Below are 230,686 nucleotides of genomic sequence, written 5' to 3'. Positions count from 1 at the left end.
AAAAAAATTGGCTTTAAAGAGGAACCTTATGTTGTTAGTCCATATACACAACAAAACTTGCCGCTTGTTATTTCAGGTGACGGCAACATTTATGTAGATTATAGCAGTGACTTGTATGCAGCGATTAAGAAATCACAGGAAAAGCTGAAGCAAGGAGAAGATATTCGGCCGATATTGTTAAAGGATTCTCTGTTTGCTCCTGCATTTTCGCTTCCGTATACCGTGAACAATAAAAATGAACCTGTTTTTATGGTGAAATAAAAGAAGTCATCCGCTTATAGGATGGCTTCTTTTATTTTATAGGAATATTTTCAGTCATATAAAAGCAGGACAACATCATACAATTTATTGTAGGAACAATACCGCTAATAAAAAAAGCAAACAATAAAGTCGGGAGGGAATTTCTTGGAAAAAGCAGATATTTTTAAAGATATAGCTGAACGGACAGGTGGGGATATCTATTTAGGAGTCGTCGGGGCGGTCCGTACGGGGAAATCCACGTTCATTAAAAAATTTATGGAACTGCTTGTTCTTCCTAATATAGACAATGAAGCGGAAAAAGCGAGAGCGCTTGATGAACTGCCGCAAAGCGCAGCAGGCAAACAAATTATGACAACAGAGCCAAAATTTGTGCCCAATCAGGCAATTTCTATAAATGTGGATGAAGGACTTTCGGTGAATGTAAGGCTTGTTGATTGTGTTGGGTATGTGATTGAAGGGGCGAAAGGGTATGAAGACGAAAATGGCCCAAGAATGATTCACACCCCTTGGTTTGAGGAGCCGATTCCTTTCCATGAAGCGGCTGAGATCGGCACGCGAAAAGTCATCCAGGAACATTCTACGATTGGCGTGTTAATTACAACAGATGGCACGGTTGGAGAAATACCAAGAGCCAATTATTTAGAAGCGGAAGAGCGGTTAGTTGAAGAATTAAAAGAAGTAGGCAAACCATTTATTATGATTGTAAACTCGGCGCGTCCTCATCATGCAGAGACAGAGAGCTTGCGTGAAAGTCTTGCGGAAAAGTATGATATTCCAGTAGTAGCGATGTCAGTGGAAAGCATGAGAGAAGCGGACGTAATGAGCGTGCTTCGTGAAGCTCTGTTTGAATTCCCTGTCCATGAAGTAAATGTGAATTTACCAGGATGGGTCATGGTATTAAAAGAAAATCACTGGCTGCGCGGTCATTACCAAGAGGCGATTAAAGAAACAGTTCAAGACATTAAGCGCCTTCGAGATGTAGATCGGGTGATTGGACAATTTGATCAATATGAATTTATTGAGAATGCGGGCCTTGCCGGTATGGATATGGGGCAAGGGGTAGCTGAAATTGACTTGTTTGCTCCGGATGAGCTGTATGACCGAGTATTAAAAGAAATTGTCGGCGTGGAAGTTCGCGGAAAAGATCATTTGCTCGAGCTTATGCAGGAATTTGCCAATGCTAAAACAGAATATGACCAAATTGCTGATGCATTACGAATGGTTAAACAAACAGGATATGGTGTGGCAGCTCCTTCGCTGACCGATATGAGTCTAGATGAGCCAGAGATTATTAGACAGGGGTCGCGGTTCGGCGTGAGATTAAAAGCGGTAGCCCCATCTATTCACATGATTAAAGTAGATGTAGAATCAGAATTTGCTCCAATTATCGGAACCGAAAAGCAAAGTGAAGAGCTTGTTCGCTATTTAATGCAAGATTTCGAGGATGATCCACTATCGATCTGGAACTCTGATATTTTTGGTCGGAATTTAAGTTCCATTGTCCGAGAAGGCATTCAGGGTAAACTTTCGCTTATGCCAGAAAACGCTAGGTATAAATTAAAAGAAACATTGGAGAGAATTATAAACGAGGGCTCAGGTGGCATGATTGCTATTATTTTATAAGCATTTATTTGCAGACTTCCTTTTACGGCAGGGGAGTCTTTTTTGTGATTTTGCCCAAACCTAGAAAGAATGAGAATTATTAAGGGATTCTGCTTGATATGGCATTTCTTATGTGATAATCTTTTAACAGAATTAATGTATAAAACATTGATTTAAAAGCTTTTTTTCATTTTTATGTATAAAAAACGAAAAAATAGCTTAGGAATGAAAGTAATGGTAGAAAATACAGACTTTCGTTGAAACCCCCTTTGGGAGGAGGTGAATGGCATGAACAAAACAGATTTAATTAATCAAGTTGCAGAAACAGCAGAATTATCTAAAAAAGATGCTACTAAAGCGGTTGAGGCCGTTTTTGATGCCATCCAAAACTCATTAGCAAGCGGAGACAAAGTTCAATTGATTGGTTTTGGGAACTTTGAAGTACGTGAGCGTTCTGCACGCAAAGGGCGCAATCCGCAAACTGGAGCAGAAATCGAAATCGCAGCGAGCAAAGTACCTGCATTTAAACCAGGTAAAGCTTTAAAAGATGCGGTTAAATAATTACATAGCCTAACGGCTACAAGAGAGGCCTTCGTGGTCTCTCTTTTTTATATTTATATACAGCCAGCGTCTCTGTCCACATGTTTGCTTGCTGGAGAGCGGAGAGTGAAGACATTTATGGCTTGGAATGAACCTTCTAAAGCAGTCGCTAACAGGAAAAGGTTAACGATACTTTTTTGGCTAAAGAATCTTTGCCTGTCTAGATAGAAAGGGTATGATGGACTTATGTGTACTGGCATGGAATAGCTCTAGTTACTAAGCTAACTTTGCTTTCTCTATCAGAGTGTGTAAGCGGCCCTTCATGAGAACTATAAATCTGCTATGACGCCGAACGAGCGTCTTTCGCTTTTCGTCCAGTTATGCTACTATTTAGTGAGTGTTTTAATTTTACGATTGATAGAGAGGATTGTAGAGGATGGCTGAAGTAAATCACGCTCAAATTGAAGAAGCAGTTCGTATGATTTTGGAAGCAGTTGGAGAAGATCCTGACCGTGAGGGGTTGTTAGATACACCAAAGCGGGTAGCTAAAATGTATGAGGAAGTTTTCTCCGGTTTAAATAAAGATCCAAAAGAATATTTTGAAACTATTTTTGGAGAGGATTATGAGGAACTCGTACTCGTGAAGGATATTCCTTTTTACTCAGTATGTGAGCACCACCTTGTTCCTTTTTTTGGGCATGCACATGTTGCCTATCTTCCTAAGAACGGAAAGGTCACAGGGCTTAGCAAACTGGCAAGAGCAGTGGAAACAGTGGCGAGACGCCCTCAATTGCAAGAACGCATTACAGCTGAAGTTGCCGATGCAATGATGGAAAAACTTCAGCCGCATGGTGTAATGGTAGTAGTCGAAGCGGAGCATATGTGTATGGCTATGCGTGGAGTGAAGAAGCCAGGATCTAAAACTGTTACAACGGCGGCGCGCGGAAAGTTTGCCAATGATGTGCACTCACGCTCAGAATTGTTGAATTTAATTAAAGGCTGACAAAAGAGAGGTTGAGGATCAAATGAAGAACAATCAGGCCGACTTTATTATGATCCGGGCGATAGAAGATGGAGTGAACGTTATCGGTTTAACGAGAGGGTCCGATACCCGCTTTCATCATTCAGAAAAGCTGGATAAAGGAGAAGTCATGATTGCCCAATTCACAGAGCATACTTCGGCCATTAAAGTTCGCGGCCGCGCTAAAATTATTACAAGTTTCGGTGAAGTGGAAAGCGGAAATGAAGCATAAGGGGTATACGAGATGAATGAATGGCTTAAAAGAAAAACAATAATTGAAAAAGAAGTGCAGCGGAGACTTTCTTATCCGTATTTAAAGAAATTTATTGAGAAACCGAAAGTCGATGAAGTTCGCCTGCTTACTTTAATGCTGCCTTTTACTATGGAGCAGCTATCGTCAGAAGAGACGACAAAATATATTACAACAGCCACCCTAATTCAAATCGCCCTCGATACCCATGAAAAAGTAACGGCTTCATCTAACGAAATTGCAATTGATCAACAGCTGACTGTGCTCGCTGGAGATTATTTTAGTGGATTATATTATCAAATTTTGGCGGAATTAAAAGATATCCGAATGATTCGGACACTCTCAGATGCTGTTAAAAGTATCAATGAGAATAAAATCGTCCTTTACCAGCGGGAGCATACATCCATTGATTCCTTAATGGAAAGTGTATACAAAATTGAAACAGAAATTGTCGAACGCTTTTATACTGTTTTTCATTTTCAATCTTTTTTTCCGATGGTTTCCCGTTTATTGTTCGCGAAAAGGCTATTGGAGGAAAGACAGAACTTTCTCGCCGGAGGACAAGCTTTAACCGCCGAAGCAATCGCAAGCTTAGATGGTCCGCAAAAAAACACTCCGCTTTCCTTAGATAACCGACAGGCAATTGTGCAGGTGTATGATTATTATATTAATCGTGCCAAAGAAGAAGCGGAAAGAACTTTAGGATATCGATGGCCTGCTAGTTCTGAGGAACAGTTATACAGTTTGTTGTATAATGCGGTCTTTGGAAACAAAACATATGCGGAAGAAGGTTAAAGAATGCAACAATCAAAAGAAGAAAAAGTCCATCGCGTGTTTGAGAAGATTTCCTCTAACTATGATCAAATGAATTCTTTAATCAGCTTTCAACAGCATAAGCGATGGAGAAACACCACGATGAAAAAGATGAATGTCCCGAAAGCGGCTTCTGCCCTTGATGTGTGCTGTGGAACAGGGGATTGGACAATTGCGCTTGCGCAAGCTGTCGGGCCGGAGGGTCACGTGGTGGGGCTCGATTTCAGTCAAAATATGTTGAATGTTGGCAAGAGAAAAGTAGAAGAGTCTGGTTTGGAACAAGTGAAGATGATTCAAGGGAATGCTATGGAGCTTCCGTTCGATGATCATACGTTTGACTACGTGACCATTGGATTCGGACTTCGAAATGTTCCGGATTATATGCAGGTACTTCGAGAAATGAACCGTGTTCTCAAGCCGGGTGGCATGGCTGTGTGTCTAGAGACTTCCCAGCCAACCATGATCGGTTTCCGGCAGCTGTATTTCTTTTACTTTCGTTTTATCATGCCGCTATTCGGAAAGTTATTCGCGAAAAGCTATCAGGAGTATTCCTGGCTTCAGGAATCTGCCCGTGATTTTCCCGGAATGAAAAAATTAAAGCAAATGTTTGAACAGGCGGGGTTTGTCAATGTTAGCTATATGCCGCATACAGGTGGCGTGGCGGCAACCCATATGGGTTTTAAACAAAAGTAAATAAGCTGGGTGGAAAAAATGAAGTTAACTATGCTGTATTCGTTTCTCAAAGCGGATATTGATTTAATCGAAAAAGAATTAGAGATGGCGATCTCTTCTCCCTCTTCTTCATTGCGGGATGCATCGCTTCATTTGCTGCAAGCAGGCGGAAAACGAATACGTCCCATTTTTGTGTTGCTTGCGGCCAAATTTGGCGAATACAATATAGATCGGGTAAAGAATATAGCGGTGGCTCTCGAATTAATTCATATGGCTTCACTTGTTCATGATGATGTGATTGACAATGCAGAACTCCGACGCGGCAAGCCAACTGTGAAAGCAGAATGGGATAATCGGGTAGCTATGTATACGGGCGATTATATTTTCGCCAGAGCCCTTGAATACATGACAGATATTGAAAATGTTGAAGCGCATCAAATTTTGTCAAACACTATGGTCGAATTATGCATCGGTGAAATAAATCAAATAAAAGACAAATACCGTTTTGACCAGAATTTAAGGGATTACTTGCGCAGAATTAAGCGTAAGACAGCTATATTAATCGCGGCAAGTTGTCAAATAGGTGCCATTTCTGCCAATGTCCCGAAGGCTGTTCATGAGCAGCTGTTCCAATTTGGCTATAATGTCGGCATGGCCTTCCAAATCACGGACGATATACTGGATTTGACAGCTACGGAAGAAGAACTCGGTAAACCGGCTGGAAGCGATCTTTGGCAAGGAAATGTGACGCTACCTGTCCTGTATGCATTAGAGGATGAGCAGTTGCGGGAAAGGATCATCCAGGTAAACAAATATACTGTAAAATCAGAGATAGATGAAATTATCGGTTATATTAAACGAAGTGACGCCATCGACCGTTCACATGCGTTAAGCCAGCGGTATTTAAGCCGAGCTTTAGATATACTGGATGATCTGCCTCCTAATCGGACAAAAAAATCACTTCGGGATATTGCCAGATTCATCGGCAAACGAAAATATTAGTTTTTTGAGTGCAAACATTGTCAACTCGTCTAATCAATGGTACTATTTTTAAGGATTGTTATTAAAAACGATACATATTATAGGAGTGAATACAATGGAAAAAACATATTTAATGGTTAAACCTGATGGCGTTCAAAGAGGCTTAATCGGTGAAATCGTTGCCCGTTTTGAAAAGAAAGGTTTTCAATTAGTCGGCGCTAAACTAATGAGCGTTTCTAAAGAAACAGCTGAACAACATTACGCAGAGCACAAAGAGCGTCCTTTCTTTGGCGAATTAGTAGACTTCATTACTTCTAGCCCCGTATTCGCCATGGTTTGGGAAGGCGAGAATGTAATCGCTACAGCACGTCAAATGATGGGCTCTACAAATCCTAAAGATGCAGCACCTGGTACAATCCGTGGCGATTTCGGAGTAACAGTTGGCAAAAACATCATCCACGGCTCTGATTCTCCAGAAAGTGCAGAGAGAGAAATCTCTATCTTCTTTAAAGAGGAAGAATTAACAACTTACAACAAACAAATCAACGAGTGGATTTACTAATAAAAGCGGAGCCGACTGTTCTGGGGCGACAAGCGTATGACAGCATGACGAAGTGGCGTCTTTCCAGCCATGCAGTCAGGCTGGCATACGACCTCGAGCCCCAAGAAGGCATAGCTAGACAGTAATAAAAGCGGAAACACGGCCGTTTATCGGCGACAAGCATAAGGCGAGCCGTCTGGAAGGTTGTTCTTTAACCTTCTGGACGGCTTGACTTATGACCTCGAGCCGATGGCTGTTGCAGCTGGATAAAAGAAAAGCGGAAGGTGCTCATTCAGCGTGATAGGGGATTGGAGGTGATTCCGAGGAGTCGTTCTTTGACTCCCCGGAATCGTCGTAATCACCGTACGCGCTAGCGCCTGCAGCTAGATAAAAGAAAAGCGGAGCCGACTGTTTTGGGGCGACAAGCGTATGACAGAATGACGAAATGGCGTATGTCAGCCATACAGTCAGACTGACATACGACCTCGAGCGCCAAGGAGGCGTAGCTGGACAGTAAGAAAAGCGGAAACGCTTCACAAAAAAGGTATAAGCTGCCGTCAAAAAGACGGTAGCTTTTTAATTGTTCTTTAATTTTCCAAAAAATTCACCCCCTTATGTTTCTCTCTTCGTTATAATAGGAACTATAGAACGGTAATAAATGCCTATCAACAAACCGCACCAGACAAGAAGGGGGACGGGCAAATGAGTGATTATGAAAGCTTTATTATGAATATTAAAAGAAAAACAGGTATTGATCTTGGTAAATATAAAGAAGCGCAAATGAAACGGCGTTTAACTTCCTTGTATGAAAAGAAGGGCTGCCGCTCCTTTAAAGAGTTTTTTGACTTAATAAACGCAGATACCAATCTTCTTAATGAATTTTTAGATAGGATGACAATCAATGTATCTGAGTTTTATCGAAATGCTAAAAGATGGGAAGTTCTTGAAAGAAAAATTTTTCCGCGGCTGCTGTCAGAAAACAAAAAAATAAAAATATGGAGCGCTGCCTGTTCAACAGGGGAGGAGCCTTATACAACGGCAATGGTTCTCTCTAATTATTTGCCATTATCTCAAATCTCTATTTTGGCTACAGATTTGGATGTGAATGTTCTTCAAAAAGCAAAAAGGGCTGTATATCCTGAACGCTCACTGGCAGAAGTCCCGATTGAGAAAAAACAAAAATTTTTTACAAAAGAAGGGGACTTTTATAAAGTTAGCGAGGAGATTAAACGGACAGTTACATTTAAGAAGCAAGATTTGCTGGCCGATCGCTTCGATTCAAATTTTGATTTAATTATCTGTCGTAATGTGATGATCTATTTTACTGAAGAAGCAAAAGACCATTTGTATCAAAAATTTAGTGCGTCATTAAGAGAGGGAGGCGTGCTGTTCGTTGGGAGTACAGAGCAAATCTTTAATCCAGGAGAATACCAATTTGAAGCGGAGGACACATTTTTCTATCGCAAAGTTAAATCATTAAGAGGGAACATGTAAGGCTTTTCTGCGAAAAGCCTTTTCTTTTTGGAGATCAATATTTAGAAAAATCTAAAGAATTATGACAAATATGCCGTCAATTGTGGTAAAATTCTCAAAAACATACTTAAGAATTGAATCATAGTTAAAAAAATATGTTATAGTAGTACATAACCGCTTTAACGAGTTGAAGGGAGAAAGTAAAATGAGATACTTAACAGCAGGAGAATCGCATGGACCACAATTAACAACCATTATTGAAGGGCTGCCAGCCGGAATGCCCCTTACAGCTGAAGATATAAACAAAGAACTCAGCCGTAGACAAAAAGGCCATGGACGGGGACGCCGAATGCAAATTGAAAAAGACCAGGCCCAAATTAAGAGTGGAGTCCGACATGGATACACGCTCGGATCACCAGTTACTCTTGTCGTCGAAAATGACGACTGGAAACATTGGACAAAAATCATGGGTAGCGAACCGTTTGATGAAACAGAAGGAGAAGAGATCAAGCGACAAATTACTCGTCCTCGTCCAGGACATGCGGACTTAAACGGTGGCCTGAAATACGGTCATCGTGATATGAGAAATGTGCTTGAACGCTCTTCAGCCCGTGAAACGACCGTCCGGGTAGCAGCAGGAGCTGTAGCGAAGCAGTTGTTAAAGCTGCTGGGCATTGAGATCGCCTCCCATGTCATCGAAATTGGCGGCATTAAAGCCGAACAGGTGAAATTTGAAAATTTATCTCAATTACAGGAGTTAAGCGAAAACTCACCCGTTCGCTGTCTTGACCCAGAAGCAGAAAAGAAAATGATGCAAGCGATTGATGATGCGAAAGCAAACGGTGATTCAATCGGTGGGGTTGTTGAAGTAATCGCTGAAGGAATGCCAGCCGGAGTAGGAAGCTATGTTCATTGGGATAGAAAGCTCGATGCAAAAGTAGCCGCAGCTGTTATGAGCATCAATGCTTTTAAAGGTGTAGAGATTGGAATCGGTTTTGAAGCCGCAGAGCGATTTGGCAGCGAGGTGCATGATGAAATTGCTTGGCAGGAAGAGAGGGGTACTATCGAAAAACGAATCGTCTTGGCGGCTTTGAAGGCGGAATGACGACAGGGATGCCGGTTGTTGTTCGCGGGGTAATGAAGCCGATCCCTACACTCTACAAGCCACTTGAGAGTGTAGATATCGATACGAAAGAGCCGTTCACAGCAAGTATCGAGCGTTCAGATAGCTGTGCTGTGCCAGCAGCAGCTGTTGTTGCCGAAGCTGCCGTTGCCTGGGAGCTGGCTTCAGCTATTGTTGACCAGTTCTATAGTGACCGTATGTCGGCCTTATCTGCCTCATTAGATGAATTCCGTCGCTACACAAAGGAGTTCTAATTATGAGAGAACTAATGATTGAGACGCCGGGTCAATCCTATCCTGTTTATGTTGGAGAAGGAGCGTTGCACCAACTAACCAGATTATTTGCCGGTCCTCTCAAGGAAACAACAAAGCTGCTTATCATCGCTGATGAGCTGGTCGCATCGTTTCATGGGGACACGCTGAAGCAAGCTCTCCCACCAGGATTGCCATATGAGTGGTTGACGGTCCCGAGCGGTGAGCAGGCTAAAACATTTGCGTCATTTGAAAGCTGTTTAACATTCGCTCTCGAAAAAGGGCTCGATCGCAAATCGTGTATTTTAGCATTTGGCGGCGGTGCTACAGGTGATTTAGCTGGTTATGTAGCAGCAAGCTATATGAGAGGAATTGCATTTGTTCAAATCCCGACAACTATCCTGGCACACGATAGCGCGGTAGGTGGGAAAACGGCCATCAATCATCCGCTCGGCAAAAATATGATTGGTCATTTTCATCAGCCAGCAGCGGTCGTTTTTGATACTCGCTTTCTTCAGACGCTTCCTGAACAACAAATACGTTCAGGGTTTGCTGAAATTATCAAACATGCATTAATTGCTGATTCTGCTTTTTTAAAAGAGTTGCAGATCAAGGTAAATAGTTTTAAAGATCTGTCTTCTGACTTTCTTGCTTATTGCCTTGAAAAAGGCATTCAAATCAAAGGAGAGATTGTCAAAGAAGATGTTAAAGAACAAGGGATTAGGGCTTATTTAAACTTTGGCCATACATATGGTCATGCACTTGAAGCAAGACTCGGCTATGGCCAGATTACACATGGAGAAGCTGTAGCAGCGGGAATGGTTTTTGCTCTGTACGCGAGTGAGAAAAAGGTAGGCTTAGCCTTTGACTTGAAAAAGTTCATGGCTTGGCTTAAAGAGCTCGGCTATCCACTGGATTTAAATAGCGAACTGTCATTTGATGAATTATACAAATTAATGGAAAGAGATAAAAAAACGATTGGCGAAAGCATCCGCTTTGTTTTATTGCAGGAAGTGGGCCGACCGGTTATTAAAGAGATGAGCCGGTCGGAATTAGAAGAAGCTGATCGTTTTATGAGAGAGGAGGCTGCCGTATGATCAGAGGCGTTAGGGGAGCAACGACTGTTAAAGAGAATACTGAAAAAGAAATGATTGATTGTACGGAAGTACTTTTAAGAGAAATGGTTGAGAAAAATGATTTGCAGCCCGAGGATGTGTGTTCGGTCTTTATTTCAGTAACAAATGACATTAATGCTGCTTTTCCTGCAAGAGCTTTAAGGCGACTGCCCGGATGGGAATACGTGCCGGTCATGTGCATGAATGAAATTCCGGTGCCTGGCAGCTTGGCACAGTGCATTAGAGTCATGATGCACGTGAATACTAAAGCAGCGCAGCAGGAAGTTAATCATATTTATTTAGGAGAAGCTGTGAAGCTACGGCCGGATCTGCAACAAACGAGCCAGTGTGGCCAATTAAGCAAGTAATCAAAAGAAGGGATTGTGATGAAGATGAAATGGAAACAACAAATTACCGGATTGAAAGCTTATCAGCCCGGGCGTTCAATTGAAGATGTGAAGAAAGAGTACGGTCTTGAAAAAATCGTTAAGCTTGCATCAAATGAAAATCCTTTCGGTTCATCCAATAAAGCGAAAGAGTGGGTGCAATCTTACGGATCATCCTATGCTCTTTATCCGGACGGTTATACAACGGCCCTTCGCTCTGCTCTCAGCGAATTTCTTAGTGTAGATGAAAAGCAGCTTATTTTTGGCAATGGGTCTGACGAGCTGATTTTGATTATTTCTCGAGCGATGTTAGAACCAGGCAAAAACACGGTTATGGCAACTCCTACTTTTCCGCAATACCGGCATAACGCTACGATTGAAGGAGCAGAAATCCGTGAAGTGCCTCTTGTGGACGGCGCCCATGACTTAGACGCGATGCTTTCAGCGATAGACACACAAACAGCTGTTGTCTGGTTATGCAGTCCGAATAATCCAACGGGCATTTATATTAACAATGACCAGCTCGTGCAATTTTTAAATAAAGTCCCAGAGGATGTTCTCGTTGTGCTTGATGAAGCCTATTATGAGTATGTAACGGCAGAGGATTATTATAATGCGTTAGAGATTGCAAAGAAGTATCCGAATGTACTCGTTTTAAGAACGTTCTCTAAAATTTACGGTCTAGCGAGCTTCCGAGTCGGCTATGGATTTGGCTCCGAAGAAATTATCCGTGCTTTAGAGCCGGTTCGCGAACCATTTAATATTAATACACTTGGAGAAGGCGTTGCTTTATCGGCACTATCAGATCAGGACTTCGTAAAGAAATGCCGAGAAGAGAATAAAAAGGGCCTCGAACAATTCTATCAATTTTGTAAAAGTGAACATCTTGACTATTATCCGTCAGAAGGAAACTTTATTTTAATTGATTTCAAATGTGACAGTGATGAGCTGTTCCAATATTTAATGAAAAAGGGGTATATCGTTCGTTCCGGAAATGCCCTTGGTTGTCCAGGAGCTGTTCGGGTAACAGTCGGATCTTATGAACAGAATGAAGGAGTTATCCAAGCTATGAAGAGTTTTATAGCAGAAAACGCAATTAGACAGTAGGTGTTTGTGAAGAATGAGAGGAACTGTATTAGTTGCCGGATTGGGATTAATCGGCGGGTCGCTGGCGAAAGCGATCAAAGCAGCCCATCCCCAGGCAGAAATTATCGGATACGACATCCGCGAAGGTGAAGTAGGCCTTGCCGAAGCATTGAATATTATTGACAGGCAGGCAGGCACATTTCAAGAGGGGGCAGAGCAAGCGGATCTTATCATTTTGGCTGTACCCGTTTTACAGACAGAAAGGCTGATCAGACAGCTGGCTGAATTTGATTTAAAAGAAGAAGTCATCATCACAGATACGGGCAGTACAAAAAAGAGAATTATGTCCTGTGCCGCCATTTTGGAAAGCCGCCACATAACCTTTGTTGGCGGTCATCCGATGGCGGGCTCTCATAAGAGCGGAGTGACAGCTGCAAAAGAGCTTTTATTTGAGAATGCCTTTTACCTGCTAACGCCAGGTGAAGGAGCGAACGAAAAGCAGGTGGCCGTTTTAAAAAAATGGCTGCAAGGAACCAAAGCGAAAATATTGGAAATTTCTGCTGATGACCATGATCACCTTACAGGGGTTGTCAGTCACTTTCCTCATATCATTGCTGCCTCTCTTGTTCACCAGGCTCGCAAATACAATAATAGCAATTCCTTGATTTCCCGTCTTGCTGCCGGGGGGTTTCGGGATTTAACGAGGATTGCCTCATCAAGCCCGGAAATGTGGAAGGATATTTCGCTACATAATAAAGAAGTGCTTCTCACACTTTTATGCGATTGGAAAATAGAGATGGAAAGAGTCATAGATATTTTAAAAGAAGAGAGTGCTCCTCTTTTATTTGATTATTTTAATGAAGCAAAAGAATTTAGGGATGATCTTCCTGCTAAAGCAATGGGAGCTATTCCTTCATTTTATGATTTGTATGTCGATGTACCGGATTATCCGGGAGTCATATCAGAAATCACGGCTTACTTAGCGGAAGAGAGAATTAGCATCACGAATATTCGGATTGTGGAAACGAGAGAAGATGTGTACGGAGTGCTTGTGATTAGCTTTCAGAATGAAAAAGACCGGATGCGGGCCCGGCAATGCATTGAAAAACAGACAAACTACGACTTATTTTTAGCATGAAGGGTGATTCGATGAAAGAAATGGAATTAAGGCTGACAAATTCCCCGCTGAATGGGCGGGTGGAAGTACCGGGAGATAAATCAATTTCCCATCGCTCGGTTATGTTTGGCGCCTTAGCTGAAGGCAAGACAACCATTCGGCATTTTTTGAAAGGGGAAGATTGCCTGCGGACGATTGACTGTTTTCGAAAGCTCGGTGTGAACATTGAAGAGACCGATGAAGAAATTGTTGTCTATGGAACTGGATGGAACGGATTGATTGAGCCTTCTGAAATCCTTGATGCTGGGAACTCTGGAACAACGACGAGACTTTTATTGGGGATTTTGGCCGGCCGTCCATTTCACTCTGTATTAATTGGAGATGAGTCTATCGCCAAACGGCCAATGGATCGGGTTGTTGCCCCTTTAACGAGCATGGGAGCAAAAATTAATGGCAGAAGCAATGGACGGTTTACACCGCTGGCAATTGACGGTTCAAAGCTGTCCCCCATCCGATATGAATTGCCTGTAGCGAGCGCTCAGGTAAAGTCTGCCCTCTTGTTTGCTGCTCTCCAGACAGAAGGAGAAACAGTGATCACGGAGCCGCAGCCAACCCGTGATCATACAGAAAAAATGATCAAACAATTCGGCGGGGAAGTTACACGCCGCGGCAATGATATTGTCGTGCAGGGCGGCCAGTCATTTAAAGGGACAAGTGTATATGTACCTGGAGATATTTCATCTGCGGCCTTTTTCCTTGCTGCTGGGGCAATGGTTCCTGGCAGTGAAGTCATTCTTGAAAACGTTGGCTTAAATCCGACAAGAACGGGAATTATTGATGTGCTTGTTCAAATGGGGGCCGATATTCAAATTGAGGCCCGTGAGACTGTTGGAGAGGAGATAGGGACGATTACTATCCGTACTTCTCAATTAAAAAGCATTGAAGTGGGCGGCGATTTAATTCCGAAGCTGATTGATGAAATTCCGATCATTGCTCTGCTTGCCACACAGGCAGCAGGAAAGACTGTCATCAAGGATGCAGAAGAGTTGAAAGTAAAAGAAACAAATCGTATTGACACGGTTGTGAATGAATTAAAGAAGCTTGGCGCGGAAATTGAAGCTACAGAGGATGGAATGATTATTCATGGCAAGAGCTCGCTGTCTGGAGCTCGTGTTTCATCGCATGGAGATCACCGAATTGGTATGATGCTGGCTGTTGCTTCTCTAGTGGCTACGGGAGCCGTTGAGCTTGAAAATCCCGAGGCTATTGCGGTTTCCTATCCTTCTTTCTTTGAAGATATGAAGCAACTCATTCAAAAGTAATGAAAACAAGGTGTTTAGTTGGCGACGCACACAGCAGCCAACAAAAAGGAGCTGATTTTATCAGCTCCTTTTTCTGCATAAAGAAGGAAATTGCTCTTTCCTGGAGAATGTATTTACTATTGAAGATAAAAAAGTTGCTGTCAGGCTTTTCTTTCACTATGATAACAATATTACAAGGTGTGAACAGGATGATTGAAAGCACCCTGGGATTGATTGCAAATGACCGTCCTTTAAAACTTAAGTCTGATGTAGATGAGGATGATCGATCAAGCAGACTAGTAATAAAGAAGTCGGACGTTTGTCGACAGTCCTAATAAGAGTAAATTGTTTTTTAGAAAGGATTCGAAGAAAATGTCTTATGCACAGCAAATGCTAGAAAGTTTAGAAAAAGGGGAAAATCAACAAGCGTTTTCTCTATTTAAAAAGGTCCAGTCGTTTTCCTCAGATGAAGAGAAATTTTCGCTGGCCGAACAATTATATGGTCTGGGCTTTCTGGAAGAAGCGCGGGAGCTGTACGAAGGGCTTCTGGAAACCTTTCCGGAAGAAGGAGAGCTGCGCGTCCTTCTTGCTGAAGTGCTCGTTGATATGGATAAAGAAGAAGAGGCCATGCTTCTCCTTGAGCAGCTGGACCAAGCAGACGAAAACTATCCGAGAGCTCTGCTGTTGCTTGCTGATCTATACCAAATGCAAGGTCTATATGAAGTAAGTGAACAGAAGCTGCAAGCTGCCAATGAACTGTTGCCTGATGAACCGGTTATTCAATTTGCGCTTGCTGAGTTCTACTCGGAGCAGGGAAGGTTTTTGGAAGCTATTCGTCTTTACAGAGCCCTGCTTGCAGATAGACAAGAAGAGATAGCGGGTATCTCCATTTATCAGCGCCTGGCTGAGTCATTGAGCGTAGGCGGAGCTTTTGAGGAGAGCTTGGAGTATTATGAAAAAGCGCTTGAAGGCCATCTGGAAATTAACACACTATTTGGTTACGCTTTCACGGCTTTTCAAGCGGGCTTTTATCAAACAGCGATCGCTAAATTTGAAGAGTTAAAAGCGCTTGACCCAGACTATCACTCTATTTATCTTTATTTAGCCAAAGCATATGAGCGGGAGGAGGAGTTAGAAAAGGGGATAGAAGTAGCTAAGGAGGGAATTAAGCATGACGAGTTTCACAAAGAGCTGCATCTCATTGCAGGTAAGCTTAGCCTAAAGTTAGGCAGAGAGGAGGAGGCAGAGCAGTTTTTGCGCGCTGCCTTGGCATTAGATCCTGAGTATTCAGAAGCCGCCCTTACCTTAAATAAATTGCTTCTTCATCAGGAACGCTATGAAGATGTACTGGAAATTACCGAACTGCTGAAGAAAGATGGAGAGGCTGATCCACAGCTTTTATGGGATGAGGCAAAAGCCCTCAATGAATTAGAAGAGTATAGTCAGGCATTAACTGCTTATAAAGAAGCATATAATTTCTTTAAAGGTCATGCACACTTTTTAGAAGAATACGGATACTTCTTAATGGAAGAAGGAAATCGTAAGGAAGCACTGCAAATATTCCGTCAGCTGCTGGAGAATGATCCCGCGAATGAAGAGTGGCTGTTGCTCATTGAGCGGCTTTCGGATTAATTAAATGACTATCTTTACAGAGGAGGGATTTATAAAATGGCTGCCCCTGTATCTGTTCATGAGAAAAAAGATTTTATCCGCTGGTTTTTAAATCACTATCAATTAAAAAGAAGAGAATCTGTATGGATTTTAAATTATTTAATGAGCCACGACCAGCTCATGGAAAAGGTGCATTTTGTAGAAGACGCACAATATTGTCCACGGGGAATGATCATGTCTACCCACTGTGTTGACAGTGCCCCGTTTCGTTTTTTTAAAGAGAACATCATGACAACGGATGCAGAAAAATCATTTCATGATATCCGGTTGAACAAGGAAGAGGACATTTATATTGAATTGAAGTTCAAGTCTTCCAATGTATCTCATCAATATGCGGCCGTAATGGAAGAAAACCCATTTATGCCAAGGAATTTACGAATTACGGAAAAGGATAAAGTGCTTGCTGAAAACTTTCTTAAAGAGGGAATCTATCGTTTTCAGAAGGAGCGATTGCTCAAAGACATAGATAGAGCGCTCGATAGCGGAGATAAAGCAGCATTTCTGGCGTTGACTGATCAACTAAATGCTTTAAAATAGTCTTTTGCCTGCGGCAAAAGACTTTATTTTTGAATAAAGAAGGATGATTCTCATCGAATCACTGTGGTACTATAAAACAAGAGGTGAATGACATGAATTGGAATGGCAGAGATACAGAAAGCTTTCAACAGCAAAAAGAATATGTGGATACAGCACTCGTGCCGCTCATCCCTATTTCTTTTGAAAGCGACATGAAAGAAACAGCTTCTCAATATGAATTTATGCAGTTGTTAACTACGCTGCTTGAGAAGCAATTTAAAGGGCGAATCTTGCTTATTCCCCCGTTTACTTACATAAGACAGCAGGAGGAACAAGGAAAGTTTGCCGCGTTAAATCGCTGGGTTGAGGAGATGGACAAGAGTGGGTTTAAACATAAGCTATTCTTCACTTCAGACAGCAGCTGGAAGTTGGCTGAAGAAGAGATCGGTGGCTCATTAATCTGGGTTCCATCCGTGCCGCTTGAACATATGGAGGATTCGTACAAATACTCGTTAATAGAGGATCAAGCAAAACAATTTGTCAATATAATCGTCCACAAATGGCAGCAAAATTTGTCATAATTCAGAAAATCGTCACATACTTTGATATATTTTCGATCGCTGTGATATTGACCTGTTTCCAAGTTTGGATTATCATAGTGGTGTCCTAGTTTATGTTTGTGCGCTTATAAATACGTCCAGTGCGGACGCAGCTTACAATAGAGGGGGGAAAAGAATGAGTAAACAACCTGTATCAAGACGTCAATTTCTTAACTATACACTGACAGGCGTTGGCGGCTTTATGGCAGCTGGCATGTTGATGCCAATGGTTCGTTTTGCAATTGATCCAGTTTTGGCGCATGGTGGAAAAGGCGAATACCATACTACGAAGCAGAAAGTGGATGAATTGTCTACGAAACCGACTCGTGTGGACTTCTCTTACGAACAAAAAGATGCATGGTACACATCCGATGTTACACAAACGGCTTGGGTTTACAAGAATGAGAAAGGCGAAATCGTTGCCCTTTCACCTGTATGTAAACACTTAGGCTGTACGGTTGACTGGGAAGGAAGCGGTCACAAAAACAAGTTCTACTGTCCGTGTCATGGTGGTTTATATGAAAAGAGTGGAAAAAACATTCCTGGTACACCACCGACAAGACCGCTTGATAAGTACCCAACGAAAGTAAAAGACGGTTTCTTGCAGCTCGGCAAGCCGGAGCCACAAACCATTGCGTAAAGGAGGCGTAATTCATGCTAAACAAAATTTATGATTGGGTTGATGAGCGTTTAGATATTACGCCTTTGTGGCGGGATATTGCTGATCATGAAGTGCCTGAACACGTAAACCCGGCTCATCACTTTTCGGCTTTCGTTTACTGTTTTGGCGGATTGACATTTTTCGTAACCGTTATCCAGATTCTATCAGGTATGTTTTTGACTATGTATTATGTGCCTGATATTAAAAATGCCTGGGAATCGGTTTATTATCTTCAAAATGAAGTGGCATTTGGAATGATTGTGCGTGGTATGCACCACTGGGGTGCGAGTTTAGTTATCGTTATGATATTCTTACATACGTTGCGCGTGTTCTTCCAAGGAGCTTACAAAAAACCACGTGAACTGAACTGGATAGTGGGCGTATTAATTTTCTTTGTTATGCTTGGTCTCGGCTTCACGGGTTACTTATTGCCATGGGATATGAAAGCGTTATTCGCAACGAAGGTAGGTATAGAAATCGCCGCTTCCACTCCATTCATTGGGGAACAGGTAAAAACCCTGCTTGCGGGTCATCCGGATATCGTTGGAGCCCAGACGCTTACTCGTTTCTTTGCGATTCACGTGTTCTTCCTGCCGGCAGCGTTGCTCGGCTTAATGGCAGCTCACTTTATTATGATTCGCAGACAAGGTATCTCCGGACCATTGTAAAATTAAAATTTCATTGAATGTCTAAAGATCTTTTTAAAGGAGGGGAACGCCATGCATCGTGGAAAAGGGATGAAATTCGTTGGTGATTCGCGTATCCCGGCAGTACGCAAACCGAATGTTCCGAAAGATTACTCGGAATACCCGGGGAAAACTGAAGCCTTTTGGCCGAACTTTTTATTAAAAGAGTGGATGGTTGGTGCCGTTTTCTTAGTTGGTTATTTATGCTTGACAGTAGCGCATCCATCTCCGCTTGAGCGTGTCGCGGATCCGACGGATACAGGTTATATTCCGCTTCCAGACTGGTACTTTTTATTTCTTTACCAGTTACTGAAATACACGTATGCTTCCGGACCTTACAATGTTATTGGAGCTTTTGTTATTCCAGGACTAGCTTTTGGAGGACTTTTACTTGCTCCATTCATTGACCGAGGACCAGAACGCAGACCAATTAAACGTCCATTTGCTACGGGCTTTATGATTCTTGCTTTATCAGCCATTGTTTTCTTAACATGGGAATCCGTTGTTCACCATGACTGGGAAGCTGCAGAGGCACAAGGTAAAATTGTCGAAGAAGCAGAGTTCGATAAGAATGATGAAGGATACAAAATCTTTGCTGACCAGAAAAATGGCTGTATTAACTGTCATGGAGAAAATTTGACAGGCGGTGCAGCAGCACCATCTCTTGTCGGCACGGGATTAAAGCCTGAAGAAATCCAAAAGATTGCTCGTGAAGGTAAAGGGGCCATGCCTGCAGGTGTGTTTAAAGGCACTGATGAAGAGCTCGATAAAATGGCTGAATTTATTTCTAATTTAAAATAGTACAAAGAGAAGATGTCCTATCTTGAATAGGGCATCTTTTTTTCTATATAATAAATGTAATCATTACAATATTTTTCCGATATGTTTAGCAGAGAAGACAGGATGGTGCCATTTTGCAATATGTATACTGGTTTTTAGCGAACAAAAGATTTTTACTTATTTTATTTTTCATTAATCTAGTCGGCACAATTTACGGATATATGTGGTATGCGCCGCAGTTAGTCCGCACAGATTGGTTTTTCTGGCCCTTTGTTCCGGACAGCCCCACAGCAAGCCTGTTTTTCACGATTGTGTTGCTGGGATTTTTATGGAAAAAATCATGGGGGCTTTTTCAAGCATTGGCCATTGTGACACTGTTTAAATACGGCATATGGGCAGTGGTAATGAACGTACTCGTATTAAAAGTGACTGGCTATTTGCCATGGGAAGGATATATGCTGATGGCTTCACATTTAGGAATGGCTATCCAAGGGTTGCTCTATGCGCCATTTTATCGCATCAAACCATGGCATTTAATCATAGCTGCTTTTTGGGCTTTGCATAATGAAATCATTGATTATGTCTATATGCAATATCCGTCATATCCGCAATTACATCTATATATTAAAGAAATTGGCTATTTTACTTTTTGGTTGAGTGTCTTCTCTATTTTTCTTGCCTGGTATTTAACAAGCAGAGAAAAACGTTTGAAGTGGACTTTCTAACTGGAATAAACGAGCGTCTACTATAAGTTTCTCTTCTCGTTTCCCTGGTTCATGCATATATTAACAGCAGGAGCGGAGGAGGGAGAGAAATGAAAAAAATAAAGTGCTTGTTTCTTATTTGTTGCTTATTTATTATTCCCGTTCATAGTCAGGCAGAGGATGCCGATGCCCGCCTTCTTAGATTAGATCAAATAGCCGGCCAGGCTCTGGAGTTTACGAAAGCCGGTCTCTATGAAGATGCAGAAGCACAGCTAAAAGCTGTCCAGCTTGAACTTATACAACTTCAATTTAAAGACAGTGGACTTCCTATGGAAGATTGGACAGTTTTATCGACGGCTCTTGGAGAAGCATTGCATGTGATTAACTCTCCTGAAGGAAAAGAAATAGAAACGTTGGAAACTGTTACGACCTTCCGCTTGGTGGCCGATGCAGTGGTTTCTCGTTACCGGCCGTTATGGACTGAAATGGAACAGCCTGTTATGTCTTCCCTGCAATCTTTAAAAAAGTCTTCTATGACAGCCGATTCCTCAGGGTTTCATGAATCACTCAATAGATTTTTGGCTAATTACTATATCATCCAGCCCAGCTTGAAAGTAGATGTTTCTGAAAAGAGTGTTCGGATACTTGATGAACATGTTCGTTATATGGAACGAAGTGGAGAAAAGATGTTGAAAGAGGCATCTGCTGAAAGTGAGATCGAAGAGTTGGAAAAAGCAGTAGAGATGGTGTTTAAGGAAATGGAAAAAGAGGACCCTGCCCAGCCTTCTCTTGGATGGGTCATCAGCTTTACTGGGGGAATTATTATTGTAACGCTTTCTTATGTAGGCTGGAAGAAATATAAAGGGCAGAAGGAAGAAGAGAGGAAGAAGCAGAATCATTGATATAAAAATTAGAAAAGGATAAAATAAAAGAGAAGTAAATATTAGTACAAATGGGGGTAACACCAAACAATGGGCTTTCTAATTTACTTTCTTATCCTAATTCTCGTTCCAATCTGGGCGCAGATGAAAGTAAAAAGTACGTATAATAAATATTCCAAAGTTTCTGTCTCCACTGGTGTAACCGGGGCGCAGTCGGCTCGGCGCATTTTAGATGAAAATGGCCTTCACCAAGTGAAAGTAGTGGAAACAAGCGGTTTTTTAAGTGATCACTATAATCCGTTAACAAAGACGGTTCATCTTTCTCCAAATAACTATCACGGACATTCTATTGCTGCCGCTGCTGTAGCAGCCCATGAGGTAGGTCATGCTATTCAGGATAAAGAGGGATATGCCTTTCTACGATTCCGACATGCACTCGTACCTGTAGCAAATATTGGATCAAACTTATCGTGGATTTTCATTATGATCGGGATCTTTACATCAATGACAGGAGCTTTTTTACTCGGAATTATTTTAATGGCAGCAGCTGTTTTATTCCAAGTGATTACCTTGCCTGTCGAGTTCAACGCTTCTTCGCGCGCGATGGATCAAATTGTTTCATCAGGTATTATCCGCAATGACGAAGAGCGCGAGGCCCGCAAAGTACTAAATGCCGCAGCCATGACGTATGTTGCTGCCGCCGCTGTAGCTGTACTGGAACTGGTTCGTCTAGTCTTGATGTTTACCGGTATGCAGCAGAACGAAGATTAATTTCATAAAAAGAGAAAAGCAGGAGAATGAGTCTCCTGCTTTTTATATTTGGATCGGCTGCTTGTTCTCATCAAGGGTAAATCCTTCACCGAGTACATCATGCACAACTGTAACGGAAACGAAAGCATGCGGATCAACCGAGTTGATAATGTTTTAAGGCGGACAATCTCATTTTTGCCAACTACGCAATAGAGAACTTCCCGGTTTGTCTTTGTAAATGCACCGTGGCCTTTTAATATAGTAACGCCTCGTTCCATCTGTTTGGTGATTTTCTCAGCAATTTCTTGATTATGGTCAGAGATGATCATGGCTCCTCTGGCAGCATAGGCACCTTCTTGCATAAAGTCAATGACTCGCGCCCCGACGAAAACAGCCACGAGCGTGTACATAGCTTCCCGGTAATTTAGATAGGTTAATAAAGAGGCCGTAATCACAAGAGCATCAAATAAAAACATCGTTTTTCCCATGCTAACATTGCGGTATTTATGAATCAAACGAGCAATAATATCGACTCCGCCTGTTGTTCCGCCATAGCGGAAAATAATGCCAAGCCCTACACCAGCAAAGACCCCGGCAAATAAAGAAGCGAGAAACAAGTCTTCATGGAGCGGAATAGGAAGCTGCTTGCGCTGGAAAATCCAAAGAAAAATAGACACACCGACTGTTCCAATGATCGTATAGAAAAATGACATTCTGCCAAGCAGTTTCCAACCAACAAAAAATAAAGGCACATTCAGAATTAGATTGGAATAAGAAGGATCAATTTTAAACAAATTGTATAAAAGTAATGTAATTCCGGTAAAACCGCCTTCTGCCAGCTTGTTCTCCATGTTGAAATGAACAAGGCCAAAACTATAAATGGCACCGCCAATTAAGATAAAGAAAATATTTTTGAGTTTCATGCCAAATATCATACGCCAGCCACCTTTGAATTAATATTGAGACAGTTATTGATAACTGTCATTATATATAACTGTGCGAGATCAGACAATAAGAAACATGAAAGTCTGAGGTGTATAGAGCGATAAATTCATTGTCAACTACTCAAGAATTAGCTAACATAAAATTAATTAAGGAAGAAAGCAGGGAAGACATGGATAAAACGATCAAAGAGATGCAAAAGGAAGTCGATGAATACATCGGTCAATTTAAAGAAGGCTACTTTAGCCCGCTTGCTATGATGGCTCGCTTGACTGAGGAACTAGGAGAGCTGGCACGGGAAGTGAACCATTACTATGGTGAAAAGCCTAAAAAATCAACAGAAGAGGCGAAAACCATAGCAGAAGAACTTGGTGATCTGCAGTTTGTCATTATTTGCCTGGCAAATTCACTAAATATTGATCTGCAAGAAGCTCATGATCAAGTCATGAAGAAGTTTAACACGAGAGATAAAGATCGCTGGACGAGAAAAGAGGGGGAATAAATAATGGAAACGATTAAAGTCATTATTGCAGGGCCGCGCGGGCGAATGGGGAAAGAAGCGGTATATATGGTACAGAGATCAGAAAACTTACAACTTGCTGCTGTTTTAGATCGTCAGTACAATGGACAGCTGTTAAGTGAAGTAGAGGGATTTTCGGGAATAGACGTGCCAATTTTTACAGACATCAATGAATGCTTTAGTGAGGTAGAAGCTGAGGTGCTTATCGATTTAACGACACCGGAAACAGGATATATACATACAAAAACCGCTCTAGAACACAATATTCGGCCAGTTGTAGGTACTACGGGATTTACAGAGGAACAATTAAAGGAGTTAAAAGAACTCACTGAGGAAAAAAACCTTGGCTGTATTATTGCTCCAAACTTTGCTATTGGTGCAGTGCTTATGATGAAATTCTCTGAAATGGCAGCCAAGTATTTTCAAGATGTGGAGATCATTGAGCTTCACCATGATAAGAAATTAGATGCACCGTCGGGTACGGCAATTAAGACAGCTCAGATGATTGCCGAAGTAAGAGAAAAGAAGCAACAGGGCCATCCTGAGGAAAAAGAAACAATGAAAGGCGCCCGCGGAGCAGAAATGGATGGAATGCACCTTCATAGTGTACGTTTGCCAGGATTGATTGCTCATCAGCAGGTGTTGTTCGGAGCAGATGGTGAAACGTTGACCATTCGCCATGATTCATATAATCGGACTTCTTTTATGACAGGCGTCAAAGTGTGCGTGGAAACTGTTGTAAAGGTAGAAACGCTTATCTATGGCATGGAAAATATTTTAGATTGAGGAGGCGCTTATGAAAATAGCTTTAATTGCCCACGATGAGAAAAAGGATGATTTAATTCAATTTTTTCTAGAACATGTGAAAGTATTTTCAGAGCATGAGCTGTTTGCCACGGGTACGACAGGGCGGCGGCTCATGAAGGCTTCCGGGTTGCCCATCCATTGCTTCCAGTCCGGTCCGCTTGGCGGGGATCAGGAAATCGGAGCGAGTATTGCCAGAGGAGAAATGGACTTAGTTTTCTTTTTCAGAGATCCGCTTACCGCCCAGCCTCATGAGCCAGATGTATCAGCGCTTGTCCGGCTCTGTGACGTGTACGCTATTCCCCTGGCAACTAATATAGGTACCGGAACGATTTTAATAGAGGGCTTGCAGAGAGGCGACTTGGATCAATTACAAGGAAAGAGGCCGACCTATGGAAACAATTAAAGCAGATATTCTTGCCTTCGGTGCTCATGCAGATGATATTGAAATTGGCATGGGGGGGACAGCGGCTAAATATGCGGCGGCTGGTAAAACGGTTGTTTTCTGTGACTTAACAAAAGCAGAATTGTCATCTAACGGCACGGTAGCTTCGAGAGCAGAAGAGGCAAACAAAGCAGCTGCTCTGTTAGGTGTTCGGGAGAGGTTGACGCTTGACTTGCCAGATCGTGGGTTGTTTCTAACACAAGAAGCGATTCAAGCAGTAGCAGAGGTCATCCGTCGTTACCAACCGAAAGTCATTTTTGCACCTTATGAAAAAGACCGTCATCCAGACCACGGTGCTTGTTCGCGTATCGTACAGGAAGCGTTTTTTTCTGCCGGAATTAAAAAATACCAAACGACTGCCCACGGAAATGCTCATAAGGCGGAGCGCCTTTATTTTTATATGATCAACGGTTTTCATACCCCTGATTTTTGCGTGGATACAGGAGAATTTATGGATAAGAAAAAGCAAAGTCTATGCACTTATCAAAGTCAGTTCCAGATGGGGGAAAAATCAGTCGCCACACCTTTAACGACCGGTTACATAGAGGCGGTTGAAGCGAGAGACCGCCTGATGGGAAAAGAAGTGGGGCGAACATTTGCAGAAGGGTTTTTAACTACTGTCCCACTGTTAATAGATCAAGATTTGATTGGGGATTTATAATGAAATTAAAAATAGGAATTACGTGCTACCCTACTGTCGGTGGCTCGGGTGTAGTAGCATCAGAACTTGGAAAGCTACTTGCAGAAAAAGGACATGAGATCCATTTTATCACAACGGATCGTCCGTTCAGGTTAAACCGGATGTACCCGAATATTTATTTTCATCAAGTGGATGTCAACCAATATTCCGTTTTTCAGCACCCGCCGTATGAAATTGCACTAGCAAATAAAATAGCAGAAATTATAACGAGGGAGCAGCTCGATATCCTGCATGTCCACTATGCGATCCCGCATGCTGTTTGTGCTATTCTTGGCAGGCAAATTGCACGTTCCAATATTAAGATTGTTACAACGTTGCATGGCACGGATATCACTGTGCTTGGACATGATCCTTCCTTAACAGCAGCGATTCGTTTTGGTATCGAAGAGTCCGACGCTGTGACTGCTGTGTCGCAAGCGCTAATCGCTCAAACGATGGATGTAATTTACCCTCAAAAGAACATCCAACCTATTTATAATTTTATTGATGAGCGAGTTTATCGAAAGAGACCGGCAAATGAGCAACTGCGCGAAGAGTTGGGAATCGCTGCTCAAGATAAGGTGGTTATGCATGTATCTAATTTCCGCAGTGTGAAAAGGGTGCCGGATGTGGTTCGTGTATTTAAGCGGCTTAGAGAACACATGCCGGCAAAGCTGCTTTTGGTCGGCGATGGACCAGAAATGACTATCGTTTGCAAGCTTGTTTCTGAATTGAACCTCGAAGAATGTGTTTTGTTTCTCGGCAAGCAGGATAATTTAGAAGAGCTATATGTGCTCAGCGATTTAGTCTTATTGCTATCAGAGAAAGAAAGCTTTGGTTTGGTACTTTTGGAAGCGATGGCTTGCGGAGTTCCTTGCATTGGCACGAATATTGGTGGCATTCCCGAAGTGATTGAAAATGGAAAAAATGGTTTTCTCTCTGAAGTGGGAGATATTGAGTCCGTGACAAAACAAGCTTTGCAGCTGCTAACGGATGATAATTTTTATCAAAAGATAAGTGAACAGGCGATACAAACAGTACAAACTCATTTTCATTCAGAAAACATCGTTCGCGAGTACGAAAAGCTATATATGAGTTTGCTTCCCCAACAGGCAGGTGCGGATAGTGAATAATGAGTTAATCTTTGAGAAAGCCGCTCCGATTCTTGCCCAACTCGAGAAAGCAGGGTTCGATGCCTACTATGTAGGAGGAGCGGTAAGGGATTATTTGTTGAATCGTCCGATTGGCGACGTTGACATTGCCACAGCTGCCTTGCCAGAAGAGGTGAAGCGCGTCTTTTCTAAAACTGTCGATGTCGGCATTGAACATGGAACCGTGCTCGTGATTTGGCAGGGGGACGGTTATGAAATTACTACCTTTCGAACAGAATCTGATTATAAGGATTTTCGACGACCGGAAAAAGTATCTTTCGTTCGGACACTTGAGGAAGATTTAAAGAGAAGGGATTTTACTATTAATGCGATGGCTATGGATCGACATGGAACCATCGTTGATCCTTTCGGCGGAAAGGCTGCATTACAATCGCAGCAAATTCAAACAGTTGGCAAGGCGCAAGAGCGTTTTTCGGAAGATGCCCTTCGAATGATGAGGGCCGCCCGATTTGCCAGCCAGCTTGGCTTCCAGCTGCATATCGAAACAGAAGAAGCACTAAGCCGCTGTACTAGTCTACTGGAGCATATTGCGGTTGAACGGAAACTAATGGAGATGGATAAACTAATGGCTGGGAAAGAGGCGGCAGCTGGCATCAAGATATTGCTTGAAGGAGGCTTGATTGCCTATTTGCCAGGGCTTCTCGGGCAGGAGCAACGGATAAATAAGATGCTCTCCTATGATCTTAACAAGTTAACTGGAATCCAAAAGTGGCTTCTTCTGCTCGTCCTTCTTGCACCACATAAACCAGGTGATTGGCTGAAGGAGTGGCGGATGCCAGCTAAGAAAATAAAGTATTTAGCGGGTACATACGAAACGGCTCTCAAACAGCAGAAAGAAGAGTGGACAGATTTTTCATTATATGAAGCCGGTGTAGACCAGGCGATGGATGCTGAGGCGGTCAATGCGCTTCTTGCCGGCCGCCCTTCAAAAGCAGAAGAGCTGAAAAATCGACATGCCGACCTATCGATCCACACTCGAAAAGAACTAGCTATCACCGGTAAAGAGCTGAAGGAATGGAAGAATGAAACAGGTGGGCCATGGATGAAAAGTTATATTGAAATGATCGAGCGGGCTGTTGTAGAGAGAAAAGTTGAAAACAGTAAAGAAAAGATAAAGGAGTGGCTTGAAGCGTGCAATCTTCTGTAAAACAGCAATTATTAGAGGCGTTTTCAAGAGCGGATGGGGAATTTGTATCTGGTCAGGCGCTTGCAGAAATCCTCGGCTGCTCGCGGACGGCCATTTGGAAGCACATTGAATCATTGCGCCAAGAGGGATTTGAATTGGAAGCGGTACGAAAAAAGGGCTACCGCATTCTTACAAAGCCGGATAAAGTAACGGAAAATGAAATTTTAATCGGCCTGCAGACCGACTGGCTTGGAAAAGAAATCGTCGCATTGGAATCTACCCCTTCGACTCAGAAGGAGGCTCATCGCTTGGCACAAGAGCCTTTTAAGGAAGGTACGGTAGTGATTGCAGAAGAACAGACAGCGGGACGCGGAAGAATGACACGTGCATGGCATTCTCCAAAATATACGGGCATTTGGATGAGCGTACTATTAAAACCGTCTTTGCCGCCTTATAAAGCGCCTCAGTTCACGTTGATTACGGCAGTTTCCGTTGTTGAAGCGATTATTGAAGTGACCGGATTGCAGCCAGAGATCAAGTGGCCGAACGATATTTTGTTAAACGGCAAGAAGATTACCGGTATTTTAACAGAACTGCAAGCGGACGCTGACCGCATTCATTCAATTATTATCGGTATCGGCATTAACGTAAATCAAAAAGAGTTTCCTGACGAATTGAAAGAAGTGGCCACCTCGCTTGCTATTGAAAAAGGAGAGGCAGTCTCACGCTCGCAGCTAGTTCAGGAAATTTTAAAAAACCTTGAAAATTATTATGACATATACATGAAAGAAGGATTTATTAACATAAAAAAACGCTGGGAAAAGCACGCGCTGTCGATCGGTAAAAAAATTACGGCGCGGACAGTGACTGGTACGATTCACGGCAAAGCACTCGGTATCACAGAAGAAGGTGTATTGAAGCTGCTTGATGATGACGGCACCATCCATGATATTTACTCCGCTGATATCGAAATCGATACAAGGACAGATGAATGATGTAGAAAAAACTGCCCGCTGGACAGCAGCACGGGCAGTTTTCTATTTAAGGCATAACCCTTTGCCATTAATGCGGTTCTTTTAAAAGAAGAAGTCGATCATCATCTTGAGAAGGTGTCCCTCGGCCATCTGTATTATTTGTCACAATATATAAATAGTGATCGCTCGCATATACATCTCTCAAGCGTCCTTCGCCTTGAAAAGAAACCGTCATTTTCCGATGTTTAAGATCGAAAGCAAGCAGCCTTTCTCCCTTAAGGGTAGCAATAAAGAGTTGTCCTTTACTATAAGCTAGACCGGAGGGAGCCCACGTTTCCTCGCCAGAATGAATGAAAGGTGATTCCATTCCTTCTCTTTTCTCGTCTCCTTGAATGAGAGGCCAGCCATAATTTTTCCCTGGACTAATTTTGTTCACTTCATCATGAGCGCTTTGCCCATGTTCAGTCGCATACATGGTACCGTCTTTGCTCCAGGCCATCCCTTGCGGATTGCGATGTCCATAGGAAAAAATATAGGAACCTTTAAAAGGATTGTCAGAGGGAACAGAGCCATCTAAATTTAAACGTAAAATTTTCCCGGATAGCTGCTGTTTACTTTGTGCAGACTCCTTTACACCGGCATCTCCTACAGTTACGTAAAGCTTATGGTCAGGACCAAGAGCGATCCGTCCGCCATTGTGGATCGTACCGCCGGGAATGCTGGCCAACAGTTCTTTTGTCTCTTGCCAGCCGCTGCCTTTCTTTTGAATTTGTACAATCCGATTCATTATTTTTTCTTTTTCCTTGTACGTATGATAGATGTAAGCGCGTCCGTTGCTGGAAAAGGCAGGATCAAGCTCAAAGCCTAATAAGCCGCCTTCTCCTTCGTGCAGTACCGGTTGATCCAGCTTCAATTCCATTTCTTTTTTCTTTCCATCAGAATAAATTTCGGCAATTGTACCTTTACGCTGGCTAATAAAGAAGCTGTTATCCAACTTAGTAATGTTCCATGGAACCTCCAGTTTTTTAGCGATAACTTTTATTCCAGCTGATGTGCTTGCAGGAATATTTTCGGAAGATTCTTCTTCGGGAGCTTTTTCAGGTGAAGAGCAGCCTGTAAGCAGGACGAGAGCGATCAACAACCATTTTTTCATCTTCTCACCTTCTCTCTTAATAGTTACTTATTCATCCTATTATGATCAGGTAAATTTCTAATAGTCAAAGAAAAAAGATGTTGTTATAATGAAGGCGGGCAGTATCTTAAAGAGAACTGCACTTGTCCGAAGTCAGCCGCTGGAATAATAAAATAAGCGAAAAGTTCTGCCTTGATCCGTAAGGACAGGGACAGAGGGTCGAAACAACGAATCTAATTATTCGGGTCCTTCTGTCTGAAGGACCCTTTTTATTTACTGATTGTTTCGTCTCCTCTGATCGAAAAAGGAGGAAGCGTACATGAAGCAAACGAGTGACTTTATCAAAATGAAAGCAAACGGTGAAAAAATTGCCATGATCACCGCCTATGATTATCCTTCTGCTAAATTATCTGAAGAGGGTGGGGCGGACATCATTTTAGTCGGAGACTCTCTTGGTATGGTTGTACTTGGGTATGAATCAACCGTTCCTGTTACCCTGGACGATATGATTCATCATACAAAGGCAGTAAAGCGGGGGGCGAAAGAAACATTTGTCGTTACTGACTTGCCTTTTATGTCGTATCAGATTAGCCGAGAAGAAACGATGCGGGCAGCAAGAGCGCTTATGCAGGAAGCAGGAGCGCATGCTGTAAAAATTGAGGGCGGCGAAGAGGCAGTAGAGGCCGTTCGGGATTTGACGCAGGCTGGCGTACCAACAGTCGCCCACTTAGGGCTAACTCCGCAGTCCGTTGGGGTTCTTGGCGGTTATAAAGTGCAGGGGAAAACAGCAGAGGCAGCCCGAAAGCTGCTGGATGATGCAAAGAAGCTTGAGCAGGCAGGGGCATTTATGGCCGTGCTTGAATGTGTTCCTTATCAGATTGCAGCTCAAGTGGCAAGCGCTCTTACTATTCCGATAATCGGAATTGGGGCAGGCAAGGAAACGGATGGACAAGTGCTTGTCTACCATGACCTTATTCAATATGGGGTAAGCCGAACACCTAAATTTGTTAAATCGTACAGCAATGTGAACGATGAAATTATACCGGCCGTTTCTGCTTATGTAAAAGAAGTAAAAGGTGGAATATTCCCGGGAGTGGAGCATTCATTTACGATGAAAGAAGAAGAACTGGAAGCTTTGTATGAAGGAGCACGTTCATGAGAGTAATTAAGACAGTTAAGGAATTAAAAGCCTTTGTCCGGACGGAAAAACAGGCTGGACACCAGATTGGCCTGGTGCCGACAATGGGCTTTCTTCATGAAGGGCATCTTACCCTCGCCAATAAAGCACAGCAGGAAAATGACACGATTATTATGAGCATCTTCGTCAACCCGCTGCAATTTGGACCAAATGAAGACTTTGAACGTTATCCGCGGGATTTAGACCGAGATGAGCAACTCGCCGCTTCAGCAGGTGTAGACTGTCTTTTTGCTCCCGAAGTAGAAGAGATGTATCCGGAGCCTTCTATTATAACTATGACAGTTACAGACAGAACAGACAAGCTGTGCGGCGTGAAGCGGCCAGGACATTTTGATGGGGTAGTGAAGGTCGTCACGAAGCTATTTCATTTAGCTGAGCCAGATAAAGCTTATTTTGGCTTGAAAGATGCCCAACAGTTTGCTGTCATTGACGGTCTCGTGAAGTCATTAAACTTTCCGGTGGAAGTTGTAGGAGTGGAGACTGTCAGAGAAGAGGACGGACTGGCAAAAAGCTCACGCAACGTCTATTTAACGGAAGAGGAACGCACAAAGGCGCCATATTTGCAAAAAGCTCTCCAGCACGGCGTACAGGCAGCAGAACAGGGCGGAAAAAGTGTAAAAGAAATTATTGATTTGACTGCTTCCTATTTAGAGAATCACACTGGCGCAACAATTGATTATGTGGACTTGCTTTCTTATCCGGAATTAAACTCTTTAAAAGAAGTGCAAGGAAAGATGATTCTGGCAGCAGCGATCAATTATTCAAAAGCGCGTTTAATTGATAACATTATTTTTACGGTTGGAGGAGAATGCTGAAATGTTTCGTACAATGATGAATGGGAAAATTCACCGGGCTACCGTAACGGAAGCGAACTTAAATTATGTGGGCAGCATTACGATTGACCAAAATTTAATGGACGCCGCTGGAATGATGGCAAATGAGAAAGTGCAGATTGTCAACAATAACAATGGTGCCCGTTTAGAAACTTATATTATTCCAGGTGAACGGAACAGCGGCGTGATCTGTTTAAATGGGGCGGCAGCAAGACTTGTCCAACCGGGTGATAAAGTTATTATTATCTCCTATGTCATGGTCGCCGAGGAGAAGGTAAAGGATCACCGTCCGAAAGTAGTGGTGGCTGGGGAAAATAATGAGATTGAACAGCTTCTTCACGAGGAGATTGCTGGTACAATTATATAATTGGAAAGTCCACATAGAGGTGGAGCTTTCTATAGCAGAAGATAGCTTTAACAAGCAGAGTTAAAATTAGTTGAGAGCAATCCCTCCCTTTGGTAAAGGGAGGGATTGCTCTCTCTTTTTTGTGCCTGTCAAGCTTCTCGGACAGCGTCCGCCTGCAGCAGAAATCAACAACAGGTATACAGCGCCAAAGTTTTTAAAAACTGTAGCCGTCTGATGAAAGCGGTAAATGTGTCAATTCTGGTTGAAATCAGCCAATTTTGAACGAACGTGTTTCTATATAAGGAGATTGAACACTTGATATGTAAGGGGTTTATAGACTACCGGTCATTGGCACGCTTGTTGCATATGTTTAATGTGGACGAAAAATTATAGCAGGAGGAAAGTATATGTCAGTAGACACATCGGTATTAGAATTGAAAATGTTTGTCAATGGAGAATGGAAAACAGCAAAAAACGGAGACGAGAATATTGTGATCAATCCGGCGACACAAGAAGTGATTGCCAGAGCGCCAAGAGCAACAAAAGAGGAGACAGAAGAAGCGATTGCAGCTGCCAGAGCAGCTTTTGAAAGCGGTATCTGGTCAGGCTTAACGACACATGAACGGGCCCAATACTTAAATAAAATTGCAGATAAAATTGATGAAAAGTTTGAGGAGCTCGTAAACTTGGAAGTCATGGATAACGGCAAGCTGAAAGCGGAGGCAGAGTTTGATGTAGCTGATGCTGCTACATGCTTCCGGTATTATGCCGGCTTAATTCTAACGCCGGAAGGAGAAACATACCAAGTGCCTGAAAACGTTCAAGCTATGGTCGTTCGTGAGCCAGTGGGAGTTGCTGGATTGATTGTACCGTGGAACTTTCCCCTTTTGATGAGTGTGTGGAAAATAGCACCGGCTCTTGCAGCTGGTAACACCATCGTGTATAAGCCGGCAGAAGCAACGCCTATTACAGCGATGAAGTTGGTCGAGATTATTGAAGAAGTGGGGGTTCCACAGGGAGTGATGAATCTCGTGATGGGAAGAGGGGCAGTTGTTGGCCAGACAATTGCTGAAAGTCATGATGTAGATATGATTTCATTCACCGGAAGCACAAATGTTGGCCGAGAAATTATGAAGGCAGCAGCTGGAAATCTAAAGAAGATTTCTCTTGAACTTGGGGGCAAATCACCGAATATTATTTTTGCTGATGCTGATTTTGAAACAGCGGTTGACTACGCGTTATTCGGCATTTTCTTCGGAGCTGGACAGGTATGCTCTTCAGGAAGCCGCATTCTTGTCGAGGAGAGCATCTATGATCAATTTGTAGAGCGTTACATAGAGCGAGCAAAGCAAATTAAAGTAGGTCCAGGAATGAATGAAGATTCCCAAGTTGGAGCCATTGCAAGTGAACAGCAGATGAATGCTATTTTAAATTATATCGAAATCGGCAAGCAGGAGGGAGCTATTCTTGCTTGTGGTGGAAGCCGCTTGCTAACTGATGGATTAGATCAAGGCTTCTTCATTGAGCCGACAGTCTTCACAAATGTAACTTCTGATATGCGGATTGTAAAAGAAGAAATTTTCGGACCGGTTGTAACGATTCAAAAGTTTAAAAGTGAAGATGAAGCCATTCAGCTTGCGAACGAAACAGATTTTGGCTTGGCAGGGGCTGTGTTCTCAAATGATGGAGCAAAAGCCTTGCGTGTCATTAAACAAGTACGTGCCGGCATTACATGGATAAATGCTTATCATCCTACTTACGTGGAAGCACCATGGGGGGGATACAAGCAAAGTGGAATCGGTCGAAGCCTTGGAACATATGGACTCGAAGATTTTCAGGAAATCAAACAAATTAATATTAATCTTAATGTAGAACCGGTTGGCTGGTTCCCGGGCTAATGAAACTTTAGTTGAGAAGTGGATTAGATACAAACAAGATCCATTTCTCACTTCTTTTTTAAAAGAAAGCGCTAGTTGAAAATGCTGCAAGGGCTCAACAAGCCAGTAAAAGCAAAACATATTGGGGGGTAAAAACATGAGTACAAACATGATTCATCGCTATAAAGCAGACGCACGGGAATCATATACATTGCCATCGGATTATTACACAAGTGATGAAGCATTAAAATTAGATAAGGAAAAGATCTTTTATAAAAACTGGATTTATGCCGGGCATATAGAAAAAGTAGATATCCCAGGGAAATACTTTACCTTTCAACTATTTGAACAAAATATTATGATCGTTAAAGGGAAGGATCATGTCATTAGAGGTTTTTATAATGTATGTCCGCACAGGGGGCATGAACTGGTCGAAGGAGAAGGGAAAAAATCCGTCATTGCTTGTCCTTATCATGCATGGACATTTCATTTAGACGGTCAGTTTAACCGGGGCCGTGCCGTTGATCAAATTAAAAATTTTGATCTTGAAGAAGCGTGCTTAACCCCTGTACGGGTAGAAACTTTTTTAAACTTTATCTTTGTTAATCTTGATCCGAACGCTAAACCAATGCGGGAAATGATGCCGGGATTAGAAGAGGAAATTCGTGCTCATATCCCTCAGCTGGACGGTTTAACATTGTCACATCGGATTAAATATGATATTAAGGCTAATTGGAAGAACGTAGTAGACAATTACCTTGAATGTCATCATTGCCAAGTGGCCCATCCTCAATTCGTCGAGTTGATCGATATGAAGAGTTATAAAATTGAACCGCAAGATTATTATGTGGCGCAAACGAGCAACAGCAAAGGGAAATTAGTTTGCAATACTGACAGTGAAACAAATGATCAGGATATCGAAACGTATCTTTCTTATTGGTTATGGCCGACTTTGGCTATCGACGTTATGCCGGGAGAGCCGGGATTAATCATTATGTATATCGAGCCGAATGGACCAGAGTCTTCCATTGAATACTTGGAATTTTACTATTTAACGAAGGAGCCATCGGAAGAAGGATGGGAAAATATCAAATATCAAGATGAAGTATTAACGCCCGAAGATATTAGTTTAGTTGAAAGCGTGCAACGCGGACTTCGATCAAAGGGATATGTGGATGGCCGTTATGTGATTGATCATGAAAGATCATCCATAAGCGAGCATGGGGTTCATCATTTTCATGGTTTAGTTTTGAAGGCATTAGAGGGGGTCTAAGAATTAATGAATGAAAAGGTCGGACTAAAAAGACGCTTAAAGTTTATTCATGTTTTTGTGCTCGGATTAGCTTTGCTAACGCCTTCAACCGTCTTTGATACTTTTGGAATCGCGTCCCTTGCCACTAAGGGACACGTTCCTTTAGTGTATATGTTCGCTATGTGTGCCATAATTTTTACAGTATTGAGTTATGTCCAGATGGTAAAAGCATTTCCAAGTGCGGGTTCGGCCTATACGTATGTCCAAAAGACTTTTCATCCCAACATCGGCTTTCTCGTTGGATGGTCTGCTTTATGTGATTATCTCTTTCTTCCAATGGTCTATGCCTTAGCGATAAAAATTTATATGTCTGCTTATTTCCCTTCTGTACCGGAATGGTTATGGGTAGCTATTCCGATATTGCTAATAAGTGTGGCGAATTTATTTAATATTAAGGTGGCTGTATCGTTTAGTACATTTTTCGTATTATTACAAGTACTCATCTCCGGTATTTTTGTTGCCTTGTTGATTGGAGGGATGATGAACAGAGAGGAGGCAGGAAGTTTATTTTCATTAGAACCGCTCTATTCAGCTAATTTAACTTTTTCAGCTGTTTTGGCAGGGGTAACTATTTTAGCTTATTCATTTGTTGGCTTTGATGCAATGAGTACGCTGGCAGAGGAAACGATAAACCCAACGAAAACGATACCCAGGGCGATGATTGCTTTAGCACTTTATACAGGAATCACGTACACGGTGATTACTTATTTCTTACAGGCAAGTTATCCGGATGTATCGATTTTTCACGACCCTGAAGCAGCAGCAGCTGAAATAGCGCCCCAAATTGGAGGGATGCTTTTTGCCTCTATCTTTCTGGGAATCATTATCGTCAGTAATATATCGGGAGGAATAGCAGCACAATTAAGTATTTCGCGCTTATTGTACGCAATGGGGCGAGATAATGTCCTTCCTCGGAAAATATTCGGATACGTCACGCCTCGCTCCGGCATTCCTATTTATAACATTATTATTTCTGGAGGAGTGGCTTTAACGGCGGTATTCTTTGACCTGGTGACGGCCGCTTCGCTGATAAGTTTTGGAGCATTTACGGCTTTTACATTTGTTAATTTATCCGTCATTGTTTACTACTATGTGAAGAATAAAAGGCGGTCTATAAAAGAGACATTTTTGTATTTGATCTTTCCATTAATAGGGATCGGTTTTCTTTCGATTATGTGGTACAGTATGGACGCACAGGCACTTTTACTCGGTTTGTTCTGGAATACAGCGGGCTTTATTTTCCTGCTGTGCATTACAAAAATGTTTAAAAAATCAGCGCCAATGTTTGATTTTGATGAGTCCGAGCCTGCACTCATTGAAGAGGATAAGAACCATACAGCAGTAAACGAAGTTAATATCTGAATATTCAAAAATTAATAAGAACAAAACTAATCAATGTCTTACCTCAGGAGGCTATAATGAAAAATACAAATGAAATGGTTGATATGACAATTATTGGGGGCGGACCAGTCGGATTATTTACTGCTTTCTATGCAGGGATGCGTCAGTCATCGGTTAAGATTATTGAAAGTCTTCCTCAATTAGGAGGACAACTTTCAGCGTTGTATCCAGAAAAATTTATTTATGATATTGCCGGTTTCCCAAAAGTCCGTGCGCAAGAATTAATTGATAATTTAATAGCGCAGATGAATGTGTTCCATCCTATTGTTTGCCTGGAGCAAACAGTAGAGCATGTTGAGAAGCTAGAGAACGGTTTATTTAAAATTGTAACAGATAAAGATCTTCATTATTCCAAAACGATTATTATTACGGCTGGCAATGGGGCCTTTCAGCCGAGAAAGCTGCAGATCGAGGGAGCAGATAAATTTGAGAAGGAGAATCTTCATTACTTTATCAATGATTTAAGCCGGTACGAAGGTAAAAAAGTGGCTATTTTTGGTGGAGGAGATTCTGCTGTTGACTGGGCCTTAATGCTGGAATCAATTGCAGAAAAGGTTACACTTGTCCACCGTAGGGAGAAGTTTCGTGCGCATGAACACAGTGTAGAGCTATTGAAAAAATCTAGAGTTGAAGTCGCCGTGCCGTTTGTTCCAGTCGGATTACGCGGACAACAACAAATTGATCAAGTTGTCTTGGAAGAGGTAAAAACCGGTGAAGAACGGGTGTTAGACGTAGATGATGTGTTAGTCACATACGGATTTGTGTCTTCTCTTGGTCCGATCAAGGAGTGGGACCTAGAAATTAAAAAGAGTTCAATCGTCGTAAATTCAAAAATGGAGACAAGCGTGGAAGGCATTTATGCAGCAGGAGATATTTGTACGTATGAAGGTAAAGTGAAGTTAATAGCAAGCGGGTTTGGTGAAGCGCCCGCTGCTGTAAGCAATGCGAAGGTATATATTGATCCGAAGGCAAAGGTACAGCCGCTTCACAGCACAAGCATTATGGGGGAAAAAGATAAAGTGACGGTTTGATAGAGGTAGACTTACTGAAAGCGAAATGATTTTAGCAGAAGGAGGAGAGGAATGTATGCCTCTCCTCCTTCTGCTTGGTTATAAATTAACAGCTTGCAGAGTACTTTCTAATTAATCTTGCCGCTCTCGATTGGCTAATTTTAAGAAATTCAGCCACCTTTCTATAATTTTTAAAGCGGTTATATGCCTCAATGATAATTTTCTTTTCAAATTCTTCGAGTGATTGGTCAAAAGATGTAAAGGGGGAATCAGTGGCGTGATGATCGGCTTGTTCTTGCAGAGTATCAGGGATATGATCGATATCGATACAAGTCTCAGAGACAACTATGAGCTTTTCAATTAAGTTTTCAAGCTCTCTTACATTCCCAGGCCAAGTATATTCATTAAAAAAACGGTAGACGTCTTTGGAGATGGTGCGCTCTGTATTGAATTTTTTATTGAATTTCTCCAAAAAATGATTGGTTAAAGGAACGATATCATCCATCCGTTCTCTTAACGCCGGCACTTTTACGTCCACCACATTTAATCTATAGTAGAGATCCTCTCTAAATTTCTTTCTTCTTACCATTTCTCTTAAGTTTTGGTTGGTAGCTGCAATAATACGAATATCGACTTTTCTTGAGGCTGTTTCACCAATAGGGGTGAATTCGCGGTCTTGAAGAACCTGAAGCAGCTTCGCTTGGATATTAAGCGGCAGCTCTCCGATTTCGTCAAGAAAGAGTGTACCGTGATTTGCCGCTTCGATTAAGCCGATTTTTCCTGCTTTGTTGGCTCCTGTAAAAGCGCCGTCCGCATAGCCAAAGAGTTCCGATTCTAACAAATGCTCAGGGAGAGCAGCGCAATTAATAATGATGCACGCTTCCTTTGCACGGGAGCTTTTTTCATGAATATATTTTGCTAACAAGCTCTTTCCTGTTCCTGACTCCCCATAAATAATAACTGTCGTATCAAAGAGTGCTATTCTTTCCAGTGTTTTCATCAATTTGTCCATATGCTTATTTTGCGAAACAAAAGTGAGCATGCTCTTAATCACTCCCTCTTGGAATAACGGTAGAAATACATAAACAATGAAAGAAAAAAGATAAAATCATTTCTCTCGTTTGTCTATTAAATTGGAAAGGGTTTCATAAACGCGCTGACGTAAACCTGAATCAATAGGAGCTAAACCAAATAGTTCTGAAAACCACAAACCGTCGGTCGTTAAGCGGATGATGGTAGCAATGACCGGGTCTATTTCGTCATTTTCCAATTGGCTTTGCCATAGTTCATAATAATCTTTAGCCGGCCTGAGCAGTTCAGGATTGTTTACAAGTGCAGCAAGCAACGCGACCACAAACTCATTCTCTTCCTGATCGTGCATAAGAAAGGTCGTTTTAATATAAGAGCGTGTTCGTCCACCCGGTTTTTGGTCCGCTTCATATTCTTGGTTAAGCTGGTGGTCAAATTGATTAAATAGCCGATTCACCATCGCCTCAATTAATAATTCTTTCGTTGGGAAGTGGTAAAATAATCCACTTTTACTAATTCCTGCTTTTTCGGCTACTGTCTCCATAGTCATTTTTGCGATTCCTTGTTTTTGAACTAAGGCATAGACTGCTTCAATAATTCGCTCTTTTGTATCTTTTTTTTCAGTGATCATATCCAACGCCTCGTTTTCTAAAAATTTTGTCTTTTAATTGTACCGTCCGGACGGTACAGTTGTCAACGTCATGATAATGAAGAAGGTATATCAGAGAGAGAGCAGCATCCCAACAGATTTTTGTCCTGTCTGGCTCTTACATGAATTCATATGTTAAACTGGTGAAGAAAGTTTAACGGAAAAAGGTGCGTAACCGACTATGAAGGATTTTAAATTTGTCGTAACCGACTTTGAAACGACTGGCCATGCGTCGAAAGGAAATGACCGTATTATACAGGCTTCCTTTGTTGTAATTGAAAATAAGCAAATTACTGGACAGTACACCTCTTTTTTTAATCCAGAAATGCCGATTCCTGTGTTTATTGAAGAACTGACAGGTATTTCTGACGATCTCGTGAAAGATGCCCCGTTTTTCTATGAAGCCGCCAAGGACATTCTTCCCTTGTTAGAGGGAGCAGTCTTTGTTGCTCATAACGTCGCTTTTGACCTTCAATTCCTACAGTCGGAGCTTGAACGAGCGGGATACAGTGCTTTTTCAGGTCCTGCTATCGATACGGTGGAATTGGCTAGAATTGTTTGGCCAACATCAGATAGCTACAAGTTGGGGGAATTAACCAGCAATCTAGGGCTTCATCATGATCGTCCTCATCAAGCTGACAGTGACGCTTATGTAACAGCAGAAATGCTGCTGATGATGATTGAAAAGCTTGAGAGCCTGCCAATGGTAACCCTTGAGAAACTGGAAAAGCTCTCTATACGCTTGAAAAGCGATATTTATTTATTAATTAAAGCGATTATTCAAGATAAGCAATCTAATATTGAGCAGCTGCCTGAACAGACCGAAGTATATCGGGGGCTTGCTCTTCGTAAAAAGAGAATTGAACAGAGAATCATTGAAAAAACGCCCCCTGCTTACCCGGAAACAGTAGAGGAAAAAGCCGCATTAATTGAGGGTGTTCCTCATTTTGAGCTTCGTGAAAGCCAAATGGACATGATGGATCTTGTCCATCGCTCCTTGCAAACTTCACAGCATTTAGCAGTAGAGGCGGGAACCGGCACAGGAAAATCTCTTGGTTACCTTTTGCCGGCTGTTTATCAGAGCAAACAGGAGAAAGAACCAGTTATTGTTAGTACATATACAGTGATTTTGCAGCAGCAACTGCTGCAAAAGGAAATTTATCAGCTGCAACAGCTGGTGCCTTTTCCAATAAGGGCCACTGTATTGAAAGGCAGAAACCATTACATTGATTTATACAAATTTTCCCAAAGCCTCAAGGGAATGAGCGATAATTATGACTTTACACTTGCTAAAATGCAAATTTTAACGTGGCTGCTTGAAACAGAAACGGGCGATGTAGATGAAATCAATCTTTCCTCGGGCGGGGAATTATTTTGGAATGAAATTCGGCAGGATAGCGATTACATGAATAAAGGGCGCAAAGCCTGGCTTGATAAAGACTTTTATTTGCACGCTAAAAAACAGGCGAGAGAAGCAGATATTATTATTACGAACCATTCTTTACTTGTTGCGGATTTAATGGCAAAAAACGCATTCTTTCCTGCATGCCGTCATGTAATTATTGATGAAGCGCATCATTTTGAACGGGCAGCAAGAGATCGTCTCGGCTTAGCGATTGACCAACTCACGTGTAAACAGTTGTTTTCAAAAATTGGTACCTATGAACAGAAAGAGTTATTTTATCAAATTGAAAAGCTATTTTCCAAGTATGGCAAGCCAGAGAAAGAAGACGAACGGTTGTCTGTCAATCGCAGGCTGCAAGAGCTTCAATTTGAAAGTGACGAATGGTTCAAAGTATTGCAAATGTATTTTGAGCAGCATACGAAAAAGCGGTCAGGAAACTGGCACCGGCGTCAGTTGAGAATAACTGATGAAACGAGAAACCTCCGTTATTGGGATCATATCGAGTATGGTGCAGAAAGAATAGATTCGTTATTGGGAAATCTTATCACCTGGATGAAGCGCCGGCTTGGAGAGCTGGATGAATTCAGAGAACAAATGTCGGCTTCAGAACAAGTGAAGACGGATAGCTTTAAAGAGGTGATTGCAGAATGGGAGGAATTTCAGCTTACGCTCTTACGGTTGATTTTCCGTCCGGAAGAGAATGAAGTTATTTGGATGGAAGGAGATAGCCGCTCCTTCGCTAACACGTTTGTCATTAAATCTCATCCAATGGAAGCGGCCAAAATGATTCAAGACACCTTGCTTCAGCAAAAACATGTAGTGTTTACTTCGGCAACACTGGCAGTCAACGGCTCTTTTCGTTTTTTCGCGGAAGAGACAGGTCTTTCTGCATTTGATCATAAAGAGGTCATTTTGCCATCTCCGTTTGATTTTAAGCAAAATTGCCGGATGATCATTCCAAATGATGTTCCGGAAGTAAAAAATGTCCATCAGGAAGAATACATCGAATCTTTAGCCAATCATTTAACAGCCGTTGCTGAAGCGGCCAAAGGAAGAATGCTCGTTTTGTTTACGTCGTTTGACATGATGAAAAGAACGTATGACCTAATGAAAGATAGCGGCCTTCTTGATGATTTTATTTTGTTGGCCCAGGGAATTACAAGTGGAAGTCGCACCCGTTTGACAAGAAATTTCCAAAGGTTTGACAAAGCGATTTTATTTGGTACAAACAGCTTTTGGGAGGGAATTGACATTCCAGGAGAAGATTTATCTTGTCTTATTATTGTCCGACTACCATTTTCTCCGCCTGATGAGCCGTTTACCCAAGCAAAAAATGAACAACTGGCGCAATTGAGGAAAAATGCTTTTTCTGCTTACTCTCTTCCCCAAGCGGTTCTGCGCTTTCGGCAAGGGTTCGGCCGGCTCATTCGCAGCAGCACAGATCGGGGAGTCATCATTGTATTTGACCGGCGCATTCAGACAAATGCGTATGGGAAAACATTTCTACAATCGATTCCAGCTATTCCGGTAGAAGAAGCATCGCTTGGCGAGACGATTTCAATCATTGAGAAATGGCTGTGATTTCCGGAAGGTAGCCGTGTTTATTTTGCAAGCGAATGACGCACCATAACGGTAGTGAAAGGAGCGGCCGTTATGAGAATCGTCTTATTTATCTTTGTATGTTTGTTAGTTATTTCTCCTACGTATGGGGAGGCTTCTATTATCCATGTGCGTCTAGAAAAAGAAGAGTTTGCGCTCTCGTTTTTGCCATTATCGGATGGGGAAGCCGCCTTTTTGCATACGGCAGATGGGCGTCATTTTTTAATTAATACAGGATACAAAGGAACCGAATCTGAAATCTTTCAATATATGAACAACTTTCAGATTCGGAAGCTGGCCGGATTGATTGTAACGGAGAAGAAATATTGGAGACGATCATTTATTGAAGAGTTGATGAAAAAAAGAAAGTTAAAGAAGGTATTTACCGGCTGGCCTTTGCCGGCTAACTGGCGCAGCCGCCGTATTATGCATGAACAGTGGCAGGAGGGCGACCAGCGAGAGATTAGTCAGGGGATAAGATTGTCTGTGCTCCACAGTGGTACAGACAAAAATGAGGGACTCGATTTTTCCATTAAGCACTATGATTCCCGGTTCTTGTGGATGTCCTCTTCTTCACAATTGGCTGAAGAGAGGCTGCTGGCGCATTCCCTTAAAGATAGCAATATTATAAAAGTTCCGCGATTTGGCCAAACAAACAGCCTTTCTCATGACTTGCTATCTCATATTGACCCGCAAACAGCGGTCTTATTTAAGCGAAAAGAAGACTATCCAGATGAAAGATTAATGGAAAAACTTTATCAAATGTGGATTGATGTTTATTACACAGAACAGCACGGATTGCTTATAATTAAATTTACAAAAGAAGGATATGAACTCTTTTCCCTCCCTGATTTAAAATGAGCGAGATTCACACTTTTCGCAAAATTTATTAATGACCTGCTCTGATTTCCTGCTATAATATAAAAGAATGGAGGCATTCGCATGGAGAGTAAAATTGAAGTTTTATCCTCTGTTACCGTCAAGAATCAGCCTGATTTATATAAGATTGTTGATACGTTAAATCGTACATTAAAGCGGAAGGACTTAATGTTCGGCTTGGCGCTTGATAAAACAGATAAAGATAAGGCTGTTTTTACTATTTATCGTACATAACTAAATAAAATAGAAGAATAGTGGAGGTATTTTTGTGAACGTACAATTGGCTCAGCGGGTTAAAGCGTTAACTCCTTCTACAACACTAGCTATTACAGCAAAAGCAAAGGAAATGAAAGCACAGGGGATTGATGTCATCGGTCTTGGAGCTGGAGAGCCTGATTTTAACACACCAGACCATATTATCGAGGCTGCCTATGAATCATTGAAAAAAGGCCAGACAAAATATACACCATCTGGTGGTTTGCCTGAATTAAAAGATGCCATTATCGGCAAGTTTGAAAAAGATCAAGGCATCTCTTATAAGCGCAGTGAAATTATTGTAACGACAGGGGCAAAACATGCCTTATACACGTTGTTCCAAGTGATCCTGGATGAAGGAGATGAAGTCATTATCCCGACTCCATACTGGGTAAGCTATCCGGAGCAAGTAAAACTTGCTGACGGTACGCCAGTTTACATTGAAGGCAAGGAAGAAAACAATTTTAAAATTACCCCGGAACAGCTCGACGCAGCTATTACGTCAAAAACAAAAGCAGTAATCATTAACTCGCCTAGCAATCCGACAGGTATGCTTTATTCCAAAGAAGAATTAGAAGCGCTTGGAGAAGTAGCGCTAAAGCATAACATCTGGATTGTATCAGATGAAATTTATGAAAAACTTGTGTACGGCGAAAACAAGCACGTGTCTATCGCAGAGATTTCTCCGGCATTGAAAGAGCAGACCATCATTATTAATGGTGTATCAAAATCTCATTCAATGACAGGATGGCGTATTGGATATGCGGCAGGCAATGAGCAAGTGATCAAAGCCATGACGGATCTTGCAAGCCATTCAACCTCAAATCCGACAGCTGTATCACAATATGGTTCGATTGCTGCCTATGAAGGAACACAAGAGCCGGTAGAAGAAATGAAAAAAGCGTTCGAAGAGCGTCTAAATATTATTCACCGCAAACTGAATGAAATTCCGGGTGTTAGCTGTCTAAAGCCACAAGGGGCTTTCTACCTGTTCCCTAACGTGAAGGAAGCAGCTGCCCTGACAGGTTTTAACGATGTTGATGGCTTTGTGAAAGCTCTCTTAGAAGAAGCGAAAGTAGCGGTTATCCCGGGAAGTGGATTTGGCTCGCCGGACAATATCCGTCTCTCTTATGCTACTTCTCTTGAATCACTTGAGAAAGCTGTTGCTCGCATTGCTGAGTATGTGAATAGCCATACAACAGCGAAGAAATAATATATGTATAGTTTGAAGAACAGGCTGTCTCAAGCAGAGACAGCCTGTTCTGTTTAAGTCAGGGGAAGGGATGAAACATGTCGGTCGTTCTGTACCGCGGAGCATCATGGGTTAATGAGAATACGGCTCAACAATATTTACCGTTTGCCCTAGCTTTTCTAGTTTGCTCTAACAAGCATTTCTTGCACATACGAAAGAAAGACAGGTATAATATGAAACGAATGGGTTAGAATTGCCAATATGTTGGAGGGACATTTCATATGAAAATAACTATAGCAGAAGTAAGCCAATTCGTTGGACAAGAAGTAACGATTGGCGCTTGGCTGGCAAATAAACGTTCCAGCGGAAAAATTGCTTTTTTGCAGCTTCGTGATGGAACTGGTTTCATTCAAGGGGTTGCCGTTAAAAGCGAAGTAGGAGAAGAGCTGTTTAAAGCAGCAAAAGCTCTGCCACAGGAATCGTCCTTATATGTAACGGGAGTGGTTCAGGAGGATAATCGGTCGCCTTTTGGTTTTGAGTTGTCAGTAAACGGAATTGAGATCATTTCTGAAGCGGTAGATTATCCGATCACACCGAAAGAGCATGGCACTGAATTTCTAATGGATCATCGCCATTTATGGCTCCGATCCCGTCGACAGCATGCGGTCATGAAAATTCGCAATGAAATTATCCGGGCAACATATGAGTTTTTTAACGAGCGGGGATTTGTAAAAGTAGACCCGCCGATTTTAACAGGCAGCGCTCCAGAAGGAACGTCTGAATTATTTCATACCCAATACTTTGACGAAGATGCGTATCTTTCCCAAAGCGGGCAGTTGTATATGGAAGCAGCAGCAATGGCGCTCGGAAAAGTGTTTTCTTTCGGACCGACATTCCGCGCTGAAAAGTCAAAAACTCGCCGTCACCTGATTGAATTTTGGATGATCGAGCCAGAAATGGCTTTCTATACCTTTGATGATAATTTAAGAGTGCAAGAAGAGTACGTGGCACATGTTGTCCAGTCGGTTCTAGAAAACTGCCGCCTGGAGCTTGAACGGCTTGGTCGTGATACTTCAAAGCTTGAACAGGTCAAAGCGCCTTTTCCGCGTATTACATACGATAAAGCCATTGAATTTTTACATGAAAAAGGGTTTACTGACATTGAATGGGGGGACGACTTCGGGGCCCCGCACGAAACAGCCATTGCGGAAAGTTATGAAAAACCTGTATTTATTACTCACTATCCGACTTCTATTAAGCCATTTTATATGCAGCCGGATGCAGATCGGGAAGAAGTAGTCTTATGTGCCGATTTAATTGCTCCCGAAGGATATGGAGAAATTATCGGCGGTTCGGAAAGGATTCATGATTTGGACTTATTAAGTGAGCGGCTGAAGGAACACAAACTTGATTCAGAAGCATATAAGTGGTATCTTGAACTGCGAAAATATGGTTCTGTCCCTCATTCCGGCTTTGGTCTAGGGCTTGAACGGACAGTTGCTTGGATTAGTGGAGTGGAACATGTCCGTGAAACCATTCCTTTCCCTCGTTTGTTGAACCGTCTCTATCCATAATTACTATTAAGGTCATCCCGCTAGCCAAGAACAAACTCGTTGAGCCATCATTTTATAAAAACATGGCTCAAAGGTTCGGAGAGCAAGTGGGATGGCCTTTTTCTACTGTTTAATCATGATCAAAAAGGCAAATCACAATTTCTCATTTGTCAATCCTAAATTTTATAACTTCCCCGTGATATACTTAATTGTGAGGTGTCTGCAATGGAGCAAAAAGAGTTGTTAATGAATTGGATGGATGAAGGAATGGTTAGCGTTCCTCAAGTGTTACTCGCGTATTATAATAAATTGAAGCTTACGGAAATTGAGCTTGTTCTATTGCTGCAAATTTTTTCCTACAAACAAAAAGGTCGGCATTTTCCGACATTCGAGGAGCTTGCTGCTCATATGACTATTTCTTCTGGAGAATGTTCTCTTTTAGTAAAAAAGCTTGTCCAGCAGCAAATGCTTGCCATTGAACAAGGAGATACATTGGGTTTTGAAAGCTATTCTTTAAAGCCGCTTTGGAAAAAACTTGCTGATTTTATGCTGCAGCAATCAAGACAATCTGCCCTGCATCAAGCCATGAGCGAAGAGCAGGATCTGTATACTTGTTTTGAAAAGGAATTTGGCCGTCCGCTTTCTCCACTTGAATGTGAAACATTGGCAATTTGGATCGACCAAGACCATCATGATGCAGTTATTATTAAGGCTGCCTTGAGAGAAGCTGTTATTTCCGGAAAGATGAATTTTCGATATATTGACCGGATTTTATTTGAATGGAAGAAACAGGGGATTGAAACGCTCGAACAGGCGAGAGAATATGGACAACGCTTCCGGAAAAACCAATCTCCCTCTGATCAAGTACAGCGTTCCAAAAAAGCTGTACCGTTCTATAATTGGCTTGAGCAGTAAAAGGAGAGAACAGTCATGTTGAACAAAACACAAATACGCTATTGCCTTGATACGATTGCCGAGATGTTTCCTGAAGCGCATTGTGAGCTTCGCCATGATAATCCATTTGAATTGGTGATTGCTGTCCTGTTATCCGCACAGTGTACAGATGCCTTGGTTAATAAGGTAACGAAGGATTTATTTAAAAAGTATAAAACACCAGAGGATTATTTGGCTGTTCCACTTGAAGAGCTACAAGAAGATATTCGGTCGATCGGATTGTTTCGCAATAAAGCGAAAAATATTCAGAAGCTGTGTCGCATGCTGATTGAAGAGATGGGTGGAGAGGTGCCGAGAACACAGGAAGAGTTAGTGAAGCTTCCGGGTGTTGGCCGAAAAACAGCCAATGTGGTTGCCTCTGTTGCTTTTGGTGTGCCTGCTATTGCCGTGGATACCCATGTAGAGAGAGTGAGTAAACGGCTCGGTTTCTGTCGATGGAAAGACTCTGTTACAGAAGTTGAAGAAACTCTTATGAGAAAAATTCCTAAAGACGAATGGTCTGTCACTCATCACAGACTCATTTTTTTCGGGCGCTATCATTGTAAAGCGCAGTCTCCTCAATGTGAAATTTGTCCATTGCTTGATTTATGTCGAGAGGGACAAAAAAGGATGAAGAGAAGGTTAGGATGAAAAAAGATCGTATAAAGCTTGTTGAACAGTTAAAGCACCCACTGTTCTTTCCCAATGAAGGGGTGGGAGAATTGCCAGTTGGAGCTTCTCTGTCTTCAGCCCCTTTTTTTATCTATGAGCTTTCGGGAACGGAACAGCCATGGCTTAGTGAAGAGAAAGGACTGCCTCTCATTAAAGCAGAATGGCCTCGTTTAAAGGAGCAGCTTGAACGTAAATTCCAGCAGCGGGATCGAGAGGTACATAACGAAGCAAAGGCGATGATAGCCTTATTTTTGATGAATTTGTTTTGGAGCAATGGCCAGCCAGTACAATTGCATGATTGGAAGCAGAGAATAAGGGAGTTGAGCATCAAACCGGTGAACGTAGAGGAGCGGCTTGAATTTATCTTTAAGCGGCCTTATTCTTATCATTCATATATGCAAGTATCTGAGCTGATGATCGAGCAAGAAAAACAAACAGCAAAATATTTAGCAATTAAAAAGAAAAACAAAAAGGATGGCCTGTAGGCCATCCTTTTATTTTATTATTCATCAGTACCTTGTTTCTGGTTTCCAGAAGGAGGTGGTGTGGCTGGTGTATCTTGCTGTGTATTGCCATTTCCGGAAGGAGGAGTCGGCGTTCCTCCACCTGACCCAGGAGTCTCAGTTGTGGGAGGAGTCGGCGTTCCGCTGTTGCCGCCGCCATTATTGCCGCCACCGTTGCTACCGCCACCGTTGTTACCGCCGCCGTTATTGCCGCCGCCGTTATTGCCGCCGCCATTATTGCCGCCGCCATTATTGCCGCCGCCATTATTGCCGCCGCCGTTATTGCCGCCGCCATTATTGCCGCCGCCGTTGTTACCGCCGCCGTTATTACCGCCGCCGTTATTACCACCACCGCTATCACCATTGCCATTGTCTCCGCCATTATTGTTATCATCACTGTCTGGATTATCTGGGTTATTGTCATCAGGCTGTGTCGGGTTATCCTGATCCTCATCTACTGGAGGCTCTTCTCCCGATGGAACAGTAATGGATGTTGAGGCTGTATCAACTGTTTTGCCATCGACTGTAGCTGTTACAGTAAAACTGTATGAATTTCCCGGTTGTGCATTGCCAAAGACGGCAGATGATCCGCCGGTCGATTGTGATTCTCCGGTAGAAGAAGAAACGGTAAAGCTTGGTGATCCTTTTCCTCCGAACGACCAACTTACAGAAATGCTTTGGGAAGAAGCGTTATAAGAGGCCGTTAGATTTTCAATTTTTCCTTCTGTTTCTTCCTCTTTTTCTTTGTCCTTATCCTTCTCTTTATCCTTCTCTTTGAAATCATTAAATACTTTCTTAGGCTCTTCTCCTTTAACAAACAATTCATATACTTTCTCGCTGCCAGGTGTGCCTGCGCCAGCGATTTCAGCTGGGTTTGATCCTTTTTTAATTGGTAACTCCACTACACTGTTTGGTTTTTTAAAGTTTTTGGTTTCTTCATCCGATGAAACTTCTTCCATTAAATGCTTAAACAGTTCTTTGGAAATCTTTTGGCTGTCCTTTGATAAATATTCTTTTTTACTTTCGTATCCCGTCCAGATGGCTGCTGTGTAGTTTGTTGTGTAGCCGACAAACCAGGAATCAGGTGAACCAGATGAAGGGATATTCCACTCCCTTTTCTCTTTAGCTGTGTAGTTTGTTGTCCCGGTTTTACCCGCTAAAGGAAGTCCAGGAATATTCGCCAAACGACCCGTTCCTTCATCCACAACATCTTTCAGCATATCGGTAATCATATAAGCTGTATAATCGCTCATTGCTTCTTTCGGTTTGACATCGTTTCTTACTTCTGTATCACCATCAGGTAAAACAATTTTCTTCACTGTGTGAGGTTTATTGTAGGTACCTCCATTGCCAAAAGCTGCATAAGCACCGGATAAATCAAGTGGAGAAATGCCGCTCATCGCTCCAATGGAGTTAGATTCATTTTCCGATTGCTGCTTTGGAATTTGAATGCCTACATTGTTTAAAAATTCATTCGCTTTTTCATGGCCGACTTTTTTGTATGTCTGCAAAGCCGGGATGTTACGGGAATACACGAGAGCCGTTCTCATAGATAAAGGTCCCATGTAAGAACCGCCGGCATTTCGAATCGGCGTTCCGTTCGAATAAGTATCTGGACGGTCATCTAGTTGCTGATAGGTAGACCATTTCAAATATTCGATAGCCGGTCCATAGTCAATAAGCGGCTTAATGACTGATCCTGGCTGGCGTTGTTTTAAATCTACTGCATAGTTGAAGCCGCGCTCTACTTTTTGGTTACGGCCGCCGCCAATCGCCCGAACTTCTCCTGTTTGCGTATCAATCAGAGAAATCCCCGCTTGGAATTGCTCACTCGGATAATTAATGATATCCTCTGTGTCAAGCAATTTTTCCATATAGGTTTGCGCTTTCGGGTCAAGGGTTGTATAAATTTTTAATCCATCAGAGTAAGGGTTATATTCGCCCATTTTCTCCACTTCTTCAATGACCAAATCGATATAAGAATTAAACTTCTTTGCATTGCCAGTGTCTGGTTTTTTTTCAGCCAGCTGGCTAGATAAAGAAGCTTGCTTTGCTTTCGCCATTTCTGTGTTCGAAATTTTATGATGCTGCTCCATTAAAGACAGCACAACATTCCGGCGCTTTTCTGCCCGGTCTGGATGATCAAATGGATTGTAGTTATTTGGGCTTTGTGGCATACCTGCAATAAGGGCTGCTTCGGGTAAAGTTAATTCATCTAAATCTTTTCCAAAATAATGATTAGCTGCTTCTTTAATGCCAAAGATGCGGTCTGACATATATACTTTGTTCACATACATTTCAAAGATTTCTTCTTTGGAGTATTCCTTATCAAGCTGATAAGCAAGCCAAGCCTCCTGGGCTTTTCGCTTCAATGTTTTGTCAGGAGACAAAAAGGACATCTTTACGACTTGTTGGGTAATCGTACTCGCTCCCTCTGAACCAAAGCCATTTGTTACGTTTTTTATGGCCGCTCCTCCGATACGGATAATATCCACACCATGATGTTTAAAGAAACGGGCATCTTCTGTGGCAAGAATAGCGTCTCTTACTAATTGAGGGACATCTTCATATTTTACATAATCACGTTTTTCCGAACCAACAGATGTAACAAAATCACCATTCATATCGTAGATCTTTGATGAAATCGGATCGCGCAGCAGTCCTTCGTCCAGCTTTGGAGCATCTTTTACCATCATTGCAAATGTTCCTACACCGCCTGCCAGGCATAAAAGAAATAAGGCAGCAAAAGTAAGGAATATTTTTTTAGCTAAAGATGATTTTTTCTTTTTTGGTTTTTTTGCAGCTGGCGTTGGCGCCGTGTTTTTTGGCGCACGCTTCTTTTGTTTCTTTCTTCTTTCTATACGTGAATTGTATTGATCAGACATTTTTGTTCAATATCCTCGCTTTCGGTGGAAATAAAGATTGTTAAGATCTATGACCCTAAAAATATAGCTGATCGATGACAGACAAATAAGGAATGCGGGGGTGCAAGCCTGTCGGAATCGAAAAGCTTGAGCTCTCCATCTCCGCTTTTGTAATCGATTTTCGGCCGCCGTTTTCCATTCTGTCCCAATACTCGAACAAACGGCTGGCTGGAAGATAAAATACCTCCTGTGTTGTAGTAAAACGAATAATAACAAAACTAATACCTTGCTGCTTTTCCACGTTTTTCATATGAATGATTTGATGTTCATGAAAGTTTTTTAATGGAAAGGCGGTTGTATTTTTTGTTTCTTTTGCCTCAAAGTCGACATATCTCCCCCGATATACGCCGTTGTAATCCGTAGTGGAAGCCTGCTTAAAGTAGGCCTCCTTAATGACTGCGGCACTTCTTCTTGGATAATCAACCTGAACAATTTGCACAGGTGTCGGCTTCTTATGGATAACAGCCAGGCCACGTTCAAGATAGAAGATGTTAGTCTCATTTAAGTCTTCTTCAAGAGTCATTCCTCTATTGCTGTAACTATCCCGCAGAGGAGGCTGCCTGGTTGCAGTTGCTTTCGTATCCGCCACATATTTTTTTCCGTTCGGATATCTTATCGTCATCGCATACACCTCACAAGATAATACATATCATAACAGAAAAAATTATACACGGGGTAATAAAATAGGATCATTTTTTCCCTTTCTCCGTTTAGTTTGCGGAGTTTTATTGTCCGCTACTCTTTAACCCTCTTGTACAGTTATGCAGTTTGCCCGCCTCATATAACCTTTCCACACTTCTTTATTATAACCTTTTCACGTGTGATCTGCATTTCATAGAATATAGTACTTTCAGAGGATAAAAGCTTTGTCGAATAAAATAAGACTTTTGTCCGGCTGCTTCTTTCTTTGCCGAATGACACCTAGTTTTGTCAGGTAGGAAGGAGTTCGTTAAGAGAGGGAAGAAAGAGTTGGGCAAGAGAAAAATGAAAAGAATAGATAAAGGAGTGGGAAGGATGACAAGAGAAGAAGTGCTTCGTACATTAAATGAGATTGAAGAGAAGGTAGAACAAATCGAAAATGTATTAAAAAAGAGAGTGACTATTCTGCATAAAGCCCACTATTCCCGTCTCTGGAAAAAGAAAGAGTTAGTAATGGCACGCATGCAACAGCTTGAAGAGGGAGCTGATTTCCTATTGGCTACTACCTCTAACTACCGCATGGTGCAATCTTTTTGAATCTATAATGCTTTCACAGAGCTCTCTTGAAGACTATCGGAAAAACTTATAAAATTATAGAATAGATAAAGAATGACAGGGTGAAGAGGAGAGTAGAATATGAGCAAACTTCAAGAGTTAACAGAACAGCTGGTAGACACCGTCACCCGCGCCAATGATCGGTACCATCTGGCGAGAGAGCAGCAGGAAAAAGGAGATTTTTATACAGAGGTAAAACCATTTGCTGATAAGGCCCGCTCGCAGGTAGAGGAATGGGAAAGGGAAATTTCCGCTTATTTAAAAACGAGGAAATTTAAGCATATCCATTATCCACAAGTGAAAGCGGTCGTTGAGAATATAGAGTTGATTTCAGTACAGGCCTTTTTTCCGGAAACAAGTTATAAACGCTTTCGGAATTATGTGGAATCAACACTTTTTGTTTTGCAACAATTGTTAAAAGAGCTGGAATAGTATTCACTTTTTCCGTTGGTGCAACATAGCATGTTATAACTAATGTTGCGGGAGGGGAAAAAAGATGAATCCGTGGGATCAGGTGCATCCATATTCCGGACATTATCCTTATCATTCACCGCCGGCCTATCCTGGCCATACGCCTTCTCCCTCTGGATACTCCCAGTTTCCGGGGGAATTGTGGAGCCATCCACTTTATCAAATGCATTTGCCAGAAGGACCGTATCAAATGTATCCGCCCGCTTCTTCTATGCCGCAAAATATCCCGCCGACACCACCAGCGAAAAGTAACAGCCAGCTTTTGCTAAAGTCTTTCCAAAATAAAGATGGAACATTTGATATTAATAAAGCGATGGATACAGCGGGGATGATGGTGAATACCGTATCGCAGTTGTCAAAAGTTGTAAAAGATATGTCCGGTTGGCTGAAAGCCTAAACACCCCGGCCCTAAAGGAATAATTCCTTCAGGGTCTTTTTTGAGGTGCAGAAATCGTTCGTTTTCAAGAAGGGGCTGTTTTTTCTTCCAAATGGATCGTTTGTTCGCTAAAATGAAGGAGAGGTGAGAGCATGCTATTCAGGAGAAAAACATTGCAAGAAGCCATTGACTGGCTAAGGCAGGAGGAAGCTGTTCGTTCAAATATTATTCATTGGCATACGATACCGGAAAAAGAGGCGACGGTCGTTCCGCTGCCGGCTGACATGGCTCCTGAGCTTGCCGCTGCATTAAAAAAGAGAGGGATTGAGCAATTATATACCCATCAATTAGCGGCTTATGAAGCTGCAAGGAGTGGCGAAAGCTTTGTGGCAGTAACACCGACAGCCTCTGGGAAAACACTCTGCTATAATTTGCCGGTGCTTCAATCTGTAATCGAAAATGACGAAGCCCGGGCGCTTTATCTATTTCCTACCAAAGCGCTTGCCCAGGATCAAAAAAGCGAAATCAATGAATTAATTCAAGAAGTCGGCTTGCCAATCAACAGTTACACATATGATGGAGATACGCCGGCAAACATCCGGCAAAAAGTGCGAAAAGCTGGACAAGTTATTCTTACTAACCCTGACATGCTTCATTCTGCTATTTTGCCGCATCATACAAAATGGGTGTCGCTGTTTGAGAACTTAAAATACATTATTATTGATGAACTTCATATATATAGAGGGGTGTTCGGCAGCCATGTAGCGAATGTTCTGCGCCGTTTGCAGCGCATTTGCCGTTATTATGGAAGCGACCCGGTTTTTATTTGTACATCGGCCACGATTGCAAACCCGCTTGAACTTGCCGAAACGCTAACTGGAAAAAAGATTAGATTAATAGATAAAAATGGAGCACCAGCTGGCAAAAAACATTTTGTGTTTTACAATCCGCCGATCATTAATAAGCCGCTTAACATTCGCCGTAGTGCTGTTTTAGAAGTTCGTCGGCTTGCCGGCGAAATGTTAAAAAATAAAATTCAAACGATTGTCTTTGCCAGAAGCCGGGTACGGGTAGAGATTCTATTAACGTATTTGCAGGAGCTCGTTAGAAATGAACTCGGAGCCAAGTCAATTAGAGGCTATCGAGGAGGGTATTTGCCGACACAGCGGCGTGAAATTGAGAAGGGATTAAGAAATGGAGAAATTTATGGAGTAGTAAGTACGAATGCACTGGAGCTGGGAGTAGACATCGGCCAACTACAGGTTTGTGTCATGACTGGTTATCCAGGGACTATCGCCAGTGCCTGGCAGCAGGCGGGAAGAGCAGGACGCCGCCACGGAGAATCGCTTGTTCTCATGGTTGCCAGCTCCGATCCGCTCGATCAGTTTATCGTTGATCATCCTGATTATTTTTTTAAGCGGACGCCGGAAACAGCTCGCATTAACCCTGATAATCTAGTAATCTTAGTCGATCATTTAAAGTGTGCAGCTTATGAACTGCCATTTAAGCAAGGAGAGCTGTTTGGAGAGACGGATGTGGAGGAAGTGCTTGAGTTTTTAGCAGAAGAAAGAGTGCTTCATGAAAATCAAGGCCAATGGTTCTGGATGAACGATTCTTTCCCAGCCCATAACATTAGCTTGCGCTCTGCTTCGCAAGAAAATGTCATTATTATTGATATTTCTATAACAGGCAGCCATAAGGTCATTGGAGAAATGGATACGTTCAGTGCCATGACGCTTCTGCATGATGAAGCCATTTATCTGCATCAAGGGATTCAATATCAAGTGGAAGAGCTTGATTGGGAAGAAAAGAAAGCGTATGTTCGCGAGGTAGAGGTGGATTACTTTACGGATGCCAATTTAGCGGTTCAGCTTCAAGTACTAGAAGAAGATAAAAAACAAGAAAAAGAACACATCACATTTTCCTATGGGGATGTAGCTGTTCACGCGATGGCTACCATCTTCAAGAAAATTAAATTTGATACTCATGAAAATATCGGATCAGGACCGATTCATTTGCCAGAGGTGGAACTGCATACGAATGCAGTGTGGATGTCACTGAATACCGAGCTAAAAGAGTTTTCTGAAGAGCGTTTAGAGAATGGTCTGATTGGAGCCGCTCATTCGCTAAAGGCGATTATTCCGCTGTTTGCGATGTGCGATCCGCAGGACATTCATATCGTACCGCAAGTAAAAGCGAGTCACAATGAAAAGCCGACTATCTTTGTTTATGATCATTATCCAGGTGGGGTTGGGCTCAGTGAACAAGTTTTTAATCAATTAGATGAAATTGTAAAGCAGGCAGCAGAGCTTATTGGTCATTGTCCTTGTCCGAGTGGTTGCCCTTCTTGTATCGGCACAGATACCGCTCTTCGTTCTGCCAAAGAGGATGCCTACCGCCTGCTGAAGATGTTTCTCACAATGGGAGAGAAGTAAAATGGGATTATCGGGAAAGCTTCAGCGGATGAAGCGTCATATTGTTAGAGAAGAGATGGAAAAGCCTATAGAAAAGAAGGATGTTCAACAAATGGATTTGCCTTACAAGGAGGAGTGGGAAAAAGCCGGTGTAAAGCCTTATGTTCTTGGTGATCAGTGGTGTCTCATTCGCGAAGCGCGCTATCCGCTCTCTTTCCAACATGGCAAACATTCATTTTCCGATGCAAAAAAAATGATCGCTAAATGGAATGAATGGGAAGGGACGCATCCCTTGTCTGCCAAAGACCTATCCGCTTCTGATTTGTTTTTTTTCGACACGGAAACGACTGGTCTAGGGGGCGGAACCGGGAATACGATTTTTTTGCTCGGCTATGCGAGAATACAGGAAGAGGAAGTGATTGTGCGTCAGCATTTTTTGCCTGCCCCGGGAAATGAGGTGGCGTTATATTCAAGCTTTTTGGAAAGAGTGGATTATACTACCCTGGTCACGTATAACGGCAAGTCATTTGACTGGCCACAAGTAAAAACCCGTCATACACTCGTCCGGGAGCATGTGCCAAAACTGCCGAGCTTTGGTCACTTTGACTTATACCATGCTTCTAGAAGGTTGTGGAAGCATTCGATGGAGTCCGTTAAACTTGTGAACGTTGAAAGAGAGAAGTTGGACATTTGCCGCACAGAAGATGTTCCCGGCTATTTAGCTCCAATGATTTATTTTGATTTTGTAGAAAGGAAACATCCAGAGGGTATATTAAAGGTAATGGAGCATAACGAAAAGGATATTCTAACACTCATCACTCTCTATACCCACATTAGTCTGCAGATCTTACAGGCAGAAGAGAGCCAGACAAGTCGGGAAAAACTAGAAGTCGCCAAGTGGCTGTCAGCGGTCGGTGAGAAAGAATTGTCAGCAGGAACATACCAGCAATTGGTTGATGAGCAGCATAAAGAAGTGCAAATCTCCGCCAGCCATGCACTAGCTTTTCATTTTAAAAAAGAGAAGAAATGGCTACAGGCGGTAGACCTTTGGGAAAAAGTGTGCAGCAAAGGGACGCTATCTGAAAGAATCGAAGCGCATATTGAGCTAAGTAAATACTATGAACACAAAAAAAGAAATCCTTCTCAATCATTGCATCATGCGGAAGCAGCTGACGCTCTTCATGACGGTGCGAGAGCACGATTGACGGAAGATTTAGCCAAAAGAAAAAAACGGCTTCAGCAAAAAATCAATAGGTAGGTATTTTTTTCTTCGTTTTTATTTTACAAAAGCGACAGTCTTTTATCTTTTTCGTCAAAATTATTTCGTGTTGTTTATTGTTTCTTACAACAAAAGACTGTAAAATGTAGAATGGTACGAAAAGCTAAGAGAAAATATTTATGGGGTGGAATGAACGTGTATCGCGCTTTATTTGTGTTATTTTTTGTTGTTGTCGGCTTAACTGCTTTCTTTATGACGAACATGAAAGACAGCTTTTCTAACTTTATGTAAATGTATTGTAACCGACCTGCGGTATTGCCGGCGGTCATTCATCCGCCGATCCATTGTAAAAGTCGCACGTTTGAGCAATTTATTGTGCCGCTTATTCATCCAACACATACGGCCAACATTACTCATCAATGTATCAACATCAACACTATTATCCGCATACTCAATCCTTTGCTCAAGATGTGTGCAATCAACAATTACTTTGTGGGGGACACCCTCGTCGGCCGTTTGGCTTCTAAGTAGATAAAAAAGCAAGGAAGCTCCTTGCTTTTTTGTTATGCTAAAGGAGGTTTTCCAATGTCTGTGTGGACAGTAGCTGGGTATAAGCCTTATGAGCTCGGTATTTTCAAACAGGATGATCCAGCAGTTCTCTTCATAAAAAAAGCACTCGAAAACGAACTGCGTCGGCTACTTGATGAAGGGATGGATTGGCTGTTGATCAGCGGTCAACTCGGTGTTGAATGCTGGGCGGCAGAAGTGCTGTTTGAATTGAAAGAGGAATTTCCTGCTGTTAAGCTTGCTGTACTGACCCCTTTTTTGCAACAAAACGAAAACTGGAATGAGAACAACAAAATCTATTATGAAATGATCCTAGCAAGAGCGGATTTTGTGGATTCTGTTTCTAAAGAGCCTTATAAAAGCCCTGCCCAATTTCGAAATAAGAACCAGCTGTTTTTGCGAAAAGCTGATGGTTTGTTAGCGGTCTATGATGAAGAACATCCAGGTTCACCGCAATATTTATGGGATATGGCTCGTTCTTTTCAACAGGATCACCCATTGGATGTTCGCCAAGTGACATTTTATGATTTGCAATTCGTTGCAGAAGAGGAACAGCTGAAGGAAACAGACTGGGAATAGCAGCTGAATAGATTGACAAATCAGTCCGTTTTTGAAAAAATAAATGAAACATGGTTTGGAATATATTGAGGTGATGACGGGAATGTTATCTAATAAAGTGAAACTGACAGCAAAGGATATTTTGGAAAAAGATTTTAAAACCTCTATGAGAGGATATAATCCAGATGAAGTAGATCAGTTTCTAGATTTAATCATTAAGGATTATGAAGCGTTTCATCAGGCAATTGAAGAACTTCAACAGGAAAATCTCCGCTTGAAAAAGCAAAGTGAAACAACGATGCGCCGCTCACAGCCAGCTCCAACTCCGCAGCCAGCTGCCGGCTCTACAAACTTTGATATTTTGAAGCGATTATCGAATTTGGAACGGCACGTATTTGGGGATAAGTTGTATAACGAATAAGATAATGCTTAATTCAAAAGGACTCTTGCATTAATTGTTATTTTCCTATATAATAGTGCAGGTGACAATAATAGCGTTCGGGTAATCGCTGCAGCCTTTCCGCTGCAGAGGAAAGTCCATGCTCACACGGTGCTGAGATGCCCGTAGTGTTCGTGCCTAGCGAAAAAGTAAGCTAGGGCAGTTCGGCTCAGGCTGGATTGACGGCAGGGAAAATGCCTAAGTCTTCGGATATGGCATGATTACCTTGAAAGTGCCACAGTGACGTAGCTTTATAAGAAATTATAAAGGTGGAACGAGGTAAACCCCGCGAGTGAGCAACCCAAATTTAGGTAGGGGCACTCTCTTTAAGGAAATGAACGATAAGAGGGGCGGATGTTTTAGAACGTCCGCAGATAGATGATTACCGCCGGAGTACAAGATCATCCCTGATCGCTTGCAGTACGATGGTACAGAACATGGCTTACAGAACGTTATTATGGGATATAATTTCACAAGCTCTCCTTTATGGAGAGCTTTTGTTCTATATGGATATTTTCTTGCAATCAATACATAACTCTATAAGTGCAGGTGATTAGATGTCAACCTATACATTAATGGCTACAGCGGCAATGGGTCTGGAATCAGTTGTAGCAAACGAAGTGAAAAATCTTGGCTATGAGTGCCGGACAGAGAATGGAAAAGTAATTTTCCAAGGAGACGAATCAGCTATTGCCCGCTGTAATATGTGGCTGCGAACGGCAGACCGCTTGAAAATTATTGTTGGTGAATTCAAAGCAACTACGTTTGACCAGCTGTTTGAAGCAACGAAGGCTTTGCCGTGGGAACAATATTTACCAAAAGAAGCAGAGTTTCCGGTACAGGGGAAGTCTGTGAAATCGACTTTATTCAGTGTTTCTGATTGCCAAGCCATTGTCAAAAAAGCAATCGTTGAACGGTTGAGAAGTAAGTATAAAATCCAAACATGGCTGCAGGAGACAGGGCCTTTGTTCAAAATCGAAGTATCTTTGTTAAAAGATAAAGCAACATTAACGATTGATACGAGTGGAGCTGGCCTGCATAAAAGGGGATACCGAATTGCCCAGGGAGGTGCCCCATTAAAGGAAACGCTAGCAGCTGCTCTGATTCAGTTAACGAACTGGCAGCCTGATCGGCCGTTTGTCGATCCGTTTTGCGGCTCAGGAACCATTCCGATAGAGGCGGCTTTAATTGGCCAGAATATCGCTCCGGGCTTTAACCGGGAATTTATTTCTGAAGACTGGCATTGGATGGGCGACGATGTGTGGGAGAATGCCAGAATTGAGGCCGAGGATGTAGCAAACTACGATCAGCCACTTGATATTAGAGGCTCAGATATTGATCACCGAATGGTGGAAGTGGCTCAAAAAAATGCGTTTGAAGCAGGACTTGCCGATTTGATCCAATTTAAGCAAATGAATGTAAAAGATTTCTCCTCATCAAAAGAGTACGGAGTGATCGTTGGAAATCCCCCTTATGGTGAGCGTCTCGGAGACCGGCCGGAAGTAGAAGCAATGTACCGGGAAATGGGTCAAGCGTTCGCTAGTTATGATACGTGGTCAGTGTATATGTTAACGTCGCATGAAGGATTTGAGGAATTTTATGGTAAGAAGGCGACAAAAAAGCGGAAGCTGTTCAATGGATTTATCCGAACGGATTATTATCAATATTGGGGGAAACGTCCGCCAAGAAAAAATGATTAAATAAGCGAGCAGCATGACGGAAGCATTTCAGGAGAAGGTCTGGAAAAGATGTGAATCTTTGTTAAGATAGAGGAAATATAGATAAGTTAGCTTGTTTTCATTATTTTTTATAATGGGAGGACAATCAAGTGATCGGAAAAGTTGTTTCTGATGCTAATTGGTTTCAGCTATGGGGAGTCGGCTACCTTGTTGTCTTAGGATTGTTGTCTTTTCTGTATGCAAGGTTAGCTTCTTCTAGCAAATATACCTTTAAACGGATGCAGCGATTTTATTTTTATTCAGCCTTGATTTTGTTTTATCTCTTTGTGGGCAGTCCGTTTGCTGCCATTGCGGCAGAGGACTTATTCAGTGCCCATGTTGTCGAAATAATGGTTATGTTATTTGTCGTGCCGCCGCTTTTTGTTTTAGGCCTGCCGAAAGAATGGTTGCGGTCTTTCTTCTGGTCTTATCGGATGAGATTTGCGTTAAAGGTGTTTACTCATCCATGGGTAACGGCCTTATTATTTAATTTGCTGCTGTCTGCTTATCTGGCTCCGGCAATTTTTAATTTTTTACAAAAACATGCGATTCTTTTAGGAATCACTCAGGTGGTTATGCTAGGAGCTGCTTTTTTAATGTGGTGGACCATAATTTCGCCTTTGCCCGAGATTAACCGTCTATCTGAATCTATACGGGTGATGTATGTGTTTGTCGCTTCTTTGCTGTTGCTGCCGATCGGAATTTTTTTGCTGGTTGCTGATAGTCCTTTCTATACTGTATATACGCAAGGCCAACAGCTGTTACCTAATTTAACAGCTCTTCAAGATCAACAGCTAGCCGGAGGGATGTTAAAAGGAATCCAGCTAGCCTCTTATGGCATTGCTCTTTTCCTTCTTATTTCTAAATGGGCAAAGAGAGAGGAAGAGCCGGATGATGACTTTCCGTTCCATCCGGGACAAGCCCTAAATCATCCAATCAAAAAATAAGGATAATTATGGGAGCTAATTCGTTGTTGTTTGCTATTTTGTTTGAAAGTTGCGAATAATAGAGAAGAAAAAATCAAAAATGTTCGTAAATAGCATTGAAATTCTTTTTTATGCTGATATAATTAGAATACAATTAAATGCAACATTCGCTCATATAATCGCAGGAATATGGCCTGCAAGTTTCTACCGGATGACCGTAAATCATTTGACTATGAGTGAGCAGTGGAAGGGCAGTCTTTCTTGCTGTCTTCTCAAACCCCAAAGGGCATTGCTTCACTCAATAATTGAGGAATGACATGATCTTTGGGGTTTTTTCTGTCCAAATGATCGAAAAAGTTGAGGAGGATACAAAGTGAAGAGTTTGCAAGAAAAGATTGTAAGAGAAGGCAGAGTACTTTCAGATCAAGTATTAAAGGTGGATTCCTTTTTAAATCATCAAATTGACCCTAAGTTAATGAAGGAGATTGGTGAAGAGTTTGTTCGTCGCTTTTCTGGTGAAAAGATCACAAAGATTTTGACGATCGAATCAAGCGGGATTGCGCCAAGTGTCATGGCTGGTCTTGTGCTCGATGTACCAGTTGTTTTTGCGAGAAAGCGTAAATCCCTTACGTTAACACAGGACCTCTATACAGCAGACGTCTATTCCTTTACAAAGCAAGAAACAAATCCGATTGCTGTCTCAAAGTCCTTTATAACGAATGAGGATCATCTATTAATTATTGATGATTTTCTTGCTAATGGACAAGCCGCTTTAGGCTTATTAGAAATCGCTGAACAAGCCGGCGCTACTGTTGCAGGCATTGGCATAGTCATTGAAAAAGCTTTCCAAGACGGCGGCAACCTGCTCCGTGAAAAGAATGTAAGGGTGGAGTCCCTTGCCAGAGTACAGTCGCTTGAAAATGGCAAAGTGACCTTTGCAGAAGGAGCACTCGTATGAAACCTTCCGTTTTAAAATCAGCTTCATTAGGCTTTCAGCATGTGTTAGCAATGTATGCCGGCGCTGTGATTATCCCGTTGATTGTCGGAAATTCGATGGGGATGACAGCTGAACAACTCACATACTTAGTTTCTATTGATATTTTCATGTGTGGAGTGGCGACTTTCCTACAAGTATGGAAAGGCCGCTTTGTAGGAATTGGTTTGCCGGTCGTTTTAGGATGTACATTTACAGCTGTCGGTCCGATGGTAGAGATTGGTGAGAAACATGGGCTTTCAGCGATTTACGGAGCAGTATTAGCGTCAGGGATATTTGTCTTGTTAATCTCTTCTTTTTTCAGCCGTCTCGTCCGCTTTTTTCCGCCGGTCGTCACAGGATCAGTGGTAACCATTATTGGACTTACACTTATTCCAGTGGCAATGAACAATATGGCGGGTGGACAGGGAAGCAAGGATTTTGGCTCTGCATCTAATATTATTCTAGCATTTGCTACTTTATTTATTATTATTGCTTTATTCCGCTTTTTTAAAGGCTTTGTCCGTTCTATTGCAGTGCTTATTGGGTTGCTTGCGGGCACAGTGATCGCTGCTTTTATGGGAAAGGTAGATTTTTCACCTGTAAAAGATGCGGCGGTTGTTCATATGGTGCATCCATTTTACTTCGAATGGCCAACCTTCGAATGGGCATCGGTTATTACGATGATTCTTGTGGCAGTGGTGAGCATGGTAGAATCAACAGGTGTTTACTTTGCCGTTTCTGATATTTGCGACAAGGAAATATCAGAAAAAGATATAGCAAAAGGGTATCGTGCAGAAGGTCTTGCTTATACACTCGGCGCTATTTTTAATGCTTTTCCTTACACAGCATTTTCACAAAACGTCGGTCTCATGCAGTTATCCGGTGTGAAATCTAAAACGATTATTTATTATACAGCTGGTTTCTTAGTTATTCTTGGCTTGGTGCCAAAAATTGGTGCCTTTACAACGATTATTCCTTCCGCTGTTCTAGGGGGAGCGATGGTAGCCATGTTTGGGATGGTTGTTGCCCAAGGAGTTAAAATGCTGAGCCGGGCAGATATGTCTTCTCAGGAAAACTTATTAATCATTGCTTGCTCAGTCGGTATGGGGCTTGGAGTAACGGTGGTGCCGGGATTATTTGCCGGCCTGCCATCCAGTGTCCAAATTTTAACGAGCAATGGTATCGTTGCCGGCAGTCTGACTGCCATTTTCTTGAATATCTTATTTAACGAACTTGGCAGCAAGAACAAAAAGGTTGTTAAACTGGCAGAATCGAAAGTTTCATAATATCGTGTACATTCAGCAAGATTCTTTTTCATCACCAAGGGTTTAAAACATCGTAACGCCCCTTCCATTACTTTTTAGTAAAGTAATGGAAGGGGCGTTTTTTAACTGATCAAGCAGCGGTGTATAGAATGCAGAAAGGTAGATTCGTAAGAATTTCGAATGTCATGGGTGATCAAGGAATAAGAATTTCAAAATCAGTTATATATCAGGACTGAAAAAGTATCGACATGGTGGCGGATGGGATAAAGTAACTGCTGCTTACAGTGAGAATAATAAGAAACAACAGTTGATTGTCTCTGATGTCAGGCCATAACGATCACTCAATAGAAAGAGCCTTTTCAGCACGCTGTTACACGAAACAGCCATAAGCTTGTCATGGTCGGATAAGCATAAGTGAAAGAGCGAATGAATGTAACAAAGAGAATGCTACAGAGATTTCTACTTGAGTACCTTAATGGGTACTCATTTTTTGTCTTTTTGTTTTTGGATCTGTTAAAGATAAATGTTGTTTTTCCACCGTTGATCGCAACGGAAGGCGGTGGCTCCAGCGGCAAAAGAGCTTCCTGGCGAGACCCCGCAGGAGTGCATACAACGAGGAGACTCACGGACCGCCTGCGGAAAGCGTCCGCCTGCAGTTAAAATCAACATTCAAGTATAACAGAGCCTTGTTTTTAAATCATGATTAGTGAATATTTATTGAACATAATGCCGACAACTATGACCTAAGGAGGGATTATGTTTGTTGCTTATTGAAGTAATAGCGGGCCTAATTTTAATCGTTGCATTTCTTCATTTTCACATAACAAAAAGAAAAATACTTATCAAACAGCCCTGATTGCCCATCAAATGGACATGAGTAAACAGATCAAACAAACGCTGGCAATGGGTCTTTATTTAAGATTTAAAAAAGAACATAAAGATCAGCCTGAAAACTATTCAGCTGCTTTCATTAGGGAAGATCCGTTAGCTTTTGAGTTATTTGTGGCGGAGGCAATCGAAAAAACAAGAGGGGCACGACCTGGGTATCTCCCCCAAACGGAGATTTTGGGGTTGACTTTGAACACACGATCAAGGAAGGATTATTTTTAGGGCAAGTTAAATGTTGCAAGGAGGATATAGGATATGAAGCCATTGCCATACTCCATTCCAACATGATCAAGCAAGGAGCCAAAGGGGGATATGTAATCAATATCGGTTCTTTTACCAAGGCCGCCAAAGAATACGCGGAGGGGATAAGTATTGAGCTGATTGACGGAATGAAGCTCGTAGAAATGTGGTTGGAAAGTACTGAGCAAGAAGTAAAAGCGGTTATCCCAACGTACGTATAGTCAGCCCTTTTAATCATTGCAGGTGATGAGAGTATTGGTCAAATAATAGGATCTAGCGCCAGCTTTTTTCAATAAAGGTCCGTGTGGATGTTATATGATTAATTGGAACGGAGGTTGTGAAAGTCCTTCCGTCATGCACTCGCATGACCTTGTATGAGGGAATGCAAGGATGTCATTCAACTTCTGAGAAAGCGAAGCGACTAAAGGGCAAATTCACACTAGAAGGCTCGCTGAATGAGAAGCAATTTCTCTGATTTCATGCACTTTGATTAGCGAAATAGAAATCGATAGAGAGTATACAAAATTAAAAAACAGAAAAAAATAAAAATATAATTGAAAATCATTATCGGCCATGCTAAGATGTAATTGAAGATGAAAATTATTCTCAACTTGTGAAAAAATATTAATCAAAAGGACGGTGCTTTTCATGGTTTGGATGTTTGTAACGGCGACAGTTGTGATATATGGAGGCGTAATGAAATATGTAGTCGGCCACGTCGGCAAACCACAAGCACCGCACAATTGATTATAAATTAAATAATAAACTAGAAGAAGGCTATCGAGGCCTTCTTTTTTTTCGTATGGGAAAGTTGACGAAAATCGTTTACAATAAAAGAAACTTGCAAATAGCTGAGAAACTTAATATAAGGAGATTTAACAGAATGTCAGTAGCAACTATCCAGCAATCAATGCCCCAAGTGATTTCTAAAACCGTCGGTCTTTTTGAGATTTTTCAACAGGCCGGGGATGAGGAGCGGGCCGGAAAAGCCAAATTATTTTTAAAAAAACTGCATGACGAAGAATTTATCGTGGCTTTTTGCGGCCACTTTTCAGCAGGTAAGTCAACGATGATTAATGAGTTGACTGGTGAGAACTTGCTGCCGTCAAGCCCTATCCCGACAAGCGCTAACCTCGTGAAAATTCACCATGCTCCCGAGGACTTTGCCAAAGTTTATTATAAGGAAAAACAGCCGTTGCTTTTTAAGGCGCCGTACAACTTTGATAGAGTGAAAGAATTTTGCAAAAATGGAGAGGAAGTAGAAGCGATTGAAATCGGTCATAGCGGATCTAATCTGCCGGCTGAAGTCACTGTAATGGATACGCCAGGTGTTGACTCTACCGATGATGCCCATCGCATTTCAACAGAATCAGCCCTTCACCTCGCAGACATGGTGTTCTACGTAATGGATTACAATCATGTGCAGTCAGAACTGAACTTTATTTATACGAAAGAGCTGCTTGCACATGGGGTTAAGCTTTACCTGATCATTAATCAGATTGATAAGCACCGGGAAGAAGAGCTCTCGTTCGAAGAGTTTAAGCAATCCGTATACACATCCTTTGCTGCTTGGGGAGTAAAACCGGAGAAATTTTTCTTTACGAGTTTAAGAGAACGTTCCCTGCCGGGCAATGACTTTCAGGAAGTGAAGGATCTGATTCAAGAAAGCATGACTGACAGGGAAAAGCTTGCCCTCCGATCAGCTGAAACAATGATGAATCGTCTTGTCAGCGAACATCTTGCCTGGCTGAAAGAAGCGCAGGCTGAAAAAAAGGAGCAGCTCTTAAATGTGCTTGGTGATCAGTGGGACGAAACAGAGATCGTTGAGAAAGAGCAGCAGGCCAAAGAGCAGCTTGATAGTCGTGATGCTAAAGCACTTGTTCGCCAATGGGAAGAAGAGCGGGAGAAAGTACTGCAAAACGCATATTTAATGCCTGCTTCTACACGCGAGTTAGCCAGAGAGTTTTTAGAAGCCGTACAGCCTGGTTTTAAAGTGGGAATGCTGTTCAGCAAAAAGAAAACGGAAGAAGAACGCCAACGAAGACTGGAACGCTTTCTCTCCGATCTCAAGGAGAAAGCAGAAACGCAGCTTGAATGGCATTTGCGCCAGCAATTAGGCAGCTGGCTTAAATCAAGTGGGCTCAATGATGATGAATTGCAGCTTGAAGCAGAGGAGCTGGCTGTATCAGTGGACGAACAGCTCATTTCTAATACGGTCAAACCGGGGGCAAGAGCTACTGGTGATTATGTTCTTACGTATACGGACGATCTTGCCAGCCAGTTGAAAAAAAATGCACGTAGCTTAACCGAGGAAATAAAAGAAAAAGCAGCGGCTCGTATGGAAACGCGTTTTGCAGCGGAGAGGCAGGAGTTGCAAGCCAGATGGTCTACTTGGCATGAGAAGCTTGAAGCCATCCAGCAGTTAGCCAGCTTAGAAGCAGCAGTGGATAATAGACAGAAGGCGATTCGTCGCCTGTTAGCAGAGGAGCCATTAAGCCTACCTGCACAATATGAAGCGTTCGTTCATCAATGGGCTGAGCAGCAGAATAAAGTAACTGTTTTTAATGAAGATTTAGCAGTTGAGCTTACTGCGGCGCCTGCTGAAAAGAAACCAGAGATAAAAGAAAATGTTTCAGCGCCTGTTGAAAAACCGGCTGCTACTGTAGGAAAGACAGCTGAACGATTGAAGAAAATGAGCGGCCAGCTTGCTGGTATACCTGGATTCCAACGTTTTATCGATGGACTCAAACAAAAAGCTGACCGTCTAGAGCAACGAAAATATACGATTGCGTTATTCGGTGCGTTCAGTGCCGGTAAATCTTCATTTGCTAATGCCATGCTCGGTGAAAAAGTATTGCCGGTTTCACCAAATCCAACAACAGCGGCTGTTAACCGTATCCACCCGCCGGATGAGAAAAATCGGCATCGTACAGCGGCTGTTCATTTAAAAACAGAAAAGCAGATGTTGATTGATTTACAGCAATCACTACAATTTTTCAATCAGTCCGTACAGTCGCTTGATGACGCATATAAAGCTATCCCAGGGGTGTTACAAAATAATGGGGGAGAAGGTCGGGAAAACATTCACTTATCTTTCTTGAACGCTTTCTATGAAGGATATAAAGAATACAAAGACCACCTTGGTCAAACGCTTTCTGTAGACCTTCCTGCTTTCCAGGGATTTGTCGCTAATGAAAAGCAAAGCTGCTTCGTCGAGTCTATTGACTTATACTATGATTGTGAGTTTACGCGCCAAGGAGTTACCCTTGTCGATACCCCAGGGGCTGATTCTATCAATGCCCGCCATACAGGGGTAGCCTTTGAGTATATTAAAAACTCAGATGCCATTTTGTTTGTAACGTATTATAACCATGCTTTCTCAAAAGCTGACAGAGAATTTCTTATTCAGCTTGGGCGTGTAAAAGACGCCTTTGAGCTTGATAAAATGTTCTTTATTGTAAATGCCATCGACTTAGCGAGCAGCGATGAAGAAGTAGAGGATGTCATCAATTATGTGAAAGAGCAGCTGCTTCAATATGGCATTCGTTTTCCTCGCATCCACGGTGTGTCCAGTCTGCAGGCGATCCAGGAAATTGAACGGGGAGAACTTGATCATCCTTATTCGAATTTGCGCCCGTTCAAACAAGAGTTCCAGCAATTTCTGGAAGGTGACTTGGCAGAAATGGCGATCCAGTCTGCAGAAGCCGAATGGAATCGTGGATTGGAACAGCTTCGTCAGTTAATCGCAACAGCTAAAGAAAACCGTGAAAACCGGGAGCAGAAAAAAGAAGAGCTCGAAAGCCAGTTGAATGAAATTAGCAGCTATATAAAAAATGAAACAGCTCAAGTCATTAAAAAGCGTATGATACAGGAAATGGATGAACTCGTGTTTTATTTAAAACAGCGTGTCTTCTATCGCTTCTCTGATTTCTTTAAAGAGTCGTTTAATCCGGCATCCCTAAATGGCAGCCGTCCGATTAAACCGGCGCTAAGCGAGGCGATGAAAGAGCTGCTCGAGGCTGTTGGCTATGATTTAGCCCAGGAGATGCGGGCAACCAGCCTGCGTTCTGAAAAGCAGGCTCACAAGCTGCTCGCAGAGAAGTATGAAGCGCTGAAGCTGCATTGCCAATCAATCCAGCCGCAACTACAATTTTCAGCGATGGAGTGGCCGTCAAAGGAAACACCTGAATTTCCTGCTGCTTTTCAGGAAATGGCGCCTGAAGCATTTGGCGATGCTTTGTCTCTATTCAAAAATGCGAAGTCTTTCTTTGAGAAAAATGAAAAGCAGCTGATGCAGGAAGCTCTTCATAACCGTTTGTCAGAGCTTGCTGATAGCTATTTGGCAGCAGAAAAAGAAAAATTAAGCAAATGGGCGCTGGAAGAAGCGGTGGAAGGTATGGATATCATGAAGGAAACAGCAGCTTCTGATGTTGAAGAGCAATTCACTGCTTGGCTGCAAGTATTGAATGCAGCTGAAAATATTGAGGAATGGGAGCATACACTCGTTGAACTTGAGCGACCGTAAAAAAGCGATTGTTAACCATTTTCATGCTTGTGCTACTTGCCGTCACTTTCAGCCAGTGAAAGCAGAAAAAGGCATGCGGTATTATTGTGCTCGGCTGCAGTATGAAACAAAACCCCGTTATCAATTTAATTGCTGGGATCCGAAAGACCAGGTTGTTAAGTTATTGAACAGGAAACTCGACGAGATTAGTAACTCTAATGATGAGTAAAAAGGAGAGGAGAACGTGAAGTATATTCGCTCGATTGACTGGCTAGCAGAGCACTTAAATGATTCGAATATTTGTATTGTGGACTGTCGTTTTCATTTGGCAGATCCTGCTGCTGGTGAAAAAGAATACAATGAAGCACATATTCCCGGTGCCTTTTATGCTCATCTTGATCGACAGTTATCAGGGAAGAAAGGAGCGCATGGCGGACGCCATCCGCTTCCTGATCTGCATGAGTTTCAAAAGACAGCAGAATCTTACGGAATCACAAATGAAACAACCATCATTGCCTATGATAATGGCGATGCTATGTTTGCTGGACGATTTTGGTGGCTGATGTCTTATATCGGCCATCAGCATGTATATATTCTTGATGGTGGTTTTTCGGAATGGAAAAAGCAGGGTCTCCCTATGACGAGTGAAATACCTGCCTCTAAAAGCGGACGTTTATCAATCAGTCTGCAACATGACTGGGCTGTCTCAATCGAAGATGTAAAAAGAGCAGCGCTTGAAAAAGAAGGAGCTGTTTTGATTGATTCGCGGGCACCAGAACGTTATGCGGGGAAAGTAGAGCCGCTTGACCGTGTGCCAGGGCATATCCCTACTGCTGTAAATTACTTCTTTTTAGAAGGCCTTGACGGTTCATGCTGGAAAAGTCCAGAGGAACAAAAAGAACGATTTAAACAATTAGACCCAAATGAACCGGTTATTGTTTATTGCGGATCAGGTGTATCGGCTACTCCAAACATTATTGCATTGAAGCAAGCGGGCTTCCGCGATGTCCGTCTCTATCCCGGAAGCTATAGCGATTGGTCGTCTTATGAGGATTTACCGGTAGAAAAGGAAAAGCAATAAATATAACAGCCGTTCTGTTGCTCACAACAGAGCGGTTTTTTGTTTGTTTTTTTCAATGGACAAGCGACTTATGATAAAATAAGAGAGAGGTGACAAAATGAATAAACAAGAACATTTGCTGCTCATAGATGGCATGGCTTTGCTGTTTCGCGCTTTTTTTGCAACAGCGGTAAGCGGCCAATTTATGGTGAATTCCAAGGGGATGCCAACAAATGGTGTTCAGGGATTTATGAAGCACGTACTTACAGCGATTGAATACATGAGACCAACCCATGCAGCTGTATGCTGGGATATGGGGAGCCAAACATTTAGAAATGAATTGTTTTCCGATTATAAGTCGAATCGGCAGGCACCTCCTGTTGAACTCCAGCCGCAATTTGACTTAGCCAAAGAAGTAGCAGCCTCTTTTTTGCTACCTAATATTGGCGTAAGGGGTTACGAGGCTGATGATTGCATCGGCACAATTGCCAAACGAGAGCACAAAGAACGGCGGGTGACAATTTTAAGCGGAGATAAAGATCTTTTGCAACTGCTTGACCACAATATTGAAGTAACGCTCTTGCAAAAAGGCTTTGGAAATTATTTAACGTATACAGCTGAGAGTTTTGCAGATCAATTTGCCATTACTCCAAAGCAATTTATTGACGTGAAGGCGCTAATGGGTGATCCGAGTGATGGATATCCAGGTGTTAAGGGAATCGGCGAAAAAACAGCCTTTAAGCTTGTACGGGAGTTTGGCACAATTGAGGGGATTCTTTCAAATATTGAACAGCTCACGCCTTCACAACAGAAGAAGATGACAGAGGGAGTGGACATGCTCCAACTGTCCCGACAGCTGGCGGAAATTGATTGCCATGTCCCGCTAGTTTGGGATATTAAAGAAGCAGACTGGACAGGAATTGAAAGAGGGGCAGAGGTCGCAGTGGAAGAACTAGAATTAAAAGTGGTAAGCCGCCATGTGGCACAAATGAAAGCTGCAGCTGCCTATGCAGAGACAGCTGATCCGTTTGCATAACATTCAAGGTGGGAACTTAAGTGGAGAAAGAACAGACGCTGGCAGATTATTTGCTCAAGCTGGAGGAAAAAGGATTTCGGTTTTCTGACGAGATGATTGCTTTTATTTATTTTGGCAAGAGGTCCACCAATGCTTCAGACCTATTGGTCATAGCAGGCATAGAGCTTACATTAAAAGTACAGAAGGAATTTGACGGCAGCTTTTTTCTATCCTTATTAGAATGGTTTAAGGAAAAAGGAATAGCAGATCGGCAGACAGCTCTGAGTTTTGCCTATTCTAATGGGTTGCTATCATAAAAAACGTCCGGGTTCTCCGGACGTTTTTTATGATTTATTGGCAGCAGACCTTAAGCTAAGTAATTTTTGGACAGGGATCTCTGCGAGCAGCATGCCAATGAAAATAAAGGCACACCCAGTTAACCCCGCTGCAGTGAGCCGTTCATCAATCCAGAAAAAGGCGGTTAAGGCGCCAAACACTGGCTCCATTGCCAGGAGGAGAACGACCCTTGTCGGTGTTGTATGTTTCTGAGCTGCAGTCTGAACAAAAAATGCAAGAGCTGTCGCTAGAAAAGCAGTAATGAGCAGCGCACTCCAAACAGAAGAGTTAAGCAAATTAGCAGCGGTTAAAGCAGATTGCCAGTCTTCCAGTATAAATCCGCCTAAAAGACACAAAACAGCAACCGTGGTAATTTGTACAGCTGTTAAGGATAATGCAGAAGAAAGCTGAGTGTATATGTCGGTGAAGATGATATGAAAGGCAAACCCAAAGGCGCAGATTAACACAAAAAAGTCACCGGTGTTCCAGCCGTCGGCTCCGCCAGCTGTTAGCAAATAAAGACCGCCCGCAGCGGTAACAGAACCAATTGCCGCCCCTGGTGCAGGCTTCTTTTTCAAAAGAATAAGAGAAAGAAGCGGCACGAGCACAACGCTTAAGCCGGTAATAAAGCCTGTTTTAGAAACTGTTGTATATAAAAGGCCGATCGTTTGAAAAGCATAGCCGATGGCTAGACAAATGCCGAGTATAATGCCGTGCTTCCATGTTTTTATCGTAAGTCCGGCCATCTTCTTCCGAAGAAAGATTATCAGGAAAAGCAGGAGAGCAGCGCATAAAAAGCGAATACCGTTGAATAATAATGGCGGTAACAGATCGATCGCTTGTTGAACAATGACGAAAGTCACTCCCCAAATGAGGGCCACAAACAATAAGGAAAGTTCAGCCGCCCATCTCATGACTTTTCGACACCTTTATTTTGTCTGACTGCCTCACGGGCAAGGCCATCCGCGCGATTTTCTTTGCTAGGGATCCACTTGACGAAGAAGAGCGGAAACTCTTTTGATAGTGAAAGGATTTCTTGCAGCAGCGGCTGATAGAGTTTTTTATGTATATGTTCTTTTTCAATTGCCTGAACGACTGTCTGAGAATCGCTGCGCAAAGAAATGGTCGCTGCCTGTCTTTCTTTTAATAGCTTTAATGCTTGAATGACGGCCAGAAACTCCGCTTCATGTGTATCTCTTATACCAAGAGGGAATGAATAGCGGTCAACACGACTGCCCTCTTTAATGAAAACACCCGCTCCCGCCCAGCCGGGAGAACCAGTGCTGGCTCCATCTGTATACACTTCAAACAATCGAATTCCCTCCTTGTTTAGCTTCATACCAATAAATTTTACGGAAAAAACAAACAATTTGCAATAAGAAAAGCGAAGCCGCCTGTCCTGGGGCGACAAGCGTAAGGCGAAATGGTGGAGTGGCGTGGTTCAGCCACATAACCAGGTCGACTTATGACTTCGAGCCCAAGGAGGGACGTTCCACTGGTTCCTGGTTTCCGCTCATAAAAAATATGACTGACAAATGGAGCTTCGTTCAGCCATCGATTCATGATTATTTAGGAAAGCGTTTAGCGATATAGCCAAATGGGGTATCCAATAACGCTATAATCCATTTTAAAGCACAGGTTGAAAGAAAAATCTGTACCCAAACATCTAGTGGGAAAGCACCGAGAAAGGCGATGCTCGTAAAAACAAGAGTATCCAGCAGCTGGCTGATCATCGTGCTGCCGTTGTTACGAATCCAAAATTGTGAATCTGTCGGAAACTTTTTCTTTAAATAAGAAAAGATATATACATCGGCAAATTGGCTCACTAAATAGGCGGCAAGACTTCCAACAGCAATGCGGGGCAATAAACTAAACAACTGACTCATAGGCTCCTGAGCAAAATCTGATGGTCCTGGCTTAAAAAGAAGAACCATTTGCATGATCATTGTCATCATGACTAGCGTAAAAAAGCCGAGCCACACTGCTTTTTTTGCGTCTTCTTTCCCATAGCGTTCATTGAGCAAATCCGTGGCCAGAAAGGCGGTCCCATACATCGTGTTGCCGAGGGTAGCGGTTAAGCCGAACACTTCAATAGTCTTCACTACTTGAAGATTAGCCAGTATGGTGGCGACACCAACCCATGTAAACAATCCTGTACGCCCAAATAGTCGATACATGGCTAAAAATATAGTAAAGTTAATGATAATAAATATAAAGCCAAACCATTCATTGAACATACAAAACCTCCTGTGATATGAAAGAAATAGCGGAAAAATGTCTGTCTTTATTCCTGTGTTTGAGCATAACGTACATTATACAAAAACATGAAAATTGGTCAAGAAGAAAGAGGGGATCAATATGAAAATGAAAATTAAGTGGCAATATGAATTTAAAGGCAGGAAAACAGAATTTGAATCAGAGTGGCTAAGCAAAGACCTGGTGCTGCCCATTGTTGAAGATTTAAATAAAACAGGGAGAATGAAAAATGCTACAGTTACTGATGAGCTCTTAAATGAATGGACAGTGAAGGAATTCACTAAACTAAACAAGCAGCTTGATGAGGCACCAGGTGAAGTAGAAGTGTATTTTGACGGCGGTTTTGACAGAGAAACCCAAATAGCCGGCATTGGAATTGCTGTTTATTATAAAAAGAATGGAGAAGATTGGCGCTGTCGGATAAATGAAAAGCTTCTCCAATTGGAGTCCAATAACGAAGCGGAATATGCAGCCCTTTATAAGGCCATTGAACTGCTTGAAGAAATCGGCGTCAAACAAGTACCGGTTACAATTACAGGGGATTCTCATGTAGTCTTGAAACAGCTGTCAGGGGAGTGGCCTTGCTTTGATGAAACATTAAATAAGTGGCTTGATCGGATTGACCACAAGATGCAATCGCTTCATTTGTCGCCGCTTTACAAACCGGTAGACAGAAGGCAAAATAAAGAAGCGGACAAACTGGCGAACCAAGCACTGCAGGGGAATTTCGTCAGCAGCCATTCCGTAATTTCTTAAGCAAAAGCTGTATAGAAAGGTGTGACTTACTTGGAAAGAAAACAGCTTATGGCAGAGGTAGAGGAGATTCTACAAACATATTGCGATGGATGCCTGCTCAAGGTGACATTTCGAAAGGAAAAGGGGAAAGCATATGCCCATAAGTTTTGTATCACTAAATGCACAGTAGGGGAACAGCTGAGAAAATGTGGAGAACAGCTGCTTAAATAAAAATAAAAAGCCGGCAAGATTTGCCGGCTTTATGAGTTCAATTATAGTTTTACAACGTTAGCTGCTTGAGGTCCACGGTTTCCTTCTACGATTTCAAAAGAAACTTCTTGACCTTCTTCTAAGGATTTGTATCCGTCGCCTTCGATTGCAGTGAAGTGAACGAATACATCGTCTCCGCCTTCTACTTCGATAAATCCAAAGCCTTTTTCATTGTTAAACCATTTTACTTTACCGTTTTGCATATTAATGAATCCTCCTAAATCTTCGAAACACATCTTATCTATATGTGCCCAAATCAAAATATTCATTACAAACAGAAAAAACTGTTTATAATACGTATAATATACCGGAAAAAGTAAAATTAGTCAAGGAAGGGAAAGGGGAAAAAGTCAAAAAATTTCATTGTTCCCTATGAATAGGAAAAGCCCGGTGGCTTGTGCTCAAATCGCTCTTATAGTAAACTTAAAGGGATGAGTATATTCAGGAGGGTCCCGATGCCGACACCAAGCATGGAAGATTACATAGAACAAATTTTTATACTTATAGATAAAAAAGGATACGCCCGTGTGTCTGATATTGCGGAAGCATTATCTGTCCATCCCTCATCTGTAACAAAAATGGTCCAAAAATTGGACAAGGATGAGTACTTAGTATACGAGAGATACCGTGGGCTGGTTTTAACTGCTAAAGGAAAGAAAATTGGCAAACGCCTTGTAGAAAGACATGATTTGCTTGAGGAGTTTTTGCGGATCATCGGCGTGAAAGAAGAACACATTTATGAAGACGTAGAAGGTATTGAACATCATTTAAGCTGGAATTCTATTGACCGCATTGCTGATCTGGTGGATTATTTTAATGAAGATCCGGAAAGAGTTGACATGCTTCACTCTCTGCAAAAAAAACGTTAGAATAAAAAATTGTCCCGCAAAAGTTTCAGCTGATTGCCGGGACAATTTTTTAATGGTTCTTACTACCCATATACAAACTGATGCTTTTCATCTATTATTAAAAAACTAATGAGCCTTCAAACCTACATAGAAGCATAAAAAGGCGAAAATGAAAATAATAAAGATAAAAAGCAGAGTGAGTTGAGAGTGAAATGCAGGGGGAACCAAATTTTTATTCTTTAATGAAGAAGATGGATCAGACGTTAACGCTGGAAATAAAAAAAGAGTTTCCAGGAGCTCGTTGTGTAGGAGGGAAGTATTCGCCCGCTACCCATTCGATTACCCTCTTTAAACAAGACATTGCCATTCAATGTGAAAGGCTTCTTGGATCACTGGAGCAGTTGAAGGAATATGAATGGATTATTTTTGCCCATGAGCTTGGGCATGCATTAGACCAGGAGCTGCCTTCCTTAAGTGCCCGACTGGAAGAAACGAAAAGCGTCGAAGTTTTGGCTCAAATTGAGTTAAATGCCTGGAGGATTGCTGAAGAGCTTATTCCTTTCGTTAATCCCCAATTGTTTACCCGCATCAAAGAAGAGTCGTTGCGTTATTTCTCAAGAAGTCCGCTGATCAGTTCATAAAGTGATCCTTCACGTTCGAATGAAAAGGAAGCCGCCCCTGACCTCAGGAGCGGTTTCATTTATATTGCCGAAAGCTATTCTATTCCCTTACAATGAAAGAAAGCAGGAGGGATGAAAATGGCGGATGTATCGTGGCAAAAAGAAGCAAAAAACCAATGGAATGCGAGAGCAGGCGGGTGGCAAGCTAAAAGTGCCGACATGTGGGAAAATGGCAGCCGTAAAGGAGTCTGTCCTTTCTTTGCCAATTACGTCCCGAAAAACAGCCTGGTGGCCGATCTAGGCTGTGGAGATGGCTATGGCAGTCAAAAGCTGAACCAAGCAGGATACGAAGTAGTTGGAATCGATTTGTCCAATAAAATGGTGGAATTTGCACAAAAATTTGAGACAGAGCGGCTAACTTTTAAGCAAGGTGATTTAGCCAATCTACCTTTTCAAAACGATGAACTCGATGCTGTAATGGCCATTAATTCTTTGGAGTGGACTGAGAATCCCTATCATGTGTTAAAAGAAATTAAACGAGTGCTGAAGCCTTCTGGGAAATTTTGTGCAGCGATATTAGGCCCAACAGCCGGTCCGCGGGAAAACAGCTATAGTCGTTTGAGCGGCCAGCCAGTTATTATGAATACAATGATGCCTTGGGAATTTGTCAAGCTCGCACGAGAAAACGGCTTTCAGCCTATAGCAGAAGAATATGTTTATAAAGGCGGCATGACAGAAGCGGCGGTACAGTCTTTTTCCGCTGAATTGAAACAGTCATTGACCTTTTTTACATTATTTATGATGGAGAAAGAATAGGGTGTTTGTTTGAACAACAATAAAGAAGGTGTTGATTTGTTTGATCCGACTGCTTTTGATAACATTAAATTCATGATACAAGCCGAAATATATGACCGGGATCTGGCCGGCCTTTTTCACATTCATAACCGTACGGATAAGATGGATCTTGCCAATCTTAGTCGAGAAGCAGCGATCACATTTTCGCTCAAAGAAAACGAGCAACTCAAGGTGTCACTGACCGTTGAAGCAAATCTTGAAAAGTTGGCGGGCGAACTGTTGCCTCTTCCCGGTGCTATTCCGGGCGTATCGCTGCATATTTTATACAGCGGGACAGAGCAGGATTTGACAGCGGCGGATATGAGCCTTTTAGAAAAAATATGGGGAAAAGAGAGGCGTTATGAACGGAGAAGAATCGAGTCTGATCAAACAGAGACAATGTGTGAGTGGCACGTTTACTTTGAACGAATGATCACGGAAGAGATGATGACAGAGTTTGGTGAGTTAATCAGCTTTATCGCTGATTCGCTGCAAATGATAACAAAAGGCAGTGAATGATTTGCAAATGGGGAGAGAAAGAAAATGAGAGCACTTACTGTGCAAGATATGTCAAAATCGTACGGAGAAAAATTGCTGTTTGACGAGATCACTTTTTCCATTGCCGAAAAAGAACGGGCTGGCTTGATTGGTGTGAATGGCACAGGAAAATCTAGTCTGTTAAAAATCGTCGCAGGAAAAGACATGCCTGACAGCGGGGAGATTGTTTGCCCGAATGATTATACGATTGCTTATTTAGAACAGGAACCGGAAATGAATCCGGAGTTGACTGTAATGGATCAAGTATTTTTAAGTGACGCACCAGTGATTCAATTGCTAAAAGAATATGAAAGCACATTAAAACAGCTCGAACAGGATCCACAGGATCAAGAGGTAGCCGAGCAGTTGTTTGAGCTGCAAAAGCAGATGGATGCACTAGGTGCCTGGGAAGCAAACACAAATGCCGAAGCGATTTTAACAAGATTGGGTATCCCTGATTTTAGCCGAAAAATCAGCGAGCTGTCCGGCGGGCAGAAAAAGCGGGTGGCGCTTGCGCAAGTATTGATTGAAACGCCTGATTTGTTAATCCTTGATGAACCAACGAACCATTTAGATTATGAAACGATCCGCTGGCTGGAAGAGTACTTAAGCAAATATTCCGGAGCCGTGCTGCTCGTTACCCATGACCGGTACTTTTTGGATAGAGTGACAAATAGAATGTTCGAGCTTGACCATGGCCGTCTATATACATATAAAGGCAACTATCAGGATTATATTGCTGCCAAGGCAGAGCGTGAGGAACAACAGGCTGCCGAAGAAGACAAACGAAGAAATTTATATCGCCGGGAGCTGGCCTGGATGCGCCGGGGCGCTAAAGCAAGAACAACGAAACAAAAAGCGCGGATTGGCCGCTTTGAACAATTAGAAGGCGCACTCGGTCAAGGACCAAAAAAAGAGCAGGTTGATTTGTCGGTAAAGGGTAGCCGGCTCGGCAAACAAGTGTTTGAGCTAAGAAATGTTTCTAAATCATTTGATGGCCAAGCGATCCTGAAGGACTTTAACTTGCTCGTAAAACCTGGAGACCGTTTTGGCGTTATTGGAAAAAACGGAAGCGGCAAGTCTACTTTTATGAACTTGCTCGCTGGAAAACTGCCATTTGATTGCGGAGAAATGATAACCGGTCAAACAGTGAAGATTGCTTATTATACACAAGAGCGGACAGACATGGACGAAAATATGCGTATGATTGCTTATATCCGCGAGTCCGCAGAGATTATAACAACAAAGACAGGAGAAAGAATTTCTGCTGCTCAAATGCTTGAGCGTTTTCTTTTTCCTATGCATGCCCATGGTACACCGATTTACAAGCTATCCGGCGGAGAGAAGCGACGCCTTTATTTATTGAAACTGTTAATGACACAGCCAAATGTCTTGCTGCTGGATGAACCAACAAATGATCTGGATACAGAGACGCTGACTGTGCTTGAAGATTACTTGGAGGATTTTCCTGGAGTCGTTATCACCGTGTCACATGACCGTTACTTCCTGGATAAGACGGCGGATCGGCTGCTTATCTTTGAGGGCGATGGTGTAATCGGATCCTACTATGGTCAGTATAGTGACTATTTAGCCGAACAGGCCATGGCTGAAAAGCTAGAGGAGGCACCCGTTAAAGAGACGAAAGTTGAGCCTGTCAAAGAAAAGCCAAAGAAAAAGCTAAGCTATCATGAACAACGGGAATGGGAAACCATTGAAGAAGAGATTGCTAAAGTAGAAGATCGTATAGCTCAAGCGGACGAAGAATTGGAAGCAGTGGGCAGCGATTTTGAAAAAGCTCAGCAGTTAAGCATGGAACTGGAACAGCTCAATGAAAAGCTGGAGCAGCTCATTGAACGCTGGAGCTATTTATCAGAATTCATGCAGTGAGCAAAAGAAAGCGCCAGTTGTTTTATCTATGGTAGAATGGCGGTAAAGATTGTGAAAGGAGCCGTTCACTTTGCGTATTTTAAAAATTGAACCTACACCAAGTCCGAATACAATGAAAGTAATTTTGGACGAAGAACTGCCTGCGGGCAAAAGCAACAATTATAAAGCTGGAGCTGGAGAAGGAGCCCCAAAAGAGATTCAATCTATCCTTTCTATCGAAGGAATAAAGGGCGTCTACCATGTGGCTGATTTTTTAGCGATTGAACGCAATGGAAAATATGATTGGCAAGGCTTGCTTCCGCAAGTGAGAGAAGTGTTCGGCGAAGCTGTTTCAGGAGATAACGCTCCGAAAGGGACAGAAGAGGCGTATGGAGAAGTGCAGGCATCTATCCAAACATTTAAAGGAATCCCTATTCAGCTGAAACTAACCTCTGCCACGGAAGAAAAACGCTTTCCGCTGCCTGATTATTTCTTGGAAGCATTCAAAAAAGCGCAGCTAACAGATGATAACTATGTGCTTCAAAGAAAGTGGGAGGAGTTCGGCATTCGCTACGGCGATTTGAATGAAGTCGGAAAAGAAACGCTGGAAGAGATTGTTGCCGCCTATCCTCGTGAGCGTCTAGAAGGATTGGCCGCTGCCGGAGCGGAGGGCAAGGCAATACCCGAGGTAAAACGGCGCGGCTTAAAAATCACCACATCTATGTGGCAGGAAGAGGAAGACTGGCGCCGGCGTTATCAATGGCTTGAGCAGATGGAAGACCCTACTGAGGAAGATCTGCCTGTCTTACAGCTGGCTCTGAGAGACGGCAAACCAGCCATTCGCCGTCTAGCTGTTGTTTATATCGGCATGCTCGAAGACAAACAAGTTTTGCCGCTTTTATATGAGGGGCTGAATGATGCAACGGTAACAGTTCGCCGCACGGCTGGTGATTGCCTTTCTGATCTTGGTTTCAAAGAAGCGATTCCAGCTATGTGTAAGGCTCTTGAAGATAAAAGTAAAATTGTCCGCTGGCGGGCCGCTATGTTTTTGTATGAAGTCGGCGATGAAACAGCTTTGCCTGCCTTAAAGAAAGCAGAGAATGATCCGGAATTTGAAGTGCAAATGCAGGTTAAAATGGCGATTGAGCGCATTCAAGTCGGTGAGGAAGCAAAGGGGTCTGTTTGGAAGCAAATGACGGAAGCAAGAGAAAAATGATTAATGGAGGGATAAAACATGACAAATGCTTATGAAGAATATATGAAGCAAATGGCTGCACCGATGCGAGCTGAATTAACGAATGCTGGGTTTAAAGAGTTGACGACAGCAGAAGAAGTGAATGAATTTATTTCCACTGTAGAAGGAACAACACTTGTAGTAGTAAATTCTGTTTGCGGCTGCGCTGCCGGGCTTGCTCGTCCTGCTGCAGTACAAGCCACTATGCATGAGCCGGCACCTGAGCATTTAGTAACGGTATTTGCTGGACAAGACCGGGAAGCGACTGCTCAAATGCGTGAGTTTTTTGATGGCTATGAACCATCTTCCCCATCAATGGCATTATTAAAGGGCCAGGAAGTCGTTCATTTCGTCCCGAGGGAACACATTGAAGGAAACGATATAGGTTCCATTATTCAAGATTTAACAAAAGCATTCGACCAATACTGCAAATAAACAAAGGATGTCTCCGGGCATCCTTTTTTACAGGAGAAAAGATGATTGTATCGACATCTGCACGTACTAATAAAAAAATCGAAGAAAAAGCGAGAAGGGCAGCCGCTGAACTGGACTGCCCGTTTGTAAAAAGGAACAAACGATCGGTTGCCTCTCTCCAGGCTGATTATGATTCAGATTGTCTGATTGTTGCTAAAAATCGGCTGGAATTTTACGCGTCCGATGCAGAAGAGCCTTTTTTCTTTCATCCAAATTCTGCTTCTTTTCGAGTGAAACGGTTAATGAGAGGAGAGGATGATCCTTTTATCACGGCCTCCGGGCTAAAACCGGGAATGTCTCTGCTGGATTGCACATTAGGTCTGGCATCGGATAGCATTGCAGCAAGCTTTGTAATCGGGCCATCCGGCCGTGTGACGGGAATAGAGGGGAACCCTGTACTTGCTTATATGGTGAAGCATGGGTTGAACGAGTGGGAATCATCGCTGCGTGAGTTGGGCGAGGCTATGAAGCGAATCCATGTCATTAGCGGCTCTTATCAGCAGGTGCTAGCCTCTCTCCCTGATCAGTCGGTTGACGTTGTTTACTTTGATCCAATGTTTACAAAGCCTATATTGACTTCAGAAGGAATCGCGGGACTGAGAAAGCTTGCTGTTCAGGATGAGCTGACACAGGAGACCATTCAAGAAGCACTCCGAGTGGCTAAGCAACGAATCGTATTAAAGGACCATTATCAATCCAGCCGGTTTTCCAATCTGGGCTTTCATCAACAAATCCGGCCGACGTCTCTCTTTCATTTCGGAACAATGGAAGTAGGTGAAAAAGAGACGGCAGCCGGTGTGACGAACAAGGAGTGAACAGAATGAGTAAGAATGAACAGCAATATTTAGATTTATGCCGATATATTTTAAAAGAAGGAAGAAGAAAAGAAGATCGAACAGGAACAGGGACCATTAGTATATTTGGCTATCAAATGCGTTTTGACTTGCAGGAAGGTTTTCCGTTGCTAACGACAAAACGGGTTCCTTTCCGGCTCATTGTCAGCGAGCTTTTGTGGTTTTTAAAAGGAGATACGAATCTCCGCTATCTGTTGCAAAATAATAATCATATTTGGGATGAATGGGGATTTCAAAAGTGGGTAGAGTCTGAGGAATATGACGGCCCGGATATGAAAGATTTTGGCCTTAGAAGCCAAAAAGACGAAGAATTTAAGCGGATGTATGAAGAGCAGCTTGCCATTTACCAAGAGAACGTACTGAATGACGATGCTTTTGCTCAAAAATTTGGTGATTTAGGAAGTGTATATGGCAAGCAGTGGCGCAGCTGGGAAGGGGCAGATGGGGAAGTATACGATCAAATTCAGTATATTATTGATGAAATTAAACGAAACCCGGATTCACGGCGCCTGCTTTGCAACGCCTGGAGTGCCTCAGAGCTTAAAAATCAGCAGCTGCCTCCTTGTCACTACGCTTTTCAATTTTATGTGGTAGATGGAAAGCTTAGCTGCATGTTTAACATGCGCTCAAACGATGTTTTCCTAGGACTGCCTTTCAACATTGCTTCCTACGCCTTGCTTACCCATTTAATTGCCCATGAGTGTGGGTTGGAAGTTGGCGAGTTAATTTATACAGGAGCTGATGTGCACATCTACTCTAACCATGTGGAGCAGGTGGAAAAGCAGTTGTTGAGAGAGCCGCGAGAGCTTCCGCAGTTAAAGTTGAACTCTGGGGTGAAACATATTTTTGACTTTTCTATAGAAGATATAGAGTTAATCGGCTACCATCCTCATGGTCCTATTAAAGCGCCTGTAGCAGTTTGAACATATGGAGGCAAGCAGTGGAGTGTGAATCATTCCACTGCTTTTTATTACTGTCCCCTATTCCATTTGAATTTACAATGCCCTCATCGCACTATTATAATGAAAGGGCATGTTTCCTTATAAGATGAGCGGATTCTTTTTCGCCTGATGGAACAACATACTAGCAGGATTATTCGTGCAAAAATAGTGGAGGTCATTCAAGTTGGCAAACTACGAGATAAATGTTCAAGGTTCTCTATTTGATTGGGATTTGGAAAAAGGGACATTGAAATTTGAAAATGATGAAGTCGTTTTATTCTGGGTGAACACTGCTTTTAAAACATTGCTTGATTCCATTGAAGAAATATCAGGCGAAAAGGCAGCTAAGCTTGTGTTGGAGACGGCTGGCTACAGGACAGGGAGAATTGTAAGTAACTTTTATTTGGAATCCATTGGGGACGTTGGAACGATTTTAGAAAAACTACCGAATACATACTTGACGGCCGGATGGGGCGTCACAGGGATTCAGTCTTTTTCAGAAGAAGAAAAGACAGCGATTGTCCGAGTAAAGAATAGCTGGGAGTATAAAATTAATGTAGCTCAGCAAAAGGAAGAGGAAGGTACTTTCCTGCCGGGGCATTGGGCTGGTGTGTTGAGTGGGCTATTTAACGCGAACATCTGGTACAAAATTTTAAAAAGCCAGATTGAGGGAGATGATTATACTGAATATGAATTTTTCCCTTCTCACATAACGCCTACATTAAATGTTAAGGCCATGTTTCAGGAAGAAGAGCAACAAGCTCAAAGAGAATTGGAAAAGAGTATTTCTGAGCGAACAAAAATACTTTCCGACATTATTAAAGATATATCGTCTCCTATTATTCCTGTTATTGAATCGATCTTGGTTATTCCTCTTGTAGGAAAGTATGAGGAGTTCAGGGCGGAAGAGCTGTTAAATAGAACGCTGCTCAATTTGCCGAATTATCAGGCGTCCTATCTCATTCTTGATTTGACAGGGATAAAAGGTGTCGATGAGTATACGTTATCTTTTCTGCAAAAGTTTGTCCAGGCAGCCTCTCTGCTGGGAACGAGTTGCCTGCTAGTTGGAATAGCACCGGAGCTGAGCATGCAAATTACCCAGAGCGGCTATGAGATAGATGGAGTGCCTTGTTTCTCAACATTACAGCAAGGCATTCATTATGCTCTGGACCAACAAGGATTACAAATCATAAGAAAAAGTGAGAATACTTGAGGAAGAGTAAAATGAGCCGTATTTTCTATTGAAGACTGTACAACGGCAAATTGAAAAGAAGGTGACGAGAGTGATTTCTTTTATCTGGGCAATGGATGAAAATGGAGTGATGGGTAAGGATAATACTTTACCATGGCGAATTCCTGAGGATTTAAAGTTTTTTAAAGAGACAACCATGGGCCATCCGATTGTAATGGGCAGAAAAACATATGAATCAATTGGCAAGCCGCTCCCGGGACGCGAGAATATTATTATTACCCGCGATAAAAATTACAAAGCAGCTGGCTGCACAGTTGTTCATTCTTTTGAAGAACTGTTCGAAAGAGCTAAGAATGAAGAGGAACTATTTATCACGGGTGGGGCAGAAATCTTTGAACAAATGATGCCTTACGCGGATAAACTTTATGTAACGGCTATCCAACATTCTTTTCCAGGAGATACATTTTTCCCTGATGTCATTGAGTGGGAGGACTGGCAGCTCATTTCTGAAAAGCAAGGGGACAAAAACGAACGCAATCCTTATGAATATTATTTCCGAATTTATAAAAGAAGATAATAGAAGGAATTCGTGTTTCTTTTTGGAAGCCAACCTTCGGGATGGGCTTCCATTCATTTATAGTTAAAATAAAAAATATGGATGAAAGAGAAGGAAGATCCTGTTGGCTGACAAGCAAAAGGCATTGTTTGCCTAGTCTCCAACCACCATAACGCTATATAAATAAAGAAAGCAAGAGAGGCTAATCTCTTGCTTTCTATTTGAGTTCTCCCTCACTAAATTTTAAAGCAAGAAAAGTACTTCTCTGCGATGACTGAGCAAAACATAGCCATACCGTTATTTATTTGTGAGAAAGTACGACTGGACTTTTACCTTTTCCAAATGGTCACTTTCCAAAGGTGTCTTCAAATCTGTTTAACGATTATATTTTGCTGCCGGAGAGGGACAACCGCTTTTAAGCATAGTAATTTTGGTGATTTTAATAGTCAGAAAAAACAGATAAAAATGCAAAGAAAGCTTTTTTTGGATAATATGCAAAAAATAAAAGTTATGAGAAAACTCAGTTTTCATGCTATGACGCACAAAAGCATTAACGCCAAAAACCGAATTTAATAATATTCTGAAAACACTTGATTTTCTGTTTCCTTTCAAGCATAATAAATTTATCTTAGAGAGAGGTACAAAATTTTCAGAAATATAGGGACTAAAGGGGGAGATTGAATGAAAAAGTGGATAAAAGGGATGACGGCAGCTGGGATAGCGAGTGCTCTTTTATTGGCTGGCTGCGGAGAAGAAAGCAAAGAAAAAGGACAAGAAGCCTCAGGAAAGGGCGAGGAAAAGTACCAGATTGGCGTTACGCAAATTGTTGAGCATCCATCCCTTGATAACGCTTACAAAGGCTTTAAGAAAGCTTTAGAAGATGCTGGGATAGAAGCAGATTATGATGTGCAGATTGCTCAGGGCGATCAAAATAACAATCAGACCATCGCCAATAACTTTGCCGGGGACAAAGTAGATTTAATATTCGCAAACTCTACTCCAAGTGCTACAGGCGCATTAAATGCGACGAAAGATATTCCGATTGTTTTCACTTCAGTTACAGATGCGAAGGCAGCAGGTTTAGTAAAAGACCCTGAAAAGCCGGGCGGAAATCTTACAGGAACAACAGATTTGCACCCAGAGGCAATCCCGAAAACGATCGAATTTATGGCTAAAGAGTTTGAAGGAAAGCGTGTAGGTGTTATTTATAACGCGGGAGAACAAAACTCTGTCGCCCAAGTAGATGAAGTGAAAAAAGTCATGGAGAAAAATGGTTTAAAAATGGTGCCAGTAACGGTATCGGCTTCTTCAGAGGTAAAGCAGGCTACCGAGTCACTTGCTGGAAAAGCTGACATGATTTATATCATTACGGACAATACGGTTGTATCTGCACTTGAATCAGTTGTTCAAGTGGCCAACCAAAAAGATATACCTTTATTTGTTGGTGAGCTTGATTCTGTAAAGCGCGGCGGATTTGCGGCCTTCGGCTTTGAGTACTATGACATTGGCTATGAAGCGGGACAAATGGCAGTGAAAATATTAAAAGACGGAGAGAAGCCAGGTGATATGGCTGTACAGCCTCCACAAAATTTAAAGCTGCTTATTAATGAGAATGCAGCAAAAGAAATGAATATTCCAATTAAAGACGAATGGAAAAAAGAAGCGGAATTTGTAAAGTAATAAATGAGGAGGCTTAGCCAAAGCCTCCTTATCATCCGTCCAATAGGGGGAGATTTATATGTTTACAGCCTTATTTGGCTCAGTAGAAGTTGGTGTTATCTATGCCATTATGGCTTTGGGAGTGTATCTATCCTTTAGAATATTAGACTTTCCTGATTTAACAGTTGACGGGAGCTTTGTAACAGGAGGAGCAACGGCCGCAGTATTAATTATCTCCGGCGTCAATCCTTTCCTTGCAACCGTTGGAGCATTGGTAGCCGGGTTTTTGGCGGGATGTGTGACGGGTATTCTTCATACAAAAGGAAAAATTAATCCGTTATTATCTGGTATTTTAATGATGATTGCCCTTTATTCTATCAACCTACGCATTATGGATAAACCGAATGTGCCGCTTCTTTCGGAAGAAACAGTGATCACCAAGATTACTTCCTGGTGGCAAGGATTAGGGTTCGACAACATGATGCAAAGTCTATTGTCTTCTATTGGTTTAGCTGATTATGTTCCTTCTACCTGGGGAATCCTCATTGTTATGTTCATCATAGCTTTTGCTATTAAGAAAATCGTTGACGTCTTCCTTAAAACAGAAATCGGCTTAAGCTTGCGGGCAGTCGGTGACAATGACGGAATGGTGCGAAGCTTTTCAGCTAACACCGATTGGCTCAAAGTTCTCGGATTAGGTATTTCCAATGCATTAGTTGCCTTTTCAGGAGCATTAGTTGCTCAATATAACGGATTCAGTGACGTTGGAATGGGAATCGGGATGATTATTATTGGGTTGGCTTCAGTTATTATTGGAGAAGCTGTCATCGGAAATGCAACGATTGTTAGGGCTACACTTGCTGTATTGATCGGAGCTATTTTATATCGTTTGATCGTCACATTGGCCCTAAGAGCAGATTTTCTTGAAACAGGTGACATGAAGTTGATTACGGCTATTATTGTTATCTTTGCTTTGGTTGTCCCTAAATTAATTGATAAGCAAAAAGCCGGAGCAAGAAAGAAAAAACGGGCCGCACAATTAAGTTCGGCCAAGCCAAATGGAGGGGATCAGGTTGCTGCAGCTAGATCAGATTTATAAAGTTTTCTATGAAGGTACTCCGGATGAGAAAATTGCACTGAATCAGTTATATTTACAAATGCAGCCAGGTGACTTCGTAACCGTTATCGGAAGTAACGGAGCTGGAAAGTCGACTTTAATGAACATCATTTCCGGAAATATTTTCCCTGATTATGGAACAGTAAATATTAATGGTACGAATATGACTTCCATGTCTGAGCATAAGCGAGCTAGAAAAATCGGCCGGGTTTTTCAAAATCCACTTGCTGGAACGGCACCGACAATGACCATTGAAGAAAATTTGGCGCTGGCCTATAACCGAACCAAGCCAAGATCGCTTCAATTTGGAGTCACTAAAAAGCGCCGCGAATTCTTTCGTGAGCAGCTTGAAATTCTTCATCTTGGTTTGGAAAACCGCCTGCAGGCCAAGGTAGGACTGCTGTCCGGCGGAGAGCGGCAGGCACTCTCCTTGTTGATGGCTACATTTACAAAACCGGATATTTTACTTCTGGATGAACATACAGCCGCGCTTGACCCGGCAAGAGCAGATTTGATCACAAAGTTAACAAAAGAAATTGTTGAAAAGTTTCAATTAACAACTCTAATGGTTACCCACAATATGCAGCAGGCGCTAGATCTTGGCAACCGCCTTATTATGATGGATAAAGGTCAAATTATTTTCCAGGCAAACGAAAAAGAAAAGCCGGATCTGACGGTAGAAAAGCTGCTGGCGGAATTCCAAAGAATTCGCGGCGAAGCCCTCCTAAGTGATCGTTCACTTCTAGCTTAATAAAGAGTGGAATCGAAAAACGTCTTCGATTTGACGGCTCGATAAAAAGAGTTCGGATGAAAACATTCCGAACTCTTTTTTGTTGTCTTGTCAAAATAGCATTGGAAAGCCAGAGCATAAAACGGACTTGTTGAAAGGGATTAAACGGTCCAATGGGTGTATTTTATCCCATTTTATCCCTTTCAACAAGAGATAGCATGCTTATAGTACACAGATGTCAGTAAATTCTGATTAATTTACGAATGGCATGATTATTGCATTATAAAAGATAGATAAAGTAAAGAGGAGGAATTTAGGATGAAAAAGAAGCCCGGTCTTATGTTAGCCATCACTCCTATCATCGCCTTGCTGCTACTGCTGGGAATAGGATACGGTGTGTTTCATTTAAGGGCAGAGCCATTGCTTCTAATCGCCGCAGCCATCGCCGCTCTTATTGGAAAAAGTTTAGGGGTTTCATGGGAAGAGATGCAAGAAGGAATTGTTCAAACAACAGCTAAATCGATGTCTGCTATTCTTATTTTAATTACTGTGGGTATTTTAATAGGCACATGGATGGTTTCAGGAACGATTCCAATGATGATTTTCTATGGGTTGAAATTAATCGATCCTAATTACTTATTGATCACTGCTTTTTTTGTGGCAGCTATCGTTTCAACATTTACCGGTACTTCGTGGGGATCGGCAGGAACGATTGGAGTGGCAGTGATGGGAATTGCGCTCGTTCAAGGCGTTTCACTGCCGGTTACAGCGGGTGCGGTCGTAGCTGGGGCTTATTTTGGAGATAAGTTGTCTCCTCTTTCCGATACCACAAACTTAGCCCCAGCTGCGGCAGGAAGCAAATTGTATGAACATATAAAACATATGATGTATACAACTATTCCAGCCGCTATTATCGGAGTAATTGTTTATTTCATTGCAGGTAAAATGATGGAAGTAAAAGGTGGAAATAACCAAGAGGGCTTGAATGAAATGATATCCATGTTAACCTCTACATTTGATTGGAATGTTTTATTGGTGGTCCCTATTATTATCGTTTTAGCCGGTTCCATTTTAAAATATCCAACTATTCCAGTCATGATTGCTTCTTCCACAACTGCTATTATTCTTGGAATTGTGTTTCAAGGTATATCTGTTGAAAATGCTTTCTTGGCAACTGTCAGCGGGTTCAACATCAGTATGATGTCAGGAACGGTAGATGTTTCTACAATACCGGAAGACGTTTCAGGTTTGCTCAATCGTGGCGGAATGAGCTCGATGATGGGAACCACTTTAATTGCTTTTTGTTCTTTCGCTTTTGCTGGGGTAATCAGTAAGGTAGGATGCTTAGAAGTCGTATTGGAAAAAGTGAATGAAAAGGCAAAGTCAACAGGCAGTTTAATTTTGGCTACAGTATTGTCTTGCATTACGATTGCAGTCACAACGGGAAGCTCATACTTGTCTATCTTAATACCAGGTGAGCTTTTTAGAAATGTATATGCTGAAAGAGGATTACATGCTAAAAATCTTTCAAGGACGTTGGAAGACTCCGGTACTGTAGTAGTCCCAATCGTTCCTTGGTCTTTAGCTGGAGTTTATATGTCAAGCACTCTGGGAGTACCCGTCATAGAGTTTTTACCTTGGGCTGTCATGTGTTACGTCGGGTTTATTTTTGCCATTATTTATGGATACACTGGGTTTTCAATTGAAAAAGTCAAAGCTGCTACAGGAGGACAATCATCAAAAGAGGATGATTTTCAATATAAAATTTAAACGGTTGCAGGGGGAAACACAATGTTGAAAGTAATTAAACAGACAAACGTTTATTCACCAGAGTATGCAGGGGAAAAAGACGTTCTTATTGCGGGAGATAAAATTATTAAAATAGATGATGACATTATAATAAGCGGGATAGATGTTGAAATTATTAATGGAAAACATACGATATGTATACCAGGACTAATCGATCGTCATGTTCATATTACCGGAGGCGGCGGTGAAGGTGGGTTCTCTTCAAGCACACCTGAAGTTCAATTAGGATCTTTAATAAGAAATGGGATTTCTACTGTGGTCGGCCTGCTGGGGACAAATGATATAGGGCGGAATTCAAAAAGCTTATTGTCTAAGGCTAAATCTTTAAACGAAGAAGGAATGAATGCTTATATTCTAACAGGAGGATATGGCTATCCGCCCAGTACACTTACCGGAGACGTGAGGGAAGACATTATGTTCTTCCAGGAAGTATTAGGATTGAAGCTTGCGATTGAGGATCACCGTTCTTCTTATGTCACAAAAGAAGAATTGAAAAGGTTGGCCTCACACGTAAGAGTAGCTTCTATGCTTTCGGGCAAAAAAGGATTCATTCATTTGCATATGGGAATGGGAAAAAACCATTACAATACTCTCTATGAGATTCTGTATGAAACAGATTTGCCGATTAGTTTATTTAGCCCAACGCATATTAATCGCAGTGAGGATTTGTTAGAAGCTTCGATAGAATATGCCAATCGCGGGGGACTTGTAGATATTACGTCAAATATAAATACAAAGAAAAAAGGCAGCCGACTGTCTGCTGCCCAAGCGCTCAAGTATCTGCTGGATCACGGTGTGGCAATCAGTCAAATTACTGTTAGTTCTGATGCGAATGGCAGCATGCCGGTATTTAATAAAACAGGTGAATTGGAAGGGTTGGAAGTAGCCGGGTTCGAACCCACAATTGAGGCCTTAAAAGAACTGGTGAATGAACAAGGGCTTTCAATGGAGGATGCATTAAAGCCGTTCACCATTACTCCGGCAAAAGGGATAGGTGTTTATCCATTCAGGGGGACAATAACAGAGCAAAGCTATGCAGATATCGTCTTAATGGATGAAAATATGGAAATACGTGATGTATGGGTTAATGGGGTCCCATTTATGAGAGATTATCAGCTATTAAAGAAAGGGGTATTTGAATAACAAGGTATGCAGCATATTCAATTTGTGCAGGAACAATGAATGAGAGTGGGGTGAACTCACTCTTTTTTATTATGCTCCTATTATTTATACTGAGACCAACTGCTAAAAATGGGAGTCTAGTAAATGAGGGATTGGTAGAGAAGGAGGGCTATCTGTGAAGGAACTGATTATTATTTCTTTAGGTGATAACACGTTGCAGAGTATGACCAAACAAATTAAACGTTATCTAGGAGACGAAGTAATCATTCGAGGTTATTCAATTGAAAAAGGAGTAGAGGCAACCTTTAAAGATAAAATTGTGCTGTTGACAGGAGCACCTATTTTGTCCCATGTATCCAAACAGGTACAGGAAGCTAAGAAGATTATCATTGCTAGACGGGCACTAAGCTATCGGCACATCGAAAAGATTTTTATGTTAAAAGAAAAAACAAATATTTTATTAGTCAATGACACGAAAGAAAGTTGTTATGAAACGATTGAACAACTGAAGGGGCACGGATTTCAATCACTCACTTTTTCCCCTTACTACCCAGGGATTAAGAGTTATTCCTCCTGTTCCATAGCAATCACACCTGGAGAGAGCCGGTTTGTGCCTCCGGAGATTCAAGAAGTGATCGACATAGGAAACAGACAAATTGACATTACTACTATTACTGAAATCATGTCTGAATTAAATGTTCTTAAAAAAGCGGGAATGTTGGCTTCCTCTGAATTCGTGAGTGAAATCATTGACTTAACAAAGTATCTATCAACCATTAATCAGAAATTAGATCATTCCAACCTCCTTTTGACCACTATTTTCGATAAGTTTCCGAAAGCATTACTGTTTTGCGATGAACAAGGGAATGTTACCTATTCCAATGAGAAAATGAAGTGGATTTTTGAAGGGAATATCCTTCTAAATGTAAATGTGAAAGATTTGTTTGGATCAGAATTTGATGTAAGTACTGCTCCACATTATGAGGAAGAAGTTTTCCATTTAAAAAACAATACATATATCGTATCAGTAGATAAAGTAGAAAACGAAGAGGAGGTCATTTGTTATTTAATTGAACTTGAAAATTACGACACGTTTAAGTATGTAGATAAGGTAATCAGTTCTAAAATTAACAGCAGTAAATTTAGAGCGCGCTATCACTTCACTCATCTGCATACTCGCAATGAAAAAATGAATAAAATGATTCAATTGGCTAAGCGGATGGCAAGAAGAAATGCTGTGATTCTTATTCAAGGGGAAAGTGGCACAGGAAAAGAGCTGCTTGCTCAAGCGATCCATAATGAATCGTCACGCTCTGATCAGCCCTTTGTTCCAGTGAACTTCGCAGCGCTCTCTCCTTCTATTTTAGAGAGTGAATTATTCGGTTATGAAGAAGGAGCATTTACCGGCGCGAAAAAAGGAGGGAAAAGAGGGCTATTTGAGGAGGCTAATTGTGGGACGATTTTTATGGATGAAATCGGAGAGGCGCCCCTTGATTTGCAAGTGAAATTGTTAAGAGTAATCCAAGAAGGAGAAATAAGAAGAGTCGGAGGCAACCATCAGGTACCTGTAGACATTCGGATTATCGCTGCGACAAACCAAGACCTAGTAAGTAAAATTATTGATGGATCGTTTAGAAAAGACCTGTACTACCGGTTAAATGTTCTGCCGTTGCAAACGGTAGCTTTACGGGAAAGAAGAGAGGATATTCTTCCTCTCGTTCATCATTATTTCAACCTCTTTTCTCAACAGGATGTGTATCATGTAAATGAGTATGTAGACAAAGAAACGATGGACTTTTTAACCCACCATCCTTGGCCGGGAAATGTAAGAGAGCTAGTGAATGTCGTAGAATACATGGTAAGCATGAAAAACCCGGGACAAAAAATTAGTTTAGAGGATTTGCCGGCCTATTTTATGTCTGAATGGGAAAAGGATAAGCAGCTGAAAGAGCCCTATTATGTAAAGAAATCGATTTCAGAAGAAGATCATGTGCTTCTAATCATTTATCAAAAATTTGGTATTGGAAGAAGGCGCATTGTCGAGGAATTAATGGAAAAAGGTCTGTCTATTGGAGAAGGCAAGGTAAAAAGCATAGTAAATGTACTAAGGGAAAAGGGATGGATAGAAGTGAACAGAGGGGTAAGGGGCTGCATGGTAAGTGAAAAAGGAAAACAGCAAGCGAAAAAGATTATGGCACAATTGCCCTCATACGGAGGAAGTCAATAAAGAGCTCTGTCCGTTATCTGTCTGCAAGAAAAAACAGGTTTCTTTCAAGAACGAAGATCCTCTTCGTTCTTTTTTTTGTCAAAAGAAGAGGATGTTAATTGTCTTATTTAACGTTATAATATCCTCAGGTTGATTGATGATAAGGATGTGGAGTCGTGCATAAAATTAAGATTGTAACGGATTCAACAGTAGATTTGAAAAAGGAAGTGCTGGATCAGTACGGGATTACGATCGTACCTTTAACGATTTTCATAGATGGAAAAACATATCTAGATACTATTGATATTTCACCTGATGAATTTCTAGAAGAAATGAAGAAGGCGAATGAATTGCCAAAAAGCTCGCAGCCTTCCGTTGGGCGATTTGTAGAATTATATGATGAGTTAGGAAAAGATGGCAGCCAGATTCTGTCTATCCATATGACAGGAAAGATGAGTGGAACGGTACGAGCTGCTGAACAAGCAGCGGAAATGAGTCAATCGGATGTTACGGTGGTAGATTCGGGCTATATTTCAAAAGCGCTTTCTTTTCAAGTAGTGGAAGCAGCCAAGCTTTCTGAACAAGGAGTACCGATGGAGGCGATCGTTCGCCAGCTACAGGAAATCCGCTCCCAGACGAAGCTTTATATTGTCGTCGATACACTGGAAAATTTAATAAAGGGCGGGCGTATCGGCAAAGCGAAAGGCTTTATCGGGTCGCTTTTAAATATAAAGCCCATTGCTAATCTTGACACAGGCGAATTGAGTCCGGTGGCAAAAGTAAGAAGCCATGCCCAAGTCATTAAATATTTGTCTACTCATATTGCCGAAGAAGTGAAAGGAAAAAAAATAATGAAGATCGGTCTCGTTCACGCCGACGGCTATGAATTGGCTAGCCGCCTTAAAGAGAAGTTAATCGAGTTGACAGGGTTTGAAAATTTTGAAATTGAAACAACCACTCCAATTATTTCAACGCATACAGGATTAGGCGCTCTTGGCGTGATGTATTGGGCTAAGTAAGTGATTCATTTGCCACATAAAAAGTGTTCCGAAAGCTGTATGCTTTCGGAACACTTTTTTATGCTGGCATTGGAGTTGGTGTAGGCTTGGCGTAGCCCTCTTTATATTTTTCATCAATATATTGACGGATTTCCTGCAGTGATTTACCTTCTTTTGACATAAGGATGGATTCTGCAGCAATCTCCAAGCATACGCCACAGCGGGTGCCATGATCGTCCCAGACGACCTTATTTTCTGAAATGTCAGCGACGAAGCAATTTAAATTGCTCTTATGTCCAGCTGAATCGCCGCATCCGCAATAGCAGGGCATCGAGGCAAGCACATCGGGATGCTGAGCAGCTGCTAAATAGACAGTTTTCATGTCATCGTTTTTATCATTTAAAAAGGTAGGCATTTCTTTAACGGAAGAGGTAGTTTCTTGCAGATCTCCATTTGGCAAAGTGTGTGCATCGTGTTGGCCGGAATGCTCAGGCTCTTTAGCTTTTTCTTTTTCCGATTTTGATGAACAGCCGGCAATCAAGACGAGCAAAATACCAAGAACAGCGAAATAATAAAGCGACTTCATGGGAATAAACTCCTTTTCAGTGTTTTTGCTATACGGTCAAACATAGTATACTATACAATCGATCAAGAGCCTATTTAGAAAGCTAAGCCAATGCTTCTTCGAAAAAAGGAATATGCTATAATATGAATAATTCAAACTGCGGGGTGAACAACTTGAGAAAAATGTGGATCATTTTCTTGGCCTTTGTGTTCAGTTTAACAGGCTGCTCCACATTTCCAAACGAAACAACAGAAGTAATTCCGAAAAATTTAGACGTCGTTTCAATTGGCGATTCTCTAACTGAAGGAGTGGGAGACAGTACAGAAAGCGGCGGCTATATCCCTTATTTGCAACGGCAGCTAGAACAACTTGCTGAGGTGAAAAAGGCCCGTTTCGTGAATTACGGAGTAAAAGGAAATCGCACAGATCAGCTGCTTAAAAGGCTAAATCAACAAGAGGTCAGACAGTCTCTGAAAAAAGCAGACCTTGTTATCATTACAATCGGCGGAAATGACATAATGAAGGTATTTAAAGATAACTTGACACAGTTGAGTGTTAAGGCGTTTGACAAGCAGCGGGGATCTTATGAAGAGCGGCTTGATAAAGTTATTCAAACGGTTAGAAAGGAAAACAGAGATGCAGGTATCGTCTTAGTGGGTCTTTATAATCCGTTTATGAAGGTATTGTCTGATGTAAAGGAAGTATCGGCTATTATAGATGATTGGAATGAGGCGAGCAAGCATGTAGTTGAACAATATGACCAAACATGCTTTGTTACTGTAGAAGATCTTTTCGAGAATACGGAGGAAAATCTCCTGTACAATGACCAGTTTCATCCAAATGATAAAGGGTATGAACAGATAGCAAACAGGATATTTGAAACGATCGACGGGCAGAAGCTTGAGGAGCTGACGAACAAAAAATTATCTACGCAAATGAGGAGAGCGAATGAAAAAAGGTTGGAAACTAGCGTTTTTAGGGTTGCTTGCTTTAAATGTAATTATTATCTTTATCCTTGTTATCGGCTTATTCTCACCGATAAAAGATGAACCGTTGCCAAAAGCTTATCCAGCAAAGGAGGCTGTTGAATTTCATGTGCGGTCCAATAAAGAAGATTTAAATAGAGTAATAAAAACATTTATTGAAAAAGAAAAAGAGAAAAGTTTTGTTGATTATAATGTATACTTGCGCGATCAAGTAGAGTTATATGGGGATATAGCCGTATTTTCAGAGCGAATTGACTATAAACTAACATTTGAACCTGAAGCTTTAAAGAATGGCAATGTGATTTTGCGGCAAAAGGGAATCAAAGTGGGTAGAATTAATTTACCTGTTTCCTATGTGCTGAAAGCAGCAAGAGATGCGTATCAATTTCCTGATTGGGTAAAGATTATGCCTAACGATGAATTAATTTATATCTCCTTAGATAAAATGAAGCTTGAGAGTGATTTGAAGGTTAAAGCGGATCGCATTGATCTTAAAAAGGATGATATCCGCTTTACGTTTCAGCTTCCCGTAGAACAATAGCAAAAAAAGCTTGCCCCTATATGCAGGGGCAAGCTTTTTTATGAGCTGAATAATTCCTCTTTTTTGTGAAGACATTTAAAATGATAAAAAGGGGTATTACTTTCTGAAGAGGTGATAATTGATGGAAGAGAAAGCAATCTTTGCCGGAGGCTGTTTTTGGTGTATGGTGAAGCCGTTTGATGAACAGCCGGGAATTAAAAAAATCATTTCGGGATACACCGGAGGAGTTACAGAAAACCCAACTTATGAAGAGGTATGCAGTGAAACGACAGGACATTATGAAGCGGTAGAAATTACGTATGATCCGGCCGTTTTTCCATATGAGCAGCTTCTTGATATTTATTGGATGAATATTGATCCAACAGACATTGGCGGCCAATTTTATGACCGGGGGCAATCTTATCAGCCTGCTATTTTTTATCATACAGAGGAGCAGCGGCGCCTTGCAGAAGAGTCCAAGCAAAAGCTAAATGAAAGCGGCCGTTTTCCTGTTCCTATTAATGTGAAGATTCTACCGGCAAAACCATTTTATCCAGCTGAAGAATACCATCAATATTATTATAAAAAGAATCCGGCTCATTACGAAGCCTATCATCAAGGATCAGGAAGAGCAGCCTTTATCCGAAATCATTGGGGAGGAAAGAGAAATGAAAGATAATCAGCCAGAATTAAAGCAAAAGCTAAACAGGATGCAGTATGAAGTAACACAAAATAATGGAACAGAACCGCCTTTTCGCAACGAATATTGGAACACGTTTGAGGAAGGCATTTATGTCGATATTGTTTCCGGCAAGCCGTTATTTTCTTCTCGGGACAAGTACGATGCTGGCTGTGGATGGCCAAGCTTTACAAAACCGATTGAAGATGGGGAGATTATAGAGAAGCAAGACTTCAGTCATAATATGGTACGAACGGAAGTAAGAAGCAAAGCTGCAGATTCCCATCTTGGCCATGTGTTTCCTGACGGGCCGGGACCAGCAGGATTGCGTTATTGCATCAATTCGGCTGCTTTGCGTTTTATTCCAAAAGAGAACATGAAGGAAGAAGGCTATGCCGAACTTTTACCCTTGTTCGAAGAAAAATAAATACTGACGCAATCCATGTGAAGAAGTTTTTTCTTCATCAACTCTAGCCCTTTATCTATTTTGAGGGGTGATCAGTTGAAAAATTTTTTCTTTACATGAAGTGCCCCTGTCCTTTATATTTGGTGAAAAAGGAGATGGGGTTTTTGCGAAAGTCATTTTTCCACTATTTAATGAAATTTCGCGAAGAGCCGCCCAGAGATGAATTGGCGGCATTTGCGAATCATGCATTCACTGACCACAGCTTTCCGAAAATGTCTCGTCACTACGATGAATTAAGCCGATATTTAGAAATGAATGGTTTTTATTTATCAAGCATGACGGTATTTGATGAAGCGTGGGACCGCTATATGGAAGAAGAAAAATAAGAGACTGCCGCAAGCAAAGAGCCGGACACCTCCCCTGCAGCTAGTGTGTGGAGAAGGGCATTTGCAGGCAGTCTTATTTTTTTTGAAGGGTTCAAGAAAATAAAGATGAAACTTTTTATTCCACATGGCGTATGTTAAGTGAATGTATAAATAGAAAAGGGGGAATTTAGATGTCATTTTTCAACAAGATGCTTGCCAGTATAGGGATTGGAGGCGCTAAGGTAGATACAAAGCTCGAGAAGTCAGCTTATACAGCCGGTGAAACCATTAGAGGGCAAGTAGAAATATACGGGGGAAGTACCGAGCAGCAAATTGATTCTATTTACTTAACGATATATACAACATTTATCCGAGAATCCGATGACCGCAAGTATACCGATCACGCAGCGGTTAAAAAGCATAAATTGAATGAGCCATTTAAAATTGGCGCGAATGAGACAAAGTCGTTTCCTTTCTCATTGGAGCTCCCGATAGATACGCCCATTACCTACGGCAATACACGTGTCTGGGTGGCGACGGGGCTCGACATTAAAAATGCAGCCGATCCGAGCGATAAAGATTATATAGAAGTACGCCCAACAAGGCTTGTCGCTTCGGTTCTTGAGGAGATTGGCCAAATTGGCTTTCGGCTTCGGGAGGTAGAGTGTGAGCAGGCGCCAAGAAGAATAGGAAGCCGCTTTCCATTTGTACAAGAATTTGAATTCGTGCCGACAAGCGGGCCTTTTCGCGGCAAACTAGATGAATTGGAAATTATGTTCTTAGCCCAGACAGAAGAAAGAGCGGAACTGCTTATCCAAGTCGATCGAAAAGCAAGAGGGATTGGCGGATTGTTTGCAGAGGCGCTTGAGATGGATGAAACCCATATTAGAATGACAGTGACTTCCCCAGAAATTCCAGCGCTAAATGCAAAGTTAAGACAAGTAATTGCTAAATATGCTTAAATTGCTGTAGAACAAGAAAGCACTCATATTCATTGCAGACCCTTCTAAAAACAATTACAATAGTGAAAGCGGAGAGAGATTATTTAGGAGGGTTTACAATGAGTATTCATATCGGAGCGAAAGAGAATGAAATAGCGGAAACAGTTCTTCTTCCAGGTGACCCGCTGCGGGCAAAATATATTGCAGAAACATTTTTGGAAAGTCCAGCTTGTTATAATGAAGTCAGAAATATGTTCGGGTACACAGGGACATATAAAGGGAAGAAAATTTCAGTGCAAGGAACTGGGATGGGCGTTCCCTCTATTTCCATCTACATAAACGAACTGATGCAAAGCTATAATGTTCAAAATTTAATCCGTGTCGGCACTTGCGGGGCTATCCAAAAAGACGTCAAGGTAAGAGATGTTATTTTAGCTATGAGTGCGTCTACTGATTCTCAAATGAATCGATTTACATTCAATGGAGTTGATTATGCCCCCACAGCTAATTGGGAGTTATTGAAAAAAGCATTTGATGCCGGTACCGAAAAAGGACTTCACTTAAAGGTTGGCAACGTATTTACTGCAGACATGTTCTACAACGACAATGCCGAACATCAAAAGTGGGCTGATTATGGCATCCTTGCTATCGAAATGGAAACAGCCGCTCTTTATACACTGGCGGCAAAATACAATCGAAAAGCGCTTTCTGTATTAACCGTGAGCGATCACATCTTAACAGGGGAAGAAACGACTGCTGCAGAGCGGCAATCAACATTTAATGAGATGATCGAGGTAGCCCTTGAAGCCGCTATTCAAGAGTAAAATCCAATAGATCGGTGAAGGATACTGCATTTGATAATAATAAAAAATACCAGCCTGTTGACGGGCTGGTTTTCCTTTGAACATTTGCCCGAGCTTTAAGAGATAATAGCAGAAAATAAGGTGATAAAATGAAGAAAGCAGGATGGGTACTAACGGCTGCTTTGCTGCTCAGCGGCTGCCAGCAGATGGACGGAGCAGAAAAAGACAAGCAGACAGAAACCCAGGAAAAAAATAAGGCTGAAAAGCCGGCGGATCAGCCGCAGGAAAAGGAAGCTGCTGCCGGTCTAAAGCTTGAAGCCGCTTTTTTTAATGAGATTAAACAAGTAAACGGAAAAGCCGTAATTACAAACCCTGAAAATATGATGGTGCTCGTTAATAAGGAGTTTTCTTTGCCAGGAGACTATACACCGCCAGATTTGGTCCGGCCGAAAGTGCCATTTTCGTTTGGTGAACAAGATATTGAAAAAAGTCACATGAGAAAAGAAGCTGCCGGGGCGCTGGAAAAAATGTTTGCAGCGGCTAAGCAGGAGCAAATTGACTTGTTTGCTGTTTCTGGCTATCGTTCTTATAAACGACAAGTAGAAATCATGAACAACCAAATAGCGAAGGTAGGCACCTTCGAAAAAGCCGCTCAAGCTGTAGCACCACCAGGGCAAAGTGAACATCAGACAGGCCTTACCATGGATATATCAGCAGAAAGTGTCCAATTTGATTTGCTTCAAGCGTTTGAAACAACAAAAGAAGGTCAGTGGCTTGCTAATAATGCTCATAAATACGGATTTATTCTGCGTTATCCAAAGGGAAAAGAGAATGTGACCAAATATATGTATGAACCGTGGCATTTTCGCTATGTTGGCATAAAGGCAGCAGAAGAGATTTACAAGCATGGCTGGACGCTGGAAGAATATTTTGATCACGTTCAAAAAATATAATAGGGCACCCTTTGAAATCTCTCCTCTTTTGACCGGGAGAGGTTTTTTCTTTTTAATTCAATAGAAAACTGATAGAATATAAGAGTTAAATTAATGATTATTAAGCATGGAAAGCGGTGAGCATCATGGATGAAAACAAGTCTGACCAGCCTGGCAGCAAGCATCAATCCCCTTACATTCGGTTGAAGAAATTTCATTTTGTTATGCTTGTATTCTTCCTCGTATTCGCGACGGCGGCCATTACGACGCTCGCGCTCGCTTTTGGAGGAGAAAAGGCGGCGGAGGTCGGCATGAAGCCGCATCCGGAATTTGAAAAGCTGTATGAGGCCTATGATAAACTAGAAAAAAATTATTACCAAGATGTCAATAAAGATAAACTGGTGAATGGCGCTATTAATGGAATGATTGACTCCCTTGATGATCCATATTCTGACTATATGGACAAAAAGGAAGCCAGCCAATTCCATGAAAGTGTTTCTTCCTCCTTTCAAGGGATTGGAGCAGAAATACAAGAAGAAAAAGGCATGATCAAAATTGTTTCACCGATCAAAGGATCTCCTGCAGAGAAAGCCGGGCTCCGGCCGAATGACCGCATTATGTCAGTGGACGGCAAGAGCTTAGAGGGAATGAGTTCATCGGAAGCCGTTCTGTTGATCAGAGGTGAAAAAGGAACAAAGGTAAAATTGAAAGTACAGCGTGCTGGAACAAAAGAGCCGATGGAAATTACCATTGTACGTGATGACATTCCGATTGAAACGGTCTATGCAGAGATGAAGGATGACAAAATTGCTCATATCCAAATTACGAGTTTTTCTGAACACACAGCCGCTGAATTGAAGGATGCTATTAAGAAAATGGAAGCGAAGGGCATGAAATCCATGATTCTTGATGTGCGGCAAAATCCGGGTGGGCTGCTTGATCAAGCTATTGAGATGACCAATATGTTTGTACCTGAAGGAAAAGTTCTTTTCCAAGTAGAAGATAATCAAGGTAAACGAGAAAAAATGATTTCTGACAATAGTAAGAAAGAGTCTGTGCCTGTAGTGGTTCTAGTCGATAGCGGCAGTGCCAGTGCTTCGGAAATCTTCGCAGCGGCTATGAAAGAATCTGCTGGCGTTCCTCTGATTGGGGAAAAGACATTTGGAAAAGGGACTGTACAAACAGCAGAAGATTTCAAAGATGGTTCAAATATGAAGTTTACAACAGCCAAGTGGCTGACACCGAATGGCAATTGGATTCACAAAAAAGGAATTAAGCCTGATGTTCTAGTTAAACTTCCTGATTATGCTAACTTATCTTATCTCAGTCCTGACAATGAACTGAAACTTGACAGCCTGTCAGAAGAAGTAAAGAACGCTGAGAAAATGCTTGAAGCGCTTGGATATCATCCTGGTAAGGTTGACGGCTTTTTCGATGAAGAAACAGCAGAGGCAGTGAAGGAATTCCAGAAAAAAGCAGACATCAAGCAAACTGGCGTGCTATCAGGTGATACGACTGTGCAGTTGATGAATGATTTAAGAGAAAAAATTCAACAGCATGACACACAGGAAGAAAAAGCGATAGAAATGCTCAAAAAGCAGCAGACCAATGCTGCTTCCTAAAAATACTTTTCAATAGGCACCGGGCGTTCTTTTCATCTATCATGAAGAGAGCGCCCGGCTTTTTTTGATGCGATTGGAATGCCTGAAGTAATGAAAAAATCGATGGATTATAAAAATGACAGAGGTGCTTTTCAATAGGCGAAGAGCATGCAGGCCCGGTAGTATTAATTGGATGGAACAATAAGGAAAAAATCTAAGCGGAGTGTGGTTCTTCATATTTCAAAGAAGAAAAGCGAATTAGTTGAAAGGCTCAATGATAAACGATGGAGTTTAATTGAAGATTAATAACTTAAAACATATAGTGCTAAATTCACAATATAAAAAAGTTCATTCACTTAAGAAGAGAAAAAGCAAAAAAGAACTTCAATACGAGAGGTCCTTTTTTTGCTATAAAGATTTATTGCTCATTTTTATTTAGGCCGTGTTGTATTCACCTGCTCATACAATCAAGTAGAGATGGTGGTTGATATTTTTAATTGATTTCTACCGGCTTTTTTTGCTTCATATAGGGCGCTATCGGCTAGATCAATTAAATCTTCCTCTGTGTAACCTTGTTTGTTCGGGAGAAGGGTGGCCAGGCCTGCACTAATAGTCACATACTCACTGATTTGCGAGCGAAGGTGTGGGATTTTCAAGTTTTCCACACTTTTTCTGATTTCTTCTGCAGCTATGCCACTTTCTTCAAGTGTCGTATCTGTAAGGATGACGACAAATTCTTCTCCTCCATATCGGGCTATAAAGCCAGAAAACTCTACAGCTTTTCGCTCCATGGCAGCAGCCGCTTTTTTTAAGCAGTCATCCCCGCTTAAATGGCCATATGTGTCGTTATATAATTTAAAGAAATCAATATCTAGCAAGATAATGGACAGCGGCTTATTCCATTGGAGCGCTTTTTCTCGCTCAGATGACAATCTATCATCAAATGCTCGGCGGTTTGGGATGCCTGTTAAACCGTCCAAAGTAGAAAGACGATTTAATTGTTTGTTCATCTCTTTTAATTGATTTTCTGCTTCCTTCAATGGGGAAATATCTGAGAAGACAGCGACATAGTGGGTGGTTTTTCCCTTCCCATCTGTTAAGTTGCTTATATTTAGCCATTCAGTATAAGTGTGGCCGGATTTGTCTTTGTTGCAAATCTCACCTTGCCAATAACCGTTTGTCAGCAGATTCATCCACATTTCACGGTAGAAGGGATTCTCGTGTTTCCCGGATTGGAGCATATTGGGGCTCCGACCTTTCACTTCGTCAAAGCTGTAGCCGGTAATTTTGGTAAACCCTTCGTTAACATAGATAATTTTCTCGTCTGCATCTGTAATAGCAACCCCCTGCTGTGTCGCTTCCAATACTTTTGCAAACAGCTTTAGTTCAGTCTCACTTTTTTCTGTTCGGTAATATCTTGGATTTGAGAAATAAAGAAGAGCGGCTTATTCTCCTGATCACAAACGATAGAAGAAGTTAATAAAACCGTAATAACCTGTCCGTTCTTGTGAAAATATCGTTTCACCATTTGGTAAGAACGGCTCTCTCCGCGAATCAGTTCATTAACATGTGTCAAATCAATTTGTAAATCATCCGGATGAGTAATATCTTTAAAGGTAATTTGGAGTAATTCTTCCTCATCGTACCCTGTTAATTTACACATCGCATGATTAACCTTCAACCATTTTCCATCAAGACCCACAAGAGCCATTCCTATGCCGGAATGATGAAAAGCATTAGAAAACAGTAAATCATTCTCGAAATTTTCCATGTTTAGCATCCCTCAAATTAACAAACTTATCTACTCTAATAATAAATCATTTATAAATATTGTAAACAAAGAAAAAATTACTAGATTTTCAGGAGAGCAGAGGAAGGAAATAATCACTGCTGTGGTCTTTATTCTGTGAAAAAGAAATGTCGGAGTTGTCATGAGAATGTCTTTTTTGAAAAAAAGGTTTGTTTTTCCCCCTTTTTTAAAAAAATAAAACGTGCCAATTTCATGAAAAGGACCCTCCATCATGGAAAACATTCCGAGAAATTCTTCTCGATGAAAACAATGACAAACGTTGGTATTTCAGGGATGAGCCTTTCTAATAGATAAATAGAAGAAGCCGCTTTCTTTTTTTAAAAGGAGCTGGCTTTTTTGCTATGAATTGCCTCTCTTATTACAAAACAATCATGTTACGATTTTACTGTCAAAAAAAGAAAAAGTAGGAGTGAAGTTTACATGAACAAAAAAGTAGTTGTTTCATTGGCAGCCTCATTAACATTGTTTGCTTCTCCATTTGTAAATAAAACAGAAGCAGCACAAGTTTCACAGCCAACAGTGAAAGTTCAATGCCAGACTGGACAAGTAGTAGTTCCTAAAGAAGTATATCAACAATTAGCTCAAGGAAATATCAGTTTGCAATGGATTTTGAAAAACTATGGCCTGACAGCACAACAACCGACACAACAAGTGCCGTCAACAAAACCAGAAGCAAAGCCGGCACCAACAACGAAGCCAGAAGCAAAACCAGCACCAACAACAAAACCAGCGCCATCAACAAAGCCAGAAACAAAACCAACACAAACAACAGCTGGATTAAGTGCGTTCGAACAGCAAGTAATTGATCTTACAAATAATGAGCGCCAAAAAGCTGGATTGCAGCCTTTAAAAGCTGATAGTGAGTTAAGCTCAGTAGCTAGAAAGAAATCAGAAGATATGCTGGCAAAAAATTATTTCTCACACACTAGTCCAACATACGGCTCTCCATTTGATATGATGAAGAAATTTGGTATTACTTACCGCACAGCAGGAGAAAATATTGCTAAAGGACAACGCACACCTGCAGAGGTAGTTAAAGCTTGGATGGAAAGCCCTGGCCACCGTGCGAATATTTTGAATAAGGATTACACGCATATTGGTGTTGGCTATGTAGAGAACGGAAACATCTGGACACAAATGTTTGTTGGAAAATAAATGAGCAGGAGCACCGTGATATCACGGTGCTTTTTTTATGGTTATATTTGCATATTTCAAAGGGGATGATTAGTATAATTTATATATATTACTTTTTTGGAGAGGATGTTATGGGGAGGAAAACGGCACTGATTACAGGCGGTTCAAGAGGAATTGGCAAGTGGACAGCAACTATTCTTGCTGAATGCGGATGCAATATAATCATTAATTACCGTTCAAGCAAGGAAGCCGCAGAAAAATTGGCGGTTAATTTATCAGAAAAGTTTGATATTAAGGCTATCGCGGTACAGGGAGATATTTCAAAAAAAGAGGACTGTGAACGATTGATTGGCCACTCTGTCGAATTTTTCGGCGGGATAGATATCTTGATACATAATGCAGGCCCCTATGTCTCTCTGCGAAAAACGATGGATGAATACGATTGGGACGAATGGCAATACATGATCAATGGGAATTTAAACAGTGTCTTTTATTTAACAAAGCTAACGATGCCCTACATGCGTGCCAAAACGTGGGGAAGGGTCATTACATTCGGGTATGACCGGGTGGAAACGGCGCCAGGATGGATTTATCGTTCAGCCTTTGCCGCGGCAAAAGCCGGCCTTGCATCTCTTACAAGAACAATCTCCATAGAAGAAGCAAAAAATGGAATCACTGCTAATATGATTTGTCCTGGCGATATTGCCGATCGTTGGAAAGAAGAGACAATTGCAAACGCAAAGCGTGAAAGCAGCTCTATTGTTCCGGTTGGCCGGCCAGGAACAGGAGAAGATCTCGCCAGAGTGGTTTCTTTTCTCGTCTCTGATGATGCCGATTTTATTACCGGCAGCATGATACCGGTTACTGGCGGACAAGACGTTCTCGGGAAAATTTATCACGCAAATTATGATAGCCATGTATAAGAGACTCTCTCATTAAGTCACTAGAACAAGCCATGTGCATGTATGGTTTCATAAAAAGAGAAAAAATTATTTTGAATTGCTTTCAAGGGCAGTGAGTGAATCCTTTATTAAATGATTTAGTAGAACTTATTATTTCAGAATAGAGGTCGATAAAGGAAATAATCGGTTGAATAAAATACAGAACGATCACCAGCCTTGTAATCTTGTGATCAAAGGAGAAGAGCCTTTCTGTAATCCATATGGAGAGGCTCTTTATAGTGGTTTGATTTTTTATTTTCTAAGACAGCTTTTTTAAAGAGGGTGGTGTCACAGAAAACAAGATACTGGTTTCTTTATTTGTTTGATTCAACCACTGGTGTTCTGTATGAGCTGGAACTTCCACACTATCTCCAGTTTGCCATTCATATTCGTCTCCCGACAATGTTAATTGAAGGGGACCCACTAATACATAGGCAACTTCTTCCTCTTTATGTGTAAGCGACTGTTCTGAAGAGCTGTTCTCTGGTGATAAGCGAACAATCGCAGTAGCCAGCTGGCTTGTAAAGTCGGGAGAAAGTAGTTCGTAGTGAAGGCCAACGATAATTATTTTCCTTTACTTCCCTATCTTTGCAATTAGTTCTTTTGTGTTGACTTCGTCCATTTAAAATGTAAACAGAGGGACGTCTTGCACTTTGGACAATGATTTTAATGTTTAAATAGAAGGATTAGCGTTGCTTTTTCAATTGGGCTTAACATAGAAGGGGGACTTTCTGTGCGCTTTGTTAACTTCCTTAACTTCCTTAATGAAAGACCGTCTTTTTTCACGACGCTCTGACTTTTTGGCCAATAAATAATTGGTTCATGTAGCACCTTTTGTTTTATTCTATTGAATGAAATAATAAAGTTCATTGAATAAATCAAATTAAATTAAATATGCTTTGTAAAGATGGACAAATAGGAGGGGAAACAATGATTGCTTTTATAATTATGACACTATTCGTTGTTATAAGCCCCGGGATTGATACGGCTTTAATTACGAAACGGACCATAGCAGAGGGAAGAAACGCTGGCTTCCAAATGGCATTTGGTATTGCAGCTGGTTCATTTGGTCATACACTTGCTGCTACTTTAGGATTGTCTGCTCTTTTACTGCAATCTGCCATAGCATTTAATCTCGTTAAATGGGTCGGTGCTATTTATCTGATTTACTTAGGGATTGTCGCGTTTTTACCTAAAAAAAGCACCCACATACAAGAAAAGCAGCTCATAAAAAAACATAAATCAGCTTTTAAGGAAGGGCTTTTTTCAAATTTGCTAAATCCGAAAGTAGCTGTTTTCTTTTTAACTTTTCTGCCTCAGTTTGTAACAAATGCTGATCGTATAACGTTTGATCTGTTACTAATGGGCTCTACCTATGCCCTGCTATCAATCATTTGGTTTATTGTGTATGTTATTTGTCTCCACTTTATTCGTGAGTGGTTATTAGCGCCTTCCGTACAGAATTGGATTGAGAAAACCACAGGGATAGTGTTGGTAGGGTTTGGGGTTAGGCTTTTATTTGTGAAAGCGGATGTCTCCTGAATGTGTATAATTTTGAACTGGATAAAGAGCGGAGCATTGGTTATATTTGCATGGATGGTGCTGGAAAAGTGAGTTGATACTATAGATTGGATCGGCTCATGTTTTTTAAAAAAATATAAAAGAAGAGCTTTTTCACAAATTTTAAGTGTGTGTAGACGAAACACAAGACTTTTTATAAACAAAATTTTCTTGTATAGACAGTTTGTTAAGAGTAGAAAGCGATGGTCCTTATTAATCAATCTAGGTTTATCTATCTAGGAAGAAGCACCTGTCTATTCTTAGGATTTCTTGCTTTTATAACATTATTTATCAATCAGCATCTATTTTTACAGGAGAAAAGTAATTGAAAATTACAATTTTTCTGTTTATTTGTAGAATGGTAACTGTTTACTAACTAAGTAAAATCATTGATAATTTACTGGAAGCATGTCTATCTTCAAAATAGGAGGGGTTCAATGAGTAAGAAAAAAGTGATGTCTATTCTGTTAACAGCAGGATTAGCACTAAGTGTTCAAGGAGCTTATGCCCAGGCTCCTAAAAACGCACCAAATTCAAATGCTGCTTCAGCGTTTGACAACAAGATTATAAAAAAATTAATGCTGACAATATGTATAACACGATCGCTTTATTGTCGGAACAGCCTCGGGCGGCGGGTACTGATGGAGAGTTAAAAGGGGCAAACTACATAAAAAGCCAATTTGAAAAATATGGCTATGAGACAGAATTGCAGCCTTTTAAATTCTATGAGGCAGTCAGAAATAATGCAAGCGGAATTCTAGAAGTTGGCGGGCAAAATTTAAAGCCGTACGTGGTTTCGGGTTCTTACAGTGACGAGGTAACGGCCGAAATGATTCATGTGGGCAAAGCGCTAGCGGGCACTGTACCGAATACGGTAAAAGGAAAAATTGCCCTCATTGAGCGCGGGGATATCGCTTTCGTCGAAAAGATTCAAAATGTTTTGGAAAAAGGAGCCGTTGGGGTAATCTTTTATAACAATTCTGGCACATCTAATGCATTTGGTCAGACGGATTATGGACAGAATATTCCGGTTGTTTCTATTACCAGAGCACAAGGCTTAGAGTTGGCAGAACAATTAAAAGCAGGCTCGAAAACCGCATATCTTAAAGTAGCAGGCTCTGGCATGGAGGAGAAAACTTCTTACAATGTGATTGCTAAAATGAAGCCGCATAAAAACAAGGATACCGGACAGGTTGTAATGATTGGTGCACATCATGATTCTGTTCCAGGCGGTCCTGGTGCCAACGATGATGCCTCCGGCGTATCGGCTGTATTAGAGCTTGCCAGAGTAATGGCCAATATGCCGACTGATACCGAATTACGATTCGTTACATTTGGTGCGGAGGAAAAAGGATTGTTAGGATCTTATCATTATGCAGGTACTTTAAGTGATCAAGAAGCAGACCGAATTGTAGGGCATTTCCAAATGGACATGATCGGAAGCAAGGATGCCGGCGGTGACAACAAAGCTAACGGTTTAATCATGTATACGATTGATGGCAAGAAAAACTTAGTGACAGATCTTGCTTCAGCTGCAGGGTCAAGAACGGCTTTAGGAGAATCGGTGCCATACGGACAATTGGGACGCAGCGACCATCAGCCATTCCATGAACTTGGCATTCCAGCGGCCTTATTTATTCATTCCCCGCTGGAGCCATGGTATCATACACCGGCAGATACAATTGACAAAATTGACAAAAATAAGCTGCAGGAAACCGCTGAAATTATTGGAGCATCTGTCTACCAAATTGCCAGACCCGATACACCAGCTCTGGAGCACTCGCGGGTTGCTCCTAGGCCTGTCGATTACGATTTTGAAAACCGTCCCCCAGGTGCCTAATAAAACAATGAATGACTTTTAAAAAAGAGCGCTTCTTCCGCTGAAATGATTCAGTTTAGGAAGAGCGCTTTTTCGTTTAAATTAAAGAAGAATGGTGAGGGAAGAATGCAGTCTAAAATGGTTTATAATAAAGCTTAGCCAAAAGAACTTCTCCAGCTGAGGTGCTGTTAAGCCTATGAGTAAACGGATTTTTACAGCAGATGAGGAAGGTGGAGAGCAGAGGATGTAATAAACTTTTTTAGCGAAGCTTAGGGCCGCAAGCGAACGAAAAACCTCCGGAAAGAAGAGGTTTCTTGCCGGAGGTTTTTCGTTATAGAAAAGTCAAAACAGACGCTTTTTTTATTTAATCAGCCATGAAGATGACTGATTGAGCTATCGGCTTGAGAGTGCTTCCTCTGAATAATAAGCAGGCGTGTAGAGAGTGTTAAAGCGCCGGCCGTCAAGCCGGAAATTAAACCAATCCAGTAGCCGTATGCTTCAAGCTCGGTCGTATTGGCAAGATAATATCCTAGCGGCAGACCAATCACCCAGTAACTGATCATTGTCATAACGAAGGTGGTATTTACATCTTTATAGCCACGGAGGGCTCCCTGAACAGGAGCTTGAATGGCATCTGATAGCTGAAACAGAGCCGCAAATAGCAAAAAGTGGATCGTTAGGCTCAGTACTTCTTCGTCTTTGGTGTAGAAAGACGCAATCTGCTCACGGAATAACATAAGTAAAAGGATGCATAATAGCGAGAAGCAGACGGCCGTTCCTACTCCAAGCCAACTGAAGATTTTGGCGTTTCTCAATCTGGAAGCCCCAACTTCATAGCCGACAATAATCGTTAGGCTCATAGAAATGCTGAGAGGAAGCATGTAGAGAAGGGAGGCAAAATTGATCGCTACTTGATGAGCGGCAATTACTGTCGTGCTATATTCGCTCATCAACAAAGTAACAGCAGAAAAGATGCTTGTTTCAAAAAAGATAGATAGCCCAATCGGCACGCCCATAAATAAAATTTCTTTCCATTTAGTTAATGATATGGCAGGGAAAGAATGAAAAATTTGAAACTGATTAAATGGCTGCTTCCGGTGAATAATAAAGATAGCAATCATCATAATTAACCAATAAGTAATGGCTGATGCATAGCCGGCTCCAACACCTCCTAAAGCAGGCAATCCCCACTTCCCAAAAATAAGAGCATAATTGAAAAGTACATTTAATGGCAAGGACATCAGCGTAATGATCATGGAGGTTCTTGTCATGCCAAGCGCATCGATGAAACAACGGAGGACTGCATAAACAAAAACAGGGATAAGACCGAATGATAAAGCAATGATATAATTCTTGGCTATTTCTCTTACAGTTCCTTCAAGGCTCATCCTGTTTAAAACAGGGTCCAGGGCTATGCTGCCAATCACAAAAACAAGGACCGCCAGCACAACAGAGGCATAGATGCCTTGCATTACTGTGAAGGGTACTTCTTTGGTCTTTTTAGCACCGGTCAGTTGGGCGACAATTGGCGTGATGGCGAGCAGAATGCCGCTTAATCCAGTGTATACAGGCACCCATAAGGAAGAGCCAATGGCTACGCCAGCCAAGTCATCAGCAGAGTAGCGGCTGGACATCATAATATCAAAGAAGTTCATAGAGAACATTCCTAATTGGGTGATAAATATAGGAATTAAAATGTACATGAGCCTCTTGATTCTTTGTTTAAGGGTAAACGTTTGTTCCATTTTTTGTTCTCCTTCATTTGGCAACTATAGATAGAATGAGAGAATTATACCATAAAAGTGATCGTACCGCCTGACACATATGAAAACCCCACCAGCGGACGCTGGTGGGGGAAAGGGAAGATGGAGCTGATAGTTAGAAAGATAGGGGACAGCACAGATCAAGCTTCCAACGCTTGTTCTTCTGCCGCTTCGCTTTGCTGGCGCAGAGTATAAAAAGTAAACAAATCCCTGGATACTTCAAACAGATCAAATACTTCATCATGTTCATTAATGCGGGAATAGACCGCGGATCGAGTTTCATTAGCGAGGATAGCGTAAGGAAGTTTTTCTGCTGCTTTGCGTGACCGGGTATTTGTTTTACGAATCCGCATAAAGATGGCTTCCATATCCAGTTCAAAGAATAATTCGTGAAAGAAGGCTTCCTTTGCCGGAGCATTGTATCCTTTTCCGTGAAATGGTTTGCCGAGCCATGTGCCGAGAAAACCACACCCATCCTGAATATCATATAAATTAATTGTACCGATCGGATTGCCCCATTCGTCGGTAATTGTACGGGAGACTAACTCTCCTCTCTCCTCTGCTTCAATTGTTTGCTTTGTAACAAACACAAATTCCTCATAGGAGTGGGCTTTTTGGCGCACAAAAGGGAAGACTTCCGGGTGCGTCATTAAGTCAAATAGTACATGACTGTCATGTACATCGCGCTTCTTTAACATGTTAATCCCTCCAAATGAGGGCACTCCGGTCCTGTTGTGTCCGAATCCACCCTCGAAATTTTTCATAGCATTCACAAAAAATTTCGGGGTGGGAATCGAACCCACTAGAACCAGCTAAAGAAGCTGGTGGCGCACCATTTGCCTTCCCTAATACTCATCAAATTGTTTTAAAGCTAAATCTATCATACAAAAATTTTTTCTATTTGAAAATAGATTTTTCACCTGATTTCGTAAAAAATTTTTCTTATAAAATATCCGCTTTTCCTTAAGCAAATCAAGCGTGTCAGTGGAGAGAGTCTGATACAATATAGTATGAAAAGGAGTGGGTGAACATGCACACAAAGACAGGTCTCGTTCTAGAAGGCGGCGGCATGCGAGGAGTATATACAGCCGGTGTGCTCGACTTTTTTCTTGAGAATAAAATAGAGTTTCCCTATGTGATTGGGGTTTCAGCTGGAGCCTGTAATGCCGCGTCCTACATCTCTAAACAGTGGGGCCGAAATAAGCGGGTAAATATTGGTTTTATCCGTGATCCAAAGTATATTTCGCTGCGGAATTACTTTAGGAAAGGTGAACTATTTGGTATGGATTATGTTTTTGATATTATTCCTAACCAAATCGTGCCGTTTGACTATGATGAATTTAATCGTAGTGAAACAGAATTTGTTATTGGTACAACGGATTGTCATACAGGTGAGCCGGTGTACTTTAGCAGAAAAGAATATAAAGAAGAGTTATTAATGCCAATCAGGGCATCAAGTTCGTTACCGTTTGCTGCTCCCATTGTTTCTTTCCAAGGGTATGAGCTGCTTGATGGGGGAATGAGTGACCCTATTCCGGTCAGGAAAGCGGAAGAGGATGGCTGCAGCCGCAATGTTATTATCCTTACCCAGCATGAAGGTTATATGAAAAAACCTTCCCGCCTGAATTTTATGATAAGACGTAAGTATGCCGCCTATCCAGGAGTAGTAAGAACGCTCGAAGAAAGATGGAGACATTATAATCGGACAGTTGAGTATATTGACCAGCTTCAAAAAGAGAACAAAGCCTTTGTTATTCGTCCAACGCAGCCGCTTGAAGTCGGCCGCATCGAACGCAACCCGCGCAAATTGACAAAGTTGTACGATTTGGGCTGGCAAAATGCGGCGGATATATTTAACGAGCTGACTGATTGGCTTGGTGAAGAGAAAGTAGCAAAGCCTTTAAAATAGCAATCATTCAAGAGCGATAAGTTAAAGAGCGAACCTGTTTATTCAAATAACAGGTTCGCTCTTTTTCCGTTTAGGAATTTCAGCAGCTAAAGAATTAAAGGAAGTGGGAGTGGAAGGGAAGAAACTTCTGCTAGGATGTAGGGCGATAGGTTTAAGAGATAAATTGGAAGGTTCATGGGGAATGAAATAGGGAAAGGGATGGTAAGGATACAACCGCGCCTGCCACAGGAGGTAAATTCATGTATTTAGATATTACACTAAAGATTATTGTTGGATTAGTGAGCTTGCTAATAGTCATTCGGCTGCTCGGAAAGAAAGAACTGTCCCAAATTACTCCATTTGATTTTGTCTATTTAATTTTGCTTGGAAGCTTTTTAGAAGAAGGTATTTTTGATGAAAAAATCTCTATTTTTCAAGTGATTTATGCTATTTTGCTTTGGGGAACGCTCATTTACCTAATTGAAAAGTTAGTGATGAAGTCAAATTGGTTTAGAAAGCTGTTAAAGGGAGAATCATCTGACATTATTGTCAAAGGAAAAATCAATGTAAAGGAATTAAAGAAGAACCATATAGAAATGGAGCAATTACGAACTTTGCTTCGAAGTCAGGGGTATTTTTCACTGGCTGAAGTAGAACATGCTACATTGGAAACGAGTGGAACATTAAGCGTGCTGCCAAAAGCAAAAGAATCTGCTATCACGCCTGCTATGATGAATATTAAGCCTAAGGAAAACGAGGCAACTTATTTGCTTGTGGATGAAGGGACAATAGACGAAAGAGAGCTAAAGAAAGTTGGCAAAGACAAAGAGTGGCTGAGGTCTGAATTAAAGAGAGAAGGAGTAGAAGATATAACGGAGGTCTTTTACGGAGAATGGTCAGAAAATAATGGTTTTTACCTTATACCTTATAAAGAGTAAAAAAGAAAGTGAATCAGGCTGTTGATAACGCTCGCTTTCTTGAACGCTCATTGTTTGCTTCTCATCAGGATGGAGCTTGGAAGCCAAACGTTTTCAATCAGCCTGATAGTTTTAGAATAGACCATGTCTATATCTTAACAGGCTTTTTCGCTTCTACTCTTTATGTACAGTGTTATTTTTCAAAGGATGAGTATGCCTAGTGCCGCTTTCCATTGAACTGCCGCAAAATGGACAGACAGGTGTTTCAACAGAAGAAAATGCCTTGCGCATCCAACCGTTGCAATTTTCTGAGGTGCACTCCCAGGTGCTAATATCTTCACTTGGCAAAGGCTCTTCACGTCTGTTATTATAATAAGCCATCTTATCACTTCCTAATTTTTATTTTAATCCCCTTCTATTATCTCACACTCCTTTGCTTTTTTCTTAAGATTCTTTTTAGCTAAGTCATGGACAGCAGTAAATACCCAAAAATTAGTTGTTGGAAAGCTTAGTTAACCTTTGATATTTGTAGATCAGTTTATCTAGCTCTTCGCTGTATTGAATGGTTTCAAAGTGATGAAGTCCCTTAGTTGTTCCGACTTTAATCATTAATTTTCGTTTAGAATTGATTTCTTCAATTAGATCATTGAACATTTCATATCTCTCCATTTTCTAACTCTCCCGGACAAATATATTTGCGAAGAAGACACAACATTACATATTATGGCCGCTTCCTTTAAGTTTAGAAAGGTATTCGACAAAACTTCTAATAATGTTACATGATTAATCATTCTTTTACGTCTTCTTCTTACATACAATGAAGAGAGAAGGGAGGATGAAAGAGGAAAAGAAACTTTTTAGAGGAATTTACATAAAAGTAAAGAATTTGTATAGTAAGTGAATAAGGAGGCGGAAGAATGGCGGATCTATTCAGTTCGTTTGAAAATGTAAAAACCAGTGATCAGTTGCTCAATCTATTAAATGGAGATTGGAAGTTTGTTTGGCTGGAAGACGAACAGAGGGAAATCAAAGTAAATCTTCACGGCTGGAAGAATTATGCCTGTTATGAATTTACACATGCACCGCGTTATGGAATCTGCCCAATTGAAAACCTATGGGAATTTGTAAAAGTAACTAGTTAAATGCTTGGAAATAAATAGATGGCTTGAAAAACCCTTCTCTTTTTTGAGGAGAGGGGTTTTTATTGTTGCGAAGAATATAAGAAACAGGCAGGGGCAAAATTTGGCCTGCCTGTTTGCGTTATTGGCGATGCTGGAGTAAATCAATAGAGCCCAAGACAATGTGCGCTAGACCAAATCCAAAAACAGTGTTGGCAATCATTTTGTTTGAGTCGCGTTTTTGCTTTAGAGCATATCCCGCAGCTGTAACTGCTGTACCTAAAGCTGTTGGAATTAAGCCTTCACGAATTTCCATGCAGATTTCCTCCTATCGCATCCCGCATAATTTTATACTGGTTATTCTTGCTTTCAAGAAACTAGGCATCATTGTCAACGGAGAACTTAAGGCTTAGATGGGGAAAACTTAGCTTTTTGTTACATTTTTGATTGTTTTGTTCATTTCTTCTGCTCATGCAGTCTCAATAACATGTAGGCGTAAGGCAGAGGTGGATCTTTTAATATCACTGTCAACATTATTAATGTAACTTAAATAAAAAAATATATCCAAGAAAGTCCTGGATACAAAGGATATTCGTAAACAAACGAAGAATACAGTGATATGTATAAAATGCAGCCTAATACAAAAAATAAAAAACCAGACAGTGATCTCTGTCTGGTTTGTAAGCAACGAGAGAAAGGATACAGTGAGAAGGGGACAATCACTTGTAGCCATTCTTTAAAGTGTACAAATTAGTATCCGTAGCCTCCCATGAAAGTTGCGCCAATGATAATTAAGAGAATGAACAACACAACAATTAACGCGAAGCCGCTGCCGTAGCCGCCACCGCCGCCACCAGCGTAGCCGTAACCCATAGATTTTACCTCCTTTGTAACGGAATTACTACATTATATGAAGAAACATAATCAGCGATTGGACGGACGTACAAATTAGAAAAATAATGGAAAGACAAATCCTTTGCTTATGACAATAATTTGAGGAAGGAGATTATCATGGAAAGAGGAAATCAAAAGGAATATAGAACACAGGTGGAATACGGAAACTTAGACCAAAGAGGAACCCTCACAGGCCCCGATGATTCAGAAAAGGCAAATTACCCAAGAAGGCCCCAACATGTAGTCATTCAGCAAAGATCTACTAATGATTCAGTACAAGAAGAGCAGCAGGGATGAAAAACTTTGATTAGTTTTTCATCTTGTTTAGTTACAGAGCTTTAGCGTTTGGTTCGTGTAAAGCAAAAAAGAAGACTGGATAATCAGTCTTCTTTTTGATTATAGTTGGAATTTAAATAAAAAGGGAGCAATCGATTGAGCAAAGAGTATGATGGCCGGTTGCTGGAAGTACATCTGGAGAATGTTTACTTATTTGACTGAGAAGATTTCTTTTCATTTTCAGAGAAAAACCTTGGTTTTCGGGATAAGATGATTAAAGAGCTAATAAAGACAATGCCTAAGAGCATGGAGATGGCCCAGGCAAAATAATCAATGGGTGCCATATTCAACTCTCCTTTCCTTAAAGTGTTAAGAAAGTATATCCATAAATATAGATTTTATGTTTACCCAACTGAAAAAGAACGTAAACCCAACAATAGAGAAATAAAAAATATAGAAAGATAAGCCGCCTACATATGTGGAAGTTTCATAGGAGAAAGTTAATTGATCCATTCATCTATAATAGCGGCGGCTTCTTCTACACAGTCATAGGATTGAACCAGTTGGTTCTCAATCATTGTTACTTGGATAATTGTCGTGTTGTTTAAACAACAAACTGATAATAATGGCTGCCTGCCATTGCTGAATGTATGAGTAATTTCTAGGGTATTATAATAGCGCAGCATTTCTAACATTTCCTTCAGCTTGTCTAAAGACATCCTAGCACTCCTTTCTTAAGATCATGGAAAGGGACTAAGCCAAATTACCATATAGGCCTTTTCTTTGTAGAATTAACCATAACACATTTTACAGAATATTTAAACAATTTGATGTTTGAAAAGAGCTCAGTCAATAAAAAAGCGTCTTAGGACGCAGGAATATTGGTGAAGAGAGATTAGATTTTTCTGAAGTAGGTAATATGGGGATAACGAATATGATAGCTTATTCCATCTATAGTTAACTGAAGATGGTCAATGGCCACCCCAGTTAACGTACCCTCGAGAGAATCCGTTCCCATAACTACACGGATGTCCTCACCTACATGTATAAGCAAGTGATCGAGAAACACAGGTTCTGCCTTGATCGTATAAGAAGGGGATAAGCTTTTCATTATAGACGAGAATGTATCTGAATAGGAGTATTGGCCAGGCGGAAATAAGGAATTGGCTTTCGCATGATTGTAGGGATACCTTTTCATAAAAGTGAATCGCCTCCTTATTTCATAGCATATGCTGTTGTATCTGCTGATGACACACTGGCAAGGGAAGGTTTTCTCATTGCAAACAAGCAATGCCTTGTGTTTAAGAAGATTTTTTCGAAATAAGCGTTTGCTTGTTCGCCTTTTGTTTGGATTCTTGCACAATCACCACAGCTAAAATGACCATCACAATGCCAGAGTATTGCCAGGCATTTAATCTTTCATGAAAAATTAAAAGTCCTACAAGAGAGGCGACGACGGGTTCGATAGTAGCTATAATAGATGCCTGACTAGACTCTATCTTGCTTAGGCCCTTTGTATAAAGAATAAATGGCAGGGCGGTCGAGAAAAAGCCTAAGCCAATGATACATATCCAGGCTTTTATGTTCAACAGTAAAGGGCCGGCCAACCAGACGCCGCTAAAAGGGGTAATAGCGACAGCTGCAAACAAAAATGTATACACAGTAACAGTTAAAGAGTCATATTTTTGGAGAGCGAACTTTCCGAATATGCTGTAAAGAGCATAAAAAGACCGGAGCCAAGGCCTAAGATAAAACCGTATAAGGAGATGGCTTCATTCATACTAGGCAAGATGCCAATCACAAATGAACAGCCGACAAATGTAACAACAAGAGCTGATATCTTTCGTGCGGTTAGTGCCTCTTTAAATAGCAGCCTCGAAAAAATAACGACGAAAGCGGGTGCTGTATAAAGAAGGATGGAGGCAACAGAAATAGATGTTTCTTCAATGGCACTGAAAAGGCACCAGTTAAAAAAGACAATGCTGATAATGCCAGTTCCCACAAAGTATTTGCTATCCGACACTTTAATTTTTAAAAGTTGGCGGTTCTTAGTAAAAACATATAGGACTAAAAACAAAGCGGCGGATAAAGAGCGTAAGGCAACTACTTGTGCCGGCGTAAATCCTATTTCATATAGATAGGTAACAAATGCGCCAATGATTCCCCATAAAGAGGCAGCGACGCCAATAAATAGTAAGGCTACTTTATGATCCATCGTATTCTCCTTTCGTTGCTTTTACACTTTATATACTAGCAAAGATTTAATTCTTTGAATACAACCTGGCGGCACCGCCTTTTTCAACGATTAAAATAAGAAAAAAGTGGAAAGTCTGATAAAAAGGAGGCGGCAATCATGTATAAAGAAGGAAGCTGGGTAGAGATAAAACATCACAACGCAAAGGGATATGTTCTTGAATCGGATGACTACGGAGCGCTTGTCTGTGTGATCAAAAACGGAAAAGCAGAGGGTGAAAAACGGTTTAGTCATCATCAATTGGATAGAGCCGACAGCGAGCTTCTGTCGGAAGATGCAAAGGCTTTGACACATTTGCATATTAACATGGCATTGGATTCAGAAGACAAAAGCTGGTTTCATTCGCTAACGGATGGCTCTATGGAAGAAAGCAAATGAATGGTGAGAAATCGAGTGCATCATGTTCTTTAGCGAGACCTACACGACAAAGCCTTAGAAAAAAGGGAAGAAGGTAGTAGTGTAAATAGCTTGAATGATCGAAAATAGTATAGCTCTTATAGCAGAGGTCAATCTTTTATCAAAATTTTCGTATCAAAGTGCACTCGTTTTCGATGTCTGAATTTCCGCGTTTGGAATAATTATCTGTTCACTGTTCACAGCTTGAATTTACAGGAAATACGTGTTCCTGAAAATAGAATCCTTCTCTTTTACTTAAATTTGCAGGCTAAAGATAAAAATGAATGACCAACGATATTCAGCTGCTTAGCTGAATATCGTTGGTCATTTTTTTATTTGCTGTTTATACGAGTCGTTTTTTTGTAAAAGGTTAAAAAATTTCATCTAGTTCTTTATATTCGGTGTAATGAATGGAAAGGCTCTTAAGAGCTCGCTTATAGTGATTTTCCAAAGCTATTTTTAGTTCATCTTCATTTTGCTGTTCCATCAACTTTAGAATATACATATGTTCTTCGGGGCTATAAGGCTCCTGCTCTGGGTTATCGAAAAATTCGTCATAGAGAAGCAGATAGATATTCGTCTGATTAATAAGCCGATCAATAAAGTCATTTAAAAATTTGTTATTACATTTTTTAGTAATCGCTACATGGAAAGATTTATTAGACTTAACATAGGCCTCAGAGTCTTTATCTAATAACACTCTATTTTCTTCTTTAATATTTTCTTTTATTTCTTCAAAGTCTGCTTCAGTCATTATTTTCATCGCTTGGCTGGCTGCTAAAAATTCCAAGGTAGCTCTTAATTCATAAGCTTGAATAATTTCTTCTTTCGTTGGACTCGTTACGAAGGCACCCTTATTCGGAATAATATCAACGAGCCCTTCTAAAGCTAACTTCTTTATAGCATTTCTAATTGGAGTTCTACTTACTTGCAGTGTATTAGAAATTTTATTTTCAACTAGCTGTTTTCCGGGTGCTAACTTACGGGATAAGATAGCCGTTTTAATATGGTCATATACATAGTGTTCCATTGAATGATTTTTCATAGAAATACTCACCTGCTCCTGTTTGAAGTAAAAGAGAAAAAGTTATATTGTTTATAATTTTCTAAAAATATTGACAATTATATTTTCTTTAGTATACACTAAAATAAATTGTAGTACAATCTTGGTCTACAATTTTGATCTACATATTTCAATCATGTTAGAGGCTAATTTTCAAAAGAAAAGCAAGGAATCACCAAATGAAAACGCTACCAAAATGATTATTAAAAAAGGGGGTTATAGGGATGAAGAAAAGACTTGGTCTATCAATTGTTGTGTTGTTGCTCATTAGCATGATGGCGGGATGCGGTGGAGAAAAAGCGGTTAGCGGGAACGAGAAGCAAAAAGTAACGGATAGAGTTAAACACTCAAAGACTTTAAAAGTAGGTTTTGAGGGGACATACCCGCCATTTAATTATTTGGATGATAACCAAAAGTACAAAGGATTTGATGTAGATATTTCAAATGAAATAGCTAAGCGTTTAGGGGCAAAGACCGAATTTGTGGCAACAAAGTGGGATAGTCTGATCGGAGGACTGAAGGCGGATAAATTTGATATTATCATTGGGCAGATGACAGTAACTGAAGAGCGAAAAAAGAGTGTAGACTTTACAGATCCTTATGTTGTTACCGGATCGGTTTTAATTACTAGAAAAGATACCAGCAACATCAAAAAGCTGGAAGATATAAAAGGCAAAGAAGTTGGGGTAGGAGGCGGAACTACCTTTGAAGAAGTTGCTAAAAGCGTTGATGGAGCAAACGTGAAATTATACAAAGCTGTAAATGATTATGTACAGGATCTGGTGAATAAAAGACTAGATGTGATTATCAATGACCAATTATTAATGAGTTATAACATCAAAGAGAACAATCTTCCTCTTCAAATTTCAAGCGATATTTTAAATAAAGATGAGATTGGGATGGCCGTTAAAAAAGGCAATGAAGATTTCTTAGAAGAGGTAAATAAATCTTTAGCTGAAATGAAAGAAGATGGTACGTACAATGAAATTTACAAAAAGTGGTTTGGGACTGAACCGCTGAATAAATAAACTGTTCAGATCAAAATGAAAGGGGGGTATCTGACTCTTCAAGATACCCCTGCTCTTTTAAGACTAATAAGGGGGTTGTTGATATGCGTGTAGCTGTTTTAGGAACTGGAATGATTGGTACAACCGTAGTAAGTGAACTTGTGAAGTTTTCTAATATTGAATCCGTTCTTGCAGTCGATGGAAATTCAACTAGTGTAAAGAAATGCTTAGAAGTTGCTAATAACCCAAAAGCAATTGGAAAAGAAGCTTCTCTTCAGACGGAGCAAGCCATCGAAGAGGTGTTGAAAAATGTAGATATTGCGGTGGCATGCTTGCCGCATTCCCTAAGCTTGCCAGCTATCAAAGCGGCTATATCAGCCAAGTGTCACTTGGTAGATCTCGTCGGATCAAACTTTGAGGAAAAAATGAAATTAGATAAACAGGCAAAAGAAGCAGGCGTGATTATCATGCCAGGCTGTGGTGTAGCCCCGGGGATAACGAACTTTCTCGCTGCTCAAGGGATCGAATTGCTGGATGAAGCAGACGAGGCAGTAATGATTTGTGGAGGGATTCCAAGATATCCGGTGCCTCCATTATGGTACCAAGTAGTATTTCGATTAGAAAGCGTATTAGGACTTTACACAAGGCCTGCGCTGGCGGCCGAAAACGGCGAGCTGGTCGAACTGCCTCCATTGTCAGGATTGGAAAAGTTAACGTTCCCTGATCCTGTAGGTCATTGTGAAGCAGTCATTACAGATGCACATAGCACGGCCTATACGCTCAAAGACAAAGTGAAAAAGCTATATGAGAAAACTGTGCGCTATGAAGGTCATTGGGAGAAGATGGATACTCTGAGACAGTTAGGATTTTTAGATGAACAACCTATAGAGATTAATGGGTATCAAATCAGCCCTCGCGCTTATTCAGAAAAAGTATTGGCCCCAAAAATGCTAGGAGGCTCTAAGGAAGACATTACCGTTGTAAGGGTGGAAGTAAGTGGCATAAAGGATGGACGGCAGACAAAATATACATGGGAAATGATTGATCTATACGATCAGGAGAGGAACATTACATCCATGGCAAAAACGACTGCTCTCCCAGCCATGTTAATCACTAATTGGATCGCATTGAAAAAGGTAACAGATACGGGAGTGGTGCCTATTGAAAATGTCATCATTAAGGAAAAATTCAACCCTTTTATAGAAGAGTTAAGCAAGTTAGGGATTGAGATATTCTTTAAAGAAGAAGCGTTAGTTTGACGGGGATTTTCCCTTTCAGCATATTCTTTGAATTGCAAGATAGTGAGATTGGAGGAAACTTCATGGATTTATCAATAATCATTGAGTCTTTGCCAACATTATTAAATGCCACCTTAATGACGATCTTTCTGGCGGTAGTATCCATTTTAATAGCTCTTGTTCTTGGTTTTTTAACAGCCTTAGCAAGGATATCAAAAATCAAATTACTAGAGGTTGTGTCGTCGGCTTACGTGTCTATGTTTCGGGGAACGCCGTTATTGGTGCAAGTTTTTGTGATTTATTATGGCTTACCTCAAGTGAACATTGAGTTAGATCCTATCCCTTCAGGTATTCTTGCGTTGAGCTTGAATGCCGGAGCTTATTTGTCAGAATCCTTTCGTGCTTCCATCTTATCTGTTGATAAAGGCCAAATGGAGGCTTCTGTATCTTTGGGGATGACGTATTGGCAGGCTTTAAGAAGAATTATTCTTCCTCAAAGTCTTCGTATTGCTATTCCAACTATGTCCAACACATTTATTGTTCTGATTAAAGATACCTCCCTTATATCCGTTATTACCGTTACAGAGCTCTTGCAAATGTCATCTCTTCTTATCGCTAAAACATTTGAGCCGTTAACGATTTATTTATTAGCAGCTGCTATTTATTGGATTATTATTACGGTTTTTTCTATCATGCTCGACAAATTAGAAAAACGTACTTCCCAGCATATTGCGCTTTGAAAATACAGCTTCTCAATATCGATGTAAAGGGAGAGGTCTATGAGTATTATTCAATTAACTAATCTTAAAAAGAGATTTGGCACGAACGAAGTTCTTCGAGGCATTGATTTAACGGTCAATAAAAGTGAAGTAGTAGTGTTAATGGGTCCAAGCGGCTCTGGTAAATCTACCTTGCTTCGCTGTTTAACCTTTTTAGAAGAACCGACAGAAGGGGTCATCCAAATCGGAAAGCATGAAGTTTTAGCAGACGGAGTATCCAATAGAAAGCGAAAATCGGAAATCAGAGAGTTACGAAAAAGCACAGGATTTGTTTTTCAACAATTTAATTTGTTTCCACATAAAACGGCTATTGAAAATGTAATGGAAGGGCCCGTAGTTGTTCAAGGAGTGAAACCCGAGGAAGCAAGAAAGTTGGCAAGAACATTACTTGAAAAAGTCGGGCTCGGTGAACGATGTGATCACTACCCTTCTCAGCTTTCAGGAGGACAACAGCAGAGGGTAGCCATCGCACGCGCGCTTTCCATGAAGCCGATGGTCATGCTCTATGACGAACCTACTTCTGCATTAGACCCGGAGTTAGTGAGGGAAGTACTCCAGGTTATGAAAGATTTAGCACAAGAAGGGATGACCATGGTCGTAGTAACACATGAAATGAACTTTGCGAGAGAGGTCGCTGATCGTGTTATTTTTATGGATGGAGGAGTTATCGTAGAGGAAGGCACCTCTGAAGAAATATTTAGTCGCCCTAAGGAAGAACGGACGAAACGATTTTTAATGCGCGTAAAGGAAGAATAGAGAGTGATTCATCCTTTTATAGCCATCCTTCCATAAATCATTGTTAAGCAGCCTGGCCTGTCGTTTGATAAATAAGATAATCAAACGACAGGCCAGGACTTTTTATTGTTTAACTGCTAGAAAAACAGAAACAGCGCTAGAGGGCGATTAGTGGTATGATATTCTAACCTTATAGCAGGAAGAGTCTGTTCGTCATATTCATTAAAATGGTTAAATTGGGTGATTCTCTCCTTTTTAATGGAGTAAGAAAATAACGAAAAAGCCGGACATTGGCCCGGCTAATCAAGGTTTTTCTCGTTGGCATTGGCGTGTGAAGGTGGATGCCGTAACCTTGATTGCAAGTAATTTACCCAGAAATGAGCAAGATATGCAAAGAAAGCTGGGGAAATTTTTAATCTATTAATAGAAAAGCAAACGATAGAAGGCAGTTAGATTAAAAACCAATAGTCTGCTCAGTTAGTTTTTGATAGGCAAGGCCAGGTAACCAGTTGATATTTATTAATAAGCTCGTCCAATTCTTCGCTATATTTTAAAGTCTCATCATCATCGAGCCCTTTGCGCAGGCCGGTTGAAATCATTAAATGACGCACCTGATTGATTCGAATACTTAACTCTTCAAGTGTTTCCTGTATAACCACCTTTTATCTCTCCTAATCATATATCTGAAAATTCACGTTCGTACGCGTTTGGATATATTATACAACCAGAAAAAACGAAGAAAAAGTGTTTCGACAGAAGATTCAAAAAAGTTACATCATTTGATGAAAAGAAAAATAGAAGTCCTTCATAGCTTGCGACACCCCCTTTAAAAGGGAGAGAGAAGCTAAGGATAAGAATAAAACAGAATGCTATAAAGATAGGAAAAGTTAAAATAATCTCAAGAACAGCTACTGCTTTAGTCTGTCAGAAATTAATTTACATTATTCAGCACTGGAATTAATCGATCAAAGTAAGGCTTCACAATAAAATCTTTAGCTCCTATTTTTAGAGCTTCCATTATAAGCTGTTTTTGGCCCAGAGAAGAACACATGACCACTTTCGCGGAAAGATCCAATGACATAATCTCCTTTAAAGCTTCTATACCATTTAATTTATTCATCGTAATGTCCATTAAAACTAGATTCGGCTTATAAAGAGCATAGAAATCTATCGCCTCTAAACCATCGGCTGCTTCTAATACTTCATAACCATTGTCCTTTAAAATGCTTTTTAGCCAAGTTCTCATAAAAAGTGAATCGTCAACGACTAATACTGATTTCTCCATATTTCACACCTTCACTAAAATTTACAGTACATTCAGAGAAGGCAATGCTGTATAAGCAAGTTGAAAGATATTCAACTTGGCAACCCGGCTGCCATGACAGAATCACTGTTGTAGGCCCGTGGCTTTGCGTCCCCCATTTTCATGGAGTTTGCCCCTCAATGAATTATAGCAATCGTTCAATAGATGAACAGTGGAGTGCCTATAATAAAGCGATGTAAAAGAGACAAAGCATGTAAAAGTTACTGTTCAATTGCTTGTTCTTCAATGGATAAAACGCTTGGTATATATTAGACTAAGGGTCCACGACCATATTACTATTTATTTAGCAGAAGGGCAACCGGGATAATGAAAAAAATGCAAAAAATAGTCGGAATATGTCACTTGAAAATTCTAGATGAAAAAATATAGAAACGAAAGGAAGGCTGCCCTCCATGTTAGTCTAATTGGAAGAGGACAGCCTATTTTATAGGTTTGACTAAAGTATAGCCGGGACAAAAAGAAGCTAAAAATCCGTTTTGCCGTCAACTAGTAGGATTTTTGTCTAAACCTACTTTTAGAAATTTAAATCCCTTGTTCCAGGGCTATGTTCGTTAGGCATCTCTGGTAAGGCTGGAACAGGAAAACCTTTCGGCGGATCTATAACCGACAGGTCTCCCTTGTTCCGGCTCGGTGATGGTCCTTGGAAAATCTCACCGATTCTTGTTGGATCCAATCTAAAGTTAAATTGGGCATTATGATACCCCATTTCCACATATTTTCTGCATTCAGGATATTTATTGATATCATAATTAGGAACAGGGAATAGCTTACCCCAATCAACGCCCAGTGTCTCGAGTGCCTTTGCAAAAGCATTTTGGTGGGCGTTATCCCTGACGATTAAAAAAGCGAGTGTTTCACGGAATGTTTGGTTGGAGCTCATTTCATAAATGCGTGTTTTTTGCAAAACTCCAGTAGATTCAAGAACTAAGTTATCAAGCAGGTCCCCAATGAGGTTCCCGTGGCTGTATACCCACGATCCATTCCATGGATTTCCGCTCGCGTCTACGGGAAGGGAGGCTTGGGCGCCAATAATATAATGGTGGGGATTGGCATGCCTAACCGCATCATCAAGAGGAGCTCCGTCCATCCCAGCATTTCCCGGAACAGCGGATTCTCCCGAGCCGTTCAGCAATTGATTAATCGTATTTTGAACAAGCTCTACATGGGCAATTTCTTCTAAGAATATGCCGCGGAGCAAATCGCGATATTGGGTGTCTTTTCCTCGAAAATTAGAGCTCTGAAAGAAAAATTGCATCATGGTTCGCATTTCACCAAAATGACCACCCAAGATCTCCTGCAGGACTTTTGCGGCTTCAGGATCGGGCTGATCAGGCTTAATAATATTGATTAATTCCTCTTTATAGTAGTACATCGACTTATCCTCATTTCTAATATAGAGTCCAATCAACATATATCTTGTGACAAACGTTCTCATATTATTCTTTCTCACAAAAACAAGCTAATAACCTGAGAAGTTTGTCCATTCAAAAACATTCCTGAGGAATAAATTATAGTAAGAAACAGAAAGGGGGATAAAGCATGAGTGAAATATGGTTCCCAGGCAACAACCGAGGCAATAGAAACCGAGGCAACAATGGCAACAACGGAAATTCAAGATCTAATTCAGAAAACCGCGTAAGAACAAATGTGGACATTGAAGATGATATTGACGTAAGAAGCAATTTGCAAAATAGAGATGAAATTGATTTGCGAAATGACAATGATAATGACAATGACTTGAAAAACATTGACCGTAATACAAACATTGCAAGAGTTTCTAACAGCGGTAATACGAGTGTCCGTTTCGATATTCGTGTTGATTCAGATTCTACTGCAAGGGTACGCTCAAGAGCAAATTCAAATCAAGACCAAGACCAAGACCAAGACCAGGACCAAGACCAAGATCAAGAACAGAATCAACGATTTGATATTTAATGTTATAGGGTGGGAAGAGTCAGCTGTTCTTTCCACCTAAAAATGAATGGAAAGGAGAAAATAAAATGGCTGAGCCACAAAGATTTCCATTTGGCTATAGAAATAGCCGACCATTTTGGGAAAGAAGAATGGATGACAATGAATTCAGACAAGCGGAAGTTGAAAATAGCGGGAATTCTGATGTTGATATTCATGTCATAGTAGAGATGGATACTAAACCGGTTGCTTATGCGATGCTTTGCTCTTTATTGGCGACTAAGCAAATTAATTATAAAGAGTTTGAGGACGCTTTAAAAATATTAGATGGATTGTTAAAGAAAGATGAAAAAGACCGAGTGGAAAGCAAGGATAGAGGTGCATCCAAAGTTAAGCTCTTCCATCCAACTATACGGAAAGATGACCGGTATGAATAATATCGCTCTCTCTCCGATTTACATATATGAATGAAAGGAAAATCTGGAATTCAAGTAGCATCTTAAGCTGTCCAAGTAATAAAAAGAAGACCTTGCCAGGCCGCAATGGAGTAAAGGAGCATTGGATAAATTAACATGGAAAAGATAAAACTATTCCAATCACACCGAGGCAAATGTTATTATTAACAAAAAACCAGGAGAATGAAATGAAAGCTATATACCCAGGAAGCTTTGATCCGGTTACAAATGGACATATTGATATTATCAATAGAGCAAGTGATTTTTTCGATGAGCTAATAGTAGCTGTCATGGTGAATTCGAAGAAAAGTCCTCTCTTTTCTATTGAAGAGAGGAAGGGGATGATTGAAAGAGCGTTCGTTGGCAACGAAAAAATAAAAGTAACGGCATTTCAAGGCTTGCTTGTCGATTATATGAAGAAAAACGATATAAGGGCCATTGTTAAAGGCTTAAGAACAGTAACGGATTATGCGTATGAAGCACAAATGGCCATGGTGAATAAAAGCTTATACAGAGGAGCGGAAACATTTTTCATCCATTCAAGTGAAAAATATTCCTTTCTTAGTTCGAGTATCGTAAAGGAAATTTACTCTCATAATGGCAGCGTATCTGAATACATACCAAGTCATGTAGAGAAAGCCCTGCAGGAAAAATTAAAATAATGCCTTCAGCAAGGAAGCCCATTTTTAAGGAAGGAGGCTTCCTTATTTTATTTGGTGATTATGGCAGGATTTGTCCAGAGAGTGGATGATAAGAAAACTTAAATGGGAAGCAAAAGGAAGGAGCAGTGAAAAGTACTTTATTTTTATAAGTAGTTCTGCTGTTTTATTATGACTACCAGTACCTATTTCATTGCTCAAAGCATGGAAAAAGGTTTTTTAAACATGGCCAGCACTTACATACCGTTTCTAATTGACGCGCCTGCTAGCAGGCGCGTTTTTATAAATAGCTTTTAGAATTTTTAAACGAACAACCAGGCAAGGAAGCTCTCCGTTCTGGTGCATAGTAGGTGACTGCTATAAAGTATAGAGTTTTCGTCATCTTAATATAAAAGAGTAGAGGATGGATAGCTTTTTTCATATTCATAATATTAAAACGACCAGTCGAAAGGGGAGGCGCCCTGTTGTTCAGTCCATAAAAAGTTCCTTGAATCTATGATCATTCAATTTTATGCAAGTATAAAGGAGAGAGCATGGAGTGTACAGTTATACAGCGATGGACTTAAAGAGTTTTTGTGAGACGGTGCTCGTAAAGAGTGGAATGGCAAAGGACGACTCGAAGATTGTAGCGGCCTCTTTAATCCAGGCAAATTTGGAGGGAATCGATAGCCATGGAATCAGTCGTCTGCCTATATATGTTAAAAGGCTGCTGGAGGGCCGTATTAATGCGACTCCTGATATTCAGCTAAAAGCAAATAATTCGGTGCTTGTAGTGGATGGCCATAATGGACTTGGCCATGTAGTCAGTTATCATGCTTTGGTTAAAGGCATGAAAATGGTGAAGCAATCGGGAATAGTCGCTATTGCTATTAAAAACAGCAACCACTTTGGAGCTGCCTCGTACTTTTGTCAGCTAGTGTGCAAGCGGAATATCATTTGCATAGGTTTTACTAATTCTCCTTCTGGAATAGCGCCTTGGGGAGGAAAGCAGGCTTTTTTTGGCACGAATCCGATTGCTTTCGGATTTCCTACAGGAAACGATACACCCGTGATTATTGATTTATCAACGAGCGTAGTTGCAAGAGGGAAAATTATGGTTGCTGATCAGCAAGGAGATTCTATACCTGATGGCTGGGCAATCGATCAAAAGGGGGAGCCCACTAACAATCCTAAGGAGGCGTTAAAAGGCTCTGTCCTGCCTATGGGAGGGCCTAAAGGTTCGGCGCTGGCACTGGCAGTGGAACTCTTGGCAGGAGTGCTTTCAGGAGCGGCTTTTGGACCTTATGTTAAAAATATATATAACGAGGAAGAGGAGGATAAAGCAAATGTGGGACACTTTTTCATTTTAATAGATACGGAAAAGTTTATGGATTTAGAGACATTCTTTCCTTCCATACAAAACCTGCTAGAGGAAATGAAAAAGGTTTCCAAAGTACCGGGCATAAAGGAAATCCGTTATCCGGGAGAAAGAAGAAAGCGGGAGGAACAAAAGCGCAAGGAAACTGGCATTCAGCTAGCTGCTCCTCTGGAGAAAGAATTAATGGAAATAGGTGAACAGTTCAATATAAAATTTCCGGCTCGAACTGTTACTCAAAGTATGGAAACTTAAGAGGTACTGTGGCTCGCTGATAGAAAACATGGTTTAGCTGCATAAAGCGTACAGCGGAACGGTTGATGGCCATTTGCTTGTTGAATGATATATTTATTGAGAATACAGAAGTGAGAAGGAACAAAATATGAAGGTTTTGAGGGATACGTATAATTAATCATTGCTCAGGGGCGAGAAAAAGTTTCTGCAGACATTCCCTTCTTTTTTAATGTACTTGAACGCTTTCCTTATAAATATCATTAATAGGAGAAGCATTTTATAAGCTCTCTTTAGTGATTGGGTAGAACGGCAGTATCTCGGTCTATAAGAAGTTTTATAAATGCTTACCTCAGAAAAGGAGGGATTATTGAGTGAAACTTTACTTATCCTATCTGCTGATCATCCTTTTATTCATCCTGAGCGGGTGCTCCCATGCAACTACAAAAGGCAAAGCTGAGGCAGAGTATGTGTTGCGGCTGGGGCATTTGCAGACCGAGACACATCCCTATCAGAAAGGGGCATTAAAATTCAAAGAATTAGTTGAGAAAAGATCTAATGGAAAAGTCCGAATTGATATTTTTCCAAGCAGTCAATTAGGCAATGGCCGTGATCAAATAGAAGGTGCTCAAATTGGCTCCATTCATTTTCACATTGGCTCTGTTGCTCCAGTAACAAATTTTGCCCCAAAGTTCAATCTGCTTAATTTGCCTTACTTATTTGAAAGCAGGGAACACGCTTTTCGGGTCTTAGACGGAGACATTGGCCAAGAGATCGCAAGCGGTTTGGAAAGTAAAGGATTGCTTAACTTAGGATATATGGAAAATGGATGGAGGCACCTGACCAATAATAAAAAGCCGATTAAAACAAGTGATGATGCCTCCGGTTTAAAGCTTCGCGTTCAAGAGTCTCCTCCTTATATTTCTTTCGTCAAAGCTTTAGGATCTGCTCCGGTGCCTATTCCCTTTGGGGAATTATATACCGCTTTAGAACAGAAAGTGGTCGATGGACAGGAAAACCCTCTGGCCCAAATTTACTTAAATAAACTGCATGAGGTTCAAAAGTACCTCACCTTAACTGCACATAATTATGATGCTGCCATTTTTCTGATGAGCAAGACGACCTTCGATACGATGCCCTCCGACCTTCAAAAAGTGATAAAAAAATCCGCTAAAGAAGCCATTCAATATGAAAGGAAACTTGCTGTGCAAGAGGAAAAAAAGCTGTTAGAACAATTGAGGGAAAGTGATATACAGATTGAGGAGGCACCTGACCTGGCCTCATTTAAGAGAACGGCAGAGCCCGTATATAAAGAGTTTGAAGAATCAATTGGCAAGGACCTGATCCAAGAAGTGGAAAACTTAAAATAAAGGGTGAAAAAAATGAGAGGATTTTTCCCTAAACTTAGCTTCAGGATTGACCAGGCGAGCCGTGTCATAATTATTTTTTTATTTTCAGCAGCTTTTATTGGAACCGTCTATCAGGTGGTTTCCCGGTTTATTCTTCAAAGCTCTATAATAAAGGAAGCTCTTCCGATGATAGATTTCAGTGTATTTAACCTTACATGGATAGAAGAGCTGATACGTTATTTGTTTGTTTGGGTGGTTTTTCTTGGAATCGGAACTGTATATAAAAATAAAGGCCATGCACGAGTGGAAGTATTCATTAATCGCTTGCCTGAAAAGTGGAAAATGGGAATGGCGGGATTCATTGAAGTGATAAATTCAGCGCTGTTTGTATTTTTGATCATCTATGGCTTACGTATTTTAAAATTCGCGAGCCAGCAAATTTCCCCATCCCTCGGGCTTAATATGATCTGGATTTACGGAGCAGTTGTAGTCAGTTCCGTTATATGTCTCATTCATGCTATTGCCCATCTGTCACTGCTAAGAACAAAAGAAGTAGAGAGCAGCGGATCGTCTGGGAGGAAAGCAGGAACAGACATCCAACTATAAAAAAGGAAGGTGAAGTAGATGACGATTGCAATTGTCGTAATTGCCCTTCTCTTTTTACTTATGACCCTCGGTGTCCCTATTGCTATTTCGCTTATTTGGGCCTCGATAGCCGGTTTTGTTACTAGCATTTATTACGTCCCTTTGGAGGTAGTGCCGCAGAGGCTGCTGACTTCAGTAGATTCCTTTCCTTTGCTCGCCATTCCATTTTTTATGCTGGCCGGGGAATTCATGATGGCAGGCAGCATGGGACAACGGATAGCCGGTTTTGCTTTTGCAACGGTCGGATGGATTAGGTCGGGGCTTGCCCAAGTTTCCACGCTAACAGCTATGTTTTTTGCTGGTGTATCGGGCTCAGGCGCTGCGGATACAGCTGCGGTTGGAAAAATGATGATTCCGATGATGGAGAAAAAAGGCTATGATAAAGGTTTTGCGGCTGCTACTGTGGCGAGTGCTGGCACAATTGCTATCGTCATTCCTCCTTCGATTCCCATGATTGTGTACGGAGTGACTGCAGGGGTGTCTATTGGAGATTTGTTCACTGCCGGCATTATTCCTGGCATTTTAATCGGATTATCGATTATGTTCGTCAATTACTGGATGACTAAGAAAAAGAATTATTTGGAGGAAAAAGGAAAATTTGAGTTTGTTTCTTTCAAAAAAGCACTGATGGAAGGAGTTTTGGCGCTAGTTCTGCCATTGATTATTATTTTTGGAATTCGCGGTGGGATTTTTACGCCGACAGAAGCCGGAGCTGTAGCAGCCGCTTATGCATTTGTTGTAAGTAAGTTTATTTATAAAGATATGAAATGGAGTGATATGCCTGCCGCTTTCCTAAATGCAGCGAAGATGACAGCAATGGTAGTATTCATTATAGCTGGGGCCAATCTTTTTGGCTGGCTTCTGACGGCTGAACAGATTCCTCAACAACTTGCTTCTCTCGTCATGCACCTTTCCAGCAACCAGTATATAATTCTATTCTTATTTAATGTTATTTTCTTTATTGCCGGATGCTTTTTGAATGCTTCGGCAGCCATCACTATTTTAACGCCTTTGCTGTTACCGATTGCTATAGGAGTCGGGATAGATCCAGTTTTCTTTGGGCTTGTCATGGTGGTGAATTTATCGATAGGACTTATTACTCCACCTGTTGGTTTAGATTTGTTTGTCGTTAAGGGGATTGCAGACGTGTCATACGACAGGCTTATTCGTGCAGTCGTCCCATTTATTCTTATCATGATTGTCGACTTGTTAATCATTACGTATGTTCCACAAATTTCTATGTTTTTAACTACACTATAATAAAAAGTAAAGTGATCAACTTTTCATCCAATAGAGTTGATCACTTTTACTGTGTAAACAAGTGTTTTGCTAAGCAGTCACATAAATTTTGGTATACCCCCATGTGTATTTTATAATACTATTATGAGTAAGTACATCTAGAATGCGGAGCGACCTTGCTTGTAAATGGTTTCTAATTTTTTAAATTCTGTTAGGGCTGAGGACTTCTTGGACAGACTTTTAGCTGTGTAGGCCCGAAGAGAAAGGTTGTACACACGTATAAGTGCAAGAAGATGAATCATAATCCATTTTGCAAAAAAGATGGACAGAATGATTGGCATGAAAGGAGAGAGACAGATGAATAGGTGGAATAACCGATTTCAAAATGAAAAGTATGTATATGGAACGCACCCCAACGTTTTTTTAGAAGAGGTCCAAAAGAAACTGCAGTTATCAGGTGACGCATTAGCCATTGCAGAGGGAGAAGGACGCAATGCAGTTTTTTTAGCGGAACAGGGAATGAAGGTCACTGCTTGGGATTATGCTGAGTCTGGATTAGAGAAAACGAAAAAACTTGCTGCTTCAAGAGGAACAGTTGTTCAAACAGAGCTGGTCGATTTGAACGAGGCACAATGGGAGAGAGACCGATGGGATGAGGTCGTTTGTATTTTCGGGCATTTTCCAACAAAATTACGGCAAAAAACGCTTCGTAATATTAAGGAAGCGGTGAAGCCGGAAGGGTATTTTGTGACAGAGGTTTATTCTCTTTACCAAATTCCTTATAAAAGCGGAGGGCCGCAAGACATTGATCTTTTATATGCGCCGGAAGAGTTTTTAGAAGTATTTTCCGATTGGCGTATCATTCATTTTTTTATGGGGGAAGTAGTCCGGCACGAAGGAGAAATGCATAATGGTTTGTCCCATGTCATTCAAATTGTCGCTCAAAAGCCAGAAAGCAAGCACAGCGAAAAAAATTAGTTGATAAGACATATATATAACAAGGAACTAAAAAGCCCTTCTTGTTTAAGTGGACTGACCCCATAAAGTGAGACAAATAAAAAACACCTTTAAGTTGAAAACGAGTATGGGATACTCGAAAATAACTTGGAGGTGTTTTTCTATGGGGACAAGAGTCAGTTATCCAGCGGAAGTAAAAATGAAGGCTGTAAAAATGAGATTAGCTGGGGTGCCGGTCAAAGAAGTCTTAAAGGAATTAAACATTCGAAATAAGACACAGCTTAAAACATGGATGAAATGGTACAAAGCAGGCGAGTTTCATCGATTTGAACAGCCAGTGGGCAAGCAGTATTCCTTCGGAAAAGGGGCTGAGTATGAAAGTGAAACAGAGAAACTGAAGGAAGAAAATCGGTATTTGAAACAGCAGATTGAAGTACTAAAAAAGTACAAAGAATTGGAGAGGAAGTGGTCCCAGAAACAGCTGTAGAATTAGTAAAAGAACTCCAAACCAGCATGCCCGTCAGGGAAATATGCCGGCATCTCGGCATTGCTAGATCCACTTATTATCGCTGGAAGAGCAGGAGCCGGAAAGAAACAGCCAGGCAGATCGTTGAACGAAAAATCGGCACGTTGTGCCGGGACCTTAAGTTTCGATATGGTTATCGTAAAATCACGGCCTTATTAAAACGAGAGATGTCGATTAACCATAAAGCGGTACAGCGTGTAATGCAGAAGTATGGCTGGCAGTGCCGGGTAAAAGTGAAGAAACGCAAACGAACAGGACAGCCCTGTCATATTTCCGATAACCTGTTAAAAGGAGATTTCCAGGCAAATCAGCCTCTTCAAAAGCTCGTCACAGATATTACATACTTGCCTTTTGGCCAGAAACAGCTGTATCTTTCAAGTATTCAGGATTTATTTAACGGCGAAATCATTGCCTATTCTTTAGGAAGCTGCCAGAATACAGATTTTGTGCTACATACGCTGGCCCAGCTGCCACCCCTCCCAGAGGGATGCATTCTGCACAGCGATCAGGGATCTGTGTACACATCTTATGCTTATCAGCAGGCAGTCAAAGAAAAAGGCATTACCATGAGTATGTCCCGGAAAGGGACACCCTCTGATAATGCCTCCATCGAATCGTTTCATTCCTCGCTAAAGTCTGAAACGTTCTATCTCGACGAGTTGACAAGCACTACGACGGCTATCGTAGAGCAAACTGTCGAAAGCTATATTCACTATTATAACCATATCCGTATTCAAGCGAAACTAAACAACCAGCCACCGGTCAAGTATCGGCAGCTGGCTGCTTAAAGGTGTTTTGATCCCTGTCTCAAAAATAGGGGTCAGTCCCAAGTAAGAAGGGTTTTTTGACTCGTTGTTATGACCAATGTGCTGGAGGAGTTAGCGCGGAAGGGAGCTTGGTTTTGGTGTTTCCTTTCGCTGCATTCACTTGGGCTTGCGTAAGAAAAATACATCCTGTAAGATCAGCTCCGCTAAGGTCCGCATCCCGAAAATCGGCGCCGATCAGATCAGTTACTCTTAAGTCCGCTTCCCGGAGATCAGCAGCTATAAGGAGAGCCCCTCTTAAATCTGCTCCCCTTAGATTAGCGCCTTTAAGGTTGGCCCCGATTAAGTCGGCTCCTCTGCCGATAGGCTTTTGGCGTTTCTTAGCCCCTCTTTGTTTCGGGGATACCCCCGCTCGTACGAGCTCGCTAGTACGCAAAAGCAGAAGGTTGATATCAGATCTATGCGCCGGTAGATCCAGTTCAGCAATAGCCTCAGGACTGAGATGGGTAAGCTGTTCTGTTTTCTCTAGAGCCGAGCGAAGTTCGTTATGGATGAGGGTGGCAGCTTCTAATGTCAGGGCTTCGGTTAAATACCAAAGCATCTCGTGAAGCTGCTGTACAATAGGGAATACATCAAACATTTGCTTGGCCGTTTCGGGGGCGCTTCGCCAATCTTTTCCTTTAAAAATAATTTGGGAAACTTTTTGTCCCGCGCCAAAGCATTCATAAACCGTGCAGCCTCGAAACCCTTTTTGTCTCAGGTCTTTATGAATACTGCAGCGAAAATTCGTTTGTAAATTCGAACAAGGAGCCCCTCCATCTTTATTCAAGGCAAAGTCTGCTGAAGCGGCAAAAGGTAAAGCAACGCAGCACAAGCCAAAACAGCTTCCGCAATCAGCATGAAGACGGTCCTGGCTGGTATCGCGTACTAAATCTTGTTGATTTGACACAATAGGGCACTTCCTTTAAATCCACATTACTGTCAAGTATTGAAGATGGGATTGTTATTTTATTCCTTTAATTCTCTAATCCTATCATTGCCGGTTTTCATGGTCAATTGCTAATTGCGAGAATAGGGGGAGTTTATAGTAAATCGGTTTGCTAGAGTAGGTCTGGCCAGTGTGTTTAACAACGTTCCTCTAATCAATTGGAGTCATTCTCTTGATTAAATGAAGAGGGTTCTTAAGAATAGCATGAAAGAAAATAGAAGTCGGGTAGTGAGAGGGAGAGGAAGGAGTTCAAGGAAAGTGACAATCAGGAGAGTCACTTTCTCAAGCTTAACAAATAAACGACAGCAAAAGGCGCATTACTCACGTCTAACTTTTTTTAGATAGGAAAGAACGCTCGTTTTTAAAGAAGCGTAAGAACCTATTGCTGCATAACCATAGAACCAGCCCATAAATAATCCTGCGGTGAGATGGCCATTGTGGCTGATAAAGATAGATATAAGCAAACCATTAAAAAGGGCTATAAGCGGAACGAGTGACTTAGGTGTGTGAAAGAACATTTTTATTAGCTGTGTTAGGATCATGACTACAGGCACTGCGATGACAGCATCCCAAAAGTTTGTATGCACGGTAGGGAAAACCATAACCAATACACCACCTTCCAGTAGTAGTATGGCTGGCTTTTCTGTTATTTATCCGAACAAAGCCAGGCAAACCTAGCCGCTTCTATATAGGAGTCATGAAGAATCGAAAGCCGTAACTGGTTTAAGGATACAAGTGCAAAGAATACAATAAAAGAGTGAATTGTAGTAAATTCACTCTCAGAGTGACTAGCTTTCAGCGTTTTATGGGCCGCTCTAACGTTAAGATTTCATCTTCCAATGAAGAAAATTGTTGTTCAATGATATGCTTTGCATCGGAGACGGCGACATTATAGAAATGCGGAGCCAACAATTCCTTAACGAAATCCAACACCCTTTCTGCGGCGAACTCAGATATCTCCTCATCTCTCTCCTGTAGAAAGAAATCTTGAATGTCAGCAATCATTAATTCCTTTTGTTCTTTTGTAATTTTCATAAACAAATCAATCACTCCTTTGAAGGCATGTTACTGTAACTATACAGGTGAAGCCTAAGAAATTACAGTCTATATTTTTATGGCCGATTATGTACAGAATGGGTTGTCTGGCGAGCAAATCATTTTCTAAAGAATAATCAATGATACATGTTTTACGGAAGGTGCTTATAAGCTTCACAACAATTGATTTCTCTCTGCTGCTATCTATGTATTCACTGCTGTCAGCGGATAGAAACCACACACGAAAGACATGCAGCCATTTGTATCTTCTCTTTTTTCTATTTGAAGAAATTCGTCGAAATTTTTTTTGTAATACCCCTTCACTTTGTAAGCGCTTTCCATTATAGTGAAATTAGAAGAAGTTTTGTATGCAGCTTGGTGGGCATATGACAATGAATTTATTATGGGTGAAGAATGCTATAAAGAGGAGGGAGAACAAAGATGAGAAAAAATAATTTAACACTGTCTAATTTTGTTCATAAAGACCAATTTGATTTAAACGCTTATCTTGTCTACCTGTTTCATAAATTTTATAACGATGTTCCACAGGCATTCAAAGGCAAAATAAAAGAATGACGACGAAGCTTTCATTCGTTTGACGTCTCTTTTGTCTATCATAGCTGAGTGCTTCATGAAAAATTGCTTGATCGATCATGTCGCATTGGAAAAGTTGAAAAGAGAGAAAAGCTTTCTGTAAAAGTCTTCGGTGTGAATCAGTCTGTGTGAGTCTTTCTTCTTTGGGTTTTCCGATGGATGGGTCTGTTTTAATCATCAATTATTTTCTGTGCAAATTTGAAACATTTCCTCGTTCGCCGACGCATTCGCTGCTTTACGCTTTAATTTAAAAGTAATCATGCCATTCATTCAGTTTTCTATCCTCTCTTTCGAACACTTCCAATGCATTTCTGCGATTAGATACTTACAAGAAAGTATGAGCAGAAGATCATTTCTTTTTTATTCGTCCCTTTAGAAAGTACAACTCTTTACACGGAAGGAGTCGTTCAATTTAAAATCGCGGGTCCGTTTGATTGGAAAGCGTCAGTTAACATGGTTTCACAATAAAGCCTAAAGCCTTCTAAGGAAATAAAGAAGGCTTTAGGCTGTTCATTCTTCTTAATTTCTTACTGCTCATTCTCTTACTCGTTGTTCTTCGGTCTTTGTAAATCTGAAGCGAAATGGATAAAAATTGCTGCTTTTTGATGATACAATGGACCAGAACATAGGTCTGATCAAGAGCATGAGATAGAAGGAGAAACTAAACGATGATTCATCTAAATACATCCATTAATCAATATGCTAATAAAATAATAGAAAGAAAGATACGATATGATTCCACCATTGTTGAACATGTTTGCAAACTATTGAAGGTACAAGATCAAAAAATCGTCCTTTTTCATAAAATAAAGGAGTCGTTTACAATGACGGCAGAGAAAACATCATTAACGATTCCTAAGGGCAGCTATACGATTGCTTACTATTGGAAAGATCGGCCGTACAATGCGTATGTTTGGAGGGATGGCGAGGGAAATTACTTAGGTTCTTACTTTAACATTGTCAAGAACACACAGATAACCGGTCAAATCCTCTCTTTTGAAGACTTGATCATTGATGTCCTGGCTCTTCCAAATGGAAGCTGTTTCGTTCTAGATGAGGATGAGTTGTCTGAGCCGCTGGATCAATTCGAGAAAGGTACGGTTCAGCAGGCTCTACACTCATTAATGAATACTCTGGACGTCTTATTGCCTGAAATTATTTTAGAAACAGAACAGGTATACAAACATGAGGAGCTTTTTTATTGGTTAAAGGATTAAGCAACCGTTATCAGTTAAACAGATCAATAAGAAAAGGCATTTGATTAACTAATCAATGCTTTTTTTGCGTCAGCAAGAGAAAGAAAAAGGAGTCGTTTATAAGCAATAAAGTATACATAAATTTCCTTTTAAAAAATAAATTATATCGAGAGAAGGTAAATTTATATCAGAGCAATAAAATGGTAATTAATTGCGCCATAAGGTATATTGACTCAGGGTATAATTTCCTATATTCTTCTTATGATATTGTGATCACTTTATTGGTAGTTTGATAAAGTGATTCCTAATGATAAAGGCAAACTTATCGAAAGGTAAGGACGCAAAGCCGCGGGTCTAAGGTTTTTAATTATGATAGCCGGGCTGCCAAAGGGGAAAATGATGGTCCTATTTGGTGAATCCAATTAAAGGTAGGGACTAATGATGCAAAATGAAGAGTTAAGAACGAGCATTAAAAGATTTTACAGCCTGATGGAAAGTTATTCGGATACTCCTGATTCAGCATTTGATTTTATTGTTTTTTTACGATCTTTTCTACGGATAAAATCTCCGTTGCCTTTGCCGACAACAGAGATAATGACAGTTCTTAAAGTTAACAAACCAGCTGTATTTTTTTCTTTAAGAGAAATGTCAAAGCGAAATGATATCCTTGAGTTTTTAACTGCGTTATCCATGGATTTTGAAAAAGCAGAGCAAAAGCTGCAAGATTTGTTAAAGAATAAACCTGTCTAGTTCAACCGCCAGCATTCTTGCTGGTTTTTTTAATGCGATAAAGATACTGTGGAACCAACGTGTCTCAAGAAAAGACAAGCAGACTATGATGCGCTTATTAGCCGTAAGCGTCCCAACGTTTAACGGTTAGAAATATACTTATTGCTCCCGGGAAGCTTTTTAATATCATTCCAAGCGTTAACCGCGTCTTTATGACTTTTTGTTTTATTTTTTGGATCAGCGAAGAAGTCGCGGATAAATTGGTTATATTCAAATTGGGGGGCAATTTGTTTCTTATGTGGTGAGTCCTTCTTGCGCTCTTCTTCCTCGTACCAAGCCTTTACCACATCACGATATGTTTTTCCTACATTATTTTTAAAGTAATGTTGAATATATGTAGAAAAACGGAACTTCGGACTAATCGCTGACTTGAAAAAAGCTCTAACGTCTTGGCTGCAGCGATGGTTTTCGGTAATGACCGTATCCAAACTTAACGATCTTTGTTTGTTGGGGTTTGAGCGAACCGTTAGTTTTTTGAGCGGCTTCTCTACTTTCCCCGTCTCAAGAAACATTTCAATTCTAGCTGAAAGTTCTATTTTCGAACCGGATGCGCTTATCCCATTCTCTCTGCAGAATAATTGCAATTCTTCCTTCAGCCAATAAAAATTTTTAAAATCTTGACTAGTTATATATCTTGTAAGACCAGGCCTCATCATTACACCTCCGTATACTTATTTCATTTTAGAACAAACGTTCTTTTTTATCAATCCAATTATGGATAAAAATGTGAATGACTAACAAACATTAGCAAAACCACTAGGTATCAACATGTTTTTTAAACCACCGCACGATGATGTAAAAGAAAAGTCATTCTGATGAAGAGATCATTTATTGGGCAGAAAGTGTGCAAAAATAAAAAACACCGACTGCTAGGATAGACTTTCAGGTTGATCATTACTATAAGAAAGCCACATGAAGTGAGTGCCATATTCATTTGAACAAAGGTAAATCATGTTTTCATACGGTTCTTCTATAAAGGCGCACAGAGGGAATTCGAGATATGAAAGGATAATTTCACCATTTTTTGTAAGCAGCGGATCACTTTGATTAGCTAGATAACTAACAAAAAGACAGCTTAGCTATTGATTATAAGAGCTGAAGAACAACTAGGCATTTCCTACTACACATAAGGTGGTTTTTTTATTGAATTATATCCTTTTTGTGGAAATAAATATTTTTCAATAAAAGTAAAAAATTATATTGTAATTTTTGTTAGAAAGCTATAATATAAGTCTCAATCACAGAAACTATTAGAAGCGAGGATAAAAATTTGAAGTCATTTAAGATTTTACCAATTTTAGGATTGTCATTTGGATTAGTGTTTTCTTCAACTGCTTCAGCGGCTATAAAGCCTGTAGAGCGCTATGATATTTCGGACGTCGGTCCAAACCATCGATTTTATGATTCAATTGAACGGTTTGTTTACTCTGATATTGTTGATGGATACGTCGAGTCCGAAACAATTGAAGAAGATGGCGAAATATACGAGTATTCGTACATAAGTATTCGTCCAGAGGAAAAAATTAACCGCGCACAGTTCACAAAGATTTTAGTAAGTGCTTTATCTTTGAAGACTGGAACGAATGTAAAAGAATTCCCTGATGTGAAAGCTTCTAAATGGTATTATGAGCCGGTGCGTATCGCAAGTAGCCATGGGATCGTTGCTGGTGGATCTAATGGAAAGTTTAACCCGGATGCGCATATTACGCGTGACCAAATGGCAGCAATGATTTACCGGGCATTCAGCAGTACAGTGGCTTTTAAAGCACCAACGAAGACATTTAAAGATGTCCCGCCTACAAACTTTGCTTATGAGGCGATTGTAAAATCTGCTGCAAACGGGATTATTCAAGGATACGGTGATACATTTAAGCCCCATGATTTAGCTACCCGAGGCCAAGCGATTGCTATGATTGACCGGGCGCTTCATCAAGAAGCGGGGAGCGAGGCCGATCAAACAGCAATCAAGACAGCTGTGAATCGCAACGTTCAAGAAGAAATGCGATTAATGAAAGAGCAAAATACAGCCGGGCTTAAAGCTCTTTATCAGGATACAGCGACAGGCTATTATTTATCGGAATCGCTTGACACGGTAGAATTACCGGGTGACATAGAGGATCTGGGAGGCACTTTTACTATTGAGCAAATTGGCACTCATGAGATCAATCCTGTAACTGTCAATAAACGCTTTGCAAAAGTTCGGATGGATAATCTAAAGTATAAAGTATCATTCTCATCACCAGATTTATCTTTCAGTATGAACGTGGATGCTTCAGGAACGGCTTATTTGAAAAAAGGCATGGACGGAAAATGGAAGATTTATAATCTTGTGCTAGATAATGAAGACATTCAAGATGATTGGGAAGCGGAGATTTCCGCAGCAGCCAATGCTTCCTAATTATACTTGTTAAAGTAGATAAAATAAAAAAGCAAATGGGTCATTAACACCCGTTTGCTTTTTTTATTTAGCATATTTCATAAAGAATGTGAATGAATCAATTAAATCATACTATTTCATGTCAGTAGAGAAAAGATCAATTGTACGGTAGATGAGATTATATGAAAAATTGGACTTTACACTGAAGAAGAAAGAGCATCAATCGACTCTTTTCTTGGCAAGAACACCCTTCATTTATCTGTAGTGCATAAGGGAGTGCTAAAGAATAATCATAGAGTGCGTCTATGAAAGGTTATAAAGGTGGGAAACTGCTATAAGAGGTAGTAAGAATTAAGGGTGTTTATATAAGTTGAAAAAAATAAAAAGTAACAAAACCTTTTGTGCAGAAGAACGGGGAAAGGAACTTAAGAATAATAATCAGTATTTTCATAATTAATAACAGAACATAGCAATAGAATATCTTGATGAATCTCTTTTCGGATAGCTTCTTTTGGGCAATCGTAATACTCATCTATTAATTTGCCTAGTTCTTTGATAAATATTACCAATTCTGAATCAGAAAGCATGCAAAACCCTCCTTTAAGCGACATTGTAACTGCGTCTATATTACCATTTATTTTAGGGGGAAGACAAGTTAAAGAGTGTAAGTAGACCTATTTGAAGTAAGAAGGGGGCTGGTTAAGAAAAAGAGCACTAGGAAGGTAAACGGTTAATTCTTTCTTTGTTCTTGACATCGTAGTCTTCGGTAATCTGGTTGCATCATTTTATACTTGTCATGAAGCATATCCCCTGGTTCATAGCGTTTATTGAACCAGATCGTCAATCAACCGCTTTATCCTTTTCTCTATTTTTATGTTGTTGTCCGGCTATTAAGGTTGCAAGAGATTGAATCGATTCTTACAACAGGCCAATGTCTCTTCAAATAGCAACACCAGAGCTAGAATAAAGACAATTAATTGGTTTCAGAGTGTGAACAGAACGGCCGGTCATCTGGGGCTAAACTGATCTGTAGTAGTTTCTCGAGTTTGCAAGCGTTCTTTTGATAAACTATCTATAAGACGGAACATAAATACGGGAGGGATAAATATGGCTGAGAAAGTGATTGCAGGCGAGTGCTGTCCCATTTGTAGCAGGGACAATAACTGTTGTCATTCGATGGATAAATCTTTAGGGGAATGCTGGTGCAGCGAGGAGTCTTTTCCAAAAGAAATCTTTGACCTGGTGCCTGTCGAACAATTAAGAAAAACATGTATTTGTAAAAATGTTTGGACCGTTTTAAAGAGGAAGGTTTGCTTTAGAAGAGGGCATTGATCATATGTGCTGTTTTTCCCTCCATTTACTGTGGGATAAGTTGGCTTTCAAGGCTTGTTTGGCTTAGTGGCGACTTTAATATCTCCTTCGATTTCATTAGCGGCTGAAGGAAAAATACGAACAGTTGATCAACGATTCTTCTGTAGGTCATTAAAATATTTCATAAAAAACAGTTGAAATAACACCTAATAGTGTTAAGATTTTTATGACACTATTAGGTGTTATAAAAATGGAGGTGCCATAATGAAAGCTCAAGAATCATTACCGGAAATCAGAAAAACTATCGTCCTCAATGCTTCAATTGAAACAGTTTGGAAGGCCGTTTCTACGTCGGAAGGCATGGCCTCATGGTGGATGCCAAGTAATTTTGAACCTATTTTCGGACGCGAATTCGTCCTGTATGCCGGCCAATTTGGCGACTCGTCCTGTAAAGTAACTGAACTTGATCCCCTCATCGTGTTGGATTTGACTGGGGAAAGACTGGCATCTTGCTTTTGAATTAAAAGAGGCAGAAGGAGGGAAAACAGAGTTTACGTTAATTCACTCTGGATGGAACGCCGAACAAGTGACAGAGTTCGGACAGCCGCATTCAGTGATTCGTGCGGTTATGGATGATGGCTGGGAAAAAATCGTAAACGAAAAGCTTCCTTCCTATATTGAGGCTTAAAATGTACTCTCCTGAACCTAAGCATGATATATTTCAAGCGATTGCAGATCCAACTCGCCGTAATCTGTTAAAATTACTGGCAAATAAAGAAATGTCTATTGCGGCAATTACAGAATGCTTCCCTATAAGCCGCACAGCTGTTAATAAACATCTGCAGGTGCTCTTTGAAGCCAGGCTTGTCAGCAGTCGAAAGGTCGGACGGGAAAAGCGTTATAAGCTTGAAGCAGAACCGTTGGTTGAGTTAAAAGACTGGCTTGCCTTTTTTGAACAGTATTGGGATGAAAAGCTGCACGCTCTGAAAAGATATGTAGAGGAACATAATGATCAAACGTGGTAAAAAGATAGGATATATAAGTTAATGTGTTCTATGTTCATCTTTCGTTCAGTCAGAATTAGAGAAATCAGAAGGGCATTGCTTTAAGTATGATGTATACAGTGATCTAAGTAATTAGCGGAGAGGCAGGGAGCTAACATAATACTTTAGCAAGAAATGGAGAGGTGATCTATCAGCTTCTTTCTATAGGATTTTATTAAATTATAGAGGTGAATTATTTTATTGATGAAAAGATTCTTGATAAACTAACTATGCAAATTAGCGAGAGAATAGAGGATATCCAGAGGAGAACAGCATGGAAAATTGGTTGATTGGAATCATGAATGAATATGGTTATATGGGAATTGTTCTTTTAATTGCTCTTGAAAATATCTTTCCTCCCATACCGTCAGAAATCATCTTAACGTTTGGAGGATTTATGACGACTACTTCTGAGCTAAGCATTACGGGTGTGATCATTTCCTCAACGGTAGGTTCAGTTATCGGGGCCCTAGTTCTGTATTTTATTGGCTTGCAGCTTAATGTCCCAAGATTGGAGAAAATCGTTAATAAATGGGGTCATATCCTTAGAGTTACGACTAAAGACGTACATAGAGCAGATGCCTGGTTTGACAAGTATGGAGCATGGACGGTTTTCTTTTGCCGCTTTGTTCCGTTGATTCGCAGTTTGATTTCTATTCCTGCTGGCATGTCAAACATGAATATTGGATTATTTCTTCTCTTTACTACCCTAGGGACACTGATTTGGAATACGGTTCTTGTAAACTTGGGAGCGTCCGTCGGGGCTTCCTGGGAAGTCATCGTACAGAATATCGGAATTTATTCTAAAGTCATCTATGTTTTGTTGTTTTTGCTCCTTGTTTTTTGCTTATTCATTGTTATAAAAAGAAAAAGATAACCGCCTAATATCCAAAATAAAAAAGTCAACAAAAAATGTTGACTTTTTTATTTTACAGAAGACAGTTGATGAGCAAGAATTGGTAGAGTAAAAGAAGAGACTAGTTTTATGAGAGGAGAAGAAGATGAAAGTTAGAAAATTGAATCAAGATGAAAGACCTCCTATGGATTTATTATTGCTAGCAGACCCTTCTCAAGAAAACGTGGAGGAATACATGGAAAGAGGAGAATGTTTTGTTGCTGAAGATAATAAACAAGTAATTGGCGTATATGTGCTATTGCCTACAAGACCGCACACGATAGAGCTAGTGAATGTGGCAGTTGTCGAGGAGCAGCACGGCAAAGGGATAGGGAAACAACTAGTTAGGCATGCGATTGAACTTGCTAAGAAGAGACGATTTAAAACAATCGAAATTGGCACTGGAAATTCAAGTATCGGCCAATTAGCTCTTTATCAAAAATGCGGGTTTAGGATTGTCGGAGTGGATAAAGATTTTTTTATTCGACATTATTCAGAGGAAATTTTTGAAAATGGGATACAGTGCAGGGATATGATCCGCTTATCTCAAGATTTATAAAAAATGGTCTCTCCCCAACGTTATGCTTTCTTATTCTCTCGCTTATTCGGTTGATTATCTCTAACCACACAGTGAGGGGAGGATGAGAGAGCATGACATGTTAATAAGCTGTTCTGAAAGTGGATGAATGGCTAATACGGAACAGCGAAAAGAAAGTCCCTCATTCGTCAGCTGAATTAAATAATTTATTTCTAAATAAATTGAATCATGTACATAGAACGTTAAATAGCTTTTCTACAATCAAATATAAGTAGGAAGCAAAATAAACAACGTTATTATTTTTCTATAAAAAGCTGATAAAAGTCAGAAAGTTCTGTTGACTTATAAGGGAGATCATTTATTATTAAGTTATGAAACAATGTTTTACTTATAAAACAAATGTAAGGTGGGAGAGACATATGCCATTTGTACAAGTTAATGATTTAGCGATCCATTATGAAGTGAAAGGAGAAGGAAACCCTTTGGTTATTCTCCATGGAATGGGGAATAACTCACAGTCGTGGAAAAAGCAGTTAGAGGGGTTAAGTAAACAATACACCGTCATTGCGTGGGATGCACCAGGGTATGGAAAGAGTGATGATCCAGAAGAAGAACTGAAGGAATTTAGTGAATTTGCTGATGTGTTGAAGGGATTCATTGAAAGTTTAAATTATGAATCTGTTACGCTGTTGGGGCATTCGATGGGTTCGGCTATTGCTCTTAATTTCTGCCATCGTTTTCCGCATATGGTCGATGCCCTGATTATTGCTGATGCAACCAGAGGATCGGTCGGTGGATCGGAAGAAGAAAACGAAAAGAAATTAGCCAATCGTATAAACAATATTGAGAAGTTAGATCCAAAGGAAATTGCGAGGCAAAGAGTAAAAGTGTTGCTTGCACCTCATCCCAAACCAGAAGTACAGAAAGAAGCAGAAAGAATTATGTCACAAGTCAGGCCGATGGGGTATCGTTCAGTGGCCTATTCGCTTTATCATTTGAATGACCTGGAGTTCCTTTCATCCATTTCTGTGCCTACATCTATTATTTGCGGAGAATTAGATAAGGTAACACCGGTAAGTGAATCACAATTTTTTTATGATCACCTTCCAAACTCAAGCTTTACTATTATTCCTGAGACAGGGCATCTATGCTATCAGGAAGATCCAGAGAGTTTTAATGCTGCTGTTCTTCAATTTCTTGACAGTTTGAAAGAGAGTAAAGAAAATGTTCTCAAGCAGTAATTGCTTTATGAGTAATTCGCTTTTCTAGTTGAAATTTATGAAAATAATGGTGATAATTGGACTGACCATTTTTAATAATAAATAGAATTAGTAGGTTTTAGAGGAGGTGAGTGAGTTTGGCAAAAAGTGAAAAGGAACGTTACAATGCAAACGCATTAGTAAGAGGGTTGGAAATTCTAAAGTTGTTTAATGAAGATCATCCTACATTGTCTTTAGTAGAGATTGCACGGGAACTTGAAGTTAGTCGTACGGTCCCTTATCGATTATTATATACTCTTCAATCACTTGGATATCTTTATCAAGACGAAAATACCAAACGGTACAGTTTGACACCGAAGGTTTTAGAGCTGGGTTTTGCTTATTTAAATAGTTTAAAGCTTCCAGAAATTGCACAGCCTTATTTGGAAAGCTTAAGAGATGAAACAGGGGCTTCTTGCCATTTGTCTATATTGGATGGCGATGAAGTTGTCTATGTAGGGAGTGCACCTGTACGAGGAGTGTCTGCTATTAATGTGAATATCGGATTGAGGCTTCCTGCTCATGCAACGGCAAACGGAAAATTGTTGCTTGCTTATCAACCGCAAGACAAATTAAATCAAATGTTATATGGCTCTCAACTAAAACCATATACGGAGCGAACACAAACAGATCTTATCGGTTTGCAGCAGGAATTAGAAATGATCCGTAAACAAGGCTATTCAATTACTAAAGGAGAACTTCATCAAGGCATTCAATCAGTAGCTGCGCCTATTTTTGAACGCGGTGGGAAAGTAATGGCTGCGATGAACGTAGTAGCAACAGATGTAAAGTTTCATGATGAGTTTATTGAGAAAGTGGCCCTTCCGAAAGTTTTGGAGATTTCCAGAACGCTATCCGGCTTCATGGGATATCCTTTCAAAAATTAAATAGTTAAAATAAAAAAGCTTGCCCGTTTCGAGCTTTTTTATTTTGTTTATTATATAAAACATATTTTCTGAAATAAAACAAAAGTTAAAAAACTTATTGACACAATTTTCGAAAAAAATTAATATTAAATTATAAAGAAACGTTGTTTTGTATATAAAACAATGAGTTTTTAAAATTAAGGGAAGGTGGCAGAATAGCGAGGCGGATGTAAGAGGGAGTAGTCATAAAACGAATTGTAAGCGTATTCACTGAAAACAAACTTTAAGGAGGTTGCTACATGTTAAAAGGGAATAAAAGGTGGCTTTATATTGCGGTACCTATCTTTTTCTTTTGGTTTTTTGGTCAGATTGATAAGTTGGGAATCTCTATCATACAAACAGATCCAGACTTTTTAAACGATCTTGGTATGAACGGTCCCGATAAGAATGCGAAGATTGGGTTTATCACTTTTATTTTTACCATCGCTTACGCCGTGTCGAATTTATTTTGGGGAGTGATCATTGATAAGCTAGGAGCCAGGAAAACAGCTATAATGGGGCTTTTTATTTGGACCCTTACAATGGTATTTGCAGGATTAGCCACCACTTATGAAATGTTCATCGCTAGCCGTATTGTTCTTGGTTTAGGGGAAGGAATGATGATTCCTGTATGCGGGAAGTTTATCTCGAGCTGGTTTAATGAGCGCGAGCTTGGCCGTGCCCAATCCTCCTGGCTTGCAGGTAACTATTTAGGACCTGCGTGTGGGGCAGTCATCTTAACTTTAGTTATTGCTTCTTTTCATTGGCAAGCAGCCTTTTTCACATTAGCAGCCTTTAATCTACTCATTGTTATTCCAATGTTTGTGTTCCTAACGAGAGATACTCCAGAAGAACACCCGCGACTTGAAAAAAGCGAATTGTCGTATATTCGTCAGAAGAACGGAAATGAAGCAGCTAAGCCAAAACAAAGTTTTGTCCAAGACTACCGCTATTGGATCGTTTGGTTTGGCATGCTGATGTCTTCATTTTTATTTTTTGGAATTAGCATTTGGCTTCCTACGTATTTAGTTGAAGCAAAAAGCTTCTCAAGGGAAGCAATGACAGGTATTACTTCTTTATCGTGGCTATTTGCTCTTGGATTTGTATTGATCAATGGATTTTTGGCTGATAAAACAAAACGACCGAGCTTGCTTGCTACAATTTTATTTAGCATGACGGCAATATTTTTAACAGCAGCAATATTCGCTTCTAATCCAGTCATCGCTGGTGTATGCATGGGATTGGCGATGGGAACTCAAGGAGGCGTCTTTCATTTAAGTAATTTATTTATCGTGAAATTCTCTACACCTGAAACCGCTGGACGAGCTGCAGGATTGATGGGCTTTACTAACATTCTTGGGGGTTTTCGAGTTATATTATGGGGTGGATGCGTGATGCATCTGGAGGCGACTTTGGGCCTTCAATCGTCATGTTAATTGTTTCTGCTTCTCTTGGATTCATTGCTTACTTATTTACATTAAGGAAAGAGGCAGAAGAAGTTCGTGCCGAAAATACGCCTCCCAATGGAGTTGTAATTTAATTATCAGAAATCTTATTTAACAACAAAATATTCTAAATAACTATTTTCCTATACAGGCTTATCAGGAGTTTGATCATTCTACTTTTCGAGATAAAACTCCTTTTCTTTATGATTTAGTAATACTTAATATAAAACATTGTTTCATATACAAAATATTCTCAATATTTTTATTGACAATCACTTTGATGCGGGTTACGATTGTTTTATAGCAAAACATAGTTTTGTATATAAAACAAATACATTAAAAGGAGTGTTTTTTTATGACAAACGAAAAATTTTCTTTAGAAGAGTTTGAAAGAAAATATGTCGCAAGATTGGAAGATCGAACGCTGGATTGGAATGTATTGAAGTTCCAGGAAGAGATTGATCCATCTTATAGAAGAGCACAGATGAGATATATTGGCCGCGGAGCGACAGCGAATAACGATGCAAATGTCATTGCTGCAGAACATTTCACTTTGAGCACAATGGTTCTGCCTCCTGGCTGTGTCGGTCCGTTACATCTGCACGACGACGTTGAAGAAGTATTCTTCATTTTAAAAGGAAATGTGAAAGCGCTTATTCAAACAGACAGCAATAGTGAAGTACATGAAATTCCTTTGAAAGAAAGAGACTGTATCAGCAGTCCTCCTGGGGTATACCGCGGCATTCGTAACGATGGGGATGAAGAAGCTTTAATGCTAGTCATGCTTGGAGCGGTTAAGCCAAACTTACCGACTTACCCGGAAGGAAGTGCGTTGGAGGAATTACGTAAACAACGCGCAAAAGAAAGAGAAGCCATTATTAACGGAAAATAAGCGGAACGGAAAGCTGCTTTAAGAAAAGAAATGCCTGTGCATTTAAAGTTTTATCAATTTTTTGACAAGGATGATCTTTATAGCTACCTTTTGATCATCCTTGTTGGTTCATTTAAAGGGAATAACGGGGGTGTCATTATGCTAGGAATTACTCACTTGCGGCACATCAGTTTAATTACTCCAGTGCTGAAAGAGCAGTCTGATTTTTACGAGAATATTTGGGGATTGGATAAGGTAACTCAAGATGATCAGTCAGCCTATTTTAGAGGAGCCGGTCCCGAGCATCACATTTTAAGTTTACATGCCGGTGAAAAAAGAGGGCTTCATCATATTGCTTTCGGAATGGTTGATAAACACGCAGTTGACCGTGCAGCTGAGATATTGACTAAGAAAGGCGTAACCATTGTTTCACCTCCTGGCTATTTAGATGAAGAGGGAAAAGGATACGGCCTACGCTTTGTCGATCCGGAAAATCGCTGCATTGAATTGTCCGCATGGGTGGAAGTTCACACATCCATTTGGAATAAGAAAAATGTCGATCCAGTCAAGCTGAACCACGTCGTTATGAATACGGCAGACCTTGATATGATTACTGACTTTTACACAGAAGTGCTGGGTTTTAAAGTGACAGACTGGAGCGAACATCAAATGTCGTTCCTGCGCTGCAATCGCAAACATCATTCCATTGCATTTAATCAAGATAAGCATGCTTCTGTGAATCATATTGCCTATGAAGTAGATAGCGTAGATGAAGTGATGAGAGGAATCAGCAACGTAAGAAAAGCGGGCTACCAAGAATTGTGGGGGCCAGGACGCCACGGACCGGGTGACAACATTTTCTGTTATTTCCAGGACCCAGCGAAGTTTGTTATGGAGTATACCTGTTATTTAGAAACGATTGAAGATGAAAATGAGTGGAAGGCACGAGTGTGGAAACGTGTTCCTCATTTAATGGACCAATGGGGGATTGCCGGTCCACCGAAACCGGAAGCCCGGGCAGCCATGGGTGGAGAGCCAGACCAAGGATGGGTAAATGCAAAGTCACTCCGGTAAATAGGATAGTGAAAGGGGGAGTATCATGGATTTGGGTTTGAATGGAAAAGTCGCTGTCATTATGGGAGGGACATCTGGTGTCGGTTTAAAAACGGCAGAAATGTTCCTTCAGGAAGGAGCTAAAGTAGCAATCTGCGGAAGGAATCAGGAGAGGAAAGAAAAAGCGTATAATCATCTCTTAAAATACGGTCCATCAGATTCGATTTATGCTGCAACATGTGATGTGACAGATAAAGAAGAGGTTACTGGGTTTATTGATAATACAGCTGCTCATTTTAGAGGCATTGATATTCTCGTAAATGCAGCGGGGCAAAGTGTTATGGGTCACTTCTTCGACGTTACCGATGAGCAGTGGCAGCAGCAAATTCAATTAAAATATTTCGCTATTATTTATGCAGTTCGGGCGGTTCATCCATACCTCGTCAAGCGAGGGGAGGAAGGATTATAAATATTAATGCAACGTTAGCGAAGGAGCCGGAAAAACATATGATTGCGACAGCAGCAACGAGGGCTGGATTGTTAAACTTAAGCAAGACTTTGTCGCAAGAACTTGCTTCGGACAACATTTTAGTCAATTCCGTAAGCTTAGGGCTAATCCGCACAGATCAGTGGGAGAGAAGAAGAAAACTGAATGCTCCTGATATGAAAGCAGAAGATTATTATGCTGACTTAGCCAAAAAACGAAATATTCCATTGGGACGCGTAGGAGAAGCAGAAGAAGTAGCAAGTGTCATTTTATTTTTGGCTTCGAGACAGGCAAGTTATGTATCGGGATCAACAATTGAAACGGCGGGAGCGCTCGGGAAAGCGCTTTAATTAAAGGTAAAGGCAGGAGTCGATTATGAGCCAACGAGAGCAATTGGGAATAAAGACGGCAGAATATCAGCAAGATCAGCCGGAATTTACTGCGGCAGATGCCGTAGTGCAGGAACTTGTTCGTGCAGGTGTGGATACAGCATTCGGGATTGTCAGCATTCATAATATGCCAATATATGATGCCATTCTTCGTGAAGGAAGCATTCGCCTGGTTTGTTCGCGCGGGGAAAGCGGAGCCGCGAATATGGCAGATGGATATGCGAGAGCAACTGGCAAATTAGGCGTTGTCATTACTAGCACGGGAACAGGAGCTGGAAATGCAGCGGGCTCTTTAATTGAAGCATGGGCTGCTGGCGTGCCTGTTCTTCATTTAACAGGTGAAGTTGCCTCCCCTTATTTAGGCACAGGCAGAGGCTATATTCATGAATGTAAAGATCAGCTGTCCATGATGGAAGGGGTCTCCAAAAAAGCGCTCCGGTTAAGAAAGCCAGAGCAAGCGTCTGCTATTGCCAGACAAGCGATTTACGAGGCTTTGGCTGCTCCATCAGGGCCAGTAACACTTGAAATCCCCATTGATTTTCAATCTGCGATTATACCTAATCATTCTATTGAAGAAGTTAGAATATTAACTCCAGAAAATAATACAATTCCATATTTTCCCGAAGAGGTGTTGGCAAAAATCAGTCAATCTCGCCGGCCAGTGATTTGGGCAGGAGGAGGCGTTATTAACTCCGGTGCTTCGAAGGAAGTGCAAAAGTTAGCAGAAATGATGGGTGCGGCTGTGGTGACGAGCCAGTCCGGAAAAGGCAGCATTCCTGAGGATCACCCTCAATGTATCGGACATTTTGCTGCAAATCCGCTAACAAAAAAGCTAATAGAAGAGTCAGACTTAGTCATTAGCGTCGGTGTCAGATTCCGTGGGAACGAAACATCCAATTGGAAAATTTCCGTTCCAAAAGAACATATATCTATTGATGCTGACTGGCAGGCAATGAACCGCAACTATGAGGCTTCCTATGGACTTGTAGGAGATGCCAAACTAATTTTAAAAAAGGTTATTGACGATTTATCTCAAGCCGCAATCGTTCCTGATTCAGCTTATTTGGCTGAGGTAGAGTTAGTGCGTAATGAACTTCGCGCTCAGTTGAGAGCAACACTTGGTCCTTATGAACAATTTTTGGATGGAATGCGCAAGGTGCTTCCGCGTGACACAATTTTAGTTCGAGATGTCACTGTACAAGCAAATGTATGGGGGAGCCGCTTATTTGAAATTTATGAACCGAGGACATCCATTCATGCATCCGGTGGCGGGATTGGCCAGGGACTGCCAACAGCGATTGGGGCACAAATGGGCTGTAAAGATCGTCCGGTTGTCTTAATGGCAGGTGACGGCGGGTTCATGGTAAATGTAGGTGAAATGGTAACCGCCGCCCAAGAAAATCTCCCGATTATTGTCATTTTGTTTGATGATGCTGGGTACGGAGTACTCCGGAATATCCAGGAGGCAGCTTACGGGCGTCAAGTTGCTGTTGATCTATTAAGTCCTGATTTTGTACAGTTGGCGCAATCGATGGGATTTGATGCCTCCCGAATTGGTTCCGGTGATGAATTTGAAGTTGCTTTGAAAAAAGCAATGAATAGACAAAAACCAACGATGATCGTTGTAGATATGGAAGCGGTAGGACCGATGGCGAAACCATTTGGTGGGCCTCCCGGTGCAGCAGAAGCATTCAAACCTAAAAAATTATAAGGAGGGATGATAATGATTTCAACATATCCATTTGTTTCAGGTAAATATTTAATTGGCGGAGAATGGATTCAAGCCGAAAAGACAGCGGATGTTATTAATCCAGCTAATCTAAACGAGGTTATAGGCGAAGTTGCTTTATGTTCCCAAACGCAAGTAGATGAAGCGATTGAAACAGCAGAAAGAGCATACAAGAGCTGGTCAAAAAGTGAAGTAGAAGACCGGGCAAAGCGCATGCATGAAGCGGCGAAAGAACTGGAACATATAGTCGAAGAAAATGTTACTTTATTCGTACGTGAGAATGGCAAGGCATTAATAGAAGCAAAAAAAGATTTGCTTCGCTGTGTAGATATTATGAATGAAGCGGCGGATGAATTGCTTAACTGGTGGAAGCCTGTATCATGGCCAGGAAGTCAAAAAGTGCTAATCCGCAAGCGATCAAGAGGAGTAACAGCCGTGATTTCTCCTTGGAATTCTCCGATGATTTTGACATTTAAACGGGTCATTCCGGCCATTCTGACAGGCAATACTGTCGTAGTAAAGCCAGCGACAAATTGTCCGTTAACAATTATGACGTTCTTAAACGTAGTAGCTTCTCATTTCCCGGCAGGAGTCGTTAACATAGTCACTGGTTCCGGTAGTGTCATAGGTGACGCTATTTGTACGGATCCTCGCGTGCGAACAGTGGCTTTCGTTGGTAGCACAGAAACTGGAAAAAATATTATGCGCGCTGCCTCGGGAACAGTAAAAAAACTTTATATGGAGCTCGGCGGCAATGATGCAGCAATCATTCTCCCTGATGCAGAATTAAATGAAGCAGCCATCACACGCCTTCGCTTTGGCATTCTTCGGGCAGCTGGTCAAGTGTGTTCCGCTATTAAACGAGTATATGTTCATGAGTCAAGATACGAAGAATTAATTGAAAAGCTAAAGAAAGAGTTTCAAAGAATCAGAGTAGGTAACGGGATTCAGCCTGATGTGGATATGGGCCCTCTCAATAATAAGTCTCAATACGATTACGTGAAAGGGCTCATCGAACGAGCTCAAAATTCAGGAGCGAAAGTTATTACAGCGGGCCAGCAGCTCGATCCGGAAACCTGGGACCAAGGATACTTTATTTTACCTTCCATTGTGACTGGAGTTGATCAAACAAGCGAGATCGTTCAGGCAGAGCAATTTGGCCCTGTTATCCCTGTGCTCACATTTTCGAATATAGAAGAAGTTATTCAATTGGCAAATGATAGCGAATTCGGTTTAAGAGCATCTGTTTGGACAGAGAACGAATCACTGGCGATCGAAATAGCTGACCAATTAGAGGCTGGAGCGGTATTCCATAATAATCATACCGTTTTCCAAGATCTTCATTTGGATTTTCCTGGTTTAAAAGAAAGTGGATTATCTCGTGAAACGAGACATTGCGGACTAGAGCTCTTTGCAGATTCATACGGTTTAGCCAATTAAGAGAGGGGATGCGAGATGAAATTAGCATTAATTGGCGGGGGAAATATCGGTACATTTCTTCTTCAAAGTATCAATATTGAAGAAACCCTTCCTGGGACGAGAATCGTTGGTCTTTATACACGGAATGAACAATCAGCCAAGAGCCTGGCTTCTGAATTTAAAACAGAATCTTTTGCTGATATGGAATCCCTTCTGCGGTCGGATGCAGATGTAGTTATCGAAGCGGCCAACGTTCAAGTAGTGAAAGATTATGCAGCAGCTATTCTGAAGAGCGGAAAAGATTTAGTACTAAGTAGCGTTGGAGCTTTGGCAAGTCTGACTTTTTACAAAGAATTAGAACAGATTTGCCAAGAAAAAGGGACGAGGATTCATCTGCCATCAGGAGCCATCGGCGGACTAGATGTGTTGAAGGCAGCGAAATCGATTGGGGAGTTGCAATCTGTTTCTATCATTACCAGAAAGCCCCCACATGCCTTGCCAGGCGCCCCTTTAGATAAAGAGCAGTTGTTATTTGATGGCTCGGCCGCAGAAGCTATTGAGTTATTTCCCAAAAACATAAATGTTTCTATTATTTTGTCTCTGGCAGGGCTAGGTTCGGATAAAACCGGTGTGAAAATTATTTCTGACCCGGCGGCAAAGAAAAACAATCATCAAATAGAAGCGATGGGGTCCTTTGGAAAATTGACGCTTCAAGTAGAAAATGATCCGATGCCCAATAATCCGAAAACGAGCTATTTGGCAGCGTTAAGTGTATTAGCCGTTTTGAAAAGTAAAGATGCACTTATTCAAGTGGGCTAATAACTGAAAGACTTCAGTATTTAAAGATACATGCAGGGGAAACCCGAAAGATGTTTTGGTAAATTCTCCTGCCTAAATGAGTCCGCATCAATTCAGAAACGAGGGGGAATTTGCAGATGATCAAAACAAAAAAGAGTTTAGAAGAGATGACTCAACAAGAAACGATTGATTATTTAAATGAGACCGTACGTCCCGAGGAAGGCAGCATTCCTGTTTATGTATTGGGGGATCCGTCGGTTTATGAGCTTGAGCATAAACAAGTATTTTTAAAAACATGGTTGTTTATTGGTCACGAGTCTGAGATACCGAATAAAAATGATTTTATAACACGAGATCTAGCTGGATATTCAGTGATCATTACTAGAGGATCTGATGACACAATCAGAGGATTCTATAACATGTGTACTCACCGTGGCATGAAGCTTTGCCGGGCAGATAAAGGGAATAAAGCTTCATTTACTTGTCCTTATCATGGGTTTAATTTCAAAAACAATGGCGATCTGATTGGTGCTCCGCTGCAAAAGGATATTTATGGAGGCCGTCTCGATAAATCCAAAATGGGGTTGAACAAGATTCGGATTGAATCGTACAAAGGTCTTTTATTTGGTACTTGGAATGAAGAAGCGGAATCTTTATCAGAATTTTTAGGTGACTTCAAATGGTATCTTGATATTTTAGTCGGCCGAGCAGAAATGGAGGTACTAGGGGCCCCACAAAGGTTTATCGTGCACTCTAACTGGAAAATTGGTGCAGATAACTTCGTTGGTGATTCCTATCATACAATGGTTACTCACGGATCGATTGCTAAATTAGGGATGGTACCTAATGCTACCTACTCAAGAAAAGGCTATCAAATTTATACGGAAAATGGACATGGCTTAAATTTAGGTACTCCAAATCCGGATTTTGCCTTTCCGGAAGAACTAAAAGAAGAGTATCAATCAAATTTGTCTGAAGAACAGTTTGATATCATGTCTAACCTTAAAAATATGATCGGTAACATTTTCCCTAACCTCTCGTTTTTAATTTCTCATACAAAAGTGAAAGGACAGCTGATCTCTAACACGTCTGTTCGTCTTTGGCGCCCGATTGATGTGGACAAAATGGAAGTCATTACATGGTTTTTAGTTGAAAAAAATGCTCCCGAAGATTGGAAAAGACGTTCCAGAGAATCCTTTGTTCTCACGTTCAGTCCTTCTGGGATCTTTGAACAGGATGATACAGAGGTATTTACTGATATCACCGCAGCTGCATCTGGGCCAATGCCGATGTTGAAAGAGCTTACTTATAATTACACAATGGGTATGCATCGCGATCCGATTACTGAGTTTGCAGGGCCTGGAGTTGTTTACGATGATAAATTTTCTGAGGCCAATCAACGAAATTTTTATCGCTACTGGCTGGATTTAATGAGTAATTAAGGTGACTAAAACTATGAGACTCGTTTTCTGAGTGACAATCAAGTAAGTATGGGGGGAACACGCAATGAATTTAGAAAGGATGGCAGCAAACTACGAATTTGAGCAATGGCTGTATCGGGAAGCAAAATTGCTTGATGACATTGATTTTGACGGCTGGTTTAACTTGATGCATCCTGATCTTTTATACCAGATGCCGGTTCGCGTTAATAAGGAGGGAATTGAGCGGCCGGATTATTCAATGGATATGTTTGCTTTTAATGATGATATTGAATTATTGAAAATTCGTGTAGATCGTCTAAAAACAGATTATGCCTGGGCTGAAATTCCACCGTCTCGCACGCGGCGTTTAGTGAATAATGTTCGCCTTGAAGAATACACTCCTAATGAAAAAGCGGTGGTTTCGAGTTATTTGCTTATCTATCGAAGCCGCAGCACAGACATTCATCACGATTTAATTTCAGGAGAACGGCAGGACGAATTTACTTTCGTAGATGGAGAGTGGAAGCTGTCCAAGCGGATGTTCATTATAGATCAAACAACCATAAATACAAGGAATCTTGCTATCTTTGTATAACAGTAAGATAACAAAAGGGGAGGCGCTATAATGGCCTTAAAAGATAAAGTAGTGTTAATTACAGGTGGCGCGTCAGGAATAGGAGAAGCTGTCACCCGGCGTTTCATCCAAGAAGGAGCCAAAGTGAGCATTATCGGCCGTTCTGAAGAGAAGTTAGCGAAAATGCAAGAAGAATTTGGTGAAAGTATCCTCACTTATCAGGGGGATGTAAGCAAGTATGAGGACAACGAGCAAGCGGTTCAAGCGACTGTTAAGCAATTTGGAAAGTTGGATGTTTTTATCGCGAACGCTGGTGTATTCGATGGGTTTGCTAAATTTGCCGATGTGACTCCTGATGCACTTTCTGAGGCATATGATTTCCTTCTTGATATTAATGTTAAGGGTTCTTTTTTTGGCGCGAAAGCAGTGCTTGAAGAACTGCAAAAAACAAATGGAAATATCATTTTTTCTGTGTCTGGTGCAAGTTTTTATCCTGATGGCGGCGGTGTTTGGTACACAGCGAGCAAGCATGCTCAAATCGGACTCATGCGCCAACTTGCATTCGAACTCGCACCCCACATCCGGGTAAATGCGGTAGCTCCGGGAGGAACACTGACCGCACTTTCAGTTATTCCACCACTGCTCCCGTTTGTTAAAGTCGTAGATAATGAGACAAAAGCAAGCAGCATTAAAAAACGTAATCCCCTTCAAATCGCCCAGATGCCAGAAGATCACGTAGCGGCATATGTACTGTTAGCATCTGACGAATCACGTGCGATTACCGGTGAAGTCATCTCCAGTGATGGGGGGTTAGCCGTTCGCGGGCTCGGATGATCCAATTAAAAAACACTGAAGGAAGTGGTCCAAGTGTCTAAGCCGCTGACTGAAAAAAAGCCATTAATGGGAAATAATGTAGTGAATCAACTCGCTTTTGTAGTAAAGGACATTGAAAAAGCTTCCGAATCGTTCGCTAAGCTTCTTGGCATCCCTAAGCCTGAATGGTTTTTAACAGGGGATCAGAGCATCTCCAAAGTGGTCTATCGTGGACAGTCAACAAATTCACGCAGCAAATTAGTTTTTATGAATACTCCAACTGTGCAAATTGAATTGATTGAGCCAAACGAAGAGCCAGGAACAATGCGTGAATTTTTAAATACTGTAGGAGAGGGGATTCATCATATTGCCTTTGATGTAGACTCTATTAAAGACAGGCTCCCCGTGTTAGAGAAAAACGGCTACTCACTTCTGCAAAGCGGGGAATTTACATCAAGTGACGGTCGTTATGTATATGTAGATACGATAAGTGATCTAAAGACGCTTGTAGAAATGCTTGAAAGTACGGAACCTAGAGACATTGCTCCAATTACGGAGTGTTTTAATCCTTTGCTTGGGACAAATAAAGTTGAACAACTTGCTCTGGTTGTCAAAAATCTTGACGCTGCAGCCGATGCATACTGTAAGTTGCTTGGGGTGGAAAAACCACCTATCATTCAATCAGGCCCAAGGGAGTTGACTCAGGTTATTTATGAAGGGGAGCCTACTGAAGCGGATTCTAGATACATGTTCATTAATACACCGATGTTGCAAATTGAGTTGATCGAACCAGGAGAGGCTCCAAGCACATGGAAAAGTCATTTAGAGACATATGGGGAAGGCGTTCATCACATTTCGTTTGTTGTAAAGGATATGGACAAAAACATCAAGCTGCTGGAGGAGATGGGGTACCCTGTTATCCAAAGCGGAAACTTTTGGAATGGCAAGGGAAGGTATGCTTACATGGATACAACCTCAACATTTAAAGTGATTATAGAGTTGCTTGAAAAGTTTGATTCCTAAGTTAAGAAAGTCAATTTCTTTTACAGGCTGTCTGCTTATGGGCACCTGTCTTTTTTCTGAAAAATAAAGGCTATTGGTCCTGCAGCACAAGCAATAGTTTCATAGAGAATTATCGTAAAGGAGGTAGTGTCTAATGATAAATCAGCTTTCCTGGAAAGTCGGGGGACAACAGGGGGAAGGGATTGAAAGTACCGGGGAAATCTTTTCTACCGCTTTGAACCGTCTCGGATACTTTCTCTACGGGTACCGCCATTTTTCATCCCGAATTAAAGGCGGCCATACCAATAATAAAATTCGTGTGAGCACGACTCCTGTCCGTGCGGTCGCGGATGATTTAGATATTTTAGTGGCATTTGACCAGGAAACCATTGATGTCAACTATGGGGAGCTTCACGATCAGGGAATCATCATCGCAGATGCTAAGTTCAATCCAGTGAAGCCAGATCAGGCAAAGGCAGAATTGTATGTCGTTCCTTTCACAGAAATCGCGGCTGAACTGGGTACGTCGTTGATGAAGAACATGGTAGCTGTAGGGGCCACATGTGCTGTTATTAATTTAGATGTACACGTGTTTACCAATGTAGTAGAAGAAATTTTTGGCCGCAAGGGAGAAGCCGTTGTCCAGAAGAACATGGAAGCGATTCAACAAGGCTATCAATATATGTGTGACCAGCTTGGCAGCAAAGTAGGAGCCATGCAGCTTGAAGCGGCAGATGGACATCAGCGGATGTTCATGATCGGCAATGATGCGATCGCACTCGGTGCCCTGGCGGGCGGTGTCCGTTTGATGGCGGCTTACCCGATTACGCCAGCTTCTGAAATTATGGAATACTTGATCGACAAGCTGCCGAAGGTCGGCGGAACGGTCATTCAAACAGAAGATGAAATTGCGGCAGCCACGATGGCGATCGGTGCCAATTATGGCGGCATTCGTTCCTTTACCGCTTCTGCGGGACCGGGTCTCTCTTTAATGATGGAAGCGATTGGCCTGGCGGGGATGACAGAAACGCCGCTCGTTGTCGTTGATACTCAGCGGGGGGTCCATCTACCGGCTTGCCAACAAAGCAAGAACAGTCCGACTTACTGGCGATGATTTACGGAACCCATGGCGAAATCCCGAAAATCGTGATGGCGCCAAGCACGGCAGAAGAAGCCTTTTATGATACGGTGGAAGCCTTTAATCTCGCAGAAGAATATCAATGTCCGGTGATTCTTCTATCTGACTTGCAGCTATCTCTTGGCAAACAAACCGTCGAACCGCTGGACTATAGCCGAGTAGAAATCCGCCGAGGCAAACTTGTTCAAGAAGAGCTGCCGGAGCTGGATGGAAAAGCTTACTTTAAACGCTATGAAGTGACAGAGGACGGAGTTTCCCCTCGAGTGATCCCTGGCATGAAGCATGGCATTCACCACGTAACAGGGGTGGAGCATGATGAGACCGGCAGGCCGTCCGAAGGAGCGGCTAATCGCCAGGCTCAAATGGACAAGCGAATGAGAAAGCTGGAGCAGATCCGCTTTGATACACCGGTCTATAAAAACGCTCAGCATGAAGAAGCTGATTTATTGTTGATCGGATTTAATTCCACTCGCGGGGCGATTGAAGAAGCGATGGAACGGTTAGAGCAGGAGGGGGTAAAAGTCAACCATGCTCAAATTAGACTCATTCATCCGTTCCCGTCAGAAGAAATCTTGCCGCTGATCGAGTCAGCGAAAAACGTGCTTGTCGTAGAAAATAATGCGACTGGCCAATTGGCGAATATCATTAAAATGAATGTAGGCCACATTCAGAAAGTGAAAAGCCTGCTAAAATATGACGGCAATCCATTCCAGCCGCATCATATTTATCATGGCAGCAAAGAACTTTTCCCATTACAAGGAGCGGTTACAAATGGCAACGTTTAAAGATTTTCGAAATGATGTAAAACCAAACTGGTGTCCAGGCTGCGGTGACTTTTCTGTCCAGGCGGCGATTCAGCGGGCGGCGGCCAATATCGGCTTGACGCCGGATCAGCTTGCGGTTATTTCCGGCATCGGCTGTTCGGGACGTATTTCAGGCTACATTAAATCATACGGCCTTCATGGGATTCATGGGCGATCACTGCCGATTGCTCAAGGAGTGAAGATGGCCAACAAAGACTTAACGGTGATTGCTTCTGGCGGAGACGGCGATGGATTCGCCATCGGCATGGGGCATACGATTCATGCGATGCGCCGCAATATTGATATGACTTATATTGTGATGGATAATCAGATTTACGGGTTAACAAAGGGGCAAACCTCTCCTCGCTCTGCTCAGGGATTTGTAACAAAGTCCACTCCGAAAGGAGCGATTGAAGGAACGGTCTCTCCCATGGAGCTGGCGCTGACAAGTGGTGCTACATTTGTCGCTCAAAGCTTCTCTACGGACCTGAAGGACTTAACGGCCATCATTGAAGCGGGCATCAACCATAAGGGCTTTTCTATTATTAACGTGTTCAGCCCATGTGTGACCTATAATAAAATTAACACCTATGATTGGTTTAAAGAAAACTTAACGAAGCTTTCTGCGATTGAAGACTATGATTCTTCCAATCGGGAGATGGCGATGAATACGCTGATGCAACACAACGGTCTCGTAACAGGGATCATTTATCAGGATAAAGAAAGAGCTTCTTATCAAGAGCTTGTGCATGGCTATGCAGAAGAACCGCTGGCCAGCCAAGACCTGCAGCTAGGCGATGAAATGTTTAATAATCTTGTGAAGGAATTTATCTAGTTCAGGTTTGTAATTACCAAGTGAATGTAGGAAAACTGTGTGTTAGAAGCTTTTATCATTGTGATTTTTATCAAGAAAGAAGGTAGTTGAGTGCCAAAGTATACATTTGTTGATCAAGATACATGTATCGCCTGTGGAGCATGCGGAGCTGCTGCACCAGACATTTATGACTACAACGAGGAAGGCATAGCCTATGTGATCTTAGATGGTAATCAGGGAGTTACCGAAATTCCTGAAGAGTTACTAGAAGAGGTAGAGGATGCCATTGACGGCTGTCCGACTGAATCCATCAAGATAGAGGATCAGCCTTTTAAGATTAAGATAACTAGTTAATTGGGAGTAACTCTTCGGAGATAACTCAAGTATCAGTGCATGCAAAAGCAATATTGGACGCAAGACCAGCAAGATTGTAAATTCCGCTATTGAGTCGCGGGAAAAGTAATCCGACCTAAGGCTGATGGGCTTATTGTTAGTGATAGCATAGAGATCGACTTGACCGCCATTTGCAAAAGAATGTTTAGTACAAACAGTTAGAGGAATGTCTTCCGTTAATAAAGGGCGCAGCAAATTTGGGTTTGACGGAGAGGGACATACAGCAATTACTCTCTTTACGCTGCATCCTATTTGCTGGGACTGTGGGAGTTCGAGTATTGGTTGCTTGAAAGAACCCTTAAGTAGTACAGAAGACAGTTTATAGAAAGATAATTCTCAAGATTCTGAATATAAGTACCTGTACCTCCTTTTATTTTTTAGTCTCAACTATTCATTTTCCACTAAGAAGGAAGGAAAGGGATAACATGCATAGAATTATCTCCATGCATGTAGTAAAAATAAGGGTTCAAGATAGGAGGACTGAGAATGAAGAAGGTTGTCAAGGTTCTAAGTTCAACCGCTTTAGCTGCATCTTTACTTACAATACCGACAATGGGATTAGCTGATCCTGGACCAAGTCCGCAGCAAGGGGAAAATTTATCAATTGAAGGCTTTATTAGCTATGAGGAGCTTGGCAAGAAGCTTGGACAAATCCAAAAATCAAGCCAGGGAAAAGTGAGTGTTGAGACAGCTGGGTATACAAACCAAGGACGTGGGATTTATAAGGTATCGGTTGGCCATGGTAAAAAGGTGATGCTTATCCAGAGTGAAATACACGGAAACGAAAAAACAGGAACAGTTGCGCTTCTAAATATTTTGCAGACCCTTGGATCGAGCAATTCAAAAGAAGCGAAAAAAATTCTTGATGAACTTACAATTGTTATTATTCCAATGATGAATGCGGATGGGTCTGAGCTAAGTCGCCGCGCAAACGATATGAACTGGGAAGAGGTCGTTGCTAAGTTTCCGCAACTTGCGAATGCCAAGCCCGCGTGGAACTATTATTCCTCTCCAGGAAGCTGGGATTATGATAAAAAACCGGGATTTGATGTTAATCGTGATTTCAACCCAGATTTGAATTACGTTCCAAAAGCAGACGATTTCCCAGGAGCATCCAATAAATACGGCTGGTATATTACACCTGAAGCGCAAACTGTAAGAGATGTGTATAAGGACTTGAAAACACAGTTTGGGAATGTAGATGTATTTGTAGATCTTCACCATCAGGGATTTCCTTATGTAGAGGGGACTGATGATAGGGTAACGATGTCCCTATCAGGCAAGTTTGTAACGAACCCGAACAGTCCGGGCGGTGAAAAATATGCTGCTTATGCTGATAAATTCAAATATGATTTTTCACGCCAGTTGAATGTGGCGGCTTACAATGCCTTGCAGGCAAAAGGGGATTCTGTCTTTACGAATATTTCCTTGTATGATCAAAACATTGACCTGCCTGGCACTGCATTAGGAGCGTTTGCATTAAATGGAAGTGGAACTGTTCTGTTTGAGGTGAGCGGTCAAACACAAAATTTTGGGCAAAAGAAGAGAGGACAGCTTGTAAAAACAGTCGAGACAGGTCTTATGGGAATTATTAATAGCGTAGCTGATGGCTCAGTCAGTGAATTAAATCCTAAAGACTATGAGAAAATTCCTTTAAGTGCAAGAACACCTGGCGGTTTATAAAATATACATTTGCTAGCTGTGAATGATTGTATCAATTTGCAGCTGGCACTTTTTTATAAGCAGTGTTTGAATGTTACTGAAGTACATTTAATAGGAAAGTTTCTCAAACAATTGCTGATCTGTCCCCTAATAAGTTGTTTGTGTTATCTTCAATGAGCTGTAGCTTGCGGCTTTCCTCTATCATAAAATCGGTGCTTGCCCCTAGAACAAATATTATTTATCTAACAGTCTGCACATAGGATTAAAAGCATTGATTAGTGAGGGGTGTATTACTATAGAAAGAATGCGTGAGGAGAAAGGAAGAGAAAGTACACAGGTAAATGAATGTGCTGTATAAAAGGTAGATTTGAAATTTAACTTTATTGTAATGTACATAGGGCACCTTTTGCAGTGATACATTCAACTTTAATCAATTAAAATAGTATTGACTTTAGATTTTATCTTGTGATATATTATTTTTCGCTGCTAAAAACAGTGATGTAGAGAAAAAACATTTTCGGAAAAAATTGTTGACACTATTATTTTAAGGTGTTATTATGATATAGCTGTCGCTGATAACGACAACGAAACAAATTGATCTTTGAAAACTGAACAAAATACATGCCAGTAAGTTAATTCTTATTTTTAAATTATGAGCAAGTCAAACAATCTTTTTGGAGAGTTTGATCCTGGCTCAGGACGAACGCTGGCGGCGTGCCTAATACATGCAAGTCGAGCGGACTTGACGGAGCTTGCTCTGTTCAAGTTAGCGGCGGACGGGTGAGTAACACGTGGGTAACCTGCCTGTAAGACTGGGATAACTCCGGGAAACCGGGGCTAATACCGGATATTCTTTTTCTTCGCATGAAGAGGAATGGAAAGGCGGCTTTTAGCTGTCACTTACAGATGGACCCGCGGCGCATTAGCTAGTTGGTGAGGTAACGGCTCACCAAGGCGACGATGCGTAGCCGACCTGAGAGGGTGATCGGCCACACTGGGACTGAGACACGGCCCAGACTCCTACGGGAGGCAGCAGTAGGGAATCTTCCGCAATGGACGAAAGTCTGACGGAGCAACGCCGCGTGAGTGAAGAAGGTTTTCGGATCGTAAAGCTCTGTTGTCAGGGAAGAACAAGTACCAAAGTAACTGTTGGTACCTTGACGGTACCTGACCAGAAAGCCACGGCTAACTACGTGCCAGCAGCCGCGGTAATACGTAGGTGGCAAGCGTTGTCCGGAATTATTGGGCGTAAAGCGCGCGCAGGCGGCTTCTTAAGTCTGATGTGAAAGCCCACGGCTCAACCGTGGAGGGTCATTGGAAACTGGGAGGCTTGAGTGCAGAAGAGGAGAGCGGAATTCCACGTGTAGCGGTGAAATGCGTAGAGATGTGGAGGAACACCAGTGGCGAAGGCGGCTCTCTGGTCTGTAACTGACGCTGAGGCGCGAAAGCGTGGGGAGCGAACAGGATTAGATACCCTGGTAGTCCACGCCGTAAACGATGAGTGCTAAGTGTTGGAGGGTTTCCGCCCTTCAGTGCTGCAGCTAACGCATTAAGCACTCCGCCTGGGGAGTACGGCCGCAAGGCTGAAACTCAAAGGAATTGACGGGGGCCCGCACAAGCGGTGGAGCATGTGGTTTAATTCGAAGCAACGCGAAGAACCTTACCAGGTCTTGACATCCCGCTGACCGGTCTGGAGACAGACCTTTCCCTTCGGGGACAGCGGTGACAGGTGGTGCATGGTTGTCGTCAGCTCGTGTCGTGAGATGTTGGGTTAAGTCCCGCAACGAGCGCAACCCTTGATCTTAGTTGCCAGCATTCAGTTGGGCACTCTAAGGTGACTGCCGGTGACAAACCGGAGGAAGGTGGGGATGACGTCAAATCATCATGCCCCTTATGACCTGGGCTACACACGTGCTACAATGGATGGTACAAAGGGCTGCAAGACCGCAAGGTTTAGCCAATCCCATAAAACCATTCTCAGTTCGGATTGCAGGCTGCAACTCGCCTGCATGAAGCCGGAATCGCTAGTAATCGCGGATCAGCATGCCGCGGTGAATACGTTCCCGGGCCTTGTACACACCGCCCGTCACACCACGAGAGTTTGCAACACCCGAAGTCGGTGGGGTAACCCTTACGGGAGCCAGCCGCCTAAGGTGGGGCAGATGATTGGGGTGAAGTCGTAACAAGGTAGCCGTATCGGAAGGTGCGGCTGGATCACCTCCTTTCTAAGGGAATTGTGAACCGTGTCAGGCTTTTAGCCGCACGTAGTAGCAACAGAGAACGCTGTTCTCACAAACGAATTAACGGCATTGTTTTTTGTTCAGTTTTGAAGGATGAATTCCTTCTCTATAGGTAAGCAACTTTGTTCTTTGAAAACTGGATAATATCGTATAAAAGTAACCAAGCAATAACCGAGTAATCGCCATTTTAGGTATTTTTCAAAGAAAGAAGAGAAGCAAGCAGTTCTAGGAAGCAACTGAATGACTGACTGAGCGTATTTGCATACGTGAGGGAAGGAATGAAGAAAGTTGACGATGAAATGCGCCGCTTGTATTTTTTCTTAGGTTAAGTTAGAAAGGGCGCACGGTGGATGCCTTGGCACTAGGAGCCGAAGAAGGACGGGACTAACTCCGATATGCTCCGGGGAGCTGTAAGTAAGCGTTAATCCGGAGATTTCCGAATGGGGAAACCCACTGTTCGTAATGGAACAGTATCCCTACCTGAATCCATAGGGTAGGAGAAGGCACACCCGGGGAACTGAAACATCTAAGTACCTGGAGGAAGAGAAAGCAAACGCGATTCCCTGAGTAGCGGCGAGCGAAACGGGAACAGCCCAAACCAGAAGGCTTGCCTTCTGGGGTTGTAGGACACTCTATACGGAGTTACAAAAGAACGGTGTAGGCGAAGAGGTCTGGAAAGGCCCATCAGAGAAGGTAACAATCCTGTAGCCGAAACATCGCTCTCTCCAGAGTGGATCCTGAGTACGGCGGAACACGTGAAATTCCGTCGGAATCCGGGAGGACCATCTCCCAAGGCTAAATACTCCCTAGTGACCGATAGTGAACCAGTACCGTGAGGGAAAGGTGAAAAGCACCCCGGAAGGGGAGTGAAAGAGAACCTGAAACCGTGTGCCTACAAGTAGTCAGAGCCCGTTAATGGGTGATGGCGTGCCTTTTGTAGAATGAACCGGCGAGTTGCGATTTCATGCGAGGTTAAGCCGTAAAGGCGGAGCCGCAGCGAAAGCGAGTCTGAATAGGGCGCATGAGTATGAGGTCGCAGACCCGAAACCAGGTGATCTACCCATGTCCAGGGTGAAGGTAAGGTAACACTTACTGGAGGCCCGAACCCACGCACGTTGAAAAGTGCGGGGATGAGGTGTGGGTAGCGGTGAAATTCCAATCGAACCTGGAGATAGCTGGTTCTCTCCGAAATAGCTTTAGGGCTAGCCTCAAGGGAAGAGTCTTGGAGGTAGAGCACTGTTTGGACTAGGGGCCCCCTCGGGTTACCGAATTCAGACAAACTCCGAATGCCAAAGACTTATCCTTGGGAGTCAGACTGCGAGTGATAAGATCCGTAGTCAAGAGGGAAACAGCCCAGACCACCAGCTAAGGTCCCCAAGTATACGTTAAGTGGAAAAGGATGTGGAGTTGCTTAGACAACCAGGATGTTGGCTTAGAAGCAGCCACCATTTAAAGAGTGCGTAATAGCTCACTGGTCGAGTGACTCTGCGCCGAAAATGTACCGGGGCTAAACGTATCACCGAAGCTGTGGATGGACACCTTGTGGTGTCCGTGGTAGGAGAGCGTTCTAAGGGCGGTGAAGCAAGACCGGAAGGACTTGTGGAGCGCTTAGAAGTGAGAATGCCGGTATGAGTAGCGAAAGAAGGGTGAGAATCCCTTCCACCGAATGCCTAAGGTTTCCTGAGGAAGGCTCGTCCTCTCAGGGTTAGTCGGGACCTAAGCCGAGGCCGATAGGCGTAGGCGATGGACAACAGGTTGATATTCCTGTACCACCTCTTCACCATTTGAGCAATGGGGGGACGCAGGAGGATAGGGCAAGCGCACAGTTGGTTGTGCGTCCAAGCAGTTAGGCCGGTGATGAGGCAAATCCCATCACCACGAAGGCGGAGCTGTGACGGCGAGGGAAGTTTAGTACCGAAGTTCCTGATTCCACACTGCCAAGAAAAGCCTCTAGCGAGGTGAAAGGTGCCCGTACCGCAAACCGACACAGGTAGGCGAGGAGAGAATCCTAAGGTGAGCGAGTGAACTCTCGTTAAGGAACTCGGCAAAATGACCCCGTAACTTCGGGAGAAGGGGTGCTCTTTGGGGTGCATAGCCCTGAGGAGCCGCAGTGAATAGGCCCAGGCGACTGTTTAGCAAAAACACAGGTCTCTGCGAAGCCGTAAGGCGAAGTATAGGGGCTGACGCCTGCCCGGTGCTGGAAGGTTAAGAGGAGGGGTTAGCTCACGCGAAGCTCTGAATTGAAGCCCCAGTAAACGGCGGCCGTAACTATAACGGTCCTAAGGTAGCGAAATTCCTTGTCGGGTAAGTTCCGACCCGCACGAAAGGCGTAACGATCTGGGCACTGTCTCAACGAGAGACTCGGTGAAATTATAGTACCTGTGAAGATGCAGGTTACCCGCGACAGGACGGAAAGACCCCGTGGAGCTTTACTGCAGCCTGATATTGAATTTCGGCACAGCTTGTACAGGATAGGTAGGAGCCTTTGAAACCGGAGCGCCAGCTTCGGTGGAGGCGTCGGTGGGATACTACCCTGGCTGTGTTGAACTTCTAACCCGCACCCGTGATCCGGGTGGGAGACAGTGTCAGGCGGGCAGTTTGACTGGGGCGGTCGCCTCCTAAAGAGTAACGGAGGCGCCCAAAGGTTCCCTCAGAATGGTTGGAAATCATTCGCAGAGTGTAAAGGCACAAGGGAGCTTGACTGCGAGACCTACAAGTCGAGCAGGGACGAAAGTCGGGCTTAGTGATCCGGTGGTTCCGCATGGAAGGGCCATCGCTCAACGGATAAAAGCTACCCCGGGGATAACAGGCTTATCTCCCCCAAGAGTCCACATCGACGGGGAGGTTTGGCACCTCGATGTCGGCTCATCGCATCCTGGGGCTGTAGTCGGTCCCAAGGGTTGGGCTGTTCGCCCATTAAAGCGGTACGCGAGCTGGGTTCAGAACGTCGTGAGACAGTTCGGTCCCTATCCGTCGCGGGCGCAGGAAATTTGAGAGGAGCTGTCCTTAGTACGAGAGGACCGGGATGGACGCACCGCTGGTGTACCAGTTGTCTTGCCAAAGGCATCGCTGGGTAGCTATGTGCGGACGGGATAAGTGCTGAAAGCATCTAAGCATGAAGCCCCCCTCAAGATGAGATTTCCCATAGCGCAAGCTAGTAAGATCCCTGAAAGATGATCAGGTAGATAGGTTCGAGGTGGAAGCGTGGCGACACGTGGAGCTGACGAATACTAATCGATCGAGGACTTATCCTAAATGATACGCCTAACGGCGTCACACACAAAATGGCACGGAGTTGCCGGTTACTGACACATATTATCCAGTTTTGAAAGAACAAACTCTTTCAATTTTATACAGTCTGGTGGCGATAGCGAAGAGGTCACACCCGTTCCCATCCCGAACACGGAAGTTAAGCTCTTCAGCGCCGATGGTAGTTGGGGGATTCCCCCTGTGAGAGTAGGACGCTGCCAGGCAAGCCCCCTAATCGGGGTTTTTCTTTTGGCTTCCTTTACATACATAGAAGGCCCCTTGGTCAAGCGGTTAAGACACCGCCCTTTCACGGCGGTAACACGGGTTCGAATCCCGTAGGGGTCACCATTTGGAGGATTAGCTCAGCTGGGAGAGCACCTGCCTTACAAGCAGGGGGTCGGCGGTTCGATCCCGTCATCCTCCACCATTATTTCAATTAAACTTCTTTTGTGCAAATGAGCCATTAGCTCAGTTGGTAGAGCATCTGACTTTTAATCAGAGGGTCGAAGGTTCGAGTCCTTCATGGCTCACCATTTATATGCGGGTGTGGCGGAATTGGCAGACGCACCAGACTTAGGATCTGGCGCCGCAAGGCGTGGGGGTTCGACTCCCTTCACCCGCATCGTTTTTAAGGATCTTCTGCTAGGAACTGTCACGTCCTGTGATAAATACAGACGTTAGAACATCCTTCTCAAATGCGGAAGTAGTTCAGTGGTAGAACACCACCTTGCCAAGGTGGGGGTCGCGGGTTCGAATCCCGTCTTCCGCTCCAGAAGCGTTATATACATTTATTTGCGCCCGTAGCTCAATTGGATAGAGCGTTTGACTACGGATCAAAAGGTTAGGGGTTCGACTCCTCTCGGGCGCGCCATTTAACCGTTTTTACGGGAAGTAGCTCAGCTTGGTAGAGCACTTGGTTTGGGACCAAGGGGTCGCAGGTTCGAATCCTGTCTTCCCGACCAGTTATTGCTCGTAAAATTGTAACGTGGGGCCTTAGCTCAGCTGGGAGAGCGCCTGCTTTGCACGCAGGAGGTCAGCGGTTCGATCCCGCTAGGCTCCATTGGTGTTTAATATTTAGTTTGGCGGTGTAGCTCAGCTGGCTAGAGCGTGCGGTTCATACCCGCAAGGTCGGGGGTTCGATCCCCTCCGCCGCTATATGGAGGAATACCCAAGTCTGGCTGAAGGGATCGGTCTTGAAAACCGACAGGCGGGTTAAACCGCGCGGGGGTTCGAATCCCTCTTCCTCCGCCATAATTATCTTTATATGTTATCGTCGCGGGGTGGAGCAGTCCGGTAGCTCGTCGGGCTCATAACCCGAAGGTCGCAGGTTCAAATCCTGTCCCCGCAATCTGGTCCGGTAGTTCAGTTGGTTAGAATGCCTGCCTGTCACGCAGGAGGTCGCGGGTTCGAGTCCCGTCCGGACCGCCATATTTCTTCCAGCAAGGAGTGTCTTGCTGTTGATATATATCCTTGTGTGGCTCAGTAGCTCAGTCGGTAGAGCAATGGACTGAAAATCCATGTGTCGGCGGTTCGATTCCGTCCTGAGCCACCATTTTTTTCATTGTCTAAGAAGCTGTCTCTATTTTAAGATGGAGGGGTAGCGAAGTGGCTAAACGCGGCGGACTGTAAATCCGCTCCCTCCGGGTTCGGCGGTTCGAATCCGTCCCCCTCCACCAGTGAGAATGGCGGTCGTGGCGAAGTGGTTAACGCATCGGATTGTGGCTCCGACACTCGTGGGTTCGATTCCCATCGATCGCCCCATACATATTATTAATGGGCTATAGCCAAGCGGTAAGGCAACGGACTTTGACTCCGTCATTCGTTGGTTCGAATCCAGCTAGCCCAGCCAGTTTTTAATGCGGGTGTAGTTTAATGGTAAAACCTCAGCCTTCCAAGCTGATGTCGTGAGTTCGATTCTCATCACCCGCTCCATTTACATAAATGGGCCTGTAGCTCAGCTGGTTAGAGCGCACGCCTGATAAGCGTGAGGTCGATGGTTCGAGTCCATTCAGGCCCACTTTGTTCCGCAGTAGCTCAGTGGTAGAGCAATCGGCTGTTAACCGATCGGTCGCAAGTTCGAATCTTGCCTGCGGAGTTTTTATTTTTTCTGGGGAAGTACTCAAGAGGCTGAAGAGGCGCCCCTGCTAAGGGTGTAGGTCGCGTAAGCGGCGCGAGGGTTCAAATCCCTCCTTCTCCGTCGTATATAAAGAAAGTTTTAATAATGAAACCTATTACTCGTTCAATAAGATAGCACAGTCCGATGAGAGGTTTTCTTTCTCAAAGGATAAAAAAACAGAAGGTTGTTACAACCTTCTGTTTTTTTATGTCTCTTTCATACTTTTTCTTTTCGAAAATCATCGCTCTATTTTCTGCAAGACTACATATGAGGGGGAGAGTCACTAGTTGCTTGAGACCTAATTAATAGATGAGCGTGAGGCATTCTCTATGCAGAAGAATGAAAGTTGTCTATATTTTGATCTTTAGTGAGGAAGATACAAAGAATGAAATTATTATAAAAAACATATAGACATTATATAAAAGGTGCGTTATAATCCCATTAAACATATAAAACTTATAAGAATGCTTGGTTATTCTAATCTCATGTAAATACATTATAAGGACCTATCAGACAACTGAAGGGGCCGGTTATCTTAGAAAATGCAGGTAGAAGAGCATCTTTGTTGGGAATGGGGAGCCGTGAATAACGAGCAAAACAGGGGGAGGAAAAATGTCTGAAAAACAGATTGATAACCAATGGGTTGAACGCATTCTTCAGTCATTGGAAGGAATAGAGTACGGATCAGTAGAGATCGTTATCCACGATTCACAGATTACGCAAATTGACCGACTGGAAAAACGACGGTTTTCTATAAAAAAATCGAGCACTAGAAAGACAAAAACCAGTAAACATTCAATAAAAGCCGATCAGACATACTGAAGGCAGACTTTTTTAACCGTTAGTTGTTAAAAGTAGTCTGCCTTTTTTATATGAAATCAAACAAGTGGGAGAGAGGTTCTAGAAGATGCAAAATAGAAAAGTTATATCTAAATTATTAATAAGCATGACAGCAATGGCAGCGATTTTAGCAGGCTGTGGTGATTCAAAAGCAGGAAGTGAAAACAGCGCTTCATCTTCAAAGAAGCCGGTTGAGCTGTTAAATGTGTCCTACGATCCAACTCGTGAATTATATGAGGGGTTTAATAAAGAGTTTGTTGCTCACTGGAAAAAAGAAACTGGTCAAAATGTAACGATTCAGCAGTCGCACGGCGGTTCTGGCAAGCAGGCAAGAGCGGTTATTGATGGGCTTGAAGCAGATGTAGTCACACTTGCACTTGCAGGCGATATTGATGAAGTAGCTAAGAATGGTCTAACGGCTGAAGATTGGCAGACACGTCTTGATGATAACTCAACACCTTATACTTCAACCATTGTGTTTCTTGTTCGAAAAGGCAATCCGAAAAATATCAAGGATTGGGAGGACTTAACGAAAGAAGGAGTATCAGTCATTACGCCAAACCCGAAAACATCGGGCGGGGCACGTTGGAATTATCTTGCAGCGTGGGCCTATGCTGATAAACAATTCAATGGTGACGAAAAGAAGATAAAAAAATTCGTCAGTAGCATTTACAAAAATGTGGAAGTATTAGACTCAGGTGCACGTGGAGCAACAACAACGTTTGTAGAACGAGAAATTGGCGATGTACTAATCGCCTGGGAAAATGAAGCCTTTCTCTCTTTAAATGAATTAGGGAAAGATAAATTTGAAATTGTTGTTCCTTCAATCAGTATTTTAGCAGAACCTCCAGTTGCAGTAGTAGATAAAGTAGTGAAGAAAAAAGGCACGAAAGAGGTGGCGAAAGCTTATCTCAAATATTTGTACACAAAGAAGGGGCAGGAAATTGCAGCGGAAAATTATTACCGTCCGCGTGATAAAGAAGTATTGGAGAAGTACGCTGACCAGTTCCCAGAGATTAATCTCGTAACGATTGACAAGGACTTTGATGGCTGGAAAACAGCTCAGAAAAAACATTTTGATGACGGCGGAACATTCGATGAAATCTATCAGCCGAAACAATAGGAAGTGTATCTCTAAGACGGCGGTCATATTCCGCCGTTATTATGATTATTTGAAATGCAGGTGAAGAGATGGCAAAAAAGAAGTGGAGATTCAAAAAACATAGTATTTTACCGGGGTTTGGGCTGTCACTCGGCTTTACGATGCTCTATGTCAGTCTGTTGGTTCTTTTGCCACTTTCCATGATCTTTGTAAATGCTGCCTCGATGAGCTGGTCTGACTTTTGGTCAACAGTAACTGAACCGAGGGTGATCGCTTCCTATAAATTAAGCTTTGGTGCCGCTTTTTTTGCGGCCGGGATTAATATGATATTCGGTGTGTTGATTGCCTGGGTGCTCGTCCGCTATTCATTCCCGGGCAAGCGCATAATTGATGGGTTGGTCGACTTACCATTTGCGCTTCCAACTGCTGTTGCCGGCATCGCTCTAACTACTTTGTATGCGAAGACGGGCTGGATTGGCCAATTTTTATCATTTAAAGTGGCATTTACTCCACTCGGTGTTACGGTTGCTTTGACGTTTATTGGATTGCCATTCGTCGTGCGGATGGTGCAGCCAGTACTACAAAATTTTGATAGAGAGACAGAAGAAGCGTCGGCCATTTTAGGAGCGAACCGGCGCCAGACCTTCATGAAAATCATCATCCCAGAGATATTGCCAGCTGCTCTTACTGGCTTCTCGCTTGCATTGGCTCGTGCTCTCGGTGAATATGGTTCGGTCGTCTTCATTGCCGGCAATATGCCGATGAAGACTGAGATCACGCCACTTCTCATTATGACAAAGCTAGAGCAGTATGATTATGCGGGAGCAACGGCTATTGCGGCAGTTATGTTAATTATTTCATTTATCATGCTGCTTTTAATCAATGGCATGCAATGGTGGATGAATAGAAAGTTTGCTCATAATTAAGGAGGCATATGAATGGCTGGTCATATTCCATTGACGTATGGCAGTAGGAAAGCGGCAAAGAAAGCCGCAGAGGAGCCACTTTTTGTCCGTATGGTGCTCATAGGTATCGCTATTGTATTTTTATTTTTATTTCTCTTATTACCGCTTGCGGCCATTTTTATAAAGGCATTTGAACGAGGGATTCATCTTTATGCGGCATCTATTACTGACTCAGACGCACTGGCGGCCATTAAGCTTACATTGCTCGTTGTCTTGCTAACCGTACCGGTTAACGCTTTGTTCGGAATTGCGGCAGCTTGGGCGATTACAAAATTTGATTTCAAAGGGAAAAGCTTGCTGACTACAATTATTGATTTGCCATTTGCGGTGTCACCGGTTATTGCCGGGCTCGTATTTGTCCTTCTTTTCAGCACACATGGATTATTCGGCGATTTTTTGTTCGCCCACGATATTAAAATTATTTTTGCGGTGCCAGGTATTGTTATGGCTACACTATTTGTTACTCTTCCATTTATTGCGCGCGAGCTGATACCGTTGATGCAGTCCCAGGGGGCGGCAGAGGAAGAAGCATCTTTAACGCTTGGAGCCGGCGGGTGGAAAACATTTTGGCTAGTGACGCTACCTAATATTAAATGGGGATTATTATACGGCATTATTTTATGTAACGCGAGAACTATTGGCGAATTCGGCGCTGTGTCGGTCGTATCTGGCCACATTCGGGGATTAACAAATACGATGCCGCTTCATATTGAAATTTTATACAATGAATATCAATTTTCTGCGGCGTTTGCCGTTGCCTCGTTGATGTCCATATTAGCGATCGTAACACTTATTTTAAAAAATATAATTGAATGGAAAGCCAATCAACATAGTTAATGGGAGGATCATCGTATGAGCATTCACATAAAAGATGTATCAAAATCATTCGGCTCATTCAATGCGCTGAGTAATATTACACTCAACATCCAAACAGGGGAGCTGGTTGCATTACTCGGGCCGTCGGGGTCGGGAAAAACGTCCCTTCTGCGTATCATTGCTGGTCTTGAAGAAGCGGATAGCGGAATGATTTTATTCGGCGGTGAAGATATGACTCACATTCGTACAACAGAGAGGAAAGTCGGTTTTGTTTTCCAGCATTATGCTTTGTTTAAGCATATGACTGTATTCGACAATATTGCTTACGGATTGAGAGTTCGTCCTAAAAAAGAGAGGCCGTCTAAAAAAGAAATAAACGAAAAGGTAACGGAGCTTCTTAGTCTCGTTAAGCTGGATGCATTGGCAGATCGGTATCCGTCCCAGCTTTCCGGCGGGCAGCGCCAGCGTGTTGCTTTGGCAAGGGCACTCGCCGTAGAGCCGAAGGTGCTGCTGCTTGATGAGCCATTTGGAGCGCTTGATGCGAAGGTGAGAAAAGATTTGCGGCGTTGGTTGCGCCGATTGCATGATGACTTTCATATTACGAGTATATTTGTGACACATGATCAGGAAGAGGCACTTGATGTTGCGGATCGCATCGTGGTAATGAATGAAGGGAAAATCGAGCAGATCGGCAGTCCAGAAGAGGTATATGACCACCCGAACAGCCCATTTGTGTATGATTTCTTGGGGAATGTTAATTTATTTCACGGCAGGCTGGAGAACGGGAAGCTTCTCAATGGCAAAGTTGAACTTGATGTGCCAGGCATCGATAATAAGGAAAATCGACCAGCTGTTGCTTATGTGCGTCCACATGATGTAATGATTGAACGGGAAAGTATAGCGAAGGATGCCGTTCAAGCAAAAATTGTTCATATTCATATTGTCGGCAGGACTGTCCATATTGAACTAAAACCCAAAGAGATCGAGCAGTTTCTTGAAGCAGAACTAACGAAAGAACAATATGGCGAGCTTGGTTTAAAAGTCGGGGAAGAGGTTTTTGTTCGGCCTAATCAATTAAAAGTCTTTATTCCGGAGGATTACTCGATTAATAATCAAGCTCTGCCATGACAAGTTTATTCGGTACCTTAAAAAAATTCCTCTTAGAAAAGAGGAATTTTTTATAAGAATACAAATGTATAAGTGTTCTAACGGTTAAGTCGTGCTTGTTATTAGTAGAAGCTTAACCAATAGACCTACGCTGTTTTGGCCTTCCCAATTAGGTAAACCGTATTTAAATTATTCGAAAAATAGATTCGAAATATATATTTATTCATATACAGATACTGAGAATTAGCGCAAAGCTAGGCTAATTTTAGCTGGAGGAGTTAAAGTTGGTATGGTTTGTTAAATAGTTATTTACTCATTGGGAATCTTTATTCTCTTTCTTCCCGGTTCTTTTTTCCATTTGAAAATCTTATTTAAATAATTGTAAATGGTTTTGCTCTCTTTCGTCATAAGCGGGCCTAAAATAGCCAAAATAAGCACGTATAGGGCTGTGAAAGGCGTTAAAATAGGGTTTAAGCCTGCTGTAATTCCGAGGTTGGCAACAATGATGGAGAATTCTCCTCGTGCCATAATAGTTAAACCGATATTAGTGGAAGCTTTGTGGGATAGTCCGGCTTTTCTCCCTGCAATCATGCCAGCAACAAAGTTTCCGACAATGGTAAGCAAAGCCGCACCTAGCGACAACCAGAAGGCGCCAGCTAATGTAGAGGGGTCAATATTCAGTCCAAAGCTGAAGAAAAAAACAGCCCCAAAGAAATCTCTAAAAGGAACTACTAGATGTTCAATCCGGTCACGATGTTCCGTTTCGGAAAAGACTAACCCTAGCAGTAAAGCACCGATTGCTTCAGCAACATGAAGAGTTTCTGAAAAACCAGCCACAAAAAACAATGAAGCGAATATAACGATAATGAAAATTTCGTCTGATTTTATATTTAACCATTTATTTAATAGAGGTGCGCCTTTTCGCGCAATAACAAAGAACAATAACATATAACCGACTGAGATAAGAACGGAAGTGGCAATACCGAGGAAAGAGGTAGAACCTGCAAGCAAGACACCTGACATGGTGGTCAGAAATAGAGCCAGGAAAATATCGTCAAATAAAATCATTCCAAGAATTAATTCTGTTTCCGGATTAGCTGTCCTTTTTAAATCAACGAGTACTTTTGCTACGATTGCGCTAGAGGACACGCTAAGCAGTCCGGCAATAATCAGGGATTCGATCCACGGCATCCCTGTGAGTACCCCGTAAAGAAGCCCTAAAACAAAATTAAGAGACACATAGATACTCCCGCCAACTACAATATCCCGTCCTGATTTCATCAGTTTTCCGACTGAAAATTCCAGGCCCAAATAGAATAGGAGGAACAACACGCCAATGCGTCCTAAGAATTGAATAATCTCATTGCTTTCAATAAAGGTTAAGTCAATAATCCCAATCGTTGGAGCATGTGGCCCAACGACCATACCAAGAACAATTAAGAATGGAATAATGGAAAAGTTAAGCTTGTTTGCAAGAATGGCTACAATGGAAACGAGAACAAGTGCAGTACCGACTTCAAGAACTAGATCGTTCATCTATATTCCTCACCCCTTGTTAGATAGTAGATTTTTAATAAGCTCTTTTAACTGAATTCTTTCTCCTGAGATGATTAGGATGTCACCTGCTTCAATAACTGTGTCAGGGCCTGGATTGTGGGTTTTTTTCGTGTTTTTCTCTTTAATAGCAATAACATTCACGCCGAAATTGCTTCGGATATCAACCTCACCAATGGTTTTATTAACAGCCGGAGCCCCTGGTTCAACCTGATACCATTCAATAAGTAAATCATCAAAAGCAAAGTCTACCGTTTCCAAGGCTTTAGGATTGTAAGCCATTCCACCTAAAATCCCGGCGATTTGTCTTGCTTCTGCATCGCTGAACGTCGCACTGCTTATGACCTCATCATGATCTTCTGAGTCAAAGTGGTAAATTTCTCTCCGCCCATCATCATGAATAACGATGACTAGCTTATCTTGGTTTTTTGTAATAATTTCAAACTTATAGCCAATGCCTGGCAGTTCGCTTTCTCTAATATTCACTTTAGAATTCCTCCTTTAAATGATTGAACAATGGATTAAGGTTATTTTAAAGGTTGACATCGATTTCTGTTCTAATTTTCTCATCTTTGGAAATTCCAAGATATTTAAGAGTCTCAGAGGGGGTGGAATGGTTAAAATGCTTCTGGAGAAGAGAAATGGCAACTCCTCGTTTATAAGCATGATAACCAAAGGTTTTACGCATAGAATTCGTGCCGATTTTCCCTTTTATACCTACCGCTTCTGCGGCATGATGGATAATGCGATAAGCCTGCTGGCGCGTGATCGGCTTTTCAGTTTTGGGAGACTTGAATAAATAATCATCACTCTTCAGATGGCTTGATTCGATATAGTGCAAAAGGGCTTTTTTTACTTTGTGGTTGAGATAGATCTCTTTCGTCGTTTTCAGTTCCTTATAAGGAAGTAGGAAAAAATCTTTTAGGCGGTCTTCTTCTACTACATCCTCTACTTTGATAGCTAATATTTCCGTGATTTTCAAGCCGGTATTAATGCCGAAGACGAAGAGCAGATAGTCTCGTTCCGAATGTTTTTTTAAATATTTTTTCATGGAGTTAATTTGCTTTATATCCCTTAGAGCCTCTACATATTCCATATGATTATTCTCCTTAATCCATGTTACTTAATACTAGTTTAAAATACAATTAAGTAACATGCAAATATTCTCTCTTATTTATATGATCTACAAAAAGAGGCCGACCAATCACTAGAGCTGCCTCGTTTGATAATTGTTTTTTTGAATTGCTTTGTTATGATGAAAAACTCGGTGTTCTGTTTGCGAACAGCAAGAGATCCTGTATTTGATTCATACAGGATCTCCGTTTTATTTTGAGAGTGGCATACATTTGAACCTGCTTATAGGCTAGAGAGCTGCCTGCTAATCACTGCTAAGTTCAGGTAAACAGTAAAGGTTTTCCTAGAAATACATGATCTTGATAAAACAGTATGCTAACTAACAGGTAGTTCAACGACAAAAGCCGTTCCTGCTTTTTTTGTGCTGCTGACACTGATATGACCGCCATGAAGCCTGACAATAGAGGAAACAATGGAAAGGCCGAGTCCCGTTCCTTCCACTGTTCGAGAGCGGGTGAGGTCGGCCCGATAAAAGGGATCAAATATTCTCTCTAATTCTGCAGGGTTCAATCCTATTCCTGTATCCTCAAAGGTTATAAAGGCGGCTGTTCCTTTTTGTATAATGGAGATATCAATATTACCGTTAGGTTTATTATATTTAATGGCATTTGATAGAAGGTTATCCCAAACCGTGTTGAGCAAAGAGGGATCGCCAACGACCTGTATATCTGGCAAGGAGTAGCTGAGCATAATGTCTTTTTCGCCAATTTTCCATTTATAGCTTTGCACTAACTCCTTTATTTGTTGGCCAACATTGAAAGATTTTTTCTTCACAATCTCTTCATTTCGGTCCAATGAGGCGAGCAGCAATAGTTGTTTAGTCAAAGTGGAAAGCCTCCGAATTTCACTGTTAATGACAGAAATGTAGGAGGATCGTTCCTCCGCGCTTATTGAATCGTTGTCCACTAAATTTGTATATCCTTGTATATTAGATAAGGGAGATTGGATATCATGCGAAATGTTTGAAATAAATTCTTTCCTTACGTCATCCATCTGTTCTAGTTTTCTCGCCATCCGTAAAAAACTGTTTGAAAGCTCTCCTAGTTCGTCGTGCCGGTTAACGTCCAGTTCCACATTAAAATCGCCATTTGAGAGTGATTTCGTGGCGGAAGTCAAATGGGAGATAGGCTTTACTAAATATTTCGTGCTGAAAATGACCATGACAATGCTTAAAGCAATTGTAAATGCCAGCAGCCAGCCGAATAGGAGGTGCATTTCATTAAATAGGAGCTTAATATCTGGTCTGAGAAACAGGGCATAATTTTTTTGGTTATGTGTCAGCGGGACGCCGATCGTATTCTTTAATTCATTAGCGAAAAATCCTGTTACAAATGTTTCCTGGGGGAAATAGAGAATACCATGATAAGTCCTACCTTGCAGTACCTGCTCTTTGGTAAAAGTAGAGAGGTTTTTGACTCTGAAAGGAGCACCAAAATAAATTTCATGACCGGAGTCATCAACCAGATATAGTTGATACCCGACGGAGGAAATATTTTGCAGATACTCTTCCAAATCCATATCGGGGTGCTTATCAGTAAATGTAGCGATGCCAAGAGCAATTTTTGTATTTTTTTGATCGTTACAGGGCTTTAATTTTTGCTGGTAATACGTATTAGAGATGAAAAAAGCAAGGAGGCTGCTGATTAGCATAATTCCAATCGTCACCCCAACAAATTTCATATAAAGGGACCTCATGAGTGCTTCGTCTCCAATAAGTAACCAACGCCGCGAACAGTTTTGATTTGAAAATCAGCCGCCAGCTTAGAAAAACGTTCTCTAAGCCTTTTTATATGGACATCCACTGTTCGTTCGTCCCCTTCATAATCTACTCCCCAGATTTTTTCGATGAGCTGATCCCGAGAAAACACTTGCAGTGGATTCGAGGCGAGAAAGAATAATAATTCGAATTCCTTTAAGGGCAAAAGTATGGTCCGACCTTCAATTTGAACTTCATAGCTTTTTTTATTTATGCTTGTATGTCCGATACGAATGAGCTGCTCATCTTGTTGAGGATTATATCTTCGCAATAATGCTTTTATGCGGAACAGCAATTCCTTTGGATCAAAAGGCTTGACGAGATAGTCATCTGTTCCTGAGTCAAATCCTTGTTCTTTATCTTCGATTTGATTTTTAGCTGTTAACAGGATGATGGGAATGTTGTACTGCTTGCGCAGCTCTTTTGTTAACTCATAGCCGTCCATGTAAGGCATCATCACATCTATAACGGCCAAATCGCAAGTTTCTTTATCAAACAATTGGAGGGCTTCCATTCCATCTTTTGCTTGAAATACCCTGTATCCCTCTTTGCGTAAGTGAATATCGATCAGCTTTAAAACATTGATGTCGTCATCGGCAATTAGAATATTTGTCATAATATTTACTCCTGTAAAATCGATTTGGTTCTATTAGTCATTAGTCAAAGCAACAATGCCTTCAGTTACTACAAAGATCCGGATTCTTGTCTAGTGTTATCCTTTATAGTAAACGTTCATTCCATTTATAAAAAATAGCCCAGCACAGTATGTCCAGGCTGCTGAATAAATATTTAATATCACCTTGAGGGCAAGAGTCCTATCTTCTCTTTATGAAATGAGCCCGTCGCTCATTTTTATAATGCGGTCAGCATAAGAAAGCATCTCTTCATCGTGGGTTACGAGCAAGGTTGTAATATTGAGCGTTTTAGTTAAACGCTGGATTAACCGCATGACGTCTTTGGATCTTTTCGAATCTAAGCTTGCCGTTGGTTCATCCGCAAAGAGAACTTTAGGTTTGTGGATAATGGCGCGAGCAATAGCAACCCGTTGTTTTTCTCCTCCTGACAAGGAGGCGGGATAAGCATGCTTCCGATGCTCCATTTCTATTAGCTTTAACACTCTATCAATTTCTCTTTTTTGTTCGTGTTTCTTTAATTCTGTTTCTGAAACATCGAGCATAAGCATGAGTTGTTCTTCTACGGTAAGAAAGGGAACCAGATGGGCAAATTGAAAGATGAATCCAAATTTGTTCGCCCGTATTTTCCTGATTTGCTCTTGACTCATGGCATTTATATTTTTCCCTTCGAATAATACCTGGCCATCTGAAGCAGGCTGAAGTCCGGCCGCTATCGTAAGAAGGGTACTTTTTCCAGATCCTGAAGCGCCTATTAGTGCAGTAATCTCGCCTTCTTGAAGAGAAAGATTCACCCCTTTTAATACTTCTTCCTCTACTTCGCCGTTAATAAATGTTTTTTTCACTTCATCAATCATAAAAATAGCCATATTATACCTCTCCTTGCTGAATAGCTTGTAGCGGTTCAATTTTTTTGATTTGTATTCCTGAAAGTGTTGCGCCAATAAATCCAATAATGAGAAACACAACAGACAATTGCATCGTTGTTTCAAGTGTTAAACTGAAAGGCATGCCTTCAGGGGAAATCATTGTAAAACCTTGACTGAGCGCAACAGATAAGATAAGGGCTGCAACTGTAATGACAATCATTTGTGCCCACATCATCTTAAACAGCGTCCCTGTCTTTACGCCGATCGCTTTTAAAATGCCGTATAATCCGACTTTTTGGACATTCATCATATAGAAGAAAATAGCGAACAACATTCCGCTTATTACGACTAAAAACCAAACAATCATATTGAGGGACATTTGCTCTGCACTGTAGCTTGGAATAGTATTAAGAAACTCTTTCTTTGAAAAAGCTCGTAACCCTGTTATTGCCGGGGCTTTGTCTTCTTCAGGTACAAACATCAACTGCATCTCATCCACCCGGTAAATTTCTTTATAGTTCTCAATATTAATAAAAGCGACAGGTGCATGGCTGAATTTCTTCTGATTAACAAAGCCTTTGACAACGAATTTGCCGCTAAATTGGTTGTTCGTTAAAATGTCCCCGACTTTTATTCCCTTAGCTTTCATCGAGCTATCCAGCACTACTTCGCCATCTTGGACGTTGGTAAATAACTTTGAAGTAGTGGAAGCAACGAAAGCGACGCTTTGTTGTTTGCCGTTTTTATCATTTAAAAAGCCCATTTGAATCGAGAAGGCCACAGCCTTATCATAGTCATTTAATACCTTATTCTGGGTATCGCTATCTATCTTTGACAAATTATAGGTGTCATCTGCATTTGCTTCCATATAAAATTGGCCGTCTGGCAAATCCTTAATTAAGGCAGCATTGTCCTGGGATAATCCATTGGCCAATCCAGAAATAATGAATGTGAGAAAGCTAACTAAAAAAATGATGGAACCTAAAATCGTAAACCGCACTTTATTTTTTTAATTTCTTTCCATGCGATGTTCATCATCATTCCTCCAATCCTTTATTTAATAACTCCAGTTTATCTGCCTTATGTGAACGGCAGATGAACAGAAAATTACATTTTTAGAATATAGGGATAGCGTCTTTAGCGTTCAGCTATAAAGTCTGCAAAAGTAAAAAAGTCGCAATGCAAGCACTTGAAAATTCAATGAATCTTTCTTTGTTAGCTCATTTTCATAAAGGGAACAGAGCACAATATCTCCCTTGAAAATTTCGATGCTATGGTCGATACGATCAATCGCCCCAATGATTACTTGAAGTAGATAAATGTTAGTTTGAAATATCAAGAAAAGGGAATGATGGAGACATATAAAGAAAAGTTCACAAGGAGGGATTTTTATGACTAACAATCATGGGAATAACGATAAAGTACCTTCTCAAGAAAAGGCTCAAAGCAGCGGGGCAGCTTCGGCTGGGGAGCTTGCTGAAGGCGTTTATCAGGAGCTTGGAAAAAATGAAGAAGTGGGTGATAAACAGAACAACTCCCGCAGCAATATGAGCAATGAAGAATACGGGAACAAAAATGGAGAAGCACCAACAGAGTAATCTGATGAGAGGGATCCCCGCTTTTTGAAAAAACGATTGGATAAGGCATTATCAGCGTACGTTTCACATTTCAGAAACTCGCGATAATGCTTTTTGAATGTATTTCAGTGAGCAATAGAGGGAAAGAGACTGCTTTGTTAATTTACACAAAATTGTAACCAATGATAAAAGATTTGTTGACCAAATAATAGGTAGCCACTTATAATCAAATTAGTTATTAGCCAATTTAGAAATTTTAGAAAATAATAAAGAAGTTAATTGTAACCAATCTGTGGGTTTATCATGAATAAGAGAGGCGAGGCCGAGAGAGTTGCTGACACGCTCACATAAGGCTAATAGCCTATAGAGTAAATAACGGTTCACTTAGCAATGACTAGAAATTAAAATAATTACAAGCTCATAGTTATTTAGTGAAGTAGGGGGCTATATTGACGACGGGGAAAATCTGTCAATATGGCCTCCTTTTTATTGGATAAAAGTAAGTCTTTGTATCTATATGAGTTATGCCTAAGCCCTTCCTATCTGCAAATTTCTAGTTCTATTTGATAGAGGAGGCTTAGCGAAAGGGCCATGAAGAGCAGAATGATCCCTGCTGAAAGAAGCAGCAACGGATGAAAAACTCCTTTTATTATGAAAGAGTCATTGGTAGCAAAGGGACGGTATATAACTGAGTGAAATGAAAGCGTTTTCCTGTAAATTTTCTATATCATTCAGTTTATATAGACTTACACCACAAAATATATGGGGGATTTGTTTGGAGAACTTTGTAAATTGGTTTAATGGATTATTATGGAGTACACCTGTTGTTTATGCGTTACTCGGAGTGGGGTTGTTTTTCTCGATTTCAACACGCTTTGTGCAGGTAAGACAGATTAAGGAAATGATAAGACTTATGTTCCAGGGGAAAAAATCTGAAGCCGGGGTATCCTCATTCCAAGCTTTATCCATAGCGCTTTCGGGTCGGGTAGGAACCGGGAATATTGCCGGTGTGGCAACAGCTATTTTTTTCGGGGGGCCAGGTGCTGTTTTTTGGATGTGGGCCATCGCGTTCATTGGAGCTTCCAGCGCATATATTGAATCCACATTGGCACAAATCTACAAAGTAAAGCAAGATGGGCAATATCGCGGCGGTCCAGCTTATTATATTGAAAAGGGGATCGGATGGAAATGGTTTGCCGTTACTTTTGCTATTGCGATGTTTATTGCTCTTGCCATTCTTATGCCAGGGGTTCAGTCAAATTCAATTGCGACAGGAATTGATACGGCATTTGGGATTGATAAAAATATAACCGGGATTATTATTGGCCTTTTGTTAGCTGTTATTATATTTGGGGGAGTCAAGAGAATTGCGACTGCCGCCACCATTATCGTTCCATTTATGGCTTTAGGATATATCATTTTAGCACTCATCATTATAGCTATGAATATTACAGAGGTTCCAGCAGTTATTGCTCTTATTTTTAGAAGCGCTTTTGCCATGGATTCTGTTTTTGGCGGAATGATTGGAATGGCAATTTTGTGGGGAGTAAAACGCGGACTTTATTCAAATGAAGCAGGACAGGGAACAGGGGCGCATCCAGCGGCAGCTGCCGAGGTGTCACATCCGGCACAACAGGGATTGGTTCAGACATTTTCTGTATATATTGATACATTGTTTGTGTGCTCAGCAACTGCCTTTATGATTCTGTTTACTGGAATGTACAATATTGAAGCTGAGAATGGTACCCGTCTCGTTGACAATATACCAAAAGTTGAGGTAGGCCCTGGGTATACTCAGGCTGCTATTGACAGCGTGTTTCCTGGGTTTGGTGCAGGATTTGTCGCTATCGCTTTGTTCTTCTTCGCTTTCACAACAATTATGGCTTATTATTATATAGCTGAAACAAACATTGCCTACTTAATGCGTGGCAAAGATAACAAGTGGGCGATGCTAGTGCTAAAATTTGTGGTAATCGCAGCATCATTCTACGGAGCTGCGAACGAAGCAACTTTGGCTTGGGCAATGGGAGACACCGGCTTAGGGATTACTGTATGGCTGAATATGATTGCTATTATTATACTTGCTAAACCAGCGCTAGTTACTTTGAAAGACTATGAAAGACAGAGAAAGCAAGGGATTGCAGATCCGATATTTGACCCTGTATCGCTGGGAATTAAAAATGCTGATTACTGGGAGAAGGAATACAGAAGAGAAGGAGAGCCGACCTCGCCTAAGAGAAAAGTTGAATAACAGTTTGTTTAAGAAAAGGAAAAGCATCCTCTGCTTTTCCTTTTCTTTCTTTTATGCATCTATAATTCTGAGGGGTGTCCACAAGGGGCCCATTCAGCAAGACTTTCCCGTAAATAAAGAACTTATGCCAGTAGATAAAGTTGTTTCAATATTTAGGTGCCAGGCCCTCTGATTGTTCACTTTCCCAGAAGTGAAAATCTTCGGAAATATTAGCATGTAAATAAATCGATAGTTTGATCAGTGATCATCCGGCCAGCAATCTTTATATTTTTACGCAATTGGAAAAGTATTTATGTATCAGCTTTCTTTGCAAAGCACAGGGAGAAGCCAGAAGGAAAATCACCATGGAATATCCATTTTTATAAGAGGGAGTTTTTAGGATAACGGTTTAATTTTCGTTTAGCTGTTTTAGAAAGAAGGGAATAACTAAAATTTTTTCTATGAGTAATAATTTTTTTTTGACAACTTCAATCGTTGATAAAATTATTCGACTATTTATGACAATTATTCATAGGGTTTCGTTCCTTTATTTGGTAAAAAATCTTTTCTTATTTGTATGAATTTTATTTTTTGAAAAAACATTTTTTGAATTTGTATTTCACTTTATTGTTATATGCATGCTAATTGGACAGCAGATTTATAGCGAAAGGATAAGAGGAGGCTTTTTGGGGGAAACAGTGCTCAATAGAGTTAGAAATCCTGATTGAAAGAGGGATGGTATCTTTTTTTAAAAAAAATATAGAGATTTTCATCCTGCTTTCTTCAGTGATTTTTTCCTCTTTTTTCAAATCCTTTGTAGTTTAATGAATCGAGATGTTAGATATATTTAACTATAAAAATAATATTTAAAAATAATAATAGCTGTAATTTCTAAAAACATTTCAATCGTATAAATATTAAGAAAAATGTCGAGTTGAGTCATTTATTTTTTTCCTTTACACTAGGTGAGAAAATTTGAACAGGGAGAATGAAGTATGAGAAAAGAAATTTCAATCATCGGTGTTCCTATGGATCTCGGCCAAACGAGAAGAGGCGTAGATATGGGGCCAAGTGCTATCCGTTATGCCGGGTTAAGCGAAAGACTTGAAAATCTTGGCTATATGGTCCACGACGAAGGAGACATAAAGGTCGAGATTAAAGAAAAAACGAAAGCTGATACAGATCATAACTTAAAAAATTTAAGCGCTGTCGCAGAGGGAAATGAGGCACTGAGACAAAAAATAGATGAGGTAATTGGCATGGACCGGTTTCCGTTGGTTTTAGGGGGAGACCACAGTATTGCTATTGGAACATTGGCAGGTGTAGCGAAGCGCCCTGAAAATTTGGGGGTGATTTGGTATGACGCCCACGGCGATTTAAATACCGCAGAAACTTCTCCATCAGGAAACATTCACGGAATGTCTTTGGCGGTAAGTCTGGGACTGGGACATCCTTCCCTAACGAATATTGGCGGTTTTTCTCCAAAGGTAAAGCCTGAAAACGTGGTTATTATCGGAGCTCGCTCTTTAGATCCGGGAGAAAGAGAACTGATCAAGGAAACAGGCATTAAAGTGTTTACAATGCATGAAATCGACCGTTTAGGCATGACTGCCGTGATGGAAGAAACGATCGCTTATTTAAAAGAACGCACGGATGGCGTGCACTTATCGCTTGATTTGGACGGGCTTGATCCAGAGGATGCACCTGGAGTGGGGACACCTGTAGCTGGAGGGATTAGTTACCGCGAAAGCCATTTAGCCATGGAAATGTTATCAGAGGCTAACATAGTAACTTCGGCAGAGTTTGTAGAAATCAACCCAATCCTGGATGAGCACAACAAAACGGCTGCAGCGGCTGTTGCATTGATAAGTTCCTTATTGGGAGATACATTGCTGTAATTTAAATAAAGCAGCTTAACAACCAAGAAAGCCATGAGCTTCTATAAAGCTAGTCAATCTTTTATGTAGCAAGAATCATAGATTTTTCTGCGGGCAGTTTATCAAAAAAGATAAAGGGCCCGCAAAATCGTAATAATCAATGGAATAACTCCTATACAAAAACGAAATCGTTTTCAAAATAACAAGCTAAAGGAGAGTTTGAATGAAGTCAGGAGAAAATCAAACACATGAATTAAAAAGAAGCATGAAAGCAAGGCACTTATTTATGATTTCTCTGGGAGGATGTATTGGTACAGGGTTTTTCCTTGGATCAGGTTATACTATTCATGAAGCTGGACCGACCGGTGCGATTCTCTCTTATCTAGTGGGCGGGTTCATCATGTATTTAACCATGCTTTGCCTCGGGGAATTGTCTGTTGCCATGCCGGTCTCAGGTTCATTTCAAACCTATACTACGAGATTTATTGGCCCCGCGACTGGTTTCTCTATTGGATGGCTTTACTGGTTTGGCTGGGCAGTGACTGTTGCGTTAGAATTTTTGTCGGCAGGCCAGCTCATGTTGAGATGGTTCCCTGATTCACCAGTTTGGATGTGGTGTGCTATATTCGCTGCTCTTCTCTTTTTATTGAATGCCCTGTCAACAAGAGCGTTTGCTGAAGCAGAATTTTTGTTCTCAAGTATTAAAGTGATAGCCATTATTGTGTTTCTCATAGTTGGCGGAGCTGCCATGTTTGGTTTAATTGATATGAAAGGTGGAGAAGAGGCACCATTTCTTTCGCGCTTTTATGCCGAGGGGCTTTTCCCTAATGGGATATCCGCCTTGCTAATAACAATGATTACCGTGAATTTCTCCTTCCAGGGTACCGAACTAATTGGGATCGCTGCCGGGGAAAGTGAAAATCCTGAGAAAACCATTCCTAAATCCATTCGACAAACAGTTTGGAGAACACTTTTCTTCTTCGTGCTATCTGTCTTTGTACTTGCAGGCATGATTCCTATGGAAAAGGCGGGAGTCATTGAAAGCCCATTCGTCGTTATATTTGACAGCATCGGGATTCCTTATGCAGCGGATATAATGAATTTCGTTATTCTTACCGCTCTTCTATCGGTTGCTAACTCTGGTCTTTATGCTGCGACACGCATGCTGTACTCTCTTTCCGGAGAGAAGATGGCAAGCCCAGCGTTAGGAAGGGTAAATAAGAGAGGGGTACCGATGAATGCCTTGCTCATCACACTTGCAATAGCCGGTTTATCTTTGCTTTCAAGTGTAGTAGCGGCAAAGACTGTATTTGTTTGGCTGCTTTCCCTTGCAGGCTTAGGAGCGCAAATTGGCTGGATCGCTATTACAGCTTCCCAGCTTGCATTCAGAAGAGCGTATATCCGCCAGGGCGGCAAAGTGGAAGACTTAAAGTTTAAAATTCCTCTTTATCCGGTACTGCCGATCATTGCTTTGACTGCCAACTGTATCGTCATGATTAGCTTGGCATTTGATCCTGCGCAGCGCATGGCGCTTTATTGCGGCGGAGCCTTCTTTATTGGTTGTTACGTGGTTTATCACTTCAAAATGAAGAAAAAACAAATTTTCAATACAAATGAACAAGAGGTACAGCTAACACTAGATAAGAAAATGATTCTTAAGTAAAAAGAAAAGAGCTTTGTTAGTAGGCCAGCTTGTTTATTTAAATGAAAAAGCTGTTCTATAAGACGGAAATCCGGCTTATGGAACAGCTTTTTATTTTATTAACTAATGATCATTGAAGCAGGGGCTGGTGCTCCCAGAAAAGCAGTTAAAGAGAGGGCTCTTTCAACTGCTTTTTTGCCTCTATTTAGCAGCTTATTGTTGTAAAGTAGTTATTCTGTTTTCTTCCATCCTCTTTATTCGCAGATTCAAAATTAGTTTGCAAAATAAGTACATGGGGACAACGATCAGGTAAGACTAACAATAAGCCAGGTTATCCTTTATATAAGGATGAAATGGAGAAATGTACCATATTTAATGATCAACGAAATTTATCAAGAATAGGCAAAGGGGATAGATCAAGAATTACTTTGTGCAACTTTATTGAATGGTACAGGAATGTCTTTTCGGGAGTTTAATTCTATTGATTGGCGACATGCTGGCGTCTAAACTAAAAGAGATTGAAACTCATGTCGCTTTTGTTTGGGGATGAACGTTTGTTTATATTGCAGCATGTCAGTAGCTTAAAGACAGTATTCCATTTCGATTTAGTCTTTTATGACCGGGAAAAGTGGACAGCTGAGAATTGACTAATGTGGCTTTGGAGATACGAGGTTTCACATTGTTAGGCCATAGGGAGAAAACCTTTCTGCCATGACCATAGGCCACTGTCAAAAGGGGTAACCATAAGCCAGGCCTCAAAAGGAGAAGGAAAATGCCTGTTATTATACATGAACAATTTATTCAAGCACCGATTGAAGTATGTTTTGATCTGGCGAGGAATGTAAAGGTACATACACAAACGACACACCAGACAAACGAAAAAGCGGTTGGGGGCGTAACCGAAGGAATGTTGGAGGAAGGAGATATTGTTACTTGGGAAGCCGTTCACTTTGGTATTAAGCAAAGGCTGACATCCCAGGTGACATTTATGGAGAAGCCGAATAAATTCATAGATGAAATGGTACATGGAGCTTTTCACTCTTTTAAGCATATACATCAATTTGTTGAAAAAGCGGATGGCACATTAATGATAGATACGTTTCAATATAAGTCTCCACTTGGTATACTGGGCGTTATAGCTGATAAGTTATTTTTAGAAAAATACATGACTGCATTTATTATTTTACGTGCAAAGGAATTGAAAAAAATGGCTGAACGTGTTACCTAATATAAAGAGCAAGGGTTATGTTTTTCATCATCCCCTTGTTTATTGTATGATTAAATTGTTTCTGATGAAAAGGCAAACTTATTGAAAAATAAGGACGCAAAGCCACGGGTCTAAAGTTTACAGACAATGATAGCCGGGCTGCCAAATGAGAAAGACTTCCTCATTTGGGTGATTACGCAAATAAAAGGTAGGGACCGAAATTGATGGAAGAAAATGAAGAATTAAGAAAAAGCATTCAACGATTTTATGATTTACTAAAAAAACATCCGGATAACACCGATGCCGCTCACGATTTTGTCGCTTATTTGTGGTCTTTCTTAAAGATTCGATCTAAAGTGCCATTGCCGGCTGCTGAAATTATGACGCTGCTAAAAAATTATAAGCCGAATGTATTTGACGCATTAAAGAAGATGGCTGAAAAGAATTTGATGCTAAATATTTTAACGGAGTTGCCTGCAAATAATGAATCGGCAGAGGAAAGATTAGACGAATTTTTAAATGTTTAACTCATTTCTTATTTTTTCCCGATGGAGGATTAAACAGCTTGCTTGGTGGGTAAATAAGTTACAGAAGGTGGCTGCCTTCGAGGATTAATTTGTACTCGATTAGACTGCTAGTAGAAATGAACAACATGGGTAAGATAGGAGGATTGTCAATGGATAAAAACGAAGTCATCAAAATGTTGCAAAATGCAAAGGATTTGTATGAGAACAAACAGATTGAAATAGCCTTAAAGAAGGACAACATTAATAAAGAGTCCTACATTAAAGGAGTGGTTGAAGGGCTTTCCATTGCCATTGCAACAATAGAGCAACAAGAAGGATAAATAGGCATATGCTTCCTCTCATATAAACAATAAAAGCTTTGCTCTTAGTGAGCAAGGCTCAGACTGTAGACAAACTCAATGAAATTCTAGAGTTTGTCTACAGTCCTTTTTATTTTGCTTGTGAATAGGAGCTGTTGATTTCCATTCCAGGCGCTTCGCTTTCCGCGGGGCGGGCGGTGAGCCTCCTCGCCGCGAAAGCGCCTGCGGGGTCTCACCTGTCCCGCTGATCCCGCAGGAGTCTTTGCGCCATCCATTTCAATCAACAGGGGTTACAAAGTTAGAGTAGCCGTACAACCATACCTGTTTTAAAATAAATAGATCAAACGCTTGAGGTGAGAAAGATGCTTTCGAAAAACAATCCAATCCAACGGAATCAAATAGAAATGATCGCTCTAGACCAGCTTGTACCAGAGAATCACCTGGTCCGTAAAATGGAGGCAGCGATGGATTTCTCTTTTATTTATGACTTGGTGGAAGGATTGTATGCGGAAGTGGGCCGCCCAAGCATTGATCCAATTATTTTAATTAAACTAACATTTATCCAATATGCCTTTGGCATTCGATCCATGCGCAAGACGATCGAGGAAGTGGAAACGAATATGGCCTACCGCTGGTTTCTCGGTTATGGATTCCATGATAAAGTGCCGCATTTCTCTACCTTCGGTAAGAACTACGAGCGTCGCTTCAAAGATACCGACCTGTTTGAACAGATCTTCTATCGTATCTTAAAAATAGCTGCCGAGAAAAAGCTCATTAGTGCGGAGCACGTTTTTGTGGATTCCACTCATGTAAAAGCTAGCGCGAATAAGCGTAAATTTGAAAAGAAAATGGTTCGCAAAGAAACACGCGCGTATCAGGAACGCCTCCAAGAAGAGATTAATCAGGACCGAGAGGATCATGGAAAAAAGCCGTTCCCGCCAGATAAGTTCGATAAAGAAGAAACGAAAGAAATCAAGGAAAGTACAACCGATCCGGACAGTGGCTACTACGTTAAAGACGAACGAACCAAACAATTTGCCTATTCCTTTCACGCGGCCGCAGACCGTAAGGGATTCGTAATTGGCACAATGGTCACACCAGGCAACACACATGACAGCCAGATCTTAGAGCCGTTAATGGAGAAAGTGATAGAAAAGGTAGGAAAACCTAAAGCTGTTGGTGCAGATGGAGCTTACAAAACACCTGCCATTGCCAGTTATTTAATGGAAAACGGCATGACACCTGCCTTGCCTTATACACGGCCGCGCACAAAAGAGGGCTTCTTCAGAAAGCATGACTATGTGTACGATGAACATTTTGACTGTTACCTTTGTCCGGCAGGGGAAGTATTGAATTACTCAACGACGAATAAGGAAGGCTATCGTGAATACAGATCACCCAAACAGGTTTGTACCTCCTGCCCTTTTTTAGCTAAATGCACGGAAAGCAGAGATCATCAAAAAGTGGTGACACGCCATATTTGGCAGAAATATATGGAAGAGGCCGACCATCTTCGCCACCACGAAGAAGTTAAAGCGATTTATGCGGAGCGAAAAGAAACGATTGAGCGTGTATTCGCAGATGCAAAAGAAAAGCATGGCATGCGTTGGACAACGTTAAGGGGACTTAAAAAATTGTCGATGCAAGCGATGCTTACTTTCGCTGCCATGAATCTCAAGAAAATGGCCAGCTGGACTTGGCGAGAACCAGAAATGGCTTAAATGATGACCTCGGAGAGGTCTATCTTTCTCTCGAATGGCTTTAAAACTACCGAAAAATCAAAAGGGGTTCGGAATAAGACTATTCCGAACCCCTTTTGTCGACAAACTGAGCTTTGCTCTTAGTGAGCAAGGCTTTTTCTCATGATAAAGTTAGCGGAAAAGGAATCGGTTCATATAAGAGTGGGGAGTAGTAGAATGCATGTGTTAAAAAAGTAAATGATCTCTCTATTTAATGACTTCCAAAGGAATCATTGGTATTAATAAGAGTCGGTTGCAAAGTCCATAATATCATTGTGTTTCAAAAGCAGCACATAGTCGCCAGCCCAGGAGGTAGTACATTTGATTCTTACGCTATTAATCGTCGGCTTGGTTATTCTTGCTGTTATTCATTTTGTTTCTACAGAAAAAAAGGGACGAGCAGATAACAGGACGGATGACTTGGTGATGGAAAATGTGCCGAATTTAACAAAGGGGGACTTTATAATGGCTAAAAAAACATCTGAAGAGGTAACTGAACAAGTAGCTGAAAGAGTAGCGGAAAGAAAATTTGAAGAAGAGATTGGAGAAGAATTGGCGCCTTTAAGAAGCCAATTAGATTCTATGGCCACTGCCTTGAACCAACTCCAAAGTTCTCAACAACAATTAGGTTCTATCGACCAGCCTGCTACTATGCAAAACGAGCAAGCATCCCAATTGCTCCAACAGATGCAGCAATTTAGAAGACAAGCTCAAAGTCAGCAACAAGAGACGTTCCAGCAGCTTCAGCAAACAGTTCAACAAGCTGCACAAATGCTAGGGAGCGTGGGACAAACGTTGCAATCGTTTAGCATTCTAAACCAAATGACTCAACAAATTGATCAGTCTCAGCAACAATTGAAGCAATTGAGTTCTCAACAATACCAGCAAAATCAACAGAACCAACAGATGAATTCATCTCTTCAGCGCTGATTTTTAAAGTGCCCCATTTTTATGAAGGTAGGAATGGTCCCGCTGCTTTTAGCAAGCGGGACTGTTATTTTGTGAATAAAAACCTTTTGTCCATGAACCAGCATGAAAAATGGACCGACCCTTTCATAATAAGTGGAAGAGAGGGGGTAGATTCTTTGCTCATGCTTATCAAGAAGCCAAGCAAAACCAGTCATTTTACCTGCATATGTACAAGGCGTTATATCAACGCTATAAAAAGCCCCAGCTGTGAAGGGACTGACCCCTATTTTTGAGACAGGGGTCAAAACACCTTTAAGCAGCCAGCTGCCGATACTTGACCGGTGGCTGGTTGTTTAGTTTCGCTTGAATACGGATATGGTTATAATAGTGAATATAGTTTTCGACAGTTTGCACTACGATGGCCGTCGTAGTGCTTCTCAACTCGTCGAGATAGAACGTTTCAGACTTTAGCGAGGAATGAAACGATTCGATGGAGGCATTATCAGAGGGTGTCCCTTTCCGGGACATACTTATGGTAATGCCTTTTCCTTTGACTGCCTGTTGATAAGCATAAGATGTGTAAACAGATCCTTGGTCACTGTGCAAGATACACCCTTTGGGGAGAGGGGGCAGCTGGGTCAGCGTATGCAGCACGAAATCTGTGTTTTGGCAGCTTCCTATAGAATAGGCAATGATTTCGCCGTTAAATAAATCCTGGATACTTGAAAGATACAGCTGTTTCTGGCCAAAAGGCAAGTATGTAATATCTGTGACGAGCTTTTGAAGAGGCTGATTTGCCTGGAAATCTCCTTTTAACAGATTATCGGAAATATGACAGGGCTGTCCTGTTCGTTTGCGTTTCTTCACCTTTACCCGGCATTGCCAGCCATACTTTTGCATCACACGCTGTACCGCTTTATGGTTAATAGACATCTCTCGTTTTAATAAGGCTGTGATTTTACGATAACCGTATCGAAACTTATGATCCCGGCACAACGTGCCGATTTTTCGTTCAACGATCTGCCTGGCTGTTTCTTCCCGGCTCCTGCTCTTCCAGCGATAATAAGTGGATCTAGCAATGCCAAGATGCCGGCATATCTCCCTGACGGGCATGCTGGTTTTGAGTTCTTTCACTAATTCTACAGCTGTTTCTGGGACCACTTCCTCTCCAATTCTTTGTACTTTTTTAGTACTTCAATCTGTTGTTTCAGATACCGATTTTCTGCCTTCAACTTCTCTGCTTCACTTTCATGCTCAGTCCCTTTTCCAAAGGAATACTGCTTGCCTACTGGCTGTTCAAATCGATGAAACTCTCCTGCTTTATACCATTTCATCCATGTTTTAAGTTGTGTCTTATTTCGAATGTTTAATTCCTTCAAGACTTCTTTAACCGGCACCCCAGACAATCTCATTTTTACAGCCTTCATTTTTACTTCCGCTGGATAACTGACTCTTGTACCCATAGAAAAACACCTCCAAGTTACTTTCGAGTATTCCATACCCGTTTTCAACTTAAAGGTGTTTTTTTATTTGTCTCACTTTATGGGGTCAGTCCCGAATGCTCGGGGCTTTATGATATTAAGGACGAATGTTTGTCACTGTGTGATCTGAATGGAGAGTGAAAGCTTGAGTGAAGCTGCCATTTACCGCTGAATTGATCGCTCCATCATCCATGGGAATGGATACATAAATACGGTAATTTCCTGGAGAAAGGGCAGAGAGATCTACATTTGTGCTGCTGGCTAACTCATAAAGATCAAATTTTGGTCCTGCACGATGCACCCAGGTATTAAGGGAACCTTGTTTAACGATCATGCCATCACTTTTTTTAATTGCAAAAGTGGGAGTATGCTTAACTGTAAAGTCAGCCATCTTGGGTGAATTCCCTCCGACAAAAAGAGTTGTACGGAAAGTGTTCTTGGCAAGGGAGGAATAAGAAGTCATCACACCGACATTCTCTCTGACCTCTGCCTTCGCAGCAATAGATGAATTTGAATAATTGATTACAGTGACACCGCTTAATATAAGTATAAAAGCAAAAAGAACTTTTCTGATTTGATCCATGGTTCCCCTCCTGTAAATATAATTATCCTATCAGGTTCACTATACCCCTCTTAAATATCGATTAAAACGAAATCAGGGAAATATAATTATTTTTAATCGATGAAAATGAAAAGAAATAACCGCTATTTTTTAGGCGCAATCGTTAAAAATCCGTGGAGGAAACTTTGTTAGTAAGGAGGGTGATTCGATACATTTTTATATTTTATTGCTTGTTTTTTCAGAAATCTTCCTTATAAGCGATATTGATTACAGGCACCCATTCTTCTTGAGAGGAAGACGCGTCAGCGCTGTTCTTGGAGTAGAGGAAACCTGTTTTAAAAAGAAGAATCAGAAGCAGTTTATAGTTTCATAAAAAGCAGGATGGTTCTCTATGAGGATTTATGTACTATTACTGAGCAGTATGGGAAAGGCTTGGTTAAGTACCCTCTGCTAGAAAGCAGGGGTACTATCTATGGCTTTTATCGCTGTTGATTGATCCACCAGTCGATGTGATCCAAATCAAACATGAGAATACTGCCAAATGGCCTAAGGTGAGGCAGTTCTCTTTTTAAGATGAGATCATTAATTTTATCTTCAGTTATTGGAAAATTCACTGAAGACAAATAAGCGATTAAGTTTTCGATGCCATAAACTTTTCTCATTTCATCACCTCCCACCGGGTCTTCCTTGTTTGAATAAAAAAGAAAACTCAGTGCCAGGTATTAGAATGAAAAAACTTAGTCATTTTATACCCGTTTCTCTTTAATTTACACATTGGCAAAAGAATGGTATACGATACTCTGCGCGTGTTCTCGCACAAATAATGGATTTGTTGCTGGAACAGATTTTTATCTATTCTTTTAATGTACTTCTATTGAAGTCTTTAATTAGACTACATATGAAACGTAAGAGAAATGTGATGGGAAGAAAAGCTATTGTGCTGTGTTTGCTTTTTTATAATAGTAGCAGCTTGTTCAGGCACCCATTTATGAATTTTACTGGTGAAACTATCACTTGGCGAGTGAATTATAAAGTAAACGTGCTTGATACAGACAGCAAATCAACCAGTCTTACTATACAATACATGGGTGAAAAGCCCGTTCCAGAAGAAATAACCTACGCAGTTGAAAGTTTACATGGAAAATTAGAGGGAGAAGATTCTCTTTGTAAAGGTCTGTTAAAAGTAACTGGGCATTTTGTGGAGAATGTGCGGTCATACAAGACAGTGAAAAATAACTGCTGCGATACCTGGGAATGGGAAAACAGAAAGGTTTATTTCAAAGAATCACTCACTTCTTTTTTATTTAAACAGCGGCAAGAATAAGGAGCTGGCAGCTTTTATGACGAAGGGTCCAAGCTTTTCTTAATGAATCCTGTCTGAACATACCTGCAGCGCCCCGAAACGAGAAAAGGTTTAGGCTATGCTACATGGGAACAGTAAGATAAGTAATTGATTGAAGGAGAAAAACTATTATCTTTCATTTGCTGAATGAAAGGGAAGGAAAAACTGGGATGTTCCCAGCTTTACCAACAATATAACTGGAGGCATTCTTAGGTTTTGGAGGGGCTAGCAAAGGCGGAGAATACCCCTAGAACAATATATAAATAACCAGTTATCCGATTTTGTAACTTGGAGCTCACTTTACTCCCCAGAATCCGTTTTCTCATACTTTCTGCAAGAATTGCATACAGACCATCACTAATAAAAGCGAGGAGAATAAAGATAATCCCTAAAAGTAAAAATTGTGCTGTCACTGATCCAGCAGAGGGTGATATGAATTGTGGAAAGAAGGCTAAAAAAAAGAGTGCTGTCTTAGGATTCATTACTTCTACGAGAGCTGATTCATAAAAAATCTTTACTAGTTTTTTGCGAGGGGTTTTGGAATGTCTGAAGTTGTTTTATCAGGTGTAGAAAATAAAGTCTTACACCCCAGGTAGATAAGATAAGCGGCGCCTAAGTATTTAACGATATTAAAGGCTGTTGCTGATGTCATAAGAATGGCAGAAACTCCAATTGCTCCTGCTAAAACGTGAATAGAACCACCAAGAGACACACCAACAACTGATACCAAGCCCGCTTTCTTTCCTTGATCTATACTTCTTCCCATAATATAGAGTACAGCTGGTCCAGGTAGTATTAATAATGTAGCAGCAGCGATGACAAATAGCCAAATAGTTGAAAACTCCATAAAATGCAACTCCTTATTGTATTTTGTGTAGGATTTAATTAAACATCTCCTTGGTTAGCTTAACTTCTTCGTAAACATAAACGGTTACACAATTTCACGTTGGCACCTGAAAATAAAAGGTGATAAACCCCATTTTTACTTTTAGGAGTGCCCACAGCAAACCACAAATGAACAGTGGTAAGAATACTTTTATGTTGAAATCCCAATCTTTTAGTAAGATAAATAAACAATTGAGATTTCATTATTTAAAAACTACGCCCCTCTTGTTGAATAAGAGCTATAGCCTAGAGGGGCTTTAACTTGTACTAAAAATAATGGCATAAATCCTTATTTTAACCATCTGCATAAAGTTTTGGTGTTGGCTGTCCTATGAGCAAATCAAAGAAAACAAGCCGTAATAATTAGGCCAATCATTTAAATAACCCTTTCCGCTGCTCACGCATCCACTGAGCGACCTGGACGTCCTCTTGTTCATTTGATTTTTCAAGCTCGCCAACAATCGTTTTGTAATCGGTGTCATTACGATTCTGACTCATTTTGGCTGCAGCTTGAATAGAGGTGATTTCAATTTCAAAACCAACGATTCCTTTCATTTCACTCTTGAGCAGCTCTGGATCAAACGTCTCCCAGGTCCGACCATTTTCTCGGGAGACTCATAGTGTTTAAGCATAGTATCCAAAGCTGATTCCAGCTCTTCTCCAGTGATTACACGTGCTGTTCCATACGCATGTACAGCTAAATAGTCCCATGTAGGGACCTCTTCGCACTGATACCAACTGGATGAAATGTAAGCGTGCGGTCCTTGGAAAATGAGTAACACATCACTATTATTGTCTAAAGTTTTTTTCTGCTTGTTTCCGTATGCAATGTGCCCAGTCGCGTAGAGTTTCCCTTCATCTTCTCGAATTTCTAAAGGAATATGCGTAGCCAAGGGCCGGTGTTCATCAACAGTAACCAATAACGCAAACGGATTAGATTTCATCATTTGAACGGCTTCTTCATGATCCATACGATAATATTTAGGAATGTACACCATAATCATCCTTTCCACTTATACTTGAATTTTAAAAAATATAAATACCCGGCAAAAAAATAATATTACACAAACTGACATGAAAAAAGGTACAATAATAAACAAATATACATGTCAGAGGGAAAGGTAAATGAAAAATATTATTTTTACTTTTAAGGAAGACACACCTAAATACAAACAGATCTACGAACAATTTAAATTATTTATTGAGCAAGGAGATATACGAACGAATGAGCAACTACCTACTATCCGTCAACTGGCAGACTCCCTTCAAGTAAGCCGCAATACTACATTAATGGCTTATGATCAACTTGTAGCTGAAGGTTATATTCGCGGAGAAGGGAGAAAAGGTTATTTTGTAAATGAATTAGAGCCCGCTTTATTTCAACAGGAGGCAATCTCTCGTAATAGAAAGCAAACAGAATCGACAGCATCTGTTCTTGTTAATTTCCGAGCAGATGCGGTAGATCAAACACATTTCCCTTTAAAAGTCTGGAGAAGAATAGCTAACCAAGCATTAACATTACAAGAGAGCTTCCAATACGGAGATCCTTTTGGCGAGGTATGTCTGCGAGAACAAATTGCCGCGTATGTGTTTCAATCAAGGGGAGTAAAAGCAGAGGCAAATGAGATTATTATCGGCAGCAGTACCCAGCAAATGCTTATATACCTTGGGCATATACTGAAAGATGATTTCCAAAGTGTGATCGTAGAGGATCCTGGATATGATGGCGCCAGGGAAGCTTTTCAATTTCACCGTCTTCACTTTGAAACTTTGCCGGTTTATGAAACAGGGGTTGATTTTTCTCAGTTAGAACAGATGCAATCCCGGCTAATTTATGTAACCCCGTCCCATCAAAGTCCGATTGGAGTAAGCATGTCGATTCAACAGCGGCAAATGCTTATTCACTGGGCTAACGAGGTACAGGGATACATTATTGAAGACGATTATGATAGTGAATTTCGTTATACGCAACGGCCATTTCCTGCCCTTGCTTCGATTGATGCTCAAAGAGTCGTTTATCTGGGGAATTTTTCGAAGTGCTTTCTTCCAGGCATTCGTTTAAGTTATATGGTGTTGCCTCAGCCGCTATTAGATCGTTATAAAGATCGCTTCCGTCATTTTGAGAGTACTACGTCCCTTCTTAATCAGCTCACAATGGCTAAATTTATGGAAGAAGGAGAATGGAGTCGCCACGTTAAGCGAATGCGTCTTGTTTATAAAAGAAAAATGCTGCACTTAGTTTCTGAATTAAGAAAGCAATTCGGTCAAAATATTTCTATTATCGGCGAGCAGTCTGGCTTATACTTATTGGTCAAGGTACACATAGGGCGTTCAGAAGAATGGCTGATCAGACAGGCTTTTTCCCATGGCGTTAAAGTCCAGCCGACCTCACTGTATGTTGTTAACAATCATCCTGATCAGCCGATTGTTAAGCTTGGTTTTAGCAGCCTTTCTTATGAGGAAATCCAACTCGGTGTGTCCCTCTTGAAAAAGGCCTGGTCATAAATATAGCAAGGAGGTTTAAAGCTTTCATACGTTTTTAAGATTATCATTTGAAAGAGTGTAAAGAAGTTCTGGACTTGCACCCCGATAGACTGTTCTCTGTTGAAAAGATGGTTGTTAGCGAGATGCCGTCAACAGCTATCCGAGCTGATATGAATGGTTCAGGAATCGGTCCAATCGTAATGCCTTATCTTTATGTATGTCGTTACTTTCCTCTTCCGGTTGGTTTTAGAGCAGATTAACAAAAAACTTGCCTGTAATAAAAGGATTTTTACATTCCATATGGAAATAAAAATCATATTGGAAAAAGGGGATGGTTTTGTTGTTATTAAAAGATATAAGAAAATTTGAAGATTTGGATGATTTTATATTCGAACATAAGGTGGACATTCGCTGTAAGGAGAGCGGCCTCTGTGTCACTTTAATCGAGCCGACCGAGGAGGAAGAAGGGGTAATTGCTCTTATACTAAGTGACGGATCGCAGATGGAATTGCCGGTTGATCGTTTAGATGACTATTTAGAAGTTGTGCCTCTAGAAAAGTAAGCGCTATCGTATTCTATAACGGAAGCATTAAATTAGAATAATGGATTGTGGAAAGGTCTTCTTAGAGGGTGAAAATTTTTAGTCTCAAAAAATAAAATCCGGCTGACAGATGGTGGATGCAAAAGAGTGACCTGATCATCCATGATTCTGTACGCAAGCCAGCAAAATAGTATATGATTAAGTCAATTATTCGAAAGTGAGCTGAAAAACATGCTATGGTCTCCGCTGTTTGAAAATGATGTACCTGCTATTCTTCTTCCTTAACGGCAGAAGATGGCATCTCCGTTAAGGACAACCATTGTCTAAACAAAACGGAGGGTACAAAATGAGAAATACGTTACTGGGTTCTTTGTATTTAGCACTCGCTGCAAGTATTTGGGGCGGGATGTATGTGGTAGTCAAGTTTGTGGTTGGGATTGTGCCGCCACTTGAATTAGTATGGTTACGTTATGTGATTGCCATTGTGGCACTGCTGATAATTAGCGTGGTTAAAAAACAATCGTGGCGGATTAAAAAAAGAGATTGGCTACTAATCTTTGTTATTGGCCTTGTTGGAAACACGATTTCTATCGTAACCCAAGAAGTTGGCACGATGCTTTCCACCGCGCAAATGGGGGCGATTATTACCTCGACGACCCCTGCGTTTATGGTGTTATTTGCGCGTCTTATTTTAAAAGAAACCGTTACATTAAAAAAGCTGCATCTATTATTCTGGCAACGATCGGCGTTTACATTATTATTGGCAACGCCCAGATTGATTCTTCTCAACAGCTCGGCGGTTTATCCTTACTTGCAGCAGCGCTGACATGGGCGCTGATGTCTGTTCTAATTAAACGTGTACCAGAACAGTATTCCCAAATTGTCGTAACGGGCTATGCTATTCTTGTAGCGATTGCTTTGCTGACGCCTTTTACAGTCAGCAGGCTAGCAGCACTTGATTTTCAGGCCATGATGCATCCAGCGGTTTGGGGTAGTCTATTATATTTAGGCGTGATCTCAACAGCCTGTGGTTTTTTACTATGGAATCGTGGGTTGCAAATGCTTAATGCTTCAAGCGGCGGATTGTTTTTCTTTTTCCAGCCGATAGCTGGTACTTTTCTAGGATGGCTGCTATTAGGTGAACAAGTTGGGTGGTCTTTCTGGATTGGTACTCTACTGATCTTTGCCGGTGTGTTATTAGTTGTTCGAGAAAAATAAATAGTAAAAAAGCTGATGGGTATCATTCACCGATCAGCTTTTTTTATTGGCGGGTTTTCTTTGTCTGAGGACAGCCCATTGGTCATCTGCTACGTCTGTGAAAATTGTTAATTAAACAATAAGGGAAGGAGGCAGGATATTATGGGATACCCAGTATAGTGATCATAAGGACAGCTGAAGAATGACAAAGAATGATTGGTGCAGAACAGCAGCTTTCAGAGGCAAATGCTTATTCTAAAGAGGAATGTCTGCATGTAGCTTTGTTGCCAGCAGCTCCTTCCAAGGAAAATAGTGATAAGTTATTATCTTATAAGAATGAAAAAGTGCGCTGTGTTATAAATGGGAGAGAGGTCTATCTCTTATTCTATGAGAGTAGCCGAACCTCCAAACGTGGTACTCATCTGAAAAATTTGCAGGTTTCAGCAACTGTCCGCAATGGGCATACCCTCAATAAGCTTTCAAGCATAGGAGAAGCATTCAGCTAAAAAAGAAATGGATAATAAGTATAAAAGTTTTATATTTACTTTTTATAGTTCCTACCCCTATTAAGACGGCCATTGCAAATAGGCAACGAAGCATACTCGGCATCGTCAAAACCTCTTGTAAAAATTGTATTTATATTCAAATATGCAGAATCCATTTTTGTTTGTCTATTTCTATAATGGATTCTTTTTTGTTGTGATCCCAATTATATAGGGATGTTGATCAACCTTTAGTTTAAGTGTATAAAATCAATGAGACGAAGAGGTTTTTTTATTGAATAATTATTATGATTGTTTTTTAAATAAAACTTCGCTGATAGTTAAGAAAATACTTGCAATTCTGTTTATATGGATTATACTAACTAATAATAGTTAGGTAACGAGGAGGTTGGCTAAATCATTGTCTACAAGAGAAAAATTAAAAGAGGCTGCGGCAAATTTGTTTGCTGATCAGGGATATGAGGGAACGTCCCTAAAAGAAATTGCTCATGCAGTAGGGATTAAGACGCCCTCTATTTACGCTTTTTATGAAGGAAAAGAAGATTTGCTTTTAAACGTTTATCAGGACATTTTAGAAGATCATTACGATCATTTGCAAAAAAGCTTGGAGCAAGCAAGAAATGGATCGGCAAAAGAGAGGTTGTATGGCCTGTTATTAACAGCAGTAAATTATCATTTAACTGAAACTGGCAAAACAAAGTTATTTAGAAGATTAATGTTGTTTCCTCCACCATTTTTATACAAACAAATAACAGAAAATTTCAACAAAATTGAACAGATGGAAAGTGAATTGTTGAGAGAAATTTTTGAAGAAGGAATAAGAAATCAGGAGGTTCAACCTAGAAAGGTTGAGGATATGGTGACATCCTTCTTGTGTGTAATGGATGGCGTGTTTCTGGAGATGCAGTATTATGACGAGCGAGAGTTTTCGCGGCGACTTGAGATTATATGGGAGCAATACTGGCTTGGCATAGAGCAATAAATAGCAATTTTATTTAAAGAGGGGTGAAAAATATGGAAAATGCAAATAGCAATGATTTTGAACGGGAGCCGGTGCCGAGAGAACTTCGCAAAGGATGGATATCGATCAGCAGCGTCTGGATAGCGATAGGCATTGATTTATCAGCAGTGTTGCTTGGTGCGGAGCTGGGGGCGGGCATGTCCTTAAGCCAGGCATTGTTGGCAGTGTTTCTCGGTTCTCTTTTTCTCGGTTTGCTCGGTGCGTTTTGCGCATATGTAGGAGCGGCCACAGGATTGTCGACAGCGATGATTTCTACATTTACTTTTGGGAGACAAGGGGCGAAGATCACTTCGCTTTGCCTGGCGGTTTCATCGCTCGGCTGGTTTGGTGTACAAGCAGGATTTTTTGCAGAAAATGCTCATGCTGCCTTGTCATCCATATTCGGTATGGATGTTTCTGTTAAGTTACTGGCATTTATTGGTGGATTGTTAATGATGTCAACTGCTATATATGGTTATCAAGCCATTGAGAAATTAAGCAAGTTTTCTGTCCCTCTCCTCATTCTTTTGATCTTTATCGCCCTGTTTTTCGTAATCGGCGAAAAAGGAACAAATGCCATGTTACAAACACAGAATACAGCGTTCAGCTTTGGAGCGGCTACGTCACTAGTTATTGGAATCTTTGTATTGGGGACCATTCTGGCTCCGGATATATCCCGTTGGGCAAGATCAAAGAAGGACGCTGTTTTATCAGCGTTTATCGGGTTCTTTGTAGGGAACAGCTTCATGCTTGTTATGGCGATTCTTTTGTCAAAAGCAATGAATACAAGTGATCTGATTACGATCTTTACTGTAGTCGGACTGGGCATGCCTGCGATCATAGTATTGACACTGGCGCAGTGGACAACGAATACGAATAATCTGTATTCATCATCACTTGGCCTTGCCGTGTTATTTCCTGGCATTCCAAAAAAATTGCTCACTTTGATAGCGGGAATAGTAGCCACTTTAGTAGCTGTTTTAGGGATATTTGATCAATTCGTTACGTTTCTTTCGATTGTCACTGTATTAATTGCACCGATTGGCGGGATCTATGCAGCTGAGTATTACTTTGTCAACAAGCAGCAATTTCGTTTCGATAATGAAAAGCGAGTTTCCTTTGTCGGCCGTTCATTCATTGTTTGGCTCTTGGCTTCTTCTGTAGCTTTCTTGACGACAGATGCTCCTGCAGGGTTGGGGATTTTCGACATAACTACCATCCCAGCACTCGATGGATTTTTACTGGCGCTGGCTGCTCAAGCCATCCTAGGGAAAGTGCTTTCTAAAACAGATGCAACAACAAAATTAGCAGAGGAGATACCTAAATGAAGAAGTTAACACAACAAATGATTGAACAAATTGCTATTGGTGCTGCTGTCCTCGGTACAGGTGGAGGAGGAGACCCTCATCTTGGCAAGCTAATGGCGATGCGGGCAATTGACAAATACGGACCAGTAGAAATTATCAGCATCGATCAATTAAAAGAGGATGACTTAGTTGTTCCTGTTTCAATGATCGGAGCCCCTAGTGTGATGGTCGAAAAAATACCATCGGAAGAGCAGGTCATCGCAGCACTAGAAGCCATTGAGAAGCACTTTGATCAAAAAATACGAGCGGTCATGCCAATTGAAATAGGGGGAGGCAACTCCTTAATTCCTATTATTGCAGCTGCCAAGAAACGAGTACCGGTAGTAGACGCCGATGCAATGGGGCGTGCTTTCCCAGAAGCACAAATGGTCACGTTCCATTTAGACGGCCTAAAGCCGGACCCAGTTACAATGGCGGATGAAAGAGGGAATGTGGTCACTTTCTCTCCTATGAATGGAAAGTGGTCGGAGAAAATCGCTCGTGCTCTCACGATAGAGATGGGTGGAAATGCCTCGATGTGTGATTATGCGTTATACGGAAGAGATGTGGTTAAGAGTGCGATCCCTGGTACGTTAACATTAGCTGCTTCTATCGGCGAGATATTAATGGAGAAACATAGCGGTAACAAGACGGCCATTGATCTATTGATAGATAGACTGAGAGGATACTCTTTGATTACCGGCAAAATTACGTCAATTGAAAGAAAGATAGAGGGTGGTTTCACAAAGGGGATAGCGAGAGTAGCTGGAATAAATGAAGATCATTCCCGTGAAGTGACTTTGCATTTCCAAAATGAGCAGCTGCTTGTGACTGAGGAAGGCAATCCGTTAGCCATCACTCCGGATTTGATTTCAATTTTAGATCAGGAAACAGGCTATCCGATTACGACGGAATCATTGAAATATGGAGCCCGTGTCGTTGTTATTGCCTACCCTTGCCATGAGAAGTGGCGTACAGAAAAAGGGATTGCCACCGCAGGGCCTGGTTATTTTGGTTATGACGTAGCTTACAAGCCAGTTGAGGAGTTACATGCACGAGAGGTGATGAAGTAATGAGCTATCGAATTGGAATAGATGTCGGCGGAACAAATACAGATGCCGTTCTTATTGATGAAAATATGCAAGTGATCGCGAAATACAAGTCTGCAACTTCTGCAAATATTATGTCAGGCATTCATGACAGTATCGCTCGTATATTAGCAGAATCGGGTGTAGATAAAAAGCACGTTACACATGCAATGCTGGGCACTACCCATTGTACAAATGCAATCGTAGAAAGAAAAAACTTGAATCGGGTAGGGGTAATTCGGATTGGTTATCCTGCCACTACCTCGATCCCTCCGCTTTATAATTGGCCACAAGATTTGCTTGAGGCAATAGGAAACCATCAATATGTTGTTTCAGGGGGATATGAATTTAATGGAGATGAAATTGTCCCGATAGACGAGGAAGAAATTAGATCCATTGTAAATGAAATCAAAGAAGAAGTAGATGCGATCGCCGTCGTGGGAGTGTATTCACCGGTCCGCCCTGATCAAGAAGTAAGAGTCCAGGAAATTATAAAAGAAATCGTTCCGGATATGCATGTGTCCTTGTCTCATGAAATTGGAAGCATGGGCTTGCTGGAACGTGAAAATGCCGCTACTTTAAATGCCGCCTTAATACAGGTCATTAAATTAGTAGTGAATGGATTTACCGCTGCCTTAACAGCAAATGGGCTGGACCCGGAGATTTTTCTTGGACAAAATGATGGGACACTAATGACAACTGACTATGCTCTTAGCTATCCAATCTTCACGATCGGTTGTGGACCGACGAACTCAATCCGCGGGGCCGTCTACTTATCCGGCATAGAAAACGCTATGATTCTCGATATTGGAGGAACCACTACAGATATTGGTGTAGTTAAAAACGGATTTCCAAGAGAATCGTCCGTAGCTATTGAAATTGGGGGCGTCCGTACGAATTTTAGAATGCCTGATATGTTATCTATCGGCATTGGTGGCGGAACAATTATCAGAAAGAATGAGACGGGTTATACAATTGGCCCCGACAGCGTAGGCCATGAAATAGCGAAAAAGGGAATCATCTTCGGCGGCGATATCTTGACCGCGACTGACATCGCTTTCGGAGCTGGAATGGCGACCATAGATTTGCTCGACTTAAATGCGGATGCTTTAGATAAAACAGAATGCAAGGAAGCACATAAGCAAATTGTTCATGAGGTTGAGGTGGCTATTGATCGTATGAAGACGAACGCGGATGATGTTTCCATTATTCTTTCAGGTGGAGGCAGCATCCTGCTTCCTAGCTCTATAAAAGGAGCCAGGGAGGTTATAAAACCTGAACATTTTGAAGTGGCCAATGCCATTGGAGCAGCGATCGGCGATATTTCCGGAGAGGTCGAAAAAGTATACTCACTCAGTGAACAATCTTACGCAGAAGCCATTGAAGAAGCCAAAGAGCTTGCCATAGAACGGGCCATTAAAGCAAATGCAGATCCTAAGACAGTAAAAATTGTTTCAATTGAAGATATTCCGCTTGCTTATATGCCAGGAAATGCATTATTCATTAAGGTAAAAGCAGTTGGGCAGTTGCTGGTGAAAAAGATGGCAAGCGGAGAAGCTCTCAACGGCCGCTATTCATGAAATGAAAGATTATTCTTCAGACTTACTCTTTTTAACGTTGTCTCAGTTAGATGACGGTGTCGTAAATAAAGGACCTCATAAGGTCCTTTCAGACTGTAGGCAAACTCAATGAAATTCTAGAGTTTGTCTACAGTTCTTTTTATTTTGCTTGTGAATGGGGGCTGTTGATTTCCATTCCAGGCGCTTCGCTTTCCGCGGGGCGGGCGGTGAGCCTCCTCGCCGCGAAAGCGCCTGCGGGGTCTCACCTGTCCCGCTGATCCCGCAGGAGTCTTTGCGCCATCCATTTCAATCAACAGGGGTTACAAAGTTAGAGTAGCCGTACAACCATACCTGTTTTAAAATAAATAGATCAAACGCTTGAGGTGAGAAAGATGCTTTCGAAAAACAATCCAATCCAACGGAATCAAATAGAAATGATCGCTCTAGACCAGCTTGTACCAGAGAATCACCTGGTCCGTAAAATGGAGGCAGCGATGGATTTCTCTTTTATTTATGACTTGGTGGAAGGATTGTATGCGGAAGTGGCCGCCCAAGCATTGATCCAATTATTTTAATTAAACTAACATTTATCCAATATGCCTTTGGCATTCGATCCATGCGCAAGACGATCGAGGAAGTGGAAACGAATATGGCCTACCGCTGGTTTCTCGGTTATGGATTCCATGATAAAGTGCCGCATTTCTCTACCTTCGGTAAGAACTACGAGCGTCGCTTTAAAGATACCGACCTGTTTGAACAGATCTTCTATCGTATCTTAAAAATAGCTGCCGAGAAAAAGCTCATTAGTGCGGAGCACGTTTTTGTGGATTCCACTCATGTAAAAGCTAGCGCGAATAAGCGTAAATTTGAAAAGAAAATGGTTCGCAAAGAAACACGCGCGTATCCGGAACGCCTCCAAGAAGAGATTAATCAGGACCGAGAGGATCATGGAAAAAAGCCGTTCCCGCCAGATAAGTTCGATAAAGAAGAAACGAAAGAAATCAAGGAAAGTACAACCGATCCGGACAGTGGCTACTACGTTAAAGACGAACGAACCAAACAATTTGCCTATTCCTTTCACGCGGCCGCAGACCGTAAGGGATTCGTAATTGGCACAATGGTCACACCAGGCAACACACATGACAGCCAGATCTTAGAGCCGTTAATGGAGAAAGTGATAGAAAAGGTAGGAAAACCTAAAGCTGTTGGTGCAGATGGAGCTTACAAAACACCTGCCATTGCCAGTTATTTAATGTCCAAAAATTGTTATTGATCGCATAAAAAAATGCGTGGAAAAAATAAATAAAAAAAACTATAATTTATAAATGTGAAATCGTTTGTTTAGGATATGGCTCGCTCTGAGATTTCAACAAATTGAAATGTGGTAAGTTTTAAGAGGATTACTGACAATATAAATTTTGTAAGTTGATGAGAAACTAAAAAACCTGTATCAGCATAGTAAAAACCTCTTGCACTCCGTGGGATTCAAACGGATGTACAGGGGTTTTTCTAATTGTAATGAAAGCTAAAATAATGAGTGAAAGAAATTCAACCTGTGAATATCCATTCAACAGGCTATTTTTTAGGTTGAAAAGCCAGCCTCTCAATGGATTTCTGCTTTGAAATTCAAAATAGCAGTGAAGAGATCTACATAATTGGCACAAAGGGTATACGAAACATTTGAGTCAGTCTACAATAGGATAGTTGATATTTTACTGCATGGGGGTGACAACGATAGTAAAAGCGTATACTTGGCTGACCTTTTGTGTGGTTGTGTGGGGAAGTAATTTTGTTTTTGGCAAAATTTTAGTCCAGGATTTCTCACCAGCTTTATTAACTGCATTAAGGCTGCTATTTATTGTACTTTTTTTAGGTGGAGTTTCCTTCTACAAAAAACACTTTAAACGCATAAGTAAATCAGATTTTCTTGCAGTGTTTCTTCTTGGAATTATTGGTGTGCTGATAAATCAGTGGTCTTTCTTTGTCGGTCTGCAAACAGCTGATCCGACCACGTCCGCATTGATTTTAGCAATGACTCCCATTTTAACTGGCTTATTAGCAGCCCTTTTTTTAAAAGAGAAATTAACAATTCGGATGTTAGTAGGATCTATCGTAGCGATTACGGGAATTTATTTTGTTGTAACAAAAGGTCATTTATCGTCTTTGCACGTGGATAAGGGACTGGTATGGATCATAGTAACAATGATAACGTTCGCTATTATGATTATTATGACAAGGGTGCTCTCTAAAAGAATAGATGCACTGACTATTACCTTATATTCGAATGTAGTAGGTTTTGTTGTGTCGATTCCATTTGTTTTTCTATTAGATATCCCTTTACGAATAACTTCTAATAGCAAGGGTTGGGCTTTTCTAGCTGCAACGGCTATTGTAGTGCACGGTATAGCTACGCTGATTTGGAACAGTAACATTAGGTATGTGGATGCTTCAAAGGCTTCTATGTTATCTAATTTAGAACCATTTGTAGCCATGGTTACGGGATTAATCATTCTGCATAAACCAATAACTAAGATAGAACTTTTAGGCGCTTTATTCATAGTAAGCGGAGTTGTGCTATCTACCTATCAGCGAAAGAGTGCACAGGAACAAACGAAGGCTAGCGGTTAAGAGGAAATGTAACTTTTCTGCAATGAAAAGGCATGGTTTCATTTATGAGTTACCATCAGGAAAGGACTGTCTCAAAGAATGATAAAACATACAGCTCAGACAAAATTACTCATGGAATATTTATCTATTATCATTGGCTCGGCCTTAGTTGGCTTGGCATATAATATTTTTCTGCTGCCGGCTCGGCTCGCAGCAGGCGGTGTTTCTGGTATAAGCACGATCCTGTATGAGCTATATCAGTACAACCCCGCTTATGTACAATGGGCTATTAATATTCCACTCTTTTTTATTGGCCTTTTGCTTCTGGGAAAAGATTTCAGCTTAAAGACGTTAGTAGGGATTTTCTTTGTTCCATTTACTATTTGGCTCAGCGCTGATATTCCTTTTAAGATTGATAATCCTTTACTGTCCGCTATCTATGGAGGAATTCTCCTGGGGTAGGGCTAGGAATTGTTTATAGAGGAAAGGGATCAACAGGGGGACTAGCTACTGTTGCACAAATTGTTAAAAAATATACAGGACTCTCCAGTGGCTATTCCCAGTTAATCGTTGACGGATTTGTTGTTATTAGCTCCGCCCTTGTTTTTAACTTGGAGCTTGCTCTTTATGCCATGATGGCTATTTATGTTACGAGCAAAGTCATTGATTTTGTCCAGCTGCAAACCTCACCCTCAAAGCTTGTTCTTATTATTACTGAACAGGAAGAGCAGATTCAATCCATTATTAAAGACGAAATTGACCGAGGATTGACAAAAGTTCGCTCCATTGGCGGGTTTTCCAATAAAGAAAAAACGATGATCCTATGTGTGGTTGAACAGCAGGAGGCTATTTATTTGAAAAAGGTATTACAAGAGCAGGAGCCATCTTCTTTTGTTGTATTTCTTAATGCTTCTGAGATTCTTGGAAGAGGTTTTTCTCTATCTAAGATTTATGGAACAGAAAAGTAATGGAAGAATCAAAAGGCTAATCATAAAAGGGGCTTCAAGGAGAAAACTCAGAAAGTTTGCCAGTTCGTTTTATGAGAACCTGTAGAGTAAAGGGTTGTCCCATGAGGGCAACCCTTTTGTTCTTTCCACAGGAAAAAGAGTGTGGATGAAAAATAGCGCGGATCATTCGATCGTTTGATAACTGTTTATACGAATAGCTTATTTCTATTCAAGTTCCACTTGACGCGTTTCTCGGCCGAAAATGACCAATACAGCTACGCCGATAAAGATGCTGATGCAGAACAAACCGAAGATGAATGCAATAGAATAGTCGGCAGCAATTAAAGCTCCAACGAGAAGCGGTCCCAATATGCCGCCAATCCGGCCGATGGAAGCGGCCATGCCGGCACCTGTTCCACGAATGACGGCTGGATATTGTTCTGGCGTATAGGCATATAAGGCTCCCCAGGCACCAAGATTAAAAAAGGATAGCAGGATACCAGAGGTGATAAGCACAGCAGTTGTTTCTGCATTTCCGAATACAAGAGCGGAGGCAGCCGTTCCAATTAAATAGGTAGACAGGACAAACTTCCGACCTACGCGCTCAATAAGCCAGGCTGCTGTAAAATAACCAGGCAGCTGAGCAAGAGTCATGATTAACACGTATTCAAAGCTTTGGATCATACTAAATCCTTTCATGACCATGACACTTGGAAGCCAGAGAAACATGCCATAATAGGAAAAGACAACAGTAAACCAAACGGCCCATAGTACGAGAGTGGACCGGGCATATGCTTTCGACCAGACATCACGGATATTTTGGCCGATGGTGCGTTTTTCTGCTTTTTTCGGTGAAAATGCAGGAGAATCAGGCATGTTTAGGCGCAAATAAAGGGCATAAAACGCTGGAAGTGCCCCAAGTACAAGCGCAATTTGCCAGCCGAATGACGGAATAATAAAGTAAGAAATTAATGCAGCCAGCAGCCAGCCGAACGCCCAGAAGCTTTCGAGCAGAACGACTACTCGCCCTCGGTCTTTTGCTGGTACGCTCTCTGAAACAAGCGTCGAAGCAACCGGCAGTTCGCCGCCAAGTCCCATGCCGACAAAAAAGCGCAAAATAAGGAAAGCGGCGAGTGTGGTCGTCAGTGCGGATAGGCCGCTTGCCAGTGAAAAGATCAGCAGCGTAATAATAAAAATATTTTTTCGACCCATACGGTCAGCCCAAAGACCGAATAGGAACGCACCAACAGCCATTCCGATTGAGTTCACGCTGCCGATCCAGCCCATTTGCTCTGGTGTTAAGTTCCAATCTACTTTTAGAGCAGCGATAATAAATGACAGCATGCCGACATCCATTGCATCAAACATCCAGCCAAGGCCGGCGATGCCAAGCAGCTTTTTCTGTGAAATTGTTTTTTCTGACATTGTGTCTATCTCCTTGTCTTGACAGCTATCTTTATATAAATATAGACGGGTGTAATGAAAAAAACAAGAAGTTTGTTGGAATATCGTTGAATTTGAAGGTCAGTATTTCTAATCTAAATTGCACCAATAGTATGGGAAAAACAAAAGAAGAAAATACTTAGGATGAAAATCGGCATTTCTTGCATGAATTACTCGCCCTTTGGAAATAAGATGACTAGAGGTATTATTAAAACAAGAAGAATTTAAAAGGAGAGGGGTTATCGCATGGAAAATATTGAAGTAGGCGAAGTTTTCACGATTAGCGGTGAGAACGACGAAGAACAGAGGGTTGAAGTATTGGCCGCTATTAATATCGAAGGCACGCAATATGCGGCAGTCGGCTTTGTAGAGGATATTGAGGATGAAACAGAGGAAGACATTGACGTTTTCTTTTAAAGGTCGACCAAGAGGGCGACTTTACCTCCATTGAAAGTGAGGAAGAGTTCGACAAAGTTTCTGCCGCCTTTGATGAAATTATGGAAGACTGATGGGCACAGGAGGATAGACAAAGCAAGCTAAAGCACATGTACCCAAAGCCAACAAATTCTTGTTGGCTTTTTTTGGTGAGCAGGGAAAAAAGATAGTGTCATTGAGGTAAATCATGTAAAATCGATCTAATTAACATATTTTTAGTATGGGGAAGGAAGGATCTTATGGAACATGAATTAACAGAGCTTATTAAAAAGTGTGATCTGGCAATTAAGCAGGAAGATTTTGATACATTGATGAATTACTATACCGATGATGCTATTCTCGTTATAAAGCCGGGAAAGGTAGCACAGGGCAAAGAGGAAATCAAAAAAGCATTTATCGCTATTTCCCAATACTTCAATAATACCCTCGTGCCGACACAGGGGGAAATGGTTATTCTGGAAGCTGGCGATACGGCGTTAGTTATTTCTCAGACGCTTTTGGATGCGGATAAACAGGAAACCGAATATTCAATGGATCGAAGAGCAACATACGTATTTCGGAAAAATTTACAAGGCAGCTGGCTTTGTGCGGTTGATAATTCATATGGAACAGAATTGATTACTAGATAGTCAAAAACGATCCCGTTAAGAAGTGCGTTTTTACTCTGAAAACGGAACCATGTAAAGAGTTATTCAGCAACTTTATATAACTCATTAAAAAAGGATTTAGAAGCAGATGTTAAAAAGATTTTAATGGCAGGGCTTAAAAGACTTTATTCGACAAGCGGATACAGAGAGTATAGGTCAGCGCATAGTATGCTGGCTTTTTTATTGTGGTTATAAATGGGTGAATTGTAAATAATACCATTTATCTACTATGAGTCTATGTTTCTGAGGATCAATTTCCTTAAAATTCTACTTTTTCTAGTAAAATGGAATTAAATTGAAAAAATAGTATAAAAATAATTTTCAGCATGGTATGATGATTTCTGAATTACCATTCATGTTAACCAAGGAGGACTTAAAGTGAACAGAAAAGTTTTAGCTCTTGGATTGTCTCTCGGTTTAGCCACTAGTGTCTTCTCTCCTACATCATCGCTTGCAGCACCAAAAAATGTTTTGTCAAACTACAAGTATAATCAGTCAGTCGGTTCGCCTGAATTTGTCTCGGGTAACCTGACAAAACCAGCTAAAAAAAATGCAGAAAGCGTTGTGTATGATTATGTAAGCGCTAACAAAGACAAATATAAGCTCGGATCTAAATCTGCTAAAGAATCCTTCAAAGTAACATCAAGTAAAAAAGAAAAGGACGGGTCCACTGCTCTTCGACTACAGCAGGTATACAACGGAGTCCCTGTCTGGGGATCTACACAAGCAGCCATGGTAACAGATAATGGCATCTTAACTGTATTCTCGGGCACAGTCACCCCTAACCTGGAAGATAAAAAAGGGCTAAAATATGAAAGGAAAGTTAATGCCAACCAATCAATTAAAATTGCTGAAGCTGATCTTGGTTTGATTCCTGAATATGAAAAAGAGCCAACGTCAGAGTTGGTTGTGTACGTGCAAGGCGATGATGCTACTTATGCTTATCTAGTAAACTTGAACTTCCTATCTCCAGAACCAGGAAACTATAATTATTTTATTGAAGCTTCAACTGGAAAAATACTGAATAAATATAACGACCTTCATGAAGCTAACACTCAGGAAACAAGCAAAAAAGAGGCCGCTAAGCCAGGTGCTGCAGCATCTACCAATACAACAGGCACTGGAAAAGGGGTGTTAGGGGATACGAAAAACCTGAATATGACGCTTTCAAGTTCAACCTATTATTTACAAGATAGAACAAGAGGCGGCGGGATCGTTACTTATGATGCGGCAAACCGTTCCCAAGTTCCTGGCACACTTTGGACAAGCTCTGACAATCTTTTAAATAGCACCTATGAGGCTCCAGCTGTGGATGCTCATTTCTATGCGGCTAAAACTTATGATTATTATAAGACAAAATTCAATCGTAATTCCTATGATGGTAGAGGGGGTGCCATTAGGTCAACGGTTCATTACGGCAGCAGATACAACAATGCGTTCTGGAACGGAAGTCAGATGGTATACGGAGACGGAGACGGTTCGACTTTTATTCCGCTATCCGGCGCGATTGATGTGGTCGCTCATGAAATTACGCACGCCGTGACGGACAGCAGCTCAGATTTAATTTATCAAAATGAATCTGGAGCCTTAAATGAAGCGATTTCAGATGTTTTCGGTACTCTTGCTGAATTTTACCATAACAGTAACGCTGATTACGAGATTGGAGAAGACATCTATACACCCGGGGTTGCAAATGATGCGCTTCGTTCAATGAGCGACCCTGCGAAGTATGGAGATCCTGATCATTATTCTAAACGCTATACAGGTACAGCAGATAATGGCGGCGTACACACGAATAGTGGCATCATAAATAAAGCTGCTTACCTTCTGGCCAAAGGAGGGACTCATTATGGCATAACAGTACCAGGTATTGGCAACGAGAAGGTAGGGCAGATTTATTATCGTGCGAATACCGTTTATCTAACAGCATCTTCCACTTTTAGCCAAGCTCGAGCTGCGCTGGTGCAGTCAGCAGCCGACCTCTTTGGTGCCGGTTCGGCGGAAGTAAATGCCGTCAGTAAATCTTTTGACGCTGTGGGAGTTAAATGATTAGGTCCCTTTGAAAATATAGAAAATACAGGCCGCTTCTCTTTATGAAAAACCTGTTCTTCTAAACTCCCGTGAAAATGTTCACGAAGAAGGTAGTGATTTCCCTGTTATCCTATCCTTTTATTAATGAAATCAAGCTAGAGTGAGAGATGAATAGATCGCGAGTCGAAGAATTGACTTTTCTAATCACACAGCAGAAAAAAGCACCGCTTATGGTGCTTTTTCTTTTGGTTAGGCGCGTGCGCTCTGTGCGGAGTCTCACTAATACTCGCTTTTCCCGCTGGAGTCACTGTCTTCTGTTACAACTCACTCTCAAAAGAATATCCTTTCTTTTAACAGAGCCTTTGTTTATAACAATAAATAAAGGAAGACCGATTCCATAAGCGGATAAGGTGCAATCAACAAATAACCTCTTCTTTATTTAAGTATGATTGATATTTTGTATACAACTGCAAGAGGTAAAAGTAACCTGCCAATCCTTTTATAGGAATGATTGGCAAGTTGAAGTGATTTCATTAACTTAAAAACTTATGTCCAAACAAATAATAAAGAACTAGCGAAGAGCTCATAAAAAAAACAAAAAACAGCACCTGTTGAGGTTTAGAGCGGTTTTTCAGCCACTTCCATCTTTTGCTTTCCACATCAAGCCAGAAGAAGTCAATCATTAATGCGCCTATGATGACGATAACAAATGACATTAAGCTCAAGTATTTATTCACTCCTTTCCTTATTTTTTGCATGATACCATAATAAGGAATAAAAGATGGAGAATTCGATGCTTTTAGTTAGGCACAACAGCGGCAAGCAAAGACAATGACCCTCTTTATTAAAAGAGGGTCATTGTTAATAATAGAACCATTGCCGGTTTTGACAAGGAGGAAATCCGTTGATATCTTGGACCGACCGATAATCATACTGCTTCAATGCAAATTGAGATTTATATAAATATTCGATGACAGAAACTTTCCCTCCAGACACACTGCATAAAATACCGGACACTCCCCGGCCGTTGGACAATGAGACGCCCACGGGCTGACCGATGAGCTCGCTAGCTTTATCCTGCCACGGCATGCTGATCACCCCTTTAAAAGCATCTTATGTATCCAATAAAATTAGGTGCTGGCAACGATTTAGCCGCTAGAAGAGAGGCCACACTTTGTAAAGAAAGCAACACTATATTTTAGGGATAAGAGCTAGAGGCAAAGAAAGGATTGTTCGGAAAAGAATGATTCACTCCCTTTTTTACTTCCTGTTCGTGAGAAGAAATCTCTCTTTTACAACAGAAGTGGTCGTGCTATTATTTTAGTATATTTATTTCCAGTACTAGCTAGAAGGAGAAAGAGCCATGAGAAATAAGCTGAGTATAGGGGAAATGGCAAAGTTAAGAGGTATAACGGTGGATACACTGCGTCATTACGATAAAATTGGATTGTTAAAGCCCTACTACATTGACCCTGACACCGGATATCGTTATTACTCCATTTCCCAGTATGAAGTTCTCGGAACGATAAAGGAACTGAGGAAAATCGGTTTTTCCCTAGAGGAAATCAAGCAATTCTTAACAAACCGTAACGTTAAAAAATCCATTCAAACACTTCAAGAATCACTGGCTAATATAGAAGAAAAAATAAAGGGATTGCAAGATATCTATGATACTTTGAATACTCGACTATACAATATTGAATATTTCACTAATAGTTATAAGAATTCGGATATTGTAGTTAAACAATTTGAAGAGCGCGAATACATTCAGCTAGCTAGACCAGTAAGCTGGGGAGATAAAGAAAATCTTTATTTTGGACTATTAGAGCTCGAAAATAAAGTTGGTGGGATCATCCCAGTGTTGGCTAGTAACAAATTTGGGGATTTTATCAAAAAAGATTATTTTAACGACATTCGCCAATCAGCGGATGGACCTCTTAACCTTGATAAATATCAATCGCAACTATTTATTCTTGTAGAAAATCAATCGTCTGGACAATCAACACAAAAAATAGAAAAAGGGATATTTGCATGCTCTTACTATGGAGGGCTCACGAGAGAGAAAATGCTGACTCAGCTTAAAAAGCTGCTTCATTATTGTGATACTCATGGTTATATGATTACTGGTGACGCTATTAGGGTTATGCAAGTCGACATTTCTTTAACAGATCAATATGAGGAAGCCTACTATGAAATACAAATCCCTGTCCAAGAAAAACAAGTTCGAAGAAACCTTTGAAATGATAACGTTATCATTTCAAAGGTTTTTTCTATGGAAACAGTTGACTCTAGGGTTAGACGAGACTTTATGATGAATTCATGCAGATGGAATGGGGGGATTCTTTAAATTCAGAATAATTGGATTTAAATAAAAATAGTCATTTTTCATTTTTATTATCAAATGTTAAGGAGAAACACTTTATAAGGAGGTTTAAGCTATGAAAAACATTGACTCACCAACCCTCAAGCGTTCGCTTACTCTTGTACATGTCGTTTTCTTCGGCTTAGCTTTTATGGCGCCTAAAACATTTTTTGCTACTTACGGGGTTGCCGTGCATAGCACCAATGGGATGATGCCAACTGCTTATGCAATCGCCTTAGTGGCTATGCTATTTACAGCTTACAGCTATGTCCAATTGGTGAAAGCGTTTCCGACTGCCGGGGCGGCTTATACGTTTACACAAAAATCAATCAGTCCGCATATTGGATTTATTGTTGGTTGGACGATCATTATTGATTATATGTTTAGCCCAATGATCAGCGCCCTAATCGTCGGAATTTCATTGAAAGCTTATTTCCCATCCATCCCGATAGTCGTTTGGATCATTTTGTTTATTGCGGTGATTACCACGGTCAATATTCTTGGTATTAAATTAGCGGCGAAACTTAATATTTATATGCTTCTTCTGCAGATCTTATTGTTTGTGCTATTTTTTATTTTGTCGATTAAAGGGCTTCTTGAAGGAAAAGGGGCAGGTACATTATTTTCAACCGTTCCATTTTATGACCCCGGAGTTAGTGTACCGACGCTTCTATCTGTTGTCCCTATTCTCTGCTTTAGCTTTTTGGGTTTTGATGCAGTCACTACGTTGTCAGAAGAGACAAAGAATCCTAAGAAAACATTGCCAAAAGCGATTTATCTTGTAACGCTAATTGGTGGATTTTTATTTATTACGGGTTCGTATTTTGCTCAGCTGATTTTTCCGGAGTTCCAATCTTTTAAAGACCCTGAATCTGCTTATTTGGAGATTGCAATTTATGTCGGTGGAAGTCTTTTTGTGAGTTTCTTTATTGCAGTAGGACTAACCTCTACCACTGCTTCGGCCGTTGCCTCGGGAACGAGCGCCTCTCGCATTTTATATGCGATGGGAAGGGAAAATGTATTGCCGAAGAAGCTCTTTGGCTATGTGTCCCCTAAATATCATACACCTGTGCTTAATATTTTACTCATTGGCGCCGTTGCGTTAAGTGCTCTTTTTATCAATCTAACAACAGCCGTCTCATTTGTTAGTTTTGGGGCATTGTTTGCCTTTTTCTTTGTGAATCTTTCAGTGATCGCTCACTACTTCTTCAGAGAGAGAAAAAGGTCTTTCAAAGGAACGGTTCAATATTTGATCATTCCATTGATTGGCGCTGCTCTTATTGGACTGTTTTTCATAAAATTAGACCAGCATTCATTATTACTAGGCGGGGCTTGGCTTTTTATCGGATTTATTTATCTATTAAACTTAACGAAAATGTTTCGGCAACCGCCTCCTGAGCTTACCTTTGAAGAAGCTCAATAAAAGGGAGTAGATCTATATAATGAGAGGATTGATGAAGAATGAGTCAACAACTAGCTGATGTAATTATTTCAAGTAAGGCTGTATTTACAGGGCTTTGTGATCAACCGGAACCCGCGTCCATTGCGATTAAGGACAATAAAATCCTTGCGGTTGGTTCGGAGAAAGAGATAAAGGCTTACTTGGGTGAAAATACAAAAGTGTATCAATTTAAAGATCAACTAATTATGCCGGGATTCCACGATTTTCACCTTCATATTATGCAAGGAGCTGTTTCCCTTAATAGTGCGAATCTATTCGCGGCTCGTTCAGAAGATGAAGCGTTGGAAATGATCCAGGAATTTGCTCGATCAAATCCGGAAAATCCATGGGTCATCGGGTTTACATGGGATGCAGGGTACTGGGATACCCAGCAATTGCCGAATCGTTATTCATTGGACCGTATTCTTCCGGATCGCCCAGCGCTCATGTTTCATGCGGAAGGGCATTACGCATGGGTAAATTCGAAGGCGTTAGAAATCGCCCAAATTACCCGCAATACAGAAAACCCTTCTTACGGCATAATCGGCAAGGATGAAGAGGGAGAACCTGATGGTATTTTATATGAAAAAGCAATGAATGCGGTCGTGCATCATGCATTTAATTTTTCAAATGAATATAGAAGTAAAATTTTCTCTCATTTTTTAACCCATGCAGCAAGTTTAGGGATAACGGCTGTTCACGATTTACACGGGTTGAAAACAATAGAATCTCTCGATGTTTTCAAAGAATTTGAAGATAAAGGGGAATTAAGCGCCCGCATTCATTTATGGCCTGCATTAAATGGCAGTTTGGAGCATGTGAAACGGCTGCGGGAGACGTATCAATCGGACAAGCTTCGTGTATCGGGATTGAAGCAATTTATTGATGGCGTGATTACCGCCCGTACGGCTTATTTAATAGAACCGTATGCAGACCAACCTGACACACGCGGAGAGGCGTCTTTTCCTCCGGAAACGATCAAAAAATGGGTAGTTGAAGCGGATAAAGAAGGGTTTAGCGTTCGCTTTCATGCCATTGGCGACGGAGCGATCCGCCTGGCTTTAGATGCTTATGAGGAAGCGCAAAAGACAAATGGCAAACGGGATTCCCGGCATTCCGTGGAGCATATCGAAGTGATTCACCCTGATGATATTCCGCGTTTCAAAGAGCTTGGCGTGACGGCGTCCATGCAGCCGGATCACTTTGCGATGTCTGAACGGGGGGTGTACACCGATCGAATCGGCCTTGAGCGTGAAAAGTATGTGTTTCCGATCAAGACATTGCAGGAAACTGGTGCAAACTTGGCCTTTGGGACGGATTTTCCCATCGATGTTTTGAACCCACTTCTGCAAATTTACCGGGCGGTAACAAGAATTGACAGCAGCGGAGAAACCGTCTGGCATCCGCATGAGCGCATCACACTTGCCGAAGCATTGAAAGCTTACACAGCCGGTCCTGCATATGGTTCATTTAGAGAGGGAGAGTTAGGAACATTGGAAGCAGGGAAGCTAGCGGATATTGTTGTGTTAGAGAAAAATCTCTTTGACTTACCTGCAGAAGACATACCCGATACAAAGGTGCAGGTAACAATTGTTGATGGGAAAGTAGTGTATGATCATGCCGGAGAATTAGTGAAATAATGAGTTAATTGTCCTATCAAAAGAACGGAAAATAAACAAACAAAAGCAGACCACTCATACTATAGAAAATGCAGGCGTAGAACAGATTAGCTATGAAATCACAAAGACGTGGAATAAGAACGGCTGAGAAGCAGTGCTTGAATAAGAAAGCAACTATTGATCTGTTAATTTCTTATGATCGGCCAGAGAACACACATAAACTAGGAGGTTTAGTCAGAAGTTAGGAACTTGAGCGATTTATCTGAAGCAATAGGGCTGCTGGCGAGACTTTGCAAAAAGACTGAGAATAGAAAAATATGAAAGGAACTTCTTGAAAAAGTGGAGTCTCGTCATCTAAAAAATATATGTGGGATAGGGAGCATCTTCATTTAAGCCAAATAACGATTGAAAGGAAGCTAGAAACAGAGAATTAATTCATATATGAATTGTAATGCAAAAACAAATCAATCCTCCTGTTGTTAATTCAATTTTGCATTAGAATATTCACATAATGACCTGGTTTTAAAGTAATCTAAACATTGGCACTATTCTTGCAAGTTATTAACTGAGCAAATATTACTAGTAGGAGGTTTATTAAGTGTTTTTGCATCACTAGGGGCTAAGCTCTTATAATGCAAAAATCGGTTTAGTGTTTTTGGAATATTTTTGTCATCAGTTAAAGGGAGGATTTTATTATGAATCAAGTAACTATCGCATTAGCACAACTCATTTGTGAAGATGGGAAGGTTGAAAACAATCTTACTCGTTTGGATGAGGTCGTTAATAAGTATGGTCATTCTCACGACCTCATTTTGTTTCCTGAGACATTTATCATGGGGTTTCCTTCTCCAGAGGTTGCTCGTACATTAGCCGAGCCCTTGGATGGACCTCTTGTCAAACATTTAGAACGTAAAGCAAGAGAAGCTAATACTTCCATTGTTGTGGGCTTATACGAAAAGGAAGGAGAAAACATTTATAATACCACGATTCTAGTGGGACCGACAGGATTGTTGCTTTCTTATCGTAAGACTCATTTATGGGTGGGGGAAGAGGCAGTCGTCAATCCTGGAAATTGTTTCCGAAGCTGCGGCTGGCAAGACACAAAAGTCGGGCTGCTCATTTGCTACGATATAGAATATCCAGAAACAGCCCGGGCAGTTGCCAGCATGGGAACAGAGCTATTGTTAGTGACAGATGGAAATTGGGATGGTCCAGTACATCGTGTTGCCGTTCAAGCCAGAGCACAAGACAACCAGATGTTTGTTGCTTTGACAAATCGACTTGGAGAGCTGGAGGAAATTACGTTTTGCGGAGGGAGCATTGTCGTTGATCCATATGGACGGATAATTGCTGAAGCAGGATGCGAAGAAGAAGTGTTATCAGCAACGATCGACTTGTCGCTTGTCCAGGAGAGCAGACAACAGTATCACTATCTGAAAGAGCGCAGGGTGTCACTTCCTACACCTTCGCAGGAAATTGGAGAGGGAGTTTGGGAAATTAAAATTTGATCATCTGAAGTATCTGCTTACTAAAAATGAATGGAAGTAAGAATATTAAGATGTAGTGTATGAATAAAAAAAGGAGGATTGATTAATGAATGCAAATTCCCCAACTCTTAAGCGTACCCTGTCATTAAAGTATATCGTGTTTTTTGGTTTGAGTTTTATGGCTCCCACCACTATGATCTCCACCTATGGAGTAGCTGTCACTAGCACAAACGGGATGATGACAACGGCTTATATCATTGCTCTAGTCGTTATGTTATTTACAGCCTATAGCTATGCACAAATGGTGAAAGCGTATCCAACGGCGGGTGCTGCTTACACGTTTACACAAAAGGCCATAAGTCCTCACGTTGGTTTTCTCGTAGGTTGGACCATTTTACTTGATTATATATTTAGTCCAATGATTAGCTCTTTATTTCTAGGAATAGCTATGAATGCTTATTTCCCTTCCGTTCCCATGTATGTTTGGATTATTATGTTTATTGTTATAGTTACAACTATAAATGTACTTGGTGTAACGGTTGCTGCCAAATTTAGTACCGCTATTCTGTTTATGCAATTTGGAACGTACGCCTTATTCATTATCTTTTCGATAAAGGGTCTTTTAAACGGTCAAGGAGCAGGAACGCTTTTTTCGATCCTTCCGTTTATGGATTCAAATGCGAATATATCTGACGTAATGTCCATCATTCCTGTTTTATGCTTTTCTTTTTTAGGATTTGATGCCGTCACAACCCTATCAGAAGAAGTGAAAAACCCTAAAAAATCGATCCCTAAGGCCATTTATCTGATTACAATCATTGGCGGGGCATTATATATCGTCGGTTCCTATTTTTTGCAGCTTGTCTGGCCAGACTACCAATCTTTTAAAAACCCGGAAGCTGCTTATATAGACATTGCCGCGTATATTGGCGGCAACTTTTTAATAAGCTATATCCTTGCAGAAGGAACTATGGCATGCTTTGCCTCTGCCATTGCATCAGGGACAAGTGCATCTCGTATTCTTTATGCAATGGGACGTGAGCGGGTACTTCCTGCCAAAATATTTGGGCATCTTTCACCTAAACATCGCACCCCTGTATATAACATATTAATCATAGGGTGTGTTGCTTTCAGTTCACTGTTCTTAAGTCTTACATTTGCTGTATCTCTCATAAACTTTGGGGCATTGTTTACTTTTACCCTTGTTAATCTTTCGGTTATCGCACACTATTATATCCGAAAAAAACAGAGATCCCTTAGGGGACTATTCAGTACCTTATTATTCCGTTAATTGGCGCTTCGCTTACAGGATTATTTTTTGTGAAATTAGATATTCATTCACTAATACTGGGTGGAGTTTGGTTTACGTTAGGGTTTTTGTACCTGCTTAATCTTACGAAAATGTTTAAGCAGCCCCCGCCCGAGCTAGTTTTTGAAGAGGCGCAATAATAGCTGAGTACACAATTATAGATAAAAGGATGGATTAAAAATGAGTCAACAACTAGCTGATGTGATTATTTCAAGTAATGCAGTATTTACAGGGCTTTCCGATCAACCGGAACCAGCTTCCATTGCCATTAAGGATAATAAGATCCTTGCGATTGGTTCGGAGGAGGAGATTAGATCTTATTCGGGTGAAAGGACGAAAGTCTATCCATTTCAAGACCAATTAATTATGCCGGGGTTTCATGACTTCCATCTTCATATGATGGATGGAGCTGTTTCGATGAACGGTGTTAATTTATTCTCAGCCCGTTCTGAAGAAGAAGCATTAGAGATGATTCGTACATTTGCCGAAGCGCGGCCGGAAGATTCATGGATCATCGGCAATTCCTGGGATGCAGGATACTGGGATACCCAGCAATTGCCGAATCGTTATTCATTGGACCGCATTCTTCCGGATCGCCCAGCGCTGATGTTCCATGCGGAAGGGCATTACGTATGGGTGAATACGAAAGCTTTAGAGATTGCTAACATTAATCGAGATACAGAGGATCCTTCTTACGGTATGATCAGCAAAGACAAAAATGGAGAGCCCGACGGTCTGTTGTACGAAAAAGCCATGGATGCAGTATTCCGTCATGCTTATAATTTTACAAAAGAACAAAAGCGGGAACTGTTCGCTAATTTCCTTAATCATGCCGCAAGCTTAGGAATAACTGCCGTTCACGACTTATTTGCAATAGAGGCATTGGAAATGCTTAATGATTATGATGTATTCAAAGAATTTGAAGAAAAAGGAGAATTAACCGCCCGCATTCATTTATGGCCTGCATTAAATGGCAATTTGGAGCATGTGAAACAACTGCGGGAGACGTATCAATCGGATAAGCTTCGTGTATCGGGGCTGAAGCAATTTATTGATGGCGTCATTACCGCCCGCACCGCTTATTTACTTGAGCCTTATGCTGACCAACCCGACACTCGGGGAGAGGCATCCTTCCCTCCGGAAACGTTTAAAAAATGGGTGGTTGAAGCGGATAAAGAAGGATTTAGCATTCGCTTTCATGCAATTGGCGATGGAGCGATCCGTCTGGCTTTAGATGCCTATGAGGAAGCGCAAAAGACAAATGGCAAGCGGGATTCGCGCCATTCGGTTGAACATGTCGAAGTGATTCACCCTGATGATATCCCGCGCTTCAAAGAGCTTGGCGTGACGGCGTCCATGCAGCCGGATCACTTTGCGATGTCTGAGCGGGGGGTGTACACGGATCGGATTGGTTCTGAGCGAGAAAAGTATGTGTTTCCGATCAAGACATTGCAAGAAGCCGGGGCGAAATTGGCGTTTGGGACGGATTTTCCCATTGATGTCTTGAATCCGCTTTTACAAATTTACCGTGCGGTAACGAGAATTGACAGCAGCGGAGAAGCTGTGTGGCATCCGCATGAGCGCATCACACTTGCTGAAGCATTGAAAGCTTACACAGCCGGCCCTGCGTACGGCTCATTTAGAGAGCAGGAATTAGGGACATTAGAGGCAGGGAAGCTGGCGGATATTGTTGTGTTAGAGAAAAATCTTTTTGACATACCCACCGAAGACATACCGGATACGAAAGTGCAGGTAACAATTGTTGATGGAAAGGTTGTATTTGAACATACGAAGGCATTAACCGGAAATTAATATAGTTAAAAATAAAGGATTCTACGCTGTAGAATCCTTTCAGGCTGCAGACAAACTCCATGAAACTTGAGTTTACCTGCAGTCTTTTACATTCCAATCAACAGGGGGTCGGAGTCAGACCCTTTCGAACCCTTTCGTTGATAAACGGAAAGAATGCTACCACGCAGAATCATTAATTGTATTTAAACAATGGTTTTTCCCCTATAACTTTATTCTTGCTTAGAAAGTCTTATTAAGGTGTATACACAGGTTGCTGTTGAGTGATACAGTGAATACCGCCGCCCCACCAGTTGATTTCAATTGGATTGATTTGGACAATTTCGCGACCAGGGAATGCTCTTTGAAGTATAGCTTTAGACTGTTCATCTAATTGCTTCAACTGTTCTGGCTTTCCTGGTTCCCAATACTTCGCCGAAATGACGACACCATTGGAGATTAAGAAGTTCAGGTAGCTTACTGCCGGAATTTGATACACTTTCTCCCCAGGTTTAAATCCGAATTGCGGATAGATATCTCCTTCTTGGACAGTATGTTCATTCCAAACCAGCTCTAAATCAGGAAAGGGGACACGAATAATCTTGAATGGCTTTCCATTTACATCTGTTGAGCGTTTTAACGTCTGAACTACTTCTTCTATTCTTTCGTAATCTTCTTTTTCTAAATTGTTGCTGTTGCGTGCTTCCTCAGAAATTTGGGCCACTAAAACGGTATGTGGATCAACAAATCTAGCCACCTCATCCACATGACCATTGGCCCCATTTCCAAAGAAGTTATCAATAATGGGACTTCCATCAGGCGTTAATTTATCAGATAGAGGACTTCTCTCCAGCCAAATGATCTTCTTTTGCCCATAAACCCTCAAGTATTCCTTCTCGATTTCCTGAAGAGTTTTCCCAGGGTTGCGCTGAAGTGCTGTGTCCTTATAGGTCATCATTACCCCCTCACCATTTACTTCTATGCCTCCACCTTCTGCGACAAAGTCAGATGATAATAGTGGGATGTTTAACTCTTGAGCCATTGCCTTGCGAACATCGGCAATGGGCTGTGCTGTTTCTCTGTCCCATGTTCCATAAAAATCAAAAGCAAAGTCTGCAATCATTGCTTTACCTTCATTATTTTTCAGAAACAGTGGCCCAAAATCTCTAATAAATGCATAGGGTCTCTCATATTCTCGAAAGTTAATTTTCTTAGGATCCACATTATAAGCCCTTAAGAAGGTTAAAACCTTTTCCTTGGAATCTCCTCCTGTTTTAAGGATAAGTTCCACTTTTACATTGTGAGCATGCAGGGCTTCAATGATTTGAGCGGTCACTTTATGCTGTTCATCAGTAGTCGTCTCACCAAACTCATTCCATTCCCACACTAGCCATACGGCACTTTGCTTCTCCCATTCAGCAGGGAACGAATACCCGTTATTTCCTATTATAAGCTTATTGTTTTCTCCGTTATTAGCAGAAGCGGAGGAGGAGAAGCTAATCAAAAACACACTTAAAACAACAAAAAACATCTTAAAGTTGCACCAATAGTTCTTTTTCATCTAAACTCTCCTTTATAAAATAATTTTCCTCTCAATGTTTTATGCTTTTAACGATGATGGATGTGACTTCTTTTCATCACCTCCTTATCGTTCAATACAGAAAAATACGCTTGATTAATGTTCTGAGTTTTAAGATAATTCCAGGGTTGCAATTTTCTCGATATAGCGGATTTAACAATGAGTGGACTTAGTAGAATAAAGAAAAACCATATAATGATAATGAAAAAGCATTATATGGTTTTATCATTCAAAAACAAATTAAAGCCTTTTCTAAATGTTTCTGGTGTACATGACAACTGACTTGAAACTACTATTTAAATCTTGGATATGCTGATACTCTTAATCTGAAGAAGAAGGGTGCCCAGTTGTGGAAGAGCATAATTTATTCAAAGGGAAAGTCTCTTGGCGACTTGATATGAAACGGAACGGACTACTTCGTTTGTACAAGAATGTTGTTTGACTCAGGAGAAGGCATCTTTTTAGCCCTTTGAAGCGCTTCTTTTTCTAATATCAGACCATAAGTATCTGTCCGGCGATCACGTAAAAACTGAAGCAAGTTTCGGGTGGAGTCTATGTCTTGTTTATCGATTTCTTGAATTAAAATTCCTTCTTTATCATCCAATGACTGTAAAATCTCTCCTAGCGGATTGCTTACAAAACTTCCGCCGTAGAAACTCATATCTTTTTCTTGCCCAACACGGTTTACCGCTGCTACAAACACCCCGTTCGAAATGCCATGGGCAGAAATTGCCTTTTCCCAAGCGCTATGAGTTGAGAGTTCAGGATGATCAGGTTCTGAACCAATCGCTGAAGGGTAAAATAGAATATCGGCTCCTTGCAGAGCTAAGATTCGAGCAACCTCTGGGAACCATTCATCCCAGCAAATTCCGACTCCGATTTTTCCATAACGGGTTTCATAGACTGGATAGCCTGTATTCCCTGGAATAAAGTAATATTTCTCATGATATTGGGGCCCATCAGGAATATGATTTTTTCGAGTGGTTCCAAGATAAGAACCGTCTGCATCAAAAATGGCTGCACTATTAAAATAAACGCCGCGTCCGGCTTTCTCATAAAATGGCACAATAAGAACAATCTCTAGTTTTTTGGCAAGTTCACTCATCCTTTGGAGGGTTGGGCTTCCTACAGACTCTGCAAGGTTGTAATGATCAACGTTCACCGTTTGAGGGAAGTATTGCGCATTAAAAAGTTCTTGTAAGCAAATAATTTGTGCCCCTCTACGTGCGGCTTCTTCAATTTTCTCCATTGAGTACTCAACATTTTCCTCAATGTTTGTCCCGCATTTTATTTGAATTAATCCAATCGTTATTTTTTCGCTCATCTTCTATTCCTCCTGAAATCAATCTTTTCTTTGATCTATTATTCAAATAATTCAATATGGATGCCCCATCATGATAGGGAAAAACCCAATACTTTACGTAAGAAATCACTTCATAATAATGAGAAATTATCATTCGTTTTAAAATATTTATCTTGGTAAACTATTTCTTTCTAATGTTTGACTGGAAAAACTTTCGGGAATTATTCAATGAGAGTGCCTGATTATACCTCTTGTGCATGTTTGCTCTTATCGAACACTACTTTTCCATCGGCTACAGTAAGTATCGCTTCTGTGTTTAAAATTTCTTCTTCAGGCACTTCGAAAAGATTTCGATCCAGTACGACAATGTCGGCTAACTTTCCGACCTCAAGCGTTCCTAATTCATGTTCTCTAAAGGTACCGTAAGCAGATCCATGCGTATATGCTTTTAATGCGTCTGACAAGGTAATGCGTTCTTCAGCATTCCAAGCGTTTGTGCCACTACTGTCGATCCGTGTAACAGCTTTATGAATTTGGTG

At 41.3% G+C, this 230,686-nt stretch carries 219 protein-coding genes, 20 tRNA genes, 3 rRNA genes, 1 other RNA gene, 13 pseudogenes and 4 riboswitches (2 of these 260 cut by a window edge); of the genes and pseudogenes, 203 read left to right on the top strand and 53 right to left on the bottom strand.

The window, feature by feature from the left end; genetic code table 11:
- From CJ483_RS05395 to CJ483_RS05270, 25 genes and pseudogenes are all read left to right on the top strand, one after another.
- A protein-coding gene (locus tag CJ483_RS05395) for a hypothetical protein (RefSeq protein WP_120032615.1) crosses the window boundary here: on the top strand, positions 1-261 show its final stretch. It extends 447 nt beyond the left edge of the window; only the last 261 of its 708 coding nucleotides appear in the window; its start codon lies off the left edge, out of view; its stop codon occupies positions 259-261.
- 144 nt (positions 262-405) lie between these two features.
- On the top strand, positions 406-1,884 hold the full coding sequence (gene spoIVA / locus CJ483_RS05390; protein WP_120032613.1) for a stage IV sporulation protein A: 1,479 nt from the start codon (positions 406-408) through the stop codon (positions 1,882-1,884).
- A gap of 267 nt (positions 1,885-2,151) precedes the next feature.
- On the top strand, positions 2,152-2,424 hold the full coding sequence (locus CJ483_RS05385) for an HU family DNA-binding protein (RefSeq protein WP_041096968.1): 273 nt from the start codon (positions 2,152-2,154) through the stop codon (positions 2,422-2,424).
- Between the two features lie 415 nt (positions 2,425-2,839).
- Positions 2,840-3,406 (top strand): GTP cyclohydrolase I FolE, encoded by a 567-nt coding sequence (gene folE, locus CJ483_RS05380; RefSeq protein WP_120032611.1) that lies wholly within the window; start codon positions 2,840-2,842, stop codon positions 3,404-3,406.
- Between the two features lie 22 nt (positions 3,407-3,428).
- Positions 3,429-3,656, top strand: a complete 228-nt coding sequence (gene mtrB, locus CJ483_RS05375) for a trp RNA-binding attenuation protein MtrB (protein ID WP_120032609.1) — start codon at positions 3,429-3,431, stop codon at positions 3,654-3,656.
- A 12-nt stretch (positions 3,657-3,668) separates the two neighbouring features.
- The gene (locus CJ483_RS05370) at positions 3,669-4,469 is read left to right on the top strand and encodes a heptaprenyl diphosphate synthase component 1 (protein ID WP_120032606.1); all 801 of its coding nucleotides are present in this window, start codon (positions 3,669-3,671) and stop codon (positions 4,467-4,469) included.
- Positions 4,470-4,472: 3 nt separating this feature from the next.
- The gene (locus CJ483_RS05365; RefSeq protein ID WP_120032604.1) at positions 4,473-5,180 is read left to right on the top strand and encodes a demethylmenaquinone methyltransferase; all 708 of its coding nucleotides are present in this window, start codon (positions 4,473-4,475) and stop codon (positions 5,178-5,180) included.
- A gap of 18 nt (positions 5,181-5,198) precedes the next feature.
- Positions 5,199-6,161: a heptaprenyl diphosphate synthase component II gene (gene hepT / locus CJ483_RS05360; protein ID WP_120032602.1), complete on the top strand. Its 963-nt coding sequence runs from the start codon at positions 5,199-5,201 to the stop codon at positions 6,159-6,161.
- A gap of 94 nt (positions 6,162-6,255) precedes the next feature.
- Positions 6,256-6,702 (top strand): nucleoside-diphosphate kinase, encoded by a 447-nt coding sequence (gene ndk, locus CJ483_RS05355; RefSeq protein ID WP_049662901.1) that lies wholly within the window; start codon positions 6,256-6,258, stop codon positions 6,700-6,702.
- Positions 6,703-7,383: 681 nt separating this feature from the next.
- The gene (locus CJ483_RS05350) at positions 7,384-8,175 is read left to right on the top strand and encodes a CheR family methyltransferase (RefSeq protein WP_120032600.1); all 792 of its coding nucleotides are present in this window, start codon (positions 7,384-7,386) and stop codon (positions 8,173-8,175) included.
- A 184-nt stretch (positions 8,176-8,359) separates the two neighbouring features.
- Positions 8,360-9,531, top strand: a pseudogene (gene aroC / locus CJ483_RS05345) (chorismate synthase).
- Between the two features lie 2 nt (positions 9,532-9,533).
- Positions 9,534-10,625, top strand: a complete 1,092-nt coding sequence (gene aroB, locus CJ483_RS05340) for a 3-dehydroquinate synthase (protein ID WP_120032598.1) — start codon at positions 9,534-9,536, stop codon at positions 10,623-10,625.
- On the top strand, positions 10,622-11,011 hold the full coding sequence (gene aroH / locus CJ483_RS05335; protein ID WP_120032596.1) for a chorismate mutase: 390 nt from the start codon (positions 10,622-10,624) through the stop codon (positions 11,009-11,011). The genes aroB and aroH overlap by 4 nt, the downstream gene beginning before the upstream one ends.
- Before the next feature lie 24 nt (positions 11,012-11,035).
- Positions 11,036-12,136, top strand: a complete 1,101-nt coding sequence (gene hisC / locus CJ483_RS05330; RefSeq protein WP_120037809.1) for a histidinol-phosphate transaminase — start codon at positions 11,036-11,038, stop codon at positions 12,134-12,136.
- Positions 12,137-12,149: 13 nt separating this feature from the next.
- Positions 12,150-13,253: a prephenate dehydrogenase gene (locus CJ483_RS05325; RefSeq protein ID WP_120032594.1), complete on the top strand. Its 1,104-nt coding sequence runs from the start codon at positions 12,150-12,152 to the stop codon at positions 13,251-13,253.
- A gap of 11 nt (positions 13,254-13,264) precedes the next feature.
- Complete coding sequence (aroA, locus tag CJ483_RS05320; RefSeq protein WP_120032592.1) at positions 13,265-14,554, top strand: 3-phosphoshikimate 1-carboxyvinyltransferase; 1,290 nt, start codon at positions 13,265-13,267, stop codon at positions 14,552-14,554.
- Positions 14,555-14,905: 351 nt separating this feature from the next.
- On the top strand, positions 14,906-16,165 hold the full coding sequence (locus CJ483_RS05310) for a tetratricopeptide repeat protein (protein WP_120032588.1): 1,260 nt from the start codon (positions 14,906-14,908) through the stop codon (positions 16,163-16,165).
- Positions 16,166-16,201: 36 nt separating this feature from the next.
- A complete protein-coding gene (locus CJ483_RS05305) occupies positions 16,202-16,741 on the top strand; it encodes a ReoY family proteolytic degradation factor (RefSeq protein WP_120032586.1) in 540 nt (179 codons plus the stop codon).
- Positions 16,742-16,833: 92 nt separating this feature from the next.
- Positions 16,834-17,301 (top strand): YpiF family protein, encoded by a 468-nt coding sequence (locus tag CJ483_RS05300; RefSeq protein WP_120032584.1) that lies wholly within the window; start codon positions 16,834-16,836, stop codon positions 17,299-17,301.
- 154 nt (positions 17,302-17,455) lie between these two features.
- Entirely contained in the window at positions 17,456-17,959 is a 504-nt protein-coding gene (locus CJ483_RS05295) for a Rieske (2Fe-2S) protein (RefSeq protein ID WP_120032582.1), read from the top strand.
- A 14-nt stretch (positions 17,960-17,973) separates the two neighbouring features.
- Positions 17,974-18,648 carry a menaquinol-cytochrome c reductase cytochrome b subunit gene (gene qcrB, locus CJ483_RS05290; protein WP_120032580.1) on the top strand — a complete coding sequence of 225 codons (675 nt, stop codon included), beginning with the start codon at positions 17,974-17,976 and terminating at the stop codon, positions 18,646-18,648.
- Between the two features lie 51 nt (positions 18,649-18,699).
- Positions 18,700-19,467 carry a menaquinol-cytochrome c reductase cytochrome b/c subunit gene (locus CJ483_RS05285; protein WP_120032578.1) on the top strand — a complete coding sequence of 256 codons (768 nt, stop codon included), beginning with the start codon at positions 18,700-18,702 and terminating at the stop codon, positions 19,465-19,467.
- Positions 19,468-19,580: 113 nt separating this feature from the next.
- Positions 19,581-20,171, top strand: a complete 591-nt coding sequence (gene lhaT / locus CJ483_RS05280) for a lipoprotein heptaprenylglyceryl N-acetyltransferase LhaT (protein WP_120032576.1) — start codon at positions 19,581-19,583, stop codon at positions 20,169-20,171.
- An 89-nt stretch (positions 20,172-20,260) separates the two neighbouring features.
- The gene (locus tag CJ483_RS05275; protein ID WP_120032574.1) at positions 20,261-21,052 is read left to right on the top strand and encodes a sporulation protein YpjB; all 792 of its coding nucleotides are present in this window, start codon (positions 20,261-20,263) and stop codon (positions 21,050-21,052) included.
- Between the two features lie 69 nt (positions 21,053-21,121).
- Complete coding sequence (locus CJ483_RS05270; RefSeq protein WP_120032571.1) at positions 21,122-21,802, top strand: zinc metallopeptidase; 681 nt, start codon at positions 21,122-21,124, stop codon at positions 21,800-21,802.
- 42 nt (positions 21,803-21,844) lie between these two features.
- Here the strand turns inward: CJ483_RS05270 and CJ483_RS05265 are convergent.
- Positions 21,845-22,716: pseudogene (locus tag CJ483_RS05265) on the bottom strand (YitT family protein).
- Between the two features lie 179 nt (positions 22,717-22,895).
- Between CJ483_RS05265 and CJ483_RS05260 the strand changes: the two are divergent.
- From CJ483_RS05260 to CJ483_RS05230, 7 genes are read left to right on the top strand one after another with little or no spacing between them, the layout of a single operon-like run.
- Positions 22,896-23,225 carry a nucleotide pyrophosphohydrolase gene (locus CJ483_RS05260; RefSeq protein ID WP_120032569.1) on the top strand — a complete coding sequence of 110 codons (330 nt, stop codon included), beginning with the start codon at positions 22,896-22,898 and terminating at the stop codon, positions 23,223-23,225.
- 3 nt (positions 23,226-23,228) lie between these two features.
- Positions 23,229-24,029 (top strand): 4-hydroxy-tetrahydrodipicolinate reductase, encoded by an 801-nt coding sequence (dapB, locus tag CJ483_RS05255; protein WP_120032567.1) that lies wholly within the window; start codon positions 23,229-23,231, stop codon positions 24,027-24,029.
- Positions 24,030-24,039: 10 nt separating this feature from the next.
- Positions 24,040-24,453: a methylglyoxal synthase gene (locus CJ483_RS05250; RefSeq protein WP_120032565.1), complete on the top strand. Its 414-nt coding sequence runs from the start codon at positions 24,040-24,042 to the stop codon at positions 24,451-24,453.
- Entirely contained in the window at positions 24,440-25,153 is a 714-nt protein-coding gene (gene bshB1, locus CJ483_RS05245) for a bacillithiol biosynthesis deacetylase BshB1 (RefSeq protein WP_120032563.1), read from the top strand. Before CJ483_RS05250 ends, bshB1 begins: the two co-directional genes overlap by 14 nt.
- Positions 25,153-26,304, top strand: coding sequence for an N-acetyl-alpha-D-glucosaminyl L-malate synthase BshA (gene bshA, locus CJ483_RS05240; protein WP_120032560.1), 1,152 nt, complete (start codon positions 25,153-25,155; stop codon positions 26,302-26,304). The genes bshB1 and bshA overlap by 1 nt, the downstream gene beginning before the upstream one ends.
- Entirely contained in the window at positions 26,297-27,490 is a 1,194-nt protein-coding gene (locus CJ483_RS05235) for a CCA tRNA nucleotidyltransferase (protein ID WP_120032558.1), read from the top strand. Before bshA ends, CJ483_RS05235 begins: the two co-directional genes overlap by 8 nt.
- On the top strand, positions 27,475-28,464 hold the full coding sequence (locus CJ483_RS05230; RefSeq protein WP_120032556.1) for a biotin--[acetyl-CoA-carboxylase] ligase: 990 nt from the start codon (positions 27,475-27,477) through the stop codon (positions 28,462-28,464). The genes CJ483_RS05235 and CJ483_RS05230 overlap by 16 nt, the downstream gene beginning before the upstream one ends.
- Positions 28,465-28,531: 67 nt before the next feature.
- On the opposite strand, the gene CJ483_RS05225 is transcribed toward CJ483_RS05230, so the two are convergent.
- On the bottom strand, positions 28,532-29,596 hold the full coding sequence (locus CJ483_RS05225) for a PQQ-dependent sugar dehydrogenase (RefSeq protein ID WP_120032554.1): 1,065 nt from the start codon (positions 29,594-29,596) through the stop codon (positions 28,532-28,534).
- A 298-nt stretch (positions 29,597-29,894) separates the two neighbouring features.
- Between CJ483_RS05225 and panB the strand changes: the two genes are divergently transcribed.
- From panB to CJ483_RS05190, 7 genes are all read left to right on the top strand, one after another.
- On the top strand, positions 29,895-30,734 hold the full coding sequence (gene panB / locus CJ483_RS05220) for a 3-methyl-2-oxobutanoate hydroxymethyltransferase (protein WP_120032552.1): 840 nt from the start codon (positions 29,895-29,897) through the stop codon (positions 30,732-30,734).
- Positions 30,731-31,588 (top strand): pantoate--beta-alanine ligase, encoded by an 858-nt coding sequence (gene panC / locus CJ483_RS05215; RefSeq protein WP_120032550.1) that lies wholly within the window; start codon positions 30,731-30,733, stop codon positions 31,586-31,588. The genes panB and panC overlap by 4 nt, the downstream gene beginning before the upstream one ends.
- A 1-nt stretch (position 31,589) precedes the next feature.
- Complete coding sequence (gene panD / locus CJ483_RS05210) at positions 31,590-31,973, top strand: aspartate 1-decarboxylase (RefSeq protein WP_120032548.1); 384 nt, start codon at positions 31,590-31,592, stop codon at positions 31,971-31,973.
- Between the two features lie 386 nt (positions 31,974-32,359).
- On the top strand, positions 32,360-33,850 hold the full coding sequence (locus CJ483_RS05205) for an aldehyde dehydrogenase family protein (protein WP_120032545.1): 1,491 nt from the start codon (positions 32,360-32,362) through the stop codon (positions 33,848-33,850).
- Positions 33,851-33,986: 136 nt separating this feature from the next.
- On the top strand, positions 33,987-35,102 hold the full coding sequence (locus CJ483_RS05200; RefSeq protein ID WP_120032543.1) for an aromatic ring-hydroxylating oxygenase subunit alpha: 1,116 nt from the start codon (positions 33,987-33,989) through the stop codon (positions 35,100-35,102).
- A gap of 6 nt (positions 35,103-35,108) precedes the next feature.
- Positions 35,109-36,503 (top strand): APC family permease, encoded by a 1,395-nt coding sequence (locus CJ483_RS05195; RefSeq protein WP_120032540.1) that lies wholly within the window; start codon positions 35,109-35,111, stop codon positions 36,501-36,503.
- A 56-nt stretch (positions 36,504-36,559) separates the two neighbouring features.
- The gene (locus CJ483_RS05190; RefSeq protein WP_120032538.1) at positions 36,560-37,573 is read left to right on the top strand and encodes an NAD(P)/FAD-dependent oxidoreductase; all 1,014 of its coding nucleotides are present in this window, start codon (positions 36,560-36,562) and stop codon (positions 37,571-37,573) included.
- Between the two features lie 85 nt (positions 37,574-37,658).
- Here CJ483_RS05190 and CJ483_RS05185 read toward each other — a convergent pair whose 3' ends face one another.
- Positions 37,659-38,594, bottom strand: coding sequence for a sigma-54 interaction domain-containing protein (locus CJ483_RS05185; RefSeq protein WP_120032536.1), 936 nt, complete (start codon positions 38,592-38,594; stop codon positions 37,659-37,661).
- Between the two features lie 66 nt (positions 38,595-38,660).
- Positions 38,661-39,212, bottom strand: coding sequence for a TetR/AcrR family transcriptional regulator (locus tag CJ483_RS05180; protein WP_120032534.1), 552 nt, complete (start codon positions 39,210-39,212; stop codon positions 38,661-38,663).
- 199 nt (positions 39,213-39,411) lie between these two features.
- Here CJ483_RS05180 and dinG point away from each other — a divergent pair, with 199 nt between their 5' ends.
- The 8 genes from dinG to CJ483_RS05140 all read left to right on the top strand — a co-directional run bounded on the left by dinG (position 39,412) and on the right by CJ483_RS05140 (position 48,203).
- Positions 39,412-42,216 carry an ATP-dependent DNA helicase DinG gene (gene dinG / locus CJ483_RS05175; protein WP_120032532.1) on the top strand — a complete coding sequence of 935 codons (2,805 nt, stop codon included), beginning with the start codon at positions 39,412-39,414 and terminating at the stop codon, positions 42,214-42,216.
- A 72-nt stretch (positions 42,217-42,288) separates the two neighbouring features.
- Positions 42,289-43,095 (top strand): hypothetical protein, encoded by an 807-nt coding sequence (locus CJ483_RS05170; protein ID WP_120032530.1) that lies wholly within the window; start codon positions 42,289-42,291, stop codon positions 43,093-43,095.
- An 81-nt stretch (positions 43,096-43,176) separates the two neighbouring features.
- On the top strand, positions 43,177-43,347 hold the full coding sequence (locus tag CJ483_RS05165; RefSeq protein WP_120032528.1) for a YpmA family protein: 171 nt from the start codon (positions 43,177-43,179) through the stop codon (positions 43,345-43,347).
- A 34-nt stretch (positions 43,348-43,381) separates the two neighbouring features.
- Entirely contained in the window at positions 43,382-44,581 is a 1,200-nt protein-coding gene (locus CJ483_RS05160) for a pyridoxal phosphate-dependent aminotransferase (protein ID WP_120032525.1), read from the top strand.
- A gap of 260 nt (positions 44,582-44,841) precedes the next feature.
- A complete protein-coding gene (asnS, locus tag CJ483_RS05155) occupies positions 44,842-46,134 on the top strand; it encodes an asparagine--tRNA ligase (protein ID WP_120032523.1) in 1,293 nt (430 codons plus the stop codon).
- A gap of 204 nt (positions 46,135-46,338) precedes the next feature.
- Complete coding sequence (locus tag CJ483_RS05150; RefSeq protein WP_120032521.1) at positions 46,339-47,028, top strand: DnaD domain-containing protein; 690 nt, start codon at positions 46,339-46,341, stop codon at positions 47,026-47,028.
- A gap of 15 nt (positions 47,029-47,043) precedes the next feature.
- A complete protein-coding gene (gene nth, locus CJ483_RS05145; RefSeq protein ID WP_120032519.1) occupies positions 47,044-47,697 on the top strand; it encodes an endonuclease III in 654 nt (217 codons plus the stop codon).
- Complete coding sequence (locus CJ483_RS05140; RefSeq protein ID WP_120032517.1) at positions 47,694-48,203, top strand: YpoC family protein; 510 nt, start codon at positions 47,694-47,696, stop codon at positions 48,201-48,203. Before nth ends, CJ483_RS05140 begins: the two co-directional genes overlap by 4 nt.
- A gap of 17 nt (positions 48,204-48,220) precedes the next feature.
- Here CJ483_RS05140 and CJ483_RS05135 read toward each other — a convergent pair whose 3' ends face one another.
- A complete protein-coding gene (locus CJ483_RS05135) occupies positions 48,221-51,106 on the bottom strand; it encodes a transglycosylase domain-containing protein (protein ID WP_120032515.1) in 2,886 nt (961 codons plus the stop codon).
- Between the two features lie 55 nt (positions 51,107-51,161).
- Positions 51,162-51,767, bottom strand: a complete 606-nt coding sequence (gene recU, locus CJ483_RS05130; RefSeq protein WP_120032513.1) for a Holliday junction resolvase RecU — start codon at positions 51,765-51,767, stop codon at positions 51,162-51,164.
- A 392-nt stretch (positions 51,768-52,159) separates the two neighbouring features.
- Here recU and CJ483_RS05125 point away from each other — a divergent pair, with 392 nt between their 5' ends.
- From CJ483_RS05125 to CJ483_RS05035, 19 genes and pseudogenes are all read left to right on the top strand, one after another.
- Positions 52,160-52,381 (top strand): hypothetical protein, encoded by a 222-nt coding sequence (locus CJ483_RS05125; RefSeq protein WP_120032511.1) that lies wholly within the window; start codon positions 52,160-52,162, stop codon positions 52,379-52,381.
- Between the two features lie 99 nt (positions 52,382-52,480).
- Positions 52,481-52,831: a DUF1798 family protein gene (locus CJ483_RS05120; protein WP_120032509.1), complete on the top strand. Its 351-nt coding sequence runs from the start codon at positions 52,481-52,483 to the stop codon at positions 52,829-52,831.
- 64 nt (positions 52,832-52,895) lie between these two features.
- On the top strand, positions 52,896-53,267 hold the full coding sequence (locus tag CJ483_RS05115) for a YppG family protein (protein WP_120032507.1): 372 nt from the start codon (positions 52,896-52,898) through the stop codon (positions 53,265-53,267).
- 131 nt (positions 53,268-53,398) lie between these two features.
- A complete protein-coding gene (locus CJ483_RS05110) occupies positions 53,399-55,681 on the top strand; it encodes a DEAD/DEAH box helicase (RefSeq protein WP_120032505.1) in 2,283 nt (760 codons plus the stop codon).
- A gap of 1 nt (position 55,682) precedes the next feature.
- Complete coding sequence (locus tag CJ483_RS05105; RefSeq protein WP_120032503.1) at positions 55,683-56,918, top strand: ribonuclease H-like domain-containing protein; 1,236 nt, start codon at positions 55,683-55,685, stop codon at positions 56,916-56,918.
- Between the two features lie 252 nt (positions 56,919-57,170).
- Positions 57,171-57,406 (top strand): annotated as a pseudogene (locus CJ483_RS25690) (CotD family spore coat protein).
- Between the two features lie 58 nt (positions 57,407-57,464).
- A complete protein-coding gene (locus tag CJ483_RS05095) occupies positions 57,465-58,025 on the top strand; it encodes an SLOG family protein (protein WP_120032501.1) in 561 nt (186 codons plus the stop codon).
- 82 nt (positions 58,026-58,107) lie between these two features.
- The gene (gene gpsB, locus CJ483_RS05090) at positions 58,108-58,425 is read left to right on the top strand and encodes a cell division regulator GpsB (protein WP_120032499.1); all 318 of its coding nucleotides are present in this window, start codon (positions 58,108-58,110) and stop codon (positions 58,423-58,425) included.
- Between the two features lie 73 nt (positions 58,426-58,498).
- An RNA gene (gene rnpB, locus CJ483_RS05085) (RNase P RNA component class B) lies at positions 58,499-58,893 on the top strand.
- Between the two features lie 107 nt (positions 58,894-59,000).
- Positions 59,001-60,143, top strand: coding sequence for a THUMP domain-containing class I SAM-dependent RNA methyltransferase (locus CJ483_RS05080; protein ID WP_120032497.1), 1,143 nt, complete (start codon positions 59,001-59,003; stop codon positions 60,141-60,143).
- 128 nt (positions 60,144-60,271) lie between these two features.
- Positions 60,272-61,108 carry a cytochrome c oxidase assembly protein gene (locus tag CJ483_RS05075; protein ID WP_120032495.1) on the top strand — a complete coding sequence of 279 codons (837 nt, stop codon included), beginning with the start codon at positions 60,272-60,274 and terminating at the stop codon, positions 61,106-61,108.
- Between the two features lie 130 nt (positions 61,109-61,238).
- A riboswitch (purine riboswitch) is annotated at positions 61,239-61,340 on the top strand.
- Positions 61,341-61,460: 120 nt separating this feature from the next.
- Complete coding sequence (locus CJ483_RS05070) at positions 61,461-62,045, top strand: xanthine phosphoribosyltransferase (RefSeq protein WP_120032493.1); 585 nt, start codon at positions 61,461-61,463, stop codon at positions 62,043-62,045.
- On the top strand, positions 62,042-63,349 hold the full coding sequence (locus tag CJ483_RS05065; RefSeq protein WP_120032491.1) for a nucleobase:cation symporter-2 family protein: 1,308 nt from the start codon (positions 62,042-62,044) through the stop codon (positions 63,347-63,349). The genes CJ483_RS05070 and CJ483_RS05065 overlap by 4 nt, the downstream gene beginning before the upstream one ends.
- Positions 63,350-64,326: 977 nt before the next feature.
- On the top strand, positions 64,327-64,677 hold the full coding sequence (locus CJ483_RS24985) for a restriction endonuclease (protein WP_342754526.1): 351 nt from the start codon (positions 64,327-64,329) through the stop codon (positions 64,675-64,677).
- A gap of 662 nt (positions 64,678-65,339) precedes the next feature.
- On the top strand, positions 65,340-68,981 hold the full coding sequence (locus CJ483_RS05055; protein ID WP_120032488.1) for a dynamin family protein: 3,642 nt from the start codon (positions 65,340-65,342) through the stop codon (positions 68,979-68,981).
- A complete protein-coding gene (locus CJ483_RS05050; protein ID WP_340853512.1) occupies positions 68,962-69,189 on the top strand; it encodes a hypothetical protein in 228 nt (75 codons plus the stop codon). Before CJ483_RS05055 ends, CJ483_RS05050 begins: the two co-directional genes overlap by 20 nt.
- A gap of 15 nt (positions 69,190-69,204) precedes the next feature.
- On the top strand, positions 69,205-70,041 hold the full coding sequence (locus CJ483_RS05045) for a sulfurtransferase (protein ID WP_120032486.1): 837 nt from the start codon (positions 69,205-69,207) through the stop codon (positions 70,039-70,041).
- Between the two features lie 97 nt (positions 70,042-70,138).
- Positions 70,139-71,056 (top strand): 5'-3' exonuclease, encoded by a 918-nt coding sequence (locus CJ483_RS05040; RefSeq protein WP_120032484.1) that lies wholly within the window; start codon positions 70,139-70,141, stop codon positions 71,054-71,056.
- A gap of 20 nt (positions 71,057-71,076) precedes the next feature.
- Entirely contained in the window at positions 71,077-71,352 is a 276-nt protein-coding gene (locus tag CJ483_RS05035) for a DUF6123 family protein (RefSeq protein WP_120032482.1), read from the top strand.
- Between the two features lie 27 nt (positions 71,353-71,379).
- On the opposite strand, the gene CJ483_RS05030 is transcribed toward CJ483_RS05035, so the two are convergent.
- The 3 genes from CJ483_RS05030 to CJ483_RS05020 all read right to left on the bottom strand — a co-directional run bounded on the left by CJ483_RS05030 (position 71,380) and on the right by CJ483_RS05020 (position 73,608).
- Positions 71,380-72,285, bottom strand: coding sequence for a DMT family transporter (locus tag CJ483_RS05030; protein WP_120032480.1), 906 nt, complete (start codon positions 72,283-72,285; stop codon positions 71,380-71,382).
- Positions 72,282-72,674, bottom strand: a complete 393-nt coding sequence (locus CJ483_RS05025) for a reverse transcriptase-like protein (RefSeq protein WP_340856380.1) — start codon at positions 72,672-72,674, stop codon at positions 72,282-72,284. Before CJ483_RS05025 ends, CJ483_RS05030 begins: the two co-directional genes overlap by 4 nt.
- Before the next feature lie 262 nt (positions 72,675-72,936).
- Positions 72,937-73,608, bottom strand: a complete 672-nt coding sequence (locus tag CJ483_RS05020; RefSeq protein WP_120032476.1) for a queuosine precursor transporter — start codon at positions 73,606-73,608, stop codon at positions 72,937-72,939.
- Positions 73,609-73,729: 121 nt separating this feature from the next.
- On the opposite strand from CJ483_RS05020, the gene CJ483_RS05015 reads away from it, so the two are divergent.
- The gene (locus CJ483_RS05015; protein ID WP_120032474.1) at positions 73,730-74,383 is read left to right on the top strand and encodes a reverse transcriptase-like protein; all 654 of its coding nucleotides are present in this window, start codon (positions 73,730-73,732) and stop codon (positions 74,381-74,383) included.
- 21 nt (positions 74,384-74,404) lie between these two features.
- Positions 74,405-74,593, top strand: coding sequence for a zinc-finger domain-containing protein (locus tag CJ483_RS05010; RefSeq protein ID WP_406909049.1), 189 nt, complete (start codon positions 74,405-74,407; stop codon positions 74,591-74,593).
- A gap of 41 nt (positions 74,594-74,634) precedes the next feature.
- Here the strand turns inward: CJ483_RS05010 and cspD are convergent, their stop codons facing one another.
- Positions 74,635-74,835 (bottom strand): cold-shock protein CspD, encoded by a 201-nt coding sequence (gene cspD, locus CJ483_RS05005; protein ID WP_041096853.1) that lies wholly within the window; start codon positions 74,833-74,835, stop codon positions 74,635-74,637.
- 252 nt (positions 74,836-75,087) lie between these two features.
- Between cspD and mntR the strand changes: the two genes are divergently transcribed.
- From mntR to CJ483_RS04910, 18 genes are all read left to right on the top strand, one after another.
- Complete coding sequence (mntR, locus tag CJ483_RS05000) at positions 75,088-75,501, top strand: transcriptional regulator MntR (RefSeq protein ID WP_120032472.1); 414 nt, start codon at positions 75,088-75,090, stop codon at positions 75,499-75,501.
- A gap of 191 nt (positions 75,502-75,692) precedes the next feature.
- Positions 75,693-76,121, top strand: coding sequence for a hypothetical protein (locus tag CJ483_RS04995; RefSeq protein WP_182916969.1), 429 nt, complete (start codon positions 75,693-75,695; stop codon positions 76,119-76,121).
- A gap of 117 nt (positions 76,122-76,238) precedes the next feature.
- Complete coding sequence (locus tag CJ483_RS04990) at positions 76,239-76,916, top strand: class I SAM-dependent methyltransferase (protein ID WP_120032468.1); 678 nt, start codon at positions 76,239-76,241, stop codon at positions 76,914-76,916.
- A 9-nt stretch (positions 76,917-76,925) separates the two neighbouring features.
- Entirely contained in the window at positions 76,926-77,453 is a 528-nt protein-coding gene (locus CJ483_RS04985) for a hypothetical protein (protein WP_120032466.1), read from the top strand.
- 24 nt (positions 77,454-77,477) lie between these two features.
- On the top strand, positions 77,478-79,358 hold the full coding sequence (locus tag CJ483_RS04980; RefSeq protein ID WP_120032464.1) for an ABC-F family ATP-binding cassette domain-containing protein: 1,881 nt from the start codon (positions 77,478-77,480) through the stop codon (positions 79,356-79,358).
- 70 nt (positions 79,359-79,428) lie between these two features.
- A complete protein-coding gene (locus tag CJ483_RS04975) occupies positions 79,429-80,553 on the top strand; it encodes a conserved virulence factor C family protein (protein WP_120032462.1) in 1,125 nt (374 codons plus the stop codon).
- 18 nt (positions 80,554-80,571) lie between these two features.
- Entirely contained in the window at positions 80,572-81,006 is a 435-nt protein-coding gene (locus CJ483_RS04970; protein WP_120032460.1) for a BrxA/BrxB family bacilliredoxin, read from the top strand.
- 41 nt (positions 81,007-81,047) lie between these two features.
- Complete coding sequence (locus CJ483_RS04965) at positions 81,048-81,860, top strand: class I SAM-dependent methyltransferase (protein ID WP_120032458.1); 813 nt, start codon at positions 81,048-81,050, stop codon at positions 81,858-81,860.
- A 5-nt stretch (positions 81,861-81,865) separates the two neighbouring features.
- Positions 81,866-82,822, top strand: a complete 957-nt coding sequence (locus CJ483_RS04960) for a thymidylate synthase (protein WP_120032456.1) — start codon at positions 81,866-81,868, stop codon at positions 82,820-82,822.
- 202 nt (positions 82,823-83,024) lie between these two features.
- Entirely contained in the window at positions 83,025-84,053 is a 1,029-nt protein-coding gene (locus CJ483_RS04955) for an STAS domain-containing protein (RefSeq protein WP_120032454.1), read from the top strand.
- Positions 84,054-84,123: 70 nt separating this feature from the next.
- Positions 84,124-84,609, top strand: coding sequence for a dihydrofolate reductase (locus CJ483_RS04950; RefSeq protein ID WP_120032452.1), 486 nt, complete (start codon positions 84,124-84,126; stop codon positions 84,607-84,609).
- Between the two features lie 660 nt (positions 84,610-85,269).
- Positions 85,270-86,268, top strand: a complete 999-nt coding sequence (locus tag CJ483_RS04940; RefSeq protein WP_120032448.1) for an ABC transporter substrate-binding protein — start codon at positions 85,270-85,272, stop codon at positions 86,266-86,268.
- A gap of 58 nt (positions 86,269-86,326) precedes the next feature.
- Positions 86,327-87,346, top strand: a complete 1,020-nt coding sequence (locus CJ483_RS04935) for an ABC transporter permease (RefSeq protein WP_120032446.1) — start codon at positions 86,327-86,329, stop codon at positions 87,344-87,346.
- Complete coding sequence (locus CJ483_RS04930; protein WP_120032444.1) at positions 87,321-88,115, top strand: ABC transporter ATP-binding protein; 795 nt, start codon at positions 87,321-87,323, stop codon at positions 88,113-88,115. Before CJ483_RS04935 ends, CJ483_RS04930 begins: the two co-directional genes overlap by 26 nt.
- 297 nt (positions 88,116-88,412) lie before the next feature.
- Complete coding sequence (gene nhaC / locus CJ483_RS04925; protein ID WP_120032442.1) at positions 88,413-89,864, top strand: Na+/H+ antiporter NhaC; 1,452 nt, start codon at positions 88,413-88,415, stop codon at positions 89,862-89,864.
- Positions 89,865-89,885: 21 nt separating this feature from the next.
- Positions 89,886-91,046 (top strand): beta-aspartyl-peptidase, encoded by a 1,161-nt coding sequence (gene iadA, locus CJ483_RS04920; protein WP_120032440.1) that lies wholly within the window; start codon positions 89,886-89,888, stop codon positions 91,044-91,046.
- A gap of 154 nt (positions 91,047-91,200) precedes the next feature.
- Positions 91,201-93,252 (top strand): sigma-54 interaction domain-containing protein, encoded by a 2,052-nt coding sequence (locus tag CJ483_RS04915; protein ID WP_120032438.1) that lies wholly within the window; start codon positions 91,201-91,203, stop codon positions 93,250-93,252.
- A 155-nt stretch (positions 93,253-93,407) separates the two neighbouring features.
- Positions 93,408-94,250: a DegV family protein gene (locus tag CJ483_RS04910; protein WP_120032436.1), complete on the top strand. Its 843-nt coding sequence runs from the start codon at positions 93,408-93,410 to the stop codon at positions 94,248-94,250.
- Between the two features lie 58 nt (positions 94,251-94,308).
- On the opposite strand, the gene CJ483_RS04905 is transcribed toward CJ483_RS04910, so the two are convergent.
- The gene (locus tag CJ483_RS04905) at positions 94,309-94,815 is read right to left on the bottom strand and encodes a PCYCGC motif-containing (lipo)protein (protein ID WP_120032434.1); all 507 of its coding nucleotides are present in this window, start codon (positions 94,813-94,815) and stop codon (positions 94,309-94,311) included.
- A gap of 161 nt (positions 94,816-94,976) precedes the next feature.
- Between CJ483_RS04905 and CJ483_RS04900 the strand changes: the two genes are divergently transcribed.
- From CJ483_RS04900 to CJ483_RS04860, 9 genes are all read left to right on the top strand, one after another.
- On the top strand, positions 94,977-95,843 hold the full coding sequence (locus CJ483_RS04900) for an SGNH/GDSL hydrolase family protein (protein WP_259455781.1): 867 nt from the start codon (positions 94,977-94,979) through the stop codon (positions 95,841-95,843).
- Positions 95,743-96,321: a YpmS family protein gene (locus CJ483_RS04895; RefSeq protein ID WP_120032430.1), complete on the top strand. Its 579-nt coding sequence runs from the start codon at positions 95,743-95,745 to the stop codon at positions 96,319-96,321. The genes CJ483_RS04900 and CJ483_RS04895 overlap by 101 nt, the downstream gene beginning before the upstream one ends.
- Before the next feature lie 121 nt (positions 96,322-96,442).
- Entirely contained in the window at positions 96,443-96,979 is a 537-nt protein-coding gene (gene msrA / locus CJ483_RS04890; protein WP_120032428.1) for a peptide-methionine (S)-S-oxide reductase MsrA, read from the top strand.
- Positions 96,969-97,406, top strand: coding sequence for a peptide-methionine (R)-S-oxide reductase MsrB (gene msrB / locus CJ483_RS04885; protein ID WP_120032426.1), 438 nt, complete (start codon positions 96,969-96,971; stop codon positions 97,404-97,406). Before msrA ends, msrB begins: the two co-directional genes overlap by 11 nt.
- A gap of 134 nt (positions 97,407-97,540) precedes the next feature.
- The gene (locus CJ483_RS04880) at positions 97,541-97,771 is read left to right on the top strand and encodes a YozE family protein (protein ID WP_120032424.1); all 231 of its coding nucleotides are present in this window, start codon (positions 97,541-97,543) and stop codon (positions 97,769-97,771) included.
- Positions 97,772-97,941: 170 nt separating this feature from the next.
- Entirely contained in the window at positions 97,942-98,712 is a 771-nt protein-coding gene (locus CJ483_RS04875) for a sporulation protein (protein WP_120032422.1), read from the top strand.
- 98 nt (positions 98,713-98,810) lie between these two features.
- Positions 98,811-99,515 carry a purine-nucleoside phosphorylase gene (gene deoD, locus CJ483_RS04870; protein WP_120032420.1) on the top strand — a complete coding sequence of 235 codons (705 nt, stop codon included), beginning with the start codon at positions 98,811-98,813 and terminating at the stop codon, positions 99,513-99,515.
- A gap of 128 nt (positions 99,516-99,643) precedes the next feature.
- On the top strand, positions 99,644-100,447 hold the full coding sequence (locus tag CJ483_RS04865) for a M15 family metallopeptidase (protein WP_120032418.1): 804 nt from the start codon (positions 99,644-99,646) through the stop codon (positions 100,445-100,447).
- Between the two features lie 125 nt (positions 100,448-100,572).
- Positions 100,573-102,048 (top strand): lmo1851 family serine protease, encoded by a 1,476-nt coding sequence (locus CJ483_RS04860; RefSeq protein WP_120032416.1) that lies wholly within the window; start codon positions 100,573-100,575, stop codon positions 102,046-102,048.
- Between the two features lie 446 nt (positions 102,049-102,494).
- On the opposite strand, the gene CJ483_RS04855 is transcribed toward CJ483_RS04860, so the two are convergent.
- Both CJ483_RS04855 and CJ483_RS04850 read right to left on the bottom strand, forming a co-directional pair.
- Positions 102,495-103,406: a sensor domain-containing diguanylate cyclase gene (locus CJ483_RS04855; protein ID WP_342754523.1), complete on the bottom strand. Its 912-nt coding sequence runs from the start codon at positions 103,404-103,406 to the stop codon at positions 102,495-102,497.
- A gap of 2 nt (positions 103,407-103,408) precedes the next feature.
- A complete protein-coding gene (locus tag CJ483_RS04850) occupies positions 103,409-103,798 on the bottom strand; it encodes a PAS domain S-box protein (RefSeq protein ID WP_182916968.1) in 390 nt (129 codons plus the stop codon).
- Between the two features lie 459 nt (positions 103,799-104,257).
- Between CJ483_RS04850 and CJ483_RS04840 the strand changes: the two genes are divergently transcribed.
- Positions 104,258-104,992 carry a CAP domain-containing protein gene (locus CJ483_RS04840; protein ID WP_120032408.1) on the top strand — a complete coding sequence of 245 codons (735 nt, stop codon included), beginning with the start codon at positions 104,258-104,260 and terminating at the stop codon, positions 104,990-104,992.
- Between the two features lie 110 nt (positions 104,993-105,102).
- Positions 105,103-105,894 (top strand): SDR family oxidoreductase, encoded by a 792-nt coding sequence (locus CJ483_RS04835; RefSeq protein ID WP_120032406.1) that lies wholly within the window; start codon positions 105,103-105,105, stop codon positions 105,892-105,894.
- 277 nt (positions 105,895-106,171) lie between these two features.
- Here the strand turns inward: CJ483_RS04835 and CJ483_RS04830 are convergent.
- Positions 106,172-106,728: pseudogene (locus tag CJ483_RS04830) on the bottom strand (cupin domain-containing protein).
- Positions 106,729-106,842: 114 nt separating this feature from the next.
- Between CJ483_RS04830 and CJ483_RS04825 the strand changes: the two are divergent.
- From CJ483_RS04825 to CJ483_RS25400, 3 genes are all read left to right on the top strand, one after another.
- Positions 106,843-107,454, top strand: a complete 612-nt coding sequence (locus CJ483_RS04825) for a LysE family translocator (protein WP_120032404.1) — start codon at positions 106,843-106,845, stop codon at positions 107,452-107,454.
- A gap of 455 nt (positions 107,455-107,909) precedes the next feature.
- The gene (locus CJ483_RS24980) at positions 107,910-108,125 is read left to right on the top strand and encodes a hypothetical protein (RefSeq protein WP_259455573.1); all 216 of its coding nucleotides are present in this window, start codon (positions 107,910-107,912) and stop codon (positions 108,123-108,125) included.
- Positions 108,062-109,312, top strand: a complete 1,251-nt coding sequence (locus tag CJ483_RS25400; protein ID WP_275064567.1) for a M28 family peptidase — start codon at positions 108,062-108,064, stop codon at positions 109,310-109,312. Before CJ483_RS24980 ends, CJ483_RS25400 begins: the two co-directional genes overlap by 64 nt.
- Positions 109,313-109,659: 347 nt before the next feature.
- Here CJ483_RS25400 and CJ483_RS04815 read toward each other — a convergent pair whose 3' ends face one another.
- Together CJ483_RS04815 and CJ483_RS04810 are read right to left on the bottom strand one after the other, a co-directional pair.
- Positions 109,660-111,036: an MATE family efflux transporter gene (locus CJ483_RS04815; RefSeq protein WP_120032402.1), complete on the bottom strand. Its 1,377-nt coding sequence runs from the start codon at positions 111,034-111,036 to the stop codon at positions 109,660-109,662.
- Positions 111,037-111,194: 158 nt separating this feature from the next.
- Positions 111,195-111,752, bottom strand: a complete 558-nt coding sequence (locus CJ483_RS04810; RefSeq protein WP_120032400.1) for a GNAT family N-acetyltransferase — start codon at positions 111,750-111,752, stop codon at positions 111,195-111,197.
- Positions 111,753-112,084: 332 nt separating this feature from the next.
- Between CJ483_RS04810 and CJ483_RS04805 the strand changes: the two genes are divergently transcribed.
- From CJ483_RS04805 to CJ483_RS24390, 3 genes are all read left to right on the top strand, one after another.
- Positions 112,085-112,963 (top strand): patatin-like phospholipase family protein, encoded by an 879-nt coding sequence (locus CJ483_RS04805; protein ID WP_120032398.1) that lies wholly within the window; start codon positions 112,085-112,087, stop codon positions 112,961-112,963.
- A gap of 239 nt (positions 112,964-113,202) precedes the next feature.
- Positions 113,203-113,880: a DUF421 domain-containing protein gene (locus CJ483_RS04800; protein WP_120032396.1), complete on the top strand. Its 678-nt coding sequence runs from the start codon at positions 113,203-113,205 to the stop codon at positions 113,878-113,880.
- An 8-nt stretch (positions 113,881-113,888) separates the two neighbouring features.
- The gene (locus CJ483_RS24390; protein WP_182917182.1) at positions 113,889-114,080 is read left to right on the top strand and encodes a hypothetical protein; all 192 of its coding nucleotides are present in this window, start codon (positions 113,889-113,891) and stop codon (positions 114,078-114,080) included.
- Here the strand turns inward: CJ483_RS24390 and CJ483_RS04795 are convergent.
- The gene (locus CJ483_RS04795; RefSeq protein ID WP_120032394.1) at positions 114,034-114,240 is read right to left on the bottom strand and encodes a cold-shock protein; all 207 of its coding nucleotides are present in this window, start codon (positions 114,238-114,240) and stop codon (positions 114,034-114,036) included. The genes CJ483_RS24390 and CJ483_RS04795 overlap by 47 nt on opposite strands.
- A gap of 111 nt (positions 114,241-114,351) precedes the next feature.
- On the bottom strand, positions 114,352-114,528 hold the full coding sequence (locus CJ483_RS04790; protein ID WP_120032392.1) for an aspartyl-phosphate phosphatase Spo0E family protein: 177 nt from the start codon (positions 114,526-114,528) through the stop codon (positions 114,352-114,354).
- Between the two features lie 248 nt (positions 114,529-114,776).
- Between CJ483_RS04790 and CJ483_RS04785 the strand changes: the two genes are divergently transcribed.
- Positions 114,777-115,001 carry a hypothetical protein gene (locus tag CJ483_RS04785; protein ID WP_120032390.1) on the top strand — a complete coding sequence of 75 codons (225 nt, stop codon included), beginning with the start codon at positions 114,777-114,779 and terminating at the stop codon, positions 114,999-115,001.
- A 118-nt stretch (positions 115,002-115,119) separates the two neighbouring features.
- Here CJ483_RS04785 and CJ483_RS04780 read toward each other — a convergent pair whose 3' ends face one another.
- The 7 genes from CJ483_RS04780 to CJ483_RS25440 form a co-directional block, all read right to left on the bottom strand.
- Positions 115,120-115,293 carry an asparagine synthase gene (locus CJ483_RS04780; protein ID WP_120032388.1) on the bottom strand — a complete coding sequence of 58 codons (174 nt, stop codon included), beginning with the start codon at positions 115,291-115,293 and terminating at the stop codon, positions 115,120-115,122.
- A gap of 434 nt (positions 115,294-115,727) precedes the next feature.
- Positions 115,728-115,850 (bottom strand): YjcZ family sporulation protein, encoded by a 123-nt coding sequence (locus tag CJ483_RS04775; protein ID WP_120032385.1) that lies wholly within the window; start codon positions 115,848-115,850, stop codon positions 115,728-115,730.
- 503 nt (positions 115,851-116,353) lie between these two features.
- Positions 116,354-116,491: a hypothetical protein gene (locus CJ483_RS24385; RefSeq protein ID WP_182916967.1), complete on the bottom strand. Its 138-nt coding sequence runs from the start codon at positions 116,489-116,491 to the stop codon at positions 116,354-116,356.
- A 156-nt stretch (positions 116,492-116,647) separates the two neighbouring features.
- The gene (locus CJ483_RS04765; RefSeq protein WP_120032380.1) at positions 116,648-116,866 is read right to left on the bottom strand and encodes a hypothetical protein; all 219 of its coding nucleotides are present in this window, start codon (positions 116,864-116,866) and stop codon (positions 116,648-116,650) included.
- A gap of 176 nt (positions 116,867-117,042) precedes the next feature.
- Positions 117,043-117,345 (bottom strand): DUF2642 domain-containing protein, encoded by a 303-nt coding sequence (locus tag CJ483_RS04760; RefSeq protein WP_120032378.1) that lies wholly within the window; start codon positions 117,343-117,345, stop codon positions 117,043-117,045.
- 103 nt (positions 117,346-117,448) lie between these two features.
- Positions 117,449-117,856 (bottom strand): EamA family transporter, encoded by a 408-nt coding sequence (locus tag CJ483_RS25445; RefSeq protein ID WP_342754521.1) that lies wholly within the window; start codon positions 117,854-117,856, stop codon positions 117,449-117,451.
- Positions 117,817-118,362, bottom strand: coding sequence for a DMT family transporter (locus CJ483_RS25440; RefSeq protein WP_342753692.1), 546 nt, complete (start codon positions 118,360-118,362; stop codon positions 117,817-117,819). Before CJ483_RS25440 ends, CJ483_RS25445 begins: the two co-directional genes overlap by 40 nt.
- A gap of 138 nt (positions 118,363-118,500) precedes the next feature.
- Between CJ483_RS25440 and CJ483_RS04750 the strand changes: the two genes are divergently transcribed.
- Positions 118,501-118,779, top strand: a complete 279-nt coding sequence (locus CJ483_RS04750; protein ID WP_120032376.1) for a hypothetical protein — start codon at positions 118,501-118,503, stop codon at positions 118,777-118,779.
- Positions 118,780-119,167: 388 nt separating this feature from the next.
- Here the strand turns inward: CJ483_RS04750 and CJ483_RS04745 are convergent, their stop codons facing one another.
- The gene (locus tag CJ483_RS04745; RefSeq protein WP_120032373.1) at positions 119,168-119,842 is read right to left on the bottom strand and encodes a GntR family transcriptional regulator; all 675 of its coding nucleotides are present in this window, start codon (positions 119,840-119,842) and stop codon (positions 119,168-119,170) included.
- Between the two features lie 242 nt (positions 119,843-120,084).
- Here CJ483_RS04745 and CJ483_RS04740 point away from each other — a divergent pair, with 242 nt between their 5' ends.
- The 4 genes from CJ483_RS04740 (at position 120,085) to CJ483_RS04725 (ending at position 123,640) form a co-directional block, all read left to right on the top strand.
- Entirely contained in the window at positions 120,085-120,888 is an 804-nt protein-coding gene (locus tag CJ483_RS04740) for a transporter substrate-binding domain-containing protein (RefSeq protein ID WP_120032371.1), read from the top strand.
- Positions 120,889-120,971: 83 nt separating this feature from the next.
- The gene (locus tag CJ483_RS04735; RefSeq protein WP_120032369.1) at positions 120,972-122,126 is read left to right on the top strand and encodes a saccharopine dehydrogenase family protein; all 1,155 of its coding nucleotides are present in this window, start codon (positions 120,972-120,974) and stop codon (positions 122,124-122,126) included.
- Positions 122,127-122,188: 62 nt separating this feature from the next.
- Positions 122,189-122,845: an amino acid ABC transporter permease gene (locus CJ483_RS04730; protein WP_120037803.1), complete on the top strand. Its 657-nt coding sequence runs from the start codon at positions 122,189-122,191 to the stop codon at positions 122,843-122,845.
- Positions 122,846-122,890: 45 nt separating this feature from the next.
- Entirely contained in the window at positions 122,891-123,640 is a 750-nt protein-coding gene (locus tag CJ483_RS04725; RefSeq protein ID WP_120037801.1) for an amino acid ABC transporter ATP-binding protein, read from the top strand.
- A gap of 452 nt (positions 123,641-124,092) precedes the next feature.
- Here CJ483_RS04725 and CJ483_RS04720 read toward each other — a convergent pair whose 3' ends face one another.
- The 3 genes from CJ483_RS04720 to CJ483_RS04710 all read right to left on the bottom strand — a co-directional run bounded on the left by CJ483_RS04720 (position 124,093) and on the right by CJ483_RS04710 (position 126,315).
- On the bottom strand, positions 124,093-124,278 hold the full coding sequence (locus tag CJ483_RS04720) for an aspartyl-phosphate phosphatase Spo0E family protein (protein ID WP_120032367.1): 186 nt from the start codon (positions 124,276-124,278) through the stop codon (positions 124,093-124,095).
- 272 nt (positions 124,279-124,550) lie between these two features.
- Complete coding sequence (locus tag CJ483_RS04715; RefSeq protein ID WP_120032365.1) at positions 124,551-124,904, bottom strand: response regulator; 354 nt, start codon at positions 124,902-124,904, stop codon at positions 124,551-124,553.
- 75 nt (positions 124,905-124,979) lie between these two features.
- Positions 124,980-125,067, bottom strand: a riboswitch (cyclic di-GMP riboswitch).
- A 390-nt stretch (positions 125,068-125,457) separates the two neighbouring features.
- A complete protein-coding gene (locus CJ483_RS04710) occupies positions 125,458-126,315 on the bottom strand; it encodes a manganese catalase family protein (RefSeq protein WP_120032363.1) in 858 nt (285 codons plus the stop codon).
- Between the two features lie 167 nt (positions 126,316-126,482).
- On the opposite strand from CJ483_RS04710, the gene CJ483_RS04705 reads away from it, so the two are divergent.
- The 9 genes from CJ483_RS04705 to CJ483_RS04665 all read left to right on the top strand — a co-directional run bounded on the left by CJ483_RS04705 (position 126,483) and on the right by CJ483_RS04665 (position 135,057).
- On the top strand, positions 126,483-126,878 hold the full coding sequence (locus CJ483_RS04705; RefSeq protein WP_120032361.1) for a hypothetical protein: 396 nt from the start codon (positions 126,483-126,485) through the stop codon (positions 126,876-126,878).
- Positions 126,879-126,943: 65 nt separating this feature from the next.
- Positions 126,944-127,291, top strand: coding sequence for a hypothetical protein (locus tag CJ483_RS24380; RefSeq protein WP_182916966.1), 348 nt, complete (start codon positions 126,944-126,946; stop codon positions 127,289-127,291).
- A 206-nt stretch (positions 127,292-127,497) separates the two neighbouring features.
- Positions 127,498-127,971, top strand: a complete 474-nt coding sequence (gene coaD / locus CJ483_RS04695; protein ID WP_120032359.1) for a pantetheine-phosphate adenylyltransferase — start codon at positions 127,498-127,500, stop codon at positions 127,969-127,971.
- 535 nt (positions 127,972-128,506) lie between these two features.
- Entirely contained in the window at positions 128,507-129,577 is a 1,071-nt protein-coding gene (locus tag CJ483_RS04690; RefSeq protein ID WP_259455572.1) for an Ldh family oxidoreductase, read from the top strand.
- 350 nt (positions 129,578-129,927) lie between these two features.
- Positions 129,928-130,923: a TRAP transporter substrate-binding protein gene (locus CJ483_RS04685; RefSeq protein ID WP_120032357.1), complete on the top strand. Its 996-nt coding sequence runs from the start codon at positions 129,928-129,930 to the stop codon at positions 130,921-130,923.
- A 12-nt stretch (positions 130,924-130,935) separates the two neighbouring features.
- Positions 130,936-131,508 (top strand): TRAP transporter small permease, encoded by a 573-nt coding sequence (locus tag CJ483_RS04680; RefSeq protein WP_120032355.1) that lies wholly within the window; start codon positions 130,936-130,938, stop codon positions 131,506-131,508.
- Between the two features lie 18 nt (positions 131,509-131,526).
- Positions 131,527-132,807: a TRAP transporter large permease gene (locus tag CJ483_RS04675; RefSeq protein WP_120032353.1), complete on the top strand. Its 1,281-nt coding sequence runs from the start codon at positions 131,527-131,529 to the stop codon at positions 132,805-132,807.
- A gap of 336 nt (positions 132,808-133,143) precedes the next feature.
- Complete coding sequence (locus CJ483_RS04670) at positions 133,144-133,764, top strand: SAM-dependent methyltransferase (RefSeq protein WP_120032351.1); 621 nt, start codon at positions 133,144-133,146, stop codon at positions 133,762-133,764.
- Between the two features lie 142 nt (positions 133,765-133,906).
- A protein-coding gene (locus tag CJ483_RS04665) for an IS3 family transposase (RefSeq protein ID WP_120031181.1) occupies positions 133,907-135,057 on the top strand; the annotation gives its coding sequence in 2 pieces (ribosomal slippage) (positions 133,907-134,180 and positions 134,180-135,057; 1,152 coding nt in all).
- A gap of 67 nt (positions 135,058-135,124) precedes the next feature.
- On the opposite strand, the gene CJ483_RS04660 is transcribed toward CJ483_RS04665, so the two are convergent.
- From CJ483_RS04660 to CJ483_RS04650, 3 genes are all read right to left on the bottom strand, one after another.
- Positions 135,125-135,982: a pentapeptide repeat-containing protein gene (locus tag CJ483_RS04660; protein WP_259455571.1), complete on the bottom strand. Its 858-nt coding sequence runs from the start codon at positions 135,980-135,982 to the stop codon at positions 135,125-135,127.
- Positions 135,983-136,338: 356 nt separating this feature from the next.
- Complete coding sequence (locus CJ483_RS04655; RefSeq protein WP_120032346.1) at positions 136,339-136,623, bottom strand: hypothetical protein; 285 nt, start codon at positions 136,621-136,623, stop codon at positions 136,339-136,341.
- A 193-nt stretch (positions 136,624-136,816) separates the two neighbouring features.
- The gene (locus CJ483_RS04650) at positions 136,817-137,062 is read right to left on the bottom strand and encodes a DUF2164 domain-containing protein (RefSeq protein WP_120032344.1); all 246 of its coding nucleotides are present in this window, start codon (positions 137,060-137,062) and stop codon (positions 136,817-136,819) included.
- 1,256 nt (positions 137,063-138,318) lie between these two features.
- Here CJ483_RS04650 and CJ483_RS04640 point away from each other — a divergent pair.
- Together CJ483_RS04640 and CJ483_RS04635 are read left to right on the top strand one after the other, a co-directional pair.
- On the top strand, positions 138,319-138,867 hold the full coding sequence (locus tag CJ483_RS04640) for a ribonuclease FAU-1 family protein (RefSeq protein ID WP_120032340.1): 549 nt from the start codon (positions 138,319-138,321) through the stop codon (positions 138,865-138,867).
- Positions 138,868-139,151: 284 nt separating this feature from the next.
- Positions 139,152-139,235, top strand: a riboswitch (cyclic di-GMP riboswitch).
- Positions 139,236-139,284: 49 nt separating this feature from the next.
- A complete protein-coding gene (locus tag CJ483_RS04635) occupies positions 139,285-139,596 on the top strand; it encodes a hypothetical protein (RefSeq protein ID WP_120032338.1) in 312 nt (103 codons plus the stop codon).
- Between the two features lie 119 nt (positions 139,597-139,715).
- On the opposite strand, the gene CJ483_RS04630 is transcribed toward CJ483_RS04635, so the two are convergent.
- Complete coding sequence (locus CJ483_RS04630) at positions 139,716-140,288, bottom strand: DUF6434 domain-containing protein (RefSeq protein ID WP_120032336.1); 573 nt, start codon at positions 140,286-140,288, stop codon at positions 139,716-139,718.
- A gap of 617 nt (positions 140,289-140,905) precedes the next feature.
- Here CJ483_RS04630 and CJ483_RS04625 point away from each other — a divergent pair.
- Complete coding sequence (locus tag CJ483_RS04625; RefSeq protein ID WP_120032334.1) at positions 140,906-142,033, top strand: S-layer homology domain-containing protein; 1,128 nt, start codon at positions 140,906-140,908, stop codon at positions 142,031-142,033.
- Positions 142,034-142,437: 404 nt separating this feature from the next.
- Here CJ483_RS04625 and CJ483_RS24375 read toward each other — a convergent pair whose 3' ends face one another.
- Positions 142,438-142,599: a hypothetical protein gene (locus tag CJ483_RS24375; protein ID WP_182916965.1), complete on the bottom strand. Its 162-nt coding sequence runs from the start codon at positions 142,597-142,599 to the stop codon at positions 142,438-142,440.
- A 520-nt stretch (positions 142,600-143,119) separates the two neighbouring features.
- On the opposite strand from CJ483_RS24375, the gene CJ483_RS04620 reads away from it, so the two are divergent.
- The 51 genes and pseudogenes from CJ483_RS04620 (at position 143,120) to CJ483_RS04375 (ending at position 177,230) form a co-directional block, all read left to right on the top strand.
- Complete coding sequence (locus CJ483_RS04620) at positions 143,120-143,344, top strand: cysteine-rich CWC family protein (protein WP_120032332.1); 225 nt, start codon at positions 143,120-143,122, stop codon at positions 143,342-143,344.
- Positions 143,345-143,587: 243 nt separating this feature from the next.
- Positions 143,588-144,011: pseudogene (locus tag CJ483_RS04615) on the top strand (SRPBCC family protein).
- 1 nt (position 144,012) lies between these two features.
- Positions 144,013-144,348, top strand: coding sequence for an ArsR/SmtB family transcription factor (locus CJ483_RS04610; protein WP_120032330.1), 336 nt, complete (start codon positions 144,013-144,015; stop codon positions 144,346-144,348).
- A 292-nt stretch (positions 144,349-144,640) separates the two neighbouring features.
- Entirely contained in the window at positions 144,641-145,243 is a 603-nt protein-coding gene (locus CJ483_RS04605) for a DedA family protein (protein WP_120032328.1), read from the top strand.
- Between the two features lie 124 nt (positions 145,244-145,367).
- On the top strand, positions 145,368-145,820 hold the full coding sequence (locus CJ483_RS04600) for a GNAT family N-acetyltransferase (RefSeq protein WP_120032326.1): 453 nt from the start codon (positions 145,368-145,370) through the stop codon (positions 145,818-145,820).
- A 398-nt stretch (positions 145,821-146,218) separates the two neighbouring features.
- On the top strand, positions 146,219-147,040 hold the full coding sequence (locus CJ483_RS04595; protein WP_120032324.1) for an alpha/beta fold hydrolase: 822 nt from the start codon (positions 146,219-146,221) through the stop codon (positions 147,038-147,040).
- Between the two features lie 116 nt (positions 147,041-147,156).
- Complete coding sequence (locus CJ483_RS04590) at positions 147,157-147,945, top strand: IclR family transcriptional regulator (protein WP_120032322.1); 789 nt, start codon at positions 147,157-147,159, stop codon at positions 147,943-147,945.
- A gap of 278 nt (positions 147,946-148,223) precedes the next feature.
- Positions 148,224-149,399: an MFS transporter gene (locus tag CJ483_RS04585; RefSeq protein ID WP_259455570.1), complete on the top strand. Its 1,176-nt coding sequence runs from the start codon at positions 148,224-148,226 to the stop codon at positions 149,397-149,399.
- A gap of 364 nt (positions 149,400-149,763) precedes the next feature.
- Complete coding sequence (locus CJ483_RS04580) at positions 149,764-150,300, top strand: cupin domain-containing protein (protein WP_120032319.1); 537 nt, start codon at positions 149,764-149,766, stop codon at positions 150,298-150,300.
- 138 nt (positions 150,301-150,438) lie between these two features.
- Complete coding sequence (locus tag CJ483_RS04575) at positions 150,439-151,353, top strand: VOC family protein (RefSeq protein ID WP_120037797.1); 915 nt, start codon at positions 150,439-150,441, stop codon at positions 151,351-151,353.
- A gap of 25 nt (positions 151,354-151,378) precedes the next feature.
- A pseudogene (locus CJ483_RS25685) lies at positions 151,379-152,169 on the top strand (SDR family oxidoreductase).
- A gap of 25 nt (positions 152,170-152,194) precedes the next feature.
- A complete protein-coding gene (locus CJ483_RS04565) occupies positions 152,195-153,919 on the top strand; it encodes a thiamine pyrophosphate-binding protein (RefSeq protein WP_120032317.1) in 1,725 nt (574 codons plus the stop codon).
- Between the two features lie 12 nt (positions 153,920-153,931).
- Positions 153,932-155,377 (top strand): aldehyde dehydrogenase family protein, encoded by a 1,446-nt coding sequence (locus tag CJ483_RS04560; RefSeq protein WP_120032315.1) that lies wholly within the window; start codon positions 153,932-153,934, stop codon positions 155,375-155,377.
- Between the two features lie 15 nt (positions 155,378-155,392).
- On the top strand, positions 155,393-156,175 hold the full coding sequence (gene nadX, locus CJ483_RS04555; protein ID WP_120032313.1) for an aspartate dehydrogenase: 783 nt from the start codon (positions 155,393-155,395) through the stop codon (positions 156,173-156,175).
- A gap of 116 nt (positions 156,176-156,291) precedes the next feature.
- On the top strand, positions 156,292-157,596 hold the full coding sequence (locus tag CJ483_RS04550; protein ID WP_120032311.1) for an aromatic ring-hydroxylating oxygenase subunit alpha: 1,305 nt from the start codon (positions 156,292-156,294) through the stop codon (positions 157,594-157,596).
- Between the two features lie 64 nt (positions 157,597-157,660).
- A complete protein-coding gene (locus CJ483_RS04545; protein ID WP_120032309.1) occupies positions 157,661-158,170 on the top strand; it encodes an aromatic-ring-hydroxylating dioxygenase subunit beta in 510 nt (169 codons plus the stop codon).
- A gap of 30 nt (positions 158,171-158,200) precedes the next feature.
- Positions 158,201-158,983 carry an SDR family NAD(P)-dependent oxidoreductase gene (locus CJ483_RS04540; protein WP_120032307.1) on the top strand — a complete coding sequence of 261 codons (783 nt, stop codon included), beginning with the start codon at positions 158,201-158,203 and terminating at the stop codon, positions 158,981-158,983.
- Between the two features lie 33 nt (positions 158,984-159,016).
- The gene (locus CJ483_RS04535) at positions 159,017-159,985 is read left to right on the top strand and encodes a VOC family protein (RefSeq protein WP_120032305.1); all 969 of its coding nucleotides are present in this window, start codon (positions 159,017-159,019) and stop codon (positions 159,983-159,985) included.
- A 133-nt stretch (positions 159,986-160,118) separates the two neighbouring features.
- A pseudogene (locus CJ483_RS04530) lies at positions 160,119-161,404 on the top strand (2-oxoacid:acceptor oxidoreductase subunit alpha); the annotation flags it as partial.
- On the top strand, positions 161,378-161,887 hold the full coding sequence (locus tag CJ483_RS25680; RefSeq protein WP_481747734.1) for a transketolase C-terminal domain-containing protein: 510 nt from the start codon (positions 161,378-161,380) through the stop codon (positions 161,885-161,887). The pseudogene CJ483_RS04530 and the gene CJ483_RS25680, both read left to right, overlap by 27 nt.
- Positions 161,874-162,740, top strand: a complete 867-nt coding sequence (locus CJ483_RS04525) for a 2-oxoacid:ferredoxin oxidoreductase subunit beta (RefSeq protein WP_120032303.1) — start codon at positions 161,874-161,876, stop codon at positions 162,738-162,740. Before CJ483_RS25680 ends, CJ483_RS04525 begins: the two co-directional genes overlap by 14 nt.
- A 90-nt stretch (positions 162,741-162,830) precedes the next feature.
- Positions 162,831-163,073: a ferredoxin gene (locus tag CJ483_RS04520; protein ID WP_120032300.1), complete on the top strand. Its 243-nt coding sequence runs from the start codon at positions 162,831-162,833 to the stop codon at positions 163,071-163,073.
- Between the two features lie 525 nt (positions 163,074-163,598).
- On the top strand, positions 163,599-164,795 hold the full coding sequence (locus CJ483_RS04515; protein WP_182916964.1) for a M14 family zinc carboxypeptidase: 1,197 nt from the start codon (positions 163,599-163,601) through the stop codon (positions 164,793-164,795).
- Positions 164,796-165,445: 650 nt separating this feature from the next.
- Positions 165,446-166,999 (top strand): 16S ribosomal RNA (locus tag CJ483_RS04510).
- A 338-nt stretch (positions 167,000-167,337) separates the two neighbouring features.
- Positions 167,338-170,268 (top strand): 23S ribosomal RNA (locus tag CJ483_RS04505).
- Positions 170,269-170,371: 103 nt separating this feature from the next.
- A 5S ribosomal RNA gene (gene rrf / locus CJ483_RS04500) occupies positions 170,372-170,487 on the top strand.
- Together the 16S, 23S and 5S rRNA genes with 20 tRNA genes alongside form the textbook arrangement of a ribosomal RNA operon.
- 49 nt (positions 170,488-170,536) lie before the next feature.
- Positions 170,537-170,611, top strand: a tRNA-Glu gene (locus tag CJ483_RS04495).
- Positions 170,612-170,614: 3 nt separating this feature from the next.
- Positions 170,615-170,690, top strand: a tRNA-Val gene (locus tag CJ483_RS04490).
- Positions 170,691-170,720: 30 nt separating this feature from the next.
- Positions 170,721-170,796: transfer RNA gene (locus CJ483_RS04485), tRNA-Lys, on the top strand.
- Between the two features lie 7 nt (positions 170,797-170,803).
- Positions 170,804-170,885: transfer RNA gene (locus tag CJ483_RS04480), tRNA-Leu, on the top strand.
- Positions 170,886-170,960: 75 nt separating this feature from the next.
- Positions 170,961-171,035: transfer RNA gene (locus tag CJ483_RS04475), tRNA-Gly, on the top strand.
- A gap of 22 nt (positions 171,036-171,057) precedes the next feature.
- Positions 171,058-171,134: transfer RNA gene (locus tag CJ483_RS04470), tRNA-Arg, on the top strand.
- A 14-nt stretch (positions 171,135-171,148) separates the two neighbouring features.
- A tRNA-Pro gene (locus tag CJ483_RS04465) sits at positions 171,149-171,225 on the top strand.
- Positions 171,226-171,250: 25 nt separating this feature from the next.
- A tRNA-Ala gene (locus tag CJ483_RS04460) sits at positions 171,251-171,323 on the top strand.
- 21 nt (positions 171,324-171,344) lie between these two features.
- Positions 171,345-171,418, top strand: a tRNA-Met gene (locus CJ483_RS04455).
- Between the two features lie 3 nt (positions 171,419-171,421).
- Positions 171,422-171,514, top strand: a tRNA-Ser gene (locus CJ483_RS04450).
- 23 nt (positions 171,515-171,537) lie between these two features.
- A tRNA-Met gene (locus tag CJ483_RS04445) sits at positions 171,538-171,611 on the top strand.
- 3 nt (positions 171,612-171,614) lie between these two features.
- Positions 171,615-171,691 (top strand) — tRNA-Asp (locus CJ483_RS04440).
- A 48-nt stretch (positions 171,692-171,739) separates the two neighbouring features.
- Positions 171,740-171,815 (top strand) — tRNA-Phe (locus CJ483_RS04435).
- A gap of 39 nt (positions 171,816-171,854) precedes the next feature.
- A tRNA-Tyr gene (locus CJ483_RS04430) sits at positions 171,855-171,939 on the top strand.
- A gap of 9 nt (positions 171,940-171,948) precedes the next feature.
- A tRNA-His gene (locus CJ483_RS04425) sits at positions 171,949-172,024 on the top strand.
- Between the two features lie 13 nt (positions 172,025-172,037).
- Positions 172,038-172,112, top strand: a tRNA-Gln gene (locus CJ483_RS04420).
- 9 nt (positions 172,113-172,121) lie between these two features.
- Positions 172,122-172,195, top strand: a tRNA-Gly gene (locus CJ483_RS04415).
- A gap of 11 nt (positions 172,196-172,206) precedes the next feature.
- A tRNA-Ile gene (locus CJ483_RS04410) sits at positions 172,207-172,280 on the top strand.
- Between the two features lie 6 nt (positions 172,281-172,286).
- Positions 172,287-172,358: transfer RNA gene (locus CJ483_RS04405), tRNA-Asn, on the top strand.
- Positions 172,359-172,372: 14 nt separating this feature from the next.
- Positions 172,373-172,460: transfer RNA gene (locus tag CJ483_RS04400), tRNA-Ser, on the top strand.
- Positions 172,461-172,991: 531 nt separating this feature from the next.
- Positions 172,992-173,201 (top strand): YezD family protein, encoded by a 210-nt coding sequence (locus tag CJ483_RS04395; protein ID WP_120032296.1) that lies wholly within the window; start codon positions 172,992-172,994, stop codon positions 173,199-173,201.
- An 85-nt stretch (positions 173,202-173,286) separates the two neighbouring features.
- Positions 173,287-174,342 carry a sulfate ABC transporter substrate-binding protein gene (locus CJ483_RS04390; RefSeq protein ID WP_120032294.1) on the top strand — a complete coding sequence of 352 codons (1,056 nt, stop codon included), beginning with the start codon at positions 173,287-173,289 and terminating at the stop codon, positions 174,340-174,342.
- A 68-nt stretch (positions 174,343-174,410) separates the two neighbouring features.
- Complete coding sequence (gene cysT / locus CJ483_RS04385) at positions 174,411-175,247, top strand: sulfate ABC transporter permease subunit CysT (RefSeq protein ID WP_120032292.1); 837 nt, start codon at positions 174,411-174,413, stop codon at positions 175,245-175,247.
- A 12-nt stretch (positions 175,248-175,259) separates the two neighbouring features.
- Entirely contained in the window at positions 175,260-176,123 is an 864-nt protein-coding gene (gene cysW / locus CJ483_RS04380; RefSeq protein WP_120032290.1) for a sulfate ABC transporter permease subunit CysW, read from the top strand.
- Positions 176,124-176,138: 15 nt separating this feature from the next.
- On the top strand, positions 176,139-177,230 hold the full coding sequence (locus CJ483_RS04375; protein ID WP_120032288.1) for a sulfate/molybdate ABC transporter ATP-binding protein: 1,092 nt from the start codon (positions 176,139-176,141) through the stop codon (positions 177,228-177,230).
- 288 nt (positions 177,231-177,518) lie between these two features.
- Here CJ483_RS04375 and CJ483_RS04370 read toward each other — a convergent pair whose 3' ends face one another.
- The 7 genes and pseudogenes from CJ483_RS04370 to CJ483_RS04340 all read right to left on the bottom strand — a co-directional run bounded on the left by CJ483_RS04370 (position 177,519) and on the right by CJ483_RS04340 (position 184,189).
- A complete protein-coding gene (locus CJ483_RS04370; protein ID WP_120032286.1) occupies positions 177,519-178,745 on the bottom strand; it encodes a cation:proton antiporter in 1,227 nt (408 codons plus the stop codon).
- Between the two features lie 9 nt (positions 178,746-178,754).
- Entirely contained in the window at positions 178,755-179,249 is a 495-nt protein-coding gene (locus CJ483_RS04365; RefSeq protein WP_120032284.1) for a cation:proton antiporter regulatory subunit, read from the bottom strand.
- A 46-nt stretch (positions 179,250-179,295) separates the two neighbouring features.
- Positions 179,296-179,859 carry a tyrosine-type recombinase/integrase gene (locus tag CJ483_RS04360; protein WP_120032282.1) on the bottom strand — a complete coding sequence of 188 codons (564 nt, stop codon included), beginning with the start codon at positions 179,857-179,859 and terminating at the stop codon, positions 179,296-179,298.
- A 353-nt stretch (positions 179,860-180,212) separates the two neighbouring features.
- Positions 180,213-181,592: a sensor histidine kinase gene (locus tag CJ483_RS04355; protein WP_120032280.1), complete on the bottom strand. Its 1,380-nt coding sequence runs from the start codon at positions 181,590-181,592 to the stop codon at positions 180,213-180,215.
- The gene (locus CJ483_RS04350; RefSeq protein ID WP_120032277.1) at positions 181,589-182,269 is read right to left on the bottom strand and encodes a response regulator transcription factor; all 681 of its coding nucleotides are present in this window, start codon (positions 182,267-182,269) and stop codon (positions 181,589-181,591) included. Before CJ483_RS04350 ends, CJ483_RS04355 begins: the two co-directional genes overlap by 4 nt.
- A gap of 210 nt (positions 182,270-182,479) precedes the next feature.
- Positions 182,480-183,154 (bottom strand): ABC transporter ATP-binding protein, encoded by a 675-nt coding sequence (locus tag CJ483_RS04345; protein WP_120032275.1) that lies wholly within the window; start codon positions 183,152-183,154, stop codon positions 182,480-182,482.
- Position 183,155: 1 nt separating this feature from the next.
- Positions 183,156-184,189: pseudogene (locus CJ483_RS04340) on the bottom strand (ABC transporter permease).
- 356 nt (positions 184,190-184,545) lie between these two features.
- Here CJ483_RS04340 and CJ483_RS04335 point away from each other — a divergent pair.
- The 9 genes from CJ483_RS04335 to CJ483_RS04300 all read left to right on the top strand — a co-directional run bounded on the left by CJ483_RS04335 (position 184,546) and on the right by CJ483_RS04300 (position 195,182).
- Positions 184,546-184,752 (top strand): general stress protein B, encoded by a 207-nt coding sequence (locus CJ483_RS04335; RefSeq protein WP_120032273.1) that lies wholly within the window; start codon positions 184,546-184,548, stop codon positions 184,750-184,752.
- A 754-nt stretch (positions 184,753-185,506) separates the two neighbouring features.
- Positions 185,507-186,982 carry an alanine/glycine:cation symporter family protein gene (locus CJ483_RS04330; RefSeq protein WP_120032270.1) on the top strand — a complete coding sequence of 492 codons (1,476 nt, stop codon included), beginning with the start codon at positions 185,507-185,509 and terminating at the stop codon, positions 186,980-186,982.
- A 974-nt stretch (positions 186,983-187,956) separates the two neighbouring features.
- A complete protein-coding gene (gene rocF, locus CJ483_RS04325) occupies positions 187,957-188,859 on the top strand; it encodes an arginase (protein WP_120032268.1) in 903 nt (300 codons plus the stop codon).
- Between the two features lie 202 nt (positions 188,860-189,061).
- Complete coding sequence (locus tag CJ483_RS04320) at positions 189,062-190,501, top strand: amino acid permease (protein ID WP_120032266.1); 1,440 nt, start codon at positions 189,062-189,064, stop codon at positions 190,499-190,501.
- A gap of 751 nt (positions 190,502-191,252) precedes the next feature.
- Positions 191,253-191,708 carry an SRPBCC family protein gene (locus CJ483_RS04315; RefSeq protein ID WP_120032264.1) on the top strand — a complete coding sequence of 152 codons (456 nt, stop codon included), beginning with the start codon at positions 191,253-191,255 and terminating at the stop codon, positions 191,706-191,708.
- A gap of 61 nt (positions 191,709-191,769) precedes the next feature.
- A riboswitch (cyclic di-GMP riboswitch) is annotated at positions 191,770-191,854 on the top strand.
- A 57-nt stretch (positions 191,855-191,911) separates the two neighbouring features.
- Entirely contained in the window at positions 191,912-192,214 is a 303-nt protein-coding gene (locus tag CJ483_RS04310; protein WP_120032262.1) for a hypothetical protein, read from the top strand.
- A gap of 149 nt (positions 192,215-192,363) precedes the next feature.
- Positions 192,364-192,534: a hypothetical protein gene (locus tag CJ483_RS24370; RefSeq protein ID WP_182916963.1), complete on the top strand. Its 171-nt coding sequence runs from the start codon at positions 192,364-192,366 to the stop codon at positions 192,532-192,534.
- Positions 192,535-192,875: 341 nt separating this feature from the next.
- Positions 192,876-194,234 carry an IS1182 family transposase gene (locus tag CJ483_RS04305; protein ID WP_120032260.1) on the top strand — a complete coding sequence of 453 codons (1,359 nt, stop codon included), beginning with the start codon at positions 192,876-192,878 and terminating at the stop codon, positions 194,232-194,234.
- Between the two features lie 339 nt (positions 194,235-194,573).
- Complete coding sequence (locus CJ483_RS04300) at positions 194,574-195,182, top strand: hypothetical protein (RefSeq protein ID WP_120032258.1); 609 nt, start codon at positions 194,574-194,576, stop codon at positions 195,180-195,182.
- Between the two features lie 291 nt (positions 195,183-195,473).
- On the opposite strand, the gene CJ483_RS04290 is transcribed toward CJ483_RS04300, so the two are convergent.
- The 3 genes from CJ483_RS04290 to CJ483_RS04280 all read right to left on the bottom strand — a co-directional run bounded on the left by CJ483_RS04290 (position 195,474) and on the right by CJ483_RS04280 (position 197,866).
- Positions 195,474-196,624 (bottom strand): IS3 family transposase gene (locus CJ483_RS04290; protein WP_120032254.1). Its coding sequence is split into 2 segments (ribosomal slippage): positions 195,474-196,351 and positions 196,351-196,624, totalling 1,152 coding nucleotides; the frame shifts between segments, so codons are not numbered across the junction.
- Between the two features lie 115 nt (positions 196,625-196,739).
- Positions 196,740-197,225 (bottom strand): hypothetical protein, encoded by a 486-nt coding sequence (locus CJ483_RS04285; protein WP_120032252.1) that lies wholly within the window; start codon positions 197,223-197,225, stop codon positions 196,740-196,742.
- Between the two features lie 458 nt (positions 197,226-197,683).
- Positions 197,684-197,866 (bottom strand): hypothetical protein, encoded by a 183-nt coding sequence (locus tag CJ483_RS04280; protein WP_120032251.1) that lies wholly within the window; start codon positions 197,864-197,866, stop codon positions 197,684-197,686.
- A gap of 257 nt (positions 197,867-198,123) precedes the next feature.
- Between CJ483_RS04280 and CJ483_RS04275 the strand changes: the two genes are divergently transcribed.
- Positions 198,124-198,528 (top strand): hypothetical protein, encoded by a 405-nt coding sequence (locus CJ483_RS04275; RefSeq protein ID WP_120032249.1) that lies wholly within the window; start codon positions 198,124-198,126, stop codon positions 198,526-198,528.
- Positions 198,529-198,755: 227 nt separating this feature from the next.
- On the opposite strand, the pseudogene CJ483_RS25675 reads toward CJ483_RS04275, so the two are convergent.
- From CJ483_RS25675 to CJ483_RS04265, 3 genes and pseudogenes are all read right to left on the bottom strand, one after another.
- Positions 198,756-199,393, bottom strand: a pseudogene (locus CJ483_RS25675) (LysE family translocator).
- 410 nt (positions 199,394-199,803) lie between these two features.
- Positions 199,804-199,986 (bottom strand): hypothetical protein, encoded by a 183-nt coding sequence (locus CJ483_RS24945; protein ID WP_259455565.1) that lies wholly within the window; start codon positions 199,984-199,986, stop codon positions 199,804-199,806.
- Positions 199,983-200,435 carry an FMN-binding negative transcriptional regulator gene (locus CJ483_RS04265; RefSeq protein ID WP_259455564.1) on the bottom strand — a complete coding sequence of 151 codons (453 nt, stop codon included), beginning with the start codon at positions 200,433-200,435 and terminating at the stop codon, positions 199,983-199,985. The genes CJ483_RS24945 and CJ483_RS04265 overlap by 4 nt, the downstream gene beginning before the upstream one ends.
- A 121-nt stretch (positions 200,436-200,556) precedes the next feature.
- Here CJ483_RS04265 and pdxR point away from each other — a divergent pair, with 121 nt between their 5' ends.
- The 12 genes and pseudogenes from pdxR (at position 200,557) to CJ483_RS04205 (ending at position 212,724) form a co-directional block, all read left to right on the top strand.
- Complete coding sequence (gene pdxR / locus CJ483_RS04260) at positions 200,557-201,936, top strand: MocR-like pyridoxine biosynthesis transcription factor PdxR (RefSeq protein ID WP_120032247.1); 1,380 nt, start codon at positions 200,557-200,559, stop codon at positions 201,934-201,936.
- A 74-nt stretch (positions 201,937-202,010) separates the two neighbouring features.
- Entirely contained in the window at positions 202,011-202,175 is a 165-nt protein-coding gene (locus tag CJ483_RS24365) for a hypothetical protein (protein ID WP_182916962.1), read from the top strand.
- A gap of 80 nt (positions 202,176-202,255) precedes the next feature.
- Complete coding sequence (locus CJ483_RS04250; RefSeq protein WP_120032243.1) at positions 202,256-202,477, top strand: hypothetical protein; 222 nt, start codon at positions 202,256-202,258, stop codon at positions 202,475-202,477.
- Positions 202,478-202,802: 325 nt separating this feature from the next.
- Positions 202,803-203,674, top strand: a pseudogene (locus CJ483_RS04245) (DMT family transporter).
- 191 nt (positions 203,675-203,865) lie between these two features.
- Positions 203,866-204,159: a hypothetical protein gene (locus tag CJ483_RS04240; protein ID WP_120032241.1), complete on the top strand. Its 294-nt coding sequence runs from the start codon at positions 203,866-203,868 to the stop codon at positions 204,157-204,159.
- Positions 204,160-204,556: 397 nt separating this feature from the next.
- The gene (locus CJ483_RS04235) at positions 204,557-205,138 is read left to right on the top strand and encodes a TetR/AcrR family transcriptional regulator (RefSeq protein ID WP_182916961.1); all 582 of its coding nucleotides are present in this window, start codon (positions 204,557-204,559) and stop codon (positions 205,136-205,138) included.
- A 32-nt stretch (positions 205,139-205,170) separates the two neighbouring features.
- A complete protein-coding gene (locus tag CJ483_RS04230; protein ID WP_120032237.1) occupies positions 205,171-206,484 on the top strand; it encodes a cytosine permease in 1,314 nt (437 codons plus the stop codon).
- Entirely contained in the window at positions 206,481-207,575 is a 1,095-nt protein-coding gene (locus CJ483_RS04225; protein WP_120032235.1) for a DUF917 domain-containing protein, read from the top strand. Before CJ483_RS04230 ends, CJ483_RS04225 begins: the two co-directional genes overlap by 4 nt.
- On the top strand, positions 207,575-209,170 hold the full coding sequence (locus CJ483_RS04220) for a hydantoinase/oxoprolinase family protein (protein WP_120032233.1): 1,596 nt from the start codon (positions 207,575-207,577) through the stop codon (positions 209,168-209,170). The genes CJ483_RS04225 and CJ483_RS04220 overlap by 1 nt, the downstream gene beginning before the upstream one ends.
- Positions 209,171-209,541: 371 nt before the next feature.
- A pseudogene (locus CJ483_RS04215) lies at positions 209,542-210,410 on the top strand (IS1182 family transposase); the annotation flags it as partial.
- A 473-nt stretch (positions 210,411-210,883) separates the two neighbouring features.
- The gene (locus tag CJ483_RS04210) at positions 210,884-211,777 is read left to right on the top strand and encodes a DMT family transporter (protein ID WP_120037795.1); all 894 of its coding nucleotides are present in this window, start codon (positions 210,884-210,886) and stop codon (positions 211,775-211,777) included.
- A 111-nt stretch (positions 211,778-211,888) separates the two neighbouring features.
- Positions 211,889-212,724 (top strand): annotated as a pseudogene (locus tag CJ483_RS04205) (YitT family protein).
- A 204-nt stretch (positions 212,725-212,928) separates the two neighbouring features.
- Here the strand turns inward: CJ483_RS04205 and CJ483_RS04200 are convergent.
- Positions 212,929-214,128: an MFS transporter gene (locus tag CJ483_RS04200; protein ID WP_120032231.1), complete on the bottom strand. Its 1,200-nt coding sequence runs from the start codon at positions 214,126-214,128 to the stop codon at positions 212,929-212,931.
- A gap of 264 nt (positions 214,129-214,392) precedes the next feature.
- Here CJ483_RS04200 and CJ483_RS04195 point away from each other — a divergent pair.
- From CJ483_RS04195 to CJ483_RS04185, 3 genes and pseudogenes are all read left to right on the top strand, one after another.
- Positions 214,393-214,655, top strand: a pseudogene (locus CJ483_RS04195) (DUF1292 domain-containing protein).
- Positions 214,656-214,820: 165 nt separating this feature from the next.
- On the top strand, positions 214,821-215,210 hold the full coding sequence (locus CJ483_RS04190) for a YybH family protein (protein WP_120032229.1): 390 nt from the start codon (positions 214,821-214,823) through the stop codon (positions 215,208-215,210).
- A gap of 396 nt (positions 215,211-215,606) precedes the next feature.
- A complete protein-coding gene (locus tag CJ483_RS04185) occupies positions 215,607-217,277 on the top strand; it encodes a M4 family metallopeptidase (RefSeq protein WP_120032226.1) in 1,671 nt (556 codons plus the stop codon).
- Positions 217,278-217,792: 515 nt separating this feature from the next.
- On the opposite strand, the gene CJ483_RS04180 is transcribed toward CJ483_RS04185, so the two are convergent.
- Both CJ483_RS04180 and CJ483_RS04175 read right to left on the bottom strand, forming a co-directional pair.
- Positions 217,793-217,975 carry a hypothetical protein gene (locus tag CJ483_RS04180; RefSeq protein ID WP_259455778.1) on the bottom strand — a complete coding sequence of 61 codons (183 nt, stop codon included), beginning with the start codon at positions 217,973-217,975 and terminating at the stop codon, positions 217,793-217,795.
- A gap of 145 nt (positions 217,976-218,120) precedes the next feature.
- The gene (locus CJ483_RS04175; RefSeq protein ID WP_120032222.1) at positions 218,121-218,348 is read right to left on the bottom strand and encodes a hypothetical protein; all 228 of its coding nucleotides are present in this window, start codon (positions 218,346-218,348) and stop codon (positions 218,121-218,123) included.
- 274 nt (positions 218,349-218,622) lie between these two features.
- Between CJ483_RS04175 and CJ483_RS04170 the strand changes: the two genes are divergently transcribed.
- From CJ483_RS04170 to CJ483_RS04145, 6 genes are all read left to right on the top strand, one after another.
- Complete coding sequence (locus CJ483_RS04170) at positions 218,623-219,498, top strand: MerR family transcriptional regulator (RefSeq protein ID WP_120032220.1); 876 nt, start codon at positions 218,623-218,625, stop codon at positions 219,496-219,498.
- Between the two features lie 199 nt (positions 219,499-219,697).
- On the top strand, positions 219,698-221,044 hold the full coding sequence (locus CJ483_RS04165; RefSeq protein WP_120032218.1) for an APC family permease: 1,347 nt from the start codon (positions 219,698-219,700) through the stop codon (positions 221,042-221,044).
- A gap of 38 nt (positions 221,045-221,082) precedes the next feature.
- Complete coding sequence (locus CJ483_RS04160) at positions 221,083-222,702, top strand: amidohydrolase (protein ID WP_120032216.1); 1,620 nt, start codon at positions 221,083-221,085, stop codon at positions 222,700-222,702.
- A 674-nt stretch (positions 222,703-223,376) separates the two neighbouring features.
- Positions 223,377-224,189: a carbon-nitrogen hydrolase family protein gene (locus CJ483_RS04155; protein ID WP_120032214.1), complete on the top strand. Its 813-nt coding sequence runs from the start codon at positions 223,377-223,379 to the stop codon at positions 224,187-224,189.
- A gap of 85 nt (positions 224,190-224,274) precedes the next feature.
- Complete coding sequence (locus tag CJ483_RS04150; protein WP_342753675.1) at positions 224,275-225,459, top strand: APC family permease; 1,185 nt, start codon at positions 224,275-224,277, stop codon at positions 225,457-225,459.
- Positions 225,460-225,657: 198 nt separating this feature from the next.
- Entirely contained in the window at positions 225,658-227,289 is a 1,632-nt protein-coding gene (locus tag CJ483_RS04145) for an amidohydrolase (protein WP_120032212.1), read from the top strand.
- 232 nt (positions 227,290-227,521) lie between these two features.
- On the opposite strand, the gene CJ483_RS04140 is transcribed toward CJ483_RS04145, so the two are convergent.
- From CJ483_RS04140 to CJ483_RS04130, 3 genes are all read right to left on the bottom strand, one after another.
- Entirely contained in the window at positions 227,522-228,826 is a 1,305-nt protein-coding gene (locus CJ483_RS04140) for an agmatine deiminase family protein (protein WP_120032210.1), read from the bottom strand.
- A gap of 430 nt (positions 228,827-229,256) precedes the next feature.
- The gene (locus tag CJ483_RS04135) at positions 229,257-230,168 is read right to left on the bottom strand and encodes a carbon-nitrogen hydrolase (RefSeq protein ID WP_120032208.1); all 912 of its coding nucleotides are present in this window, start codon (positions 230,166-230,168) and stop codon (positions 229,257-229,259) included.
- Positions 230,169-230,389: 221 nt separating this feature from the next.
- On the bottom strand, positions 230,390-230,686 hold the final stretch of the coding sequence (locus CJ483_RS04130) for an amidohydrolase (RefSeq protein ID WP_259455563.1). Its footprint extends 1,332 nt past the window's final position; the window shows 297 of its 1,629 coding nt (coding positions 1,333-1,629); its start codon lies off the right edge, out of view; it ends in the stop codon at positions 230,390-230,392.

This window comes from Bacillus sp. PK3_68 (assembly GCF_003600835.1).
In the GTDB taxonomy this organism is placed as follows: Bacteria; Bacillota; Bacilli; order Bacillales; family Domibacillaceae; genus Pseudobacillus.
Note: the sequence above shows the minus strand (reverse complement) of the source record. Positions and strands in the feature narration are given on the sequence as shown.

Excerpts from the sequence above, each read along its gene's own strand:
- CJ483_RS04780 (WP_120032388.1), bottom strand. The coding sequence starts at position 115,293 with ATGGAAATTCGTGAAGGCTTAATTCCAACAGCTTTAGGTACAGCAGTT.
- CJ483_RS04595 (WP_120032324.1), top strand. The coding sequence starts at position 146,219 with ATGCCATTTGTACAAGTTAATGATTTAGCGATCCATTATGAAGTGAAA.
- CJ483_RS05015 (WP_120032474.1), top strand. The coding sequence starts at position 73,730 with ATGAAAATGAAAATTAAGTGGCAATATGAATTTAAAGGCAGGAAAACA.
- CJ483_RS24370 (WP_182916963.1), top strand. The coding sequence starts at position 192,364 with ATGGATAAAAACGAAGTCATCAAAATGTTGCAAAATGCAAAGGATTTG.
- CJ483_RS05170 (WP_120032530.1), top strand. The coding sequence starts at position 42,289 with ATGAGAATCGTCTTATTTATCTTTGTATGTTTGTTAGTTATTTCTCCT.
- CJ483_RS04315 (WP_120032264.1), top strand. The coding sequence starts at position 191,253 with ATGCCTGTTATTATACATGAACAATTTATTCAAGCACCGATTGAAGTA.
- CJ483_RS04395 (WP_120032296.1), top strand. The coding sequence starts at position 172,992 with ATGTCTGAAAAACAGATTGATAACCAATGGGTTGAACGCATTCTTCAG.
- CJ483_RS04840 (WP_120032408.1), top strand. The coding sequence starts at position 104,258 with ATGAACAAAAAAGTAGTTGTTTCATTGGCAGCCTCATTAACATTGTTT.
- CJ483_RS05180 (WP_120032534.1), bottom strand. The coding sequence starts at position 39,212 with ATGATCACTGAAAAAAAAGATACAAAAGAGCGAATTATTGAAGCAGTC.
- CJ483_RS05305 (WP_120032586.1), top strand. The coding sequence starts at position 16,202 with ATGGCTGCCCCTGTATCTGTTCATGAGAAAAAAGATTTTATCCGCTGG.
- panC (WP_120032550.1), top strand. The coding sequence starts at position 30,731 with ATGAGAGTAATTAAGACAGTTAAGGAATTAAAAGCCTTTGTCCGGACG.
- CJ483_RS04230 (WP_120032237.1), top strand. The coding sequence starts at position 205,171 with ATGGAAAATGCAAATAGCAATGATTTTGAACGGGAGCCGGTGCCGAGA.
- CJ483_RS05225 (WP_120032554.1), bottom strand. The coding sequence starts at position 29,596 with ATGAAAAAATGGTTGTTGATCGCTCTCGTCCTGCTTACAGGCTGCTCT.
- CJ483_RS05080 (WP_120032497.1), top strand. The coding sequence starts at position 59,001 with ATGTCAACCTATACATTAATGGCTACAGCGGCAATGGGTCTGGAATCA.
- aroB (WP_120032598.1), top strand. The coding sequence starts at position 9,534 with ATGAGAGAACTAATGATTGAGACGCCGGGTCAATCCTATCCTGTTTAT.
- CJ483_RS25440 (WP_342753692.1), bottom strand. The coding sequence starts at position 118,362 with ATGGATCATAAAGTAGCCTTACTATTTATTGGCGTCGCTGCCTCTTTA.
- CJ483_RS04775 (WP_120032385.1), bottom strand. The coding sequence starts at position 115,850 with ATGGGTTACGGCTACGCTGGTGGCGGCGGTGGCGGCTACGGCAGCGGC.
- CJ483_RS04810 (WP_120032400.1), bottom strand. The coding sequence starts at position 111,752 with ATGTTAAAGAAGCGCGATGTACATGACAGTCATGTACTATTTGACTTA.
- CJ483_RS04390 (WP_120032294.1), top strand. The coding sequence starts at position 173,287 with ATGCAAAATAGAAAAGTTATATCTAAATTATTAATAAGCATGACAGCA.
- CJ483_RS04825 (WP_120032404.1), top strand. The coding sequence starts at position 106,843 with ATGATTGCTTTTATAATTATGACACTATTCGTTGTTATAAGCCCCGGG.
- CJ483_RS04620 (WP_120032332.1), top strand. The coding sequence starts at position 143,120 with ATGGCTGAGAAAGTGATTGCAGGCGAGTGCTGTCCCATTTGTAGCAGG.
- gpsB (WP_120032499.1), top strand. The coding sequence starts at position 58,108 with ATGTTATCTAATAAAGTGAAACTGACAGCAAAGGATATTTTGGAAAAA.
- CJ483_RS05020 (WP_120032476.1), bottom strand. The coding sequence starts at position 73,608 with ATGTTCAATGAATGGTTTGGCTTTATATTTATTATCATTAACTTTACT.
- CJ483_RS04935 (WP_120032446.1), top strand. The coding sequence starts at position 86,327 with ATGTTTACAGCCTTATTTGGCTCAGTAGAAGTTGGTGTTATCTATGCC.
- CJ483_RS05195 (WP_120032540.1), top strand. The coding sequence starts at position 35,109 with ATGAATGAAAAGGTCGGACTAAAAAGACGCTTAAAGTTTATTCATGTT.
- CJ483_RS04635 (WP_120032338.1), top strand. The coding sequence starts at position 139,285 with ATGATGCAAAATGAAGAGTTAAGAACGAGCATTAAAAGATTTTACAGC.
- aroH (WP_120032596.1), top strand. The coding sequence starts at position 10,622 with ATGATCAGAGGCGTTAGGGGAGCAACGACTGTTAAAGAGAATACTGAA.
- CJ483_RS04540 (WP_120032307.1), top strand. The coding sequence starts at position 158,201 with ATGGCCTTAAAAGATAAAGTAGTGTTAATTACAGGTGGCGCGTCAGGA.
- CJ483_RS04150 (WP_342753675.1), top strand. The coding sequence starts at position 224,275 with ATGAATGCAAATTCCCCAACTCTTAAGCGTACCCTGTCATTAAAGTAT.
- CJ483_RS05295 (WP_120032582.1), top strand. The coding sequence starts at position 17,456 with ATGAGTAAACAACCTGTATCAAGACGTCAATTTCTTAACTATACACTG.
- CJ483_RS04305 (WP_120032260.1), top strand. The coding sequence starts at position 192,876 with ATGCTTTCGAAAAACAATCCAATCCAACGGAATCAAATAGAAATGATC.
- CJ483_RS05285 (WP_120032578.1), top strand. The coding sequence starts at position 18,700 with ATGCATCGTGGAAAAGGGATGAAATTCGTTGGTGATTCGCGTATCCCG.
- CJ483_RS04735 (WP_120032369.1), top strand. The coding sequence starts at position 120,972 with ATGCGTGTAGCTGTTTTAGGAACTGGAATGATTGGTACAACCGTAGTA.
- qcrB (WP_120032580.1), top strand. The coding sequence starts at position 17,974 with ATGCTAAACAAAATTTATGATTGGGTTGATGAGCGTTTAGATATTACG.
- CJ483_RS04265 (WP_259455564.1), bottom strand. The coding sequence starts at position 200,435 with ATGATTATGGTGTACATTCCTAAATATTATCGTATGGATCATGAAGAA.
- panB (WP_120032552.1), top strand. The coding sequence starts at position 29,895 with ATGAAGCAAACGAGTGACTTTATCAAAATGAAAGCAAACGGTGAAAAA.
- CJ483_RS04760 (WP_120032378.1), bottom strand. The coding sequence starts at position 117,345 with ATGAAAAGGTATCCCTACAATCATGCGAAAGCCAATTCCTTATTTCCG.
- CJ483_RS04800 (WP_120032396.1), top strand. The coding sequence starts at position 113,203 with ATGTATTTAGATATTACACTAAAGATTATTGTTGGATTAGTGAGCTTG.
- CJ483_RS05270 (WP_120032571.1), top strand. The coding sequence starts at position 21,122 with ATGGGCTTTCTAATTTACTTTCTTATCCTAATTCTCGTTCCAATCTGG.
- CJ483_RS04980 (WP_120032464.1), top strand. The coding sequence starts at position 77,478 with ATGAGAGCACTTACTGTGCAAGATATGTCAAAATCGTACGGAGAAAAA.
- dapB (WP_120032567.1), top strand. The coding sequence starts at position 23,229 with ATGGAAACGATTAAAGTCATTATTGCAGGGCCGCGCGGGCGAATGGGG.
- CJ483_RS04705 (WP_120032361.1), top strand. The coding sequence starts at position 126,483 with ATGAGTGAAATATGGTTCCCAGGCAACAACCGAGGCAATAGAAACCGA.
- CJ483_RS24375 (WP_182916965.1), bottom strand. The coding sequence starts at position 142,599 with ATGCTTTCTGATTCAGAATTGGTAATATTTATCAAAGAACTAGGCAAA.
- CJ483_RS04730 (WP_120037803.1), top strand. The coding sequence starts at position 122,189 with ATGGATTTATCAATAATCATTGAGTCTTTGCCAACATTATTAAATGCC.
- CJ483_RS04765 (WP_120032380.1), bottom strand. The coding sequence starts at position 116,866 with ATGTCTTTAGACAAGCTGAAGGAAATGTTAGAAATGCTGCGCTATTAT.
- CJ483_RS05190 (WP_120032538.1), top strand. The coding sequence starts at position 36,560 with ATGAAAAATACAAATGAAATGGTTGATATGACAATTATTGGGGGCGGA.
- CJ483_RS05310 (WP_120032588.1), top strand. The coding sequence starts at position 14,906 with ATGTCTTATGCACAGCAAATGCTAGAAAGTTTAGAAAAAGGGGAAAAT.
- CJ483_RS25680 (WP_481747734.1), top strand. The coding sequence starts at position 161,378 with ATGAAGCATGGCATTCACCACGTAACAGGGGTGGAGCATGATGAGACC.
- CJ483_RS04350 (WP_120032277.1), bottom strand. The coding sequence starts at position 182,269 with ATGACAAATATTCTAATTGCCGATGACGACATCAATGTTTTAAAGCTG.
- CJ483_RS05030 (WP_120032480.1), bottom strand. The coding sequence starts at position 72,285 with ATGAGATGGGCGGCTGAACTTTCCTTATTGTTTGTGGCCCTCATTTGG.
- CJ483_RS04940 (WP_120032448.1), top strand. The coding sequence starts at position 85,270 with ATGAAAAAGTGGATAAAAGGGATGACGGCAGCTGGGATAGCGAGTGCT.
- CJ483_RS05275 (WP_120032574.1), top strand. The coding sequence starts at position 20,261 with ATGAAAAAAATAAAGTGCTTGTTTCTTATTTGTTGCTTATTTATTATT.
- CJ483_RS04850 (WP_182916968.1), bottom strand. The coding sequence starts at position 103,798 with ATGGAAAATTTCGAGAATGATTTACTGTTTTCTAATGCTTTTCATCAT.
- CJ483_RS04190 (WP_120032229.1), top strand. The coding sequence starts at position 214,821 with ATGGAACATGAATTAACAGAGCTTATTAAAAAGTGTGATCTGGCAATT.
- CJ483_RS05370 (WP_120032606.1), top strand. The coding sequence starts at position 3,669 with ATGAATGAATGGCTTAAAAGAAAAACAATAATTGAAAAAGAAGTGCAG.
- CJ483_RS04675 (WP_120032353.1), top strand. The coding sequence starts at position 131,527 with ATGACGATTGCAATTGTCGTAATTGCCCTTCTCTTTTTACTTATGACC.
- dinG (WP_120032532.1), top strand. The coding sequence starts at position 39,412 with ATGAAGGATTTTAAATTTGTCGTAACCGACTTTGAAACGACTGGCCAT.
- CJ483_RS04905 (WP_120032434.1), bottom strand. The coding sequence starts at position 94,815 with ATGAAGTCGCTTTATTATTTCGCTGTTCTTGGTATTTTGCTCGTCTTG.
- CJ483_RS05185 (WP_120032536.1), bottom strand. The coding sequence starts at position 38,594 with ATGCTCACTTTTGTTTCGCAAAATAAGCATATGGACAAATTGATGAAA.
- CJ483_RS05250 (WP_120032565.1), top strand. The coding sequence starts at position 24,040 with ATGAAAATAGCTTTAATTGCCCACGATGAGAAAAAGGATGATTTAATT.
- CJ483_RS04995 (WP_182916969.1), top strand. The coding sequence starts at position 75,693 with ATGCAGGGGGAACCAAATTTTTATTCTTTAATGAAGAAGATGGATCAG.
- CJ483_RS05110 (WP_120032505.1), top strand. The coding sequence starts at position 53,399 with ATGCTATTCAGGAGAAAAACATTGCAAGAAGCCATTGACTGGCTAAGG.
- CJ483_RS04680 (WP_120032355.1), top strand. The coding sequence starts at position 130,936 with ATGAGAGGATTTTTCCCTAAACTTAGCTTCAGGATTGACCAGGCGAGC.
- bshB1 (WP_120032563.1), top strand. The coding sequence starts at position 24,440 with ATGGAAACAATTAAAGCAGATATTCTTGCCTTCGGTGCTCATGCAGAT.
- CJ483_RS05300 (WP_120032584.1), top strand. The coding sequence starts at position 16,834 with ATGAATTGGAATGGCAGAGATACAGAAAGCTTTCAACAGCAAAAAGAA.
- CJ483_RS24380 (WP_182916966.1), top strand. The coding sequence starts at position 126,944 with ATGGCTGAGCCACAAAGATTTCCATTTGGCTATAGAAATAGCCGACCA.
- CJ483_RS05055 (WP_120032488.1), top strand. The coding sequence starts at position 65,340 with ATGTCAGTAGCAACTATCCAGCAATCAATGCCCCAAGTGATTTCTAAA.
- CJ483_RS04285 (WP_120032252.1), bottom strand. The coding sequence starts at position 197,225 with ATGGATCAAATCAGAAAAGTTCTTTTTGCTTTTATACTTATATTAAGC.
- CJ483_RS05065 (WP_120032491.1), top strand. The coding sequence starts at position 62,042 with ATGAAACCTTCCGTTTTAAAATCAGCTTCATTAGGCTTTCAGCATGTG.
- CJ483_RS04560 (WP_120032315.1), top strand. The coding sequence starts at position 153,932 with ATGATTTCAACATATCCATTTGTTTCAGGTAAATATTTAATTGGCGGA.
- CJ483_RS04155 (WP_120032214.1), top strand. The coding sequence starts at position 223,377 with ATGAATCAAGTAACTATCGCATTAGCACAACTCATTTGTGAAGATGGG.
- CJ483_RS04670 (WP_120032351.1), top strand. The coding sequence starts at position 133,144 with ATGAATAGGTGGAATAACCGATTTCAAAATGAAAAGTATGTATATGGA.
- CJ483_RS04900 (WP_259455781.1), top strand. The coding sequence starts at position 94,977 with ATGTGGATCATTTTCTTGGCCTTTGTGTTCAGTTTAACAGGCTGCTCC.
- cspD (WP_041096853.1), bottom strand. The coding sequence starts at position 74,835 with ATGCAAAACGGTAAAGTAAAATGGTTTAACAATGAAAAAGGCTTTGGA.
- CJ483_RS04585 (WP_259455570.1), top strand. The coding sequence starts at position 148,224 with ATGTTAAAAGGGAATAAAAGGTGGCTTTATATTGCGGTACCTATCTTT.
- msrB (WP_120032426.1), top strand. The coding sequence starts at position 96,969 with ATGAAAGATAATCAGCCAGAATTAAAGCAAAAGCTAAACAGGATGCAG.
- CJ483_RS04200 (WP_120032231.1), bottom strand. The coding sequence starts at position 214,128 with ATGTCAGAAAAAACAATTTCACAGAAAAAGCTGCTTGGCATCGCCGGC.
- CJ483_RS05385 (WP_041096968.1), top strand. The coding sequence starts at position 2,152 with ATGAACAAAACAGATTTAATTAATCAAGTTGCAGAAACAGCAGAATTA.
- CJ483_RS05135 (WP_120032515.1), bottom strand. The coding sequence starts at position 51,106 with ATGTCTGATCAATACAATTCACGTATAGAAAGAAGAAAGAAACAAAAG.
- CJ483_RS04240 (WP_120032241.1), top strand. The coding sequence starts at position 203,866 with ATGATTGGTGCAGAACAGCAGCTTTCAGAGGCAAATGCTTATTCTAAA.
- CJ483_RS05125 (WP_120032511.1), top strand. The coding sequence starts at position 52,160 with ATGACAAGAGAAGAAGTGCTTCGTACATTAAATGAGATTGAAGAGAAG.
- mtrB (WP_120032609.1), top strand. The coding sequence starts at position 3,429 with ATGAAGAACAATCAGGCCGACTTTATTATGATCCGGGCGATAGAAGAT.
- CJ483_RS04375 (WP_120032288.1), top strand. The coding sequence starts at position 176,139 with ATGAGCATTCACATAAAAGATGTATCAAAATCATTCGGCTCATTCAAT.
- bshA (WP_120032560.1), top strand. The coding sequence starts at position 25,153 with ATGAAATTAAAAATAGGAATTACGTGCTACCCTACTGTCGGTGGCTCG.
- iadA (WP_120032440.1), top strand. The coding sequence starts at position 89,886 with ATGTTGAAAGTAATTAAACAGACAAACGTTTATTCACCAGAGTATGCA.
- CJ483_RS05040 (WP_120032484.1), top strand. The coding sequence starts at position 70,139 with ATGAATAAACAAGAACATTTGCTGCTCATAGATGGCATGGCTTTGCTG.
- CJ483_RS04895 (WP_120032430.1), top strand. The coding sequence starts at position 95,743 with ATGAAAAAAGGTTGGAAACTAGCGTTTTTAGGGTTGCTTGCTTTAAAT.
- CJ483_RS04345 (WP_120032275.1), bottom strand. The coding sequence starts at position 183,154 with ATGGCTATTTTTATGATTGATGAAGTGAAAAAAACATTTATTAACGGC.
- folE (WP_120032611.1), top strand. The coding sequence starts at position 2,840 with ATGGCTGAAGTAAATCACGCTCAAATTGAAGAAGCAGTTCGTATGATT.
- asnS (WP_120032523.1), top strand. The coding sequence starts at position 44,842 with ATGAAAATAACTATAGCAGAAGTAAGCCAATTCGTTGGACAAGAAGTA.
- CJ483_RS04970 (WP_120032460.1), top strand. The coding sequence starts at position 80,572 with ATGACAAATGCTTATGAAGAATATATGAAGCAAATGGCTGCACCGATG.
- recU (WP_120032513.1), bottom strand. The coding sequence starts at position 51,767 with ATGACGATAAGATATCCGAACGGAAAAAAATATGTGGCGGATACGAAA.
- CJ483_RS04360 (WP_120032282.1), bottom strand. The coding sequence starts at position 179,859 with ATGGAATATGTAGAGGCTCTAAGGGATATAAAGCAAATTAACTCCATG.
- CJ483_RS24385 (WP_182916967.1), bottom strand. The coding sequence starts at position 116,491 with ATGGCACCCATTGATTATTTTGCCTGGGCCATCTCCATGCTCTTAGGC.
- CJ483_RS05120 (WP_120032509.1), top strand. The coding sequence starts at position 52,481 with ATGAGCAAACTTCAAGAGTTAACAGAACAGCTGGTAGACACCGTCACC.
- CJ483_RS05325 (WP_120032594.1), top strand. The coding sequence starts at position 12,150 with ATGAGAGGAACTGTATTAGTTGCCGGATTGGGATTAATCGGCGGGTCG.
- CJ483_RS05105 (WP_120032503.1), top strand. The coding sequence starts at position 55,683 with ATGGGATTATCGGGAAAGCTTCAGCGGATGAAGCGTCATATTGTTAGA.
- CJ483_RS05205 (WP_120032545.1), top strand. The coding sequence starts at position 32,360 with ATGTCAGTAGACACATCGGTATTAGAATTGAAAATGTTTGTCAATGGA.
- CJ483_RS04815 (WP_120032402.1), bottom strand. The coding sequence starts at position 111,036 with ATGGAACAAACGTTTACCCTTAAACAAAGAATCAAGAGGCTCATGTAC.
- CJ483_RS04515 (WP_182916964.1), top strand. The coding sequence starts at position 163,599 with ATGAAGAAGGTTGTCAAGGTTCTAAGTTCAACCGCTTTAGCTGCATCT.
- CJ483_RS04170 (WP_120032220.1), top strand. The coding sequence starts at position 218,623 with ATGAGAAATAAGCTGAGTATAGGGGAAATGGCAAAGTTAAGAGGTATA.
- CJ483_RS04370 (WP_120032286.1), bottom strand. The coding sequence starts at position 178,745 with ATGAACGATCTAGTTCTTGAAGTCGGTACTGCACTTGTTCTCGTTTCC.
- CJ483_RS04960 (WP_120032456.1), top strand. The coding sequence starts at position 81,866 with ATGAGTAAGAATGAACAGCAATATTTAGATTTATGCCGATATATTTTA.
- CJ483_RS04220 (WP_120032233.1), top strand. The coding sequence starts at position 207,575 with ATGAGCTATCGAATTGGAATAGATGTCGGCGGAACAAATACAGATGCC.
- CJ483_RS04565 (WP_120032317.1), top strand. The coding sequence starts at position 152,195 with ATGAGCCAACGAGAGCAATTGGGAATAAAGACGGCAGAATATCAGCAA.
- CJ483_RS04880 (WP_120032424.1), top strand. The coding sequence starts at position 97,541 with ATGGGGTTTTTGCGAAAGTCATTTTTCCACTATTTAATGAAATTTCGC.
- nth (WP_120032519.1), top strand. The coding sequence starts at position 47,044 with ATGTTGAACAAAACACAAATACGCTATTGCCTTGATACGATTGCCGAG.
- CJ483_RS04145 (WP_120032212.1), top strand. The coding sequence starts at position 225,658 with ATGAGTCAACAACTAGCTGATGTGATTATTTCAAGTAATGCAGTATTT.
- CJ483_RS05365 (WP_120032604.1), top strand. The coding sequence starts at position 4,473 with ATGCAACAATCAAAAGAAGAAAAAGTCCATCGCGTGTTTGAGAAGATT.
- CJ483_RS04990 (WP_120032468.1), top strand. The coding sequence starts at position 76,239 with ATGGCGGATGTATCGTGGCAAAAAGAAGCAAAAAACCAATGGAATGCG.
- CJ483_RS05095 (WP_120032501.1), top strand. The coding sequence starts at position 57,465 with ATGTCTGTGTGGACAGTAGCTGGGTATAAGCCTTATGAGCTCGGTATT.
- CJ483_RS04865 (WP_120032418.1), top strand. The coding sequence starts at position 99,644 with ATGAAGAAAGCAGGATGGGTACTAACGGCTGCTTTGCTGCTCAGCGGC.
- CJ483_RS04575 (WP_120037797.1), top strand. The coding sequence starts at position 150,439 with ATGCTAGGAATTACTCACTTGCGGCACATCAGTTTAATTACTCCAGTG.
- mntR (WP_120032472.1), top strand. The coding sequence starts at position 75,088 with ATGCCGACACCAAGCATGGAAGATTACATAGAACAAATTTTTATACTT.
- CJ483_RS05140 (WP_120032517.1), top strand. The coding sequence starts at position 47,694 with ATGAAAAAAGATCGTATAAAGCTTGTTGAACAGTTAAAGCACCCACTG.
- CJ483_RS05200 (WP_120032543.1), top strand. The coding sequence starts at position 33,987 with ATGAGTACAAACATGATTCATCGCTATAAAGCAGACGCACGGGAATCA.
- CJ483_RS05350 (WP_120032600.1), top strand. The coding sequence starts at position 7,384 with ATGAGTGATTATGAAAGCTTTATTATGAATATTAAAAGAAAAACAGGT.
- CJ483_RS24980 (WP_259455573.1), top strand. The coding sequence starts at position 107,910 with ATGAGTAAGAAAAAAGTGATGTCTATTCTGTTAACAGCAGGATTAGCA.
- CJ483_RS04275 (WP_120032249.1), top strand. The coding sequence starts at position 198,124 with ATGGGAAGAAAAGCTATTGTGCTGTGTTTGCTTTTTTATAATAGTAGC.
- CJ483_RS05260 (WP_120032569.1), top strand. The coding sequence starts at position 22,896 with ATGGATAAAACGATCAAAGAGATGCAAAAGGAAGTCGATGAATACATC.
- CJ483_RS04785 (WP_120032390.1), top strand. The coding sequence starts at position 114,777 with ATGGCGGATCTATTCAGTTCGTTTGAAAATGTAAAAACCAGTGATCAG.
- CJ483_RS04740 (WP_120032371.1), top strand. The coding sequence starts at position 120,085 with ATGAAGAAAAGACTTGGTCTATCAATTGTTGTGTTGTTGCTCATTAGC.
- CJ483_RS04135 (WP_120032208.1), bottom strand. The coding sequence starts at position 230,168 with ATGAGCGAAAAAATAACGATTGGATTAATTCAAATAAAATGCGGGACA.
- CJ483_RS04875 (WP_120032422.1), top strand. The coding sequence starts at position 97,942 with ATGTCATTTTTCAACAAGATGCTTGCCAGTATAGGGATTGGAGGCGCT.
- CJ483_RS04605 (WP_120032328.1), top strand. The coding sequence starts at position 144,641 with ATGGAAAATTGGTTGATTGGAATCATGAATGAATATGGTTATATGGGA.
- hisC (WP_120037809.1), top strand. The coding sequence starts at position 11,036 with ATGAAATGGAAACAACAAATTACCGGATTGAAAGCTTATCAGCCCGGG.
- CJ483_RS04355 (WP_120032280.1), bottom strand. The coding sequence starts at position 181,592 with ATGAGGTCCCTTTATATGAAATTTGTTGGGGTGACGATTGGAATTATG.
- hepT (WP_120032602.1), top strand. The coding sequence starts at position 5,199 with ATGAAGTTAACTATGCTGTATTCGTTTCTCAAAGCGGATATTGATTTA.
- CJ483_RS04655 (WP_120032346.1), bottom strand. The coding sequence starts at position 136,623 with ATGGTTTTCCCTACCGTGCATACAAACTTTTGGGATGCTGTCATCGCA.
- CJ483_RS04335 (WP_120032273.1), top strand. The coding sequence starts at position 184,546 with ATGACTAACAATCATGGGAATAACGATAAAGTACCTTCTCAAGAAAAG.
- CJ483_RS04805 (WP_120032398.1), top strand. The coding sequence starts at position 112,085 with ATGCACACAAAGACAGGTCTCGTTCTAGAAGGCGGCGGCATGCGAGGA.
- CJ483_RS04715 (WP_120032365.1), bottom strand. The coding sequence starts at position 124,904 with ATGGAGAAATCAGTATTAGTCGTTGACGATTCACTTTTTATGAGAACT.
- CJ483_RS04860 (WP_120032416.1), top strand. The coding sequence starts at position 100,573 with ATGGATGAAAACAAGTCTGACCAGCCTGGCAGCAAGCATCAATCCCCT.
- CJ483_RS05150 (WP_120032521.1), top strand. The coding sequence starts at position 46,339 with ATGGAGCAAAAAGAGTTGTTAATGAATTGGATGGATGAAGGAATGGTT.
- CJ483_RS04320 (WP_120032266.1), top strand. The coding sequence starts at position 189,062 with ATGAAGTCAGGAGAAAATCAAACACATGAATTAAAAAGAAGCATGAAA.
- CJ483_RS05115 (WP_120032507.1), top strand. The coding sequence starts at position 52,896 with ATGAATCCGTGGGATCAGGTGCATCCATATTCCGGACATTATCCTTAT.
- CJ483_RS04280 (WP_120032251.1), bottom strand. The coding sequence starts at position 197,866 with ATGAGAAAAGTTTATGGCATCGAAAACTTAATCGCTTATTTGTCTTCA.
- CJ483_RS04640 (WP_120032340.1), top strand. The coding sequence starts at position 138,319 with ATGATTCATCTAAATACATCCATTAATCAATATGCTAATAAAATAATA.
- CJ483_RS04140 (WP_120032210.1), bottom strand. The coding sequence starts at position 228,826 with ATGAAAAAGAACTATTGGTGCAACTTTAAGATGTTTTTTGTTGTTTTA.
- CJ483_RS04835 (WP_120032406.1), top strand. The coding sequence starts at position 105,103 with ATGGGGAGGAAAACGGCACTGATTACAGGCGGTTCAAGAGGAATTGGC.
- CJ483_RS04550 (WP_120032311.1), top strand. The coding sequence starts at position 156,292 with ATGATCAAAACAAAAAAGAGTTTAGAAGAGATGACTCAACAAGAAACG.
- CJ483_RS04600 (WP_120032326.1), top strand. The coding sequence starts at position 145,368 with ATGAAAGTTAGAAAATTGAATCAAGATGAAAGACCTCCTATGGATTTA.
- nadX (WP_120032313.1), top strand. The coding sequence starts at position 155,393 with ATGAAATTAGCATTAATTGGCGGGGGAAATATCGGTACATTTCTTCTT.
- CJ483_RS04630 (WP_120032336.1), bottom strand. The coding sequence starts at position 140,288 with ATGAGGCCTGGTCTTACAAGATATATAACTAGTCAAGATTTTAAAAAT.
- CJ483_RS04545 (WP_120032309.1), top strand. The coding sequence starts at position 157,661 with ATGAATTTAGAAAGGATGGCAGCAAACTACGAATTTGAGCAATGGCTG.
- CJ483_RS05165 (WP_120032528.1), top strand. The coding sequence starts at position 43,177 with ATGGAGAGTAAAATTGAAGTTTTATCCTCTGTTACCGTCAAGAATCAG.
- pdxR (WP_120032247.1), top strand. The coding sequence starts at position 200,557 with ATGAAAAATATTATTTTTACTTTTAAGGAAGACACACCTAAATACAAA.
- CJ483_RS24945 (WP_259455565.1), bottom strand. The coding sequence starts at position 199,986 with ATGAAAGGAATCGTTGGTTTTGAAATTGAAATCACCTCTATTCAAGCT.
- CJ483_RS04750 (WP_120032376.1), top strand. The coding sequence starts at position 118,501 with ATGTATAAAGAAGGAAGCTGGGTAGAGATAAAACATCACAACGCAAAG.
- CJ483_RS04160 (WP_120032216.1), top strand. The coding sequence starts at position 221,083 with ATGAGTCAACAACTAGCTGATGTAATTATTTCAAGTAAGGCTGTATTT.
- CJ483_RS04175 (WP_120032222.1), bottom strand. The coding sequence starts at position 218,348 with ATGCCGTGGCAGGATAAAGCTAGCGAGCTCATCGGTCAGCCCGTGGGC.
- aroA (WP_120032592.1), top strand. The coding sequence starts at position 13,265 with ATGAAAGAAATGGAATTAAGGCTGACAAATTCCCCGCTGAATGGGCGG.
- CJ483_RS04525 (WP_120032303.1), top strand. The coding sequence starts at position 161,874 with ATGGCAACGTTTAAAGATTTTCGAAATGATGTAAAACCAAACTGGTGT.
- panD (WP_120032548.1), top strand. The coding sequence starts at position 31,590 with ATGTTTCGTACAATGATGAATGGGAAAATTCACCGGGCTACCGTAACG.
- CJ483_RS04795 (WP_120032394.1), bottom strand. The coding sequence starts at position 114,240 with ATGGCTTATTATAATAACAGACGTGAAGAGCCTTTGCCAAGTGAAGAT.
- cysT (WP_120032292.1), top strand. The coding sequence starts at position 174,411 with ATGGCAAAAAAGAAGTGGAGATTCAAAAAACATAGTATTTTACCGGGG.
- nhaC (WP_120032442.1), top strand. The coding sequence starts at position 88,413 with ATGAAAAAGAAGCCCGGTCTTATGTTAGCCATCACTCCTATCATCGCC.
- CJ483_RS04580 (WP_120032319.1), top strand. The coding sequence starts at position 149,764 with ATGACAAACGAAAAATTTTCTTTAGAAGAGTTTGAAAGAAAATATGTC.
- CJ483_RS25400 (WP_275064567.1), top strand. The coding sequence starts at position 108,062 with ATGTATAACACGATCGCTTTATTGTCGGAACAGCCTCGGGCGGCGGGT.
- CJ483_RS04710 (WP_120032363.1), bottom strand. The coding sequence starts at position 126,315 with ATGTACTACTATAAAGAGGAATTAATCAATATTATTAAGCCTGATCAG.
- cysW (WP_120032290.1), top strand. The coding sequence starts at position 175,260 with ATGGCTGGTCATATTCCATTGACGTATGGCAGTAGGAAAGCGGCAAAG.
- ndk (WP_049662901.1), top strand. The coding sequence starts at position 6,256 with ATGGAAAAAACATATTTAATGGTTAAACCTGATGGCGTTCAAAGAGGC.
- CJ483_RS04745 (WP_120032373.1), bottom strand. The coding sequence starts at position 119,842 with ATGAAAAATCATTCAATGGAACACTATGTATATGACCATATTAAAACG.
- CJ483_RS04180 (WP_259455778.1), bottom strand. The coding sequence starts at position 217,975 with ATGTCATTTGTTATCGTCATCATAGGCGCATTAATGATTGACTTCTTC.
- CJ483_RS04165 (WP_120032218.1), top strand. The coding sequence starts at position 219,698 with ATGAAAAACATTGACTCACCAACCCTCAAGCGTTCGCTTACTCTTGTA.
- msrA (WP_120032428.1), top strand. The coding sequence starts at position 96,443 with ATGGAAGAGAAAGCAATCTTTGCCGGAGGCTGTTTTTGGTGTATGGTG.
- coaD (WP_120032359.1), top strand. The coding sequence starts at position 127,498 with ATGAAAGCTATATACCCAGGAAGCTTTGATCCGGTTACAAATGGACAT.
- CJ483_RS04225 (WP_120032235.1), top strand. The coding sequence starts at position 206,481 with ATGAAGAAGTTAACACAACAAATGATTGAACAAATTGCTATTGGTGCT.
- CJ483_RS04310 (WP_120032262.1), top strand. The coding sequence starts at position 191,912 with ATGGAAGAAAATGAAGAATTAAGAAAAAGCATTCAACGATTTTATGAT.
- deoD (WP_120032420.1), top strand. The coding sequence starts at position 98,811 with ATGAGTATTCATATCGGAGCGAAAGAGAATGAAATAGCGGAAACAGTT.
- CJ483_RS04790 (WP_120032392.1), bottom strand. The coding sequence starts at position 114,528 with ATGGAGAGATATGAAATGTTCAATGATCTAATTGAAGAAATCAATTCT.
- CJ483_RS04610 (WP_120032330.1), top strand. The coding sequence starts at position 144,013 with ATGTACTCTCCTGAACCTAAGCATGATATATTTCAAGCGATTGCAGAT.
- CJ483_RS04965 (WP_120032458.1), top strand. The coding sequence starts at position 81,048 with ATGATTGTATCGACATCTGCACGTACTAATAAAAAAATCGAAGAAAAA.
- rocF (WP_120032268.1), top strand. The coding sequence starts at position 187,957 with ATGAGAAAAGAAATTTCAATCATCGGTGTTCCTATGGATCTCGGCCAA.